This window comes from Alistipes sp. cv1, assembly GCF_900240235.1.
In the GTDB taxonomy this organism is placed as follows: Bacteria; Bacteroidota; Bacteroidia; order Bacteroidales; family Rikenellaceae; genus Alistipes_A; species Alistipes_A hominis.
Genome location: NZ_OEPW01000005.1, coordinates 115,344 through 292,669 on the forward strand (window position 1 = coordinate 115,344; position 177,326 = coordinate 292,669).

Annotated in this window: 153 protein-coding genes, 3 tRNA genes and 6 pseudogenes (1 of these 162 only partly in view); 78 read left to right on the forward strand and 84 right to left on the reverse strand. The window is 47.1% G+C overall.

Annotated features, from left to right (window positions below):
• The 3 genes from C1A08_RS09110 to C1A08_RS09120 form a co-directional block, all read left to right on the forward strand.
• Nucleotides 1–576 carry the 3' portion of a DUF3822 family protein gene (locus C1A08_RS09110; RefSeq protein ID WP_101572862.1) on the forward strand. The gene continues 189 nt to the left of window position 1, outside the view, so the window shows 576 of its 765 coding nt (coding positions 190–765); its start codon lies beyond the left edge, outside the window; the stop codon is at nt 574–576.
• Nucleotides 563–1,099, forward strand: coding sequence for an RsmD family RNA methyltransferase (locus tag C1A08_RS09115; protein ID WP_101572864.1), 537 nt, complete (start codon nt 563–565; stop codon nt 1,097–1,099). Before C1A08_RS09110 ends, C1A08_RS09115 begins: the two co-directional genes overlap by 14 nt.
• Before the next feature lie 103 nt (nt 1,100–1,202).
• Nucleotides 1,203–1,276, forward strand: a tRNA-Asp gene (locus C1A08_RS09120).
• Nucleotides 1,277–1,444: 168 nt separating this feature from the next.
• Here the strand turns inward: C1A08_RS09120 and C1A08_RS13250 are convergent.
• Entirely contained in the window at nt 1,445–1,615 is a 171-nt protein-coding gene (locus tag C1A08_RS13250; protein WP_180951558.1) for a hypothetical protein, read from the reverse strand.
• Nucleotides 1,616–1,773: 158 nt separating this feature from the next.
• Between C1A08_RS13250 and C1A08_RS13125 the strand changes: the two genes are divergently transcribed.
• The 3 genes from C1A08_RS13125 (at nt 1,774) to C1A08_RS09130 (ending at nt 2,786) form a co-directional block, all read left to right on the forward strand.
• Entirely contained in the window at nt 1,774–2,451 is a 678-nt protein-coding gene (locus C1A08_RS13125) for a hypothetical protein (protein ID WP_180951559.1), read from the forward strand.
• Nucleotides 2,452–2,456: 5 nt separating this feature from the next.
• Nucleotides 2,457–2,711, forward strand: a complete 255-nt coding sequence (locus C1A08_RS09125; RefSeq protein WP_101572866.1) for a hypothetical protein — start codon at nt 2,457–2,459, stop codon at nt 2,709–2,711.
• Between the two features lie 7 nt (nt 2,712–2,718).
• Nucleotides 2,719–2,786, forward strand: a tRNA-Asp gene (locus C1A08_RS09130).
• A gap of 229 nt (nt 2,787–3,015) precedes the next feature.
• Here C1A08_RS09130 and C1A08_RS09135 read toward each other — a convergent pair.
• Entirely contained in the window at nt 3,016–3,531 is a 516-nt protein-coding gene (locus C1A08_RS09135; protein WP_101573154.1) for a bacterioferritin, read from the reverse strand.
• 301 nt (nt 3,532–3,832) lie between these two features.
• On the opposite strand from C1A08_RS09135, the gene C1A08_RS09140 reads away from it, so the two are divergent.
• The 4 genes from C1A08_RS09140 (at nt 3,833) to C1A08_RS09155 (ending at nt 10,268) form a co-directional block, all read left to right on the forward strand.
• Nucleotides 3,833–5,665 carry a hypothetical protein gene (locus C1A08_RS09140; RefSeq protein WP_101572869.1) on the forward strand — a complete coding sequence of 611 codons (1,833 nt, stop codon included), beginning with the start codon at nt 3,833–3,835 and terminating at the stop codon, nt 5,663–5,665.
• Between the two features lie 69 nt (nt 5,666–5,734).
• Complete coding sequence (locus C1A08_RS09145) at nt 5,735–7,537, forward strand: LysM peptidoglycan-binding domain-containing protein (protein WP_101572871.1); 1,803 nt, start codon at nt 5,735–5,737, stop codon at nt 7,535–7,537.
• A gap of 128 nt (nt 7,538–7,665) precedes the next feature.
• Nucleotides 7,666–9,180 (forward strand): TlpA family protein disulfide reductase, encoded by a 1,515-nt coding sequence (locus tag C1A08_RS09150; RefSeq protein WP_145996555.1) that lies wholly within the window; start codon nt 7,666–7,668, stop codon nt 9,178–9,180.
• Between the two features lie 20 nt (nt 9,181–9,200).
• Complete coding sequence (locus C1A08_RS09155) at nt 9,201–10,268, forward strand: metallophosphoesterase (RefSeq protein WP_101572875.1); 1,068 nt, start codon at nt 9,201–9,203, stop codon at nt 10,266–10,268.
• Between the two features lie 1,444 nt (nt 10,269–11,712).
• Here C1A08_RS09155 and C1A08_RS09165 read toward each other — a convergent pair.
• Together C1A08_RS09165 and C1A08_RS13495 are read right to left on the reverse strand one after the other, a co-directional pair.
• Nucleotides 11,713–12,813 (reverse strand): PKD-like domain-containing protein, encoded by a 1,101-nt coding sequence (locus tag C1A08_RS09165; protein WP_153498242.1) that lies wholly within the window; start codon nt 12,811–12,813, stop codon nt 11,713–11,715.
• Nucleotides 12,793–12,888, reverse strand: a pseudogene (locus C1A08_RS13495) (PKD-like domain-containing protein); the annotation flags it as partial. The pseudogene C1A08_RS13495 and the gene C1A08_RS09165, both read right to left, overlap by 21 nt.
• Nucleotides 12,889–13,257: 369 nt before the next feature.
• On the opposite strand from C1A08_RS13495, the gene C1A08_RS09170 reads away from it, so the two are divergent.
• From C1A08_RS09170 to C1A08_RS09180, 3 genes are read left to right on the forward strand one after another with little or no spacing between them, the layout of a single operon-like run.
• On the forward strand, nt 13,258–16,104 hold the full coding sequence (locus C1A08_RS09170; protein ID WP_228385789.1) for an SNF2-related protein: 2,847 nt from the start codon (nt 13,258–13,260) through the stop codon (nt 16,102–16,104).
• A gap of 15 nt (nt 16,105–16,119) precedes the next feature.
• Nucleotides 16,120–19,257 carry a DNA methyltransferase gene (locus C1A08_RS09175; protein WP_101572883.1) on the forward strand — a complete coding sequence of 1,046 codons (3,138 nt, stop codon included), beginning with the start codon at nt 16,120–16,122 and terminating at the stop codon, nt 19,255–19,257.
• Between the two features lie 6 nt (nt 19,258–19,263).
• Entirely contained in the window at nt 19,264–22,512 is a 3,249-nt protein-coding gene (locus C1A08_RS09180) for a DEAD/DEAH box helicase family protein (RefSeq protein WP_101572885.1), read from the forward strand.
• A 53-nt stretch (nt 22,513–22,565) separates the two neighbouring features.
• On the opposite strand, the gene C1A08_RS09185 is transcribed toward C1A08_RS09180, so the two are convergent.
• The 15 genes and pseudogenes from C1A08_RS09185 to C1A08_RS09250 all read right to left on the reverse strand — a co-directional run bounded on the left by C1A08_RS09185 (nt 22,566) and on the right by C1A08_RS09250 (nt 38,941).
• Nucleotides 22,566–23,393 (reverse strand): GIY-YIG nuclease family protein, encoded by an 828-nt coding sequence (locus C1A08_RS09185; RefSeq protein WP_101572887.1) that lies wholly within the window; start codon nt 23,391–23,393, stop codon nt 22,566–22,568.
• Nucleotides 23,394–23,395: 2 nt separating this feature from the next.
• Nucleotides 23,396–25,303, reverse strand: a complete 1,908-nt coding sequence (locus C1A08_RS09190) for an ATP-dependent nuclease (protein WP_101572889.1) — start codon at nt 25,301–25,303, stop codon at nt 23,396–23,398.
• Nucleotide 25,304: 1 nt separating this feature from the next.
• The gene (locus C1A08_RS09195) at nt 25,305–26,669 is read right to left on the reverse strand and encodes a restriction endonuclease subunit S (RefSeq protein WP_101572892.1); all 1,365 of its coding nucleotides are present in this window, start codon (nt 26,667–26,669) and stop codon (nt 25,305–25,307) included.
• Nucleotides 26,663–28,897, reverse strand: coding sequence for an N-6 DNA methylase (locus C1A08_RS09200; RefSeq protein ID WP_101572894.1), 2,235 nt, complete (start codon nt 28,895–28,897; stop codon nt 26,663–26,665). The genes C1A08_RS09195 and C1A08_RS09200 overlap by 7 nt, the downstream gene beginning before the upstream one ends.
• Nucleotides 28,898–28,902: 5 nt before the next feature.
• Nucleotides 28,903–29,106, reverse strand: a complete 204-nt coding sequence (locus C1A08_RS09205; RefSeq protein ID WP_101572897.1) for a helix-turn-helix domain-containing protein — start codon at nt 29,104–29,106, stop codon at nt 28,903–28,905.
• Between the two features lie 151 nt (nt 29,107–29,257).
• Nucleotides 29,258–29,646, reverse strand: a pseudogene (locus C1A08_RS09210) (DUF6577 family protein).
• A 257-nt stretch (nt 29,647–29,903) separates the two neighbouring features.
• Entirely contained in the window at nt 29,904–30,422 is a 519-nt protein-coding gene (locus C1A08_RS13410) for a hypothetical protein (protein ID WP_257937092.1), read from the reverse strand.
• A 300-nt stretch (nt 30,423–30,722) separates the two neighbouring features.
• Nucleotides 30,723–31,259, reverse strand: coding sequence for a hypothetical protein (locus tag C1A08_RS13415; RefSeq protein ID WP_257937093.1), 537 nt, complete (start codon nt 31,257–31,259; stop codon nt 30,723–30,725).
• A gap of 13 nt (nt 31,260–31,272) precedes the next feature.
• The gene (locus C1A08_RS09220) at nt 31,273–32,040 is read right to left on the reverse strand and encodes a metallophosphoesterase (RefSeq protein WP_101572899.1); all 768 of its coding nucleotides are present in this window, start codon (nt 32,038–32,040) and stop codon (nt 31,273–31,275) included.
• A 1-nt stretch (nt 32,041) separates the two neighbouring features.
• Nucleotides 32,042–32,625, reverse strand: a pseudogene (locus C1A08_RS09225) (metallophosphoesterase).
• Nucleotides 32,626–33,523: 898 nt separating this feature from the next.
• Nucleotides 33,524–34,912, reverse strand: coding sequence for a tRNA uridine-5-carboxymethylaminomethyl(34) synthesis GTPase MnmE (gene mnmE / locus C1A08_RS09230; RefSeq protein WP_101572900.1), 1,389 nt, complete (start codon nt 34,910–34,912; stop codon nt 33,524–33,526).
• Nucleotides 34,913–34,914: 2 nt separating this feature from the next.
• Entirely contained in the window at nt 34,915–36,207 is a 1,293-nt protein-coding gene (locus C1A08_RS09235; protein ID WP_101572903.1) for a lytic transglycosylase domain-containing protein, read from the reverse strand.
• 59 nt (nt 36,208–36,266) lie between these two features.
• Nucleotides 36,267–37,337 (reverse strand): annotated as a pseudogene (locus tag C1A08_RS09240) (DUF5683 domain-containing protein); the annotation flags it as partial.
• Nucleotides 37,288–38,166: a ParB/RepB/Spo0J family partition protein gene (locus C1A08_RS09245; protein ID WP_055205063.1), complete on the reverse strand. Its 879-nt coding sequence runs from the start codon at nt 38,164–38,166 to the stop codon at nt 37,288–37,290. The gene C1A08_RS09245 and the pseudogene C1A08_RS09240, both read right to left, overlap by 50 nt.
• Nucleotides 38,167–38,176: 10 nt before the next feature.
• Entirely contained in the window at nt 38,177–38,941 is a 765-nt protein-coding gene (locus C1A08_RS09250; RefSeq protein WP_055205062.1) for a ParA family protein, read from the reverse strand.
• A 343-nt stretch (nt 38,942–39,284) separates the two neighbouring features.
• Here C1A08_RS09250 and argF point away from each other — a divergent pair, with 343 nt between their 5' ends.
• The 7 genes from argF to C1A08_RS09285 all read left to right on the forward strand — a co-directional run bounded on the left by argF (nt 39,285) and on the right by C1A08_RS09285 (nt 48,032).
• Nucleotides 39,285–40,289 carry an ornithine carbamoyltransferase gene (argF, locus tag C1A08_RS09255; RefSeq protein ID WP_055205161.1) on the forward strand — a complete coding sequence of 335 codons (1,005 nt, stop codon included), beginning with the start codon at nt 39,285–39,287 and terminating at the stop codon, nt 40,287–40,289.
• A gap of 12 nt (nt 40,290–40,301) precedes the next feature.
• A complete protein-coding gene (locus tag C1A08_RS09260; protein WP_101572905.1) occupies nt 40,302–41,189 on the forward strand; it encodes a CPBP family intramembrane glutamic endopeptidase in 888 nt (295 codons plus the stop codon).
• Between the two features lie 45 nt (nt 41,190–41,234).
• Nucleotides 41,235–42,101 carry a hypothetical protein gene (locus C1A08_RS09265; protein WP_228385793.1) on the forward strand — a complete coding sequence of 289 codons (867 nt, stop codon included), beginning with the start codon at nt 41,235–41,237 and terminating at the stop codon, nt 42,099–42,101.
• 6 nt (nt 42,102–42,107) lie between these two features.
• The gene (locus C1A08_RS09270; protein ID WP_101572907.1) at nt 42,108–43,517 is read left to right on the forward strand and encodes a peptidylprolyl isomerase; all 1,410 of its coding nucleotides are present in this window, start codon (nt 42,108–42,110) and stop codon (nt 43,515–43,517) included.
• Nucleotides 43,518–43,527: 10 nt separating this feature from the next.
• A complete protein-coding gene (locus C1A08_RS09275; RefSeq protein ID WP_257937094.1) occupies nt 43,528–45,930 on the forward strand; it encodes an OstA-like protein in 2,403 nt (800 codons plus the stop codon).
• Between the two features lie 71 nt (nt 45,931–46,001).
• Nucleotides 46,002–47,642 (forward strand): alpha-L-rhamnosidase-related protein, encoded by a 1,641-nt coding sequence (locus C1A08_RS09280; RefSeq protein ID WP_101572909.1) that lies wholly within the window; start codon nt 46,002–46,004, stop codon nt 47,640–47,642.
• 316 nt (nt 47,643–47,958) lie between these two features.
• A tRNA-Asn gene (locus C1A08_RS09285) sits at nt 47,959–48,032 on the forward strand.
• A 183-nt stretch (nt 48,033–48,215) separates the two neighbouring features.
• On the opposite strand, the gene C1A08_RS09290 is transcribed toward C1A08_RS09285, so the two are convergent.
• The 15 genes from C1A08_RS09290 to C1A08_RS09365 all read right to left on the reverse strand — a co-directional run bounded on the left by C1A08_RS09290 (nt 48,216) and on the right by C1A08_RS09365 (nt 59,984).
• Nucleotides 48,216–51,218 (reverse strand): helicase-related protein, encoded by a 3,003-nt coding sequence (locus tag C1A08_RS09290; protein ID WP_101573162.1) that lies wholly within the window; start codon nt 51,216–51,218, stop codon nt 48,216–48,218.
• A gap of 82 nt (nt 51,219–51,300) precedes the next feature.
• On the reverse strand, nt 51,301–52,428 hold the full coding sequence (locus C1A08_RS09295) for a hypothetical protein (RefSeq protein WP_101572911.1): 1,128 nt from the start codon (nt 52,426–52,428) through the stop codon (nt 51,301–51,303).
• A gap of 38 nt (nt 52,429–52,466) precedes the next feature.
• A complete protein-coding gene (locus C1A08_RS09300) occupies nt 52,467–52,928 on the reverse strand; it encodes a hypothetical protein (RefSeq protein WP_257937095.1) in 462 nt (153 codons plus the stop codon).
• Entirely contained in the window at nt 52,915–53,538 is a 624-nt protein-coding gene (locus C1A08_RS09305) for a hypothetical protein (RefSeq protein WP_145996556.1), read from the reverse strand. The genes C1A08_RS09300 and C1A08_RS09305 overlap by 14 nt, the downstream gene beginning before the upstream one ends.
• 98 nt (nt 53,539–53,636) lie before the next feature.
• A complete protein-coding gene (locus C1A08_RS09310; protein WP_145996557.1) occupies nt 53,637–54,158 on the reverse strand; it encodes a hypothetical protein in 522 nt (173 codons plus the stop codon).
• Between the two features lie 64 nt (nt 54,159–54,222).
• Nucleotides 54,223–54,513, reverse strand: a complete 291-nt coding sequence (locus tag C1A08_RS09315; RefSeq protein ID WP_257937096.1) for a hypothetical protein — start codon at nt 54,511–54,513, stop codon at nt 54,223–54,225.
• 34 nt (nt 54,514–54,547) lie between these two features.
• On the reverse strand, nt 54,548–55,330 hold the full coding sequence (locus C1A08_RS09320) for a PRTRC system ThiF family protein (RefSeq protein WP_101572920.1): 783 nt from the start codon (nt 55,328–55,330) through the stop codon (nt 54,548–54,550).
• On the reverse strand, nt 55,327–56,019 hold the full coding sequence (locus C1A08_RS09325; protein WP_101572921.1) for a PRTRC system protein B: 693 nt from the start codon (nt 56,017–56,019) through the stop codon (nt 55,327–55,329). The genes C1A08_RS09320 and C1A08_RS09325 overlap by 4 nt, the downstream gene beginning before the upstream one ends.
• Nucleotides 56,016–57,131, reverse strand: a complete 1,116-nt coding sequence (locus tag C1A08_RS09330) for a hypothetical protein (RefSeq protein WP_145996558.1) — start codon at nt 57,129–57,131, stop codon at nt 56,016–56,018. Before C1A08_RS09330 ends, C1A08_RS09325 begins: the two co-directional genes overlap by 4 nt.
• 43 nt (nt 57,132–57,174) lie before the next feature.
• On the reverse strand, nt 57,175–57,396 hold the full coding sequence (locus C1A08_RS09340) for a PRTRC system protein C (protein WP_055204290.1): 222 nt from the start codon (nt 57,394–57,396) through the stop codon (nt 57,175–57,177).
• A gap of 29 nt (nt 57,397–57,425) precedes the next feature.
• The gene (locus C1A08_RS09345) at nt 57,426–58,136 is read right to left on the reverse strand and encodes a PRTRC system protein E (RefSeq protein ID WP_101572930.1); all 711 of its coding nucleotides are present in this window, start codon (nt 58,134–58,136) and stop codon (nt 57,426–57,428) included.
• A gap of 20 nt (nt 58,137–58,156) precedes the next feature.
• On the reverse strand, nt 58,157–58,696 hold the full coding sequence (locus C1A08_RS09350) for a hypothetical protein (protein WP_101572932.1): 540 nt from the start codon (nt 58,694–58,696) through the stop codon (nt 58,157–58,159).
• A 3-nt stretch (nt 58,697–58,699) separates the two neighbouring features.
• Entirely contained in the window at nt 58,700–59,497 is a 798-nt protein-coding gene (locus tag C1A08_RS09355; RefSeq protein WP_101572934.1) for a DUF3560 domain-containing protein, read from the reverse strand.
• An 80-nt stretch (nt 59,498–59,577) separates the two neighbouring features.
• Nucleotides 59,578–59,769 carry an RNA polymerase gene (locus C1A08_RS09360; protein WP_101572936.1) on the reverse strand — a complete coding sequence of 64 codons (192 nt, stop codon included), beginning with the start codon at nt 59,767–59,769 and terminating at the stop codon, nt 59,578–59,580.
• Between the two features lie 11 nt (nt 59,770–59,780).
• The gene (locus tag C1A08_RS09365) at nt 59,781–59,984 is read right to left on the reverse strand and encodes a hypothetical protein (protein ID WP_055204301.1); all 204 of its coding nucleotides are present in this window, start codon (nt 59,982–59,984) and stop codon (nt 59,781–59,783) included.
• 394 nt (nt 59,985–60,378) lie between these two features.
• On the opposite strand from C1A08_RS09365, the gene C1A08_RS09370 reads away from it, so the two are divergent.
• Together C1A08_RS09370 and C1A08_RS09375 are read left to right on the forward strand one after the other, a co-directional pair.
• Nucleotides 60,379–60,654, forward strand: a complete 276-nt coding sequence (locus C1A08_RS09370; protein WP_101572938.1) for an HU family DNA-binding protein — start codon at nt 60,379–60,381, stop codon at nt 60,652–60,654.
• A gap of 287 nt (nt 60,655–60,941) precedes the next feature.
• The gene (locus C1A08_RS09375) at nt 60,942–61,148 is read left to right on the forward strand and encodes a hypothetical protein (RefSeq protein WP_101572940.1); all 207 of its coding nucleotides are present in this window, start codon (nt 60,942–60,944) and stop codon (nt 61,146–61,148) included.
• Between the two features lie 45 nt (nt 61,149–61,193).
• Here C1A08_RS09375 and C1A08_RS09380 read toward each other — a convergent pair whose 3' ends face one another.
• The 12 genes from C1A08_RS09380 to mobC (C1A08_RS09435) all read right to left on the reverse strand — a co-directional run bounded on the left by C1A08_RS09380 (nt 61,194) and on the right by mobC (C1A08_RS09435) (nt 76,776).
• On the reverse strand, nt 61,194–62,084 hold the full coding sequence (locus C1A08_RS09380; RefSeq protein WP_101572943.1) for a FimB/Mfa2 family fimbrial subunit: 891 nt from the start codon (nt 62,082–62,084) through the stop codon (nt 61,194–61,196).
• A gap of 4 nt (nt 62,085–62,088) precedes the next feature.
• Complete coding sequence (locus C1A08_RS09385) at nt 62,089–63,780, reverse strand: hypothetical protein (RefSeq protein ID WP_145996559.1); 1,692 nt, start codon at nt 63,778–63,780, stop codon at nt 62,089–62,091.
• A 12-nt stretch (nt 63,781–63,792) separates the two neighbouring features.
• Nucleotides 63,793–64,335, reverse strand: a complete 543-nt coding sequence (locus C1A08_RS09390; RefSeq protein WP_180951560.1) for a DUF3575 domain-containing protein — start codon at nt 64,333–64,335, stop codon at nt 63,793–63,795.
• A gap of 10 nt (nt 64,336–64,345) precedes the next feature.
• The gene (locus C1A08_RS09395; protein ID WP_101572949.1) at nt 64,346–66,334 is read right to left on the reverse strand and encodes a DUF4906 domain-containing protein; all 1,989 of its coding nucleotides are present in this window, start codon (nt 66,332–66,334) and stop codon (nt 64,346–64,348) included.
• Nucleotides 66,335–66,341: 7 nt separating this feature from the next.
• The gene (locus C1A08_RS09400; protein ID WP_101572951.1) at nt 66,342–68,372 is read right to left on the reverse strand and encodes a DUF4906 domain-containing protein; all 2,031 of its coding nucleotides are present in this window, start codon (nt 68,370–68,372) and stop codon (nt 66,342–66,344) included.
• Nucleotides 68,373–68,437: 65 nt separating this feature from the next.
• A complete protein-coding gene (locus C1A08_RS09405) occupies nt 68,438–69,460 on the reverse strand; it encodes a FimB/Mfa2 family fimbrial subunit (protein ID WP_101572953.1) in 1,023 nt (340 codons plus the stop codon).
• Between the two features lie 48 nt (nt 69,461–69,508).
• Nucleotides 69,509–69,946 (reverse strand): DUF1896 family protein, encoded by a 438-nt coding sequence (locus C1A08_RS09410; RefSeq protein ID WP_101572955.1) that lies wholly within the window; start codon nt 69,944–69,946, stop codon nt 69,509–69,511.
• Between the two features lie 2 nt (nt 69,947–69,948).
• A complete protein-coding gene (locus C1A08_RS09415) occupies nt 69,949–71,259 on the reverse strand; it encodes a DUF3945 domain-containing protein (RefSeq protein ID WP_180951561.1) in 1,311 nt (436 codons plus the stop codon).
• Nucleotides 71,260–71,406: 147 nt separating this feature from the next.
• The gene (locus C1A08_RS09420) at nt 71,407–72,513 is read right to left on the reverse strand and encodes a DUF6047 family protein (RefSeq protein ID WP_101572959.1); all 1,107 of its coding nucleotides are present in this window, start codon (nt 72,511–72,513) and stop codon (nt 71,407–71,409) included.
• A gap of 23 nt (nt 72,514–72,536) precedes the next feature.
• Entirely contained in the window at nt 72,537–73,676 is a 1,140-nt protein-coding gene (locus C1A08_RS09425) for a DUF6047 family protein (RefSeq protein ID WP_101572961.1), read from the reverse strand.
• 6 nt (nt 73,677–73,682) lie between these two features.
• Nucleotides 73,683–74,642, reverse strand: a complete 960-nt coding sequence (locus tag C1A08_RS09430) for a DUF6047 family protein (RefSeq protein ID WP_101572963.1) — start codon at nt 74,640–74,642, stop codon at nt 73,683–73,685.
• Nucleotides 74,643–74,751: 109 nt separating this feature from the next.
• Entirely contained in the window at nt 74,752–76,776 is a 2,025-nt protein-coding gene (gene mobC, locus C1A08_RS09435; protein WP_101572965.1) for a conjugal transfer protein MobC, read from the reverse strand.
• A gap of 498 nt (nt 76,777–77,274) precedes the next feature.
• Here mobC (C1A08_RS09435) and C1A08_RS09440 point away from each other — a divergent pair, with 498 nt between their 5' ends.
• The 6 genes from C1A08_RS09440 (at nt 77,275) to C1A08_RS09465 (ending at nt 82,632) form a co-directional block, all read left to right on the forward strand.
• Nucleotides 77,275–77,625 (forward strand): helix-turn-helix domain-containing protein, encoded by a 351-nt coding sequence (locus tag C1A08_RS09440; RefSeq protein WP_101572967.1) that lies wholly within the window; start codon nt 77,275–77,277, stop codon nt 77,623–77,625.
• Between the two features lie 73 nt (nt 77,626–77,698).
• Entirely contained in the window at nt 77,699–79,072 is a 1,374-nt protein-coding gene (locus C1A08_RS09445; RefSeq protein ID WP_101572969.1) for an ATP-binding protein, read from the forward strand.
• A 52-nt stretch (nt 79,073–79,124) separates the two neighbouring features.
• Nucleotides 79,125–80,363: an AAA family ATPase gene (locus C1A08_RS09450; RefSeq protein ID WP_101572971.1), complete on the forward strand. Its 1,239-nt coding sequence runs from the start codon at nt 79,125–79,127 to the stop codon at nt 80,361–80,363.
• A complete protein-coding gene (locus tag C1A08_RS09455) occupies nt 80,347–80,994 on the forward strand; it encodes an HNH endonuclease (protein ID WP_101572973.1) in 648 nt (215 codons plus the stop codon). The genes C1A08_RS09450 and C1A08_RS09455 overlap by 17 nt, the downstream gene beginning before the upstream one ends.
• 66 nt (nt 80,995–81,060) lie before the next feature.
• Entirely contained in the window at nt 81,061–81,492 is a 432-nt protein-coding gene (locus tag C1A08_RS09460) for a hypothetical protein (RefSeq protein ID WP_101572975.1), read from the forward strand.
• Between the two features lie 534 nt (nt 81,493–82,026).
• A complete protein-coding gene (locus tag C1A08_RS09465; RefSeq protein WP_101572976.1) occupies nt 82,027–82,632 on the forward strand; it encodes an RteC domain-containing protein in 606 nt (201 codons plus the stop codon).
• Nucleotides 82,633–82,666: 34 nt separating this feature from the next.
• On the opposite strand, the gene mobB is transcribed toward C1A08_RS09465, so the two are convergent.
• The 3 genes and pseudogenes from mobB to C1A08_RS09480 all read right to left on the reverse strand — a co-directional run bounded on the left by mobB (nt 82,667) and on the right by C1A08_RS09480 (nt 84,815).
• Nucleotides 82,667–84,004 carry a conjugal transfer protein MobB gene (gene mobB / locus C1A08_RS09470; protein WP_101572977.1) on the reverse strand — a complete coding sequence of 446 codons (1,338 nt, stop codon included), beginning with the start codon at nt 84,002–84,004 and terminating at the stop codon, nt 82,667–82,669.
• A pseudogene (locus C1A08_RS13420) lies at nt 83,989–84,450 on the reverse strand (hypothetical protein). The gene mobB and the pseudogene C1A08_RS13420 overlap by 16 nt, the downstream one beginning before the upstream one ends.
• A 179-nt stretch (nt 84,451–84,629) precedes the next feature.
• Nucleotides 84,630–84,815, reverse strand: a complete 186-nt coding sequence (locus tag C1A08_RS09480) for a hypothetical protein (RefSeq protein WP_101572981.1) — start codon at nt 84,813–84,815, stop codon at nt 84,630–84,632.
• Nucleotides 84,816–85,026: 211 nt separating this feature from the next.
• Here C1A08_RS09480 and C1A08_RS09485 point away from each other — a divergent pair, with 211 nt between their 5' ends.
• The 38 genes from C1A08_RS09485 (at nt 85,027) to C1A08_RS09660 (ending at nt 124,209) form a co-directional block, all read left to right on the forward strand.
• Nucleotides 85,027–85,815, forward strand: coding sequence for a ParA family protein (locus tag C1A08_RS09485; RefSeq protein ID WP_101572983.1), 789 nt, complete (start codon nt 85,027–85,029; stop codon nt 85,813–85,815).
• Nucleotides 85,793–86,194: a DUF3408 domain-containing protein gene (locus C1A08_RS09490; protein ID WP_101572985.1), complete on the forward strand. Its 402-nt coding sequence runs from the start codon at nt 85,793–85,795 to the stop codon at nt 86,192–86,194. Before C1A08_RS09485 ends, C1A08_RS09490 begins: the two co-directional genes overlap by 23 nt.
• 113 nt (nt 86,195–86,307) lie before the next feature.
• A complete protein-coding gene (locus C1A08_RS09495) occupies nt 86,308–87,840 on the forward strand; it encodes a P-loop ATPase, Sll1717 family (RefSeq protein WP_101572987.1) in 1,533 nt (510 codons plus the stop codon).
• A 145-nt stretch (nt 87,841–87,985) separates the two neighbouring features.
• Complete coding sequence (locus tag C1A08_RS09500) at nt 87,986–89,071, forward strand: Fic family protein (RefSeq protein WP_101572989.1); 1,086 nt, start codon at nt 87,986–87,988, stop codon at nt 89,069–89,071.
• 326 nt (nt 89,072–89,397) lie between these two features.
• Nucleotides 89,398–89,925, forward strand: a complete 528-nt coding sequence (locus C1A08_RS09505; RefSeq protein ID WP_101572992.1) for a hypothetical protein — start codon at nt 89,398–89,400, stop codon at nt 89,923–89,925.
• Between the two features lie 211 nt (nt 89,926–90,136).
• A complete protein-coding gene (locus C1A08_RS09510) occupies nt 90,137–90,448 on the forward strand; it encodes a DUF4134 domain-containing protein (RefSeq protein WP_101572994.1) in 312 nt (103 codons plus the stop codon).
• Between the two features lie 4 nt (nt 90,449–90,452).
• The gene (locus C1A08_RS09515) at nt 90,453–90,785 is read left to right on the forward strand and encodes a DUF4133 domain-containing protein (RefSeq protein WP_101572996.1); all 333 of its coding nucleotides are present in this window, start codon (nt 90,453–90,455) and stop codon (nt 90,783–90,785) included.
• A 14-nt stretch (nt 90,786–90,799) separates the two neighbouring features.
• On the forward strand, nt 90,800–93,310 hold the full coding sequence (locus C1A08_RS09520) for a TraG family conjugative transposon ATPase (RefSeq protein WP_101572998.1): 2,511 nt from the start codon (nt 90,800–90,802) through the stop codon (nt 93,308–93,310).
• Nucleotides 93,307–93,675, forward strand: a complete 369-nt coding sequence (locus tag C1A08_RS09525; RefSeq protein ID WP_101573000.1) for a hypothetical protein — start codon at nt 93,307–93,309, stop codon at nt 93,673–93,675. The genes C1A08_RS09520 and C1A08_RS09525 overlap by 4 nt, the downstream gene beginning before the upstream one ends.
• A gap of 14 nt (nt 93,676–93,689) precedes the next feature.
• Nucleotides 93,690–94,136 carry a hypothetical protein gene (locus tag C1A08_RS09530; RefSeq protein ID WP_101573002.1) on the forward strand — a complete coding sequence of 149 codons (447 nt, stop codon included), beginning with the start codon at nt 93,690–93,692 and terminating at the stop codon, nt 94,134–94,136.
• Nucleotides 94,123–94,491 carry a hypothetical protein gene (locus C1A08_RS09535; protein ID WP_101573004.1) on the forward strand — a complete coding sequence of 123 codons (369 nt, stop codon included), beginning with the start codon at nt 94,123–94,125 and terminating at the stop codon, nt 94,489–94,491. Before C1A08_RS09530 ends, C1A08_RS09535 begins: the two co-directional genes overlap by 14 nt.
• Before the next feature lie 2 nt (nt 94,492–94,493).
• A complete protein-coding gene (locus C1A08_RS09540; RefSeq protein ID WP_101573006.1) occupies nt 94,494–95,132 on the forward strand; it encodes a DUF4141 domain-containing protein in 639 nt (212 codons plus the stop codon).
• Nucleotides 95,133–95,154: 22 nt separating this feature from the next.
• Complete coding sequence (gene traJ / locus C1A08_RS09545; RefSeq protein ID WP_101573007.1) at nt 95,155–96,204, forward strand: conjugative transposon protein TraJ; 1,050 nt, start codon at nt 95,155–95,157, stop codon at nt 96,202–96,204.
• Nucleotides 96,205–96,208: 4 nt separating this feature from the next.
• Nucleotides 96,209–96,832 (forward strand): conjugative transposon protein TraK, encoded by a 624-nt coding sequence (gene traK, locus C1A08_RS09550; protein ID WP_101573009.1) that lies wholly within the window; start codon nt 96,209–96,211, stop codon nt 96,830–96,832.
• On the forward strand, nt 96,822–97,043 hold the full coding sequence (locus tag C1A08_RS09555; RefSeq protein ID WP_101573011.1) for a hypothetical protein: 222 nt from the start codon (nt 96,822–96,824) through the stop codon (nt 97,041–97,043). Before traK ends, C1A08_RS09555 begins: the two co-directional genes overlap by 11 nt.
• Nucleotides 97,044–97,059: 16 nt before the next feature.
• On the forward strand, nt 97,060–98,328 hold the full coding sequence (gene traM / locus C1A08_RS09560) for a conjugative transposon protein TraM (RefSeq protein WP_101573013.1): 1,269 nt from the start codon (nt 97,060–97,062) through the stop codon (nt 98,326–98,328).
• Between the two features lie 14 nt (nt 98,329–98,342).
• Complete coding sequence (gene traN, locus C1A08_RS09565) at nt 98,343–99,236, forward strand: conjugative transposon protein TraN (RefSeq protein WP_101573015.1); 894 nt, start codon at nt 98,343–98,345, stop codon at nt 99,234–99,236.
• A gap of 3 nt (nt 99,237–99,239) precedes the next feature.
• Nucleotides 99,240–99,827 carry a conjugal transfer protein TraO gene (locus C1A08_RS09570; protein ID WP_101573017.1) on the forward strand — a complete coding sequence of 196 codons (588 nt, stop codon included), beginning with the start codon at nt 99,240–99,242 and terminating at the stop codon, nt 99,825–99,827.
• Nucleotides 99,828–99,838: 11 nt separating this feature from the next.
• Nucleotides 99,839–100,315, forward strand: a complete 477-nt coding sequence (locus tag C1A08_RS09575; RefSeq protein WP_101573019.1) for a TraQ conjugal transfer family protein — start codon at nt 99,839–99,841, stop codon at nt 100,313–100,315.
• Between the two features lie 128 nt (nt 100,316–100,443).
• A complete protein-coding gene (locus tag C1A08_RS09580; RefSeq protein WP_101573021.1) occupies nt 100,444–101,232 on the forward strand; it encodes a glycosyltransferase family 92 protein in 789 nt (262 codons plus the stop codon).
• Between the two features lie 509 nt (nt 101,233–101,741).
• On the forward strand, nt 101,742–103,955 hold the full coding sequence (locus tag C1A08_RS09585; RefSeq protein ID WP_101573023.1) for a peptidase domain-containing ABC transporter: 2,214 nt from the start codon (nt 101,742–101,744) through the stop codon (nt 103,953–103,955).
• Nucleotides 103,956–103,973: 18 nt separating this feature from the next.
• Nucleotides 103,974–105,263, forward strand: a complete 1,290-nt coding sequence (locus C1A08_RS09590) for an HlyD family secretion protein (protein ID WP_101573025.1) — start codon at nt 103,974–103,976, stop codon at nt 105,261–105,263.
• Between the two features lie 12 nt (nt 105,264–105,275).
• A complete protein-coding gene (locus C1A08_RS09595; RefSeq protein WP_101573027.1) occupies nt 105,276–106,256 on the forward strand; it encodes a glycosyltransferase family 2 protein in 981 nt (326 codons plus the stop codon).
• Nucleotides 106,253–108,331: a DUF5722 domain-containing protein gene (locus C1A08_RS09600; RefSeq protein WP_101573029.1), complete on the forward strand. Its 2,079-nt coding sequence runs from the start codon at nt 106,253–106,255 to the stop codon at nt 108,329–108,331. The genes C1A08_RS09595 and C1A08_RS09600 overlap by 4 nt, the downstream gene beginning before the upstream one ends.
• Nucleotides 108,324–109,463 carry a lanthionine synthetase LanC family protein gene (locus C1A08_RS09605; protein ID WP_101573032.1) on the forward strand — a complete coding sequence of 380 codons (1,140 nt, stop codon included), beginning with the start codon at nt 108,324–108,326 and terminating at the stop codon, nt 109,461–109,463. The genes C1A08_RS09600 and C1A08_RS09605 overlap by 8 nt, the downstream gene beginning before the upstream one ends.
• Before the next feature lie 3 nt (nt 109,464–109,466).
• Nucleotides 109,467–110,813 carry a TolC family protein gene (locus C1A08_RS09610; RefSeq protein ID WP_101573033.1) on the forward strand — a complete coding sequence of 449 codons (1,347 nt, stop codon included), beginning with the start codon at nt 109,467–109,469 and terminating at the stop codon, nt 110,811–110,813.
• Nucleotides 110,814–110,896: 83 nt separating this feature from the next.
• Nucleotides 110,897–111,295 (forward strand): class I SAM-dependent methyltransferase, encoded by a 399-nt coding sequence (locus C1A08_RS13555; RefSeq protein WP_373419260.1) that lies wholly within the window; start codon nt 110,897–110,899, stop codon nt 111,293–111,295.
• Between the two features lie 16 nt (nt 111,296–111,311).
• Nucleotides 111,312–111,599: a hypothetical protein gene (locus tag C1A08_RS09615; RefSeq protein WP_101573036.1), complete on the forward strand. Its 288-nt coding sequence runs from the start codon at nt 111,312–111,314 to the stop codon at nt 111,597–111,599.
• A 687-nt stretch (nt 111,600–112,286) separates the two neighbouring features.
• Nucleotides 112,287–112,547 carry a transposase gene (locus C1A08_RS13425; protein WP_257937097.1) on the forward strand — a complete coding sequence of 87 codons (261 nt, stop codon included), beginning with the start codon at nt 112,287–112,289 and terminating at the stop codon, nt 112,545–112,547.
• Between the two features lie 9 nt (nt 112,548–112,556).
• Nucleotides 112,557–113,279 (forward strand): hypothetical protein, encoded by a 723-nt coding sequence (locus tag C1A08_RS13430; RefSeq protein WP_257937098.1) that lies wholly within the window; start codon nt 112,557–112,559, stop codon nt 113,277–113,279.
• A 38-nt stretch (nt 113,280–113,317) separates the two neighbouring features.
• Nucleotides 113,318–113,494, forward strand: a complete 177-nt coding sequence (locus C1A08_RS13435) for a hypothetical protein (protein WP_257937099.1) — start codon at nt 113,318–113,320, stop codon at nt 113,492–113,494.
• 1,477 nt (nt 113,495–114,971) lie between these two features.
• Complete coding sequence (locus tag C1A08_RS09625; protein WP_101573038.1) at nt 114,972–116,186, forward strand: lanthionine synthetase C family protein; 1,215 nt, start codon at nt 114,972–114,974, stop codon at nt 116,184–116,186.
• 7 nt (nt 116,187–116,193) lie between these two features.
• Nucleotides 116,194–118,389, forward strand: coding sequence for a lantibiotic dehydratase family protein (locus C1A08_RS09630; protein ID WP_101573040.1), 2,196 nt, complete (start codon nt 116,194–116,196; stop codon nt 118,387–118,389).
• A 5-nt stretch (nt 118,390–118,394) separates the two neighbouring features.
• The gene (locus C1A08_RS09635) at nt 118,395–119,255 is read left to right on the forward strand and encodes a thiopeptide-type bacteriocin biosynthesis protein (RefSeq protein ID WP_180951564.1); all 861 of its coding nucleotides are present in this window, start codon (nt 118,395–118,397) and stop codon (nt 119,253–119,255) included.
• A 320-nt stretch (nt 119,256–119,575) separates the two neighbouring features.
• Nucleotides 119,576–120,673, forward strand: a complete 1,098-nt coding sequence (locus C1A08_RS09640; protein ID WP_101573044.1) for a quinone oxidoreductase family protein — start codon at nt 119,576–119,578, stop codon at nt 120,671–120,673.
• 915 nt (nt 120,674–121,588) lie between these two features.
• On the forward strand, nt 121,589–122,185 hold the full coding sequence (locus C1A08_RS09650) for a hypothetical protein (protein ID WP_145996561.1): 597 nt from the start codon (nt 121,589–121,591) through the stop codon (nt 122,183–122,185).
• 2 nt (nt 122,186–122,187) lie between these two features.
• A complete protein-coding gene (locus C1A08_RS09655; protein ID WP_101573048.1) occupies nt 122,188–123,921 on the forward strand; it encodes a S41 family peptidase in 1,734 nt (577 codons plus the stop codon).
• A gap of 60 nt (nt 123,922–123,981) precedes the next feature.
• On the forward strand, nt 123,982–124,209 hold the full coding sequence (locus C1A08_RS09660) for a putative signal transducing protein (RefSeq protein ID WP_101573051.1): 228 nt from the start codon (nt 123,982–123,984) through the stop codon (nt 124,207–124,209).
• A 1,041-nt stretch (nt 124,210–125,250) separates the two neighbouring features.
• Here the strand turns inward: C1A08_RS09660 and C1A08_RS09675 are convergent.
• The 13 genes from C1A08_RS09675 to C1A08_RS09735 all read right to left on the reverse strand — a co-directional run bounded on the left by C1A08_RS09675 (nt 125,251) and on the right by C1A08_RS09735 (nt 132,948).
• A complete protein-coding gene (locus tag C1A08_RS09675; protein WP_101573057.1) occupies nt 125,251–126,474 on the reverse strand; it encodes a TIGR04157 family glycosyltransferase in 1,224 nt (407 codons plus the stop codon).
• Nucleotides 126,471–127,169, reverse strand: coding sequence for a hypothetical protein (locus tag C1A08_RS09680; RefSeq protein WP_101573059.1), 699 nt, complete (start codon nt 127,167–127,169; stop codon nt 126,471–126,473). The genes C1A08_RS09675 and C1A08_RS09680 overlap by 4 nt, the downstream gene beginning before the upstream one ends.
• A 583-nt stretch (nt 127,170–127,752) precedes the next feature.
• On the reverse strand, nt 127,753–127,809 hold the full coding sequence (locus C1A08_RS13585; RefSeq protein ID WP_441296449.1) for a hypothetical protein: 57 nt from the start codon (nt 127,807–127,809) through the stop codon (nt 127,753–127,755).
• 333 nt (nt 127,810–128,142) lie between these two features.
• Nucleotides 128,143–128,562 carry a hypothetical protein gene (locus C1A08_RS09690; protein ID WP_101573061.1) on the reverse strand — a complete coding sequence of 140 codons (420 nt, stop codon included), beginning with the start codon at nt 128,560–128,562 and terminating at the stop codon, nt 128,143–128,145.
• Between the two features lie 47 nt (nt 128,563–128,609).
• Nucleotides 128,610–128,912: a hypothetical protein gene (locus C1A08_RS09695; protein ID WP_101573063.1), complete on the reverse strand. Its 303-nt coding sequence runs from the start codon at nt 128,910–128,912 to the stop codon at nt 128,610–128,612.
• On the reverse strand, nt 128,912–129,190 hold the full coding sequence (locus tag C1A08_RS09700) for a hypothetical protein (RefSeq protein WP_101573065.1): 279 nt from the start codon (nt 129,188–129,190) through the stop codon (nt 128,912–128,914). The genes C1A08_RS09695 and C1A08_RS09700 overlap by 1 nt, the downstream gene beginning before the upstream one ends.
• 247 nt (nt 129,191–129,437) lie before the next feature.
• Complete coding sequence (locus C1A08_RS09705) at nt 129,438–130,367, reverse strand: toprim domain-containing protein (protein ID WP_101573067.1); 930 nt, start codon at nt 130,365–130,367, stop codon at nt 129,438–129,440.
• On the reverse strand, nt 130,364–130,636 hold the full coding sequence (locus C1A08_RS09710) for a hypothetical protein (RefSeq protein WP_101573068.1): 273 nt from the start codon (nt 130,634–130,636) through the stop codon (nt 130,364–130,366). The genes C1A08_RS09705 and C1A08_RS09710 overlap by 4 nt, the downstream gene beginning before the upstream one ends.
• Nucleotides 130,637–131,007: 371 nt before the next feature.
• Nucleotides 131,008–131,370 (reverse strand): helix-turn-helix domain-containing protein, encoded by a 363-nt coding sequence (locus tag C1A08_RS09715; protein ID WP_257937100.1) that lies wholly within the window; start codon nt 131,368–131,370, stop codon nt 131,008–131,010.
• Nucleotides 131,367–131,699, reverse strand: a complete 333-nt coding sequence (locus C1A08_RS09720; protein ID WP_101573070.1) for a type II toxin-antitoxin system RelE/ParE family toxin — start codon at nt 131,697–131,699, stop codon at nt 131,367–131,369. Before C1A08_RS09720 ends, C1A08_RS09715 begins: the two co-directional genes overlap by 4 nt.
• Nucleotides 131,700–131,830: 131 nt before the next feature.
• The gene (locus C1A08_RS09725) at nt 131,831–132,112 is read right to left on the reverse strand and encodes a hypothetical protein (protein ID WP_101573073.1); all 282 of its coding nucleotides are present in this window, start codon (nt 132,110–132,112) and stop codon (nt 131,831–131,833) included.
• Between the two features lie 121 nt (nt 132,113–132,233).
• Nucleotides 132,234–132,563 carry a DUF2958 domain-containing protein gene (locus C1A08_RS09730; RefSeq protein WP_101573075.1) on the reverse strand — a complete coding sequence of 110 codons (330 nt, stop codon included), beginning with the start codon at nt 132,561–132,563 and terminating at the stop codon, nt 132,234–132,236.
• An 85-nt stretch (nt 132,564–132,648) separates the two neighbouring features.
• Nucleotides 132,649–132,948: a hypothetical protein gene (locus C1A08_RS09735; protein ID WP_145996562.1), complete on the reverse strand. Its 300-nt coding sequence runs from the start codon at nt 132,946–132,948 to the stop codon at nt 132,649–132,651.
• Between the two features lie 179 nt (nt 132,949–133,127).
• Here C1A08_RS09735 and C1A08_RS09740 point away from each other — a divergent pair, with 179 nt between their 5' ends.
• Both C1A08_RS09740 and C1A08_RS09745 read left to right on the forward strand, forming a co-directional pair.
• Nucleotides 133,128–133,487 (forward strand): helix-turn-helix domain-containing protein, encoded by a 360-nt coding sequence (locus C1A08_RS09740; protein ID WP_101573079.1) that lies wholly within the window; start codon nt 133,128–133,130, stop codon nt 133,485–133,487.
• On the forward strand, nt 133,474–133,782 hold the full coding sequence (locus C1A08_RS09745) for a hypothetical protein (RefSeq protein ID WP_055204414.1): 309 nt from the start codon (nt 133,474–133,476) through the stop codon (nt 133,780–133,782). Before C1A08_RS09740 ends, C1A08_RS09745 begins: the two co-directional genes overlap by 14 nt.
• Before the next feature lie 94 nt (nt 133,783–133,876).
• Here C1A08_RS09745 and C1A08_RS09750 read toward each other — a convergent pair whose 3' ends face one another.
• The 3 genes from C1A08_RS09750 to C1A08_RS09760 all read right to left on the reverse strand — a co-directional run bounded on the left by C1A08_RS09750 (nt 133,877) and on the right by C1A08_RS09760 (nt 138,063).
• Nucleotides 133,877–136,135 (reverse strand): ParB/RepB/Spo0J family partition protein, encoded by a 2,259-nt coding sequence (locus C1A08_RS09750; protein WP_101573080.1) that lies wholly within the window; start codon nt 136,133–136,135, stop codon nt 133,877–133,879.
• Between the two features lie 212 nt (nt 136,136–136,347).
• The gene (locus tag C1A08_RS09755) at nt 136,348–136,677 is read right to left on the reverse strand and encodes a helix-turn-helix domain-containing protein (protein WP_101573082.1); all 330 of its coding nucleotides are present in this window, start codon (nt 136,675–136,677) and stop codon (nt 136,348–136,350) included.
• A gap of 99 nt (nt 136,678–136,776) precedes the next feature.
• Nucleotides 136,777–138,063 carry a tyrosine-type recombinase/integrase gene (locus tag C1A08_RS09760; protein ID WP_101573084.1) on the reverse strand — a complete coding sequence of 429 codons (1,287 nt, stop codon included), beginning with the start codon at nt 138,061–138,063 and terminating at the stop codon, nt 136,777–136,779.
• Nucleotides 138,064–138,651: 588 nt separating this feature from the next.
• Here C1A08_RS09760 and C1A08_RS09765 point away from each other — a divergent pair.
• Nucleotides 138,652–140,787, forward strand: coding sequence for a KAP family P-loop NTPase fold protein (locus tag C1A08_RS09765; protein WP_101573086.1), 2,136 nt, complete (start codon nt 138,652–138,654; stop codon nt 140,785–140,787).
• 349 nt (nt 140,788–141,136) lie between these two features.
• Here the strand turns inward: C1A08_RS09765 and C1A08_RS09770 are convergent, their stop codons facing one another.
• Both C1A08_RS09770 and C1A08_RS09775 read right to left on the reverse strand, forming a co-directional pair.
• Nucleotides 141,137–141,598 (reverse strand): hypothetical protein, encoded by a 462-nt coding sequence (locus C1A08_RS09770; protein ID WP_101573088.1) that lies wholly within the window; start codon nt 141,596–141,598, stop codon nt 141,137–141,139.
• Nucleotides 141,599–141,730: 132 nt separating this feature from the next.
• Nucleotides 141,731–142,336, reverse strand: coding sequence for an SLOG family protein (locus tag C1A08_RS09775; protein WP_180951565.1), 606 nt, complete (start codon nt 142,334–142,336; stop codon nt 141,731–141,733).
• Nucleotides 142,337–144,237: 1,901 nt separating this feature from the next.
• Between C1A08_RS09775 and C1A08_RS09780 the strand changes: the two genes are divergently transcribed.
• The 5 genes from C1A08_RS09780 to C1A08_RS09800 all read left to right on the forward strand — a co-directional run bounded on the left by C1A08_RS09780 (nt 144,238) and on the right by C1A08_RS09800 (nt 151,456).
• Nucleotides 144,238–145,767: a hypothetical protein gene (locus C1A08_RS09780; protein WP_145996563.1), complete on the forward strand. Its 1,530-nt coding sequence runs from the start codon at nt 144,238–144,240 to the stop codon at nt 145,765–145,767.
• 811 nt (nt 145,768–146,578) lie between these two features.
• Nucleotides 146,579–147,484: a DNA adenine methylase gene (locus C1A08_RS09785; RefSeq protein WP_101573094.1), complete on the forward strand. Its 906-nt coding sequence runs from the start codon at nt 146,579–146,581 to the stop codon at nt 147,482–147,484.
• A 2-nt stretch (nt 147,485–147,486) separates the two neighbouring features.
• Nucleotides 147,487–148,650, forward strand: coding sequence for a metallophosphoesterase family protein (locus tag C1A08_RS09790; RefSeq protein WP_101573096.1), 1,164 nt, complete (start codon nt 147,487–147,489; stop codon nt 148,648–148,650).
• A 3-nt stretch (nt 148,651–148,653) separates the two neighbouring features.
• Complete coding sequence (locus C1A08_RS09795; RefSeq protein WP_145996564.1) at nt 148,654–150,525, forward strand: ORC-CDC6 family AAA ATPase; 1,872 nt, start codon at nt 148,654–148,656, stop codon at nt 150,523–150,525.
• Between the two features lies 1 nt (nt 150,526).
• Nucleotides 150,527–151,456 carry a hypothetical protein gene (locus C1A08_RS09800; protein WP_101573100.1) on the forward strand — a complete coding sequence of 310 codons (930 nt, stop codon included), beginning with the start codon at nt 150,527–150,529 and terminating at the stop codon, nt 151,454–151,456.
• A 135-nt stretch (nt 151,457–151,591) separates the two neighbouring features.
• On the opposite strand, the gene C1A08_RS09805 is transcribed toward C1A08_RS09800, so the two are convergent.
• Genes C1A08_RS09805 through C1A08_RS09815 form a run of 3 tightly spaced genes read right to left on the reverse strand, consistent with a single transcriptional unit; the run spans nt 151,592 to nt 153,390 of the window.
• Complete coding sequence (locus C1A08_RS09805; protein ID WP_101573102.1) at nt 151,592–152,176, reverse strand: hypothetical protein; 585 nt, start codon at nt 152,174–152,176, stop codon at nt 151,592–151,594.
• Nucleotides 152,166–152,633: a hypothetical protein gene (locus C1A08_RS09810; RefSeq protein WP_145996565.1), complete on the reverse strand. Its 468-nt coding sequence runs from the start codon at nt 152,631–152,633 to the stop codon at nt 152,166–152,168. The genes C1A08_RS09805 and C1A08_RS09810 overlap by 11 nt, the downstream gene beginning before the upstream one ends.
• A gap of 34 nt (nt 152,634–152,667) precedes the next feature.
• Nucleotides 152,668–153,390 (reverse strand): helix-turn-helix transcriptional regulator, encoded by a 723-nt coding sequence (locus C1A08_RS09815; protein ID WP_101573106.1) that lies wholly within the window; start codon nt 153,388–153,390, stop codon nt 152,668–152,670.
• Between the two features lie 541 nt (nt 153,391–153,931).
• On the opposite strand from C1A08_RS09815, the gene C1A08_RS09820 reads away from it, so the two are divergent.
• From C1A08_RS09820 to C1A08_RS09830, 3 genes are all read left to right on the forward strand, one after another.
• On the forward strand, nt 153,932–154,825 hold the full coding sequence (locus C1A08_RS09820; protein ID WP_101573171.1) for a HEPN domain-containing protein: 894 nt from the start codon (nt 153,932–153,934) through the stop codon (nt 154,823–154,825).
• A 297-nt stretch (nt 154,826–155,122) separates the two neighbouring features.
• Nucleotides 155,123–155,671 (forward strand): hypothetical protein, encoded by a 549-nt coding sequence (locus C1A08_RS09825; RefSeq protein WP_101573108.1) that lies wholly within the window; start codon nt 155,123–155,125, stop codon nt 155,669–155,671.
• A gap of 164 nt (nt 155,672–155,835) precedes the next feature.
• Nucleotides 155,836–156,855 (forward strand): DUF4852 domain-containing protein, encoded by a 1,020-nt coding sequence (locus C1A08_RS09830; RefSeq protein WP_101573110.1) that lies wholly within the window; start codon nt 155,836–155,838, stop codon nt 156,853–156,855.
• Between the two features lie 63 nt (nt 156,856–156,918).
• Here C1A08_RS09830 and C1A08_RS09835 read toward each other — a convergent pair whose 3' ends face one another.
• The 14 genes from C1A08_RS09835 to C1A08_RS09905 all read right to left on the reverse strand — a co-directional run bounded on the left by C1A08_RS09835 (nt 156,919) and on the right by C1A08_RS09905 (nt 176,648).
• Complete coding sequence (locus C1A08_RS09835; protein WP_145996566.1) at nt 156,919–157,707, reverse strand: hypothetical protein; 789 nt, start codon at nt 157,705–157,707, stop codon at nt 156,919–156,921.
• Nucleotides 157,707–158,705 carry a relaxase/mobilization nuclease domain-containing protein gene (locus C1A08_RS09840; RefSeq protein WP_306345981.1) on the reverse strand — a complete coding sequence of 333 codons (999 nt, stop codon included), beginning with the start codon at nt 158,703–158,705 and terminating at the stop codon, nt 157,707–157,709. The genes C1A08_RS09835 and C1A08_RS09840 overlap by 1 nt, the downstream gene beginning before the upstream one ends.
• Nucleotides 158,706–158,855, reverse strand: a complete 150-nt coding sequence (locus tag C1A08_RS13445; RefSeq protein ID WP_257937101.1) for a hypothetical protein — start codon at nt 158,853–158,855, stop codon at nt 158,706–158,708.
• Nucleotides 158,836–159,057: a plasmid mobilization relaxosome protein MobC gene (mobC, locus tag C1A08_RS09845; protein ID WP_180951566.1), complete on the reverse strand. Its 222-nt coding sequence runs from the start codon at nt 159,055–159,057 to the stop codon at nt 158,836–158,838. The genes C1A08_RS13445 and mobC (C1A08_RS09845) overlap by 20 nt, the downstream gene beginning before the upstream one ends.
• Nucleotides 159,058–159,994: 937 nt before the next feature.
• On the reverse strand, nt 159,995–160,843 hold the full coding sequence (locus C1A08_RS09850) for a BRO-N domain-containing protein (RefSeq protein ID WP_101573116.1): 849 nt from the start codon (nt 160,841–160,843) through the stop codon (nt 159,995–159,997).
• Nucleotides 160,844–160,871: 28 nt separating this feature from the next.
• A complete protein-coding gene (locus tag C1A08_RS09855) occupies nt 160,872–162,098 on the reverse strand; it encodes a site-specific integrase (protein WP_101573118.1) in 1,227 nt (408 codons plus the stop codon).
• Between the two features lie 888 nt (nt 162,099–162,986).
• A complete protein-coding gene (locus C1A08_RS09865; RefSeq protein ID WP_101573120.1) occupies nt 162,987–166,064 on the reverse strand; it encodes a DUF4906 domain-containing protein in 3,078 nt (1,025 codons plus the stop codon).
• Nucleotides 166,065–166,080: 16 nt separating this feature from the next.
• Nucleotides 166,081–167,253 carry a hypothetical protein gene (locus tag C1A08_RS09870; RefSeq protein ID WP_145996567.1) on the reverse strand — a complete coding sequence of 391 codons (1,173 nt, stop codon included), beginning with the start codon at nt 167,251–167,253 and terminating at the stop codon, nt 166,081–166,083.
• A 21-nt stretch (nt 167,254–167,274) separates the two neighbouring features.
• Nucleotides 167,275–168,327: a FimB/Mfa2 family fimbrial subunit gene (locus tag C1A08_RS09875; RefSeq protein ID WP_257937102.1), complete on the reverse strand. Its 1,053-nt coding sequence runs from the start codon at nt 168,325–168,327 to the stop codon at nt 167,275–167,277.
• Between the two features lie 245 nt (nt 168,328–168,572).
• Nucleotides 168,573–170,300 (reverse strand): Mfa1 family fimbria major subunit, encoded by a 1,728-nt coding sequence (locus C1A08_RS09880; RefSeq protein ID WP_101573125.1) that lies wholly within the window; start codon nt 170,298–170,300, stop codon nt 168,573–168,575.
• A gap of 66 nt (nt 170,301–170,366) precedes the next feature.
• Nucleotides 170,367–171,794: a DUF3868 domain-containing protein gene (locus C1A08_RS09885; RefSeq protein ID WP_101573126.1), complete on the reverse strand. Its 1,428-nt coding sequence runs from the start codon at nt 171,792–171,794 to the stop codon at nt 170,367–170,369.
• 14 nt (nt 171,795–171,808) lie between these two features.
• Nucleotides 171,809–172,393, reverse strand: coding sequence for a DUF3575 domain-containing protein (locus tag C1A08_RS09890; RefSeq protein WP_101573128.1), 585 nt, complete (start codon nt 172,391–172,393; stop codon nt 171,809–171,811).
• A gap of 1,187 nt (nt 172,394–173,580) precedes the next feature.
• Entirely contained in the window at nt 173,581–174,834 is a 1,254-nt protein-coding gene (locus C1A08_RS09900) for a site-specific integrase (protein ID WP_172970794.1), read from the reverse strand.
• A 1,412-nt stretch (nt 174,835–176,246) separates the two neighbouring features.
• A complete protein-coding gene (locus C1A08_RS09905) occupies nt 176,247–176,648 on the reverse strand; it encodes a hypothetical protein (protein ID WP_101573134.1) in 402 nt (133 codons plus the stop codon).
• 69 nt (nt 176,649–176,717) lie between these two features.
• Between C1A08_RS09905 and traN (C1A08_RS09910) the strand changes: the two are divergent.
• A pseudogene (traN, locus tag C1A08_RS09910) lies at nt 176,718–177,326 on the forward strand (conjugative transposon protein TraN); the annotation flags it as partial.

A 177,326-nucleotide genomic window follows, 5' to 3' on the forward strand; every position in this document is an offset into this window, starting at 1 on the left:
ACCGTATTGTACGACACCGACCGGGTTTGCCTGATCCCGGCCGAATATTACCGGGAGGAAGACGCCGAGCGGTACATGACCCTGTCCGGCATTCCAGGCGAAGCGGAACGCCGCACGGTCGCCACCGCGCCGCGCGACGGAAAGATCGCGCTGATAAGCATCGCACGCACAGTATACGACTGCCTGCATTCGGCTTACGGAGATCGGCTCGCTTATACGCATCCGCTGCTCGAAAGCGCTGTCCGGCACGCCCGGAAACCGCTGCTTGCGGCGGCGCTGACCCGCAGCTTCGTTCACCTGTCGGCCTACGACGGGGGGCTGTTATTCGCCGAAACCCTGCCGCGCCACAGCGACGCCGACCTGCTTTATTACCTCGGCGCCCTGACAAAAATATATGCCGGAACGAATTTCCGGATCGAAATTTCCGGGACGGACGCCCCTCAACTGCGCCGCGCCGCGGCCCGTTATTTCCGCCGTACGCGGCTTTTCCGCCCGTCCGTAAACCGATCTGTCGCAGGCAGCGAAAACGTATGCGACTTCACCCATCTGATCCGTCTGAACCATGAGAATCATTAGCGGCATCCACCGGGGCCGGGTTATCCAGCCTCCCAAGAACCTGCGCGCGCGGCCGACCACCGATTTCGCCAAGGAGAACCTTTTCAACGTACTGAACAGCCGCCTGGAGATCGAAGGACTCGACGTACTGGATCTTTTTTCGGGAACCGGTTCGATCAGCTACGAATTCGCCTCGCGCGGAGCGGCTTCCGTCGTCTCGGTCGAAATCAACGCCGTGCACCACCAATATATCCGCAACACGGCCAAAAGTTTCGGTTTTACGAATATCCATCCGGTAAAAGCCAATGCGTTTCTTTACCTGAAAAGCTGCGCCAAACAGTTCGACATCATCTTCGCCGATCCGCCTTACGACATCGAAGGGAGCGAGACGATCCCCGCCGCCGTCTTCGACCGGAACCTGCTCAGGGAGGGGGGATGGCTGATCCTGGAGCACTCTAAGAACCTGGATGTAAGCCGTTATCCGGGCTTCGCGGAGAGCCGCAGTTACGGAAGCGTACATTTTTCGATTTTCAAACGCGACTGACGGCTGGCTGAAAAATTCCTGATTTTTTTCGAAAAATTTTGGAGAATCGAAAAATTACATTACATTTGCAACGCAATCAGGGAACAAGATTGCACATCAGTACGGTGTGGTAGTTCAGCTGGTTAGAATGCCTGCCTGTCACGCAGGAGGTCGCGAGTTCGAGTCTCGTCCATACCGCAGGAAGCGCTCCAATAGGAGCGCTTTTTTGTTATAGAAAAATCTTTCTTTACAGTCTTCGTTTTTTCCCTTTGAATATATTTTCAATGTTCCATTTTGAACTTTTGATTTGGAAATCAGTTTATTTACAGATATATTTGATTTTGGTATTTTACTACAATATTATACTTAGTCGATTGACCGATTGCCGATTTTTCGATGCGTTCTTTCATTTTCATTTTTATCGCCGCGATTGATCCCGGAAAGTATTTTGACCGGTTTATCCGTAATTTCGGCAAGCAGTACTAAATAAAAGTATTTGGTATCAACGCCAGGATCACTTAATGAACTTTCAAGCACAGGATTGTCTTTAATTGAATCTTAATGGGATGAACATTTGTTTTTATAAATAATAATTACTACCATTACAACACATTACCAATCATAATATTATTAACAGTATTATTAAATTCAATCATTATGAGAAAACTATTTCTATTTCGTTAATTTGTACAGTTGTGACCGTACTTTGTGTATTATTATACAGTTGTACTAAGGATGAAGAATTGATGCCAAATAATTCATCCAAATACTTGAACATTGAGATTCCTGAAAATCATAATTTTTCAGATAATCAAAAAGAGTTATTATGTGTGGCTTTTGAAAGAGTCGGACAATTTGTTCAGATAGATAAAACTGGCGCATTGATGCTAATAGGGTCTGCACAAGATGCAAATATGTCAGAAGAGCTTTATTCTTATATTAAGGAGAGAATAGAAATCGCTAATAAACAGCGTCAACTTAATATTCAGTTAGTCGAGGCGGGAGTAATAACCAACGATCTATATGGAATTAATTACATTCCAAGAACTAAAAGCGCATCATCCGAAACATCTACAAATTCAGGCGTTGGTTGGAGTTCGAGCACAACAATCCTGAGCCACGATGATGCAATTAAGCTGATGAATGGAATGCAAACTACCCACACATGGGCAGGTTTAGCTACGATATTGACAAGTTTTGCCGCTCCAGTTCAAAGTGCCATTGCAGGGGCTTATTGTGGTTTACAGTCTTTGCATTGGGGAAATATTGAAAATAATTATCTTTCAGGTAGTCAGCAAGGTATAAGAATAACATATATGACATATTCTACTTCCTATGGGCCTGTTACCGACACAATTGTAGAAAATCTGTAAACATTATGACCGAAGGGAAAAAAAACGTTTGGGTAACTGTATTTACGGTGGTTTCGGCAGCTGCTTTTGTTGGTTGTTATTTTATTAATCCTTTAAAAAAGGAATATAATATTAACGTTGCATGGATGATAATTACATTTGCAATCCTGACAATACTTATGGAAATATTTTTGTCTGCCAGGAAAAATAAAAACTTGAATTATACTTTGAGAAGTTCTTTGCTATTGATTATGATTTTGCTGTATTTTATAGCGTTATAGATATAAAGTGGTAGTTCAGTCGATTAGAATACCTGCCTGTCACGCAGGAGGTCGCGAGTTCGAGTCTCGTCCATACCGCAAAAAGCGTCCTTACGGGGCGCTTTTTGTTTTTATTTCTGTCGTAAATATTCTGACATAGAGTTTTAAAGACAAGTTACGACTCCCTAAATTCCCGGCTCCGCAAAAAGGAAGAATCCCTGTAAAATCACTTTAATTTGTTTCTGATTTCTACTTAGAAGCCTAAAACCGCGAAGAGGAATCCAGCAGTGGATTCCTCTTCGCAACAGATATCAACGACGCATCGCTATTCGCCGGCAGCGGGAGCCGCCATTTGCGTAGCGACGCTTTTGCTACGCTCGATGGATTGCAGCGCCAGGTAATTGTCCCCGTATTTTTCGAGGTTATCGATCTCCGTTTCGTACTGGTCGAGGTGCACCTCTTCCTCGCCGACCAGGGCTTCGAACATTTTCTTGGTCACCGAATCGGCGTTCGCCCCGCACTCGTTGGCCCAGTTGTTATAATCGTCCACGCTGCCGGTTTCCATTTCAGCCGCTTTTTTCAGCATCTCCTTCACGCAGTGGATTTTTTCGACCGAACCGGACGGGGTCATCTCCACCTCTCCTTTGAGGAACAGAATCCGTTCGGCCAGGCGTTCCACATGCAGCATTTCGTGGATCGCAGTGCGTTTGAACAGATTGGAAAGCAGGTCGTACCCGTAATCGTCGCAACGGAAGTGAAAATACATATACTGGTTTACAGCCAACAGTTCGTCGGACACGGCTTTGTTCAGCAATTCGATGCTTTTTTCTTTTTTACTCATAATCAATAATTTTTACATTGAAACATAATTCTAAAAGTACGGGTTTCCCATCAGAATAACAAATTTTTCAGCACTTTTAACGTCCGGAACGATCCGTTTCCGTCAAAAACCTCCGAAATACGCATTTTACGCCTTCCGCATCCGGAAATATTCCGAAAAATACAGATGCAAAAAACCTGAGACGGACTCTTCGGAAAAAATCCGGGTACAAAAAAAACGGAATGGGCGGACGGTTTATCCGATAATTTTTTTTACCTTTATCCTTATCTATCGAACATTCGAACCCTTAATGAACCGAACTATGAATACCCGTACTTTCCGTTTCGCGCACGGCGCCGACCGCACTGCGCGATTAATTTTGTCGCTCTGCACCGTCCTGTGGCTGTCGTCCTGCTCGCAGCGCGAAGGACTGCAAATCACGGCCAATGTTCAACAAATCGACATGGGACGCACCGTGCAGATCGAAGCGAGCTACACGCCTTCGCAGGGCGATTCCGTCCGGGAAGTGATTCTGATGCCATACGTCAACGGACGCAGGTGGGGATCGCACGAATTTCCGGACAGCAACGGCAGGGCGCTGTTGCTGCTGCCGTTGCCAAACGTCGGCACGGCCGAAATCGAGGTGGTGGCCGTACCGCGCGACACGTCGCTGTGGTGCGGGCTGAAAGATTACAGGCCCTACCTGACCGGCAGGCCGATGCCGAACGCCGGACTGCATTCCAATAAAATCGACGTCGACGTCCGCCGCCGCGACATTCCGCAGCGACCGGAACATCCGACCGCATTCGTATCGCAATGGGAGCCGTGGTTCGCTCCGGGCAGCATGTGGACGACGGCTCAGGCCGTTCCGCTGGTCGGCTTTTACGACTTTACCGATCCCGACGTGATCCGTCAGCACCTGCTGTGGCTGATGGATTCGGGCGCCGACGCCGTGTTGTTCGACTGGTCGAACCATATCTGGGATTGCAAGCACTGGGACGAACGCGGCGACGGAGTGAACGCCATCGTGCACAACACCGAACTGGCGCTCGAAGTGATGGCCGACATGCGCGACGAGGGTCTTCCCGTTCCGCAGGCGATCATCATGCCGGGCCTGAGCAACGGCCCCCCGGCGACGATGGAAGCGCTGAACGAAGAGCTGAACTGGATCTACCAATACATGGTGCGCAATCCCCGTTTCAAAGGATTGTGGTACGAATACGACGAAAAACCGTTGACCGTCATTCTGGATACGGGAGCCATGGGCGTCAAGGAGGGCAAGACCGAAACGGCCTTCCGCGTTCCGTTTTTCAAGCAGACGCTCGGATGGACGGCCGAACAGATCGACGACCTGCGCCGACGAAATCCTCCGGTAGACAGCTCGCGCTTTACGATCCGCTGGATGTCGTCGCAAAACCAACTGACCGGACACGATAAGTTGGGGTATTGGAGCTGGATGGACGGTTCGCTGAAACCGACCGTGACCTATAAAGGGGACGTGGCCGAATGCACGACGGTCAATCCGGCCTGTTTCGCCGAAAACGGCTGGAAGGCGCCCGAAGCATGGGGCCGCCGGGACGGATGGACATACCTCGAATCGTTCAAAACCGCCCTCGAACACCGTCCGCGCATGGTAATGTTGCACCAATTCAACGAATTTACCGGTCAGGGATCGCACGGGTACGGGCCGGACAAGGATATTTTCGTGGACAGTTACAGCGTCGAATACAGCGACGATTACGAACCGGTATCGCTGACGGCCCCCGGATTCCGCGGCGACAACGGCGGATGGGGTTTCTATTACCTGAACCTGACCCGGGCGCTGGTCGATATCTACAACGGGCAGGCGGACGATGTTACCGTCATGGCCGTAGCGCCCGTTCACTGTAAGGACGGGAAAATATCGGTACACTGGACGACCGTCGGCGTGCAGCCCGAAAGTTTCACCGTAGCCATCGACGGGCAGACGGTCGAGACGGCGGCGGGCGGAACGGGCGTTTCGCTCTCCAGCGAAGAACTGACCCCGGGCGACCACCTGCTGACCGTTACGGCCAACGGAGTCGGCACCCGCTACGCGCTGTCCCCTTACGATCTGGATACGCCGTCCGCGGAACCGATGCCCGTAGAAGTAAGCAAAAAATTCAGGGTCGAATAGACACGAACGGCGCGCGGCTTTCGTCGTATCGGCTTTTTTTGTATTTTTGCGGGTAACTTTGAACCTGGGATGAAAAAGATATTGCTGTTTATCGTTTGCTGGATAGTGGCCGCGGCTACCGTTCAGGCACAAAATCAAACGCAGAAATCGACGAGCATCGTCACGATCGGCGGAGAGAGCTACTACGTACACACCGTAAAACCGGGAGACACGTTCTACTCGCTCTGTAAAGTGTACGACACCGACGAAGACTCCATCCGGGCGAGCAACCCGCACGTCGCCGACGGTCTGCAGGCCGGCCAGGTAATCAAGATCCCGGTCGTCAAAGCGTCCGAGAAACCGCTTTCCGACCGTAAAAGGAAACGTCTGTTCGATATCCATACCGTCAACCAGGGCGAAACCGCCTACTCGATCGCCAAACGCTACGGCGTAGGACTCGACGTACTGATGGAAGACAACGAAGGTTTCGACCCGGCGCACCTGTCGATCGGCCAGCAAATCAACATCCGCAAGGCGAGCCAGGGCAAAAGCGACACCGAAGAGATCGAGGAGCAGATCGAATCCTACAAAGACGCGCTGAACAGCGTATCCGACCGTTTCACCCACCACGTCGTGGAAAAAGGCGAAACGCTCTATTCGCTCGGCAAACGCTTCGGTCTGCCGGTCGATTCGATCGCGGCCTACAACGAACCGATCCTGAAAGACGGACTGAAAGAGGGAAGCATCCTGCGTGTCCCGATCCCGCAGCAAGGAACCGACCGACCGGTACGGGATTCCCTGCCGCAGCATCCGGGAACGGAACCGGCAACGGAAAGCGCATCGATCAGGCCGGTCGACGTAACCGGCGTCATTAAAGTGGCCATGTTGCTCCCGCTGAAAGGAGCCGGCGTGTCGGGACGCCAGTTCCTGGAATTTTACCAGGGAGCGCTGCTGGCCCTCGAAGAACTGAAAACCTCGGGCATTTCGGTCAAAGTCGACCTGTTCAATACCGGCAAATCGGCCGCCGAAACAGCCGAAATCCTGCAACAGCCCGAACTGCAAAACGCCAACCTGATCATCGGCCCGGTCTACGACGAATGTTTTCCGCCGGTCGCGGCATTCGCCGCACAGCACGGCATTCCGGTCGTATCGCCGCTGGCCGTCGTGGAAAGCGTCGACAGTCCGCTGCTGTTCCAGGCCGCGCCGGGGCCCTCGGTCAAGAACGACAAGCTGCGTAACGAATTCGCGGGAGACAAAAACGTCATCGTGATTTCTGCGACCGGTAACGATTCGGAATTCGCGGCCGAGATACAGCCGTTGATCCCGCAGGGAGCGCACCGCTTCAACTATGTCAAAGGCATGGGCGGAACGGCCCTCGAAGGGTTGCTCAGCGGAGAAAAAGAAAACGTGATCGTCGTGCTGGCTTCGGATGAAACGAATATCGACGGAATTCTGGCTTACGTCAGTTCGGTGCAAAACAGCCTGACTTCGCGAAGCATTAAGAATCCGGCGATCCGGGTTATCGGGAGTTCGCGCTGGGCCCGGCTGCAGAATATCGAAAGAAACCTGTTCTTCAAGCTGAACCTGCGCTATGTCACCTCTTATCATGCAGACCGGGGCAACGAACGGGTACTCAATTTCGACCGCCGTTACGTATCGGCTTTCAATTCGCTTCCGAGCCTGTACGCATACCGGGGGTACGACATCGCGAAACTTTTCATCGGCGGCATCAAAATGCACGGGGCCGACTTCGCGTCGTTCCTGAACCGTGCCGAACTGCCGCTGCTGCAAACGCCCTATCGCTTCGTTCAGAAAAGCCCCGGACACAAATACGAGAACGACGAGTGGGCGCTCGTTTGCTACAATAACAATTACACGATCGAAGTCAAATAGTTTGTCGGCGAACTAAAGCGAGCCCCGGACAGTACCGACAAATCGCCCATCCGCCGAGGGCCCTCGGCGGATGGGCGATTTGTCGGATTATTGTGCTATCTTTGGCGATCAATCAAACCAATCGTATCATGCGCATCACACTCCTGCTGCTCTCCGCCTTGCTGATCTGCTCCTGTTCCCGGCAAGCGGATCCCTGGCAAACCGGCCGCGTCGTAATCGCCGGCAAAATTCGTCATTTCGACGAACATCCCGACCGTAAGGACATCGGATTCGGATTCAACGGCCTGCTGAAACAGAGCGGCCAGAATACGCTGAAAGTATCGGCGGACGCAGAAGGCGCCTTTCGCATGGAAACCCTGCTGGGCTACCCGCAGGAAGTGCTGATGAACTACCGGCAGACCCACCGCCTGTGCCTCGCTCCGGGCGACAGCCTCTACATCGAACTCGACGCCCGCGTCTGGAACGATACGATCCGCGACGGAACAGTTCCGGAGTCTGTCATCACGTTCGCCGGAAACGAACGCGCGGCGGCGCTGAACCGGGATATGGCCGATCTACAGCAATATTACCAACCGCTGCGGCTGAAATACACGGGTGAAAACAGCATGGAACAGGCCATCCGCAAATATTCGCCGGAAGAGTTCGAAACCTTCGCCGATAGCAAAGAGCGGGAATACCGCGACGTATGGAACCGGTTCCGCAAAGAGCACCGTCCCGTCAAAGAGCTGAACGCATGGGTGGAAGACATGCTGCGATACGGAACGTGGCAGGCAAAATTGACTTACGCCAACATTTGTCAGGTGATCAAACAGCAAAATCCGGAAGCCCAGGCGCCGGAACTGCCGAAGAATTTCATTCGCTTTGTAAAAAGCTACGATCCCGACGATAACCGGATCGTCACGATGGAGCACGCCGCCTTCCTGGATATGTACAATCAATACCTGCTTGAGTCGATCTACCGCGAAATGGACGACAATCCGGCAATCAAATCCGACGACGACGCGCTGCAATTCCTGCAAAAGCGTCTGGGAGAGAAAACGTCTGGATTCACCGAAGAGTTGATCCGCTGCCGGTTTTACCTCGAGATGCTGCCCAACGCACCGACCGATATCCTGAACAGATACATCGCGCCGGAACAATTCGCCAACGCCTACATGCGCGAAAAAATGCAGGCCGCCAACGACGAACTGAACGCTGTGTTGAACGGAGAACCCGCCGAAGGAACGCAACTGATCGAACCCGACTCGACGATCCGCGGGAACCTGTTCGAATCGATCGTCGCCGACCACGCGGGCAAGGTCGTTTACGTCGATTTCTGGGCACCGTGGTGCGGACCGTGCATGGCCGAAATGCCGTTCTCGCTGGAACTACAGCAACACTACCAGAATAAGAACGTCGTTTTCGTATTCCTCTGCGGACAATGCCCGAACGATCAGTGGCGCAGGACGGTTCTCGCCGAAAAGCTGACCGGAATCCACTACAAGCCGACTTCGGAGCAGATCAACGAACTTTATACGCAATTCGGAATCGAAGGAATTCCGCACTATATGCTAGTCGACAGGAATGGGAAAATCGTTTCCCACAACGCACCGCGTCCCAGCGAGAAGGACCGGATCGTCGAAGAAATCGATAAACTGTTGTAAAACCAGCCCCCATCGCAGCGATGAGAAAACTGATTATCCTGCTGATCCTGGCCTGTCTGAACGGGCCGTTCGCCGCCGCGCAGAATCCCGAACCGGTAGCGCTGAGCGACAGCAGTTCATGGTGCATGGTATTGATACCCGATCCGCAAACCTACACCAAATTCGATTACAACCACCCGACGTTCGAACTGATGATGCACTGGATCAAGCAGAACAAGCGACGTCTGAACATCCGGCTGGTGCTCTGCACCGGCGACCTGGTCGAACAGAACCAACGTACCGTACCGGACGGAGTAAACGGCAACCTGCCCTCGGACAAACAGTGGCAGTTCGTCTCGGATGCGTTCGGCATCCTCGACGACGTGGTACCGTACATCTTGTGCACCGGTAACCACGATCACGGTTTCGACCGGGCCGAGAACCGTTACAGCCAACTGAACTCGTTCTTCCCCGCCAACCGGAAGAGCCTGTACACCGGCCTGTTGAAAGGTATGTTCAAAAACGAAGCGGGCATCCCGACGCTCGAAAACGCCTGGTACGAATTCCAGGCGCCCGGCGGCGACCGGTTTCTGATCGTCTCGCTGGAATTCAATCCGCGGGCAGCCGTCGTAGCGGAAGCCAAAGCGCTGGCAAACAAGCCCGAATACAGCGAACACAAAGTCATATACCTGACACATAGTTACATGGACTCAAAAGGCAGGCGGATCGAAAAAGAAGGTTACAAAATAACGGACGTAACCTGCGGGAAAGCCCTGTGGGAAAAACTGATCGAACCGTCGGCCAATTCGTCGATGGTACTTTGCGGCCACGTGGTAGACGAAATGTCGCACCGGGGCCACGTAGGTTTCCGTACGGATAAGAACCGGGCCGGGCGCACGGTCAACCAGATGATGTTCAACGCGCAGGCCGAAGGGGGCGGCTGGCACGGCAACGGGGGCGACGGCTGGCTACGGATACTCGAATTCCATCCGGACGGCAAAACGGTGACCGTTCACACGTTCTCGCCGCTGTTCGCCGTCTCGCCGTCGACGGTCGGCCTGTCGCTGCGCACGGAACCTTACGACCATTTTTCGTTCTCGCTCGAATAAGCCCGGCCGCAGCTTCCGGCAAAACGGCCTTACCCGGAATGTAAAAGCCCGTCTCGTCATCGAACGCCTTTAGATTAATGTAACAGTCTAATAAATAGGGACGTTACATTTTTTGTAATAGGACGAGGTAACGAAACGGCAACGATTCTATTTCTGCCTTTTGCTCATCCGTCCAGTCATCTCCTCTCAGAGCGAAATAAACATTGGCAAGACAACAAACCGCAAAGATAACAACGACCTGCCAACCCGCGTCAATGATAAGGCATTAACCGGAATCGACCTTTCTCCAGAGTAAGGCTCATCTTTGTCATCCTCGCTCAGGAAATCCTTATCGCCTGCCCCTGTATGAACTCGCAAAAATGTCAAGCCCATATCAGGTCGAAGCGCCCTGTCTTTCCCTGAAAAAATTGGCTCATAAACTGTAAAGATTATAAATTTGAATAGCTAAGACATCAGAGTATGGAATAAATCCGAGCTTGCATTGGTCTTCGAGACCGGGAGCAATGTTCCGCCCCCATACTCTTTACATCAGAATCCGGATGGTTCGTTGGGCTTTAACGAAGCTGAGCAGAAAAAAGAAAACTGGAGCCATTGGAACAAAGCATGTTCGACGGGAAATATGAAACCTACGAGATAAAAAACAGGTAGATGCCTTTTGAAAGAAGATATATGACTAATCCGATACAAACACTCCCTTGTAATACAATGAAAAGCAACCAATAACAAAAAACGCCAGCGGCCCACCTGAAAGGACAACAATAAATTAGTCACAACTAAAAACGCTGTTTGAAAATGGGTATTTTAAAATCAGCGTAGACGGCAAACATACTCGCCGGAAAGCATCTCTCCCCGTTCGAATGGTCGGAAAACGGCGGCTACGTTATCGCCAAATCCTGCGAATACATCCGGGTCAAACACTATCTGGAAGACATCTGTCGCAAGTGAAAGAACACTATATAGTCATAAATGCAAAAAGCTTATAAAACCCGTAGATTTTATAAGCTTTAATAAGATGGGAACAACCGTATGATTATTGATTTTTTATCATATTATGATCTTGGACGGCACCGACTTCGGTCGAAATTTCGCCCTAGCCTCCGGCCGTAGCGTTGACGCCAGTCTGTATCTTGACAAAATCGATAAAATCAAGACGAATCGGTTTTCCGTCGCAGGTAACGGCATCGCTTATTCTCAGGCGACTAGCAACCCAGCCTGCATTTGGATTCCCATCGTTGACAAACATATCGATCAGGCTGTAATTATCAACATACCCCCAGCCTAAATCCCTGCTCTCCCAGTATCCTGAAGTAGATGACTGCTCTGTAGCCGATGGCAGGCGAAAGCCGACCAACGTATAACTTTCGGTATCGATCCAACGCGGATATAACGTAGGCGGATAATGACTGTGAATGTAGTCTACTTTACCGGTATTGCCTAAATTATCTTACCATATAATCGGCTCGTAGATTCTTCCTTTACAGTAGGTTACAGCGTAATCCCGGACATATCCTTCCGCCTCGTAAAGACTTCCCTTAAGTTCGCACCAAGTGTCGTTTGGCTCTCCATCGCCATTTTCATCCTGCATCACCCATACGATACCGGGCTCAGACCAACCCGGAAACTGATTCCCTTTAATCGCCAGGTCGTATGCGCCGCTATTTTCGACGCTATGATCGAATCCGACCATCAGATATCCGCCCCAAGCACCGAGTGACGCTCCGAATTCGGTTGAACCGGGATGGTCGTAGATGAAAGCATTGACCGCCGCTTGGTTCGCAAAAGGGATTACGGTTTCACTATTACCGCGATTGACGTGTTGGGCTGGCGCCAGAAGGAAAAAATAACCATGATCCGCCGTAGCCTTACTGGTAGCGGTAATCGGCCTGGGCTGAACCGGAGGATAAACATTAACCGTAAACGTCTTTTTTCGCTCGATATACTGGTTTTTCATCGTAACAGTTACCGGATGTGTCCCCTGTGTTTCTGGTTTGTAGGCAAACAGGCACTCATGCCCGGTTTGCACAATCTCATCACTGCCGTCTACCTGCCATGAATAGGTGGCATCGAAAGCATTCTTAATCCAATAAGAGCGTATAAAAGCCGTACGTCCAATCGTTAAGTTGAATGTTTCTGTTTCCCACATCCATTCGAACGGCATCTCTTCCGAAGTGCAGACCTTGACATTGAATTTTAACACCCCTTCACCGTCAGCATTTTTAGCAATAAGCACCACTTCATACATACCGATTTTCGACGAGTTGAATATGAAATCTTTTTGATCACTTTTTTTCTCTCCGTACACCGTCCACGTATATTCGGTGTTTTCGGAATTGATTACCTCGGGTTTGAGTTCCAGATCGACGCCTACAGGAACAATATACCCTTCTTCCGGAACCGCCAGTAAAATTTTTGGGGAAAGCAAAGACACTATATCCACCTGTATCTCCAATTCGTCCGAGCCGTAATCTGTCGTAATCGAAAAGTCAATATAGAATGTGAAAGAATCATTCCCGGCTTCGTAAGTATATGTTTTATCGCGGCCCACTGTCTTCCCATCAATTCGCCAGAAGTACACGGCATCGTTACCGGCATACTCGACGATCGGTTCAATTGTAATCGATTGGCCGGTTTTTCAAAAAAAGCACATGTCCACTAATTTGGGTTACAGTACGAACCAAAAAACTCAGAAATGTGGGCTAATTTAGGAATGTAGAACTCCAGGTAAATCAGTAATTATCTTAAAATGAACGGAAGGGACAGATGAGAGTGAATTTTCCACATTACCAACTATTCCGTAGATTTTTAGAAGAAAACGGTACAAATAATGGTATTTTCAAGTTCGAATGTGTATTTTCGCAAACATATTCACCTAATAAATAGGTCAACTAAGAGCAAAATATTTATCATTCAACTATAACGTAGTCGAAGGCGATGAATCAAAAGGATACTCTTTCATATCTACGTCTGACTAAATCTGTTAAAGCGTTTTGTGACGAAGTTTTTTATTAGTATGATAACTAAATATCACGCGAAGTATTACGCAAACTTGCTTACACAAAAAGCTGTGGGCGGTGAACTATCTTCAATCTCGCAATCACTAATGAGTGCGTCTGTTGACATCAATCCACATCAGATTGATGCAGCACTCTTTGCATTCAAATCACCACTATCCAAAGGTATCGTTTTAGCTGATGAAGTCGGTTTAGGAAAGACTATCGAGGCAGGTTTGGTCATTTGCCAATATTGGGCTATAGGCAAACGAAAGATTATAATTGTTTGTCCTGCTGCATTAAGAAAACAATGGAGTACAGAATTGATAGATAAATTTGGTATTGACAATATTATCCTTGACACCAAGAACTACAATGAAGCCATCAAGAACGGCAGATCTCCATATTCAAAGAATAAGGCAATTATTTGTTCCTATAATTTTGTGGCTCGTAAAAAGGATGAAATATTGATGCATGGTTTCGATATATCAATCATTGATGAAGCTCACAAACTGAGAAATGTTTATCGCCAATCAAGCAAAACATCTCATGCAGTTCGTGATGCTCTCACAACAACAAAGAAGTTGTTGCTTACAGCTACACCCTTCCAAAACTCATTACTGGAGCTTTATGGTTTGACAAGCATAATTGATGATCATATTTTTGGTAGCGAGAAATCATTTAGAAGTGAATACGGTTCTGGAGAAAATAATACCGACCTTCGTGCACGATTGTCTACGATGTATAAACGTACATTGAGACGTGATGTAAAAGAATATATCAATTATACAAATAGATTACCACTGACACAGAAGTTCGACTCAACTGATGCTGAATATGAGTTATATCGAGCTATTTCTGATTTTCTCAGAAGAAACGATATCTACTCAGTTCCTGCACAGCAGAAGAAGTTGACTACAATGATAATCCGTAAGATATTGGCTTCTTCAACTTTTGCTCTTATAAGTACATTGACCAATATAAAATCACGTCTTGAAAAGATGCTCGAAACGGCATCTATGCTCTTATTTACAGCAGAGGATTTGATAGACGATGATGAAGAAATAGATTTGTATGTTGATGATAACGAAGATATATCAGCCGAGGAAGAGGATGCGATTGACATTGATAAACTAAAGGCTGAGATTGAGCTATTACAATCATTTATCAACAAAGCCAAACAGATAAAGCAAGATTCCAAATCAGAAGCTCTTCTTCAAGCATTGGATAAATCATTTGAGATGCAAGCCAAAGAAGGTGCTTCACGAAAGGCATTGATATTTACTGAATCTACAAAGACACAGGCATATCTGAAAGAATATCTTGAAGCGAATGGCTACGAAGGTAAAATCGTATTGTTCAATGGTCGTGGTTCTGACTCTAAAACAACACAAATATATAAAAACTGGCGCGAAGCTAATCCTTCAAAAGTTAGTGGCATCAAATCTGCTGACCGAAGAATGGCATTAGTAGATTATTTTAGAGAATCGGCAGATATTATGATTGCAACAGAGGCTGCTGGCGAAGGTCTTAATCTTCAGTTCTGTTCTCTTGTTGTAAACTACGATTTACCGTGGAATCCTCAGAGAATTGAACAGCGCATTGGTCGTTGCCACCGTTATGGTCAAAAACATGATGTTGTTGTTGTCAACTTCGTAAATATCAGGAATTACGCAGATGTGCGTGTATTCAATATCCTTAACGAGAAATTCAACCTTTTTGATGATATATTCGGCGCTTCTGATGAAATTCTCGGTAAGGCAGACGCTATCGACTTTGAAACTCGCATTTGGGAAATCTATCAGCAATGTAGAACTGAAGAAGAAATCAATGAAGCATTCGATCGTCTTCAAACTGATATGCAGGTTGAGATAGACGAACGCATGAAAGATACTCGCCATCAAATTTTGGAAAACTTTGATATTGACGTGCAAGAACATCTTCGTGTAGCAAAAGATGAAGCAAGTACTTTCTTAAATAGATATGAACATATTCTTTGGGAATTAACAAAGTATGTGCTTGATGGCAAAGCTAAATTCGATGATAAACAACATTCTTTCGTTCTCAAAAAGTCGGTTGCGAATTGCGCGTGCGGTAAATATGATTTACTCTCACAACTGCGAGATGGTGCTCCGTATCGACTTTCTCACCCTTTAGCTCAATATGTCCTCGGCAAAGCTATGGTTTTAGATACAGACAACTGCAACAGTGAAATCGTATTCAACAATAAAGACACTGGTATAAACGTAGTACTGCCTGAATATCTTAGATGCCAATCAGGCTATTTGGTTTTATCAAAGCTTCAAATTTCATCATTTGAAGACGAACAATATTGCTTGTTTACTGCATTCACTGAGGATGGCAAGTTTTTGACACAAGAAGAAGCCGAAAAACTATTCCTCTGCGGTGGAACTGAAAAGATGAATATCGAAATACCCGATACCATTGTTTCTCGACTGGATGCTAATTCAAAACAGCACATCGTAACAACAACAAAGAATGTGGATAACAGAAATCTTTCATTCTTCAAAGAGGAAGAAGACAGAATCTATCGTTGGGAACGTGATGTTATTGATGGTATTGAGCAAGAACTTGATATGGTAAAACGTAATATACGTGAGACAGAAAGACTTGCTCGCCAAGCTGAAAATATAGAAGAACGTATCAGCTTTGAAGCTAAAGCAGAGGACTTGCGCCGTCAGAAGCGTAGAAAGCGTAATGAACTTGAAAATAGGGAAGATGAAATATCTGTTCGTAGAAAAGAGCTCGTTGCTGAACTTGAGAGAAAAATGATTCAAACAACTTCATCAGACAATCTATTTATTGTTCGTTGGAGTACTAACTAATTAATAAATAACATAATGAATGAATATCAGAAGCGCTTCGTCGCATTATTGAAAACTATATTTGAGTTAGATAAGTCTGACCTTGATTTCGGTATTTACAGAATCATCAATATTCGTCAACGTGAGATTGTTGATTACTTCGAGAATCGTCTACCCAAGAAAATACAAGAGATTCTCGCCCCATTTGCAAATGAAAAGACTGATGAAATCAAGCAAAAGTTGGCTAAGATAGAGTCGGATGTTGAATCAATGGGTATGACTATTGATGCTCTTCAAGACAATACTCCCAAAAAGCAAGAATATATTGCTTTGCAGAAACAATTATCTCAAGGTTCAGATATGTCAGCACTCGAAAGCGACGTCTATTCTGCACTATATTCATTCTTTAATCGTTACTACGACGAAGGAGATTTTATCTCTAAACGTCGTTATAAAGAAGGTGTCTATGCCATTCCTTATGAAGGTGAAGAAGTAAAACTGTATTGGGCTAACCAAGACCAGTATTACATCAAGACTGCTGAAAACTTCAAGGATTATTCGTTTGTTACAAAGGAAGGGATAAATGTTCATTTTCGCTTGGTTGATGCTACAATCGAGCAGAACAATAATAAGGAAACTGACGATTCTAAACGTGCGTTCATGCTGTATACAGAAAATGATGAGCGGCCTGAATTGAAGACATTCGAATGGAATGCTGAATCGAAGGAACTAATCATTCGCTTTATTTTTGACATACCTGCAGACAAAAAGAAGAACTATGTTGATGATAACTATGCAAAAATTCGTGAATATATTATTGGTGTACCTGAATTGATGATGCCATTGATGTACCAAACATCAACAGACCCAAAGAAACCTGTAACTTTGATTCAGAAACATCTTAACGGATATGTAGCAAAGAACACATTCGATTATTTCATTCATAAGGATTTAGGTGGATTTCTCACACGTGAACTTGACTTCTTTATCAAGAACGAAGTAATGCATCTCGATGACCTTGACACAGATGACGAAGTACGTGCAGAAAGTTATCTTGCAAAGGTGCGTGCGGTAAAACGTATCGGTAAGGAGATAATCACATTCTTGGCGCAGATAGAGAATTTCCAGCGCAAACTTTGGCTGAAGAAGAAGTTTGTGGTGGAAACAAATTGGTGTATCACCCTCGACCATATTGATGAATCGTTCTATCAAGAGATAGCAGATAACAAGCCGCAGATTCAAGAATGGATTGATATGTATGCTATTGATGAAATCAAAGGAGATCTACATACAACAGCATTTACAAATCCTCCAAGCATAGATTTTTTGAAGGAGAATCAGAACTTGATTGTTGATACAAAGAATTTTTCAACCACATTCCGAGATCGTCTAATTGCGTCTATAGATGATATAGATGAGAAAACTAATGGGTTGATGATTAACAGCGAGAATTTTCAAGCTCTAAGATTAATAAAAAATCAATACTCCAATAGAATTCAAACCATATATATAGACCCTCCATATAATACTGATGCTACACCAATATTATATAAAAATGGATATAGAGATTCATCTTGGTTATCATTAATGCAGAACAGATTATTTGAAGGAAAATCATTATTGGTTGATACGATTGGATATTATTCTATAGCTATAGATGATACTGAGCTTCACAATTTATACAAAGTTTTGGAATTTACTCTTCCTAATTATAATATATTTCAAGTCATTGTTAATCATTATCCTGGTTCTGGAACAGGCAGAAGTAATGTAAGTAAAACCCATGAATACAACTTATTTGCAGTAAAAAAGAATAGTGATATATTGCGAGGAAAAGCTAAAAATGCAGGAGAAAGAGTAAGAGGGTTCTGTCGAAGTGGTACTGGTGATAATAATTTTCGATATGGCAGACCTAATAGTTTCTACGCAGTATTAGTTGACCCAACAACTCACACTATTAAAGGTTTTGAAAAACCTCCATTAATAAACGAAGACTACCTAACCTCAAATACAAATGAAGGTTATCTACGTGTATACCCATTAGGAGCAGACGGAGCAGAAAGATGTTGGAGTTTAGGATATGAATCTGCTAACGAGTATTGGAAAAACGATATGCTATTTTGTTCTGATAACAACGTAATTAAAAGACGTTATTTTGATGATGAGAATAGAGATTTATTACCAAGCCTGTGGGTAGATTCAAAGTTTAGTGCTGTTGTTAATGGTACTAACTTATTAACAAAAATGTTTGGAGACTCTGGTAGATTTCCATTTCCAAAGTCACTTTATACAGTAGAAGAAGCAATAGAAGCAGGCACATTTGACGATAAACAAGCTATTGTTCTTGATTATTTTGCAGGTTCAGGAACCACAGGACATGCTGTAATTGACTTAAACCGAAAGACTAATGGAAACAGAAAGTATATCCTTGTTGAAATGGGTGAATACTTTGAATTAGTTACCAAAACAAGAGTAAAGAAAGCAATTTATTCTTCTGAATGGGATAGTGGTAAACCAACAGAGCATAACAAAGGCATTTCCCAAATAATGAAATATATGCGTCTTGAAAGTTACGAAGATGCACTTTCAAACATTACTCTTGAAGAGAAAGGCTCATTCTTCGGATCCAACTTAGGAGGTGAATATCTAATAGGCTATATGCTTGATATGGAATCAAAAGGCAGCTTGCTTAACCTTGAGGCTTTCATCACTCCATTTGAGTATAATATGAAGATTACAGAGAAGAATGAATGCAAAGAAAGACAAGTTGATGTCGTTGAAACCTTCAATTACCTTATTGGTCTTTCTGTTCATAGTCAATCTTCAATCTCCTACTTCTCAACCAAAGAAGCTGTTAATCCTCCATATGAGGGTGCAGTTGATTTGCAAAAAGACCAAAATGGCATATATAGCTTTCGTCAGATAGAAGGAACATTACCAGATGGTCGTAAAGCTCTGATTATATGGCGTAACATTAATCAAGATAATATTCTAACGAGCAATGCTGCACTGGATGCCTATTTTTCGAAATATCGCATCAATCCTGCCGACCGTGAGTTTGATGTAATATATATCAATGGGGATAACAACCTTGAGAATCTGCGTCTTGACGATGAGCAATGGAAAGTGGTGCTTATCGAAACAGAATTCAATAAACGAATGTGGGAGGAATAACGAAATATGGCAAAAAAGAAAAGTTCACCATCAGTCAGCTTTGAAACCTATTTGGTTTTATTCCGTTACTTTCTTGGTGAGATAGGCACTACCGAACTGAAAAGTTTGGGTAACAAGCTCAACAGCATTGAATATGAAGGATTGGATGAAAATGGCAATACTCATTTTCATCACTACATAGCACAGATAGCAAAGATGAAACATTGTAGTATCACAACAGACAAGTTGCGAGAATACGATGAGAGAATCTGTCGATATACAAAAGAAATTGGAGAAAACCGTGGTGGAATCAGCCTGAAGTATTTTCAATACATCTCCCTGTTATTCACTGAGATGTATCTCGACAACTACTTTGCAGACAGATCAGCCTTCTGCAAGTCGCTTAACGAATTCATTGATAGCGAAAACGCAAGAACATTGGGTGCTCTTGCGATGGAACCATATACCATTAGCTCAATGAACAAGTTAGCGTATATGTGTGCTACAGGTAGTGGTAAGACACTTTTAATGCACATCAACATAAAGCAATTTATATTCTATTTGAAGCGAGCAAAACGAATAAACGGCAGTATCGCTATCAATAAAATTATTGTGCTTTCGCCAAATGAAGGAATGAGTAAACAACATTTAAATGAACTTACTCTTTCTGGAATTAAAGCCACTATCTTCAACAAAGATGGTGGCGGTATGTTTAGCGGACAAAATGAAGGTGTTGCCATCATTGATATGAACAAACTCAAGGAAGAAGGCAAAGTGAAAACCGTATCGGTAGACAGCTTTGAACGCAATAACCTTGTTCTTGTGGATGAAGCCCATCGTGGCATGTCTTCAACAGACGGTGTTTGGTACGACTATCGTACACGCTTAAGCGAAGAAGGTTTTGCCTTTGAGTACTCAGCTACATTTAAACAAGCACTGAATGCCACATCTTCAAAAAAGGAAGACAGGCAGATGGTAGCGGAATATGGCAAGTCTATAATAATGGACTACTCATACAAATATTTCTATGGCGATGGCTATGGAAAAGATTATCGTATCTATAACCTCAGAGCAGGTATTGATGATAATCACCGTCATTTGTATTTGATAGGTTGTTTGCTTTCCTTCTTCCAACAAGTGAAGTATTCTATTGAAAAACGAACCGAACTGATTCCTTTCAATATAGAGAATCCATTATTAGTGTTTGTTGGAAACCGTGTAACGGCATCAACATCAAAAGATGAGTTAAGTGATGTTCAGGAAGTGTTATGTTTTATCGACAGATTTGTTCGTAACAAACAAGAAAGCATCCGTTGTATAGAGCAAGTGAAGTCAGAAGAAACAGGTCTTGCCGATAAATATGGACGTGATCTATTTTCACACGATTTCAATGCGCTAATAGATGTGTATGGCCAATTACCATCAGCGCAAGTGCTATATGAAGATATGCTTCATCTGATATTCAATACCGACACTGTTGCCGATGCTCCACGATTGCACATTGAAGCCATAAAGCAAGTGCAAGGCGAAATTGCAATGAAGATTGGCGAATATGGTGATTATTTTGGTGTGATAAACATTGGAGATACAGCTAATCTTATTAAGGCTTGTGAAGCAAAGGGAATAGTAAGCAGAAGCGAAGAATTCGTTTCTACTTCATTATTCAGTAGCATCAACGATAAAGAATCAAAGGTTAGAATACTTATCGGTTCACGAAAGTTTACCGAAGGATGGAACAGCTGGCGTGTGTCTACAATGGGATTGATAAATTTTGCCAAAGGTGAAGGTTCGCAGGCAATTCAGTTGTTTGGTCGTGGTGTTCGTTTGAAAGGATATAAAGGAATGCTAAAAAGGTCTACATGCCTTGACGATACCTCAGTAAAGCCTTTGCGATATATGAATTGCGTAGAAACACTTACCATTTTCGGTGTGAAGGCGCAATATATGGAGGATTTCAAGAAATTCCTTGAACAGGAAGGCGCTCCAACCAATGATGATATTATCGAAGTGACTCTGCCGGTAGTCAACCGTTATGATGAAGTGAAGACAAAGAAACTCCGTGTCATAAAAGTAAAGGACGGGAAGAATTTCAAGAAGCAAGCACGACGTATGGTGCTCGATGTACCCAAAGAAGACTTCATGCGATACCTTGTTCGTAACAAGTCGGTACTAGATTGCCGAAGCAAGATTCAATCCATTGAATCATCAGGCTCATTAAAAATGAATATTCAGATGATTGATACAAGATTCACGATTCCAGCGTCAACACTTGCCTTGCTTGATTATTATCGCATTTTTGATGAGATTCAGCAATACAAGAATGAGAAGTCTTATTTCAATATCAGCATTGATAGAAACAAGCTGAAACCTATTCTTGAAACAGATGGTTGGTATGAACTAATTATTCCAGAAAAGCAACTTGAAATAGATTCAATTCGCAAAATTGAGTATGCCACAGATTATGCGATTATGGCATTAAAGTCTTATATGGACAAATTCTGCAAATTCGAGCAAGAAAGATGGGAAGCACCATTGCTTGAATTCCAAGAAATCTCGGCTACTGACAATAATTTTGTAGATGAATATACCTTCACCGTTACACCACAAAATAGCTTAGATACCACTGGTGAAGAATTGGATAAATTCATTGAAGATATAAAATCTATTCTTACAGATAATAATGGATTGAACGAATACGAAAAGAAGTTTGACTTCAACAAAAATCTGTGTCTGTTCGATTTCCGTTCTCACTTGTATGCGCCATTGGTGTGCTTGAAAAAGGGAAATACCAATATACAGATTACCCCTGTCAGTTTGAATGAAGATGAAAAGCTGTTTGTTGATTATCTGAAGGAATTTACAGAGAATAATGGTGATGTACTTGAAAACAAATCTCTTTATCTTCTAAGAAATAAAAGTAAGGTGGGTATGGGATTCTTTGTTGCAGGTAATTTCTATCCTGATTATATCTTATGGATAGACACACCTGAAAAGCAATATATCACATTTGTCGACCCGAAAGGTTTGCTTCGTATTATGCCTGATGACCCTAAGATTGAATTTTACAAAACAATCAAGGATTTGGAAAAGCAGTTAGCACCGACAGCAGGTGATAAGCAGATTGTTCTCAATTCATTTATTATGTCTGCAACAAAATCAGCAGATTTGCATGAATGGTGGCATTGGGATAAAACCACAAGAGAGGCACACAATGTCTATACTCTTGATGATGACCAATGTGTTATCAGTATGATAAATAAAATATGCTTTTTGTAAAGTTAATCAATAAATATATAGTAGATTGCTCATCCTACAAGAAGGTAATTATTTTATTCCAACTGCTTTCTATATACCAAATCCAATGTATTCCCATCCTTATCTTTCCATTCGTTCCATCCATTGGATGGCCGACCTGTGCAGAAATCGGCGGCGGTACTGGGACTGGAGAAGGTCTTGTCCGAGTCCATCGTCCAAATGCCGTTATTCAAAGTCGCATATTCTTCGACCATTCTTTCCCTCTTTGCTTTCCATGTAAAAGAGGGGACACAATTATTGGCTACGATGCTGCCCTTTAATACTGTAAACCCTGCGGAATTATAAAATCCTTTTGCATTACAGCCTCTGGCCTTTGTATAGAACAGATGTTCTTCCTTGGGCTGAGATATTTCAAAGATGCCACAACCAATGAATAACGCAAGGAACTTAATGTCGTCAAAAAATTCATCCATAGCATCCCGCTGATGCTCGGGAAGATTCGGCGCTTTGGGAACCTGTTTGTTTTCGTTTAGCACGAACGAGTTCGACCGCTTGGCCTCAGCAATCGCACGATATTCCAGATATTGCACGTCGGCTTTGGTCATATCTTCGTCTTTCGAGACAAAGACAAGTGCTTTTTGCCAAAATGCTTTTTTGCTGTCGTGGTCTTTTACCCGTTCCTTAAAATTCTCGGTCTCTCCGATATAGGCTTGCGGTTTTGTCGTCTCATCTTCTCCAATCAGGATATAAAATGCCGGCTTGTGCAGTTTCTCCTGCTCGTTCAGATAGGCCAGGTTCGAACGCGGAATCACAAACATCTGACAAATCTTGTTGCTGATAAATGCATACTGCGTCCCCTTTGGATCTCCGTCAATCAAATATGTAGTTACTGTTTTGCCCATGGCTATAATTTAAAAATACTAATTAATTGATCCAATACAGGTTTGAATCCATCAAACCATTCGTCTTTAAATTGAGAGTAATGGTTCTCAATATGCTTTTTTATTGCTTCCGTCGTTTTACCTTGGTCATTGCACCGGAACTCTTTATGTGTATTCTTTTTATGAATATATTCGACTTTTTCTTTATATGATTCCGGTGAAAATAAATCTTCGACCATATACGAATCTTTATCTGCTATATTTTTTATACTGGTTTCGTATTCTTTTGCATAATTGTCCTGATAAAATATGGGAATTACTTTCTCAGATTTTATATTGCCAATATTTTTCCACCCCTCCAATCCTCCTTTATCATAATCGAATAGGAAAGCTATTAGTTCTAATCCGTCAACTTGTTTAGATAAAACATCATCATACATTGTTTTTGCGTTTCCTGCGCTTCCGGCTGGGATAATAGCAATTTGTTTAAGAGCTTTATATTTAGAATTTCTTTTTGCAAAAATTGAAATAGCCTTTTCAAGGTATTTTTTATCATAGGGGCCTTCGACAACTAGAATTTTTTTTGTCCCTAATATTAAAGAACCTTCAAAAATGGAAATGCCTCCGCCAGATAAAAGTGATAATTTTTTGCTCCTCTCCAGATCTTCAATCTTGCCATCTTTCAAATACCGAATATTTTCATCGCAAAGACAATTCACAAATACGGGAGAGTGGGTTGTAACTATACTATAGCGGTTCTCTGTATTAATCAATTCTTTTAATTCATCTTTTCTTGCAATATGAATGTGTGAATCAGGCTCATCAAAAAGACACAAACTATTAGGAGCAGAAAGAATATGAATTATGGTATTAGCATTGATTAACTTTTTTTCTCCTTCGCTGAGACCTTCAATGTTTCCCTTATTTATAAATTCAATGTTTATTCTTTGTATAATTTGATTATCACTTTCTGTTCGGCATTTATATAGACAGTAAAATAGAGTACTAGGCTGATCAATAAAATTAATTTCATTTATTGTCGCCCTAAACGATTCGATATTATAAGTAGACTTTTCTTTTAATTTTTCTATAAAACCTTCGATTTCTGTTCCGTCCCACTTCTTTATATTGGTATTATTATACTCAAAAGATATTTTGCATTCAGCACCTTTTGTTATTCCTGCAACAAACTTAACAACGTCAATATCCTCAGAATACAGCAGTGTTAATAGAGAAATATCCCATTCATGCCGACTTATATAAAACATAAATGGAGGAATAAATCCCTGGGTAGCAGTCATTTTGCTGCAATACTTTTCATATATAGGCTTATAATATGTTTTCCATAACCTTGTATCTTCCCCACTATATGAAGCAAGGATATTTTTGGGTAAAATATCTAATGTTACTTTATTCCCATTTTTTAATCTACCATCAATGATCTCATAAAATTCATTATCATTGATATAGCTAATTCGATATTTAAATGGACATGGGTATTTTCTGAGCCCATCTACCAAGGTGGCAATATGGTACAGACTATAAAAAATGGCACTTATGACCTCTAAAACATTACTTTTTCCGGACCCATTTAACCCGATTAGGCAGCAGTATTTGTCAGTTGATTTAAAATCAATACATAATTGATGTAGGTTTTTATATTCTCCTATATTAAGAGAATATAATTGGAACCTATCTGGTTTAATGGAATATTTAAACTTCAATTCTGTAACATCGTCTATATATCCATCAGCATAATTGGGGACTGTGACTAAATTATATTTATCAAGCCATGAATTAATGTATGCAATATTTCCTGTAGTGCGTTTTTCACATCCGAGAGAATTAATTAATTCGCGTTTAGTTATTGGCACAGGCCGTTTCGTTTTTTGAACCTGATTTGCAATATTATTCAATTCGTCACGTGTCATATTATTTAAATATTTGGGTCTCAAATCTTTTTTTTGCGGTTGTGTGGGCTATACTAGCCTGCTGTATTAGTGATTGTACCTTTTCTTTCAGAACCTGAATATACTGTACTATATCATTCTGAATTTCTAAAGGAGGGAATGGTACTAATACTTTTTTTAAATCTTTGTTTGTTATCGCCGGATATAGGGCTCCGGTCATATAAAATTCAAATTGATTTATTGCCAAATATGTATGCAAATACTCATACAGGAAATTCAGATTGTAATTCTTGTTAGCTGCGATTACCTGAAAACCTGACGAACAAACACAACTATCATATTCAGAAGGAACTATTGCAAATTTCTTCAAGTATGGTCGCGTCGTACCGATAATCAGATCTCCTTCTTTTATAATTTGAGTAGCTCTGCTTGGCGCTTTATCCGTACTAAGCTCTTCTGCATTGACAATACCACGCAAGGGTTCGACACTTCCTATTTCCACATATCTGAAAGTATTAGAGTCTCGCACCCATTTTCTATGTATTAGATTATAAGATCCAAGCGTAACTATGGGGTATTTTGTAGTATGGAGCAAGGTTGTTATTGACTGCTCCTGGTTCCAATAATCCCATCTGTTTATATCGGATAAATTTGTGAATTTCAGGTATTTACATTGACATTCTGCAGTCTTATTATTCTCAAGGTTATTACTATCTTTTATGCCGATGGCATTTAATAAATACGATTGTATTTTTTGTCGAATTGATTCAATTTGGATGTCTATTTTATTCCCTTCTTCAATTATAGCATTATACTCCTCCACCAACTTATTTTGTTCTGCTAGTGAGGGAAGAGGAACCTTTATATCTAAAAACAGAGGTTCCTGCAAATAGTGGCGATTGGTCGTACCATTACTTGCTTGTTCGCAGAATTCAATAAACTCATTCGTTGTCGTGAGTAATGCTAAATAATGTGGGTTTACTTTTGAATAATCTACATCAAAAGTCCAGAAATTACCTGTTATGATTCCTCCATCTAACTCCTCTGGGACAACGCCAAATGCACCGTTACGAGCATCTATCTTGGACAACAGGAATTGTCCCTTGGAAATCACGAATTGATTTTTTGTGCCAATTTTACTCCCTATAACTGTATCTCGCAGAAAGATTCCACCGTTGCGTACCTTAATGGTGGCACGCTTGTAATATACATCGTCCTGTATTTCAATAGCTGTTTTATTACGGGTCAGGAACTCTTTAATCTGAACCAGCGGGTATTTGGTGGTGAATCGGATTTTGGAGTCATTCAGATACTGCACACTCCAGTTGTAAAGTTGCGATAACTTTACAAAATCCAAATACTTGTATGTGCTTTTACTCTTTAACATAACTCCTTCGTATTGCCATCTTGATCGGTTCGAACGACTTTATTATCGACTATCTCATAGTGAAATTTCAACTCATTTGAGGCCCACATATGATGCTTCTTGCGATAAGGCGTAAACTCTTCGAGCAAATCGATTAATTGATTCTCGCATTCGGCACCGGTTGTCGTAATGCCTGCTTTTTCTACTTGGGCGATGGGGATAGTATAATCAAATTTTTCTTTAACGATCGCCCATATTTCGGCTGCAATTTTCGTCTCTAACGCACGCCTTTCAGCCCTCTTTGCTTTCTTTTCCTCTGCAGAATTACCCCGTTCCGCCAGGAATGAATCAATCTTATCAAGTTGCGATTGATACTTGGAGCCTACCTCTTCGGTCGCCGCCTGTTTAATTGCATCGAACTGGGCCCGCTCTTCGGTCGTAAACTTTTTGAAGAATAGTAAGCTGGGTTTTACCGTAGCCCCAGAGGCCATGAATACGTCTTGCGGGATAGAGGTGATTAAAATTATTTTGGCCATTTCCTCGAAAAGTTCGCGTACAGCTTGCAAATTAGTGTTATTGAGAACTCCTTCCGGCAAGACAATGCCCAAACGTCCACCCGGCTTAAGCAAGCGGATACAACGTTCGATAAATAATACTTCGGTCAGCCCGCTAAGTTTGCCAACCGTATATAAATCCAGTACAGAATCCCCTATGTGGTCATTGATCTGGCTCCTGGCCTGTTGATATACCTCTTTACCATATTTCTTCTCGTATGCGGCAATCTTCTGCACATCGGTTTCCACATCAGTTTCTGTTATTTCCAGCGATTTTTCTACGCGAGAACCAAATGGCGGATTGGTGAGAATCACATCGAAACGATTTTCAAAAACACCATTGACATTTAACAATCCGTCGTGGTGATAAACGCCTCCGTGTCCATCTCCATGCATAATCATATTCATCTTTGCGGTTCGTGCCATGCGTGGATTGGCGTCCGTACCATAGATACAGTTGCTGGATAGATTCTGTAAACGGCTGTTTGAATTACCGGTATCAAGTTCCTTGTTAAGGGCAGCAAAATAGGCATTGACCTGTTCATCAATAGCTGATTTCTGTTTTTCGCTCAGAGTCTCATAGCTTTCATTGAAAAGCTGGGCTTTGATCTGCTCTTTAACTTTTTGTATGTCTTTTTCAATTTTCTCGCGCACATACTCGAAGGTCTTGATTAAGAACCCTCCGCTACCACAACAGGGGTCGCAGATGATTTCACCTTCCTCAGGGTCAAGTAATGCTACCATGAAATCGACAATGGTGCGAGGCGTAAAGAATTGGCCCAGCTCTCCGCGAAAGGTTTTCCCTAAGAATTTCTCGAAGGCAATACCTTTCACATCATCTGCCGTACGGGAGAGATTGTACACTTCGAGTTCTTTAACTATTGCCTCAAAACTTGCCTCTTTAATCTTTATCGTATCATTGGATTCGAATAGACCATCTTTTGCATAGTCCTCCTTTGTACGCTCGAATAATTGCTGATAAAAAGGCAGACTTTGTTTGGACTTTGTCTTGTCGTAGGCTTCTCGTAGTTTCGTAAATTCCTCTTTTGAAAAAATCTGAGTACCGGTATTATCTCGTTCATATCGGATTTTAATGAAGAGGACCTTGCTGATTTCATCAAACGCTGCTTCCGGCGACAACTTGTCGTTGTTTCGTATGATATTATGGCATTTAAAAAGCAGCCTACTGAATTCATCGCGCGTAAACGCTTTGGTCTGACTTAATAATTCCCTGATCTTTTTTGCATTGGTCAGATCTTCGGCTTTGGGGATATCAACAATCTCTTCAAGCCGTTTTGGAATTTTTCCTTTAACGACCTTGAATATACGAGTCTCCTTCAGGTTGGTGGTAACAAAGAAATCCGCTCCAGCCCAAGATGCATAGTTATATCCCTGATAATAATCCTCTTCTTGAATTGTAATATGCTCGGCTTTGCACTCTATAACGATTATAGCAGAAGCGTCATCCTTCTTATCTGATGAAGACTTCCATATTACAATATCGGCTCGAGCTTTACCCAGCCCACGATGAGAATTACTCACTTGAACTTCCTGAGCCATTTGATCAAGCGAGTAGTCATAGACATTAACAAGCCGGCAGATGTATTCCTGACGAACTCTCTCTTCGGGAGTTAGAACCAACTCTTTATTTTTCAGAGGAGCAAATATTTTGTTGCCGTTAATCTGGAGTTCCATATATACTATTTTGTACTTTTTATTAATTCTTTGGGATCAATTTGAAGTATTTGGGCTATCTCAAACAGCACCTCTAAACTTGGCTGTCGGCGATTGCAGACGTATGAATTGACAATACAAAAACTTTTTCCAAGCTTCTCTGCCAACCAAGTCTGTTTTATGCCTTTCTCTTCAAGCACTTCTTTGATTCGGTTCATGGGTTTGTTCATTATATACTGTACCGTTTTTATTTACGAAGATATAAAATATTATGCGATAAAAAGATAAAAACAGGCGAATTTCTTTTTCATTTGTTGGGTATTGTCCAAGGCTAAGAATTAATGGATAGCGACATGAGGTATTAAATAGATTCTTTTTAGCTTACCTTAATATATCCACCAATAGTTTTTCCAGCGTGGGCATGGGAACTCCAGATACCTTTTGCAAAGGAGCCTCGGAGATAAGATTTTCACAAAAAAGACACGGCTATCCAAATCCACATATCGGTATATCATTTTCTTATCAGGACGCAGATAAGCATTACGCTGCTTGCCTTTCAGAAAATTGAAAACGGTTTCTGTCGAGTCTCTGTTCGTTTCCGCATAGATGATGCGGTTAGATGAAAGATGATGTTGCAAAGGTGCGATAATCTCTCCTTGGTAGACGCAGAATTTCGCAAATGGGAAATTGGCATGTAATAGTTCATAAATTTCCTTTACTTCCTTTACTGGTTTGGGGGCAAAGGTCTGTTTCATTACTTCGGCGTACATTCCACGCCCGGTTCTAACCAGCCTATTTTCATTCACTAGCTTGAACAGATACCATGACAAGGAAGACCTGTTTATGCCAATTTTTTTGCAGAAGGGCAAACAAGTCCTCTATACTGAAATTATGATGGGTATCAGCAATTTAGTATGGATGTCACTGTTTCGTTATTCATATTATAGCTGTTTCCGGGGACAAATAAAACCAAATATCGGCACTAATTCAAAATAGTGCCGATATTTTGAATTTTTAACATCGTAACTCAACTCAATTGTCTTTTATTCCGTTTCTTGTTGATTCTTATTTCTTTAATTTTTCCCCATTCTGCCAGGGAGATGATTTCATGGTATTGTTCCAATGATAAAACATTCTCCTCGCTATCCATACATTCGTACTCCCATGGAAGTTGATAAACGGTCCCTTCTTCATGATGGCCCATGTAATCGTGGAATGTGTACGGAATCAATTTCACATGATCCTCCTCCTTGAGTATTCGCAAAAGTTTGCCAGCGTCGTGTATTTCCAAAGGAATGCCAGACTTGTAAAGCGCAGTGGCGACTTCTACCGCAACATCCGCATACGCCGAGTAGCTGTTGGAAACAATGATTCTCCATCCGGGACTGTCAAAATTCGAAGCGAGTATGTTCAGCCGCGACAACCCCAGTTCCCCATAATGGTTCGAGGCGAATTTGTTGAAATCCGTCTCACTGTCGAGATCGTATTTATCCTGCAAATCACAGAATGTAACCATGTTGTAATATGCGACATCTTGTAATTCCAATGGTACTCCATTCGGAAGGGTACGTATCTTTCGTGTAGTATCAAACCTTTCAAAATACCGGTCATAGGCTTCATGAGCGATTCGATAGTATTTGCAATACGAACGTATCGTCATTGTATCTAACGGCTGTCCGAAATTCTTGCAGACGGAATCTTCCAGTGCTTTTATTACCGTCGTCTCGTCTTCGACCTCAATTTTAAATCTCGATTCGATTCTGTTGAACTCCTTTCTCGCAATTCTTCCGTCTCGCTGCTGGTAAAGAAGATGCTTCGCCACATAATCATTGAACCTCTCCGGATCTTATATGATAGCATCGATTAGCTTATGAAAATATAAGGCCAACTCTGCCAAGAAATCCCTTTGCCATTCGGGGTAGAAACGATCACCTATCCTGTCTCCATATCGGGAATAATTCGCAATAGTAAAATACGAGTGTTTCCTATCCGTGAATTGTATGGTACGCTTTTCTTTGTATCTGGCGGAGCCGACATGGTACCATACCGTTTCTCTGGGATTTGAAAGTTCCCAATCTCTAATAAATTCTTCTTCACTGTCATATTCACCGTCTGCAATCAATGCTTCGCAATCTCTCCATTCTTCCGGAGTAGGGCGAGGCAATTCGATATAAAATCCCCTGTATTCATCGTTACCCATCTCTTCCAGTCGGGCAAATTGCTCCTGAAGTTTAACTAACATCTCCAATGTATCGTTATCAACCACGATCTCTGTATCGCGCCTGCTTCCAAGTTGTTCGAATACCGCAGCATTCAAACCGCATTCCTTTGCCAAGTCTATGAAAAAATGCCTGGTAAAGTTTGTCTTCTTATTCTGTTCCATATGTTCTTTCTTTTCAAATGGTTAAAAATTTCCCCGGATCAAATCCGTTGATTATATGCTCGTTTTCAAATACATATCCCATCTGGTTGCAAATCACTTTTGTACTCCCGATTTCTGTGTCGATATTGGTATGCGAATGTCCGTAAATCCATGCATCGATCCGGCTGTTACCGATCAGGTCTCCGTATTCACTGGCAAAGGCACTGTTCAATACGGAATCTTTATGCTGAGGAGCAACAACCTGCAAAGTAGGCAGGTGGTGAGTTACGACCACTGTGTGTTTTGCCGTACTTTCGGCAAGACTTTTTTTGATATGACCTAAACAGAAGTCATGCATCTGATTATATGCTTCCGTTTGGAGCAGTTTCCCTTTATACATGGTCTGACGGAAATCGTTAAGTCCTTTCCAAACGAAATATTCGTCTGCAGGTTCGATGTGCGACCAGAGTGTGCTCATTATGAAATCGGTATCGTCTATTCTCAATACTTGATTTTGATAATAACCGACATTCTCTTTGAACATCCATCGCCATTGTAACCCCCGTCCCATCACATCGCAATAATTGTAATACTCGTGATTGCCGGGAATAATGAGTACTTGTCGGTAGTTCTCCGATGCCCATTTCCAGAATCTTGATAAAGGGGAGACTTTGTCCTTCAGATAGAAAATATCTCCGGCCAATACGAGTATATCGCCCGTTACCGGGAATTCGTTATGTTTTATGTATCTGCTGTTCTCCCGAAACTCAAAATGCAGATCGCTCATGTATTGTATTTTCATATTACTGTTTTTTATTCGATTGTTCAACCTGCTTTTGGATTATCCTTTTTACCTGCGCGAATGAGACCGGAGTAAAGTCATTATTATCCACTCCCACATCATATTGCGTCGGGAAAATCATATCCAGCCGTGAAGCGTCTTTTCCCGTGTTATATTTGCTCGTATGCACGTGCCCGAACAGTTGCCACGTATTCCCGTAAGCACCTCCATAGCAAAGGAACGGACAATGGTTCAGGTAGATTTTCTGCTTGTCGACCTCTATGTGCATTTGCATGATTGTCAATTCAAATCTGCTGGCGTACCCTTGCCTGATATTTTTTAGATCATGATTACCTAGAATGAGATAGATTTTTCCATTCAGTCTGTTAAGAATCTTGGTACATTCATGGGATCCTCCCAAGCAAAAATCCCCCAGATGGAACACGATATCATCTTGACTAACTACCCGGTTCCAGTTTTCGATCAGCGTTTCATTCATATCTTCTACATTTTTGAATGGCCTTTTGCAAAAGCCAATGATATTCGAATGATAAAAGTGTGTGTCCGATGTAAATACACCTTGCTTCCGTCAAACATGTAATTCATTTTGCTCTCTTTTGTGCACATCGCTGTGCGGTTAATTAAAATTGGTTGTTCTTGCGCTCATTGGACGGAAATGACGGGAGAGGAATTGCACGGAGCAAACAGTCACCAATGGGCATAAAACAAAATAGTTGGAAAGTTCGGTAAGGACTCTCCAACTATTCTGTTGTTTATTCTAAGATCAAGATACGAGCATCTATCGCATCTTATCTCCTATATGTGTTCGCTGGAAAGTATTTATGAAATTTGCAGACGTTTCAATGCTCCAAACATGAAGAACATACGACCGAACTCCGAAGCATTTTTTGCCTCGAATTGTCGTTTGGGATAATATGTTCATTCTATTTTGCAGCATCATAAATTTTCAAAAGTGGTGCAAATGTACAGAATAATCTCGCAATACTCCAAATATTTTTTATTGAATTCATCAAATTACCCTATAACAATCGCTGTGAGACTTAAGAGGATGTTCAATGTACTATTATTCGAATACTTCGCAATAATGGTTTGGAATATTTATCAAATGTATTATATGAAATCTCATTGGCGATGATTTCTGTTGTTATATTCAGATATACCAATCGCTTGATTATCAGAATATATTTTGGCTGAAAAACAATTCAGTTCTATTTGGATATTATCTGTAATTTGGATAAGTTTAAGAGGTACTGATAAAATTTGTCTATTTACCACCGTTAAATTGCATGAGGGACAGAATTTTGTCTCTTGTATCCGTTCAGGGAACAAACGGGGGACAAAATCATGAAAAATTGATACAATACTTTATTATTCCTGTGTGTTTAATGTGTTGATTATCAATATTATCTAAGTTGGATTGTCCCTTCTTTTATTTTTCATTGTTTATTATGTAATATATTGATAATCAATTAATTACACACGGTTATTTACCGATGCAAAACTTAGAAAAAATCGACCCGAGGATATCGTCCGTCGTTATTTCACCGGTAATCAAGCCTATACAATGTAAAACTTCTCTGATGTCTTGCGCCAGCAGGTCTCCGGCGAGTCCGGATTCGATGCCTTCACGAGCTCGTTGCAACGCTTCGCGCGCGCGGAGCAGGATTTCATGGTGCCGGCTGTTGAAAACCACGATCCGGTCGCCGTTTAGGGTCTCGGAATCGACGCTCCGTTTCAAAAAATCGGTCAGCTCGTCCAGGTTGATTTGCCGCTTGGCCGACAGGGGAAGGACAAGATGCGGGATTTTCGACGAGAGTCGTTCCCTTTTCTGCCGTAGCTCTTCGTCCGGCAGACAGTCGCACTTATTCAAAATCAGTGCGATACGCTGCCCCGCCTTGAAAGAGAGCGAAGCGTACTGCGCATAGATATCGTCCACGCTGTCGCGCGCGTCGGTCAGCAACAGAATTACCGACGCCCGGCCGATCCGGTCGAACGTACGTTCGATCCCCAGACTCTCGAGCGGATCGTCCGTACGGCGAATCCCGGCCGTATCGATAAACCGGAACGTCACGCCGTCGATGTTCAGCGTATCCTCGATCACGTCGCGCGTCGTGCCGGCGATATCCGAAACCAACGCTTTTTCTTCGCAAAGCAATGTATTCAGCAGGGTCGACTTCCCGACATTCGGAACCCCGACGATTGCAACGGGCACTCCGTTTTTCAATACGTTGCCGAGCCCGAACGAAGCGATCAGGCGATCCACCCGCTGCCCGACAGACGACAGCACGTCGAGCAACTGCGTGCGATCGGCGAATTCGACATCTTCCTCGCCGAAGTCGAGTTCGAGTTCGACCAGCGACACCAGTTCGAGCAACCGACCGCGCAATTGCCCGAACTCGTCCGAATAACCGCCGCGCATCTGCTCGTAAGCCAGCGCATGGGCTGCCCGGTTGTCGGCCGCGATCATATCGGCCACCGCCTCGGCCTGCGAAAGGTCCATTTTACCGGCCAGGAATGCCCGCAGCGTAAATTCGCCGGGTTGGGCCGTCCGTACTCCGGACTCGACCAGCAACCGCATGACTTCGCGCTGAATATACGCTGACGCATGGCACGAAACTTCGATCATATCCTCGCCGGTATAGGAGTGCGGAGCGCGGAATACCGAAACCAGCACTTCGTCGACAACCGTTTCGCCGTCGCGGATCGTCCCGTAAAGGATCGTAAACCCCCGGGCATCGGCCAGCCGCCGGCCGCGTACCCCGCGGAAGATCCGGTCGCCGGCGGCAATGGCTCCGCCGCCGCTGACGCGGATCAGCGTAACGGCTCCCCCGACCCCGGAGGCAACGGCGGCTATCGTATCGTTCTCGATCATCGTCAGCGAATGATTTTCAGGGTTTGTCCGATTTTCAGATTACTGTTTTTCAATTGATTCCACTTCATCAATTGAGAAACCGTCACCTTATATTTATGCGCGATGGCTCCGAGCGTATCGCCTTTTTTGACCTTATAGGTCAACGGATCGGGGCCGGAATAACCGTCTCCGTTCGAACCGCCCTGTTGCGATGAAGCGGCGGACGCTGTCAGTCGTCCGTCCGAAACGGTATCGGCCGGCAACGTGTCGGCCTGCGCAAGACGCGCCTGCTCGCACTCGATAAAACGACAGACCTCCTGCTGCGGCAGCACCAGCGGATAACTTTTCACGGTAGCCGGAATGACATCCTGCTTATACTGCGGATTCAGCAACTTCACCAATTCGGACGGCAAGTTCAATTTTTCCGAAACGCGGTTCAAGTCGATCCGGCGGCTGACCATCACCGTATCGGTTGCCAACGGCAGCGGCGAAGCGAACGGGACGACCCCGTAATCGGAATGATAATAGTACAGATAGGCGAGCGCTACGAACGCGGGAACATAGTCGCGAGTCGCTTTCGGCAGGAAAGGATAAATGTCCCAGTAAGTCGAAGCGTTGGCCCCGGCCCGCTGCAACGCCTTATTCACATTGCCGGGGCCGTAATTATAGGAAGCCATCACGAGCGTCCAGTCGTGGTAGATATCGTAAAGATCCTTCATATAGCGACAGGCGGCGGCCGTCGCCTGCACCGGATCGCGCCGGGCGTCGACCATCGAAGATATCTCGAGTCCGTACTGCCGACCGGTTTGCAGCATGAACTGCCACAGGCCGACCGCTCCGCTCGGCGACGTGGCCGTCGGATTCAGCGCCGATTCGATCACCGCAACGAATTTCAGCTCCAGCGGCAGGCCGTTTTTGGCCAGTTCGTGCTCGATCATCGGGAAGTAGTACTTTCCGTAGCTGAGCATCCGGCGGGTCACCGATTTATGGGTCGTCGCGTAAGCCACAATATGTTTCTTAACGATGTCGTTATAAGGCAGGTAGATCGGCGAAACCATGTTTTTGAGCCGCGTCCGGCAAACGTTGTCGGTAACGGTCGACACCGCGGGCAGGTAGCGCGTGGTATCGAGTTCGATGTAGTCCCGCAGGTAGTCCCCGAACGTCTCGTTGATATTGTCCGTCCGCCAACTTGCGACGACCGAGTCGTAAACGGTCGGAGAACCGACGATGTTGAGCTGCTCCCTGGGATCCGCCTGGGTCTTGGCGAACAACGGGAGGAGCGTCAGGATCAGTAAGGCGGTCAGGGATTTCGGCATCAGAAACGAAGTTTAAAGGAGAGTCCGTAACCGTTCGAATTGCCGGTTCGCATCGTATAGAAATTCGTCACCGTCGGTTCGAGCGTCATCGACAGGTCGTCGCTGACGTCGTAATCCTTCATGTGGGCATCCACGTGAGCGTCGATGATGTTCAACAGGTAAAGTCCGGCGGTGATGATGATGCAAAGGTCGCGGTTGCGGCGGTAATTGTTTTTCAGCTTACGCAGGTAGTCGGCCGTATAACGACCGTTGAACTCGTCGGGTTTGCCGGCGGCAACCTGATCGTAGGCAAGCTTGAAACGCTCGTACCCGCGGTTGTTGAAATTGATCACGTAGCCCATCGTGGCGATACCGCCGAGGATGATCGGCATCTTCCAATAACTTTTATTGTAGATCTGGCCGGCGCCGGGACAAATCGTCGACAGCGTAGTCGCCTTTTTGACGCTATTGACCGGCCCTTTGTAGCAGATAGCCGCATCGCCGATAAAATAGAGATACGAACCGATGGCTCCGACGAACAGCAGCGTCCGCGCCGTATTGTGCCGGATCATCTGCGACTGGATCGGATCGGTCTCTTCCTGCGTGGCGTTCTCGCGCTTCATCGCATCGTACTGGCGTTTGAGACCCCTGTATTTACTGTTTTGCTGGAAAGCGAAATAGGCCGTCGTAGCGACCGTTCCGTACAGAATCGGAATTTTCCACGCCTGTTTGTTATAAAGCTGCCCGAACCCGGGTGCGATCGCCGAAATGGCGCAGACTCGCGAAATCGGCATGGTATCGCGGAACAGCCTGCTGTAACGCACCGTCACGGTATCCCGGGCCTCGCGCTCCAGCCGGCGACGTTCGCGGGCCGTAGTCGCGGTATCGATTTCGACGGGCGACGCCTCCCGCACGATCGAATCCCGCGCGACCGCGCTGCTGTCGGCTGCGGCCGGAGTCAACGACGTGCGGACGCCCCCCTCCACCTTGTACCGGACGCCCGGCTCCTGAGCCGAAACTCCGGACTGGGATACGATCAGCACCGTAGAAAGAACGATTGTCGCAACGCCCTTCCGCGTAAAATTTCCGAAAACGGCTATGTTACTTCTTAAATTCATTGAATTTGCCGATAAACGCCTCGATATCCGCATCCGATTCAAAACCGATAACGATCTTTCCCCCGCCTTTATTATTCTTTTTGATGCTGATTTCCTGCGTAAAAAACTTCTCCAGGTAATCGACCAGCCGGACGTAGCTCTCGGGGAACTCCTCGTCCGCATCGTCCCGGACGGGTTTTTCCTGCCGGATCTTCTGCACCTGCTCCTCGGCCTGACGCACCGACAACCCTTTCTTTACGATCTTTTTGAGCAGTGCGATCTGTTGTTGCGGGTCGTCGAGCCCAGCCAGCGCACGGGCATGTCCCATCGAGATCAGTTCTTCGCGCAGAGCCAACTGCACCTCGACCGGAAGTTTCAGCAACCGCATGTAATTGGCTACCGTCGAGCGTTTTTTACCGACGCGTTCCGCCAGCGAATCCTGCGTCAGCCGGCATTCGTCCACCAACCGTTGCAGGCTCAGCGCCACCTCGATCGCGTTCAAATCCTGACGCTGGATATTTTCCACGATGGCCATCTCCAACAACGCCTGGTCGTCCACCTCGCGGATGTAGGCCGGAATCGTCGCCTGGTCGGCCAGTTGCGACGCCCTCCAGCGGCGTTCTCCGCTGACAATCATATATCTCCCATCTGCTTCCTTCTTGACCGTAATGGGCTGTATCACGCCCAGCGTCCGGATCGAATCGGCCAACTCGTCGAGCGCCTGCTCGTTGAAACGGGTGCGCGGCTGCTTCGGGTTCGGGACGATCCGTCCGATTTCGATCTCCTCGAACGCCGTTCCCTTCGTTTTCTCGGGCAGCGCCGAACCCTCTATTTCAAAAATTGCGCCCAAGCCCCGGCCCAGGCCCTTGTTTTTCGGATTCATCGTATATCGCTTAACTCTTGTTTTTCTTAATAAACTCCTTGGCGAGGTTCAGGTAATTGATACTGCCGGTCGACGAAGCGTCGTACAACAGCGCCGGCTTGCCGAAACTGGGCGCTTCGCTGAGCCGGATGTTGCGCTGGATGATCGTCCGGAAAGCCAGGTCGCCGAAATGCTCCCGCACTTCGCCGGCCACTTGGTTGGCCAGCCGCAGCCGCGAGTCGTACATCGTTAGCAGAAACCCTTCGATCTCCAGTCCCGGATTCAGCTTCGTTTTGGTCATCTTAATTGTATTCAGCAGTTTACCGAGCCCTTCCAGCGCGAAATACTCGCACTGTACGGGAATCAGCACGCTGTCCGAAGCGACCAGCGCGTTCAGCGTCACCAGCCCGAGCGACGGCGAACAGTCGATCAGGATAAAGTCGTACTGCGGTTTGAGCGGTTCCAGGATCGCCTTCAGCCTCCGCTGCCCGTCTTCGATCTCCAGCAGCTCGGTTTCGGCCCCGACCAGGTTGATGCTCGACGGCAGAACGTCCAGCTTCTTGACGTCCGGACATTTCAGGATAATCTCCGCCGGCTGCGCCTGTCCGGTGATGCAGTCGTAAATCCCCTTTCCGTTGATGTCGAGTCCCAGCCCCGAAGTCGCATTGGCCTGCGGATCGGCGTCTACGAGCAACACCTTTTTGCCCAGCACCGCCATGCTGGCCGCCAGATTGATGGCCGTGGTCGTCTTTCCTACCCCGCCCTTCTGATTGGCCAACGCCACGATTTTGCCCATATTTCTTTTGGTTTTAATAATTGTACATCCGCAACGGACGCCTTGCCGTGCGTCCGGAGCCGCATCCGGCCCCAAATCCGGTGCAAGATAGGCAAAATTTATCAAAATCGAGGCAACATCCGCCCGACCGGCGAACTTTTCGGACTGCCGGCCGACGACGGTCGCGGCGCCGGCATATCCTGCGGTACGACGGGTCGGACAACAGGAAACGGCGCGGGGAATAGGGATTTATAAATTTATGTTTTATCTTTGAAGCTGATTTGAACGGCCGCCCGGACACGGACGGCGGATGCCCGCAGGCCCGGAACCGGAGCCGGAGCATCGAAAAACTCACGGAATGGTTATGGTTGACTTAAGTAAAAGAAGTTTGTTGACGCTCCTCGACTTCACGCCGGGGGAGATCGGTTATCTGCTGGATCTGGCCGCACGGCTGAAAGCGGACAAGTACATCGGGAAAGAGAAAAAAACGCTCCAGGGCAAAAATATCGTGCTGCTGTTCGAGAAAGACTCTACGCGGACGCGCTGTTCGTTCGAAGTGGCGGCCTACGATCAGGGCGCACGGGTCACCTATCTGGGCCCCACCGGTTCGCAGATGGGTAAAAAAGAGTCGCTGAAAGACACGGCCCGCGTGCTGGGGCGCATCTACGACGGAATCGAATACCGCGGATACGGGCAGCACATCGTGCACACGCTGTCCGAATACTCGGGCGTTCCGGTATGGAACGGCCTGACCAATGAATTTCACCCGACGCAGGCGTTGGCCGACATGCTGACGATGCGCGAACATTCGCAGAAGCCGCTGTCCGAAATGAAACTGTGCTTTCTGGGCGACGCGCACAACAACGTGGCCAATTCGCTGATGATCGCGTCGGCGAAAATGGGTATGGATTTCAGAGCCATCTCCCCGGCGCAGTGCGCCCCGGACCCGGCGCTGGTGAAAACCTGCCGCGAACTGGCGCAAGCCTCGGGCGCCCGGATTACCGTGACGGACCGCATCGACGGCGTACGCGACTGCGACTTTGTCTACACGGACGTATGGGTGTCGATGGGCGAACCGGACGACATCTGGCGCGACCGCATCGAATTGCTGAGCCCGTACCAAGTCAACCGCGCCGTGATGGACGCCACGCAGAATCCGGAAGCGAAGTTCCTGCACTGCCTGCCCGCGTTCCACAACATGGAAACCACGGTCGGCAAGGATATTTTCGGCAAATTCGGCATCTCGGAAATGGAAGTGACCGAAGAGGTGTTCGAGTCCGACGCATCGGTCGTGTTCGACCAGGCCGAAAACCGCCTGCACACGATCAAAGCGGTCATGGTAGCCACGCTGGGCGACCAGGTTTATTAACCGGTCGGCCGGATGACAGAACGACCTATGAAGACCAATCCGCAGAAAGGGGCTTACCCGACCTGGAGCGACCTGCTCGCCATTCTGGGCATCTACCTCGTAGCGATGCTGGCGTTCAACCTGGGAGGCGGGTTGCTGCTCCGGTTCGGAATCGCGTCGCAGGGGCCGGTCGTAGCGCTCGTCTACGCGCTGACATTCCTCAGCACGATCTGCTATGCGCTGTTCGCCAAGCGGCTGCGCGTAGGGCCGGACGTAAAACTGCTCCGGTTCGGATTCCGGAAAACGGACCCGGCGCTGGTGCTATGGGGAGTGATTACCGTCCTCGCCACGACGCTGGTCATCGAACCGTTGCTGGAGCTCTTCCCAAGCCGGTGGCTCGAATGGCTCGGCGACCAGATGAAACTGGGCGGATGGATGATGCTTACGACCGTCGTCGTCGCGCCGATCCTCGAGGAGATCCTGTTCCGGGGCATCCTCCAGGAGTCGTTGACCCGCAAATACGGCCCCTGGCGCGGCATCCTGATCGCGTCGGCCATATTCGGCATCGTGCACGGCATCCCGCAGCAGGCCCTGAACGCCTTTTTCGTAGGCGCGATGATCGGATTCATCTACTACAAGACCCAATCGCTGATCCCCTGCATACTGATCCATGCGCTGAACAACGCCGTCTCCTATTTCGTCTGGATGCTCAGCGGCGAAAAGATCGTCTTCACGAAGGAGATGTTCGGGAGCGAACGGAGTTACCATGTGCTGTACGCCGCGGCCTGCGTCGTCCTGCTGCTGGCCGTCGCCGGCATCGTACGCACGCTCCGGCGGAATCGCAACGTGGAGGTTCCGGCGGCGGAAGCGTCCGAAAACGGGAAAGTTTTCGGGAAAAATGACAATATAAGTCCGCAATAACCGTTGTTTACCCGGAATCGTATATCTTTGTATCGCAGCAAACGAATGATGAAATTTGTCCCGAAAATATTATTGGTAGCGGTCTTGCTGACGGCCTACTCCTGCAAGCGTTTTCCGAATCCGTTTGCGGAGCACAACACCATTCTGGCCGAAGTGGAGAACAAAAAACTGTACCTGCACGACGTGAGCCCGATCTTCACGCCGAATATGACCTCCGAGGACAGCCTGAAAATACTGCGTTCCTACGTAGACCAATGGGTCAAAAAACAACTGAAAATCAAAGAAGCCGAGCGGATGCTCGAAGAGAGTCAGAAAGACATCGACCAGATGGTGCAGGAGTACCGCAATTCGCTGCTGACCCACAAGGTCGACCAGTTCTACGTGGACAAGAACATCGACACGCTTTTCACCGATACGCAGATTGCGGACTATTACAACCAGAACAAGGCCGATTTCATCCTAGACAAGACCCTAGTGAAGGCCCGGATCGTACGTATTCCGCGCAGTTACGACAAGAAAAAGACGATCGAAGAGCTGATGCTCACCCCGCGCGAGGAGGGCTATCAGGATCTGCTCGACCTGTGCGTCAAAAACAATTTCGAACTGACCGAACTGAACCAATGGACGGACTTCGCGGTGCTGCGGTCGTTGCTGCCGGTCGACAAGACTCAGGATTACGACTACCTACTCAACACGGCGAAAGTCAATGAGTTCGAAGCGAACGACTTCATATTTTACGTCCGGGTGCTGTCCGTTTGCAGGGCCGGGGAGTATGCGCCGCAGGAAAGCGTGCGGGAGGTCATCAAACGGGTCATTTTCAACAAACGAAAAGAGGAAATCATCCGCGCCCACGAGGACAGCCTGTACCGCGGGGCGCTGGACAACAAGGAAATAGTAGTAAATGTAAATTAAAATACGATGCGTGGATATCAATTGAAGATCGTTCTGGGCGGATTGCTCGCCTGCGCTTTGTGTAACCGGGCTGCGGCGCAGCAGCAGTTTACGGCGGACAAGGTGATCGCCGTGGTCGGGAATTCGATGGTGCTCTATTCCGACCTGGAAAGGCTGACCCAATCGCTGATCGATCAGCAGAAAGAGACGGGTTATACTTCCGGACGGGATCCGCGTTGCGAGGCGCTCGAACACTTGATCGTCCAGAAAGTGCTCTACAACCAGTCCCAGATCGACTCGATCAAGATCTATAACGAACGCATCATCGACCAGAAGGTGCAGGATCGCCTGAACGACGAAACCGAAAAGTTCGGATCGCTGGCCGCGCTCGAAATGTACTACCACAAGCCGATATTCGACATACGGGCGGATATGAAGAGAAGCGCCCAGGAAGACAGCTACGCCTACGAAATGGAGAATACGGTGAAGAACAAAGTCACCGTCACTCCGGGTGAAGTCGAAAAATATTTCAAACGACAGTCCAAGGACAGTATTCCGGTCATCCCGGAACAATACGTATACGCGCAGATCGTCCGTTATCCTTCCGCGGCGGAAAATGCCAAGATGCGGGCGCAGGAACGCCTGCTCGAACTGCGCGAGCGGATCCTGAAAGGGGACAAGTTCGACATGCTGGCGCGTATCTACTCCGAAGACCCGGGATCGGCGTCTCGGGGGGGCGACGTAGGTACGGTTACCAAAGACATGATGGTGGAGCCGTTCGCCAAGGCGATGTCGCAGCTCAAACCGGGACAAGTATCGGGAGTCGTGGAGACCGAATACGGATTCCACCTGATCCAGATGATCGACAAAACGGGTAGCCAGTACCACGTCCGCCACATCCTGATCAAGCCGCAGTACACCCAGAAAGATATGGAAGAACCTTACGACCTGTTGGACAGCGTCAGCAGGGAGATCAAGGCCGGCAACCTGACGTTCGAAAAAGCCGTGGAAAAATATTCGGAAGACCGCTTTTCCGCTAAAAACGGCGGGATCGTATCCAATCTGGAACAACTCGAATTCTACTACCGGGGAATGGTCGACCCGTCGGAAGCTTCGACGAAGTTCTACAAGGAAAACCTGAACCGGGAAGACCTGGAAGCGCTGCAAACGCTGACCCCCGGCGAGGTGTCGAAACCTTTCGCCGCCGTCGACACGCACGGAAGCCTGCTGTGCAAGCTGGTCATGCTCAAGGAGGTCATCCCGACCCATTCGGCCAACCTGAACGAAGACTACAAGCAGATCGAGAAACTGACCCTCGCCCAGAAACAGCAGGAAGTTTTCGACAAGTGGCTCGCAAGCAAGATCGAGGGAATGTACATCCGGATCGACAAGGAATTCCACGACTGCGATTTCCAGCACAAAGAACTCCTTAAATAATTCGCTGCCGGTGATCCGAAGAAGTCGCATAGCCGCCGTGTTCGCGGTGCTGCTGCTGGCCTGCATAGCAGGCGTACGGGGGCAGGAAGTCACGACCGTGGACTTCCGGGCCGACGTGATGTCCAGCATCAAGATAGCCGACTCCACGGCGCTGTGCCTGGTCGGGCACGTCGTCTTTTTCCACAACGGGGCCGTCATTACCTGCGACAGCGCAATCCGGTACAGCGACCGCATGATGGACTGTTACCGCAACGTGGTCGTCAACAAGGACAGCACGTTCATCTACGGCGACAAGGCCGACTACAACGGGCTGCTGAACGAAGCGCGCATCTATTCCCCGCTGATCAAAATGGTGGACAAGGACGCTACGCTGTACACCTATAATTTTACGTTCAACACGCTGACCAACATCGGACGCTATTACGGCGGGGGAACCATGTCGCAGAAAGACAACCTAATGGAGTCCGACGAAGGGTATTACTACGCCGACAACCGCGAGCTGATCGGCGTACGGAACGTCGAAATGCAAAACCCGCAATATACGATCAGCTCCGATTCGGTAACGTATAACATGGACACCGAAATCGCGACTTTCGATACGCCGTCCTACATCTGGAACGACCAGGACGAATTTCTCACGGCCCGCCGGGGCAGCTACAATGCCAAGGAAGACCTTTATACGTTCACCGACAGCTCCTATATCATGACCAAAACCCAGGAACTGTGGGCCGACACAATCGTGTACCGGCAAACCGGACAGGACGCGGTATTGCGAAACAACATCCAGATCGCCGACCAGGAACAAAAAGCCATGGCTTTCGGCGATTACGGCCAATACTGGGGCGATAAAAAACAAGCCCTGCTGACCCGCGACCCATCGGTGCTTAGCTACGAGGAGGGTGAACAACCCGATACCGTTTTCATGCGCTCGGACAGCATCTTCATCTATACGCTGAACCGTTTCCGCAACGACTCTGTTCCGACGCAGAAAACAGCGGATTCGCTGGCAGCGGAAACTCCCGCGCCGTCCCCCGCCGCAGACAGCGCGGCGGTCCGTCCCGCGACGAACGGGCCGGGACGTCCGCCGATTCCGACGCTTCCGGACGGGCAAGCTCCGCCTCCTGCGTCTGCCCCCGCTCCGCCCCCGGTTCCGGCCGGAAACGACACGGAAACCCCGGCCGACTCCGCGCAACGGAACATCCCGGGCGAAACGGCCGACTCCCTGGCGCAATCGGAGCCCCCCGTACCGGACTCCGTATCGACGAGCGATTCCGTCCGAAAGGCGAAAAAACGGCCGGTAGACCCCAAAAAGCTCGAAAAAGAGAGACTCCGAAAGGAAAAGGAAGAAGCACGCACCGCAAAAATCAAAGCGAAGATCAAAGCCTCGCGAGAAAAAGCAGCGGCGATCGCCCGGGCCCAGCAGGAACAGGAATGGGCGCGGCAGCGCAAAGAGCTGGCCCGTCGGTTCCTCAAAGGCAAAGCCACCTCGGAAGATACGCTGGCCCTGCTGAAACTGGATTCGCTGCAACAGGTTTTCGCAGCGGACACGCTGGCGGCCTCCCCGGATTCGACCGTGCAGAAAACGCCGTCCCCCGCCCCTGCCGCGGACTCGGCGACGGTAAAAGCGGCCGCCGATTCGGCGGCAATCGTCGATCCGGCGGATTCGCTGGTAAGGATCGTCCGCGGATATTACAACGTGCGCATCTACCGCTCGGATTTCCAGGCCGTGTGCGACTCGATCGTGGGGTTCTCGATCGACTCGACGATCCACATGTACACCAATCCGGTGCTGTGGAACGGGGAAAACCAAATCACGGCCCAGACGGTCGATATCTTCACGAAAAACCAAACCATCGAAAAAGCGGTGTTCAAAGGGGAACCGCTGATGTGCTCGAGGGTCGATTCGACGCATTTCAACCAGGTGAAAGGCAAAGTGATCGAAACCTATTTCAACAATGGGGAGATCTTCAAAACCGATGTGAACGGAAACGGCCAAACCTACTACTACATGGAGGACGGAGACAGTACCGACCGGTACATCAGCGGATTCTTGGTCGCGGAATGCGCCGACATCACGTTCCGATTCACCGAGCGGCAGGTCAGCGAGATCGTCTACCGAGGCAACCCGTCCTATTCGATCTACCCGATGGATAAAATTCCGGAAACGCAGTCGCAGTTGATGAAAGGATTCAAATGGGAAATCGAGCGCAAGCCGACCAAAGAGCAGGTCTTCACCCGAACGATCCGTCCGTCGCAGCGCGCCCGTTACGAAACGTTGAGCAAACCGACCTATCCGATCACGGGACGCATCGACAAACAGCGTACGGAACTTCCGAAATCGGGTTGGATTGACCGGACGGACCGTTACCTGAGCCAGGAGGCTCTGGAATTCGTCCGCTCGCTGGGGAATTGATCTTTCGGACACGAAACGACATACGGACTCATATTTTAACCGCATATATTTTTTAACCTAAATCTGACTCGATGAGAAAAATCGTACACCTGTTGCAATCCGTAGTACTTCTCGGGGTGACCGCCGCATCGGTGCATGCCCAGCCGGTAGCCTTCGCCGCAGAACGGGAAAACTGGCTGCGCAAAGCCGCCGACAACATGCCGAAACTAACCGAAACCGTCAAAAAACCGCAATGCCTCGTCCGCAGCGAAAAGGATCCGGATGCCTTCCAGGGCTGGAAGATGGTCGAGACCGACGGCATGGAAACGCTGTACAACCAATCGTTCAAGGCGCTGAAAGAGGTGACCGTCGATTTCGGGGAACATCTTACCGGCTACTTCTCGTTCACGATCGGCAAACTGAACACCGACGCCGACGCTCCGTTGCGGTTCCGCCTGACGTTCGCCGAGGTGCCCGCCGAACTGAATACCCCATTCGATCCCTATCCGGGCGGTCTGAGCCGCGCATGGCTGCAAGACGAAGTGGTCACCGTGATGCGCGCGCCGGCGACGGTCACGCTGCCCCGCCGTATGGCCTTCCGTTATGTAAAGATCGAGATGCTGGCCCATTCGTCGTTCGATTTCGCCATTACCGACATGCAGTTTACCGCCGTAACGTCGGCGAGCGGCACGCCCGAAGAACTGGCTCCGACCACGGATCCCATAATCGCCCAAATCAACCGGATGGGCCTGATCACGCTGAAAGAGTGTATGCAGACCGTCTACGAAGACGGCCCGAAACGCGACCAACGGCTGTGGATCGGCGACTTGTACCTCGAATCCCTCGCCAATACCTACTCGTTCAAGAACCATGAACTTACCCGGCGCTGCCTCTACCTGCTCGCCGCGCTGGCCGACGAAGACGGCTGGTTGCATGCGACGGTGTTCGAATACCCCGACCCGCACCCGCAAACCGGGCAACACTGCATGGATTACAGTCTGCTCTACGGAGTGACCCTGTACGAATACCTGAAGGCCACCGGCGACCGCGAAACCGCCGAAGATCTATGGCCGGTGGTGGTGCGCCAGATCGAATTCGCCCGCACCTACCTCAAAGACGACATCTACGACATGGACAAGAAACCGCAATGGTGGCTTGTTTTCGACTGGAAAGAAGACCTGAACCGCCACGCGCCGATGCAGGGGCTGATGACTTTCGCCATCGACCGGAGCTACGAACTCGCTCGGATGCTCGGACGCGAACAGGAAGTGGCCGAATGGCCCGGAGTTGTCAAAGCCATGCGGAAGGCTTCGCGGAAAAACTTCTACGATTCGAAAAACGGAGTCGTCGTATCCGGCCCGGACAGGCAGGTTTCCTACCTATCGCAGGTATGGATGATTCTTTCGGGCACGCTGTCCCAAAAAGAGAGCGTCCGGGCGCTCGAAGCCGCATTTGCCGATCCGGCAAGCTGCTATCCGGGCTCTCCCTACGCCTACCACTATCTGATCGAAGCAATGCTGCACTGCGGCATGAACCGGCAGGCAAAAGAACTGCTGGTCGATTACTGGGGCAGTATGATCCGCAAGGGAGCCGACACTTTCTGGGAAGTGTACGATCCGAAGGACGACTTTAAATCCCCCTATAATTTCTACCCGATCAACAGCTACTGCCATGCCTGGAGCTGTACACCGGTCTATTTTATCAACAAGTACAAAGAAATTTTCCAGCAATAACGACCGGCGGACGGCGTTCCACAATTCGCCGCCCGTCGATCGGACCCGGTTCCCGTAACCGATCCCGATCCTATCCGGAACGTTTTCTGAGGATCAGAAACGTTCCGGATTTTTTTATTTCACTCGAACGGAAGACCGCCTCGACCGACACCAATATTCCCGATACGCCACGCCCGCGGTCGTAATAGCAAAAAGCGAAGATATTTTTACCAAAACTGTTTGCAGAATAAATTATTTGGTATATATTTGCACTCGCAAAAGAGAAACACCGGGTTCGATTAAAAAAAACTTCAACCGCTCTCTTTTGAAAACATATTCCTCAATAGCTCAGTTGGTTAGAGCACCTGACTGTTAATCAGGGGGTCCTAGGTTCAAGTCCTAGTTGAGGAGCTTAAAAATCAAGCACTTGCAAAGAAATTTGTGAGTGCTTTTTTTGCAACCTCAATTTTGCCGTAAAAATTTGCCGTAAAACATATTCAGTATTTTTGTTTCGGCGGATTAAACATTCAATTTATCTGTACAAAATTACAGATCCTTCGAATCAAACGAAAATTTTTCGGAAGAATACATCCATCAGCTTACTATTTGATTTCCCCAAGTGATATAAAAATGTCCTTGATCGTCCCGTTCCCTTCGGAGCAGGCTCTCGATCAGATTCGGTGAGATACCGAACTCATCGAAGATTTCGGATTGCTCTTTGACCTCTCCCGTTTTGATAAAGTCGTTCAGCCGCTCCTTGGTCAGCACGAGCGCCATCAGGTTCTGTTCGATCGAATCTTCGTACAGAACGAAGTGTACATGCGTGAACTCTTTCGAATCGAGCCGGATGAACCGGAAATAGAACTGCTCCATCTTGGAGATATTCCACTGGAGCGATTCGAGGATCGCATGGTTGCAGGAAGGGATGTTGGCCGAACTTTTCAGGCTTTGCTGCGTGCAGACCAGCAGCCCGTTCTCCGTAGCCTCGAACTCCGCGATGATCTTTTCCCTGCGTTTGAAGGCGACGTCCCCCCGGATGACGAACAGCGGCCTGTCTGCGAATAATTCCCGGAACAGCCGCTCGTACATGAATACCGCGCCGAGCGTCGTACACCCTACCGTAACCTTGCCCGGTATGCTACGGATCATCCGTACCACCTGCTTCGTTTTTCGCGGAAACCGGTCGCCGATATACCCCGGCATCGTATGCGGAACCGAACAGGCGCGGATCAGCAGCATGATCTGGCGGATCAGTCTCATCTGGGCCTCTTTTTTCCGGTCTTTCGAACAGGTAAAGTAGAGTTCGCACAGCCTCAGGAACTCCTTCATGACTTTCCGGTAAACGGCCCTCTCTCCCGCGCTCGGTACGACGTTGCATGTGTGCACGTCGTATTTCTCACCCGCGAATTCCCGGAATTTGCGCGTAAGTACCGTCATGGAGATCAGCCTTTGGAGTTCTTCCTTGTTATAAACATCCTGATTGTGCTTTTCGATCCCGAATACCGTCGTCCTGCATGGGGAGAAACAGACCCGGAAGAGATTATGCCCGCCGTAAGCCGGGAAAGGCATTCCGCAGCGGTCGTTCCTGCGGGCAACGATGCCCCGATCCTTATCCTCGAAATACGCTTCGGAACAGTAATTGATCATGTTGACCGAATTGTTGTAAAGCATTTCGAACTGCGGGTAGAGTTCATTGACATGATTCCGTGTGACCGTTCCGGTCGCCAGCATTTTGTAGCGGGCCCTGCGAAACAGGGCCAACGACAGTCGGGTTCTGCGCGAAAGCGGATTGCTGATTTCGTCCGACTCGTCGAACAACAGGCAGACCTTGTCGGACCGCCGCTTCATAAAGGTTTTGAGTCCTCTTCGCAGTTTTTCGATCATCGACAGCGAGACGAGCAGAAAGACGCCTTCCGGAACTTCCGACAGTTTCGCGGAACTGTCGATACGAATATACTCCGTCCCGTTACGGATCAGGAAGGGTTCCCATGTCAGATTGACGGCAATGGCCGGAGCCAGCACGACCACGTTTTTGACCTGTTGCAGCCTATCCATCGCATAGCAGCCGAAATGGTAAGCCACGGCCGTCTTGCCCGATCCCTGCTGCCAGTTCAGCAGGGAATAGCGTTTCTGGAACAACAGGCCCATATCCCGCTTTTGCAGCGGGGTGAACTCGCACTCTTCCAATTCTTTGTTGCGGAATCGCAGCCGGTCGATATAGGCGTCGATCCGGGGATCGGGAGCCATTTCGGAGAAAGGGGCCTGCTGACGCAGAAACTCCTTTCGCTTGCGGGCGATCAGTTTTCCGGCCAGCCTGTATTGTTCCTTTTGCTTTTTGTTCATCCGGGGCAGTTCGGGCAGCCGTTCTCCGGCCGCGATCAACTCCCGGAAAGAGACTTCGCGCCGCTCGATCTTATCGAGCAGATGCGGAGCATAGGCTTTGAGCTTGTAGTCGTAAGAGGTCTTGACCAGCGCGATCTCCTTACGGGGGACCTCGTTCTGACGGCGGATATGCCGCCGCAAGACGGCGAGCACTTTGGCGTGAGTCAATCTGCGGCGTTTCCACTCCTCATACTCCGCGACGGTACAGTGCGTCGGGGGCTTTTGGTTCCGGAATCCGGAAACGAGCGCGACGGACTTATCGTAGTGTTTCCGCAGATGGGGATGAGTTTTCAGTTCGAACAGGTATTTATCGATTTTGTACTGAAACTCCCTTTCGGCCCGCCCTGTAATCTCATCGGCCTCGCGCCGCAGTTTCATCCGGACGGCTTTTCCCGCCTCCCTCGCCTCTCCGATCTTTTTCCCGAGTTCTTCGAACGAGAGGAAGCATTCCGCATCGTACGGCCGCATTTCTATATGCTCCGACTTCCGCAGGAAAGCCATGATTTTTGTACCGAACTTTTCGACGCCCGACGCGGCGAACGCATCGTCCGGAAGACGGATCTGGCCGAGGAACGAGAACATGGTTTCCATCTCGTTTATCTGACGCTTGTTCCAGAACCCGTCGAGCATGAACGAGTGCGGAACGACGATCAGCATCAATCCTCCCGGATTCAGCAGATCGCAGGCTTTCCGGCAGAAATAGAGTTGCGACAGACAACCGTCGAAATAGAGGTTGTAGGGCGGATTGCCGAGCAGCAGGTCGAAGAGAAAGCCGGGATCGTAGCGCCGCAGGTCGCACTCCTCGATATGGGCCTGCGGATAGAGGTAGCGGGCTACCGTCACCGCATCGGGATCGACGTCGAAACCGTAGGCATTGTAGAGATTCGGAAGATGGTTCATGAAATTGCCGATTCCGCAGCACATATCGAGGACCATCTCCGAAGGATCGGGCGACGCGAGGGCGACCATGCGGGCGCAAAGGTCGTGCGGCGTAAAAAACTGTCCCATCTCGAACTCCTTTTTGGCCCGCGCATAGTCGTTGTACGAGTCGAAATCCTCTCTGTCGAGTCCGTGCAGTCCTCCGAGCCCGGTATAGCTGTTGTAGACCGTTTCTGCCGGAAGCTTTTTCGCAGAGGTTTTCAGAGATGCGAGAATCGACCGGTTGATCTCGGCGCGTTGCTCTTGGGGGATGTTTTGAGGGATATTTGCATAGATCATAACGAATATGGAATGAATAGATGAATAAACGAGGGAGGACGATTTTTTGTCGTCCTCCCCCGGTGAGTGTCGTTTCCGTTCAGGCGATCTTTTTGAACAGCTCGCCGGAGAGTTCCTGCATTTCCCGGCTGCGAGTCGGTTCCGTATCCCGGGCGAAAGCCGTCAGCGCCTGCGTCAGCTTCCACAGCGTGGCTTCGCCCTGAAGTCCGTCCTCGGGCCGGTTCTGCATCAGCAGTTGCTCCACCTGCTCGCTCTCGTTTTTCAGCAGCCGGTTGTTCTTCACCAGCCGTTGGAGCTCCGCCGTGAAATCCACGTCCGTTTCGCTGGCCCGCTGAATTTCGACCGCCTTTTTGCGGATCGTCTCGCGGCTGTAAAGCTGCCGGGCCAGGTCTCGTACGGCCGACACCGTGGCCTGCGTGTCGAGCTCGTAGGTACGGTCGCTCAGCCGTAGGTTCCCGGGCAGCTTCGCTCCCAGATGGATCTGCTTCCATACGCTTTCGCGTACCATACCGTTCAGGCAAACTCCGTTGAGCAGGAACGCCCGCATGTCGAGCGCTCCGTCCCCGTAGTCCGAAGTGGAGAAGCGCGCGCCCATGAAAATCACGACATGGCCGTTTTTAGCCGTCGGGATAGTCAGCGGCGCCGGCAGGATCGTCTCGGCCCATACTTTCGTGTCGCTCATGTAAGCGTCGCAGATTACCGCACCCTGCCGTTTCGCCTCCTCCAGAAAGGCGATCAGGGTACTTTGGCTGTCGATACGCCGGTAGCTGTCGCTCAGCACGCCCCGCACTTGTGCCCCGACCGTCCGGAGCAGTACCCGGGCTCGGGGCGTATGTATGGAGTGCCGGTTCAGCATGTCGGCCGCCAGCGCACGCTGCCACGGCTCCCCGGCAGCCATCTCGCGCAGGTAACGCGACGGAATGTCCATGCGGGCGGCCAGTTGTCCGATCGCATGTCCGTGCAGGCTGTACGCTCCCTGCGGAATGTTCAGCGTAACCGTTCCCTCGTCCCGGAACGATACGACGGGCGTTTGGTCGAAACGGTGGCGCTCCGTTCCTATGGGAACGACGTAATCGCGGAGCAGTTCCTGTTCCCTGTGCAGGCGGCCGATTACGGCGCGCACGTTCTCCTGACGGGCCGTGACCATTTTCTCGACCTTGCGGACGACCACTTCGTTCAGGCCCTGTTGTTTTTCCTGTGCATTCATAGAAAATAATTTTTATCGGTGAAAAACTCGTACGATGGTTAACCTACGTCATAACCGATGAATATCCGTTCGTTGATGAGCAGGTAATAATAGCCGTTCAAACAGCCTCGGTATTCTTTGGAGAAGCCGGCGTTAAGATCGCCTGCGAGGTAGTAACCGTCGCCTTCATTGTGAGGTTCTACCCAAAGCGAACCGTCGTATCCCCTGAAATCGAATCTCGATGAACGGAATGGGATACGGTTCTTTACTGCCTCGCGGAATTGCAGATAAACCCCCGTTCCGCACCATTTATGTACGGCATCGAGCGTGATGATCTGTCCGTCGATACAGTTTCCCGCAGTAATTCTGTTTTCGTAAAGCGTTTTATTGCAATCCGCATTTTGTATTTTGCGGATAAAAGGATTCGTAAATCCGGCTTTAGCCGCTTCCCGTTGGTATTTGCGAATCAAACGGCAATCGGGCGCAGCCGTTTTCGGTCGCGTGTCTTTACCGGTACTCATAGCCGTAGAATCTAAGATACCTTTCCGGATTATCGACATTCGCGTATTGGGCGAAATACTCCTTCCAGCGGGCTTCGCATTTCGTGTGTTTCCGGCCGAGGCGGAATACGACCATCTCATCGCCGATGTAGTCGAACCGGCAGAGCTCTTCGCGGCCGGTCGTCTCTTTGCAGGCATCGCGCCATTCCCATTTTTCGTTCGCCTTCATCTCCCGCGGCGCGAAGGATTCGATCCACTCCCCGAATCCGTCCCGTGTGACATGGGGATACTCCTTCCGGATACGCTCCCAAGCCTTTTGGCAGGCTTCGTCCAGCGTCGGATAGGGTTCCGCGAAACGTTCGCGGTCGTTGCCGTCGCGTCCTACGGGAGTCCAGTCTCCCTTGCAGATGATAAACTCTACGGAGCGGCTGATGACATAATCGCATTCGCAAAAGCCGTCGGGAGCGTCGCGCAGCGTTTGCCACAGATGGGCTCCGCAGTCCTCTCGCCCGACGTAGATGTTTTTCTTGCCTTCCCGCTGCATTTCCCATACCTCCAGACAGCGCCCGGGATCCGTATGGTGCAGGCGTACTTTGAACTCTTTGGATGTTGTTTTTGTTTCTTGTCCCATAACGATAGATTTTTAAGGATATAAAAAAGAGCGGCTCCTCAGAGCCGCCCTCGGTTTACATGGTTTTCGATTTATTACGTCTTTCTCAAAAAAGCGTATCATTCCCTGCGTCCGTATAAATCCGGTTGTTTTTCACTCCGGCGTCGTTCGTATTTTCGTACTTCCTCGGCGATCATATCGCAAAAGCGTTGACCGTCCGAGTCGTTGCCTTCGAAACTGGCCAACATCCGACATAGGTCGAACCGAAAGCGACCTTTCCATTTTTTATAATAACGACCTCCCGCCGCATTACCGAAGTGGCGGACGAACGACTCTTCGCTAAGAGCCTCATGGGAAGCGCATTCGCCCTTCCATGTCAGTATCCGGACTATTTTCCGGTAGTCGATCTCGATTATGCGCCAGTGTCCGGAAAGGGCATGGCCGTCGGCCCCGCTGTTCAATTCATCGTCCGGTAGATTTTCGAACGAACCTTCCCGTTCTCCGCATTCCATACGTTCTGAAAAGAGGTCTACGACAGAATTCGGTATCGACGCGTAACATTTGTCGCCGTCATCGGCAGTGACGAGCGTCACTTCGACCTTATGGCCGAAAAAGCTGGTTGTTAGTTTTTGTGTGTTCATTTCGTCGAATATTTATTTAACTGGATTTGTTCAACTTCGGACTTTCCGATCGCTCCGCGGCGTATCAGATAAACGGCAGAGGTCGGTTACGAACGATCTCGGCCAGATCGCGGCACATTTCGTAGGAGGCCCGGTTGCGGTCGTCGACAGCGACGTTTCCGGGCCCGGCCATAAACAGGATGCACTCTTTGACCAGTCGAAAGAAACGCTGCTGGAGCGTACGGTGCATTTCGGGCAGGCAGGCGGCGAAACGCCCGAAATCGAAACTGCCGTTAAGCATGTTTTCCACCTCCTTGACGTAGGCGTACTCGCGGGTTCGCATCGGCTCTTTCTGCTGAGAATAATCGTAAGGCATAACTTTTCGTTTTAGATGTCGTTCGACAATAAATTCATACGGAGATCGGATTGACGCGCATCGTATCGAGATTCATGTAGAATCCGTGACAGAAGACGACGCCCTCGCGGAACATCTTCCACAGCAGGCTGCACCCCAGATGCGCCAGCGTGGAGTTGACGAACAGATCCTGTTTGCCGAGCGCCTCCGCGAGCGAGCAGCTCGGCCCGGACTCTTCCTCTCTGATCCGGGCGTAGCTTTTCACGTATTCGGTTACGAACGGCAGCCGCTGCACGGTTTCGAACTTCTTCGATTCCGGCTGTTTGATATTCCTGCGGATCGTGCCCATTATAACTTGGCCTGTTTTCTGCGCGTTGCTGAAGTCGCACCAGTACAGCGGCGTACTGTAGTCCGTATAGCTGTTTCCCGGCCGGTGCGCTTCGAGCAGCTTCGAGAGTTGCAGCCGGGAGCTTTTGCTGTCCGTACAGGTGATGAAAAGATTGGCGAACCGGTTATCTTCCGGCTCCCGGTAACGTTCCGGCACGGCCGCCCAGTCATTGCCGAAGAAGCGGTTGATCCTCGTGACGAGGCATTGCGCCTTGTTCAGTCCGAGGTCCGCCTCGCTGAAAAGCTGGCGGCCGATATTGGACTCGCCGACCGTATCCGGATCATAGACCCGGACGAAAAGACCCGGATGGCCGAGTTTCCGTAAGGCCGTATCCATACGGGCGAGCGAGGTGACGACCTGCGAGCCGGTTCCTCCGGCTCCGATTACGTTCACCGTTACCGGATGCCGGGGATCGAGCAGGTAGCTGTCTGAAAAATGTGCGCGTGTCATAGGCATAATTGTTCGAGGGTTTTATCATAGGGTTTCAGTTCGTCGGGGTCGAACGGCCGGTCGCGGGCCGCTTTCGTGACGAGCACGAGGTTGTGTTTCGTCGGGTTTCCTTCCCCGCTCAGGTGGGAGAATTCCGACTGCCAGAACCGTTTTTCCCAATATGCCAGAAGCTCCGCATAGGTCGGATTCTTAGGCTTGTCGAGACGCGCCGTGCCGAGGCATACATGGCTGGAAAAAGTATTGAAGAACGGTCCGAGGAACAGCTTCTCCTGAGGCTGCGGCCGTTCGCCCCGGAACGCATATACGCGCAGCGTATCGTTTTCCACGACATACGCCACGCCCGGCATGTGGTATTCGGCATTCTCGATGCCCAGTCCTTCGCTGAAGTACATCATTCTTTTGCCGGGCGGATCGAACCAGACGTACTTTTCCCGGCCCATGCGGACGTCGCAGTAGAGCAGGCGTTCCGGCACAAAACCGAAAGGTGCGCCCGAATGCGATTCGCCGTAAGCGTTCAGGAGCCGGTTCATGAACTCATGGGATACGGGCCGGCCTTCGCCCATTTTGCCGTTCTCCAAGATCGGGCGCGTCTCCAGATAGTATTTCCGCTGCGGCTTCTCGCAACAGTATGCGATCAGCGCCGCTTCGGGACGAAGCAGCTCGTGGAACTCTTCGGTCAGTCTGTTCATGGTCGATCGGGTTTATAAGCGTTTAAATATTCGGCGAAACTCTCTGCCCATGCGGCGAAGCGTTCCGGATAGTCGTCTTTTGAAAACGGCTCCGTCAGTTCGGGAGTGAGAAACAGCGTCGTGGCGGGAGCGATGAGATAATCGCAGTTCTGAATCTCATGGTTCAGCATCTCGGAGAGATTGTCCGCAAGCAAATCGTGCGGATCGAAGACGACCCGGATCATCCGGTCCGGATCGACCGTAATCCCGGCCCCTATTCCTTCATCGTCGTACGGGTCGTAGAAGTAGCGCATGATCGAAGGCGTATCCGGCCCGATGAACTGCAATCCCTCCCGAAACAGGGCGATCAATCCTTTTTCGTATTCATCCGCGGGACGATACCGTTCGACCGCCTGCCGCAGACGTTTGTAGTAACGGCGTTTTTGTACGCGCTTCAGCAGATGAACCGCATGGCCCTTGCAGTAGGATCGGATCGTGCGGCGGTACTCCTTACGTTCCTCTTTGTCGGGGTTCGGCCCCGACGCATATCCGGCCATCCACTCCAACGCCCACTCCAGATCGCCCCATTCGTCCAGATAGCTCATCCCGTTGCTTTGGGCGAACTCATGGATGAACGTTATGGCGATACGTTTGAGCGATCCCTCCAGCCTGTCGATAAAGGAGACCGGAAGCCAGTGGAAAGTCCACTCCGGCCAACTGTGGTACTCGTACAGGCAAAAAGTCAGCCGATCTTGGTAAACTTCGAAATTGATCTCTTGCGGAACCAAGGCAGCCAACTCCTTGTATAAATTGACGAAGCTTCCGCACAGAGTCTCTCCGGAAGTATGCCGCAACTCCCTTCCCAGAAGCCCCGCGTAATGGCGGACGCATTCCAGCAGGTAACGGTAATTCTCTTCGGTCAGCAGATCGACGCAGCCTTCGTTCGTCTCCCGTTCGATCTTCGTGGGAGTGAGTCCGGGAAATTCCGTCCTCAGAAAATCATGACCGAACCTTCCGGCGCTGCGATCCGCTGTTTGCGGTCGGTTCCCCTTTCGTAGTCGCGGTCGGTCGCCTCGTCGATAATAAGACGGCAGAGGCTGTACCTCTGCCGGTCGTCCAATTCCCGTTCGCATGGTGTTTTCGGTTTATCGGTTATCGTTTTCTTTTTCATACCCGTCATCCTTTCGTGCCGAGTGTCGTTTTGAACGTATAAACGCTTCGGTCGCCCCTGATCTCCGGGCCCCGTACGGTCGCCGTGGTCAGTTCCGCGTAGGTTCCCGCATAGAAGTTCATCACCTGTTCGGGCGTCATGGAAGGATTGGGATCGGAAAGCGTGATCGTCTCGTTTCCTTTTTCGAACGTAAAGGCCCGTTCGAGGCCGTTAACAGCAAGTGCCATAATCGATGTCTTTTATAAAAGGTTTAGGTTTAGAATAATGTGTCCCGGTCCATATTCTGGCAAGGGTCTTTCGCCCGGCATTCGTCCGGGAAATCGACGAACTCGCCGTAGGGATCGCCGGCGTCCTCCTCTCCGTAAGAGGTGGCGGAGGCTGCCGGACGGACGGCAGGGACAGGCTGCGGGCGGGACTGTAAAGGAGATTGTGCCGGCCGCTGCATCGCCGCTCCGAACAGGGTTCCCTGACTCGCTTTGGCCTGTACGGTGCGAATCTGCGCGTCGATCTTTTTCTTCTCTTCCTCCGTAGCGTGAAGGCGTGCCTGGCGCAGGTTGGTCAGCGCATCGGCGTATTTGCCCGCCGCGGTCTGTTCGTCGGCCTTCTTCCGGTATTTGTCGCACTTTTCCTTACGCTCCTTCGCCTCTTTCGCTTCCTTGTCTTTACGCTCTTTCTCGGCCTTGCTGTTGGCACGGGCCGTTTCGAGCTGCTTCTCGTACTGCTTCAGGTTCGTCAGAAGACCCTGTGTTTTGACTGCGGGCTCGGCCAGTGCGGGAATGAAACCCGTATCCAACTCCTGCGGAGTGCCCGAGGCCGTGAACGGGGCGATGTAGTGCTGAGCCTCGTCCTCCACTCCGTTCATGCGGGTGTGCGCCGCTACGGTCAGCGTGCCGTCGTCTGTTTTGCGGATGGTCAGGATCAGGTCCGCATCCCGTCCCATCATCCGGTCGATCTGTTCGAAAAACATGATTGAAATGGTTTTATGGATTAATAATGGATGAACCGAACTTTGTACCCGGCGATCAGACCGCCTTCATTCAATCGGTGGGCGAATTCGTCGGGGGTAAGGTTTTCCTCAGGTGCGGACGTTTCGTTTTTGCATGTCTGTCGCCATCGTTCGACGATCTCCCGGTCGGAAACGTCCGAAAGAAAATATTCTTCGGAATAAAGAAATACGCCCCATGTTTTTTCTTCAGACGGGTTTTTATTGCCGATCGTCCCCGTTTTTTGTGCAGCACCGGATGTATCCGTTCCGGAAGGTGCGTTGTCGATAATCGGAGTATCGTCCTCTGCGTAGATCCTGATCGTGGCTCTCCCTTCGTTCTTTTCGGGATCGATCTTTTCGGAATGTTCGAAAAGGATTTCGAGGGGCCCGAATTCGACCTCTTCCTCGTGGTTGTTTACATCGCAGTCGCAGAAATTTTTTATTATAGCGACCGCCGCTTCGTAGCTTTCCGCTTCTACTTTAAAATGGCAGCGTTCCCAGGTCCGTATTCTCGTGTCCTGATAAAAATCGAATTGCGGCATAATTCAGGATTTGGCAGTTTCATTTTTCAGTATTCGTTCGATACGGTATTTCTGACGTTCGTTCAGATAGGACTGCCAGCACGCTGCGATCGACGCCCAGCGAAAACCGTTGGATTTTAACTCTTTCCGTACCGTTTCGGAAGGTTTTTCCGGGAAAAACACCTGAAGGCGGTTGGCTTCGGTATTTTCGACGATCCGTACCTCCCCGATCGTGTATTCTTTCGTCGGGGTACTTTTCAGACGGGCGACGCTTTCGAGCCGTTTTTTCAGCCGCCGGATATTGGCCCCGTTGTTCCGGATCGTAAAGTCGGCGAAGCCGATCTGTCCGAAACAATTCGGGACGAACAGCTCTTCGGCGTTCCGTCTTTCGAAGCCGAGCCTGCACAGCGCCTCGATCTTCTCTTCCTGCGTCTGTTTCAGGTTTTTGATAATCCTGTTGGCCGCTTTCATACGCTCCTGAAGAGATTCCAACGCTGCGACTCTCGCCGTCAGATTCTCGACGGCGTCATCGTCTTCCGCATAGATTGCCCGGTTATGCTCGGCAGCCTCGGCTTTCGCCGCGTAATAATCCGCCTTCCGCTCCAGTTCGACGCTCTTCCCCAAAGCGTTCCATGAACATTCGAGAGCCCGGCGGTGTCTTTTTTCGCTGTGATGCCCGACGAGTATCGGCTGTCCGGAAGGGATGTTCTTCGTGAGTTCTTCCGAACGCCTGTAAGCTGCGGTAGAACCGGCTTTCGCCTGTAATGCGCGTTCCCGGTAGCGGTCGGCGCGTGCCTGTTTTCTCTCTTTTCCTGTTGCCATGATTTTTAATTGTTAATGGTTATAAAATGGCGAAGACCGGCTTCGGGCCGGTCTTCATGTTATTCGTATGAAGTGCGGGATCAGTCCGCCGGAATCATATCCCTCATATCTTCGATCGCCGAGACGAGTCCGTCGAAGTCTTCCTCGTCTCCCAGAATCCCGGCCAGTCCGGAGACGATGATCGGATTGACGTTGTATCGCACGGCCAGGTCGTTCAGGTAATCCTCGCGGGTTTCGTAGCCCGCTTTCTTATATCGGTCGGTGTTCGGCATGGGAATGACGGTTAAGCGTTACAGAACAGAAAATAAACGATGGCGATGCCCAGAATCAGGCCGCGCCGTCTCCAGAGCAGTCTTAGAATAAAGCAGATGAGACCAGTTCCCAGAAGGAACCAGCCGAGCAGGTGCAGCAGCGGTTGCCGGTAATAGACGCACAGCGACAAAAGGAGAATCAGACTGATCCCCCTCACGATCTTTTTCTTTTCCATAGCAAATGTTTTTTAGATTCTACGGAACCGAAAAAACTATAAACTTTTTTTGACGTTTTATTGGATTTGGTTCCGTTCCGAAGGCAAGGGCCGTGAACGGGTCCCGATCCGCCCATGCAAGGTTTCTGGCGAAAAAATACACCCGAAGGGTGCGATTTTTTCGCCCGAACCGCAGGGCAACCTTGTCAGGGGCGGTCGCCGTTCACGACCTTTGCGTAGGAACGGAATAAATCGGAAAGTTTTTTAATGAACGAATGAAAACGCATTTTGTAATATTGTAATTTTCAGATAGATAAAAGACAGAGCCAATCATGCGGCATCCGATTTTTATCAAATACGGAAAAGATTGTCTATCTTTACATTCCATAAAACGAAACGATAAATATCACCCGTTATGACAAAAGCAGATATAGTAAGACAGGTTTCCGAAAATACCGGTATCGACAAAAAAGAAGTCGGCGCTGTAATCGAATCCTTTATGGAAAATGTTCGGGAATCGTTATGTAAAAATGAGAACGTATATTTGAGAGGATTCGGTAGTTTCATCGTGAAACGGCGGGCATCGAAAGTCGCCCGGAACATCTCCAAACAGACCGCTATCGTAATTCCCGCCCATAGCATACCGTCTTTTAAGCCGGCTAAAATCTTTCGGGAATCTATCAAAAATTAACGGATATTTATCCTGTTAATGGCAAAGCCGGAAAAATAATGATTTTCCGGCTTTTATACGTTTGGGATATTGCCCATAGAGGAGCTGATTTATCTAAATAACGAATCTATTTTCTGAAAACAAATTCTGTATTTCTATGTCGATTATAAAGATGATATTGAGCATTCTACATGGTTTTACATTACAGTAAAGAGAACAGACAATTTGAATATTGCCCGATGCAATATCTACTTTAATTTTTTGGATTCGGGAACGAAATTAATGCTTATCTTTACAAAAAAAGCAATATGAAGAGATCGGTATTCGACAAGGCATTGGATTCGTTCAATGAGTATATGGCGAATCAGGGCTGTTATCTATTCGATCCTCCCGTGCAAGAATTTTCGAGTGAAGAGGAGGGATATGTGTTTTTAGGGAATCGGAACAGTTCGTTCGGCCGCTATGAAATCGAGACGGGCGTATTCATACCGGACGGTGAAGACGAGATCGAATAAGAGCACGGGCCGACAAGCCGCCGGCCCGTGCTCTTACGATAAGGACTATTTTCCTATTACGGGAATCTGCATCTTTGCTTCGTCCCAGTCGCTGACCGTAACGGTAATTTCGGAGGATGTGACGTCGATGCGAATGGGGATCACCACCTCTTTGCCGCAGTGATAGTCGATCCGTTCGCCGTACCGGGCCAGGTAGTCGGACAAAGAAATTTCTCCGATCGTCTCTTCTTTCGAGCGGAGAGTTATCCGCACCTCGTTCTGCCGTCCGAAACAGAATACGTCGAATGTGCCTTTCATCGTTCCCGTTTCGTCTTTCTCCAGCAGCGGCGTGAACCGCATCGTTTCCTGCAAAGGTTCTCCCCGGTAGTCGATTCCCGCAGGGATTCCGTCGAACAGCACCCGGAAGTCGTCCGCGCTGCCGGACAGCTTGTCTGCGCCGGTTACGCTCAGCTCGATACGAAAATATTTCTTGCAGAGTTCTATCCGGCGCACCTGCGGCCGGCCCCGCCGTACGGTAAAGCGCGCGAGGGCGTGGAAAAGACGCTCGGCGGTGCGGTTGGTCCCCGTGTCTTTCCTTTTGCACAGCGGCTCCGTCATCCGCGACACGCCGGGCGTAAGCGCCGGACGTTCCATGCCGTCCGCATTGGCGAACGTGACGACCGTATATTCCCCGGCGGGAACGCCGCTGAGCAGGGTGATCGAGTCGGTAAAACGTTCCCCGAAAGCGGTTATTTCCCGCAGAAACATCCCCGCAGGGTCGAACAGCAGGGAGACCGTATGTCCGATCTCTTCGTGCGTCGTGTTGTTTCCGCTCGTATCGGTGTACCGGTATTCCACTACGAGAGTCGGTTTGGGATTGATTTCCATGTCGGCCTGTTCGCTCAGCGTGCAGGCGCAGAGTATTCCCGTAAGAAAAAGAAACAAAAGAGGTTTCATGGCGTTAAGGATTGGTTGCGAGTTCAGTCAGTTCGGGATCGAGTTTTGCGCGGAACCTCAGCCTCGGTTCCGCCCCGGCTGCCCTTTCGAAGTGCTCCGCCGCTTCGTTCCGGCGTCCTACCCGCATCGCGGCGATGGCATGCAGATAGTCGTTCTCGGCCCCGGCGGGCAGTTCCTGTGCGATTTCATGGGCCGTGCGGTCGTATCCGAGCGACAGCAGGGCGATCAGGCTGTTGCGATCCCTGTACGAGTAGAGCAGGTTTACGGCTTCGGCATAACGGCGTTCGCGCAGCAGCCGTACCCCGCGTGCATACAGCGTGTCGGGTTCCGTCGTGTGGATCGTGTCTTTGATCATATCCCTTCGACGCAGGTCGTAACGAAAATCCACACAGCGAAGTTGGGGGTAATACTTGTGCCGGATATAGGCGTACTGTTCCGGGAAGCGTTCCCGGATCTTCCGCTCCCGCATATCCGGATCTTTCTCTTCTGCGATCAATTCTCGAATCGGTTCCTTATCGGCGATGCTGTCGTCTTCGAGGATCATCCTGTCAAGAGTCTTCCAGTCTTCGGCTATCCACCGTACCGTGACCGTCGTGTCGACACCGTCTCCGAAGCGTCCGCGCAGATAGTCCCGCAAGGCATATCCCCGTTCCTTCGCCAGAAAGCCGTTCCGTGCGAAGGGGCCTTCCGGCGACGAGGAGGCCGTCATCACGAGGCTGTCCAGATAGAACTCCTCCAGATCGACCACGCTGTCCATCAGCGCCGCGATCCGCTCCAACTGCCGGCGGTTGTCCCCCAGCGTGTCGCACAGTTCGGTCCCGTTGACCCGGAAAGCGATGTAGTTCCGGTCCCGCACGACGGCATACTTGTCGATTATGCGGGTGCAAAATCTCGGCAGGGTATCGATCAGCGAGAGTACGGAAGATACGGTGTAACGGAGCGTGTCCGATGGCGGGAGCTCGTAACGGCTCCCGTCGAGCCCCCGCACCTCACCTTCGAGTGTCACGACGAGCTGCTTGCTGCCGTTTCGGGGCCTGACCTGCTGCGTGTAGTAATAGTCGATCCGCTCCCGTTCCTTTACGACCGAATCCAGCCGCGCCCCGGAAGTGCGGGGGAAGCGGACGATCCGGCGGTAAGCCCTGTCGAGCACGGATTCACGCAAGGAGTCGCCCGCATTCCGCATCAGAGTCGTCACGCGTTCCCGATATCTGTCGAATTGCCACAGATCGCGCTCCTGTAAGCGGCCGTACAGTCCACCCCGCACGACGAGCCGCTCCAGTTTTACGGTCGAGCCCCCGTCGTGCAGGCGGGGCGTTACGACGATCCCCAGAGAGTTTCCCTGAAGCTGCTCGGGCACGGTAATCCGAAAGTCGAGCGTCACCAGCCCCATCCGTTCTACGACGACCTTGCTACGTCCGACCACCCGCACTTCATCCAAACGGATCAACATGCGGCGTTCGCCGTCCTTGTCCACCAGCGTTCCGGCCCAGTAGAGGGAATCGCCGTTCGGCCGTCCGACCCATCCCTCGCCGGGATGCCTGCCGCTTTCGGGTAGGCTGTCCTCCGGCGCGGGCTTCCGCTTCTGCATGAGCGACAGCGCGGCGGCCGTACCCCGGCGCTCCATCCTGCGGGTCAGCGTGCAGGAGAGCACCGAAACAGAGAGTGCGACCAGAAATAATATATTACGGATTTTCATGGCACAAGGGATTTAGAACAGGTACGAAAGGCTCGCTTCGACTTTCGAGGGCAGAAGCATCAGTCGCCGGCTGCGGCGGATGATCTCGTCCTCGCTCCACGGGGTAAAGTATTCCCGGCGGGTATCCTTCACGTAATAGAGTCCCGCCCCGATCTCGGCGATCAGGCTCCAGCGCTTGGCGAGCATCCAGCAGTACCCGTAGGATGCGCCCGCACCAGCCAGCATGCCTTTGCGATGCCGACGACGGTTCCCCATATCGTAGCGTCCTGCGGCGATATAAGTCCCGACGAAAGGGCCTACGTTCGGCTCGAAACGCCAGAAGCGCACGCCGGCCTGCCCGACCAGCAGTTTGGAGCGGAAGGCGTCCAGCCGCATCGGATTCCAGTAGAGGGAAGCGTCCAGCGAGAGTTTTTCACCGAGCATGAAATCCACGCCTGCGTGAAGCGTCCCGGTCATCAGGGCAAAGGCATCGACCCGCACGGCCCGAAGCTGGGCCGAGGCGGAGGCCGCCGTACAGAGCGTCAGCACGGCGGCCCATGTAACGATCCGTTTCATGGCCATGCGATTATTTGTTCACGCGACTCCATACGGCCCCGTCGAGTATGTAAGAGACCGAGTTGTCCGACGGACGGTTCGTAATGTCCTGCACGAATCGGGAATAATCCCTGACCTGATAGCCGTGCCGCATGACGGACGTCGGGTTGCCCGAAGCGTCCGCGTAATAGAGGGGACTTTCGGCCGAATAGTAGAGCGCCTGCGCGGAATAACTCGGGCGGTTCGGCGTCAGCATACAGGTCAGCGGATCGAGCTTTTTGATCTTCTGAGTCGACGGGGTGGTCGTGCTTTCGAGCGTCAGGGAGCAATCGAACTTCAGCGCGATCTCGTGCAGGAGCGGCCGGTCCGTATCGACCGAGAAATCGAGGTAGCTGTCCATTCGCACGAGTCCGCCGCTCTGCGGCACCCGGCACGTGCCGTAGACGAACCGGGGCCGGATGTGGATCATCAGCGGGGTCATCGTCACGGAGTGCTCGACCGTCAGACTCTGCCCGTTGGTATCGCTCAGCGTAAAGCGGATCAGCGCCGGGCCGCTCTGCGTTCCGGTAAAGAAGAACGTATGGCTGCCGGCCGGGAGAGTCAGCCGCCTGCCGCCGGTAATCGTATTGGACGCCGTGCCGTAGGCCAGCGTTCCCGCGCCTTCGGCCAGTTCGCATACGACGCCGAACGAGCCTTCGTACTCCCGCTCGGAGAGGTCGAGCGTGAACGATTGGGCGGTGTGGCAGACGCTCCCTGCGAGCGACGACAGGTCCGCCACGATGGGTTCGGGAGCCTTGTAGGTCGCACGGAGCTCCTTTTCGACCGAGTACCCGTACCCGTCGGTTACGCTAAGGCCGATGCGTACTTCGCCGGGCGCGGTCTGCGTATAGAGAATCGGCAGGCGGTACTCGTTGCCGGAGAAGTCTACCGGCAGCGGCGTGTTCTGCGCGAGGGGCCGTCCCTGAACGCGCAGCTCCGAGGCCGCGCCTTCGTAGATGCGGTACGAGAAGCTGTACGACGGTTCGGGGTTGTTGACGGTAAGCAGGCGCAGTTCGGTCGACAGGGGCTCGTCGGGACGGTACGACGGCTTGACGCTGCCCAGTACGACGTCCGTCGTGGATACCCGCGTGTCGATGGTATTCTCGCCCAAGACGGTCGCATGGACGATGTAGCGGCGGTTGCGCCGAATGTCGAAATTGTCCGTATCGTTTTCGCCGGGATAGATGAAGTAGTCGAGCTTGCGCCCGGTCTGGTTCACGGCCTCGATGTGTATGCAGGTCGCTTGTTCCGGAGCCTTGTCGGGAGCCTTTTGCGTAGGGTCCGTAATGCCGGCCACGGTGCCTTGCAGATTCTCCGGCACGTAGAACGTTCCGTTGTAATAGTGGCCCGTGATGCTCCGGGAGGCGTAGTCCGTCACCGCGTCGTCTTCCGAGGGCGCATTGTCTGCGAAGTAAGCCGCAAGGCGCGGGGCGGAGAGTATCTGTACGGAGCGCAGCGCGATCCGTTCCCTTAGTTGCGGGGCGACCGACAGGTTCAGTTCGATGCAGGCGACGATTCTCCGCAGGACAACGGGTACGGTCGTGGCCGCTTTGACCGAAAAGGACGTTTTCGCGGACAGGGGAAGCGCGGAGCCGGTTTCGAGCGCCGCTTCGCCGCCGACGGTACGGGCCGACTGTTCGACCTGTGCGCGGGTCATGTTTCCCAGATCGCCGCCCGCATTGGCGATCACGAACAGGTCGTAATCGCCTACGGTCAGTTTGCGGGTAATATTCGCCGATCCCGCCGAATAGATATGCTCGTCTTTGCCGGTCGCATTTTTACAATACAGATACAGGTTCAGGTCTTTCACCGTTTTCTCCTGCGCGTCGGTCAGGGCTTTCGTCGGCTCGTCCATTTGCGGGCACTCTATTTGGAAACATACGGGAATTTCGGCAGCCGTCGCCGGGTCTTCCGTACGGGCCAGCTTCGAACAGCCGCAGAGGACTGCGGCCCATAGAATCAATAAAAGATATGTTTTCATAGCGTTGTTATTTGGGTGGCGTAAGCAGGGTAAATTCAATCGAGCTATCGGCGTCGCTCGTTATTTTGCACGAGGTAACAAAAGCATCTTCGCTGTGTTCGTTTGCTTCGTAATTTTGTTTGGGAACCATGTAGAAACCGGGGTAGATAATCTTGGAACCCATGCCCGCATTATAGCCGATGCAGCTTGCGGCATACGTTATCAGGTCCGTATATCCGGTTTTGCTTCCGGCGCTGAGCGTGACCGTTCCCGTTTTGGTCTGGGTCGTTACGGTCGGCGTAAGCGAGGTTTCGTATTCCCCTAACTTATATTGCAAACCGATACGGAGCGTTACTGGCTTCGGAACGGCTTTATCGGTACTGGCAAGCAACCGGATCGTGAAATTTTTGTAATAAGTTCCGGAATATCCGTCCGATGTCACGGTCGTTCCGGCAGGTTGGATTTTGGCGAAATCCGGCGTGATGTCGATTTTGTACGGACCGATCCCGGTATAGGTCTTTTCGACGACGGACGCTTGCCCGTTCGCGCCGGTAAACGTCAGCCGAAACGATACCGTGCCGATAACGGTCGGAGTAAAGCTGAACGGGAAAGTCAGCCCCGTCGCCGGATCGTTTGCGCCGCTGGTCAACGACTGTCCGTCGGAAAGTTTGATACCGCCATAGTACATATCCCCTGCGCCTTTCTGCAATTCGTAACGGATCGTAAAACCCGACGTGTTATTCTGCTGATTGGCTTTTACCGAGAAGGTAAGCGGCGTATGGGCCGTTTTGCTCCAACTGTTCTCGCTGAATACGGTCGTTACCGGATAAGACTGTTGACAGTAGGTGGTCAGTTCCAAATAAGTAATGTATCCGGCGTCGTCCGAGACGGTAAAGCGTATGCGGATCAGTCCGCTGCGGCTCGGAACCAGCGTAACGGGAACCGTTCGGGTTTCGTTTCCTTTGCAAAAGGGTATGGCCGCGCCGGGGGGCCATGCGGAGCCGTTTACGGTCAGCGTCCCGCCGCCCTCGACGATCTGCGCGGCCAGATAGATTTGACGGTTCGGACTGTTCGTGCATTTTACGGTTACGCTCGACGTAACGGTTTCCCCGACGTTGCAAGGGTTTTTGATCGCTCCGAACGTCAGATCGACGGTCGATACGCGCGTGTCTATGGCGTCGGCGCCCCGGATCGTGGCGTCGATCACGTAGTGATGGTTCCGTTCGAGGTTGAAATCGGTCGTATTGTTCGCTCCGGGATAGATCCGGTAGGCGATTTCCCGACCTTCGGCCACAGCCCGAATGTCGAGGCAAGTGGCTGCGGCAGGCGCGTTCGCGGCGCTCTTGTCCCGCTGGTCGGTGATCGAGGCGTTGACCCCTTGCAGGTTCTCCGGGATATAGAACGTGCCGGAGAAGGCGTTGCCCGTGACGCTTCGCTTCGCGTAGTCTATCAGGGCGGATTCCGCCGCCCGGTTGTCGGAGAACAGGGCTACCGTGCCGGGGGCGTGTCCTACCCGGACGCTTCGCAGAACGATCTCCCCGGCGGTCTGCTCATCCACTCTTAAAGAGAGGGTCACTTTGGCCGTGCACCGCACGAGCGACACGGGAATGACGGCGGGGCCGGAGACCGAGACGGAGAGACGGGCCGACATGGGCAGTCCTCCGGCGGCGGTCAGGCCGGATTCTCCGGGAACGCCCAGCGAGAACCGTTCGGCCTCTTCGCGCGTCAGTTCGCCCGTATCGCCTCCGGCATTGGCTATGACGAAGACGTCGTAGTCGCCCCGGATGAGCGTTGCGGTAATTTGTCCGGCACCGTCGTCCGAGAAGAGATGCTTGCGTATATCGGTCGTTTTGTGAAAGAGGTAGATATTCAGGTCGCGCACCTGTCGCTCGTCTTCCGGCGAGAGGGCGCGGGTTACGGTTTCCGTCTCCGGGACGGTAACGGCGAACGTGACGCTGAGCGAATCGGGGCCCGTCGTCCGGTCCCGGTCGGCAAGACCGGCGCACGAGCTCCAGAGCGCCCCCAGCGCATACGTGAAAACGATAAGCGGATTTTTCATAACCGGTATAGTTTAAATGAGAAAGTAAGGGGGCAGAGGACGGCCCCTGCCCCGAAAAGAGTGCGCTACTGTCCGAGGTTTACCGACTGCGTGACGGGGGCTTCCCAGTCTGCCACGGAGATCGAGACGGATAATTCGCTGCCGGTGAGCCCGTCGATCAGGGCCTGTACGCGGTAATATCCGTTGCGAAGGAACCGGCCCGCGCCGTCTCCGGACAGCTCTACGGGATAGGCGACTTCCGCTTGGTCGTCCGTCGTCGAGAAGTTGCCGTCGCGGTCGTATGTCGCGCCGAGGGTCAGCAGCAGGCGGCTCCCTTCGGCCAGCTCGCCGTTCTCCGGCACGTAGAACAGGTTCCGGAACTTGCCGGAGAGCTCGTCGGCCGCCTGTGTGTGAGTAAAGGTCATGGGCCCCGTGTTCGGGGTTTGCTGAGCGATCAGGTTGCTCCGAGAGGCGGCTTTCGAGAGCACGGCCGAGTTGATCCGCACTTTGCCCGAATAGCGTTCCGAGAACTCGGCCGTCGTGGATGCCTGTACCGCGATCTTGGCTACGGTGCGTTCGAGCGTTACCGCCACGTCGGTTTTGGTTCCCTGCGCGGCGATTGCTTTGGTCGTATGGCCTGTCATAACGAATCCTCCGGACCGCTTGGCTTGGGCGGATACTTCGGCAAAGGTGCCGTTGTATTCGGCAGGGGTGGTTTCGCTCAGTGTCATCAGCGCCGTCTTACCGGAAATACCGCCGACGGTTTTGTTCGCCACGACGTAAAAGTCGCAGTTTTGTCCGGCCAAAGCGTTCGGGATGGCGAACGTGGCTTTCTTGGCCGACAGTTCCGAATCGGTGAAGTTACGTTGCACGAGCAGTCGTCCGTCAGCTCCGAAGACCAGCACGCAGACCGACGAGAGGCTTTTCTCCCAGCTTTCGGCCGTGGCCGTCGGGTCGAAGAAGGATTTGGTCCGGGACGATCCGGCATCGAACGAGAGGGTTACTGCGGGCCCCTGCGTGTCGGGAGCGGGCGTATGTTCGCAAACGGGTTCTTTGCCGCAAGAGCAAAGCAGGGCTGCGGCGGCAGCCGTAAAAAACAATGTTTTCATCGTGATAAATTTTAATGGATTATGCCTTTGCAAGCAGTGTCGATCATTTTAATACAGGCATTCCCCGATATGCCTGCGGACAGCCTTGATCAGATCGAGAATCAGGTGGTTGTATTCCGGGCTCGCGAGCAGGCCGTCGCCGAGGTCGTAGCGCATGAACGTCTCCTTGCACAGAGGGAGCAGCCGCACCACGCACTCGTGCCGTTCGGATTCGGGAACTTCGGGAAACTCCGCGGCGAGAACGCACCTGAGCGTATCGTATCCGGAGAAGAGCAGTCCTTTATAAAGCACGCTGTCCGCTTTTTGCAGGGCCGTGCGCACGCTGTCGCCCGATTGCAGGGCGTCCCATGCCGAGACCCACGCCCTGCGGCTCCGCTCACGGACCATCCCCTCGGTCTTTTCGAGCAGGGGGTGATGTTCCCGCAGAAATGCCCCGAGCCTTCGGGCGAAGTACGCCGGATCGGGAATCTTCCTTCTGGCAGCCATCGTTAGACGCTCATCCCCTGCGATCGGGTCTTTTCCTCGAATACGGCCTGCTGGCGTTCCGCCGTCTGCTCCTGCGCTTTGGCCTGTTCCTGCTCCTTATTCTGCTCCTGAGAACGGTTGATGCGGGAGTAATAGGGCGCATTGGTCGAGCGATCGATTCCCATGATCGAAAGGCTGCGGCCGGTAGAGGATTTGACGTTGCGGGCGTCGATCTCCTCGTAACGCTTCAACGCTTCGATCTGCTGTTCGGTCAACTGCTCGGCGATCCGGGGCGGAATGTACGGCTTGGCATAACTGGGATTGATCGGCACGAAATCCATCCGCGTGACGTCGAACTGGAACACGGAGCTGAACTCGTTGTCCTTGTCCCTGAGCTTGCAGTGTTCGAGCCGGATACCGCGGCCCAGCGCCAGTTCGTTCTGCTGGGTCTGACTGATCCGGTTGCCGTAGATGAACTCGGGTTTGGCGACGGCCCGCACGGGTACGGTAATCATCCGGTTGGTGTCGGTGCGGAATCCTGCGTAGCACCACTCCTGCTTGCCGTGGTTATCGACCATAATGGCGCGGGGCAGAGCCCGGCCGTAGGCGATCCGGGCCTCGTCGTCGGCGCTGATGTGCATCTTGTACTTTTCGTCCTTGTACTCCGGATGCGGCAGAGGACCTTTGACGTCGAGCCGGGGACGGTCGTCCAGATCGCGGTACATTTGCAGCGAGCATTTGTCCGCCGAGATCTGCGTGTCCTGTCCTACTTTGTAAACGACGTCGAACAGCGCAGGGGTCTCTCCTCCTTCGCGGAGCCGCTGAATATCCTGCGCGGAGAGCTGGTTGCGGTCGATCCCGATCGAAGCGAGTTCGCCCCACGGAATGTCGTACAGGTTATAGCGGAGCCGGTCGAGCTGGTTGGAACTGGTGCGGCACTCGGCGAGGATGGCGGCGCTGATCTCGTCTTTGGGATCGTTGCGAAGCGCATAGTAGGCATTCACGACCTCGGGAACGCGCTCCACCGGACAGAGGAAAAACTCACGCTCCACGGCCGGCGTCTCGGGATTGTCGCGGTGGGTCACGAAATCCTGATAGCGCAGATCGGAGATCGCTTTGGCCGCATCGCTGCCGAACATCAACGTATAGTAGGACGCGCGGTTTTTGGTTTCGGGCGTGACGGTAACTACCGAAATCCGGTTGTTGTCGTTCGGGTCGCGCCGGAACTCGCTGATAACGTCCAGCCGGCCGTTGGCTTTGTCTGCCATCAGAATGGTTTCACGGTTGGGGTCGGGGCGGTACGCTTCCGTTCCCGCATTCTCTTTTTTTGCCATAATTGAAATAGAATTAAGAGGTTGAACAATGATTACAGGACGAATATACAGAGCCGTTCGACGCCTGATACCGGGCGGCCGCCGCAGGCCGCGCATGGCCGGCGATACGCTGTGGACAGCGGCGTTTTTACGGTGGATCGGGATGTTCTACCGTTTCATGCCGGCTCGCTGCTTCGGCGGGCCGGGCTCTTCGGACAGCGACGGGTTCCGCCCGTTCGAAACGCCCCGGTATCCGGAAAATGCATGATCGAGGATTTCTCCCGCAAGGGTCTTCATCTTTTCGTCGATTTCGGCGCACTGTTCCGGGCTCTTGCCCGCTTTGGCGGCATCGAGCCGGTCGAATTCTTCCTGACGGAAAAACGGTCGAGACAGATCGGCGTAGAATCCTCCGCGAGGGTAGCCGTTTTGTCGAATGAGAAGCAGCGCGGCGATGTCGTAATTTTCGTCCGATAAGGTCGGACAATCCCAGTAGCCGGGACGAACGAATCTGTCGAAATTCTCCAGCGTCGGATGCATATCGTAACGCTCGTTGCAAAATCCGTAACGGGTCGTCTCCGGCAGGCAATATATTTCGGCAGGTACGGGCTGAAAATCGTTGCAGTCCGTATGATGTTCATAATTCATTTCAGCAAAACGGTCGATCTGCCGAGAGGGAATTTCGGGTAAATGAAGCAGGCTGTGCACTCGCAGAAAGGTCGTCCCGTTCTGCGCCTTGAAAAACTGATCTGCCTGGTACTGGAGGTAATCGGCCTGTACCGTTCGTCCTTTTTCCGTATTGCTGAACAGCAGTACCCCGCGGTCCGTTTCAAAGCCCGTTATCTTCGGGAAAGAAGGATTGAGTCTCCGCAGCCGGTAAATCTGCGGAATGTATCCTATGGTTTTGCAAAGGTTTTCGTGTTCCGATTCTTTCGTAAGCAGACCGATGCGGTTCCGTTTGCAGTACGCCACATCGAGCAGCGATACGATTTTCTTCGGATACGCCTGTTGCTCGGTCGTCACGGCCGTCAGTTCGTGCAGGTAGGCCGAGTTGTCGTCCCGCCTCAGAGGGGGAATTTTCGAGGCGTCCGGAAAGTCGTAGCGGATCATGTAGTTGTCCGGTACGCTTTTGGAGTCGTCCAGATCGTCGTAATTGTTGTGCAGGAACCGTAAAAATCCCTGCGGATCGGTCGGAATGTCGATGCAGATGTGGCGGATCTGCATCGCGGGCGTCAGCGTCAGATATACGCTGCCCCGGAAGGTTCGTTCGATTTTCATGGAAAGGATTTATGTTGATTCGGTTATATCGAATGACGTTTTACGGATCGTACCGGTAGCGTATCGGAAAGACGCTCCGCGCGAAGCGACTGCCGCGGCGCCGTATCTTCGGCGGAGGGCTTCCGACGGTCGGGATAGCGGCTTTCGAGCAGGGCCCGGGCCCGCCGCCGCGCTTCACGCTCCAATAATACATCCGGCCTCCGGGGATCGTACCGGGCCGCTATGTCGGCGAAGTCCCTGAGGCTTCCCGCTTTCCGTTTCCACATTTCGGGGACATCCTTCACCGGATAGCCTTGTTCTGCGATCCGCAGCAGAGCGGTCATATCGTAATTGGGCGACCACGCCTCCGGGTGCAGCTCCTCCCGCCCGCAAAAGCGCAGGTAGTTGTCTGCCGTCGGACGCATGTCGTAGCTCCGCAGGGGAACTCCTTCGAGAATCGAAGAGCGGTCGAGGATATACGCTCCGGGAAGGGAGGTGATAAGAAAATCCCGGTTGCGGTAGCCGCAGTGGAAGTTCAGCGCCCCGGCCCGGCCTTCGAGCAGGAACTCCGCGCTGAGCCGGGGAATGTCGTACACGCCGAGCCGATCGAGGGAGAGCCCCGGATCGTAAAAGCGGTCGCAGCAGTGCTGCATCAAAGCCTTGAAAGCGTCCCCTCCGAGAAGGCGTTCCGTATCGAACAGCAGTACCCCGTCGGGCAGTTCTACGGCACGGACGCTGCGGAACGCATCGGGGCCGCCGGGTCTTCCGAATCCCTGAGCCGCGCAGTACGGTCCGTACCCGTCGAGCCGGATCAGCCGCTCGTGCGTCCCCTGCGGGGAGAGCGGATCGATCCCGGACTCCGCGCAGAACATCAGATCGCGCAGCGGTATGATACAACAGGGACGGATGCGGCTTTCATGCGCCCGGCGCAGAAGCGAGCGTGCATAATCTTCCGTGCGGTTCTCCCCGATCCGGGGAATCTTCCGCTGGTCAGCAAAGTCGTAACGCACGATCCATGCGTCCTGAGGTCCGTCGGGATCGTTTCGCGCGTCGGAAATATCGGCGGCGGCATACCGGTCGAAATCCTTCCGGGTAAAACCGTCCGTGTAGATCTGCACGCGGCTCGCCGTCTGGTCCGGAGCGAGGGTCAGCAGGACCGTCGCCGGAATGGGATGTGTATTCATAGGCGTTTATCGTTTTCGTATCCGGAGCGTTCTCTCTTCGCTGTCGCCCATAAAAGAGCGGCTTTCCACGCATTCGGGACCGGCCGGTTCCTTCGGTCTCCCGCCCTCCCGGAACCGCTCCCACAGTTCCCGGAAGGAGCGGTCGGCCAGTCTCTTTTTCTTTTCCCCGGCCGGTTCGTCCCGCAGCAAAAAGGCGTAATAGTTTTCCGTCGAGCGGCGCATGTCGAACTCCCGGCGGAGGTTTCCCTGCCGGAGTAGTTCCCGGTCGGCGTACGCCTCCGCGAAACGGTTTCTGCGCTTCTGTCCGTCCTCCGCTTCGGCAAAGCACCGGTCTGTTATCGGGGCCATATCCGCAGGCCGGGCGATCACGTCGTAGATCTTCAGCGAGGGCGTCTGCTGCTCCGGATTGAAAAAGTTCGACGCATGGTAGTCCATGTATTTTTCGAACTGCATCTTCCCGTGCTGCGTATCGCTGAAAAATACGACGCCGGGAGCCGTCTCGACGGCGGTATAGGCCCTGTATTCCGGAATGTCGATCCCCGGAGAGGGCAGTTCCACGCCGAAGGTGCCGAGCGGATCGGGGTAGTCCGTCCGCAGGGCCAGCTTTGCGGGATCGGCCTCGGGCGTCAGCGGAACGATGCTGTGCCGCAGGCAGTAGAGCATATCCGTCATGGCGATCTGGTGCTCGGCCCGTATGCCGGCGGAACGTGCCGCACGGGAAAGGCGTTCCAGATAGTCGTCGTTGCTCTGCGGACGGATTTCGGGAATCTGCCTGCGGTCCGGAAACCGGTAATGGCACATCCACAGGTTCGGATCGTAGCCCTGCCGCAGCACTTCGGCCGTATCTTCCCGCATAAAGGCGAGAAAGCCGGACAGCCCGCTCTCTTTGATGCTGATATGCACCGGGCGTTTCATGCTGTCGTAGGTAACGTACAGGCTCGCGCCTTCCTTTTTTCTTTCTTGCATATTCTCCGGTATTTAACTATCCGCAGGCTAAGATACCCGGCTTCGGAGCGGATGATACCGCACGGCCGTCCGGGGCCGGGCATGGCCGTCTGAAAGCAGTGAAACGGAGCTATTTCGCAGCCTGCTGCTTGGGTTTTGGGATCAGCTTGCGTAGTTCCGGATCGTCCTCGATGCGTTTCATCTCCGTTTTGACGATCCGCTCCACGTCGGCTCTGATCCGTTCGTAATTGGCCTGAATGATCTCTTTCATGTGATCTTGTCCGTCCGCTCCCATAAAGGAGGATATTTCGGGAATCGGAACGTAGGCGGCCGTTTCGCGCTTTACCCGTTCGTTGTCCACGACGATCTGGGCATGGAAGATCTTCTGCTCTATTTTTTCATCGAAGTTGTCGGCTACGGCCCCCACGAACATACCCTGAGAGAGGTTGCCGATCTTCGATGGCGGGATCAGCGAATCCATCTGCGTATTGGTCGAAAGGGTCGTGCTTCCCTGAGCGAACGATACGGATTTGCGCTGCTGGAGAATCTTGCCGAAGCGTTTGGAAAGCGTCTCGGCCGTGTCGCCTACGACCTGTCCGGAAAAGATGTTGCCTACGGTGTTCTGGATCACCTTGCTTTCCTTATCTCCGTAGTCCCGCGTCAGTTGGCTGAAGTCCTGAAAGCCGAGGCAGACGGCCACCTTGTTCGAGCGGGCCGTGGCGATCAGGTTGTCCAGTCCGCGGAAATAGATCGTGGGGAGCTCGTCGATGATGACCGCCGATTTGAGTTTGCCCTTCTTGTTTATCAGGCGCACGATGCGGGAGTTGTAGAGCCCGAGGGCTGCCGAGTAGATGTTCTGCCGGTCGGGGTTGTTCCCCACGCAGAGGATCTTGGGCGCATCGGGGTTGTTGATGTCGAGGGTAAAGTCGTCCCCGGTCATCACCCAGTAGAGCTGCGGGGAGATCATGCGCGAAAGGGGAATCTTGGCCGAGGCGATCTGTCCCTGCAACTGGTCCTGCGCCCCGCCTTTCCATGCGTCCATAAAGGGACTGAGGTAGTTTTCGAGCTCCGGGTGGGAGGTCAGGATGACGAAGACGTCGGCATATCTTTTATTTAGCAGCTCGATGGCGTGCGGAAAGGTGCAGTAGCGGCCTCCGTCGTAGATCTTCAGGAACCAGATGATCGCGGCCAGCAGGATGATGGGACTTTCTACGAAGAAATCGCCCTGCTTGGTGATCCACGTCTTATTGAGGTTCAGCATGATCGTGTAGGCCGACTCGTAGGCGTCCGAGATGTCGGTCATAAAATCGCGGTGGATCGGGTTGCAGCGATGCGAGCGGCGCGGGTCGTCGAAGTTGATGACGTAGAATTTAGGCGGAACCTTATAGCCCTGCATGTGGGTACGCAGGTGGTTGTAGGCGATGACGGAGAGGTCGTCGAACTTGAAGTCGTAGATATACATCGAAAATCCCTTCTCGATCTGCTGCTTGATGAACTGATTGACTACGGCGTAGGATTTTCCCGAACCGGGCGTTCCCAGCACGACCGTCGCGCGGAAGGGATTGACGACATTGATCCAACCCGGATGCCAGCGTCTTTTGTAATAGAACAGCGTAGGTAAGTTTACCGAGTAGTCGTTGGTCATCAGGCGGGTCTCCTGCATGAAGGATTCGTTTTCGTCGTTGAACGGGTCCTCGAAGACGCGCTCTTTGATCAGCCGTCCGAGCCAGACCCCGGCGGCCAGCATTAGGCAGTATCCTGCAAGCAGCGTCAGACCGTAGAGCGGGCCGAGAGTTCGTACCGGCAGGGGAAGGCGCAGCAGCCAGCCGCAGCAAAAGAACAGCAGTATGCCGGCGGTTCCGCAAAGCGCGATCCGGCGGCGGGAGATCTTCTCGCTGCGGACGCTTCGCGTACCGAGGCACGAAAGGGCCAGAAACAACAGACAGAACAGTTTGGTGTAAAGGGGCGACGAGAAGAGTCCCGACGTCCGCTGGAAGTTCATCAGGATCTTATCGACGAGGGCCGTATTCCAACCTACGGCCGTAATCCACGAATAGGCGTACCAGTAAAAATGAATGAGCGCGAACAGCAGGCTGAGCGCCCGCATGAACTGCATGACTTTGGCGAGACCCCGCAGGTCGTCTTCCTGTTGCATGGTTTTCCGGGTTTACGTTCGTCCGTCCAACGGAAAATCCTGCGGGATATGTCGGTGCGGCCGTCCGGGGCCGGGTATGGCCGGAAGTTATCTGTTCGATCGGATCGCCGCTCTCCGGTCGATAACCGCATAAAAAAGTTCCCGATACCGTAGTTTGTGTCGGGAACGTGATTCGATGGAAGTTATTTTCCTGTTTTGACGGCTGTTCAGAGCCGGATTATGCCGGTATGTATAGCGATGTTTTCCCATGTATTACGCAAAAAAACCGGGCTCTTCGTCCGTAAAACTGCCGAACCCGACGATATTTTTTTCGTTGGTCAATAGAGCGCTCCACGTATGGCCCATGCTGTGTTCTGCCCATTGTGGTGTAAAATCCACAGCAATAGAAATCCCCGCGCTTCGCATACTGATCATTGTTATTTGGGCGGTTTCAGAACAGGATTTAAACAGACTCTTGTTTTCAAGACGATAATTATGTAATGCCAAAACAGAAATACAATGAGGACTAAACTACCTCGAAAATTGGAGCAGAAGATGTCGGTTGTGGGAGAGCAGATTAAATTGGCTCGGTTGCGCAGGAATCTGAGTGTGGCTCGGGTGGTAGAACGTGCCATTTGCCCTCCATTGACCGTATCCCGAATAGAGAAAGGCGTACCTACAGTAGCAATCGGAATCTACTTACGTGTGCTATATGCTTTACAGCTTGACGATGATATTCTGTGGTTAGCCAAAGAAGATAAATTGGGGAAGGCTTTACAAGATATGAGTTTGAAGACAAGGAAAAGAGCTTCGAAAAAAGATAAAACTCATGTTTTCCAATGCATAAAATCGAAAATGGTTCTATATTAGGATAGTTCGTGGCTTAAGATTTTGCATTATGCTACAAAAGCATTATGTTTGTATTGCGTAATAAATAGAGTGTATGAAATTCGTTGATAGAATAGAGGAAGCAGCACGATTGAAGGATGCTCTTGAGAGAGAGAGGGCCTCACTAGTCGTAATGTACGGTCGTAGACGATTGGGTAAGTCTACGCTTATCAAAAGGGTGTTGTCGGACACGGATGTTTATTTTCTTGCCGATCGTTCAGAAGGACAACATCAGAGGGCATTGCTTGCAAAAGTGATAGCACAAATGTTTCCTGACTTCGATAAATTGACATATCCGGATTGGGAGTCGATGTTTCGTGCGGTCAATTATCGGACAGACAAGCGTTTTACTCTATGTTTGGATGAATTTCCGTATCTGGTGGAGCAGTCTCCTGAATTACCGTCTGTATTACAGAAACTTGTTGACGAGAAGCAGTTGAAGTACAATCTTGTGCTTTGCGGTTCATCGCAAAATATGATGTATGGGCTCTTTCTTGATTCTACTGCACCTCTTTATGGTCGTGCTGATGAGATAATGAGGCTTGCGCCTATACGTTTGTTGTATATTCAGGAGGCTTTGAGTCTTAATGCGATGAATGCCATCGAAGAGTACGCCGTATGGGGCGGTGTGCCGCGTTATTGGGAACTGAGGGAAAATAGAAGTTCGCTTGATGATGCCCTGTGGCGCAATATCCTTTCTGTAAATGGAACTCTTTATGAGGAGCCGATAAAACTGTTTCAGGATGATGTCAAGGATATTGTCAAGACTTCGACGATCATGTCTTATATAGGTACTGGCGCAAACCGTCTTTCCGAGATTGCTGCACGATGCAATGAACCGGCGACCAATCTGTCGCGTCCATTGAAGAAACTTGTCGATCTTGGATTTTTGGAGAAAGACATCCCATTCGGTATTGATGAAAAGAATGCGAAAAAGAGCCTCTATAAAATTGCCGATCCGTTTATGGCATTCTACTATCAATTTGTTGTCCCTAATCGTTCGTTCATTGAACTTGGCCGTCGTCTACCCATAGAACAGACTTTGAACGCCCATTTCTCTGAGTATGTGAGTATGCAATGGGAAAAACTGTGTCGGGATGCCGTAACAGGAAATCTTGTAGGTGGAATGGTTTATGGCAAGGCAAAACGCTGGTGGGGATCTGTTCTCAATGAGGATAAGAAGCCGGAACAGGTCGAGTTCGATGTGATGGCAGAATCGCTCGATAAAAAGTATCTGCTGGTTGGAGAATGCAAATGGACAACTCAGGAGAATGGCAAACAACTTACAACTGAACTTCTCCGCAAAGCAATTCTGCTGCCGTTTGCTCAGAACTACACCATCGTTCCAGTGCTGTTCCTTAAAAATGCTCCGAAAGATGATGCTAGGAATGCCATATTGCCGAAAGATATTATTGAGTTGATGAAATAGACATGCGTAAGATTATATCTATCAAAGTTGTTGTAATAAAAATATTTTTAGTATGAAATTTAAAGCATTACGAATAAGTGACTGGAAACAATTTCAGAATATTGATATTGATTTTCATGAACGACTAACGATTTTGACCGGAGCAAACGGTTCTGGAAAAACAACTTTATTACATTTGTTAGCCAAACATTTTGGATGGGAATTTTCAGAATTGGCAACTCCTACAAAGGATAGAAACAATGGGAAAATTAGTTATATCGCTAATTGGTATAGATGGTTTAAAAAGAAAGATAATAATGATGCTATCGGTAAAATTACTTATTCAGATAATTCATTCGCCAATTTAATTGTACCAAAAGTTAACTCCGCAATATATAATATAGAAATCCATAATCGCAAACTACTTTTAGGACTAAATATACTATCTCATAGAAGTGCTTTTAAATACCAAAATATTCCATCTATTGCAACTAAAAAGAGAAATAGAAAAGAGGCTTATTCTCTTATAGAACAAGAGGTAAAAAAAGAATTTCTGACTATGGGAACAGTTTATAAAGACAAATCTATAAATTACCATATTAAAGAAACGTTGTTAAGTTGGGCTATAGGGGGTGAGGGAAATTCTTTTATAGAGCCAGATAGAGAATTAATAGATTGGTTTAAAGGATTCGAAAATGTTTTGAGAATATTAATGCCGCAAACTATTGGCTTTGAAAAAATATCTATTAGAAATTACGAAATTGTATTGGTGACCCAATCAGGCGATTTTATGTTGGATGCTGTTTCTGGAGGAATTGCAGCATTAGTTGATTTGGGGTGGCAGATTTACAATCTTGCAAATTCAGAAGAAGAGATAGTTGTTCTTATTGACGAAGTGGAAAACCATTTACATGCAACAATGCAACGTTCTGTTTTGCCTGACTTATTGGAGGCTTTCCCTAATGTACAGTTTGTTATATCTACTCATAGTCCGTTAGTTGTGTCTTCTGTAAAAGACTCTAATGTATACGCTTTTAGATATGACACTGAAAATAGAGTGTTTAGTGAGAAATTGGATTTAGTTCATAAAGCACGAACAGCTACTGATATATTAAATGAAGTATTAGGAGTTCCGTTTACTATGCCTATTTGGGCAGAGAATGCTTTAATTGAAATAGTTGCTAAATATAGGAATGTTGAATTAACGACTGATTCAGTTAATGCAATGCGAGAAGAATTTAAACAGCTAGGATTAGAAAGTGTTATGCCATTGGCATTAAATAGAATTTTGGATAATGATAAAACTAAGTAAGTCTTGTGAACCTGACATTCTGGTTCAAAATGGGAAACAATGGACAAATGATTTAATGGCATATGTTAACTCTGGAGATAAGATTCCAGACCATGTTAAGAATAAATATAATCACCCCGATATCAAGAAAGCTTTAATCCATGAAACTCATGGGAAGTGCATGTATTGTGAAAGTTATATTTCTGCTGTAGCTCCTGAACATATCGAGCATTATCGGCCTAAAGCTATATACCCAGAAAAAACATTTGAATGGAATAATTTAGGCTTGGCTTGTCCGTGGTGCAATATAAAGAAAAGTGACTCTTTTGATGAAGCCTGTGCAATTGTAAATCCTTATATTGAGAATCCGGATGATTTTTTTGTTTCTTTAGGCACATTTATTTATCATAAACCTAATAATAAACGGGCTGAATTAACAGAATGTTTGTTAGAATTAAATAGACCTGAATTAATTGAAAGTCGTAAACATGTTTTAGATAATATTCGTCCGTTACTAGATAGGTATGTAAATGAAGCTAATCCTTTACTAAAGCAATTAATAAAAGATAATATAAAAAAAGAGATGGAGGATGACAAGCCTTATGCCATGTGTGTAAGAGCTTTGGTTAACGCTTTGATAGATATTGACTAATAAATATCAAATAATTCATTGGAACATAGATGGGGCAAGTATTATTCCGAAATATATGATATAGAATTGATCAAATTCAAACATCTGATCGATCGCTGGCAATACGTTGAAGGATTGAAAAGGGCGCCGAATAAGGTCTTCACTCAGGAGGATTTTAACACTTATGTGACAATTTATTCTGGAAAGAAGGTGCGTCGATGGTTCAATGCCGATTCGATTTATATGTATACCTTGCCGGTTGTGGATGTGTTCTATCGAGGACCGGGCATTCCTATCGAATCGACTTTGAAACGCTATGTTCACTGTACGGGAATAGTTATTTCCAAAAACGGTCAGGCAGGATTGGGATTAAAGCTTTTTTTTACCAATGAGGGCAAGCGAAACGAATGGAAGTATCTTCGGAAACTCCGGAAGAAGATTTGGTACAGGAATAACGACTGGCAATTCGATCGAGAAAAACATGACCGGTATTGGCATGAAAAAAATAACTCTAATTAGTAAATATCAACTATAGTATTCAGTTACGTAATACAAGTCCTTTTTCTTCGATTGGGTATTCTTTAGCTCCCGAGCAGCTTTTATGCTACTCGGGAGTAATTATTTCACGTAATTTATCGTTGAAAATCATACGGCGCTTCTGATCAAACAAGACCACAGGACTCTCGCATTTCGTGTGGGCAATCGCAACGGTCTGGTATGATTGGGTCGTAGCATTGAATCCGGATTTCGACAGGCATTTTCCTGCGAGAAAATAATCACAAATAGCTATTAGTTCAGTCGTTGGATGATTAATCCCATAGTCATCGGCGCTGGAGCTTATTTCCATTTAGTCGCAGTAGATAACACTGGAGAAGTTATTTTCTATAAATTTACGTGGGGTGATCTATTGTCCGTCGATATGCCGTCGACGGAAGGTGAGAATACGTTTGTCTGTAACAGATATATCTTAAGTAACGCATAATTTGATTAATAGAAGCGCAACTATCCGGAGCTTTGGCTCCGGACTTTTTATTTAATCTAAAACCAACTGCTATGTACACATTACTGAAGACAGGCTTGTTGCTGTTCTTTCGTGAAAGTGACCTGCCGACCGGAACCGTTTCCGAAGCGCATCTTTCGGAACTGTTCGAAGAATTTATCCAAAAACTTACAGCTTATTCTTCCGATGACCGCAGAAGCATTATCGAGCGTCTGCGCTGCATGAACTTTACGCACAAACAGCTATCCCTTCTCGAAGAACAGAAACATACGGCAGCAGAACATTTAATAACCGACTATATGATAAGAACCTTGTTTCTGATCGACACGGAAGTCCGGTTGCTTCATCTCCGTCTGCGATACCCTCAATCCGGCATCGTGCCGGAAGTGAAAATCGAGTCCCCGTTGTATTTGTCGAAAGACCTGACCGTAACGGATCTGGTCGAACTGCTGTACGCCTTACACCTGATCGGGGCTTTTCGTAAAAGCGACGGTTCGCGGATCGAGTTCTCGGTCGTTATCCACACCTTCGAAGAGGTGCTGCATATCCGGATAAAGAATTATGAGCGTTTCAAAAATGCAGCCGTCAACCGTAAAATTCGTCTTACCGGTTTTCTCGATCAACTCAAAGCGGCACTGACCGAGCGCAGCCAGCGATAGCATCGGTCTGCGTCTATAATCTACAAAACGAGGATCATAGAGGTCTTCGTTTTTTCCGGCGCTTTCTCTCCGGACGGAAATCTTCCTCATAAGGTTCCGGATATTGCCCTTCCTCCAACGCCGTAGAGAAAATATCCAACGTATCGACAGCCTGCCCGATCAGCCGGGATTCGGCCTCCGTATCCATCGGATTCGGTTTCGGTATTTCCGTCGGCGAATCGATTGCAGAGGACTCCGAAGATTCGCGGTCTGCAACGGGTCGTTTGTCGTTTTGTCCGGATACTTCCCGTTCCAGTTCATCGGCCGTATGCGCCCCGAACAGTTCATGGAAACGGTTTGCAGCGAACTCTTTGTTCCGCCCCAGCTTGGAGCCGTTAATGATCAATCCCCCGTCGTGGTCGATGAACGTAATCCCGTAGATCCGCCCTTGCGTATTTTGCCGGACGATGAGCTGTACGCCCCCGGCCGATAGCGCCGCCGCAAATTCCGGCAGGCTCCGGGATCGTCGCATGGCGTCCCGGACGATCCCGCGCAGTCCTTCCATCCCGTCCGTACTCTTTTTGAGCCATTCGGCGCTTTTCGCATAGTGTTTTTCGATCGCCCCGATTCCCGTATCGCGTCCGATCGCGCTCGATTTGATCGGTACTCCGACTTTGTCGCCGTTCTCGTCCAACGCGCTGTAAAGCATTCCGGCATACGGACGGCCGTCGATCTCGCCGCGCACTTCCTCCGCTTCGACTCGAAATAATTGCAATATATTGTTGTACTCCTTCAGAGTGCAAAACTTATAGCGGTCCGTAACGTTGCGGACGACGGATGCGATCTGGGCCTTCAGGCCGCTGCGCCGGTACTCCACTTTTCTCAGCGGTACGGTTCCTTCCCGTTCCTGCCGCTTTGTAGCACGCCGCAGCCCGTATTCCTTTTCGATGGAACGGGTAATTGCTTTCGAGCGATACCGCTCGTTGCCGTCGTCGATCTTCTGTCCGTCCGGCCCGACGCGCACCGATACGATATGCAGATGGGCCCGTGCAATGTCCCGGTGCAGGTAAACCACATAGGGCTGGTCGCCGTAGCCCATCCGCTGCATGTACTCCTCGGCGATGTCGGCCAACTGCTGCTCCGAAAGCCGGTCCTCGGGATGCGGATTCAACGAAGCGTGGAAGATCGTCTCCACGAAACGGCTGTTCTTTTTCGCGTCGAGCCAGGTTTGCATGACCCGTCTGCAATGTGCGGCGGTAAGCCGGGCGGGGTCTCCTCCCGGCGGAAGCATCCGGTTGCAGAAGATCACGCGGGCCCGCCCTCCGTCTATCTTGAGACGGTTGTACGCCAGTACGCCGTAAAGCGATTTTCCGGATGTTATTCGTCCGACCATCGTTTCTCGAACTCTTCGGCGAGTGTCAGAATTTGCTGCTGTAACTCCGTCATTTTCCTTGTTTCCTGCTCCAGCCGCCACAGCATACGGGCCGCAGAAGCGGCATCGTAGTTGTGATGGATGGCCTTCACGACCTGATTGTAATTGAGCCCGACCTTACGGATTTGGAAATGCAGATCGCCCAGCCGGGCGCAGAAATCCTGCGTCGCGGGATCGGTCTTTACGACCCGGAGCTCTCACCCGAAAAGCCGGGAGAGGATGAATCTGGATTTGTTGTCCGTACATCCCGACTGCTCCAGCATGTCCAGAAACCGTTTGTTCTGTGCCTCGTTGAGCTTGAAATTGTAGTGATACTTGCATGGATCGGCACTGCGGGGCCGTCCTTTGATCTTCTTTGCCATCGCATTTTTGATTTTGAGGTTTGACGACTTCGGAGTCGAACCCATTCCGTCCCCCGCAGAAGGGGCGGAGGTTTCGGGGGGCCGGATTTTCCGGCATACCGAAACACACCTTGCTATCGGCAGGCGCCGATAAATCCGCCATCCGGCGGATTTGCCCGCGCGAGACCGGCAGTCTCGCTTCCGCGAAAGCGGCAGTAGGTTCGACCCATGCAATGTTAGGCAGATTATCGGAACCAAACAAGGATTCCAATCCGGCCATAGACGGCCTGCAACGGCCCCTGCGAAGCACCTTTCAGGATTTCCGTTTTCTTCGCGTGCATGGCACGGATGCCATAACTGCCAGTCACGGTATTCATGACATCCATGGTATGCATGACAGTCATGGTATGCAGTGCGGTCATGGAATACATGGCTGCCACGGTATAGATGGTATGCGTGGCAGCGAAGGCGTCTATGCCGAATATGGTATTGGTGGCATAGATGCTATGGATGGCAGAAACAACACCTCCGGCATAAACGGCGTATCCGGTATGGATGGTATTATTGGCATATCTGCTGTTTCCGGCACGGATGGCAGAACTGCCGGAGAAGGAAACGACATTCTTTTAACCGATCATAGTTATGGAACGGAAACCTGTTTTTATCTCCGTCTGCAATCAGAAAGGCGGAATCGGCAAATCGACCTTTACGGTGCTGCTCGCCGACATCCTGCATTACATGGAAGGATACCGCGTATTGGTAGCCGACTGCGACTATCCTCAGAAAAGCATTTTCGACCAGCGCAAAAGAGAACTGGCCCTGCTCGACCGAAGCCCTCGTTACAAATCGTTGCTTGTCCGTCAGTTCGGAGTGACACACAGAGAGATCTGGCCGGTGATCGCCTCCGCCCCGGAAAGGGCTCTTACGGATGTGGACAGGCAGCTCGGTATGCTGAGAGAGCCGGTCGATTTCGTACTGTTCGACCTTCCGGGTACGGTCGGCACCCCGGGCGTACTGCGGACGCTATCTGCCATCGACCGGATATTCGTGCCGATGAAGGCGGACCGCTACGTGATGGAAAGCACGCTCGCGTTCGCCAAATCGGTCGATGACCATCTGGTCCGCAATTCGGACGTGCAGACCGCAGGCGTCCACCTGTTTTGGACGATGATCGACCGAAGGGAGCGGACTCCGCTGTACGACCTTTATGACAAGGCGTTGGAGAAACTCGGACTGCACCGGATGGAGACCCATATTCCCTACAGAAGTCGGTTCAGCAAGGAGCTCTCGGCGGAGGAAGGACCCGTCTTCCGTTCGACGATCCTGCTTCCCGAGAAAAGCTTTATCCGGGAGTGCTGTCTCGACAGCCTGACCCGTGAAATCGTCGAACTATCAGAACATAGCGCACATGGAAAGCAGGAAAAGAAATAGGAATCTCCCCGTCATAGACGAAGATATGCTGCGGGAAGCGGTCGGCGGACAGAGCGCCGGGGGCTCCATGCTGGAGATAGCGGAGCGAATATCTGCCGGAAACGAGGAACAGCCGGAGCTTCCTGCGGTTCGCAGGCGGAGAATGACCCTGCCCGATTACGAAGCGACGTTTCTGAAACCGGTTCGGGTGAAAGTCCGGACGGCACTGTATGTCAGCGAAGAGACGCGCTGCAAGATCTCGGAAGTGGCACGGAAGATCGGCACGGGCAGAGTGTCCGTAATCGGATATGTGGAAAACATCCTCCGCAACCATCTGGAACTTTACAAAGAGGAGATCAACCGGCTGCACAGGGAACAAAATAGCAGAGATCTTTTATAAGACAAACGATAACACATATCCTCTATTTTACCTGTGATATAAAACGAATTTGCAGGCACAAACAAAATATGTTATCTTTATGAAACAAATTAAATTAACAATATTTAGATGCCATGGGGATTCTGGATAACATAACGAAAAACACTGCAAATTATTCGACTAAAAGTTTTTACTTTGGCATGCCAGAGGCTGAAGGTGAAAACAGAGATAAGTATAAACTGAGCGATTATTTTGAGGATTATCTTGAAATATTATCCGAACTGAAAAAAGGAAAATTTATTTTCACGGGGCGGAAAGGATCGGGGAAAACGGCGATAGCCAAATACATCAAAGATCAGTCCGATCAGGCAAAGGATTCTCATGCGGTCTTATTACGGTTAAAAGACTTTGACCTCGAACGGGCGGTTCAGGTTTCCGGGAATTCCGGCGAGGGGAAAGATTCACTGCTCTTCGAATGGCTGATTCTGGTCAATATTGTCAAATTGATTGTCAAGAACGAATGCGGAGAATACACGACTGAGTACAATCAACTGAGGAAATTTGTAGAAAAGAATACAGGATCGTCTGCTATTGACAAGTTCGAAGTGAGCGAGGTATTTCTGAACAATGGAGGGGAGATTAAATTCGGAATGCTTACCCATCTGTTCGGTGCTGTATTTAAGAAACAATTCGGGATCAAAGAGACGAAAGCTCCGTACTATAAACTGATAGCTCCCTTAAAAGAGATCGTGAAAATTATCCTCGATTATCCGACCAACAAAGAAACGGAGTTTTGGCTTTTATTCGATGACCTCGATGTGGGTTACAACGTGGATAGCGAGAGCGATAATCTGAAAATCATGGAACTGCTGCGAATAGCCAAGGAGTATAATACGGAAATATTCCAGCACAACCATGCCCGGATACTGGTCTTTCTTAGAGACGATATGCGGAACGTTATCGCTTCGAAATACAACGATTCCGGAAAAATCTTTTTGTCTTATGAAATTACACTCCAGTGGTACAACCATAAATTATTGAAAAGCAATGAAAACGATATTCCGCTAAAAAGATTGACCAATCGGCGATTAACTGTCAATTTCAAGAATGCGGGTATCCCGTTCAATGAGGACAATCCGTGGGAAACATTATTCGCACCGACGTACGGCGATAAATATACCGATTTCAAACCGTCGTTCAAGTATATTCTGGACTTTACCCTATACCGGCCTCGGGATATTATCGTGTTTCTGTCTGTCATTACGGAAGACAATTATGACATACCTATTAACTTTGAGAGCCTAAAAAAAATCCTGTTCAAATACATAAATAAACTGAGAACAGAGATAGAAAGCGAATTAAGTCTGTTTTTTAATGAGGCAGAGAAAACAGAACTATTCATGGTACTGGAACATATTGCCAACCATAACTGTAAAAGAGAAGATGTCATACAAGTCATCGCGGCGCAGCCCAAATTTTCGATTCCTGCCGAAAGAGTATTTTTCATATTGGAGGAGTATTCTTTGATAGGATACAGAAACTTGCAGGGGGAATCTTTTTTCAAATGCAGGGAGCAAGATTTAGACGATGATGAGAAACGCGACATGCAATTGACATTGCCTCGATGCATTCTGCATAATTTCAAGAAAATACACGCACGTCGCTAATAGTGGATGTAATTTTGATACCTGACTTTTGCGAGTATAAATAAACTCAGAAATACAGAATATTCTTTTGTTAGATTTAATTTACGGCGCTTTTCTGGTTCTGCGGAGAATAATCATTATATTTACCGCATAATTAGCGGAGAATATGTATATCCATCAACACACCGACTGGACGGATTTTCGTTGGGATAACGACGAGTTACTCCCTTTAATGGGACGTGTCAGGTACCTGCAAGGCAGGTTGCTCGGACAGATGGAGCACTTGGGTTTCCCTTTGCAGGCAGAGGCCGTGCTGACCACTTTGACGCTCGATGTACTGAAATCTTCCGAGATCGAAGGGGAGTTACTCAATCCCGAACAGGTTCGCTCGTCCATTGCCCGCCGACTCGGCCTGGAGGTTGCCGGGCTGGTGCATTCCCCGCGTCATGTGGACGGCGTTGTAGAGATGATGCTCGACGCCACACAGCGATACGATATGCCATTGACGAGCGAACGTCTTTTCGGATGGCACAACGCGCTGTTTCCGACCGGATTCAGCGGATTGTACAAAATCGAGGTTGCAAAATATCGCAGCGGTGAGATGCAGGTCGTCTCAGGGGCGATGGGCAAGGAGCGCGTGCACTATGAAGCGCCGGAAGCGTCGCGTGTGGAGGCCGAGATGACAGCTTTCCTGTCTTGGTTCAATGCGACATCGAATATCGATCCCGTAATAAAAGCGGCGATCGCTCATTTTCGGTTTGTGACCATACACCCGTTCGACGATGGGAACGGCCGTATTGCACGGGCGATTACCGACATGCAGCTCTCTCGCGGGGACGGGACTTCGCAGCGGTTTTACAGTATGTCGAATCAGATCTTGGCCGAACGCAAACGATATTACGAGATATTGGAGAAGACCCAGCACGGCGACAGCGACATCACCGAATGGATCGAATGGTTTCTGTCTTGCCTCGAACGTGCGCTGATCGGCAGTACCGAAGTCTTAAAATCGGTATTGGCGAAAGCCGAATTTTGGGAAACCCATAAACAAACGGCGCTGAACGAACGGCAGCGAAAGATGCTGAATAAACTGCTCGACGGATTCGAAGGCAAGCTCACCTCGTCGAAATGGGCAAAAATTACGAAAACGTCGCCCGATACCGCACTTCGCGACATCAATGATCTGATCGGCAAGGGGATTATCCGCAAAGAGGCCGATGGTGGCAGGAGTACGCATTATGAATTGGTTTGAATGTTTCCCGGCTGGTATTGCTCCTGTTTCCATTAGTAAAAGTTTCAAATAATAAATAGTTTCGATCGTTCGATTCGGAGCCGGAAAACTTTCCGGCTCCGAATCGTTTATGGAGTAGAACGTTCGTAACACAGGAACCTGTGATTGCCCGAAATTCCATTTCCTGATTCTAATCTGACATTGGGCTTATTGCTTTCCGGCCATAGACGGCCTGCCCCGGCCGTGGCGTACCAAACCCTCCGAAAGGTTGTTTCTTTGTCAGCGGAGCCGGCGATCCGTCTATCCGAACGAACGGACAGAACGGATTTCGCCATCCGACACGAGCCATGAAAGCCATGCTGATCCTGTTGTTCGGTTATCTGTTTCTGGAACGCTTCCTGTTCCGGGGCAGTCTCGGACGGCTGTTCGTTCGGGGATGGCGGCGACTGTTTCGTGACGGATGGAACGCCCTGAGCAGGGCGTTACGGCTTCCGGCCGGAAGAAGGGAGAAGCAGACACAGTTAACGTGCCGAGATTGCCCCGAGCTTCTCCCCGATTCCGGCTCGCTGGTTCCGCATGTAAGCTATGCGGTCGAGGCCGAGCCGCCGTACCACGAGCGTACGGAGTGGAAGATGCCGTCCAAGCAGCGCCTTCGCAGGGAACGCCCCGAAGGCACGGAAGAGATGATCGTCGGCACGTTCGACCCCGAGACGGGCGAAGAGATCGAACAGCGAAAAATCTCGCTGGCGGGATCGCAGTCCGTAAAAGAGGAGGTGTCCCGGACGCTGGACGCTCTGTTCGAACAGGAGTTCATGCCCGAACCGCCCGATACGGACCCCGTTTCTGCAAACGCCCCGAAAGAAAGCATGGCATAAGCTTATACGCTGATAGTTTTCCCTTTATTCATCACCCGCCGCCGAACTTTTCCGGTTTTCTGTACGTCGCCGTCTCTACTGTTTCCTATTCAGCCTGCTCTTTTCTTCTCTCTTACTTTCCCATTCATTCCCTTATCCGAATTACAGCAATCCGATCCGTCCGGCCTTCGGCCTGAGGACAGCACATGTCAAACCTTCAAATTTTTGCTCCATGCAAAAACAAGTTGTTTTCAAGCGGCTCGCCGCACTGTATTTTTTCGTGTCGTACGCCAGTCTGTGTCTGGCGCAGGGCAACGGCACTTCCGGCATCATGCAGGCCACTTCGATGGTGTCGTCCTACTTCGATCCGCTGACCAAGCTGATCTATGCCGTAGGGGCCGTCGTGGGACTGATCGGCGGCATAAAAGTGTACCAGAAGTTCAGCTCGGGAGATCCGGATACGTCAAAGACAGCGGCTTCGTGGTTCGGAGCCTGCATCTTCCTCGTTATCGCGGGAACCGTCCTGCGCTCCTTTTTCCTGTAAAACTATGACGGCTTACAACATCAACAAAGGCATCGGCCGCGAGGTCGAGTTCCATGGCCTGAAGGCCCAGTACCTGTTCTACTTCGCGGGTGGACTGCTCGGGGATTTTCTGCTGGTGATCGTGCTCTACATGATGAACGTCGGTCAGTTGTTCTGCATCCTGCTCGGCGTCGCGCTGGGCGCTGCGCTCGTGGCGCTCACCTTCCGGCTCAATGCCCGTTACGGCAGCTTCGGACTGCTCAAGGAGGCGGCCCGCAGACGCAGGCCCCGACGGATCGTCCACCGCAGGGATGTACGCCGGCTGCTTGTCCGCCCTTCCGTTCCGTTTCACCTTTAATTTCCGGACTTACGATGCGAAGCATACTGAAAACCGCAACATTGGAGAGCAAATTCCCGATCCTCTCCGTCGAGCAAGGGTGCATCCTCAGCAAGGAGGCCGACGTTACGGTCGCCTTTCGGGTAACGCTCCCGGAGCTCTTTACGGTCACGTCCGCCGAATACGAGGCGATGCACTCCTGCTGGGTCAAGGCGCTGAAGATTCTGCCGCCGCACACCGTCGTGCACAAGCAGGATTGGTTCATCGGGGAGCGTTACCGCCCCGAAGCGAATGAGACGCAAGAGAGCTTTCTTTCGCGCAGCTTCGAACGGCACTTTTTCGAACGTCCCTATCTGCACCACGATTGCTATCTGTTCGTTACGAAGACCACGCGCGAGCGGATGCGTACCCGGAGCGACTTCTCGACGCTCTGCCGGGGATTCCTCGTTCCCAAAGAGGTCCGCGACCCGGAAGCCGTAACCCGTTTTCTTGATGCCGTAAGTCAGGCCGTCGGTATTCTGAACGAGAGCGGCCTGTTCCGTCTGGAGCGTCTCACGACCGACGAGATCGCAGGAACTCCGCAGTGTACGGGCCTTCTCGGCCGCTACCTGGCCCTGAGCCGGAGCCCGCGGGCTGTACTCGAAGATATGCGCCTCGATCCGGGAGAGATGCACGTGGGCGACAAACGCCTCTGCCTGCATACGCTGAGCGATCTGGACGATCTGCCTCAAAGCGTTGAAACGGACGCCCGTTACGAGCGGCTTTCCACCGACCGGTCGGACTGCCGGCTCTCGTTCGCCGCACCGGTAGGACTGCTGCTCGGATGCAATCATATCTATAACCAGTTCGTGTTTCTGGACGATGCGGACGAGACCCTCCGCCGTTTCGAGCGGACGGCCCGCAACATGAACTCCCTGTCGCGTTACAGCCGGGCCAATGCGCTCAACAAGGAGTGGATCGACGCCTTTCTGAACGAGGCGCACGACGAGAGCCTGCTCCCGGTACGCTGTCATTGCAATGTGCTGTCGTGGTCGGAAAGTGCGGAGGAACTCAAGCGCATCCGCAACGAGGTCGGGGCCCAGCTCGCCCTGATGGGCTGTACGCCGCATCACAATACGGTGGACGTGCCTACGCTGTTTTGGGCTGCGATTCCGGGCAACGAGGCGGATTTCCCAGCCGAAGAATCGTTCCACACCTTTCTCGAACAGGCCCTCTGCTTCTTTACGGCCGAAACGAACTACCGCAGTTCGCCCTCGCCTTTCGGGATCAAAATGGTAGACCGTCTTACGGGCGTACCCGTACATCTGGACATTTCGGACGAACCGATGCGAAGAGGCACCATTACCAACCGCAACAAATTCGTTCTGGGCCCGTCCGGTTCGGGCAAGAGCTTCTTTACGAACCACATGATCCGGCAATATTGGGAACAGGGCGCTCATATCGTGCTGGTGGATACGGGAAACTCCTACAAGGGACTCTGCGAGCTGATCCGCAGCAAGACCCGGGGCGAGGACGGGGTGTATTTCACTTACACGGACGCCGAACCGATTACCTTCAACCCGTTCTATACGGCCGACGGCCTGTTCGACATCGAGAAACGGGAGTCGGTCAAAACGCTGATCCTGACCCTGTGGAAACGGGACGACGAACCGCCGTCGCGTTCCGAAGAAGTCGCGCTGTCGAATGCCGTAAACCTCTATCTGGAGCATATCGGCCGACACCCCGAACACAAGCCCTCCTTCAACGGTTTCTACCGATTCGTAGGACGGGACTACCGCCGCCTGCTGCGCCAGAAAAACGTCCGGGAAAAGGATTTCGACATCGACAACTTCCTGACGGTGCTCGAACCTTACTACGAAGGCGGAGAGTACGACTACCTGCTCAACTCGGACAAGGAGCTGGATTTGCTTCATAAACGATTCATCGTCTTCGAGTTGGATAATATCAAAGATCACAAAATCCTGCTTCCGATCGTGACGATCATCATCATGGAAACTTATATCGGCAAGATGCGGAGGCTCAAAGGCGTGCGTAAGGTGATTCTGATCGAAGAGTGCTGGAAAGCCCTCACCTCGGCCAATATGAGCGAGTATATTCGCTACCTCTATAAAACCGTCCGTAAGTATTTCGGCGAGGCGGTCATCGTTACGCAGGAAGTGGACGACATCATCTCGTCGCCCATCGTCAAGGAGACGATCATCAACAACGCCGACTGCAAGATCCTGCTGGACCAGCGCAAATACATCAACAAATTCGATCAGATTCAGACCTTGCTGGGCCTGACGGAGAAGGAGAAGGCGCAAATACTCTCGATCAACCTTTCGAACGACCCTTCCCGACACTACAAGGAGGTGTGGATCGGATTGGGAGGCGTACAGTCGGCCGTCTATGCCACCGAGGTCTCGGACGAAGAATACTTATGTTACACCACTGAAGAGAGCGAAAAGGCCGAGGTGTTCGCTTTGGCCGAAAAGCTGGACGGCAATCTGGAGGCTGCGATCCGTCAGTTGGCCCGAAAACGCCGAATGAAATCCGATCCGCTATGAGAACCGTTCGTATAACTCTCTATGCGCTCTGCCTGTGCGCGTTTGCAGCGGCCGTCGTGTTCCTCGTGCGGGAATACCGGAAGACCGAACGCCTCGATGCGGTATGCGGGGTATGGATCGCCGCGGATAACCGTTCCACCCTCCGGATCGAGCGGTACGGACGCAAGCACCTGATCGTCGTAAAACGCCTCGACGGACGCGGCCGTATCCGGGAAGCGTGTCACGAACTTTTCTACCGGGGCTGTATCGGTTATCGAAACGCCTCGGGCCGGCGCGTCGATCTGTTCACTACGCCCCGCAAGGATGCGCTGCTGATGATTCCCGGCGGCAGTTACCGTCGCCTGTCTCTCGAAACGAACCCTTAAAACCCTTATAATCCATGGCAAAAAGAAAAAACGAAGCCGGGGAGTTTCCCGGACTGTTGGCCCTGATGCGTCGGGGCATAGACTTCGGAAATTTGTTCGTCGATACGGCGGCTTCCCTGTGCGACGAGACGCAGAACGACCGGATCTGCGGCAGTTGGATCGCCCGCGAGGGCAACCGCGGTCTGTTGATCCGCAAGCAGGGGGCGGGCTATACGGCCCTGCTGTGCGACACCTCGCGCTGTTACAAGCAGATCGAGCGGGAGCTATACGTCGTCTTCCGGCGCGGCCGTCTGACAGTGCTCGCCGACGACGGTTCCCCGGGCAGCGAACAGTTCTGTTACGATTCCCACACCGGGCTGCTGAGAGCCGGTACGCTCGGCCTGTTCGAAGCCGAGGACGAGGTATTGCGCCGCGCGGCATGTGAAACCGATTTTAACCGATTCTCCTATGACGAAATCTAAGAAATACGGCCAGATCCTTCATGCCATCGACTCGATGCTCAGTATGTTGAGCACTCCCCGGCACGAGTTCGTGCGAATGGAAGCCTCCGATCGGGAGGCCCTGTGCGGCGTGTGGAAACAGACCGAAGAGGGTTCCGTGAGTCAGGTATGCGAACAGCAGGGCCGTTTTTACTGGGTGAGGCGCAGCGGCAATCCGCTCAATGGACATCGGCGTACGCGAAGTATCGAAATCATGCAGGACGCCGAAGGAAACCTCTTCTTAGACGACTTTCGTGAAAGCGCCCTGCTGCTCGACCGGGACGAAGACCGGATGCAGATCGAGGGATACGGCACATTCAAACGACAAAACGGATAACCATGAAAAAGAGAACCGAACGCGTGCTCCTCTGCCTTTTCGTTCTGCTGTGCGGCACGAAGGCGAGCGCCCAATGGACCGTATTCGACCCGTCTAATCTGGTGCAGAGCATCATCAACTCGACCAACGAGATGGTCGAGACCTCCTCTACGGCGGCCACGATGCTTAAGAACTTCGAGGAGACCGCCCGCATTTACCAACAGAGCAAGCAATATTACGACAAACTCAAAAGCGTCAGCAACCTGGTCAAAAACGCCCGCAAGGCACAGCAGTGCGTTCTGCTGGTCGGTGAGATATCAGACATCTACATGGACGGCTACCGACGGATGCTCTCCGACGATAACTTTTCGCAGAAGGAACTTTCGGCGATCGCCTACGGATACACCCGGCTGTTGCAGGAGAGCACCCATGCCTTGCAGGATCTGAAGGAGATTGTCAATCCAACGGAGATGAGTATGACCGACAAGGACCGCCTCGACGTCATCGAACGGGTTCATGCCGGGCTGCTGCGCTGCCGGAGCCTCACGGCCTACTATACGCGCAAAAACATCTCGGTATCCCTGCTGCGCTCGCGCAAAAAGGATAATACGGAGCGTATCATGGCCCTTTACGGAGGCAGCGAAGGAGAAAAGTATTGGTAAGAACGCTTGATAACGAACGGATATGCTTTTACCGCTTTCGATTCCCGACAATATGCATGCCTTGTTGCGGATGCTTTACGACGATATGATGCCTCTGTGCGGTCACATGACCCGCATCGCCTCGGCGATCGCCGGACTCGGCGCTCTGCTCTACATCTCCTACCGCGTCTGGCAGTCGATGGCCCGGGGCGAAGCCATCGACCTTTTTCCGCTGCTGAGGCCCTTCGCGCTGGGGCTGTGCATCATGCTCTTTCAGCCGCTCGTGCTGGGCGGACTGAACGGAATACTCAGCCCCGTCGTGACGGGAGCGCACCAGTTGCTGACCGACCGCACGCTCGACATGCGGCGATACCAGCGGCAAAAGGACGATCTGGAACGGGAAAGCCTCGCGCGAAATCCCTCTACGGCCTATTACGTCTCCGACGAGGAGTTCGACCGGCAGATCGGAGAACTGGGATGGTCTCCCGAAGACCTGAACGCGATGGAGAATATGTACGAAGAACGCGCCTCTTTCAGCCTGCGCTCGCTATGCGTAAGCGCATTCCGCTGGCTGCTCGAACAACTGTTCGAGATCGCGTCGGTCATCGTCGATATTATCCGGACGTTCTACCTGATCGTGCTTTCGATTCTCGGACCGCTGGTGTTCGCCGTATCGGTCTTCGACGGCTTCCGGGACTCGCTGGTACACTGGTTCGCCAAGTACGTCAGCGTATATCTCTGGCTGCCCGTCGCCGATATTTTCGGCGCGGTGCTGGCCCGTATCCAGACGCTTTCGCTGCAACAGGACATGGACCGTATGCTCGTCGATCCTTTCTATTTCGTGGACTCCAACAACTCGATCTACATTCTGTTCATGGTCGTGGGGATCATCGGCTACTTCACCATTCCTTCGGTGGCGGGATGGGTCGTACAGGCTTCCGGCTTCGGAGCCTACAACCGCAAGCTCAACGCCGCCGGCATGAAAGCCAAGAACCTCGTTACGGGAACCGCCGGATACGCATGGGGCAAGACGGCTCATCTGTGGAAATCCATGACGGCCAAGCCCCCGTCCGCCGCTTCCCGAAAATCTTAAATTTATGGAATTCAAAAGTCTGAAAAACATCGAAACCGGGTTCCGGCAGATCCGCCTGTTCACGCTGGTCTTCCTCGCGCTGTGCGCGGCCGTAACCCTTTGCGCCGTATGGATGTCGTACCGCTATGCCGAGGCCCAGCGCGAGAAGATCTACGTGCTGGATCAGGGCAAGAGCCTGATGCTGGCCCTTTCGCAGGATCTCCGGCAAAACCGGCCCGTCGAAGCCCGCGAGCATGTGCGCCGCTTTCACGAGCTTTTCTTCACCTACGGTCCCGAAAAGTCGGCGATCGAAGGCAATGTCAACCGCGCCCTGCTGATGGCCGACCGCAGCGCGATGAACTACTACAAGGTACTGATGGAGAAAGGCTATTTCAACCGCCTGATCGCGGGAGGCATTCTCCAGACCACGCAGGTAGACAGCGTAGTGTGCGACATGAATGCGTATCCCTACCGGGCCCGCGCCTATGCCACGCAGAAGATCGTGCGCGAGAGCACCGTTACCGAACGGTCGCTCGTAACTACTTGTACGCTGATCGACGCCGTGCGTTCGGACGCCAATCCGCAGGGATTCCTGATCGGAAACCTGACGGTCGTCGAAAACAAAGACCTCCGCACCTATGACCGCTAAAGAATGGATGAAAGTGCCGCGTGCGCTTCGGGATCATGCCATAGGAAAGTGCGCCTCCCTGCTCGAAGAGCTTTCGCCCCGGAAACGTACGGCCGCAGCCGCAGCGATGATACTCGTATTGGCCGGACTCTGCCTGTCCATGCTCTTGGGCGGAACGGAGCCGGAGGCCGGGACTCCTTCTATGGGCACGGCAATCGAAACGGTAAGATAACCTTTGAAAATATCGAATGATGAACGAGAAAACGGAAGAACGTCCCGAGAGCCGCACGCAGACGGCCGGGACGGAAAATAAAGAGCGAAAGCGCACCGATCCGCAGCGGCAGGCGCAAAAGAGAACCGCCGTGGCCGCCCTGCTGATGCTCATTCCCTTTTGCGCTTTCATGTACCTGATCTTCGGAGGCACGGACGCCGGGGAGGAACCCGGCACGGGCGGGATCAATACGACGATTCCGGACGGGAAGGTGCAGCGGATCGAAGCCAGCCGGCAGAAAGCCGCCGAAAAGGTGGAAGCCGAGGCGCTCGCCGGGAATAAGATACAGTCTCTCGGAGAGGCGGTATCGCTTCCCGAACCGGACAGCGCGTTACGGATAACGACGTCGCTGCCTGCGGGCGGTATCGACCGTTCGCAGGACGCCCATCGGGAGATGGCCCGGCAGATCGAATCGTTTTACAGCGATCCGGCTCCGGCGCCGCGCACCGCAGATCTGGAGCGGGAGCTCGAACGGCTGCGCGGAGAGTTGGCCGCGAAAGAGGCCGCCGAGAGCCTTGCCCGCCCCGATCCGATGGAACTGGTCGAAAGGCAGTACGCTTTGGCCACGAAGTATTTCGAGACGCCCGAAAAGGCGCGGACGGAAATGCCGGCGGCAAGAGGCGACCGGGTTCCGGTCACGAAAGTGCGGCGTCCCCCGAGTCGGATCGTATCGACGCTGGCCCGTCCTTCGGAGGATTCCGCAGCCGCCGCAGAGAACACCCCGCCGCGTAATTCCGGATTCCACACCCCGGTAGGCGCTTCGGACGCCTTGCCTGCGAACGCCATTCGGGCCTGCATCGCCGAGGACCAGACCGTAAACGGGAATGCGCGGCTGAAACTGCGGCTGCTCGAACCCCTGATGGCCGGCGAAACGGAAGTGCCGGAAAACACGGTACTTTATGCCGCAGGAAGGATCGACGGGCAGCGCCTGTCGGTCGTCGTCACCTCGATCGAATACGGGGGCAGCATCATTCCGGTCGCTCTTACGGCCTACGATACGGACGGGCAGGCCGGGCTCTATATCCCCAATACGGCGGAACGCACGGCGCTCAAGGAGGGAGCCGCCAGTATCGGGGCCGGTCTGGGCACGAGCATATCCTTCGCCCGCAGCGCGGGACAGCAGGTCGCAATGGACGTCGTGCGCGGCGTAATGAGCGGCGGATCGCAGTACCTCGCCTCGAAGATGCGGGAAGCGAAGGTATCGGTCAAAGCCGGGTACGGCGTTCTTCTGATTTCCGAACAGTAAACCGAATCGATATTATGAAACATCTATCGTTTGCAGCGGCGCTGGCGCTCCTCTTCTGTACGGAAGTACGGGCACAGGATACCGTCCGCACGTTTTCACAGCGGCAGGTCGTGGAGCCCTGCCGGGTGGAGGTCGCTTTCAGCAAAACGCTCCACATCCTTTTCCCCTCGGAGGCGGTCTATGTCGATCTGGGGAGTCTCGACCTGATCGCGGACAAGGCGGACGGGGCGCGGAACGTCGTGCGCGTCAAAGCCGCGAAACAGGGCTTCGAGGGAGAGACGAACTTCTCGGTCATCACGGCCGACGGATGCTTCTACTCTTTCACGGCGGTCTATTCCGAGAATCCCTCCCGACTCAACATCGAGATGGAGGACTGGCTGCACAAAGATCCCTACTCGGATTTTGCAAATCGGCAAATGTATATACGTCTCGATGAATTATCCGGGGAGACGCCCCTTACGGTCAACCGGATCATGTACACGATTCTCAGGCGGAACGCCTGGGATATCCGAAGCGTCGGCAGCAAGCGTTTCGGAATGGAGGTACTGCTGCGCGGAGTCTACGTGCACGGCGATCTGTTCTATCTGCACGTGCTGATGCGGAACCGTTCGAAGGTGGCTTTCGACATCGACTACATACGCTTTAAGGTCTGCGACCGGAAAACGGCACGCCGGACGGCCGTGCAGGAGACCTTCGTGAACCCGGTACGGGTATTCGACGAGATCACGCGCGTGGATGCGGAGGCTATGGTAAGGAACGTATTCGTGTTCCGCAAGTTTACGATTCCGGACGATAAGGTGCTGGTCATGGAGGTTTACGAGCGGGGCGGCGGACGTCACCTGCGCTTCGAGATCGAAAACGGCCGTCTGGTCGGAGCGCGTGAGATGGATGAACTGAAAATCGAATAGGCGATGCGAAGGAGAATTTTTATTCTGCTGGCCGCAGCAGGACTGTTGGGGCCGGCGACCGAACTATCCGCACAGCGGTGTCTGCCCGGACAGACGGGCGTTCAGCTCGGCGGGGGCGCTTGCGGCGGTTTCCTGCTGCGTGACGGATACGGAGCGTGGAGCTTTCATGCGGAACTGTCGGTAGTCCGCTATGTCCGGAAAACCCGTTACTGGGAGTTCGGAGCCGGGTATCTGAGAAAGGACTACCCGTACCGGGAAGCGATGCTGCCCAAAGAACAGTTTACGGCTGGGACAGGATACTTCGTTCCCGTTGCGCGTGACCGCCGGGACAACTTTCTGGTAACGGCGGGGCTCTCCGGGCTGTTGGGGTACGAGACGGTCAACCGGAGCGGGAAGCAGCTCTATGACGGGGCTACGTTGGTCAGCGGAAACGGTTTCGTCTACAGCGGGGAGATCGCCCTGAGAGGCGAAGCGTATCTGTGCGACCGGGTGGCGCTGTTGCTGACGCTAAGAGAGCGGGTAACGGGCGGATCGTCCGTCGCCCGCTTTCATACGCTGCTGGGCGCGGGGCTGAGGATTATGATTCATTAGAAACGAAAAAAATGGAAACCGTTATGGTAAAGACGATAGCGGCCGGCTGTACGGTCTTGCTGACCGCGCTGGCGCTTTGGGCCTGCAACGATAAAATCGACGTGAAGCAGGCTTATCCCTTCCGGCTGACCTCGTGGCATCTGCCCGAAGAAATCGCCGAAGGGGAAAACGTGGAGATCCGCCTGACACTGACAAGGGAGGGGGATTTCCACGATGCGGAGTATTACATCGGGTACATCCAGATGAAAGGCAAAGGCGAAGTGACGGACGACGAGGGAACGCTGCTGGTAAACCGCGAGCTCCATGCGCTGGACGATATGGCCGGGATCGACCGGAGCGATCCGATGCGGCAGGTGTTCACCCTGTGGTATCGCAGCCTGTCGGACAAAAACGCCGAGATACGGTTCATCGTCCGGGACAATTTCGGACAGCAGACCGAACTGACCGTAAGTTTCGACGTCGGGCGGAAAGAACAGCAGACGGAATAAAAGCAAGCGCAGGGAAACTGTCGAATGGCAGAAGAATTTTCTTCCGCCATTATTGCTTTAAATATTTAGTTCTTTGTATTTTAATATTTTATCGTTATATTTAGGGTGTATAAACAATCCCATTCAAAATGAAATACCATATTATCATCTGCGCCATCCTGAAAGACGAAACGCCCTATCTGGTCGAATGGGCGGAGCATCACCTCGGCATCGGGGTCGAGCATTTCGTCCTGTACGACAACAACAGCGTGATCCCTGCCAAACAAACCCTCGAAGCGTATGTCCGGAAAGGAGTCGTAGAGGTTATCGACTGTCCGATAACCAATACCCCGCAGGTAAAAGCCTATTCTCATTGCCTTTTCAATATGCACGACCGGGCCGATTGGATCGCATACATCGACATAGACGAGTTTATCGTCCTGAAAAAGCATCGGGACATCCACGCTTTTCTGGCCGATTACGACGAATATGCGGGAGTCTGTCTGAACTGGGTGATCCATACGGCCAACGGCCATATCGAAAAACCCGAAGGACCGGTCATGCAGAATTATACGGAACCGCTGCCCTACGACTTCCCTGCGAACCGCCATGTGAAAAGCATTGTCCAACCCGTAGGAGTCGGTATTGTCGTTTCGTCGCATTACGCCTTATACAGTGATGACTATTATGCGGTAAACGAAAAGCACCGGCACGTTCCCGGAGCCTTCAGCGAGTTCTCGAACGAGATCGCCCAGATAAACCACTATCAGACCAAAAGCTTCGAAGAGTGGCTCGACAAGGTGAAGCGGGGAATCGCGGACTCCAACTTCAACCGCCGGAAAGTCGAAGACTTCTGGCATTTCAATCCCCAGATGCTGCATTTAAAACGGCAAGTCGAGCAGCAGTATCAAGATAAAATCCGAGCGATCGGTCGATAATTACTCTGATTTAACGATTTTATCGGTTTAAGAGTTCCGTTCGCCTTATAAAGCGGACAGCAACTGTACGAACAACGAATACTATTTTTCAATGGTTTTCTGTTGTTTTTGGGTCATGTAATCCAGATATTCGGATAAAGGTTCCAAACCCATCTCTTTTCGGTATTTATCCTGTTTTGTCGAATAAATTAAACATCGAATCATCATTGCAAATAACAATCTCATCTGCTGAGGTGATTGATAATAGATTTTAACTCTTCAAGGACATATTTCCCAAATAAGTAAGCATATAGAGCAATTGATATTTCCGACGCAACAATTGTATCAATTTGTGTGGGAAAATGTCGATAAAAGTATGCTCGCACCTAATATGTTTTATTTGGCTTTATATAAAGCATAAAAAAAGTTCTCAGATTTTGCATTTTATCATAAAACCCTTAATTTTAAAGGTGGTAACGTGCAAAAATATAAATATAATTACAATGAATTTATTTTAAATAATTTAAATAATGAAATTCCCACACTTTCTACAATTGGATACAATGGATTGTGGCCCTACATGTCTTAGGATGATTGCCAAATTCTATGGCAAAAGTTATTCATTGAGGTCGTTACGTGCCAAGTGTCACATTACCCGTGCCGGAGTATCCATGCTGGGAATAAGCGATGCGGCGGAATCGTTAGGTTTTAGAACGAAAGGCGTTAAGATTACATGGGAACAATTGCGCGATGAAGTTCCTTTACCTTGTGTGGTCCATTGGAATCAGCAGCATTTCGTTGTTGTGTATGACATTAAAAAGAAAAAATGGAGGAACAACGAAGAGTTAATTTATGTATCCGATCCTGCACAAAGTAATCTTGTTTATCGCCGAGAAGAATTTCTAAAATGCTGGTATTCCACTGAGTCGAAAGAAGGTTCCCAAAAACAGGGAACGGCTTTGTTATTTGAACCGACTCCCAAATTCTATAATAACGAGGAGGAGAAAGAACCGGGACTCCGATTAAAGTATTTGCTTGGTTATTTACGACCTTACAGGCGTTTTATTTTTCAGCTATTTTTAGCCATGCTGACAGGCAGTGTCATCAGCCTGATTTTCCCTTTTATCACGCAATCCGTCGTCGATTTCGGTATCAACAACAGCAACCTGAATTTCATTATCGCGGCTTTGATCGCTCAGGTCGTACTGACTTTCGGCCAAACAGCAAACAGTCTAATTCAAAGCTGGTTGTCCCTTCATATCACGACCCGGATAAGTATTGCATTCATTTCCGATTTTTTAAGCAAACTCATGCGATTGCCTATCTCGTTCTTCGATGTGAAGATGTTGGGAGATATCATGCAACGTATAGGGGACAATAGCCGTATTCAATCTTTTTTAACCGGAACCTTGATCAGCATGGTCTTCTCTGCTTTCACCTTCGTCATATATTCCATTATCATGGCGAGCTATCATGCCGGCATATTGGCTATATTTCTTGCCGGCAGCCTGTTGTATGCATGCTGGGTTTTGGTCTTTTTGAAACAGCGCAGGAAACTGGACTATAAACGTTTCCAGCAGGCGGCGGACAATCAAAGCAGTATCGTGCAGATGATCAATGGAATGCAGGAGATCAAACTCAACAACTGCGAAAAGCAAAAGCGTTGGGAATGGGAACGGATTCAGGCTAAACTTTATAAAATATCCATTCAATCGATGACTTTAGGACAAACCCAGCAGGTCGGAGGATTATTCATCGACCAGACAAAAAATGTTTTCGTTTCGTTTTTGGCTGCCAAAGCGGTAGTTGACGGAAACATGACGTTAGGTATGATGATGGCCATGCAATACATATTGGGGCAGTTGAACGGTCCCATTTCTCAGTTTATCGGATTCATTCAGGAGGCGCAGGATGCAAAAATCAGTACGGAACGATTGAACGAGATCAACGACATGGATGACGAGGAACCTGCCGAGGAGGATAAAATACAGGATATCCCAGCACACAAGGATATCGTATTGAAAGACGTGATGTTCCAGTACGAAGGTCCTCATTCAGAAAAAGTATTGGACGGTATCAATCTGACTATACAAGCAAATAAAGTGACTGCGATCGTAGGGATAAGCGGCAGCGGGAAAACGACTCTGTTAAAATTGATGTTAGGTTTTTACCAACCGATCGAAGGCGAAATCACCTTGAACGGTATTCCGATCAAACGATACAGCGATTCGAAGTGGAGACGGAACTGCGGTGTCGTTATGCAGGAAGGCTATATTTTTTCCGATTCTTTAGAATGCAATATTGGAGTCGTTGATGAAATCCCGGACCTGGAAAAAGTTCAGAATGCAGTAAAAACAGCCAATATTGAAGATTATGTGGAAAGTCTGCCTTTGAGGTACGACACCAAAATCGGGGCAGACGGACAAGGTTTAAGTACAGGCCAAAAGCAACGCATCCTGATAGCTCGCGCAGTTTATAAAGACCCCGCATATATATTTTTCGATGAAGCGACCAATTCGTTGGATGCCAACAATGAGAAAACGATTATGGATAATATGAAACTGTTTTTTAAAGATAGAACCGTCGTCGTCGTCGCCCATCGTTTAAGCACGGTAAAAAATGCAGATACGATCGTTGTGTTGGAGAAAGGGAAAATCGTCGAGCAAGGCAATCATACGGAACTGATAGCCCATAAGGGCGCTTATTTTAATCTGGTAAAAGACCAGCTGGAATTAGGGAATTAACAAACGAGAGGACCGATTATGCCGAGACCTATATACAGCGACGAAGTGCAGGAAATCATGGGGCGTATTCCCGGATGGGTCGTCCGATGGGGACTATCTGTGATTTTTGCTATATTTATTGTACTACTTGGCGTCGCTTATTTTTTTAAATATCCGGAAGTCGTCACATCTTCTATCGTACTGACCACGACGAATCCTCCGACCGAATTGATCGCTCGCTCTACCGGAAAGGTGGAACATATATTGGTTGAGAACGGTCAGTCCGTTCTGCCGAATGAATTGATCGCGGTATTGTTCAATACGGCCGATTATCGATCTGTCCTTCAATTGGAAAGGATATTGTCAGATTCCTTGTTTTCTTTGGTTACAGGGAATGCGTATTTCAAAAATGAAACAAATCAATTGGGAGAATTACAACCCTATTATGCAACGTTGGAAAAGATCTGTAAATCTTATAACCATTATTCGCAAACAGGAGCGATCCCTCAACAAAAAATTCAGATCGAGCAACAAATAAAAATGCTGTATGCGGGCTTACGAGCACAGGAAAAACAGTTGGCGATTCTTCAAAGAGACCTCCGGTTCGAACGAAACAATCAAAAGCGGGATTCCGTATTATTTCATTCACATGCATTGACGGAGGCTGATTACGATGCGAGCGTTCAGAAATTGCTTCAAAAAGAACTATCCGTTACATCCCAGCAAAATTCCATTATTTCAACAAAAACGAATATTCTGAGTCAGGAAAAACAATTGACGGATTTAACCATCCAATATGACAACGAGCAGAACGAATTCCAGTTACAGTTCGACGAACAACGTGCTCAGTTGTTGGCCCAAATCAAATTATGGAAAGATAAATATATATTGGAGACTCCAATCGCAGGGAAAATCACATTTACAAAATATTGGGCCGAAAATCAAAATATTATCACCGGAGATCGCTTGGCAACGATCGTACCCGAAGATTCTACGCAAATTATCGGGAGAATAACCATTCCATCCTCAGGACTCGGTAAAGTCGAAGTCGGGCAACAGGTCAATGTCAAACTGAACGGGTTTCCGTATATGGAGTACGGCTTGCTGAAAGGACGTTTGATTTCCATATCTTCCGTCCCGGAAACGATCAATCAAACGGAAATAGGTTATATAGGCGAAGTCGCATTTCCTCAGGGGATGGTATCCAGCTATAAAAATAAATTCCGTTTTATTCAGCAAATGGATGGAACGGCAGAAATTATCACGAAAGACACCCGTTTGATCGAACGCTTCGTTCAACCCATAGAATCTTTATTTAAAAACCATTAATACGGTCTGTTTATGCGTCTGTCTGTTGCCATGTGCACATATAACGGAGAAAAATATATTCGGGAGCAACTGATGTCTATCCGAAACCAAACATTACGGATCGATGAAATCGTTATTTGTGACGATTGTTCAGAGGATGACACCGTTGAAATAATCGAGAATTTGATTCGACAATACGATTTGCCGATCCGTTTACACATAAATACATGGAATCACGGTTTTCGAAAGAATTTCGAACAGGCTATTTGCCGTTGTTCAGGCGATATTATCTTTTTATCGGATCAGGACGACATTTGGCTGCCAACGAAAGTCGAAACCATTATCGGCTATTTTAACAGCAATCCGGATAAGGAGTTCGTCTTTACCAATGCCGCACTTGTCAACGCCGCAGGAATACCGAGTTATAATCAAACGCTTTTCGATGTGTTGGGATTGGATAAAGAAACCCTCGATCTGTTTGACAGAGGATATGAACTCGAAATGTTAAGTATATACTGCCGCGTAACTGGGGCTACATGTGCACTACGTGCGTCCATGATGCCGTATTGCATTCCTTTATCCAATATTGTCGCTCATGACGAAATGATCGCTATGGCATCCGCTTTCCGGAATAAAATAGGATACATCGCCCAATGTTTAATCAAATACCGGCAGCATGGAAAACAAACCATCGGTTTAAAAATGGCGATCAGACATCCCGGAGAGAAATGGGAGCACACCTCAAACATTATGATGTGGCATGACGCCCTGATAGAAAAAAATGACGAAAATACCCGTAAACGCCTGCGTTTTATTTACCGGCGTTTTTGGACCTTGCGCTCTCCATGGGCATTGCTTAGAATTGTCCGAATGTATGTTTCCGGACATTATAAAAAATATTATACGGATACGTCAGCCGTATTCTGGTGGGATGTCAGAACCGTATTTTTACGGATGTGGAACAAACTCCGATCGTTAAAAACATTGTCAATCATCTCAAAAAGAATGATATGAATTCGTCAGCATTAAAAATAATCAGCCAACATACGTATATGCCGTTAAAACGGATAGGACGTCATGCATATGAGTTTTTTCTGGCGGACATATGCTATTTGCCTTTACAGCTTAAAAAGAAACAATGGTCCGCAGATCGGTGCGTATTAACTTTCGATTATAAATGTTCTTCTTTTATCTCTCATATCGGGATTTATACAGAATCGAAAGAATTAATAATAGTCCGCAATATCGATGTAACTCAGAAATGGCGTTCTTTTTCAATCGACTTATCTGATTACAAGGACTTATTGCTGCAATACGCATTAACTTCTCATGCCGTTCTACAATTGATCGTAGCTCCGGTCATAGCTTCGGAGGCCGTTTTGTTTCAAATCAAGAATATCCGGTTGCGTTCCAGAACGTCCGATGAGCAGGAAAAAGCCGCTATAAAAGAAGACTACAAAAAACGTTTATCGCAGCAGAACATTATCTGCAAAGAAAGCTATTTATACGATTCTGTTTTTCCTAATGAGATCGACCGAATAGAAACGGATGAAAAAGAGATCAGGGTACAGGGGCAGATCGTTTCAAATCCATCTTTGACCGTTTGTTTATGCGAATTACCTATTTTCAAAGACGTGGCAGTGCATAATATGACAGAGATCACCGTGCTCTGTCCCGAAAATGGGCGCTTCGAAGTGTCGGTTCCTCGTATTACAAAATATGACGGAACACTTTACGATCGTATATATTCCCGTTGGTTTTTGGCTTATCGCAGCAACAACGAACTTTATCTATGTTCGTACGGTCGTTACACAACGAAGACTCGTACAGGACACCATTTCCCGCCACTCATTCCCAAGACGAAAAAAGGGCTGGGCGATTTTAAATACAACCATTTATATGCGGATTTGAAAGATCTCGGAATATCCTATATTTCATTCAATATCCGACTCAATAACTTTTTGCACCTTACTGCCGGCCTCGACCGTATTCCGTTCGAATATAATGGTAAGACATATTATGCCGATAAACGAAAAATTGAAAAATATGACAAAACGATCCGCTGCGCTGCCGAACACAGTATTGACGTATCGGCCGTTATTTTAGTTTATCCGGAACTATGGAGCCGCGACCTTCAGGTAGGACGCCTGCTGGAATATCCGGAATACAAGCGTTGCGGAGCTTATACCATGCCGAATTTGACTAATATTGACTCAGTTAATTTGTATGCCGCTGCTTTAGATTTTTTAGCGGCTCGTTACAATCGCCCGGACGGTAAATACGGTCGAATTCATAGATGGATCGTACATAATGAAGTCAACTCCGGAAGCGTATGGACGAATGCCGGCAACAAGACACTTGTCGAATTTATGGATATCTACGTCAAGTCCATGCGGATGGTCTACTATACGGCACGGAAATACGATGCGGACGCAGAAGTCTTCATATCGCTGGATCATTGTTGGAATCAAGAATATACCGAACCGCACTGTTATCCGGCCGCCGAAGTCATGGATACATTAATGGCTTACTGTAAAGCAGAAGGAGATTTTAAATGGGGAGTAGCGATTCACCCTTATCCGGAAAGTTTACTCGATCCCAAGTCTTGGCTCGATAAAAAGGCTACTTATTCACTCGATACGTCTTATGTCACATTTAAAAATCTGGAAGTACTGGATGATTGGATCAAGCATACGGCTTCTACTTATGAAGGGAAAAAACGGACATTGTTATTGTCGGAACAGAATCCCAATTCAATGGACTATACAGATGAGGCATTACAGGAACAAGCCGCAGGATTGGCTTATGCATGGAAAAAAATGGAGGTTTGCGACGGAATCGATGCCTACCTCGCGCATAGTTGGATCGATGCTCATTTTGAAGGTGGGTTGAAAACCGGACTGAGAAAATATTCTGATGACCCCGAAGATCCGTTCGGCACAAAACCTTCATGGGTAGTCTTTCGCGATGCCGGGACAGAAAATGAACCGCAGACTTTCGAATTTGCCAAAAGAATAATTGGGATTTCGTCGTGGAAGGAGATCGTGCATTCTGTAAACAAAACATTAAAACGGACATCTGATGAATAACAAGCAACCGATATTTACCGAAGCAAATCAAAAAAATATTTGGCAAAAGATAGACGAGATAGCTCTCGTACTAATGAGATTTGATCGGGATTGTGATCCGTTTTTGATGTACGGCGAAGCCGGCATTCAGTTGTTCTTATTTCATCGCTGTTTTGAACTGGACGACGAGGAGTGTTATGCAAAAGTCACTGATAAGTATTTTCAAAAAATCGACAATATCCATAAAAAAATTCTGTATATAAACGATCCTCAGGAATGCAATGCCTGTTTAGCCGACGGGCTAGGCGGTATAGGATGGATGCTCGATTATATGATTCGGTATCCCATGATTGAAGCGGATCTTTTCGATGTAATGGGAAGTGTAGATCCGAAAATTTTCCGTCGAATGATTTACGATATACAGGAAGATCGTTACGATCTGCTGCAAGGTGCTGCTGGTATCGCACTGTATTGCATGAACCGCAATGAAAGATTCCCCCGTGAATACTTAAATAGATTCATTGCGGAACTGTATAAAAGAATGACGCTCGGTAAATTGAATAACATTCAGGATTATAGCATCCCATCCGGCTTGTCGGGACTTTATTTGCTGGTTCGGAAAATACGGCTGAAATATCCGGATATGGATTATATAGCAGAGCTTGCGGATAATCTCGGAAATCAGTTGAAATGTCAGGCTATCTCACTGAAAAACACGTCGAATACACTTCCCGGTTGGAGCCAGTCGGAAGCCGGCGTACTATGGAGCCTTTTACACATTCCTGAAACAAGGGATAGGGCTCTGGAACAATGGGCACAATACGGGAAATTGCATCTTGAGCACGATCATGAATATCTGGAAGCCGGATTGTACGGAGGCAATTTCAGTCTCGGTCATCTGTTTAATCGAATATATCGGTTGTCTGGATGTTCGGAATTCCGGAAGTTATCGTCCGATTTTTTGCATCGGGGATTAAGTCATGCGAATTATACGGACAAAAAGACGGGTTATAGGTTATGGTACACGGGAATCAATGGCGTGTATGGAGTGCATTATGGATTGCTGGGCGGTCTGGCCGGAATCGGCTTGACGCTTCTGTCGGCGGTTTCCGAAAAAGAATCCGCTTGGGATGAATCGTTATTATTGACATAGACTATGTTCATCATAAGAAAAATAATTGTTTGCATCGGACTTTTTTTCCTGTGTATAAAATGTCTTGCACAGGAAAAATGGTCGCTTCAGCAATGTATCGATTATGCTTTGCAAAATAACGTGTCTATCAAAAAGGCCGAATTCAACAGCCAACTATCCGAATTGGACCTTAATACGGCTAAAAACAGCCGTTTGCCATCCGTTTCCGGAAGTTTAGGGCATACGAACTATTTCGGACGGGGACCTTCCCGTGACGGGACATATCAAGATAATAACCAAATGTCTACGAGCGGGAGCATTTCAGGAAGCATGACAATTTTCAACGGAATGCGTATAAAACACCAGATCAAAAGTCTGGCAGCCGGTTTCGAGGCGACATTGGAAGATCTTCAGAAAGCAAAGAACGATGTAATATTGAATATTACGGCTTACTACCTGCAAGTTCTCCAATACAAGGAGTTGGTTCGAATAGCTGCTTCCCAGGTCGAACTGAGCCGCTTGCAGGTGAACAGAAGTCAGCTATTCGTAGATAACGGGAAAATGCTGGAGTCGGAATTGTTGGAAAGCAAGGCTTCATGGGCGCAGGATAAATTGAACCAGACTCAGAACAATAACAATCTATCGATGGCTCTTCTGGAGTTAAGCCAAGCATTAAACAGAAAATCTTCGGCGGGTTTCGATGTTGCAGAACCATCCGGCGATGAACTGTTAAAAACCGCACTGCATAGCTTACGGTCATACGATACGACTTTGCTGTTCTCACGAATAGACGATCGTCCTGAAATTCGCTCCGCATCGTTAAACCTTCAAAGCAGTTGGCATAACCTTCGTATTGCCCAAGCGGCCAGATATCCATCGGTATCTTTATCCGGAGGTTATAGTAACAGTTATTACTATTCGTTTGTTACAGGGTATAATAACGCAGCATTCCGGCAACAACTTAAAAATAACGGAAGTGAGTATGTGGGTATAAATCTTTCCGTACCGATATTCAACGGACTGGCAACACGGAATCAGATTCGGGCCTCTCGTATCAATATCAAGCTTCAGGAGGCGGTCTTGGATGAAACTAAAATGGCGTTGCGTAAAGAGATCGAAATCGCCTTACAGAATGCAGAAAATGCCTATCAAAAATATTTGTCCGCACAAGAGTCCTACAAAGCCGCTTCGGAATCGTTCCGATATGAAAATGAAAAAATGAAAGTCGGACGGTCTACCGTTCTGGATTATAATAATGCCAAAACCAAGATGGAAAAATCCGAATCCGATATGATACAGGCAAAATATGAAGTTATATTCAATTGTGAGATTTTAGATTTTTACGCACAAGAAAGATTTGCAAACAATTAATTGATAAGGCTTTGGCAATACGCTTAGATATAATCAATTATCTGATAAAAGCCCGTCGTTATACTTCCTATCTTGAAATCGGAATGGATAACCCGGCTGTCCATTTTCAGAAGGTTCGATGCGCGGAAAAAGAATCGGTCGATCCGTATGATTTGGACAGTAGGTATTGTACAGACTGGACACAGGAAAAGTTAAAAGAGTATCTTCCTTTTCTGACCTACCGGATGACTTCGGATCAGTTTTTTTCGGCCTATCCTCAGAAAAAATACGATGTGATATTTATCGATGGGTTGCATCTCGAAAATCAGGTAGACCGGGATATATCCAATGCTTTGAAACATTTGAATCCGGGTGGGAGCGGTCATTGTACACGATTGTCTCCCGACAACTCCGCAATCCCAATCGGAAGAGAATCCGACGGGGGACTGGGTTGGAACGGTTTGGCGTTCCATTGTAAAATATACACTATACACACCATGTGACGTAAAAATAATTGATGTGGATTGGGGTGTGGGGATTATTGAATATATGGAAGATACAGACTTTGTAGTACCGGAACATCTTGATATGGATTATGCTTATTTCATATTGCATAGGAATGAGTTTATGCATATTTACAATTGGACGCAAATATCTAATGTTGCTGAAGTTTTAGACCGAACCATATTGTTTTATCCGGAACGATTGCAAAAAATTACGAATGTTTTGCTTCGTAACTTGGATGTATTGACTGATTTTGGATTGGCTAATGGCAAAATAGGGGACTCTTTAGTATCGATTGAATAAAGTAGTTAATAATCAATATTGGAAAAATGTTGCAGACGAATTATTCAATACTATTATAGATAGTATTCCCAAGAAATATATCCTAGGACTTACGTAAAGATTGAGCGAAAAATAAATTGGCGGATTTTAAATGGCTGGATTCAATGCACGAATAAAAGTATTTTAAAAGATATGGATAAAATTGCCATCCGTATTCGTAGATTACAAAGTTATAATTTTAACAAAGTTGTCAATTATTTACTTTGTGAAATTGAACAAATCAATAGGACTATTTAAATAAATTCTGGATATATCGCTAGGGTTGGATGTTTTTTGAATTATTCCATAAAATATAGTATATATAGACATATATCATGAATATTTATCAATTAAGGATAGACATTAAAAAGGCGAAAACTTTCTAAGGGATTTGATTGATAATATAATGATAAATTCGCATCTTAATTAGAGGTAAAAAGGACACCTCCAGCTGCCTTGGAAAAACTGTTTTTGGAGGTATCGCAAAAATAAATCTGCATGGCTAAGGTACAAAATTTCTCAGAAATATCACCCGATCTTCCGTTTACGGAGTTTGATTTTTATGATCTGTATAGACAGACATTCGGGAAGAGTGAACTTGGAAGGATCAGGCGGAAGCTCCCCTTGCATGAGATAGCGGAGAAGAATTTCGGTCTGACAAGGAAGAGCATGAGACCGAAGCGAGGACGCAGAGCATACTTCACGCCGGAGGGGAAGGTGGCGCTGATGTTCCTGAAGATGTACACCGGACTGAGCAGTCCGAAACTGATGGAGCAGCTGAACGGGAACATCCACTACCAGATGTTCTGCGATGTGAGGATAGACCCGATGCATCCTCTGACGAACTACAAGCTTCTGGAGGATGTGTTTTCGGAACTTGCCTGCGGGCTGAAGATCCAACAGCAGCAGGAGATACTGGCGAACGCCTGAAAGCCGTACATGAATGACCTTGACACGATGTATACTGATGCGACCTGCTACGAGAGCGAAACTACGGATCCGAAGCTTCTGAGTGAAGGGATAGAGAAGGCATATGTGATAATGTGCGCTCTGAGTGCAAAGCTGAATCTTCACCGTCCGAGGACGAAGTATTTGGACGTGGAGAAGGCAAACCTGTCGTACAGGAAGCAGCGCAGGCATACGCAGGTTCAGACCAGGAAGCTGACCAGACGCCTGCTTAACCTTCTGGGGAAGATACTGAAGGAGAGACGCAGGATGGAGAGGGAGAACGCAGGGATGGAGGAGTTGTTGACATCCAGACAGAAGAGTGACATTGAAATCATCACGAGGATGTACCGCCAGAAGAAAAACCACTTCGAGAACGACGACCCGCGTGAGAGTGTTAAAGACAGGATAGTGAGCATCAGCAAGCCCTATGTGAGACCTATCGTGAGAGGCAAGGAAGTGAAGAGCGTAGAGTTCGGCGCGAAGTGCAACAACATCCTGGTTGACGGGCTCTCCTTCATCGAGAAGCTGTCATTCAACGCCTTCAATGAGGGGACGAGTGCCGCGCTGCCTGAAGATGCACCGGGGGCTCTTCGGTGTGGATGCGAAGAAAGTCGGTGTAGATGCAGGCTATGCCGGCAACACCAACAGGGAATACTACAGGGAGAGAGGGATACAGAATTCGTTCATGAAGCGGGAGCCGTCCGTCCTTCGTGAAGAAAGAGAACGACATCATACGCAATGAGCTGGCGAGGGTGAGGGCAACGAGGATGGAAGGCTCGTTCGGAACACAGAAGGAACACTATGGCCTGAAACGCATCAAGGCGAAGACGAAGCTGACCGAGATTCTGTACATCATCTTCGGCATCCACACGGCGAACGTAGTCCAGCTTGTCCGGAAGAAAGTCGCAGAAATTGTCTATGCAGCCTGATATTCCACATGTGGAGCGGAACTTTTACAGGAGTATTGGCTCAAGTTGTGGCTGAAAATGAAAAATCGGCTCCAAAACGAAGCCGACGACATAAAAAATGGTGAGTTCAAACGGGAAAATACAGGGACAGTCTGCCCGGTGACTCATATTGACGGAATTAAACGACAGTCCCTAATTAATGCAATAATTAAAATACGAGAACACTGTACAAAATTTTGTGTAAATAGAAACAGTATCCAGTTGCAAGTTTCTTTCTTTTAAGAGAGAGTTGAGCTTTTCATTCTATCTTTTATATTTTTTTTGCAATCATATCAAAATATCATCTTTTTAGTTGTAAAAAAGAAAAAATATACTATTTTTGTTTTTGACATTTGTAAATATATTATATAAAGCAAAAGAAGCAACACTGCTATGCCTAAATATGCCGCTAAGCAAATTGTAAACACTGTAAAGTGTTATGAATATATTGTTTTTGCTAAACCGAAAATATTTGTTTTAATAAGAAGTATTTGGAAATTAGGCAAAAACGACTTCGAATTATAAGGCATTTGCTAATGCTTCTCTCTACCCCTATATTATAGCAAATGCCGATTACTTTCAGAATATTAATTCCTTGTTATAGAGAGATAAAGAAACTAATTATGCAAATGTTGTTACCTATTTTACTAATATAATTTTGAAACTGCGATTATGAAAAAGTTGAAATTAGAAAAATTGAAACTCAACGATCTGAGTGCAGGTGATCAAAAGAATGTCCTCGGGGGTAATGTTCAACCAGCCTCATGGGTAACTACTACTACTATTTCAATAGCTAGTTATCTAATTAATTCATGTATTGAATGTACCGACACACTTCAGAACGGTTGTTTCACTCAAGAACCAGGACATCAGGATTCTTGTGGACTATGCACTACGAATTATAGATGCTATTAGTTACCTAAATTAAGTTCTTAAAAGGGAGTATGTCGAAAGTTGCGTAGTCATTATTAAGTGTTACTATCATTTGACATACTCCCGTTATAATTGTTGGTCAAAAGTTGGTATAAAATGTCTTTTTAAAGTTTTTGAATAAAATAAACTAGGACTTTGAAAAGCCCCACAAGTTCTTAATGTCGTTAATATGGTTGTGTCTATTGTAAATTCATTCTCGTTACACTTGACTGATAATACTTTTTATAGCCAAAATCCGCAGGTCTGTCATGGGTCTTCGTTGTAGTGAATGAATGCTCCACACTCTCGGATCATGCGAATACGTCGCGTGTCGAGTTCAACCTTTCTCCGTTCACGAATGAGTGTGCTACTTTGCAATAGTCGGCGATTAATTTTCTGATTTTTTTATGAAAATTCTGCAGACCATATTTTATAAATTAGGTGACATTTTAGCCTCAATTTATAGGTTGACAGTTTCAAAATCTGACAGAATTAAAGCTTAGATTTTCCGAATATTTTAGTCTTAAACCTTAAATGTTTGATCAAGATGGAATGGAAACCACTAATAGAAGATGAAAATATATACAATGCAGTAAAAAATAAAATTTATGAAATATACGACACTGTTGTAAATTACTATGATGAGGAGAATTCAGGATTATTAGGTGGATATGGCGGATGCATACTCTTTCTTTATTATTTTTACAGATTCACAAAAAAAGAGGAACATTTATTAATGCTGCAAAAAAAATGTGAAGAGGTGTTAGAAGATTTCCTCCACAGTAAAACTGCTGCTTATTGTAATGGGTATTCAGGTATATGCTGGTTAATTAGATTTTTTACAAATGAGGGGATTATAGAATCATCCGATGTCGATGAAACCTTGACTGAGATTGATAAAATAAATCACCACTTGATGTTAATGCATGTAAAGCAAAATAACTTTGACTTTCTACATGGGGCTCTTGGTATCGGGTATTATTTTGTCACACAAAACAACAAATGCGGAGATGTTGGTATTCAAAATCTGCTATCTGAGTTAGAAAATAATATAATTCACAATCCGGATGGAAGTATAAAATGGCTGTCAAATGTATTTATAAAAAAATATGAAACGTCGTTGGTTTACAATTTCGGCGTAGCTCATGGGATGGCAAGTACTGCTGGATTCTTGACTGAATTAGTAAAAGTTAACAAAAACGAAATAATTGCAAGAAGACTTTTGTCTGATCTTATTTTATTCTACAATAACAACACAAATCCCACAACATTCAGATCTGTTTTTCCAACATGGATAACAGCCGAAGGGGATAGATATGCAGAAAGTCGTTTAGCCTGGTGTTATGGAGATTTAGGAATAAGTCCTATTTTGTACAAAGCTGGAATGGTTCTGAATGATAGTAAATTGAAAGAATTTGCTTTAAATATTTTAATTAAAAGTTGTAGTCGAAGAGATTATAAATTGGACCAAGTGATGGATGCCTGTTTCTGTCATGGTACTTCCGGGGTGGCTCATATTTACAATAGGATGTATCAAAAAACAAATATCTTGGCATTTAAGGATTCTGCTTTATATTGGTTAAAAGAAACATTAAAGATGGGAAATAACCCTAATGAATTTGCGGGATATATTTTCATCCATTCTGGACATTATACTTCAAATTTCAGTTTACTTTCAGGTGTTTCTGGTGTAGGATTATCTCTTTTAGCCACAATTGATTCGTCTGAACCAAAATGGGATGAATGTCTAATGTTATCATAATGATAAAATGAAAGAGGGTAATGAGATAAAATACGACTTCTATACAGAAGGAATATTAAGAACACCGTTCTTCCCTGAAAGTTTTTTAAAGTATATTGACGATATAGACTATTTAATGTCTATAGATTCCCTTCGTGAAGCCATTCTTATAGCATCTCCAAGTCTATATGATGACCTATATGTAAAGAACAAGAGGACAGAAAGGGTTATTTTGTCTTTTGTTAAATTTTTTATAAGAGCTTGTACTAGACCTACTCCATTTGGCTTATTTGCGGGTTGTGGAATAATATCATTAAATGAAAAAGGGACACCTTGGATTGAAATCGAACAAGAGAGTGAGTATAAAACATACTCAAGAATAGATATGGATTATTTATGCGACCTTATCCGGATAATGGAACAGAACTCTAGTATTAGAAATAAGATGAGATATCATGTAAACACTACTTTATATCATATACACAATCAATTAAGATACATTGAATATAATATTAATAATAGCAAGAGGAGCTATTCGTTTTCTGAAGCAAAACTATCGGATTATTTGGATATGATTATTCAAAAAGCTACTTTACATCCTTGCACGATAGAAGAGCTGGCAAGCGAAATTATTTCTGACGATATTTCTTTTATTGAAGCAAAAGAATTTGTAGATGAATTGATTGATAATCAGATATTAATAAGCGAACTTGAGCCATCTGCCACAGGACGCGATTTGTTAACTCAACTAAGAGATAAATTAAATGAATTAGGATTAAGAAATCAACTTATTGATAAAATTATTATATTGTTAAATCGGTTCGATAGTATGACTATAGGAACAAGATATGAAGTATATAAAGATATTAATGGTCTACTATCTGATTTATTTCCAATTCCTAAAAAAAACTATCTGCATGTAGATTGTTTCATTCCGTCAAAATCCTCAATCAACAATCAAATTTGTGAAGATGTCCGGAAAGGATTGTATGTATTAAGCCATTTAACTTCTGTAAACGAGAATAGCCATATCTCATCGTTCAAAGAGGCATTTTATAAACGGTATGAGAATCAGGAAGTACCGTTGGTTGTAGCGTTGGACCCTCAAGTCGGAGTGGGATTTGGTAATTGGCAAGAACTACGAGGCGATGTAAATCCATTAATTGATGATTTAGTTTTACAAACTACAATAATTAATCAAAATACTACACTGCACCTCGATGCTGTTTCCCGGTTTTTAATTAATAAGTATGAAGAGCATATTAAGAATAATACAAATTCAATAACCATTACAAACGATGACTTGAAGCTTTTGCACAATAAAAAGGTTTTGGATAAATTACCAGCTCAATTATATACGATGATTAAGGTCATTGATATGAACGGGGATGATTCTAAACAGACCATATTAGTAAATAGTTTTGCCGGTCCTTCAGCAATAAATCTATTGGCTAGATTTGGATATCTTGACAAAAAAATTAATAATTTTATTAAAGAAGTTTCTAACGATGAAGCAAAGTTTTACGAAGGTAAAATTTTAGCTGAAATATCACATTTACCGGAAGACAGATTAGGTAATATTCAAATGCATCCACATTATCGAGAGTTTGAAATATCCTATTTATCTAATCCTTATACTTTAGATTCCAATATTAAAAGTCTTCCGGTAAATGACATAATGATTTCCGTTCCAAATGGACAAAAGATAGTACTCCGTTCTAAAAAATATGATAAAGAAATAGTCCCAAGGTTATCTACTGCTCATAATTTTTCAAATGGGTTGCCAATCTATTATTTCCTTTGCGCTATTCAACATCATAACAGCCATGGCCTTCATTTTGATTGGGGGCAATATTTTGATACCAAGCCTTTTTTGCCACGAGTTACGTTTGAAAACATTATTTTATCACCTGCCAAATGGAGAATATATCAGGTTGATCTACCGAAAAAAAACAATAGTTCGTTTGATGTTTATTATGCAAATCTTATTGAATGGAAGAATAGTAAAGGAATTCCTAATTTAGTTGAAATTGTAGAATATGACAACAAATTATTGATAGATTTTTCGAAAAAAAATATGGTAAAAATATTTATCAATCACCTCGAGAAAAAAAAGTTTTGTATTTTAGAAGAATTTTTATTTATCGACACAAAACATCCATTTGTTAAAAGAGGGGATAATCGTTTTACACATGAGTTAATTTTATGTCTTCACAAAACTTGAAAAACATGAATCAAAGAACATATATTTGTGGGAGTGAATGGTTATATTTTAAAATATACTCAGGCCCCAAAACCATAGAGTATATATTAATTTATGAAATATATCCACTGCTATTAACTTTACTTCAAAAGCACAAAATCGATAAATTCTTTTTTATTAGATATACAGATACTAACTATCATATTAGACTGCGATTGCATTTCGAAAATACAGATTATATCGGAGGCGTTCTTGTGGATTTTAATAAAATATTAAATGATTACGTTGCTAGCCATCTAATTTCAAGCGTGATAATCGACACTTATAACAGAGAAATAGAAAGATACAGGGACAGATATATGGTCGATACCGAATGGTATTTCTTTTATGATAGTAAGTTGATTCTTGATTATATAAATACTTATCCTGAAAAGGAGAATGAAAAGTGGTTGATTACTATAAAATATATAGATTTACTTTTAAATAAATGTGGGCTATCATTAAAAGATAAAATGGATTTATGCAACCAGATCTATGAAGTCATGTCTATTGAGTGTGGCACAAATAATAAAGCAACCAATGAGCAATTAAAACTTAAATATCGGAACCATTCAAAGATAATTGAAGAACTCATAAATGATGATGGGGAGACACACGAATGGATAAAAGAATTGAATATTTTTTTTAACAAAACTGATTTTTTCTTGCAAAAAATAAAGAATGATAATCAATCGGAAAGAATGGACATTTTAAAAAGTATAATCCATATGCATATCAATAGATTATTCAGGACAAAACAACGAATAAATGAGTGTGTAATTTATTATTTATTATTCAAATTTTATAATTCGACGTTTTGTATTTTAAAAAACAATATCCACATTTAATAGACTCACAAAATATGTATTCATGAAAAAATAACTAAAAAATGTCTTATGCTAAATATCGCCGGCATTTATTTTCATGCTTCCACCTGCAATGCCTACGTTTAAAGCATTTTTCTCTCATCAAGAATACACTGTTGATGTCAATACAGAAATTTCAATTTCAGACAACTAAATTTGAAGTTTATATGACATGCTCATAACATAAAGAACATCGATTTTATTGTTGTTTTCTAATTACCTTGCAATAACGAAGCAAAACAAACAAGCCTATATTCTTTGTGAATCTATCCTGTAGTCTTTACAATCAAAACTTACTAAATATGAAAACAGTTGCTATATGTAATTTGAATTTCAAAGAACTCGAACCTAAAAACCAATATTTCAATTTTTCCTTGTGTGGTAAAGATATTACCATTGGTTTATTGAATGACATTGAATTAAATAGTAAAAATGATTTGCCTGAAGATTCTGTATTGATTAAAATCAAAGCATTTTCGTGTAATTATAGAGATAAGGCATTCATGCTCCTTTATAATAAGATGTGTGAAAAGGCGAATGAAAATCATAAATGCATTTATATGCCATTTGGTTCTGAATTTGTTGCAGAAGTAATAGCAATTGGAAAAAATGTAAAAAACATTGAAGTCGGAGACAGGGTAATACCAGATAGTTGTTATCCGCATAAAGGAAATGGAGTAATTGGAGGAATTCCTACCAGTGCCGCATCACAACGAATACAATGTTTTAATGAAAATCAGGTAATCAAAATTCCTGACTCTATGCCAGATGAAGTCGCTGCTTCATTTACGATAGCTTCTCAAACTACCCATAGTATTATAAGGAGATTAAACCTAACTAAAGGATCAACTGTTTTAGTTACGGCAGCAACCTCTAATACTTCATTATCGGCCATAAGATCATTAGTCAGCAATGGGATAAAGACTTATGCAATATCTTCAAATCAACTTTTCGAAAAGGAATTATTAGACTTAGGAATTCATAAACTTATACAATATTCAACCTTAGAAAGAGGGGAGGTGAGAGACATTGAGTTTGATGCAATTATTGATCCTTTTTTTGATATTTACATCACACAATTAATAGACTTTTTAAAATACGGTGGTAAATATATTTTTTGTGGATTTTATTATCAGGATATATTATATAAGCCATTTAAACAGTCTAACAATGATTATTTTAGGGTACTAGCTAAATGTATCGTGAAAAATATTTCGTTAATAGGCAATTGCCTTGGTTGTGAAAATGATTTGCGAGATGCTTTAAATAATTTTGAGAAAGGTAAATATGATATTGTAATTGATTCGATATATACCGGAGATGAAATTGTTCCTTTTTTACAAAAGTCTTTTCATAGCATACCGCGTTTTGGGAAAATAGTGTATATGTATGATGATTAAATAATCCACTGTACATATAAGCTATAGAGATTTTTAAGTTATTGATATCTGCTGTTTGTTAATGAGTTATATTGTCGTTGGTGTCGTAAATTTAGCCATAATTCTTGTTCTTAACCCCTCAAAAATTTTCGCATAGTTTCGGCGGATCATGAACCAAACCCTTCGAGAGATAGAGGTTATGAATTAGGTCGTTCAAAGAATAAACCGCATGTCTTGTATTTTTGACTTGTATTTTTATAACCGTAATAGCAAATCTGTTGTGAGGCGTAATGGCCTTTATCGGGAGTGAATAATGATTCTTTTTGCAGATTGACGAGCGAAAGCCCCGGTTCAACTTGTAAATTTCAGTGGGATACTATTTACAATAAAGTATTCCAATTCAGAGACACCATCTGAACCAAACGTTTGCGTAGCTGCTCTGTACAGGCAAACAACCCTCTTCAGTGGCAATTGTAACGCCGCGCTCAGTTTTTCCTTACATACCGTCGAGCATCACACAAAATAGCTGACATTCTGAATCAACACTCAAAAACTCTGTTGTTCAAGACAGGGCGAGAAACTACAGCTCTCTCAATTTCGGGGAGCTATGTTGGTTCTGAAAGTCGATTCTTACCTCGACCATCGACAGGGCTCTCAATTTTTTTGTAACTTACACTAAAATCACCATAATGTTTATGCAGTTAGTAGTCAGCTTAATACATAGATAATATCCAACATCAATAACTTTTATGGTCTTGTAATAAACCTCACCATACAAGCTACGAGGTGGCAAAAGGAAATAATTTTTTATTGACCGAAGAATAGTTCAGAGGAATTAGACCTTATCTTTCTTAATACACAACAGGAATTAAATAGAAATAATTTTTTATCTTTACCATTAAAATAAAATTATAACTAATCAATAATTTTGATATCATGGACATTATGAAGCGAATAATTATTATAGTAGCATCTGTTTGCTTATCTATCATGAGTTGTCGTCAGAGGCAAAATCAACCTAAGTCAACCCATGATAAATTTAATTTGGATTTTGAGCAGGTGGAAAATGGAATGCCAGTTGGATGGGATACAAAAGGAGGCTATGACTATATATTTTCATCAGATTCAAACATTGTAAAAAGCGGAAAATATTCCGCTTCTATCGAGATGTATGAAGGAACACCTCAATTTGGAGTGCTGGGGTTGATAATACATAACAATTATGAAGGGAAACGGGTTACTCTTTCTGGATATGTAAAATCCGAAAATGTGGATGACTATGCTAGCCTGTTGATGAGGATCGATCCGGAAATAGGTGTTAAAGAGGTTAAAATAAAGGGAACTACTGATTGGAAAAAATATGAGGTCTCGCTAAAAATGAATCCTCGGAAAACAAAAGCTTTCGCTGTGGGTGCCATTTTAGTGGGAAAAGGCAAAGTATGGTTCGATGACGTTAGAATTTGTATAGACGGCAAAGATATTAATGAGTTGGAATCTGTCGAAATTGAACGAATATCATTATTGTCGATTTAATTGTGAAAGGAATTATTATCACAATCGGAATGATTTTTATACTAAGTTGTCATCATGGGCGAATCGAAGAACAATCAGGAACGGCCCATGGTGATTATTTGGAGTTTGCGAATAGCTCGAATATAGTAATTGAGCAACTCGATAGTATGCAAATCGAGAATTTGACCAATTTGGGATTGATATGGGGGTTTTTGAAATACTACCATCCCAATATCGCAAAAGGAAATTATAACTGGGACTATGAACTGTTCAAGATCTTTCCTGAAATTTTGAAATCAGAAAACAATATTCATCGCGATTCAATTTTTATAGAATGGATAAACGGTCTTGGCAAATTTGCTGAAAATAAAAAAGAAATATCTATAAAGAAAGAGATTAAATTGGCGCCCGATTTGGGATGGATAGAAAGTTCGGGGTTTTCTAACGAACTCACCTCTCTACTCATAAAAGTCAAAAACTCAAAAAGGTATAAAAAGCACCATTATGTCGGATATTATTTTACTGGTAATCCTAAATTTAAAAATGAAGAACCATATCCGAATATGCTCTATCCTGATGCCGGTTTTCGATTATTGGCATTATATAGATATTGGAACATTATTCAATATTTCTTCCCTTACAAAAATCTAATCGAGTGCGACTGGAAAGAGGTGTTGAAAGAGTTCGTTCCTAAAATCGTGAATACGAACAATGGAACGGAATATGCACTTGCGATTTTGGAACTAATTGAACGGATTCACGATTCGCATGCAATTACCTTGAACCACAATTATTCATTAGCTAATCATTTTGGGAAATTCAGTGCTTCGGTTGAGCTGACATTTATTGAAAACCAACCTGTCGTTACGGGTTTTTATAACGAAAACTTAGGCCGGGACACTGGAATGGAAATAGGCGATGTATTAACAAAAATCAATCATGTTTCGGTTGCCGAAATTATAGATGGTCTCCTAAAATATACACCTGCCTCGAACTATCCCGGAAAATTGAGAAATCTTGCGAAAAACATGTTGAGAACGAACGACTCGATTATCCATGTCGAATTTATTCGGGACAATAAACCTCAAAATAAAGTCTTAAGGGTATTTTCGGATGACAAACACGATTTATATCATGTATATTCCAAAGAAAAAGATACTTGTTTGGAATTTATTGATGACGGAATAGCATACCTTGATTACAGTGTGCTGGAGAACAAACATATACCTAAGATTTGGAAAAAGATAAAGAATACAAAGGGATTAATTCTCGATATTAGGAATGGAACATCGGGTGATTTTCCTGTTTTACTTTTTTGCCAATATTTATTACCAACAAAAACTCCTTTCTTTTTAAAGTCAACGACAAAGCATTATTCTATACCCGGATTGTTTACCATTGAGAAAGGTTATAATGTAGGTAGAAAAAATAAAAATTACTATAAGGGGAAAATTATTATTTTAGTAAATGAAAATACTCAAAGTACGGGAGAATTCCAGACAATGGCATACAGAGTTCACCCGAATGCGGTGGTAGTCGGTTCTGCAACGGCAGGAGCAGATGGGAATGTGTCAAAATTTTATCTTCCGGGAGGGATAGAAACATGGATTAGCGGAATTGGCGTTTATTACCCTGATGGAAGTGAAACCCAACGCATCGGTATTGTACCTGATGTTGAAGTAAAGCCTACTGTACAGGGTATTAGGGAAAGGCGGGACGAAGTATTGGAAAAAGCAATTGAGCTTGTTAACAGATAGAATAATATGTTTAAATTACAATTACAGGATAAGTTATAAGTAAACGATGGAGGAAAAAAGATGGAAGACAATAAATTTATTACCGTTTTGACGTTTACCTATGCTCATGAAGTCGCGATAATTCGAGGCCGGTTGGAAGCAGAGGGTATCACATGTTTTACTAAAGATGAATTGACAGCTCAAGTTAGCCCCTATTCTACTGCAATCGGTGGAGTAAAACTCCAGGTTTTGTCAAAAGATTTGAATCGAGCTATTGAAATTTTGGAAGAAGAAGGTTATATTATATAACAGAAACTGTTTCGTTCATTCGCTTTTGTGTTTCATGTCGAGCGAAGATAGCACCCTCAGTCAGATACTGGCAATTCCTTCGAGCAGCATATAAAACAGTTTCCTAGGCAGCGTCACTTCCAAAGTAAAACCGTGTATCCGGCAGGTCCGACCTCATAGACCGCCAAATCGAGCGTAACACCCGACCAATATTGGGCCGTCGGAGCAAAACATCCGTCTCCTGTTACATCATACATATACTTAAATATCATAGCGAATCCCGTACCGCCGTGGCAAAGTCCGGCATCGTTGATGCTGTCCTCTTTCGAATCGTGCCAATGAGTTGTGAATAATATGACTTTGCATTCGCTCTTGTCGGCCGAACGTTTTCCGACCTGCCTCAGGGCACGGCTACTTCCAAGTTGCTCCCCCAAAACGGCTTTTATAGGCTTTGCCCTCATTTCCCGTCGATTGAAAAGGGAAGAGGCATCCATGAACCGATCGGTCCTATTCCTAAGAAAGTATATATCCGACCGTACAGCAACTAGTTCACTGATCTCGTATCGGGAAAATCCCCGATTCGCATGTTTGCTCAGCTATAATACGATTTTCCCGATGAAATTGGGATCGGTTCTGTATTGCAAAGCGATACCAAAAGTCGTGTATGAAATCGTAATTCTCAGGATTATAGTTGAGGAACATTTTCATCTACCGCAACATAACCGGCTCATACTAGGCTTCTATCTCGGAAATATCCAAATCTATCAGAGAGAGTTCGCCCATCAGCCGGAACGAACCCTTCGCTCTGGCCAACTCGGAACAAAAGGTGTATAAATAAGCTATATTGTTGCAAAGATCATTGCAGCATTCCTTCAGATAACGATCAAGCAACTTATGGTTGGATTCGTTGGAGAACCGTTCGGCATAGTGGGTCAGAAAGTAGGATACCGAAATTTCCGGTATTACAGTTCGATTCCTCTTTTACATCCAACATTTGCATACTGTCTGCCAATATGCGGGCGATTCGTGTACTTTAGCTTCTTTGGGATTCATAATATTTGATTATAAAGTTCGGTATAATGATCTCATTCGTTCGTTAAAATGACGGATCTCGTAATAGGACAAATATTTTTCCCGCGCTTTATTTCCCATATCCGTTCTCAGTCGGGGCGATTCGGACAGTCGAACCAGAGCCGATGCCAATTTTTTGGCAGATTGTAGCAGATTCTTTTTTCCCCTTTTCAAAACCACATGCAACCCATTGACTTCGTGATCGACAATCTCGGCTAGTCCCGTCGTCGCATTGACAATGACGGGAAGGGCGTGCATCATCATTTCCACGGCTACGTATCCGAACTCCTCGTGCAGGGACGGAACGACGCCCATATCCGCGATGGAATAAAAATCATACAATGTTTTCTGATCGATATAACCGGTGAACGTCACCTTGCTCCAATCCTTAAAAGCATGAGAAAACAGCATCTGATAATCTCCTTCTCCGGCAATGATCAGACGGGAATTCGGATACCGTTCCAACAACATCCGGAAAGCCCGGACCAAAATAGCGATACCTTTTACTTCGTCCAATCGGCCGGCGAAAACAACGACGTTTTCGTCCGGAGCTATTCTGTACCGAGAACGTAGTTCGTTCCGTTTTCGACCGGATTTGTATTTATCCGGCAGCGCATTGTTGATAAGTGTCACCTTTTCAGGGTTCGTCCCATATATTCCGATAATATCGTCGTATGAATGTCGGGCGATGGCAATAACCCGGTCAGCATGTTCGTTCAGTACCTTTTTGTCCCGAAAAAAACTAGTTAAAACATAACTGTCCCTGAAAGTCTGCTGATCATCGCGTTTGTTCAGAATTTGTCGTAATTTTTTCCGGTCGCCCAAAAGTTCGAAACTCCACTCGGTATAATGGACTGTCAATATGAACGTTCCCCGATACTGCTTTTTCATCCGGCCGATCAGGGTTTCCTGACGCATAATATTGAAATGAAATATATTGTTCTCGTCGTCGACAATATACTCTCTGAGTAGGTAGGCGACACTCTCTTCTGTCTTAACGAGATAATTGGGCAAGTGACTGGGAGTTAAAGGAATGTTCAAATGATATACTCCGTCTTTTTCCCGAACCTCGAACTCTTTGATTTCGTCTGAGATCAATACATAATGTACTTTCAGTCTTGCATACCGCGCACTTCGGATCAGTTGCCGGATGTAGGTCCCTATACCGTAATGGATACTACGGGAAGTCATATTGAAAATATAAATATTCCTCATGGCAGAATCAATTTGAATGCGACACCCGTCAACCCTTGGTAAATACCTATTGGGTAAGAAGTTATGCTTTTGAAATCAACAGGGAGAGTCCCGTAAAATTCATCGGTTATCGCCAAAGGAATAGAACCTACGTCCGTACCGGAAATACCCGCATCGAACAGAAGGATCATTTCTTTAAATGCGGCCGTAAGTTCCGGATCAGAAGGAGAAATGCCGGCCAAGCGTTTTTGCAAACGTTCGAGGTATCCGGAAGGGAAAGGCCGGTAATCGTTCGTACGGACATGGGACAAACGGGCGGCAACATACATCAGAATTCCCTGCACTCCCGTATGCAAGGACAAGTCTCTTACATAAAGAGGATCCCGTTCAATGATTTTTTTATCAATGTCTTCGAGTACTTCATCGGCATCCCCATCCATAAGCGAATGACAAAGCAGGTATTCGATTCCCCAACCGATACCGCAAAGCCCATTGACAAAATCGATCGGCACATTTTCATGCACCATATCAAACACTTCATCTAACAGTTCTTCGGCATACGCACGAAAATAAGACTTACCTGTATATCGGGCATACTGCCCGAAAAATACGACACCGCCCATTTTCCCATTCAGGAGACCCGCATTGAGTACGAAATGGTAATTCAAGATCAGATGCGGAATCAGACGATTTAGCAATGAAAAGTTTTGTTCCATAATAGCGCATCACCGTCCATAACTCACTTTATGATTCTCTCAAATCATGAGCTCAGATTACCCTCCCCCTACGCTATTATTTAGGATGTTTTTAACAGTTGATCCTAAAATCTATTCTTCCTACTTTACTAATACTCTACATCGAATGATCATAAAGGTCAATAAAGAACGATTATTCTTAAATATATTAAATTGTCATTTTTCGAAACACATTGTTATATATCTGCTATTTCTTCATTATTCTTTTAAAGACATGCAGACAAGAACAATATATGACCGTTATTCACGATTTGTGTTCTAAATTAAACACAATAAATGGAATAAACAATTTTTTTGTGAATTTTCTATATTTTTCAAAAAAAGCGTTTGTATTTGTTTGTGTATCTCTCATTATGTTCTACATGTTCAGTCCGAGCATAATGAATCAGTTTACAAAATGATGATCGCTTGTAATGATAGTACGTATTGTAGACCTATAATTCAGATGGTAAGCATTGTTGATATTTTATCGCTGACATCGTAGGGAGTCGGGATATTGCCCAGTGATGCCTTGATCGTAGAAACCCTCGTGTCGCCCCCCCCCTTAAATCGTCGCGTTGATCGTATAATGACGATTCCTATGAATGTTAAAATCGGACATATTGTTCTTTCCCGGATAAATACGACGGTCATATTGAGTTAAGTCTGCTCATGGTAACCATCACCAAAACGCAGACCACATAGCAGTTTTGTCACCTCAAGGCGTTGATTGCCGGAGGTCATGCATCGCTACAACATTTCATCTCAGATCTCTGTCGCCCGGTCGATGACGGCTTTAGTTAAGAACGACATACTGGATAATCGGACCGGTAAGATGTTATTTTGAGATCCGATTTACGCTTAATTGACTGGAAACGCAATATTTTGCCAAATAAGATTAATCCAAAATGCAGACTGAGGCAATACATAGGAATTAAAATAACCTAAGGGCTGTCTATCTGTGTTTTTCGGTTGAGTCCCTACCGTTCAGCACATAGGTATCGAACCAACCGGGATAAGTGTCTGCATGAAAACGAATATGTCGAGTAGTTCCGTCATACTCCGCGAAGAACGTTTTGACATAATTGTCAGTAATGCTATTGTCGAAAAAATAGGCGCGGTCGACAAGTTTTACAGCTCGATACAAGTTATCGAGAGAACCATAATATCGTTTCCGAATTTTAGCTTCAGGTACGTCATGGCCTCCTGTTTCGACGCGGAAACGCACACGACCTATGTTTATTTCTACGTCTTTGGTCGATACGAAATAGAGATAGATCCGATACCCCATGCTTTGGGCCAGACGAATGTATTCGAGTTTGCTCTCGTCGGACATGACCGTTTCCACGGTAAAGGCTTCCACGATGTTCAACATCTTCAACCGAAGAAATTCGGCAATAAAAGCAGCAAAATAGGAATCGATCAGTACAGGAACGGGGTGACCAGCATATTGGCGGTACTGACTTTCACTGTATCGTAAATTTGCTGCCCGTTAGCCGTTTTGTAAAACAGACCGCTGGCTGCAAAACTATTTTTCAACTCTTCCTCCGAGACCAATACGTTGAAATCATTGAAAGAGAGTTTGCCTTTCGTACGGAGTTCTCGCTCGATCAGATCGGCATTGACATAATGGGGGCACGGCACTTTTTTACTGACTACCTGAAAGATGGTCGATTTGCCTGACCCATTGGGTCCTGCGAATATCCGCAACCTTTTTGTGCCCATTACTGAAATGGTACGGTGCGCTCAGTAACAAGCACATCCTTGTTTTCGACCGTACCGATAGTGGTACGTGTATTGTCGGGGTTCACGACTATAATGGCGTCGCCTTCGGTCGTCGTAAAACTTAGTTTACGGTGTTTGGCAATACGCACGACAGGATTGGGAACGCTCAATATTTTCAGGAGGGTTTGGGTATCGACATCGGGATCGACCTTACGGCTCACCTCCTTATCCTGTTCACGATAAAACGCACGCAATATTTTTATAGTTGATTTTGCCATAACTATCACAATAGGTAATAAATTTTACATGGTTCTCGCAATAGAAAGAGACAAATTTCTTGTCCTATTTTCTGTACAGGCTTGTACAGTGCAAAGACAGTCACAATGCTGATGGTTTTCATCCCTTTTTATCGGCTTTTTACATACTTTCCTAAATATATTCAAGTAAACGACTCTTTGCTTGTTTAGTATTGTAAGTTATGAATAAAAAAAGGACTACATGAATCGGGTGATAGGCCGAGGTTACCTATGTGTAGATTCCTATCCCCTCCATGTGCCAATTCTTTACATACCCTAATTTTCGATCGTTATCACAACATAGGTAGTCGTTCAAGTCTTTATAACCATCATACATTATTGAATCGTCATGTACCCGCGTTCCGAATGTCGCGCGTAGTTCACCGACAAGCCTTCGGCCTGTCGTATCCCGGTCGAGGCAGCATACGATATGTTCGTATCCCTGCAATCTACCTTTTGCCCGAGGAAGCAGCGATGCGGAGTTCAGGATCAGAAAGTCTTCATCCGACGAATGCCATGACACATCGCCTTGTTTGCACAGAGTCAGATACGAAAGGTAATCGGTAAATCCCTCGAACAGCCGGCAGCTCCGGTTCGACTTCTGCGGTCTGATCCATGTCGTGTCCTTCGGAGGAATGGCTCCTTTGAAATAGCGGTTGCGTATCTCGTAACCTCCGCTGTCATTGGCAAATCCTACGGCGAAATAGAACTTGCCGCGTACGGTATAGCGTACTTCTTTACAGAGGATCTGCGCTGTCTTCAGATCGATCTTGCGTGATTTCAGGTAATCGAGTAATACGGGATGAGCAAGCGACTTGACTTGAACGTTTTTAAACTCCGGCTCCGTAGGTGAGATGTTCCTCTCCTGTATGGGATCGAACGGAACCGAAGCCGGCGTATTCGCGCCGATCAGCCGCAAAAGGCGGGAAACATCGTTCATCTCATATATTTCGGCCGCCAGCGAAATGATGTTCCCGCCCCGGCCTATTCCGAAATCGTACCATGTATTGAGACGTGTATTGACCTTGAACGAGGCCCGCTTCTCTTTGCGAAGCGGGGAAAGATACCAGAGATCCGTACCCCGCCGTTTCACAGGCTGGAATCCGAGACCGGAAAGATAAACAGCCAGCGGAATCGATTTGGCGGTCCGTATGTTCATCTCGATACGGTTCGCAAAATGTCCTCGCACAGGATGCGCCGGGACACGGCCTCACGCAGCAAGGCAGGCTCGATCCTTCCGGTGGCGGCCATTTCTGAGAGCTTGCCGCGGATCTCTCCGCTTTTGTCTGAAAAGGTTTTGAAGCGATGGTAGGCCCTGCTGCCGTAACCGCAGGAAATGGACGCGAAAGATCGCGTTTCCTTGTCGTTGGCCCGCGCGTAGGCGTCCATACGGCGGCGGAATAGGGCGTTGAACTGTTTGTCTGTCATAGTAGTCGATTTTTGAATGTGATACAAAAACGGAAGCGGCCCCGAACAGGACCGCTTCCGCAATCGAACGATTTTCTGTAATGCCTTATTTATCGTCGTAGTGGCCGCAGACGCTCAATACGACGACTTTTGCATGATCGCATGCCGTAAAAAAACGAGGGCGATTATGCGGTGGAAGTACCGATACGGGAAAATAGCATAAGACACCTAAAATACCCCGAATCACAAAAAAAACGTCCGAGATTCGGACGGCCCAAAACTCAATATATCGAACAATGTCAATAGGGCAATTGCTTTTACAAAGCATAGAAATTATGCCGATAACTTCGATAGTTCAGACAGGCGGGTTGTTATAATCGGTTGTTCCGTACTTACGCCAGATTCACGTCGAGGCGGATGATAATACCCAATGCTTCCGCAATACGGATAAACGAAGATAGCTGTAAGTCCGTTTCCCCTCTCTCGATCCGGTTGATATAGGTACGTTCCCGTCCTACACGCTCGGCAAGTTCCTTTTGTGTCATACCGAGTTCTTTCCGTCGCTCCCGTAACATTTCGCCGTAATACCAAGCACGAGCCTTTGCATCGAACTCTGCTCGCTGGGGAGTGCCGACCTCGCCGACCTCTTTGGCAAGTAGCGTTTCAGCCTTTACGAACCCCGGTTTCCCCGTGAAATCCGTCTGCCGGAGTTTCTGCAGTTCCACTGCTGTCAATCGGTTGTTTGTCGTACTCATAACAATTTTCTTAAAATATGGATAGCCTTTGCAATCTCCTTGTCATAATCCTTCGTGCTTTTCTTCACAAAGCCGTTCAGTAGGATAACGCTCGATGCGAGGTTGATATTTTCATTGTCCGCCGAGAACAGGATAACCCGAACCTCATTATCTACCGAAACTCGCAATTCGTAAAAATCGGTGTTCGTTAATTTCTTAACGAACTTTGTCGGTATCGGCTGCACGGTTTGCAAAATTGCCACCGCATAGCGTAGCTTCTCTCGTGTCCGCTGGCTGGAACTCTGCTCAAATTCAATGTATTCCGGAGAAAGTATCAAATCCCTTATCATGCTTTCCGTTGTTTCTACCTTGCAAAGGTAACTAATTGGTTACTCTTATGCAAATATCTTACAAGAAAGGGGGAAGTAATCGCACCCCTTCATTTATTGTGATGGCATCTCGGTAAGGATGATCTTATAGCTCATAAATCGCCGAACAGTTTTTCCTTCAGTTCGGGCGTAAGCTCCGTCACCTGTCCCCGCTTAGCCTGCTCGATAGCCTCGCGGATAGCTTGCAGGTTCCGGGGATCGTTAAAAAAGGGATCGCCGCTCGGACTGACGCTCTCGTCGATATAAGGCTTGGATACCAGCTCGAACAGATCCTTGCCCCGCTTGATAACGACCCGTTCCGAGAGAGCCAGGTCGAAAAACTTCTTCTGGTTCTGTTTGAACTCGCTGGGCGATATAACATGTATGGCTGCCATGACTGTGTTTTTTAATTAACTAATTTCAGTATTTATTCAGGTACAAATATAGTACCTTTTCAGGCATAACGCAATCGGCATGTATTTATTGTTCCGATATGAAGCAAGTGCGCTTCCCCGGTCAGACGGTGATCCCGAAACGTTTCAGGTGTTCGCGGACGGTTCGGGCCGACGAATAGATATCACGTTCTATGGCCATACCGAAAGGCAGCCGCAGATTCAGCAGTTCGGACAGCAAAACGTAGCCCCATTCCCATTCGTGAATGTGGATATAGCCGAACAACAGCCAATCCCCGTCTTCCTGTTTCTCGGCTTCGGTAATCAGCCAAGTGCCCGATCCGCAGGGGTTGAAGTATTTGACGATTACCTCGGCGTCGAATCCCCGCCCGTCCTGCGATCTCAGCGGACGAGACATAAAATCTTTCTCTACTTTTTTTGTTATCAGTTCCATAACGGTCGTTGCAGTATTTATCCTCCCGCACAGAGTTTTTAATGGATTAAAAGCGATTGATGCAAATCAAAGGATCGTATCCGTTTCAGGCATCGGCCCTGTCCGCGTCTTCGCGAAAACGGACGACCGTCAGCGTGCGCGTTCCGAAAAACGTATCGGAACGGAAGGCGATCCGCTGGCGCAGCCAGAAAGGGGTCGAGGTGCCGAAGCCCCAACCGAAATAGCCCGACAGCTCGTGATCCGGAGAATTCATATCGGCCCATGCCAGCTGGCGGAACAGCTCTCCGCTGTCCCGGGACTGAAGCATGCTGTTCAGAATTTGCGCATAGGCCCGCAGGGAGCCGGGACCGGTATCGTAAACCGGTCCTTCCATTCGTATAACCATATTGTCGTCGTATTGAATCCCTCTTTCGGGAAGAAAGGGGGAGATGTTCTGATTGTCGAGACAATCGATCTGACAACCAGAAAGAAATGCAAAAAATTATGTTTTAGAACATGTTCGGATACATGATTCGGAGATTCGGATTCAGGATCTTTGTAACGCAATCGATCATCTTACGAATCATGGAAGAGGAATTTTCTAAACAGAGCGAGTTATTGTCTGCGCTGGCCGGAATCAGGGAAAAGCTGGAAGCCGTTCACCTCGATGTGCTGGCCGTAAAGAAACAGCACAATATGATCGAGGGCGATCCTATCCTCGACTTTTACGATACCTGCCGGATGCTTCATCTGAGCGAGCGCCAGGTGCGACGGCTGCGCGAGGAGAAAAAGCTGATCGGCTTCACTTTCGGCGTCAAGCGCATGTACCGTTATTCGGAAATCAAACGGTATATCGACAAAATAGAGAATCAGGCGCGTCAAGCCGACTTATCCCGGAAACAGACCGATCGTTCATTAAAAAACTCAGAACATGAAAACCGTTGAAACCCTCACGATTCCCCGAACCGTTTTGACGAAGCTCGTCAAACGGAACCGGCAGCTTATCTACATGAACTACTTTCTCGTACACTTGTGCGCGATGCGTAACATCGACCTCGTGTTCATGGCCGACGAAGTATGCCGGATGCTGAAGATTACCCCAGAGCAACTGGAGGCGGCGCGTAAGAAACGGCTGATCCGCTGCGGCGTTTTCGATCGCAGGTTTGTCTACCATGCGGCCGACGTCGTTCTTCTGGCAGAGTTGCTCGGACGGAAAACGTTCCCTTCGAAAGACCGGTAACGCCGTATACCGTATGATCCCATACGGCCGGCAGCATGAAAACATACAGGGAGCGCGTATGCGCTCCCTGTATGCATGAAAGGTTCGCTCCATATCAGGCCGCCCGAATTTCGGATACGACGTTATCTCCCGCTCTTTGATCGAGTTCCTCCGACGCTGGGTATTCCTCGATACCGGAAACGGTTTCCTCCGGGCTGTCGGCCGGTTTCGGCAGGTAGGGTTCCTTTACGGGAATCGCCGGTTCCGGACGGATATCGTCGCCGGGTATATCTTCTCCTTCCGGCTCCTCCGTCTGCGGAATCTCGCAGGGCGGCTCCTGCGGCAGTTCGTTCGGATCGAACGGAACGGCTTCCGGTGCGATGTGTGACTGAAGCGCCCCGAACGCGAGCGTATGCCGGATTTCGAGCTCCGTCTCGTTTACGGGAAGTTCCGTATCCGTGCATCCCAGTGTTTTCAGCCGTTGGAATATGCCCGAAAGCCGACGGTCGTAAACGTCCTTATGCCGTGAACGGATCTCCCGGTAGGCGTCCGGCTGATGAATCTCTACGAAGTCGCCGGACAGCCGGCCGATCAGTTCGGGTACGGAACAGTTTTCCATCAGCTTGCCGCGCATGAACTCCCGCAGAAGCAATACCTGTTGTTCCGGGGTAAGCTCCCTGCATATCCGTACCTGCCGCTTTTCGGACATCGGCCAGTCATGTTCATTCAGTCCGAACTGCGGGTACAACCTCCGATCGAGTGTTCGGAGCAGCAAAAACCAGAAAATCCGCTGTTCCTCCTCCGTCAAAGCTCCTTCCCTGTAGTCTGTCTTACGCAGAGCTATTTTCAGGTCGGCCGCCATATGGTCGAGAAACAGCCGGTAATTATTGGCGTGTCGCTCTTTCAGGGTATTTATCTTCTCCTCGCGCTCGATCTCCTCCTGCGTCATGGTCCGGTCGATCGTTTCCGTATCGGATTGGGGAGAAAGTATTTCGCCCGTTTCCGGATCGACGCTTTCGCCGGCGAACGATACGATATCGGGAACCGTCGTGAACGTGTTTCCAGAGAATACCGCCGAATCGTCCGGACGGGTCTGCCGAGCCGAATTACTTTCATTCTGCTCTTCCGTTACCGGAATCGGCTCGTCGTAGTAGAATTCGATGCCGCGGTCTCCGATCACGGCGTAACGTATCAGTTCTCCCGATTCGACCCGTCTTTGTATGTCGGCACACTCCTGTTCGTACTCCTCCGATGCGCTGCGGAAAGTATTTATGCTCTCCGTATAATCCGCCTCATCGGTGAAATCCTCCCTGCGCGGTTCCTCCGGTTTTTCGGGATGCGCCTCGTAGTAGCCGGCATAGCCCAGCGCACGGACCGGGCGGGATTCGTCCCGGAGGGCTTGCAGGACTTCTCCCTGCGAACAATCCTCGAAATAGCCGATCCGTATGCCGGGACATTCCGAAAGCAGTCTCTTCGCTTCGGCGATCAGGTACTCCGTATTCTTGCGTTTCATGCACGCCCGGTTCTGACAGACGTTGCAGTCGCCGCAATCCGCGAAAAGCACCTGATTGGCCCTGTTGCTCGCACAGGACATACATTCGGTTTTGTCGAAACGGTAAGAATCCAGTTGCGAAAGGTACATGCCGGCCAGACGGCTTCTGAGCTCTTTGGCCCGGAGATGCCGCCAGTGGCAGTCGAGACCCATTTTGAAATATCCGTCGTAGACTTCCCTCTGAATCTCTTTCTCGTATCGGCACAGCTCCAACGCCTGCGAAATATTGATCTCCTCGCTGTTCAGCAATTCTATTACCTCGGGGATCAGATCCAGCAGGCGGATACGGCTCAGGACGAAATCGCGCGTTCGTCCGAAATGCAGGGCCAGCGTTCCGACGTCGTAATGGCGCGTATCGATCAGGCGTTTGAACGCCTGTCCTTGCTCGAACGGCGTGATGTCTTCCCGCTGTAAGTTTTCGGCAATGGCGAAGTCTTCCGCTTCGGCGTCGCTCATCGGGCAGATCTTAGCCCGTATGGTCTCCCATCCCGCCAGTCGGGCCGCGCGAAAACGCCTCTCGCCGCATACGAGCGAGTAGCCTTCCTGCCCGTCGCTGCGGGGACGGAGCGTAACGGCATGGATCAGCCCGACCCGGGTCATGTTGTCGGCCAGTTCCCGGAGACTCTGTTCGGAAAAGTTCCGGCGGGGATTGAAATCGTTCGGAACGATCGAATCCAGCGCGATCTGCTGTTCGGGCAGATCGGCGGAGGCTTGAGGGAGCGGAGAACCCGTATTTTTTCTCGTACGGACCTTGCCGGTTGTCCGGGCTTTCTTGTTCTGTACGGCATTCCGCCGTACAGAAACGGTTGCATTGGCTTTCATAAGCACTGTTTTTGAAAGGTTAATAAAAAATGAAAGCAGGCTTATGGCCTGCTTTCAAAGAATTACTTTTTGTGGTATTGTTGCTGTTCAAAAATACATTATACTCAATCTACTTCAGATACAACAATGATTAAATTCGAAATAAAGATCCAAACTGTTTATTGTAATGAATGACAAAATAAGCGGTTGTCGGAGCGGCAAATCAATAATTTTTAGTCCTCGAATTTCGTTCGTTCCATTTCCTGCAATTTCTTTAATCCTAATTTCTCGATTTCCGGGCGCCCCTGACGCATCCACGCATCGAGTTCTCGGGGGTCGAATCGAACCGAATGCCCGAATTTGACATGCGGTATTTTTTTCTGATGGACGAGTCCGTAGATATAAGACGGCTTAAAACGGGTAATAACCGCCGCTCCTTTTATATCGACCAACCGATTCGGAGGAATCGGCTGTAAGGACGATAGCTGTTCCGTCAGAACGGACAGTTTCTGTTCGATCTTGTCGAATCGCCGATCCAGCCATACGATCAACTCTGTATTCATAAATATCTGTTTTAGCGGTTTCCGTGCTAAAATAATCGTATATATCGTCCGTTCAAAGCGTTGGCCGGAGCAGGCCGCATATGGCCGTCGAACAAGTATCTACAAAGCGTCTTGCAACTTCTCTGCCGTGCTTTTTTTGCGGTTCTGAGAAAACGATGCCAGATAGTTCCGGGTCGTCTCGATGCTATTATGTCCCAAACTTTCCGATATTTCTTCAACGGACACTCCGAGATTCTTCAACATCGTAGCATAGGAATGACGGGCCACGTAGGTTGTCAGCTTACTTTTTATCCCCAACTGTTTCCCGAGAGTTTTCATATGTTGGTTGATGCTACGAGTAAAATTCTTTTTCTGTCTGAATTGTTCTTCCGGAGAATCGTTATCCGATGTGAGACCGAAAACATAATCGGAAGGGGAAGTCTCTTTGACTTTCCATCTGTTCAGAATAGCAAGGGCATCGTCCAGCAGATAAATTTCTATCGGCAGGACATCCCGTCGGGTCCGCTCTGTTTTCTTGCGGTAAAATCGCATGAACCGGCCGTCGATCGACTCGAATCTCAGAAAAAATATATCCGCCATATTCATGCCGTTGCAATAAAAACTGAACATCCACATATCCCGGGCAAATTGGTGTTCGGTCGGAAGAGAATTGGCGTTTTTAATTTTCCGAATATCTTCAATATCCAAAGCCTTTTTAATATTACGACCGATCGGAATCTCATACTTACGGTATTTCTTAGGCCCGAATGGATAATTGTCTCTGGATACGACACCGTCCATAATAGCAATATTATAAATGGCTCTCAAACCGCGAAGATAAATTCCTACAGTAGTTAATGACATACCTCGTGAAATCATCTCCGCCTCATATCGTTCTAAGAATTTGGGAGTAATTTCAACAAAAGATAGTTTTGGTCTATAACTCTGCAAAGATTTCATCGAGTTACGATAAGCATTTGCTGTTCCGATACGTTTTGATTTTTCAAGTTCTTTCAAATATTCCTGATAGACATTATAAACATTCTCTTTTTGCTTCTGTATTTTAGCTTGTCTTTTTTCCTTCTCTAATTGTCGCTTCTCTGTCTCTGTCAGTTTCCCTAAAAACAAACGCTCGAATTTTTCAAAGGAAAACTCATTATCCAATGTTTCAAGAACATCATTAGCCCGAACAAGTTCCTTTTCCAAATCGTTCTTTTTCGATTTTAGGTCTTTATTCAACAATTTGGGCCCCCATAATATATTCCATTCTTTATCCGTAAAACGAAATTCTGTTTTATAGCGTTTCCATTTATTGCTACAATAAACGACTAATTTTACCGGATAACGAGAATCTTTTTTACTTAAACTCCTCCGATCGAGTTCAAGTCTTACAGTTGCCTGTTTCATGATTTAAAATTTTTTGCCGTAATTTTGCCGTATAATTGCCCAAGAAATGAACGAATTTCTTTTATTTATATTATGCCACTACAACACACAACATAATACATATCAGCAACTTACATAAAAATCATAAACAAAACTACAAAATACATAAAACAGCTTATGGCAACTGTTAATCAGGGGGTCCTAGGTTCAAGTCCTAGTTGAGGAGCCAGAAAATCAAGAGGTTACGATGAAAATCGCAACCTCTTTTCTTTTTTGTGCACACAATTTGCACACAACTTACAAAAACGCTTTACAGATCATTTATAAGGCGTTTTTAAATTTATTTTGCAGGGTTATTGATCTCAATTCATTAATTCACGGCCAATTAAACATTTTCCCTTGGGGAGATTGTATAGCGCGGTAAATTGATCATCATTTTCAGATACAAGCATAATCATTATAACCTACTAATATCCGACCGTTTCAATCTATAAAACGAGGTGTAAAAAATAACGAGATTGTATTTTGATATAATACTTGATTTTACGTGTGTATTTTTTTACGGACTATATCATATCTTTGTATTAACATACATAAGTATAAGCAACTATGAATCCCAATTTATCATTTAACATTTCAGAAGATTCTCCTATAACAACAGCAAAAGATGACGTATTCGGACGTAAACGAATTGTTGACGCGGTTGTACAGACTATTATCAATAAATCTCAATCGAAACATACTTGTTTTACGATTGGAATATACGGAAAATGGGGAGACGGTAAAACATCGACTCTTAACCTCATTTCCGAACAGTTAAACCAACAAGAAAATATAATTATTTCTTGTTTCAACCCATGGTTATTTAAAGATCAAGAATCCTTACTATTAGATTTCTTCAATTCGATAGACGGCAAAAATATAAGTCAAGATTTTGTAAAGGGATTAAAAAAATATGCCCCAATTGTATCTTTAGGACTTTCGGGATTAGTCAATATTTTCGCTCCGGGCGCAGGAACAATGATGGAGAAAGGTGTTACAACATTTATAGACAAACTTCCTGATTTAAAAGAAAATGTTAATTCAAGAAAGAAACAGCTAAGTGAAGAGATTGTAAAATCTCAGAAACATTTAGTAATTATAATTGATGACGTTGATCGACTTGATAAGAGTGAAATACATGCACTATTCAAATTGATTAAACAAACGGCTAGTTTCGACAATACCATTTTTATTATCGCTATGGATAAAGAAATGGTTGCGAAAGCACTATGTTCATTTTATGAAAACGGAGACATTCAAGCTGGACATAATTTCATAGAAAAGATCATCCAAGCACAGTTGTACCTCCCAAAAATCTCGCAAGGTCAGTTGTTACAATATTTTACCTTAAAATTCAAAGCAATATTGTCCAATCTGCCAAATACAGATTTAATTGACGAGCGGGAAATATTAGAAGCTCAATACAACATTCATAAATATGCATTACCTTTATTTGAAACTGCCAGACAAATAATTCAATACATTAATGTCTTGTCATTCTCGTTGCCACTACTATATACCGAAGTTAACATCTCGGATTTATGCTTATTAGAAGCGCTAAAAATTGTCAGTCCCGAAGCATATAAAACAATACGAAACAACAAAGCAAGAATTTTAGGTCAAATGCCTGACGGTGTCTATATGTTAGTTCGCTTTGCTTCTGATCAAGAAAGAAAAGAGGCCGAAGAGAAAGAAAAACAGGATTTCATAGAAATGTTAACAATAAATACTTCGCATCATTACCAATATGAGTTACATTATCTACTTGGGAAAATTCTTCCTTCATATTTTTATTCTTCCACAGTTCCTACATTAGAATATGACTCATCCAAAAGATTATGTTCTGAAAGATATTTTGAAAAGTATTTTATATACGACACTCCTTCGAACATTATTTCTGAAGACAATATTGATGTTTTAACCAACGAAATCAAAACATCAATTGATGCAAAGCGCCTAAATAGTACGTTCGATTACTATATCCAGAAGTATTCCATAGATGAATTTACCCGTGTATTACAATTGATTCTCTATAAAAGAACTTTACAAAAAGAAAATATCGGCAAACTATGTGTTGCTTTATCATTATTAAAAAGCAATAGCTCCCGTACTAGATTCACGGAAACAGATCATGCCAAACAATGGGAGCTTTTTATTGTAGACACGCTCAATATCCATATAAATAATTATGACAACGAAGGTTCGCCTATCAAAGACTTCGATACGATCCTTACGACTTTACAGGAAATCACTAAATATTCTCCAGCTTTATTTAGTCTGTTTGTTGTTGTCGAATTTTTAAGAAAAGGATTTGCCGGTTATGGAAACGAAGACAGATTAAACGAAATTGTCATGGTTGCTATAAAACGATTCATTAAAGAAAAATCTGAAACCGCTTTATTTGATTTAGGGCAAATCTGCATACTCGAATTATTTCCCGTGTGGCAAAAAGCAAACCAACAGGAATATCAAGATTTTATACGTCGACATATCCCCAAAGATGATTTCAATATCGCAAAATTAATTAATACATTAATTTACAATGGCGAATCTAAATACTACGAACCATTCTGTAAGTTGTTTGATAAAAAACTAGTTTACGAAAAGTTACAAAAAGAAATAGAACGTGTTCCAACATTAAGAAGGAAAGAAAAAAACATAGAAACATTTATGTCCATATATGAATCGGAACAACAACGCTAATCTTTAACTAATCATTTTTCTTTTTTTACCTTTCGTATCTGCAATCTGTCCGCATTTTCTGTGAAGTCTGATTTTTTTGTGATTATTTTTCGTTCACTGTGGCCCGATATAGTTACAGAATCATGTAGCGGTAAATAAAAAAGCCGGTCGGATCGCTCCGTCCGGCTTGGGCCGTCGCCGTTTGCATTGATTAAAGTTTAGGTTTTTAGAGGGTAAACGGTTCGGGCTATGATGAGTGTAGTAGGTTCTAAAAAAAAGGAGCGGGTATACCGGCGCGTCCCGCTCCCAGCCGAAGTGTCCGGAATTGGAACGTAAGCCTGATTACGAACCGGACAAACCGGCCTTACAGCTATAAAACGCCAAGTCTTTGAACGGCCTCTCTTAACAGCGGGAGCATTTCGGGCAAAGCATTGAAATGCAGAATAGGAAGCGGTATGAAAAAATAATTCCGTTTCTGCAGCTCCACGATATAATGCAGGGCTTCCTGAAACAGAAAAAAATCTTCGATGATCTTTTCGTAAGGTGTACTATACGAATCGTCTTTGAGAATCGCGGCATAAATCTGGTCATGATAACCGTAGGCGTTCGAAAAAACGGCGAACGGCAGGATGCTGTCCGGTTCGGCTTTTCCGTCGGCCATGTCGGAAAGTAATTGATGCGGATCGGGCGCAACCCATGCTTCCAACAGATCGTCGGGAATGAAGTTGTACCCGACGGTCGTAACATCGTGGTTCCGGAAAAATTCGACGCTTCGGTCATAATAAGCGACAGCGACCGGCGAACCTTTGAATTGTTGATTTTTCGTTTTCATAATTTTTTATATAAAATGGTTAATAAAAAAGGCACAAACTTTATTTGCCTTCAACAATCAGGGCAACGCCAATCGCCCGCACAGCAAAGACAAGTTCGGTTCGTGCCCTGTTATAAACACAATACATCACTTTTATTTTATCTTCATTATCTCCGTAATCAGTCTGTCGTCCGCTTTGTTGTTATACTCCGGTGCGTCGTCGCACAGATTCAGTACCGTCATATCCCGCTTACGGGCTAAGTCCACCGTGTAGGCCGTGCCGCCGGGCTGCCCATCGTAGTAACACACCAGCGCAGACGCATGATCGAGCATCGCCCGGTTGCGCTCATGGAAACACGAACGAGTAAAGTTTTGATGCAGGCACACCCGACAGTCCGCTGCGGCCAGCACTGCGGAATGAAGCTCTTTAAACTCGTAGGGAAAACCTTGCGCCTGCCCCCGGAACGGCACCACGGCGATCAGCCGCAGGTCGGTCAGTTGTTTTTTCAGCGACAGCACCGCCAACCCCGCCCACAGGTCGAAGCCCGTAGCCATGCCGCAGAGGAAAGTATCGTACCCCTGATCGTGCAGCAGCAGTACTGCGCTTGCCGTGCGCCGGACAATGCGTTCGCGGACGGACGTGTAATCGGCATCCGTTTCCGTCAGTTTGATTTTTTCCTTTCGGTAGCCCGAAAAAGCTGCCGCCCGCGACGGATCAATGTCGTTCAGGATTTGCAGTTTATCATATTCGATTCTCATAGCGGTAAGCATAAAAAAAGGCCGAACGTCCGAAACGTTCCTGTAAACGCTCCGGGGTTCGGCCCATCCAATCTAATGTTATTATGAAAAATTGCTCGTAGAGCCATAAAAAAGGGGGGCGAAGCTCAGGCGATTCAGTCCACCGTGCACACGAAGTTACCCGCGCAACCGCCTGCCGGGAACGCCCCCCGGAAAAGAAGAAGTAGTTAATAAAGGCCGGAAACAACCGTTTTGCCCCGCAGCCTGACCGTGTTATAGAACATCTATCAAATAAATAATTGGAATATCCTGAAAAAAGGGGGACGCACCCAAGCAATCGTACCCATACCCATATTTCGACAACAGCTTGCCGGATTGCACGTCCCCCGGTTATGAAAAAATTAGTAAAAAAGGGTAATGTAATAAGTCGGGACGCTGCCGATGAAAACCCATCGGTGCGTGTCCGGCCTATATCGGTGTAGAGAAAAATTGTATCGGAAGGGGAGTGCGACGGCACGGGATTGTCCGGCCTGCCGTCCTCACATGAACAGGCGAACGCCGCGCACTCCCTTAGTTTTCGGTTTGGAAATACGGGGCTTTCCCGAACGCTCTGATCGGAATACGCCGCGCATGGCCGGAGTTCTCCGGCTGCGGATAAATGACAGGGTTTAGATTTTGGCCGTAACATAGTAACCGGGATAGAAGTTGATACTTCATTCGATTTCCCGGCGTCCGGCCCGTTGCGGTAAGGCAATAAAAAAAGGGCGAGGACGCAGGTACAATTTCCCTTGCGGTCGGCCTTCGGAGCCTTAGTCTCGGTAGTTGTCCTTACGCCCAAGCCCCGCCCCGGTAACACGTACCGAGGCATGGCAAGGGTTTCAACAACTCTTATACCGAGACATGATAATGTTATATTTCTATAACAATCCGAAGTTTACCACAAGGTATAAAGGTCGTTTAACCTTTAGCGATATGTTACGGTCTAAACCGTATTATTATCCTGCAAAGATAACATAATCTTTCATTTAAAAGTTAATACTAATTTTCTTATGAAATTGTGCTGCACACATTGAATCCGGTTTATTAGTTTTCAATTTACCGGAAATAAAAAACGAGTGTGGATTTGTGGCAGATAAGTTGCGTAGGCTTAGGACAGCCTGTAAACACATATAAGCACAAAAGGCCCACACCCGTTAAGGTATAGAATCCAAAATCTGAATACCTCGCACCGGGCATGAGCCGTAATGTGAGGACTTTTGCGCTTTGCTGGTTTACTTTAAGGTCCTAATTTAACGCAACTGCAAAGCCAACCCACCGTTTCCGGTAAATTGTTTGTTCAAATATACGAAACAAATCGCAATGAACAACAACCGAGTATTCCGATTTTGTGTCTTTTTAAGAACTTTTTTGCTTTTTCCGCGATTTTGGGCATTTTTCTGATTCGCAATTTGTTCGGACCAAATTGTACCGGAAAGGAAATGTCCCGTTTCGGATAAAGCCAGCCAGTCTCCCGGACCAAACGAGGGGCGCGGGTTCAGGCAGTTTTGTATGTAAGATGTGGGAAAGGGCACGGGCCGAAACAGTCCATGCCGGGCGAGGGAATGGACTATTTGCTACGGTTCATGCGCCTGTCGGCACACCTGTCACTATCTGCAATAGTCTCCATAATCAATCAAGTTTGACGTAATGATAACGGCCCAAACATACGGATTATTTTAATAATTACAAGGGCCTCTCAGTTTATTTTCTTAGCGTCAGGATGTTATCAGCATTGATCCTTACCGTCGATAAAGTCAACAGTATCCTTTTCAATTTGAGCATGAATTACGGAATATGGTTCGCTGTTTTTTATCTGCGCAATAAAAAGAATGATAAAACACTTCTTTTTTTTGTTAATTTTGTTTAACATAACTATTTATGAAATGACTACACAAACTTATAAACCAGCAACTCCGGAAACCCTAGCCGCTTTGTATACAAACATGGGAAATCATTTCGTTTTGCTTTATCCTAAGTTACAGAATGCCGTTGCTGTTATAAAGGCATTACAACAACGTCAAAATAAAACAGAAGAAGAAACTTTTGCTTTAGACTTATACGAATTACTTGCATTTGCAGTTACCGTAAATCTGGATATAGCTACTTTTTTCAGGGCTGAACTCAGATCAGAGCATCCGAATGAAAAAAGAGTTAATATACGATATGTAAACGTTACCGTTATTGAAGGATATAAATATTTATCCGCATTACACAAAAAAGACAGAGACAATGCAAAATGGACAAAATTTAAGTCCATAGCAAGTGCACTTAATAATCAAGAGATTAATGATGACATCGCCGTTTTTGACAAAGTTTTAGATGAGTTCAAGAAACAATTTATAACAAAAAATAATAATGGTAAGTTAATGGATATTGACAATCGGAATCTTGCTATTCATTATGATAAAGATCCTTTTAAAGTTTACGAATATTACCAAAGTTTAAGTGAGGATGTCGAAGCTAAACGAGTCAATAAATTTCTCGAATTAATAGATAAACTAGTTTGTTTTTTAAGTAAATATCTCAATCGAATCAAAATAGAATTGAAAACGAATGTAATACCTACATCTACAAATCTTCCATTGTTGGAGCAAATCAATGTTTTTACCCCTGATATTCATAATTTTTTTGATTCTTTAGGAAAGAGTATAGAAATATATAGCAAAAATTTGGACAAAATGGTACACATTCGAAAAATGCAAAATGATTTTGCTGAAAGAGTCAACGATAAATTCGGAATTGACAAAATCGCTTTAACAAAAAATATAGAGGCGATAATCGATGATATGAAGCCGGGTATATTAGTATTGTTAATATATCTGGATTTATGTTCTGCCATAAGAGCATATTTATCCTCTGAATCGTATTGCGAAAAACAATTAAATTTGCGACATATTGAAGTAATTGTATATGAAGGGTGTCGACATTTGTATGGTTTTGATGAAAAGCAACGGGAAAAATCTTTCTGGCAAACCAAATTACTTCCGGCATTGCATAACTCCAACGATGAAGGAATAAAAAAACTATTGACAGAGATACAAGAAGGACTGGAAAAAATTTCATCGGATAATACGATTAATAATACCATATTAAGAGAGTGCTTTGTACATTATAGGTACATGAATAGAGATAATGTTGTAACACTTTTTGAAGAATCAGAAAAATCCGTCGCAATCTTTGAACTCAATAAAGCTGTACTTTTATTAAAGATACTTCCAAGAGTATTAAATATCAATGAAATAACAATACAACAAAAACATCAAGATATAAAAGAGCAAAGCAAACGGACGCAAGAGGAGTTTATAGAAATCTTAAGGATGCCTCTAAACAAAATTACCGATCCGCACAAAAAAAAGGAGTTTGAAGAAAAACTTCATCAAATAATATCTATTCATAATAAGTTTTTATCTTAAATTATTGTAACTTACTAATTTTCAACACTCTTATAGCAGGATTATTCGACGATCTATAACATTAATAATGACAAAATTGTTTTCAGATTCACGACAATTTTTTGTTTATTTCAATATATGGTATATATAAACGTAAATAGTTTTTCGGATATAGCATACGAATCCTCATACCTTAAAGTGAAAAGAAACAGAATTTGGAAAATTCGATTTAACCGAATTAGAGATTGTAATGAATTATTTAGGGAAACTACATTAATCCGGATGAGTTCGGGAAAAAACTTTTATCTAAACGATACATGACATATACAGCAGGTTAAAAACGACCGTTCCATATCATAAATTTACCTGATTAAAAATCAACTCAAACAAAGTTCATTTAATTCAGGGAAACAGTTGGTTTCCCTGATTAATATATATATATTTGTATTGAGACTGATTTAACAAGGTCAAAGTACATTCATAGTAATGAGCAAAAGCCAGAAGTATAAAGCGACTGGCATAGTGCAAAATCGGAGAAAAACGGGAAAGACATCTTTATAAAAGACTGAAATACACCTCACTGTAAAAATTGCAAAATTTCTTGTTGAGGAGCCAGAAAATCAAGAGGTTACGATGAAAATCGCAACCCCTTTTCTTTTTGGTGCACACAATTTGCACACAACTAAAGGCATTTACTTCACAAACCTTGTAAATTGTGATATAAAACAGACATTCATAAGCGTAATTATTATTGCGTTTACAAATTTTATTGTAATTTTATTTTAAAATTACGAACCAATATCAATATACAATCTTCTAAGGCCTATAATTCATGACCCAATATCCATCAATAAAACCTTTTCTAAAATGGGCTGGAGGTAAAGATAAACTATTTAACCAGTTAGAGATATTTTTACCACCGGAAATTAAAAAAGGAGAGATAACAAATTACTACGAACCCTTTCTCGGCAGTGGAGCTGTTTTTTTTAATTTGATTAAACAACAAACTTTTGAAAAAGTCGTATTGTCTGATATAAATGAAGAACTCATTCTTGTATATACAGTTATTCAAAATGACGTAGAAGAACTTATTCAGATTTTAGACCAACTTAAATCTAGATATCTGCAGTTGTCCGAAAGTGATAAAGAAAAATTCTATTACGATTTGAGAACTGCATATAATTACATGCGATTCAACATTAACTACAAAAAATATTCAAATGCATGGATACCAAGAGCTGCTCAAATGATTTTTTTGAATAAAACCTGTTATAATGGTTTATATCGACAAAATTTAAGAGGAGATTTCAATGTTCCTTTTGGGAAAAACTTTTCTCCCCCTCTATACGAATACGACAATATGCTACTAATCTCTAGTATTTTAAAAAAGACTAACATACTAATTTCTGATTTTGAAGATATTTTAGACCAAGTTCCTCAAGATTCATTTGTCTATTTGGACCCTCCATATAGGCCCATAAGTAAAACGGCAAGATTTAATGATTACTATAAATTAGGTTTTAATGAGAAAGATAATGATCGTTTAATGCACCTTCTAAAAATATTAAATCAAAATGGCGTTAAATTCATGTTAAACAATTCGTTTAAAGTTAATGATGAATATGTTCAAAAATATTATTCACAATACAATATTGCATTTATTAAAGCCAACAGAATGATGAGCAGCATTCCGAATAAAAGAAATAAAGTTTCCGAAATTGTAATTACGAATTATTAATAATGAATAATCCTTCATCTATAACAATAGCTGTGATTAGTGATTTGCATTGCACTAGTCAAAAAGGGACTCAAAGAATTACTCATTTACATGGCGAATTGACACCAGTTCCTAAAAATAGACATCCTGTAGAATCATTAAAGTCGTTATCTATTAATGCAGACTATTTAATTTGCACAGGAGATATCGCAGATAAAGGCGATTGTAAAGGTTATTATGATGGAATGAGATATATCCAAGATCTACAAAAAAAATTGGGTGCAAAAAGAATGATTATATTAAATGGAAATCATGATATAAATCTCAATGCAACCGATACATGCCGACATATGAAAGATTATGATTGTGATGTATTTAACGATCCTAAATATTGGAGTAATCATTATAAAATTATAGAAGATGATAATTTAATTTTTCTCATACTGGATACGTCATTTCATATTACAAATTCAGAATCTCTCAATACGCAACCATCATTTGACCACTATTTATTTCAAAAATTAAATGACGAATTGTCACAATTGGCCTCCTCAGATAAAATCAAAATCGCATTATGTCATCATCATCCACTCAACCATTCTGACATGGATGATATCTATAAAAAGAATGATGTTATAGACAGAGGAGATACTCTTTTAGATTTACTAAAAAAGAATGATTTTGATTTAATAATACATGGGCATAAACATTTCCCTAAAATTAGAAATTATGAGGATTTAGTAATTTTTTGTGCGGGGAGTTTTGCATCTTTAGAAAATGTAATTGAATACGGGCAAAAAAACACATTCCACATATTAGAGATAAATAAAGTCAATCATAATTGTCAAGGGATTATTCATACATGGATATTTGCGCATAATGCAGGATGGAAACAGCCAGACACAAAAACCCTTTTCCCTGCTAAAACAGGCTTTGGATATCATGAAAAAAATGTAAAGGCTTTAGCCGATGAACTCATTCAAAAAAATAAGAAATGGTATTATAAAGAAAAATATAATGTGCATTTACCTTTTATTGATGTATTAAGACAATTTCCTGCATTAGAATTTTTAGATCCATCTCAACAAGAAGAATTGGAAACATATTTACGTGAAAAATGGAAAATAATAGTTTATCCTAGTCTTTTATTAGGAGCAGATCATTTATGCAAAATGTTAACTGACTAGATCATGGCAAAAAAAATTTCATCAGATTCGTTCAATGCTCGCTACATGACTTTTAAACAAGTAGCTGAAACATTCATTATCACGAACGATTTTAAAAAAATAATTAATCCTAATAATAGTCTCTTAATAGGATCCAGAGGGTGTGGAAAAACAACGTTGTTAAAAATGCTCCATCCTCAAGCGATAAAACATTGGGATGCTGTAAATAAAGGAGGACTCATGGAACAAATTGAGTTTTATGGAGTCTATATTCCCTCTGACAAACAATGGAATAAACAAATCAGTGTTTTTGAAAATAAATTTAGTCATAATCCCGCATTCATAACTTCTATTTCAAAAGGATTGGTAAACTTGAATATACTCAATGCTTTATGTAACACATTCTCTAATCTAATCTCAAAAGGCGATGACAATACTTCAGAACTGGAAACTCGTTTATCCATAGAATTAATTAATTTATGGAAACTTCCGAAACCAATAGTGCCTCAAATATATGCTATATCACAAAAATTATTGTCTTATGTTGATGATTTAAACATTATCATAAATAAAAACAATACAGAAGTCGAATTAGACGATTTTTGTTATTGGGATTTTGTTAACAAAGTAGAGGTCGCAATAAATGCTTTTGAAGAAATCTTTAAATCAATCGACTTTTTTGCAAATCGCCCATTTATATGGGCTTTATGTTTCGACGAACTTGAAATAGCTCCTCATTGGTTATTTGAGGAGCTATTAAAAAATAACCTCAGAAGTAGAAGTCAAAAAATAATATATAAAATGACAACTATTCCTGAAGTGTCAAGTGGAATAGAGGTTCCCAAAGGAATATTAAACGTATCGTCTGCTCCGGGGGATGATTACGAATTTATCCAAATGGGAATTTATAACAATAAATCACAAGAAAACTGGAAAGATTTCTGTGAAAGTTATATGCAAAAAGTAATAAGAAATAAATTTGGAAAAACATTTACTCCAAAATCTTTTTTTGGAGTAAACGATTATAATTTAGGTCTTAAAGAATCTGATAAATCAAAATTTGCCAGTATATATACAACAAAAAAAGAAACTGAATTCAACAAAGACGGCATAATGTGGCTAGTAATGAAAGAACTAGCCCAAAATGACAAATCATTTTATAAATATCTACTCAAAAAAGGATTAGATCCACTTAATCCAGTTCCGGTAACTAAATCTCAAATAGACCAAATACACCGCAAAATCAAGCCCATTGTATTATATCGCTATTATTTCAATAGAAACAGTAATACAAAACGTTCTCGGAAAGTTGTTTCATTTTATCACGGTATCGATTTCATTTATGAGTTTGCAGATGGAAATCCAAGAGCATTCGTGAATCTAATTAATAATTTTTTACCGGAAATGAAACTTAATTCGAGTGGAGATCCAAAAAAAATAAATGTAAATACCCAAGCAACTATTATAAATAATTTTTGCATGGAATATTTTTACCCTCGAATAGCATTTTATTCAGACAGTGCTGTGCGTTTTCGTGGTAAAACAATTACTTTAGAACATATCATCAATCTTATTGGGCAGTATTTTAAAGATCAATATATTGGAGAGAATTTTAGTGCGGATCCATATAGTCGCATTAAATTTGATGAGAAATGTCCCAAAGAAATTGAATCATTATTCAATAAAGGTCTTGAAGCCGGTGGTATATTAGCCCTTGAAGTAGAAAAAAATGTATTTGGACAAAGAAATACATTAGGAACTTATAGATTATCATATTCTTTACATCCATATTTTGGGTTGCCTCAAAGATCCTACAGAGAAAAAAATCTTAGCGAGATAATAGCTCCCTTACTAAAAAATGAACCAGATACTCAACTTACTTTAAATTTGAAATAAGATGAGATTACATTCTTTTAAACAGATTGACTTATTTAATTTCCCCTTGAAATTCGATTTGTTTATCGCCGCTTCAGGCTATGAACAACGTGCTTCTTTCATTAGTAATAATGGGATTAATGCTGAGAAAAAAATAGTTCTCGCATTTGAAGACAACAAGGAACACTCTAATCGCATAATCAATGATGCTTTTTTTGAAAAAAAAGGTTTTAAATTTATCCCCATAAAAGGCAATGATAATCAGACAATTAATTACTTATTAGACGATTTTATCAACCATTCAACATCGCAAAATATTAATATTTTAATCGACTATTCCTCTATGACAAGGGTTATATACGGGGGGATTCTAAAATATTTCAGAATGTTAGATAAATCAGATATAAAAATCAAACTTTATTTTTCTTACAGTATAGCTGAATATGTTGCCCCTCCCGAAATAGAACCTGAAACCTTTAATTTCTATCCCATAAATTCTTATTGTAACTTGTCCCTTCCTACCAAAGCAACAGCATTAATAGCTGGTCTTGGGTATGAGAAGAAAAGAGTATTTGGATTAAGAGAATATTTCGACGCTGAAGCTCTCTATCTATTTTACACCGATAAAAGTCCATATACCGATATTGTGAAAATAAAAAATAAAGAGGTAATTACAAGCGTTTCTGAAAATAACCTTTTCCCATATATTTTATCAGATATGTTATATACAAAAATGCTATTATATGATTTATGTGAAACACTAAATGAAAAATTCCGTATTGTTATAGCCCCATGTGGCCCCAAGCCGTTCACGTTACTTTGTTTCATAACATCATTAAGCATCAGCAACGTAGATATTTGGAGAATAAGTGCGGGTGATGATGACAATGATGCAATTATGAATAGAAAACCAACAGGCGATACAATAAGTATTGAATTAGTATTTAATTGACTTAAATTATTATTGTCTGTTTTAACTTTAACATCATAAAGTTGTGATAGTAAAATATGTTTAAGTTGTAATGAAGTATTTCTCACAAGAATATAAAATCTATCAAGAGCATATATATTATCAGAGAATCATCTATTAATACTTGTTAAACCAGAACCGCGTTTTCCACAAATCCTCCGGCGCATACATCAAATAGCGATTCCCGTGCCTAATAAACGGGTTTCTGAACCGGTGTAGCCTGTTGAGCGCAAAGACTGACAGGGGCGGATAGGCATGGATGCAAAACAGTCGGATATTGCTCACAGGGCGACGGAACCAACCGCGCGAACGTAAAACCGCATCGGCATAATACAGGAAAATCAGGACCCGGATATCGTATTCGTATCTCTCGATGTAGACCGTTCGGTTTTCGGCATCGAACAGGTATTCCATAAACCCGCAAAGGCGGCAGGCGTATTTCGCCCGGCATGACAGCCGCACGTATTCGTCCATGCTGAGTATCCGGATATTCACGTTCAGCCGCTTTTCGTACAGGGCGATCATATCCGCCATCAAATCGTGGATCGGCTGAAAGCGCGGTTTCGTCAAATCGTCCAGATCGGGATCGCCCTTTACCCGCAGCCGACGCAATATGTCGCCCGGTATCTCCCTGGAACGAATATTGAAATTTTCCCGGACGAACCGGACGAGTATTTCCCGGTTCGTTTTTTCAATCCCCATTGCGCTGTTTGTCATTCATGTAACCGTGTGCGTACTTTCTCATCATCGGGTAGATCGTCAGATAGTTCATAAAATGAAGAATCTGGAACGGCGGGGTTTCGATCCGGCGGTTACGCAGAAAAGCCGTGTAGCGCAGTAGTTTCTGGTAACGGAGAAAATTCAGCATCACGATTTCCGGCGGGGTGCGGTACGATTCTCCCAAAATCTGATGGTAACACCGGTCATGCAACTCGTAGGCGTACAAATAGATCGCGTAGGTAAAAATTTGTCCGGGTTCGGCGGTCTGGTCGGCGAATTTCATCAGTACTCCGACCGGATCGCACTCCAACCACGACACCAACAGCGGATCGGGGATTTCGTGCTGGCTGACGAATACGATGGTATGGTTTTGCAGGAAATCGGCGCTTCGGTTGTAGCGGTCGAGTTCGTGCGGGGATAATAAGAGTTCTTTTTTCATAATGATATTCAATAATAGTAATTTGGTAAATCGTTTACCGGCACAGGTCGCAGACGGCGCCGCAGACCAACCAGAGGGAGAGGATACTACTGCGCGGAACAACGATGTCGGCAAAAGGATTTTCGGCAGGAACGCGCCTGAACTCATTCAGCCCTGCCCGTCCATTTTGCCCGTTCAGCCCGGCGGAATCGGACAAAGTGGCTCCGGGCAAAGCAGAACCCGGCAAAACCGTTAAACGGACGGACTGGTTCGGCGCGGGTTGCAGGATGCGGAACAGGCGGAAGTGTTCGGTTTCAACCAGATGGATATTGCCGTAGAGGATTGCGCCTTTTTGCTCCCGGAGCAGCAACAATGAATTTCGCAGAAACGGATTCAGCAGATCGTCCGCATAAGGCACGGCGAACTCGGCCCCGTGGGACGATGCCGCCGAGAGGATCAGGCAGTCGTCCGGTTCGCCCCGGAACAGGCGTTCGGGCAGCGTGCGGTACACCGGAATCCGGGCGACGGAACCGGAATTGGAGACTTCGGACACAGGTTCCCCGCACCCGAACATCAGCCATGCGAGGCTGAAGCCGGGATATTTCTGGTGGATGCGTTTGGCCACGTTGGGGCTGATGCCGTTATTGCCCCGCCTGATCTGGTAGAGGGTTTCCCCGCACGACAGACCGATGGCGCGGGCGAAGGCATTGACCGAAAGGCCCGAATGTTCGATCACTTTACACAGCCGTTCCCAGTTTGCATTGGTCGGTTCGTTCATGGCTCGTTACGTTGCAAGGCGATCCAACGGCAGGACGGAGAAGTGTCGGATTCGCGTAGTCATGGATGCTGGATTTTGGATTGGAAAATAGCGCCCGCGATTCCGTAGCAAAGAATATAGATCGGTCTTGTGCAGGGAGAAAAAAAGAGGGCGCATTTGCAGCCCCTCAGCACAGGTCGTGGAAAACCCGAAATAGGTAACTGTCCTGCGCCCTTGTCAGCTCCGTCCCAAACGGACAGAACACAACAAGGTCAGACAACCGTTATACCTATCTCAAACCCTCTTGGAAGAGGTTTCCACGTTTGTGCTGAGGTATAAAGAGTTGTAACCCTTTATATTGTTATGTCCTTCGGCTATGCCGAATCGTTGTAGTTCCTTAAAGTTTGCATAGTAATTGCTTTTTAGGTTCGTTCCCGGACGGCACGAGCCGCCCCCTGTACAACAAACCTTTTTTAAGGAACCGTAAAACAAAGATACGAATAAAAATTAATTCAGCGCACCGGGTATGTATTTCTGGAAATTTCTTGCTAATTTTGTGAGTATGAAGACCTCGATCGACTTCCTGCCCGAGCGCAAACAACGCGACCTGCACGAACTCGTCCGCCTGATCCGCGACGAGGTAAAAGACGTCGTAATGGTTATTCTCTACGGCAGTTACGCCAAAAATACCTATGTCGAGTGCGACGAACGCCGCGACTTCGGCGTGAAAACCTATTTTATGAGCGACTACGATATTTTGGTCGTGACGAAAAAGCGGTTGGGAGTGCGGGAAGGCACTGCCGAAACCCGTATCCGGGACCGTTTTTTGGAAAGCCGGGCCGACGAATTTCAGACTTGGCCGCAGTTTATCAATGAAAGTATTTCCAAACTGAACCATGCGCTGTCCGAAGGACGTTATTTTTACGTCGATATTTTGAATCAGGGGATTATACTCTATGATTCGGGGGAATATCAGTTGGCCGCGCCGCGCGAACTGAATTATTCTGAAATTCAACGGATGGCACAGGAATATTTTGATGATAAATTCCCGGATGCATATCGTTGTTATGAAACAGCTAAATTTAATACGTCCAAAGGTTGGTATCATTTGGCAGCTTTCATGTTACATCAAGCGGCTGAGACTTTTATAAAAACAATTCCGTTAGTTTATATCCTATACGGATATAAAGAACACGATCTCGATTTCCTAATTAAAAAGTGCAAACCTTTCACGATGGAATTGGCTAAGGTTTTCCCGCGCGATACTCCGGAAGAGGAACGCCTGTTCAAACTGTTGCAGCGGGCCTATATCGAAGCGCGTTACAACAAAAAGAACTTCATCGTAACCAAAGCCGACATCGACGCTCTTACCCCCAAAGTCGAACAGCTCCGCGATATTACCGAAAAGATTTGCACCGAACGGATCGCCGAATACAAAGCGTTAAACAAAAAATAGAATTCACACAATATATAATTTAATCACATTCAATTTTTTATAGCTTAAATCAAGACTATCAGAAACGCTGAATCGATATAACAGGATTACGGATAGAATTTCATTATGAAATATTTTATATTTTTGTCCCAAAATACTAATATTCAATGAAAGAAGCAATTATCGCCGTATTGAGCGCAATAGCAGGTGGCAGTCTGATCTCATTCTTCTTTAAAAGATCCGATCAAAAAAAAAACCAAAAAAAAAGAGAAACTAGACATTGTCCTTAAAGAACTATGTAGTTATAATTTGGTTTTAATGAACACTGTTCAGACCCATATAAAATTATTAACTGACAACAGTTCCATTCTATCTAAAATTAATAATTCTTCCAAATCACTTTTAGAAACGCAAAAAGTTATAAATATTGATTTATCTAAAGTAGAAGCAATCAAGACGAAGTGTGAGCGAGGGGAACAGAATTGCGATGAGTGTAAAATTATATGCGATAGGGTAAAAAGCAATGATACCGCATTTAACGACTGGAAGGAAACTTGTGATCGTGATAAAAGTATTGTTGCACAAAAAAATAAAGAAGAAGTAGAGAGACTAATAAAAGTAATCCAGCCCTTTAGCAGCCTGCTTAACAAAATACCTGAATTATATTCAATCAATAGCTCCCATTTATATGACCTTATAGGCAAGATAGACTTAAATACCACTAAAGCTCTCACTAAACTTATAAAAAATTCGAATGACACAGAAAAACTTAGCATTAAATCAATGTCCGATGCTATTGATATATTGACAGAACAAATGCGATCAATTGAAGAAGCGAAACTCGAAATAAGCAATATGCTTAAATAACAAGAAGATATAATCATTTCCATCGTGACAAAAGCCAACATTGACGCCCTTACCCCCAAAATCGAATAGCTCCGCGATATTACCGACAGAATTTGCAAAGAACAAATAGCTCGCTACGAAGAGCGGAATCGAAAATAATATACAACTACTTTATCTAATACATTATGAACAGAATACTATTTATTTTTATTCTCGCTTGGACATTCTATGTCCCGGGACATGCCCAAAGTCAAGATTCGGTTCAGGTCTATGATGGAACGACACTCTTTACGGGCGATACGATTCGTATCGGCTACAAAGGATTAAACAACGAAAAGTACTGGGAAATTCAAGAACCTACAATGACTGAATTCGGAGTACGCTACAATCCGGTAAAGGCGAATCTTGATCTCAAAACAGCGAAAGTAATCGATTGCAATCCTAAAAATGCAGATAAGATTTTCTTTAACGGGCGTCCGGTAATCGTCGTTTCAGCAGACGGTTATCCCAACGAATTATATGTGAATATCGACCCGGCGATAGCAAGAGGAGAGATCGCATGGGTATACGAAGACCACACCGCAGAAAATGCGACGGAGCTTACCCCCGAATTAATGCTGGCTTGTTGTATACGCAGCAACAATCTTCCTATAACGGATTATGTTCTTCAGTACTTAATCAAAATAAAAGACAAAAAACTTTATCAAGCCTGCCTGAGCGACGAATTCGAATACAACAAGGCAAAGCCGGAATACGAAAATATGCTCAAAGACTTAATGGCTGGATTCGATTTTTCGAAAACCTATTATATTAAAACAGATCTTTCAATCGATAAATATAATTTTCAGGATAACGGATATCCGGTAGATTTTTATGGCAGCCACAGCCAATACTTTATTCCACAGCCGGATTTTAATTTTTTACCGACCAACCGGGAACATTTCAAATTTCTGCCCGTATCGCCCAGCGATGGCGAAAAAGCCAACAAAAGGCGCAAAGGAGTGTCCAGTACCGGCTATATCCCCTCGCTCGCGTATGGCCGTGTCTATATGAAATTGCTCGACAAAAGAATGGAGCTTCCTAAAAATGAAGTTCTAAACATGGAAAGGATGTATCGGCAATCTGTCATTGGAGCCGAGATTTTGAAAATGGAAGTGTATGATTGCCCAAATTGCGAATATAATCTGATGGGAGTCATAAAATAAATCAAGCGTTTTGAGAAACGGGCTGAGTTTTCATTCTCAGCCCGTTTTCGTTAATCAACGGTTTTAGTGAGCAGGCCGCTTTTTCTGCAGGTCATTCGCTTCCTGATACCTACGGTTCACTCCGGCATAATCGACCGTTTCAGCCTCCGTCTCGTATTCGCGGGCAATCTGTTTGCTTTTTCGAATCGCCGAATCGCTCGGATGAAAGTCGTACACATCGTCGAGTATCAGGATCATCGAGTCGCGCCCGTAATTGTATGCCCGCAGGTAGCGGTATTTCCAACTGTCGCGCCTGTACTGCCAGAAATCGGAAGACAACGTAACCATGACGGCGATGGAAACGGCCAATAACGCTTTCCAGAAATGATTCCGGTTGCGTAGCCGCTGATTTCGCAGGACGCTGTTTTCAAAATTCTCGACGGACGTTTTCAACTCGGCGAACCCAGCCAATAATACGCTTTCGATTTTTTTCATGTCGGAACGGACCGCAGCCTCGATCTGTTCGCACAACCTTTCGACGGATTTTGTAGATGCCTTGTCCCGGTTGATGAGCGCAATCTCATTCAAGATCTTTCGATACAGGTCTTCGAGGTTCGTCATGTCGGGCAAGCTGAAATTGAAATTCGGCGAAAGATTGGAAACCGTCCGTACCATTAACTGCATCTGTTGTACATAGAACTCAAAGCCTACTTTCAGGCTTAAAATATCGGCTTTCAAATCCAGATCGACCGTACTGCCGTCGGACGGTGTCGCATTTGCGTCCGGTCGGTTCTTTTTCAGGTCGGTCACGATATTCAGGATTTTATTGACCGTAGCATATAACTCGGTTAATAATTCAGTATTTTCCATCATTAAAATTTCATTTTAAATTGTTGTTTCGGTTTGATTTGCCGCTTACGGTTGTTCTCGGCGATCTGATTGAGAATAGCCTCGGTCGTAGCCGCGATCAGGGCCGTAATACGGGCGATATACTCTTCTTGGGATTCTCCGAGGCGGCGTTGCATCTGTTCGGGCGATATGCCGATCCCGCAGTCCGACGGCGGCAGCGGGATGCGACCGCAACCGCCGAAACGCTTCAGGTCGAGTTCTCCGCAGTCTTTCGCCGAAAATCCGCCTTTGCCGAAAGCGGACAAATAACCGCTGACAGCCGTTTGCAGTTTGCCGACGGATTGTACCGAATATTGTACGCCCGTGCGTTGCGTGGTATGCACGACCGGAGCGACACGGGGCCCGACGGACGATGCTCCGGAAACCGGAGCCTGTGCCCGGCTTTGGCTCTGACCCGGAGAAAAACGGCGGTCGAGTTTCGAGAAGCTGAACGCGCGATCCACTTTCGACCCCGAAAAGGTGCGCCCGTTCTGACTGAATAGCACCCCCTGTTTCCGGTCGGAATGTCCGTTGTATTTGAAATGCATCGTAACGCCCTGCTTCCGCAACCTATTTTCCAACTCGGGCCACGACCGGCAATGCGGCAATACATTTTTCACGGCATGGTAAATCTGGTAGCGGGTTTTGTCGGGCTCCCGCAGCCGATCCACGTTCACGCGCTCTTTACCCGGAGAAAAATACAGGCCGTATTTCTGCGTCAGTTCCTTGCACGCCTTTTCATTGCGGTAGCGGTCGTTGCCGTCCGGGATCGCTTTTCCCCGGTTATCGACGCGGTTATACACCAAATGGCAATGCGGATGCTCCCGGTCGGTATGCCGGACAAGAATATACTGCGTATCGCACACGTTCATTTTCTCCATGTACTCGCGGGCGATCTGCGTCATCGTCCGGTCGGATATTTTTTCGCCGGGCGCAAAACTCAACGACGTATGGCATACGCAATTTTTAATTCCGGGATTCAGTCAGGTCTGATCTCTGAAGCTGGTAATAACGGATTGCTTCGATTGGGGATCGACTCCGCAACTGTCGATCAGGCGGGCTTTGCCTTCGCCCTTATACAGGTAGTTCACGCATCCGGCGAACGACGTTCCCTTAACGATCTTTCCGATCATAGCGTACAGTCTTTAAAATTCGGGTAACGGAATCGAGCGCCCGTTCCAATTCGGTTACGGAAGCGGCATGAGCGACCGCATTGGCATGGCGGGCCAACTGATTCAGGTTATTGGAGACTGCTCTCAACTCCCGGACGAATTGCAAATGGTCGGGCGAGAAACGCTCGCGGACGAATCCCTGCATCAATGTCTCGCGTATCACTCAACCGGGCGAACGACCACTCTGGCGGCACAACGACTGAAGCCGGATTTTCTCTTGGGTATTCAACCGGACGCTTACTAAAAAAGATCGCGTTTGCGAAGCGGGCAGCATCGGGCGCCCGCCTTTGTTCAATAAATTTTTCATGGTTTTCAACGATTGATTTTAATAATAAATTTGAGTCAGACCAACGGGATTTTCGATCCGACCGACGGGAGCAAGCGGGTTAATGTTTACATTAACATAAACTTGCTTCCACTCTTTTTACCCGTACTGTAAATATGAACGCCGAATCACGGCGTCAATAGAAAAAGTGCCGACGAACCAGTCCGCACTGAGCACGCCGGGACAGCCGAACCCGGACTCTGAGACCCTGAAAATCTCGGAGGGAGGGTTCGGTTGTCCCGGCGCATGGCATGAGTTTCCCGCTGTCCATCGTACTACTTTTTTCGGGCAGCACTACGGGCAACGGCTAAAACGGCCTGCGTCGGTTCGTCTTTGGATCGGGTTTGGCTCTCGGCTCACATGAGCAACTCCCGCCGGGAGAATACGAGCCGATTGCCGTACTTGCGGTGCGGCAGAAGACGGGCAGAAGTAAGTTTGTAGATTTTGGCTCTCGAGGTGGGATAACCGTTATCCCGCAAAAGCTCCAAAGCACCGGAAAGAGCGATCGTATCAGGCGGCACTGCCTGCGGTGTCCTTCAGTCGGGCAGGACAGCCGCTAATGCATCCCGGATGATCGTTTCGAGTTCTTCCCTTGTCGTTACAATGATTTCGGACATGACTTGAAATTTAAAGGGTTCGACGATATAAAAACTCTAACAATAAACGATTTATTGTGTTTCGGCATCTAAGATACGAACCACGATGCAAAATGTTTCAACCGTTCCGGCTGTTTCCGGTTATTTCCGGCCCTTTACCGAATTGTCCAATGCAAAAGTTATTTCTTTTTCTTATCGGCAGAATCCGCCTCAACTGCTTTCAGGGCTTTGGCATTTAAGCGCGAAACGACTTTTTTACCCGTTTTGGCTTCGATCTCCTTACGGGTATTCCCGGCGATCGTTCCGCCTTGATACGCGATTTTCCGGTTCTCGGCAACCGTTTTCGGCTGTTTCTCTTTCGATATTTCGGTCGTGGTCGCTTCGGCCAGCATGTTCAGCACCAATTCCAGATTGGTCATGTTATCGCGCAGGCTCTCGGTCTTTAAACCTTTATAACGCTTGTAGTCTTTCGTAGTCATACCCGCCCATCCGTGCGTAATAATATCGGTCAGCGTCGCAAACTCCTGCCCTTTTTTCACGCCCCGGCGTTCCCATTCGTCGGTCAGCTCGCGCCGGACTTCGATGGACTTCAGCCGTTGGTTGATCCAGTTGTCGGAATAACCTTTGCGGTGGTAATACTCCATCATTCGGTCGATGCCTTGTTCCGGATCGTCGATCTCTTCCAGACGTTCGCGCCCGATCTCGGCCAGCCACATTTTGAACGGCTCGGCTTTCGGCGAGGGGATAGACTGGATCAGGCGGAAAAGCTGTTCGATGTCGGCCACGTCGGTCAGACGCATCTTTCCGTCGGAAGCCTGCATTTTCAACTGGTGACAATTTGTCACCGTTTCATTTCCTTCCTCTTTCAGCCGCTGTTTCAGTTTGTTCCAGTATTTTCGTCCATCCATGCTGTCGGTTAGTGCGCTAACCACGTCCACAATGGATATATACCACTTCTCCGCATCCTCGTCCCATACGGAACGGACTTGTTTATCTTCGAACAGTTTGATCGCATTTTCTTTTGTCATGGCCGGATAATTTTCTGTATAAAGGTAATTATTTGTTTCCGAAATTCGTCAGCAAAGCGGCGTTCTTCTGCCGTTCCTCTTTCTCGAACGAGGCGAGGTAACTTTCCGTTGTTTTGAGACTGTTGTGTCCGAGGCTTTCGGAAATATAGGCGATGTTCGCCCCACTCCGTTTCAGAACCGTAGCGTAGGAATGGCGGGCCGTGTAGGTGCTGATCCCGTCGATGCCGAACTTTTCTCCGATCACTTTCATATGTTCATTGATACGTTTAGTCAAATCTTTCGTGCGCTTTTTATGAATCAACGGATCGTCGGTCGGTTTGATAAGAGGAAAGATCAGACTATCCGGACTCGGGGGATTTCCCCAACGATCCATAATTCTTTGCATCTCCGGCGTAATAATCGCTTTAATTTCTTTGATGGTATTCGTTGTATTGGCTGTTTTCTGACGTACATAACAAATCTCCCCGTCTACAATATTTTTATATTTCAATCGCACGAGGTCTGCGGTATTGATGCCGTTGCATAAGTACATAAAAAACCATATGTCACGGTAACGTTCCGTGTCTTTCCCGTCCTCGTATTTCAGAATTTGTGCTATCTGTTCCAATGTCAACGCTTTTTTCCGACCCTCGCCGGTTTTGATCTCATAGCGGTCTTTTCCAAAAGGATATTGGGATTCTTTGATCGCTCCGGACTTCCGGGCGAGGTTCATCATGGCACGGATCGCCCGCATATGCATTCCGACGGTCGTATGGTTTTTATCTTTCAACAAAAACTTTTCGAAACGCCGGAGCCAATCGACCGTGATATAATCGAATGGAATTTGTTTGCCTCCGAATTTCTCGACATTTTTCAGAATGTTATCATAGTAAAGCATCGTACCGATCCGTTCCTCCTTTAAAAGGCTGTCAATTTTGACTTGGAAAGCGGCATTAATGGTATCTCCTGCATTACGGCTTAAACGCACATTCAGCGCGTCGAAAGTAAACTCGCCTTTCTCGGCCAATGCGATTACATTGGCCTTAACAAGCGAAAAGCTATTCTCTATATCTTTCCGAATCTCCCCCAATTCATGTGAACGGGTATTAGGCAATCTTCCCCAATCATCGACAGATAACATTTTACCCGTCGAATAATACTTGCGTACACGTTTAAATGTCACACGGATTTTTACAGGATACGATCCGTTCTTATTCTCCTTACGGTCATCCAGAATGGATGAGACCGTGATTCCGTCTTTCGAATAGTTATACATATTGATCCCCGTTAAACGATTAAACCTGAAATGGTGCACACAAATTTACCTTATCAGTTTTACAAATATAGTATAAATATCTGAAAAACAAATATAATAACAAGATTAACAATCTAAAAATGGTGCACACAATTTGCACACAACTATTGAATTTAGAAGAAAAATAAGGAAATTACATTTTTCGAATTGTAATAATAAATGCCTAATAAATAGTATTTTATAAAAAAATTACAACTAAAAGAAAACAAATATAAAGTAAATAATACGACTGTTAATCAGGGGGTAATAGGTTCAAGTCCTAGTTGAGGAGCTTAAAAATCAAGCACTTGCAAATTCCTTTGCAAGTGCTTTTTCATTGAATACTCAATGTGCCTTGCGTAAGTTTTAAACTCTGTCCTTTCTCTTTGTGTTGCCTATGTTATTATTGCCAACCTACACAGGACACGTAATTGGGAATGCAATCCCCGCCCGGCCGTTTATTTCCGACCTTTCTTCCCACGTTTCACCCTTTTAATTAACGCTTCAGTCAGACTGTCGAGGTAGGGTTTCAGAACTCCGTGCCGCTGGTTCATCTTGATATTACCGGCTTCCTCAGGACTCATTTGATACCGTTGCGTTCCTGCATCAAATGGCGATGGTAGGTACTGACATAACGGGAAAATCCGTTGAGAGTCCCCCGCACTGCCGGCATATCTCGATATAGGAGAGGTCGGTGGCTGCGTACAATTCAGTGTCGGATGATATTTTGCTTCCATCTCCAGCTTGCACTCTCTTGTCCGGTTACATTTGTTCTCTTTTAAGGCTGCTCCGATTTTATTCTACTTTTCCCGTTGATACACAATTTACTTACATCACCGCTAATCGTCAAATTTGATTCTTCTCCCATGATTATGGATCTACTACGCAACGCACAAAGCAAGCATCCGAACCTCCGGATCTAATTAGGTTGTCCGTACTGATAAAATTGAAATCAAATGAAAAATAGTTGATATCCCATCCCAGGCTGGCACCATCCGTCGGCGTAAAGTAGTCTTTAGGAATCTCCGCGTTTAACCAATAGATGGCTCCCGGTCGTTTGTATATGTCGTAAAACAACGGACGATCTTTAGGATCTGGATATAATTTTGTTCGGCCGCCAGCATATCTTAATACTCCATTGAGGATTTCAGGATCTCCCCAACTGGCAGTATAGCTTTGTTTTCTGTGTCCGTAGCCGGAGGCGCCAATGGGGAAGAACAGATTTTTGCCCGTATCGCTGTTATACGCGAAACAGCCTCTCATTCCACGTCCAGACGTACTGTGTTCATAGTCATAGCCGTAAGCATCTACGATATCATCGGCCGTTTCCGTGGCATCATCTCCGTACAATACACCGTATCCCTGCTCTACACTATCCGCCCTCAATTCCCAAAAGTCTGCGGCTGTAGCCACCCTGGCATTCGCCATTTGAGGAGCACCGAACTTATTGTCCTTACCAAGATTAGTAATGGTTGTCCACTCCATTTTGACTCCAGTTCCTGCATTGGTAAAGCCATCTTCAGGATATACTTTGAAATCTTCCGGCGTGACATTTATCCACGGTTCAAATGGGTTTTTATTACTCAATGCGTCTATCGGCTGATTCCAATTTCCGAATTTGAACAGCGACCCTTCGTCCAACGGAGTGGAAGCCAGGTCGGTCGAAGTCTTCATATTCTTGGCATACCACTTCACGCCGCCTGTAACCAAATCGTCAGGCTTGTCACCTTGCCGTATGAAAATCAGATGCTGGCAGGTATAATTGTGATATTCCACGCGGATAATAGCGTAACGGTTCTCTGTCGAACTCCCGGAGAAATCCACGCTGAAGTCAATCTCGCTGCCGGTTTTACCATATATGGCTTTTCCATATTCCGGATCATCCTTTAACTCTGTTTTGTCCGATGTTACCGACAGGGTGATTCCATCTCCGTTATATCTCTTGATGACATAGGCTTTCCATGGGCCTTCGGATTGGAATGTCTTGAATATTTGGTCATTCTCTCTCGGCAATCGCTTCAACACGACATGAAACGACTTATTATTTTCGGAAGATCGATATATGCCCTTCGGATTCACGACACGACGTACCTGGTATATCGGAACTTCATTATAAAAGCACTCATCCAATCCTTCCAGCTTAGTTGTAATCTCGACTCTCGCCAATCTCTGATATGCCACGTAAGGATTGTTTCCGGTGTATCCGGTCGTTGATATCATCTGCTTGGCGCGCGTGTACATAGGAATATATATGTTGTATGTATTCTCTTCCGTAGGATGTTTCTCTACACGGTATTTATCGTCCGATTCAGAACCGGCAGTCGTAAAATCTTCGGATATTTTACCGTCGGGCAAAGTAAAATCTTTATATTCACGTTCTCCTCGTTTAGGAACAGTATTGTAGTATTGCTCATTTGTTCCGATTTTATCTGCATATAGGACCGTTTCCGTTGTTTTATGTAATGACAGGAAACCGTTCCACGGTGCGTCAACACCATTCAGAGCACCCGTATAATAAATATCGCTGCTGGCGTTATGGGGCGCCCAATTGTTTTCCTTGATTTCCGCTTTTATGTACTCTATCTTTCGACCGCCAGTATTCACCTTAATGGGATACATCATGGAATGGTTGTACAGGTATGAGATATAATAGGGCTCAGGAGTCATCACGCCCGGCTCCGGCTCCTCGTACTCGATATGCCAGTCCGCCTCGTTCGCGAAGTTTTTGAATTTCAATGTCAGCTTGTAGTGGCAGTTGCGCTTGGCGTTATAATCATGTATCACGTCCTGTCCCAGCATGAAACGATAAATGATGTGCCCGTTACCCAATCGCTCGGAATTGTTGGAGATGTAGTGCGCATGTACTTCAATGTATGTACCGTAAGGTACGTTATCTTTTAGGCGGTAATCAGGGTATTTATCCGGCTTGTTCGGCAATCCGGGGAAATCCAATATCCCGTTACCGTCTGAATCCTGCCTCTTGTCAGGCATACTACTACCCGCTCCCTGTATATTCTCGTAAAAGTATAGTGCGGGAGCTGTTTCATCGTGAGAACCGAAATGGGGACTACCTACCGCGACACGATGGTCTGCACAGCCTTCTCCGTATTCAAAACCTTCTGTTATATCTCCTTCATGATAAGTAATGATTTCTCCATCAATCATATCAGGCCCGGTCTCTGGCACACTCAAGGTGTACCCCTCTTTTCCCACATTATTTTCCTTTCCCAAATAGCATTGCAAAGGAATATCTTTAATCTGCACGGATTGGAGATAGATAAACACTCCTTCTTTCAATGCGCTACCGTCGTATGCCACGGTCACTTTGGAAGCCGCACGGCGTAGCCACGCGTGGAGTTTTACGCTTTTTTCATTTACTACAAGAGACTCGTCGTCCGCCGATAGAGCGGGAACGGAGCTTTTTGTGAAAAAGCCAATCATCTGACCATTGTTAACCACGTCTTTAGAGTCCCATGTGAGGGGAATACTTTTGAGCTCGTCTATCGTTTGTATGGCATCAGAATAGGCCGTATTTGTAAGCAGGTCTGGGATGTTCGCCACGGCATACATATAATATTTGCCGAAGTTGATTTCCTCCGGCAGCTTGAAAGTGGCGCGTTTGGTACTTGTTTCCGCACTGTTCCCGTTTTCAGCATTCGTATCATCACGTTTTTCATCGGACACGGAATATTCTTCTATCTCCCAACTGTTTATTAACTTCTTTGTACTGTGATCATACAACAATATATGCAAGCTATTGATACCCTTTAATGCATCTCCGGCAGCCCGTGTCCGGCTCAGTGCCGAGGACATGGGTTTGAAATCCAACGTGGCGGATATACTTGCCTTGCCTTCACCTATGGTTTCTTCCTTCATAAATTCGTCATAACAACCTGTAACGGTTGAAATCATCAGGAAGAGAACGGTATGTCGTACAAAATGCTTCATATACTTATTTATTGTTTTATAATCCGAATTCCGGTTCAAGGATTACCTCGCTATATGGAATCACATCCACTATGATTTCATTACTATTATACATTGTTATATCCACCACGACATGGGTGTTGCGGAAAAGTGCCTTCAAGTTGGGTAACTTGCAGACGAAAGGTTCATCCCTTCCGGTTATCTTGATTGTCAGGGTGTACTCCTGCTCGCCGTCTGTTGCTCCCGCTTTGGGGCTCTTGCTTTCGGGCAGGTAGAAAACGGGAATATTCTTCGCCACACCCGGTTTCGAGTTATCGAGGTTGTCTATATCCACTGTCGGTTTTCCAACGGTAACCGTCCCGTGGGTATAGGTGATTGCCTTATCCGCTTGTGCCGGCAGTTCGTAGTCTTTCAGCCAGCCGGCGGCTTCCGTGACGGCGTAATCGTCATTTTCGGACGAGGCGTCGGAAACCTCCTTCAACCAATCTATCCAAGTTTTTCCGTTGAAAAGTTGCTCGTTCTGTTCGCTGTCATTGACATGCGCCATCAGAAAGTTCTTGTCGGCATGGCTCGCTATGGTGAAATTGTCCACAATTACTTCCTCTCCACGCCAGTTCATAAAGTTCACCATGAATTTGGTGGCGACACGTACCACGTAGAACGTCCCGTCGAAATTCCCTTTTTCAGGAAAATCTATCTCGTACATGGAGGACATCGGGATGGGTTTTCCGCCCGAATAGTCCGGAGCGAAGTAGAGGTTGTTCACCACGGCTTCAAAGCCGGGCATTCCTTCTGTATAACTGTTGAAGAAAGCGGTCAGCGTTTGATTTTCACCCTCTACAGTTACACCTTCTACCGTGGACACGCTCTCTTCATTGGCGAAGAGGAATATCTTCTTCTTTTCGTTCGGTGTTACCTTGAGTAAAATGGTTTTCTGTGCCTGCGCACCCTCCAGCGAAAAGTGGCGGTTATGTTCCACCGTTCCGTCAGCCGCATGTAGTACAACCACGCGTACACTGTTCATCTTCTCGTTGTCGGGCAGTTCTGCCGTACTCGCCCTTGTTTGTCCTATGGTGGCGATATTCAGATACAGGACAGCTTCCGTAACGTTGTCCGGCAAGGATTCTTCCTGACTGCTGCACGCCACCATAAAAAGCAATGCGAATGCCGTCAGGCAGATTACAATGCTATGTATAATGTTCGGTTTCATCAGTCCAACCTTTCTTCCTGATTATTCAATTTCAATGTTACTCGGCACCACACGCCAAGAGTGAATCAGTATGTAGCTGTTGATCCACTGGTTGTCCTCGTCAAGGAAGAATGTCATCACATAGTCGTCCTCGCGGTCCAGGAACTCCTGGTCGGTCATCGAACGGTTGTACTCTTCCTCGTAATAGTCCTTTGCCAACAGCGCATAGTCTATCACCGGGATGCGGGCCACCGTTTCGCCGTCTTCTTTGCCGGCGATGGTCAGAAACATCTTCTCACGATGTGTTTCCATCATACGTCCCACGGTCAGGTCGGCGATGGCCCCCTTTACTTGGATGACGGCACGGGTATCATCTTTTCCTACGCCAGCCTCGCCGTTCTGCGTTTTCCAAGGACGGTAGGTAATGTTCTCGTCTTCCATCAATTCATTGTCATGAGCCATCAAACCGTTCTCGTCCTCTATACGGAAGGCGAATTGATTCACATCCACATCCTCTCCCGAAAGGTGATGCAGTATGACGCGGACATGATTGGTGTTCTTGGTCAGGCACATGGTGTAATCGTAACTGTCCCCGTCATCGTTCGAGGGCAGCGACACATCCAAAGTGCCATGAAAGAGGCGGTAAAGCCTTTCTTTGCTGTATGCGCCGGACTCGTCGTACTTACGGTTCAGGGCACACTGCAACTGCTTCATACGGGTCTCGCCGACACGGGCTTCGGGTACGGAGAAAGACTCTTCACGCTCGCCATCGTTCCGGAGACCGCACCATGCCAACAGTCGATAATCGCCGGCGGGCAGGTCGAGCGACATCGAGTAGTTCTCCGCCGTAGTCGGATCTATCTGTTCTTCACGCTGCCATACCAGTACACCCGATTTGTCGAAGGCATACAGGTGAACTGATGAAACCTCGTTTGCGAAAGCATCAGCCCACTTCAAGTTCTTATCGTAACGGAATTTGAGCCGGTAATATACCGAACAGTCGCCTTCTTCCTCGTAGAACCATCTGTCGCAGGACGGAAGAGCCGACAGGCAGACTGACGCCACGCAGACCTTGGCTGCCAAATTCCTTATCATTGCCCGTATATCCATATCGTTTACTCTTTCTTGATATTTATATATTGTGTGCGGAATTTCCGCATCCGGATTTTCTCGTCAAATGGGATACCTGTCTTGCGTTCAGGTCTCCGATGCCGCACCTCCCTTGTGTACCGGTGGGCGGGTACTGTATTCGTTATTCTGTTTAATTAATATGTGTGGGAGACGGGAGCCGCCTCCCACACTGTATGTATCAGGAACGCCTTCGGGCGTCCGGGTTCATATTACCACTTCAACTCATAGTTGTTCTCGACAATGCGCCAAGACAGGATATCGATTTCAGCAGCGATGTAGTGGTCATTGTCTTCGGGCTTCTCGGGATAAATTACCTGGTCGGGATCGTAAACAGGGGTGCCGAGACCGGCGATCTTAGTCACGGTTGTTTTATATATGTGATTGCGAACTATACCTTTGGTAGCCGTTTCGTTAGTTTGATTAGCTTCTTTATGATGAACAATCTCATAGTAATAGTAGGTCATACCGGACTTCCAGACCAGAGCCCTGTCAACTATATCCTTGTCTGCAAGTTTGCCGTTAATGACATCGGATGAAACAGTTGCCGTCACGGCGGTGTTTGAAGAAGTGTACCACTTCTTCGCTTTTGCGACATCTGTCAACTGGGCATATACATAGCAGTTGCGCGCTTTTCCATCGCTTGGCTCGGATGTTGCCTGTCCCACGATTACAATCTTAAGATCGCTGGCACTAAGCCCTGTACGTGTCGTGTTGTCTCCCGAATAGTAAGTATATCCACCGGCTGTCAATTGATTGAGAATACTTGCCTTCAATACGGGGAGGTTTGAAGACTCGGTCGTAGAATATGTGTCGGCAGAATAGATACCCAAGTGTCTTATAATAGTGAAAGGCGTTGTACCGTCTGCCTTACAAAGAGTCCCCTTGAGGATAACCTTGGTGCGGTTGATAGAGGAACTCGCATAATCCAAAGCATTCTCATTGGTGTACAATGAAGTGCTAAAGGCATTATTGATAGTGTTGTTGTAAGTATCATAGTCGTTCGCGGCATCCTCAGAATTGATGGCCCAGAAACTGCGGTGTGTGCCGTTCCACCAACTACTTGTCCATGTGGGATCAATAGCCTTGACCAATCTGCCCTCATCGGTTTCGGCGGTCAGGCTCCAACCGTTGAGTTTCAGGTAAACCTGTTCTCCACCTACTGGTACTTTGAGGTCATTACCATCCTTATCTTTCAGTGCAAGTTTGTCACTGCCGGCAGCACTTACAGCAGAACCCAGGGCAACGCTGACCTTGGCCACGCTACGCTCGACATAGATTGTGACGGGGTTGGCCTTGGCAAGGGCTTCAGTTTTCTGTAGATGGTCAGACTCGATAGGGACAGCACATACCTCTGCGCTATTTTCCCCATATACGGAATTGAACATCACGAATTTGCCTTTTGTGGTCAGACCGGTGGCGGCATAATCGGCGGCAACAGCCTTCAGATTGGTAAGGCTCATTGATGTGTTACCCAAAAGGACATTACCATCATCATCTCTGGGAGGATTCAGCACAGCCGCAATTCTCTGCGGAAGTCTGTCTCCGTCCTTGGTACTGATGACAATCGTGGCCTTGAGTTTACTTCCGATATCATCGTTGCCATTTCCGTCAGGAAACGTCTGATCCGCATCAGTGGGTTCCCAGTCATAGAAGTTTACATAGCTGCCGTTTAAAAGTTTAACGTTAGCAACGGCGCCGTTCGCGGTGAAAAAATAAAAACGGACTTTTTCAACATCGTTTTCGGCTTCACTTCCATCCTCGTAACCGGCAGCGGCACGAGTACCTGTCACATCAGAGGACATCAGGTTTACGGCCATATAGCTGGTATTGGCCTCACCGTTACCGTTGTCCTCGCCGCCAGGAGTAATCTCCTCCTGTGAGCATCCTGCCATAAACAGGGCTGCCAGCATGGACATGAATAAAAAATTTCTTTTCATTGTCGATAAATTAAAATGTTTGAAAATATTGTTCCTTATCTCTTGGTTTATCCTGTCTATTTGAGGTCATTGCAATCTTTCGTTCAGTTCGTCGAGCGTCCTGCCGGCCTTTTCAAATCCCATCTCTTTCGCCTTGCTCAGGTACCGGCGTGCCGTGTTATAATCTTTCTTGCGTATGGCTAATGCGCCCCGTGCATAGACAGCCTCGGCGGAGTCGCCTGCCTTGTCGAGATACCTATGTGCCGTTTCAAAATCATCGCGCCGGATAGCGGCATTGGCGGCATTGAGGTTTGCAATCTCATCGTTCGGGAACATACGCACGGCTGTTTCAAAGACATCGGTAAACTCATCCGTGCCCGGTTCATACTTTCCGGCAACGAGGTAGAACTCATTCTGACTTAGCTTCTGCGGCTGCTCAGCCATAATGCGCTTTATCTCTTCCACTTCGCTGAACGTGCGTATGGCGTAGTCTATGCGGTAGTCCGTATGGCGCAACGCCGGATAGAAATGTTGCAGCATGAAGCGGTATTCTTCCGGGTAAGTGCGCTTGATCTTTGCCTCCTTGGCATCCGGTTCCATGTCGCTGTCTATCAAAGCCAGAATCTCCCCGCGATGGTTAATGTTCGATTGTTCCACCTGACGGCGCAGGCCCGCCCAGTCTTCCGGTTCGTAGTCTGTCCGGATGATACTGTCTGCAAAGTGGTACAGCTGCCCGATGTGCTTTTTAAGTGCGGCTGTACGCCCGATGGCCAGCTCCGTGTTGTGCTTGTAGGGACTTTCCGGCGAAGCGAAACCTTTCAGCCACACGGAAGTGATGGAGACATCCTTGTCGTTGCGTACGGAGTCGATAGTCGCCTGTATCTTGCCCAATTCGACCGTATTGCGACGGTAATCGGGATAAATCGCCGTTTGGTCGACCGGGAAGTCTATGTATGCCGATCCGGATAACGAACGACTTTTCATGATTTCCGCTTCGGGTTGCACAAATATCAATTCCGGGAAGAAAGCCTCTCGATGACGCCCCAATACGCCTTCGTATTCCGCCAATATCTCGTGACAACACCCCCAATCGCTGCGGTGGAATTTAAGCGTTGCCCCGTCCATCCAGTCTTCGTACTCCGTAAGGCTATTGTATGCCAGACTGTTCGGTTTGCCCGACGCGCGATAAACCGTTTCATTTTCCCCCGAGATACAGCCCATGCCGTTCCGTACGTAATAGTAGTACCGCCTGCGCCCGTAAATTCCCACCGAGGGCAGGTCAAGAGAATCCGTCCCGTTGACCAAACGCGGCGTGAGCAGCACGGTACGGTTGGCATCCACATCAAGTTTGTTTATATCCAAATTTATCTCCACGGCAAGGTATTTTCCTTCTCGATTCATGTTGGAATTTTCAACGGAAACACCAGGTATGACAGTATCGGTATTTTGTCCTACCGCTTCTGGCAAATGTCCCAATCCCAACAGGATTACCGGTATGAGTATTGTTCTTTTCATGTTAGTTGCATTTTTTAGAATAGATAAACCAGGTTGATGGCCGCTTTGGTGGGGCCCATGTAGTGGTGGGGCTTGTCCGTTTCCACCTTTTTGCCGCATCCGCTACACCGATACCTGTCATAGCGGGTATAAGAGTAGCCCAAACCGATTTCCGTTTCCAGATTCCAATGGCGGCCAAGGATAAAGGCGTAGCCGTATGATACGCCCGCACCGATAAACCAGCCTTGATAGCGGGTATCTTTCAGCTTCCGGAAGTCAGTGCCCAACATATTGATTTTCCCGTCGAATCCGCCGATGTTGTACTGTCCGCCATGTAAATGCGCACCGAAAAAGTGTCCGCCGAAGCGGTCGCATAGCCAATAGCGAACTTCCGGCTGCACTGCCCAGTGCTTCCACCGCCTGTCATGCGAAAGCGTCCATCCGTTGAACTGTCCGCTCACGTCCAATGTCCACCTGGGGGCGAACCCTACTTCAACACCCAGATTCGGGCTGAAAAAAGCATCGGAAAGCAGGTTGGTTTTCACCGCCACCTTCTGCGCATAGAGTTCCTGCGAGACACAGGAAACGACTATCGTAAACAATAAAAGCGCGCGTTTCATTTTCTATCTTCTATTTATCGTTTTACCATATCATTTATTCAAATATCTAACTACGATGCTTCAGCCCAGGCAATAAAAAGCGGCAATACAGACGGACACGGCAACTCCATGGTCTGGCATGTATCGTTGATAGGTATGATGATAGACACCTCCGGAAAGCGGCGGGAGTCAATTGATACAAAGAACGCCTTCGTTCCGGCGTACAAAGCATTGCCGGCACAAATCGCATTCTCTAAACACCGGTACGGACCCTCTCCCGAGAACCGTACGACATGCGGTGTCTTTCCCGAACTATATCGGAAACTGGCATCCCCACCATGCAAGCCGGTGGATTCGAAAAAAAACTGTGATTTTTTTATAAAAAGACCATAGATACCGGTAACCGATCGGTATCCGATGACAGCACTCTCCGTACGATAGATCGGCCTTGACGCCGACTGTTGGGCGCGAAGGAGATTGAAAGCCCCTGCACCTATGAAACACAGGCAGAGAGTAAGACACAGCATATACAGCCTTTTCTCCATATACGGGTTTCGTTTTGTGTTAAAAACTAACCGGTTATGGTGCCGTGTGCCGCAATCTAACAAAGGCCCGCAGAGGGACTGTACAACGATTCGCTATGTTTAGCGAAAAACCAGAAACAATTGCTGTGTATAATGCGCTTATACACAGCCTGAAATATCACGGACAATGTTTTACCGGAACGCAATCGCATTTCCGGGTAAATGATACGAGACATAATGCATTGGTTATAACCAGACTGCGGGAGACCGGCAAATATCGAAACGGTAAAACAATGCGCTGCAAGACGGCGCGGAGATGTACGAAAAAAAGCGTTCCAGACCGCTTACTGTGCGGTTTGTGGAGGGATCGGTTGCATGGCGATAATAGGTCCGAATAGGACACGATGCGGTAAAACAATCGGGGACGCGGTAAAACGGACGGACTTATCAAGAAAACTCCGTACCCGGACTATCCTGATTTACTGTTCTTATATTTTTTTTGCATAAAACGCAGATAATGTATATTTTTGTATCATAAAATGAAGACCAGTCCGGTTTTGTCTGTTTGTTGGCAGCAAGGATACGAAATCAGACAAGATTCGCTAAACATAGCGATTTTACTTTGGTTTTTCGCTAAACATAGCGAATCGCATGCTTAGGGCGGTTTCCCCCGTTCCCTCTTTTTCAATACAGCTTCGTGACTTTTTCGTTGATCCGGTCCACCGTGCCGCTGTCGAGTTGCGCCAGGTAGCATCGCGTCGTCCGTTCCGAGGTGTGGCCCAGGCCTTCGCTGATATGCGGCATCGGGACGCCCATGCCCCGGGCCTCGGTCGCCCACGTATGCCGGGCCACGTTGAAGGTCAGCCGGCGGCAGCCCACGCTCCGCGAGACTTTCTTCAGTTGTGTGATATAGTATTGCAGGGCCATGCGGTAAAAGGTATATAGTTTTCCGGGCGGCATGTCGCCAGCCATCTCTTCGTTTCTGAATGCCGAGCGGATCATGCCCCGCCCCATGCAGGGAAGCGCCCACGGGGAGGCGGGATCGTCGTAGCGGGAGATGATCTCCTGCAGTTGCGGCGTAAGGGCCACGCTGAACGGCTGGTGCGTCTTCTGCCGCTCGTAGTGCAGCGTGCCGCCACGGATATTCTCCTTACGCAGATAGCATATATCGACGAAAGACATGCCCCGTGCGTAGAAACTGAACAGGAACATATCGCGAGCCTCGTTCAGTTCGCGGTCCCCGAAATCGCTGGTGGCGAGGATACGCAGCAGACTGCGGTTGACGGCCAGTTTCGGGGTTCGGGCGGGCTTGAACGACACGTTCGGAAACGGGTCCCGGTGGATGGGGGCGCAGCCGTACACGCGGGCGCGGTTGTAGAGTGCATGCAGGGTCCTCAGATAGAATGTTACCGTATTGCGCTTGCGGCCCCGGCTTTCGAGGTAGGCCGCAAAGGCGGAGACCGTACCGCCGTCGAGCTGCGAAAAGCGCCATTGGCGGTGGGCCGCGAACTTGACCCACGCGCTCCGGAGCGAGCGGTACGAGCGGGCCGTGCCGAAGCGTCCAGCATTTTCGAGTTCGCGGGCAACATGCTCTGCGAAGATCTCCACGTAGCGGTTGTCGCCGCCGAGCTTATACGTTCCAGTGATGTCCGATACCGTGTAAGGTTTGCCGGTCTCGTGAAGGCGGTCGGCGATGGCTCGCAGTTGCCGGATATACTCTTCGATGCACTCATTCGCATCGCGGATCAAGGTGAGGTGGGCTTTGCCGCGGTTCGTAGCCACGGCACGCCCTCTCCGGGCGTCGAACTCTTCGGGGCGCAGGCGGTAAGGGGTGGTCAGGATGCTGCGGCGGCGGTTGTGGATCACCTGGACGATGAGCGCACGGCGCCCCGCCGAGTCTGGTCGGTAGTTGAGCCTGGGGGTAATGGAGGTTTTCATTGCGTTGTGCTTTGATCGGTTTATAAACTCTTGCGATAAACACCGGTAAAGCACACCCGAAAGCATAAGTGCAGGTGTTCCCACTACGGCCCTTCGAATGGAAGCATCGGGAATTCTGCATGATGGTATTTGTAGTTTTCCATTTTTTCTCTGTTTCCTTGCGGCATTACCCGTGTCTGAAATGATACATAAGGGCCCCAAGATACGCTTATTTGTCTGTTTGTCGACATGCAACGGAGGGTCTGACATCTGCGGCCGTCTTCTTCCGGACAATCGAACGGCCCCAGAAGAATCGTTTTCGAACGGGAATCGGTAAAAAAGGTAATTTGCCGGGCAAGGTACATACTGCAAGTTGTCACTGTTTCCAATAATCCGACACCATTTAATAACGCTATTTCAGATGATTGCGTTAAAGTGCCAGCCGGATCGCTCACCGACTATCAGACTGCCGGGGAGAGGATTTGGGTCACATAGAGGTTATAACGGACCACATACCCTTGCTAACCGAATAGCCTGAAACACGAAGACCTGGGACGCATAGGGATGCATTTTACCCTTGTGTTTCGGTTTTGCTACATATGGTGAATTCATAAAAAAGTCCATAACTTACTGATGACAGCATAATTATGGACTATATGATTTAGCTAAAAGATGCTTATTCACTACTTGTGAGGATTATAATCAAGGAGATTATGGTAAGAAATACAGATGTCATGCTGATTCTTACAATCAAATTGTCATTAACTACGATAGAAATATTATATAAATGCACAGCTTGTGATTTTTGAAAAGACTCTAAAGCTTGTGTTGGAGAATTACAAAACGATGGCATTCCGGTTTGGAATAAATCTTACTATGAACGCATAAAGATTCCCTTTGACAATACGAAATGTAAAAATTACATTTTAGTCCCTGTTTGCTTCGGCACATGCAGTCAACATTCTTATTCTGGGAATTTTGATGCAAACAAATGTAATCCATCGGAGAAAATTAAAATTTTAAAAGAGGATTCGTATAAAGGTATGTATGAATACATTTTAAATTATACAAAAGCCACACAATAACTTCTTACTTAGTTTGACATTAAAAACGTAAAATCATGAAAACTATTCAAAAACTCAAGAAGCTTCAGCTTACCTCCGATGAACTCTCCAAATTAAAGGGGGTATTGTAGAATTTAGAATCAGCATGTATTCCGACGTTGATAAAAATAAAGCTTATCACAGTGTTCCTGCGCTCCTGCGGAAATAACAAAACAAGTCCTCTGGTTGTAGTTGTAAATAAAGATAAATAAAAAAGTTATTGTGTAGCTTTTATTACTATATGAATACTAACAATAAACGGATCAATTTGCTAAAACCCTCTGTATTTACGAGGTGATAATTAAGCCCCGAGTAACATTTACCTTAATTCTATTTCCCCAGCACGGGAATCTGCACCTTTCCTTCGTCCCAGTCGCTGACCGTAACGGTAATTTCAGAGGATGTGACGTCGATGTGGATCGGAATTATCACCTCTTTACCGCAGTGATAATCGATCCGTTCGCCGTACCGGACCAGGTAGTCGGACAAAGAAATCTCTGCGATCGTCTCTTCTTCCGATCGCAAGGCCATCGAGTCGGTAAAGCGTTCCCCGAAAGCGGTTATTTCCCGCAGAAACACTCCCGTAGGGTCGAACAGCAGGGAGGCCATATGTCCGACCTCTTCATGCGTCGTGTTATTTCCCTTTTTATCGGTGTACCGGTATTCCACCACGAGGGTCGGTTTGGGATTGATCTCGATGTCGGTATCCTTTTTCAGCGAGCAGCCGCACACTTTGCGGAAGCACCGGCACAGGATACCGTCCGCACGTTTTCACAGCGGCAGGTCGTGGAGCCCTGCCGGGTGGAGGTCGCTTTCAGCAAAACGCTCCACATCCTTTTCCCCTCGGAGGCGGTCTATGTCGATCTGGGGAGTCTCGACCTGATCGCGGACAAGGCGGACGGGGCGCGGAACGTCGTGCGCGTCAAAGCCGCGAAACAGGGCTTCGAGGAAGAGACGAACTTTTCGGTCATCACGGCCGACGGATGCTTCTACTCTTTCACGGCGGTCTATTCCGAAAATCCTTCCCGGCTCAACATCGAGATGGAGGACTGACTGCACAAAGATCCCTACTCGGATTTTGCGAACCGGCAGACGTACATACGTCTCGACGAACTCGCCGGGGAGACGCCCCTTACGGTCAACCGGATCATGTACACGATTCTCAGGCGGAACGCTCGGGACATCCGAAGCGTCGGCAGCAAGCGTTTCGGAATGGAGGTACTGCTGCGCGGAGTCTACGTGCACGGCGATCTGTTCTATCTGCACGTGCTGATGCGGAACCATTCGAAGGTGGCTTTCGACATCGACTACATACGCTTTAAGGTCTGCGACCGGAAAACGGCACGCCGGACGGCCGTGCAGGAGACCTTCGTGAACCCGGTACGGGTATTCGACGAGATCACGCGCGTG

What these genes read in the sequence shown, in the direction of transcription:
- C1A08_RS09115 (WP_101572864.1), top strand. Translation starts at nt 563, where the DNA reads ATGAGAATCATTAGCGGCATCCACCGGGGCCGGGTTATCCAGCCTCCC.
- C1A08_RS09125 (WP_101572866.1), top strand. Translation starts at nt 2,457, where the DNA reads ATGACCGAAGGGAAAAAAAACGTTTGGGTAACTGTATTTACGGTGGTT.
- C1A08_RS09135 (WP_101573154.1), bottom strand. Translation starts at nt 3,531, where the DNA reads ATGAGTAAAAAAGAAAAAAGCATCGAATTGCTGAACAAAGCCGTGTCC.
- C1A08_RS09140 (WP_101572869.1), top strand. Translation starts at nt 3,833, where the DNA reads ATGAATACCCGTACTTTCCGTTTCGCGCACGGCGCCGACCGCACTGCG.
- C1A08_RS09145 (WP_101572871.1), top strand. Translation starts at nt 5,735, where the DNA reads ATGAAAAAGATATTGCTGTTTATCGTTTGCTGGATAGTGGCCGCGGCT.
- C1A08_RS09150 (WP_145996555.1), top strand. Translation starts at nt 7,666, where the DNA reads ATGCGCATCACACTCCTGCTGCTCTCCGCCTTGCTGATCTGCTCCTGT.
- C1A08_RS09155 (WP_101572875.1), top strand. Translation starts at nt 9,201, where the DNA reads ATGAGAAAACTGATTATCCTGCTGATCCTGGCCTGTCTGAACGGGCCG.
- C1A08_RS09175 (WP_101572883.1), top strand. Translation starts at nt 16,120, where the DNA reads ATGAATGAATATCAGAAGCGCTTCGTCGCATTATTGAAAACTATATTT.
- C1A08_RS09180 (WP_101572885.1), top strand. Translation starts at nt 19,264, where the DNA reads ATGGCAAAAAAGAAAAGTTCACCATCAGTCAGCTTTGAAACCTATTTG.
- C1A08_RS09185 (WP_101572887.1), bottom strand. Translation starts at nt 23,393, where the DNA reads ATGGGCAAAACAGTAACTACATATTTGATTGACGGAGATCCAAAGGGG.
- C1A08_RS09190 (WP_101572889.1), bottom strand. Translation starts at nt 25,303, where the DNA reads ATGACACGTGACGAATTGAATAATATTGCAAATCAGGTTCAAAAAACG.
- C1A08_RS09195 (WP_101572892.1), bottom strand. Translation starts at nt 26,669, where the DNA reads ATGTTAAAGAGTAAAAGCACATACAAGTATTTGGATTTTGTAAAGTTA.
- C1A08_RS09200 (WP_101572894.1), bottom strand. Translation starts at nt 28,897, where the DNA reads ATGGAACTCCAGATTAACGGCAACAAAATATTTGCTCCTCTGAAAAAT.
- C1A08_RS09205 (WP_101572897.1), bottom strand. Translation starts at nt 29,106, where the DNA reads ATGAACAAACCCATGAACCGAATCAAAGAAGTGCTTGAAGAGAAAGGC.
- C1A08_RS13415 (WP_257937093.1), bottom strand. Translation starts at nt 31,259, where the DNA reads ATGGAACAGAATAAGAAGACAAACTTTACCAGGCATTTTTTCATAGAC.
- C1A08_RS09220 (WP_101572899.1), bottom strand. Translation starts at nt 32,040, where the DNA reads ATGAAAATACAATACATGAGCGATCTGCATTTTGAGTTTCGGGAGAAC.
- mnmE (WP_101572900.1), bottom strand. Translation starts at nt 34,912, where the DNA reads ATGATCGAGAACGATACGATAGCCGCCGTTGCCTCCGGGGTCGGGGGA.
- C1A08_RS09235 (WP_101572903.1), bottom strand. Translation starts at nt 36,207, where the DNA reads ATGCCGAAATCCCTGACCGCCTTACTGATCCTGACGCTCCTCCCGTTG.
- C1A08_RS09245 (WP_055205063.1), bottom strand. Translation starts at nt 38,166, where the DNA reads ATGAATCCGAAAAACAAGGGCCTGGGCCGGGGCTTGGGCGCAATTTTT.
- C1A08_RS09250 (WP_055205062.1), bottom strand. Translation starts at nt 38,941, where the DNA reads ATGGGCAAAATCGTGGCGTTGGCCAATCAGAAGGGCGGGGTAGGAAAG.
- argF (WP_055205161.1), top strand. Translation starts at nt 39,285, where the DNA reads ATGGTTGACTTAAGTAAAAGAAGTTTGTTGACGCTCCTCGACTTCACG.
- C1A08_RS09260 (WP_101572905.1), top strand. Translation starts at nt 40,302, where the DNA reads ATGACAGAACGACCTATGAAGACCAATCCGCAGAAAGGGGCTTACCCG.
- C1A08_RS09265 (WP_228385793.1), top strand. Translation starts at nt 41,235, where the DNA reads ATGATGAAATTTGTCCCGAAAATATTATTGGTAGCGGTCTTGCTGACG.
- C1A08_RS09270 (WP_101572907.1), top strand. Translation starts at nt 42,108, where the DNA reads ATGCGTGGATATCAATTGAAGATCGTTCTGGGCGGATTGCTCGCCTGC.
- C1A08_RS09280 (WP_101572909.1), top strand. Translation starts at nt 46,002, where the DNA reads ATGAGAAAAATCGTACACCTGTTGCAATCCGTAGTACTTCTCGGGGTG.
- C1A08_RS09295 (WP_101572911.1), bottom strand. Translation starts at nt 52,428, where the DNA reads ATGAATGCACAGGAAAAACAACAGGGCCTGAACGAAGTGGTCGTCCGC.
- C1A08_RS09300 (WP_257937095.1), bottom strand. Translation starts at nt 52,928, where the DNA reads ATGAGTACCGGTAAAGACACGCGACCGAAAACGGCTGCGCCCGATTGC.
- C1A08_RS09305 (WP_145996556.1), bottom strand. Translation starts at nt 53,538, where the DNA reads ATGGGACAAGAAACAAAAACAACATCCAAAGAGTTCAAAGTACGCCTG.
- C1A08_RS09310 (WP_145996557.1), bottom strand. Translation starts at nt 54,158, where the DNA reads ATGAACACACAAAAACTAACAACCAGCTTTTTCGGCCATAAGGTCGAA.
- C1A08_RS09315 (WP_257937096.1), bottom strand. Translation starts at nt 54,513, where the DNA reads ATGCCTTACGATTATTCTCAGCAGAAAGAGCCGATGCGAACCCGCGAG.
- C1A08_RS09320 (WP_101572920.1), bottom strand. Translation starts at nt 55,330, where the DNA reads ATGACACGCGCACATTTTTCAGACAGCTACCTGCTCGATCCCCGGCAT.
- C1A08_RS09325 (WP_101572921.1), bottom strand. Translation starts at nt 56,019, where the DNA reads ATGAACAGACTGACCGAAGAGTTCCACGAGCTGCTTCGTCCCGAAGCG.
- C1A08_RS09330 (WP_145996558.1), bottom strand. Translation starts at nt 57,131, where the DNA reads ATGCGAACGGGAATTGGACGACCGGCAGAGGTACAGCCTCTGCCGTCT.
- C1A08_RS09340 (WP_055204290.1), bottom strand. Translation starts at nt 57,396, where the DNA reads ATGGCACTTGCTGTTAACGGCCTCGAACGGGCCTTTACGTTCGAAAAA.
- C1A08_RS09345 (WP_101572930.1), bottom strand. Translation starts at nt 58,136, where the DNA reads ATGTTTTTCGAACAGATCGACCGGATGATGGGACGGGATGCGGACCTG.
- C1A08_RS09350 (WP_101572932.1), bottom strand. Translation starts at nt 58,696, where the DNA reads ATGCCGCAATTCGATTTTTATCAGGACACGAGAATACGGACCTGGGAA.
- C1A08_RS09355 (WP_101572934.1), bottom strand. Translation starts at nt 59,497, where the DNA reads ATGGCAACAGGAAAAGAGAGAAAACAGGCACGCGCCGACCGCTACCGG.
- C1A08_RS09360 (WP_101572936.1), bottom strand. Translation starts at nt 59,769, where the DNA reads ATGCCGAACACCGACCGATATAAGAAAGCGGGCTACGAAACCCGCGAG.
- C1A08_RS09365 (WP_055204301.1), bottom strand. Translation starts at nt 59,984, where the DNA reads ATGGAAAAGAAAAAGATCGTGAGGGGGATCAGTCTGATTCTCCTTTTG.
- C1A08_RS09370 (WP_101572938.1), top strand. Translation starts at nt 60,379, where the DNA reads ATGACAAAAGCAGATATAGTAAGACAGGTTTCCGAAAATACCGGTATC.
- C1A08_RS09375 (WP_101572940.1), top strand. Translation starts at nt 60,942, where the DNA reads ATGAAGAGATCGGTATTCGACAAGGCATTGGATTCGTTCAATGAGTAT.
- C1A08_RS09380 (WP_101572943.1), bottom strand. Translation starts at nt 62,084, where the DNA reads ATGAAACCTCTTTTGTTTCTTTTTCTTACGGGAATACTCTGCGCCTGC.
- C1A08_RS09385 (WP_145996559.1), bottom strand. Translation starts at nt 63,780, where the DNA reads ATGAAAATCCGTAATATATTATTTCTGGTCGCACTCTCTGTTTCGGTG.
- C1A08_RS09390 (WP_180951560.1), bottom strand. Translation starts at nt 64,335, where the DNA reads ATGAAACGGATCGTTACATGGGCCGCCGTGCTGACGCTCTGTACGGCG.
- C1A08_RS09395 (WP_101572949.1), bottom strand. Translation starts at nt 66,334, where the DNA reads ATGAAAACATATCTTTTATTGATTCTATGGGCCGCAGTCCTCTGCGGC.
- C1A08_RS09400 (WP_101572951.1), bottom strand. Translation starts at nt 68,372, where the DNA reads ATGAAAAATCCGCTTATCGTTTTCACGTATGCGCTGGGGGCGCTCTGG.
- C1A08_RS09405 (WP_101572953.1), bottom strand. Translation starts at nt 69,460, where the DNA reads ATGAAAACATTGTTTTTTACGGCTGCCGCCGCAGCCCTGCTTTGCTCT.
- C1A08_RS09410 (WP_101572955.1), bottom strand. Translation starts at nt 69,946, where the DNA reads ATGGCTGCCAGAAGGAAGATTCCCGATCCGGCGTACTTCGCCCGAAGG.
- C1A08_RS09415 (WP_180951561.1), bottom strand. Translation starts at nt 71,259, where the DNA reads ATGGCAAAAAAAGAGAATGCGGGAACGGAAGCGTACCGCCCCGACCCC.
- C1A08_RS09420 (WP_101572959.1), bottom strand. Translation starts at nt 72,513, where the DNA reads ATGAAAATCGAACGAACCTTCCGGGGCAGCGTATATCTGACGCTGACG.
- C1A08_RS09425 (WP_101572961.1), bottom strand. Translation starts at nt 73,676, where the DNA reads ATGAATACACATCCCATTCCGGCGACGGTCCTGCTGACCCTCGCTCCG.
- C1A08_RS09430 (WP_101572963.1), bottom strand. Translation starts at nt 74,642, where the DNA reads ATGCAAGAAAGAAAAAAGGAAGGCGCGAGCCTGTACGTTACCTACGAC.
- mobC (WP_101572965.1), bottom strand. Translation starts at nt 76,776, where the DNA reads ATGCAACAGGAAGACGACCTGCGGGGTCTCGCCAAAGTCATGCAGTTC.
- C1A08_RS09440 (WP_101572967.1), top strand. Translation starts at nt 77,275, where the DNA reads ATGAGGACTAAACTACCTCGAAAATTGGAGCAGAAGATGTCGGTTGTG.
- C1A08_RS09445 (WP_101572969.1), top strand. Translation starts at nt 77,699, where the DNA reads ATGAAATTCGTTGATAGAATAGAGGAAGCAGCACGATTGAAGGATGCT.
- C1A08_RS09450 (WP_101572971.1), top strand. Translation starts at nt 79,125, where the DNA reads ATGAAATTTAAAGCATTACGAATAAGTGACTGGAAACAATTTCAGAAT.
- C1A08_RS09455 (WP_101572973.1), top strand. Translation starts at nt 80,347, where the DNA reads ATGATAAAACTAAGTAAGTCTTGTGAACCTGACATTCTGGTTCAAAAT.
- C1A08_RS09465 (WP_101572976.1), top strand. Translation starts at nt 82,027, where the DNA reads ATGTACACATTACTGAAGACAGGCTTGTTGCTGTTCTTTCGTGAAAGT.
- mobB (WP_101572977.1), bottom strand. Translation starts at nt 84,004, where the DNA reads ATGGTCGGACGAATAACATCCGGAAAATCGCTTTACGGCGTACTGGCG.
- C1A08_RS09480 (WP_101572981.1), bottom strand. Translation starts at nt 84,815, where the DNA reads ATGTATTCCATGACCGCACTGCATACCATGACTGTCATGCATACCATG.
- C1A08_RS09485 (WP_101572983.1), top strand. Translation starts at nt 85,027, where the DNA reads ATGGAACGGAAACCTGTTTTTATCTCCGTCTGCAATCAGAAAGGCGGA.
- C1A08_RS09490 (WP_101572985.1), top strand. Translation starts at nt 85,793, where the DNA reads ATGGAAAGCAGGAAAAGAAATAGGAATCTCCCCGTCATAGACGAAGAT.
- C1A08_RS09495 (WP_101572987.1), top strand. Translation starts at nt 86,308, where the DNA reads ATGGGGATTCTGGATAACATAACGAAAAACACTGCAAATTATTCGACT.
- C1A08_RS09500 (WP_101572989.1), top strand. Translation starts at nt 87,986, where the DNA reads ATGTATATCCATCAACACACCGACTGGACGGATTTTCGTTGGGATAAC.
- C1A08_RS09505 (WP_101572992.1), top strand. Translation starts at nt 89,398, where the DNA reads ATGAAAGCCATGCTGATCCTGTTGTTCGGTTATCTGTTTCTGGAACGC.
- C1A08_RS09510 (WP_101572994.1), top strand. Translation starts at nt 90,137, where the DNA reads ATGCAAAAACAAGTTGTTTTCAAGCGGCTCGCCGCACTGTATTTTTTC.
- C1A08_RS09515 (WP_101572996.1), top strand. Translation starts at nt 90,453, where the DNA reads ATGACGGCTTACAACATCAACAAAGGCATCGGCCGCGAGGTCGAGTTC.
- C1A08_RS09520 (WP_101572998.1), top strand. Translation starts at nt 90,800, where the DNA reads ATGCGAAGCATACTGAAAACCGCAACATTGGAGAGCAAATTCCCGATC.
- C1A08_RS09525 (WP_101573000.1), top strand. Translation starts at nt 93,307, where the DNA reads ATGAGAACCGTTCGTATAACTCTCTATGCGCTCTGCCTGTGCGCGTTT.
- C1A08_RS09530 (WP_101573002.1), top strand. Translation starts at nt 93,690, where the DNA reads ATGGCAAAAAGAAAAAACGAAGCCGGGGAGTTTCCCGGACTGTTGGCC.
- C1A08_RS09535 (WP_101573004.1), top strand. Translation starts at nt 94,123, where the DNA reads ATGACGAAATCTAAGAAATACGGCCAGATCCTTCATGCCATCGACTCG.
- C1A08_RS09540 (WP_101573006.1), top strand. Translation starts at nt 94,494, where the DNA reads ATGAAAAAGAGAACCGAACGCGTGCTCCTCTGCCTTTTCGTTCTGCTG.
- traJ (WP_101573007.1), top strand. Translation starts at nt 95,155, where the DNA reads ATGCTTTTACCGCTTTCGATTCCCGACAATATGCATGCCTTGTTGCGG.
- traK (WP_101573009.1), top strand. Translation starts at nt 96,209, where the DNA reads ATGGAATTCAAAAGTCTGAAAAACATCGAAACCGGGTTCCGGCAGATC.
- C1A08_RS09555 (WP_101573011.1), top strand. Translation starts at nt 96,822, where the DNA reads ATGACCGCTAAAGAATGGATGAAAGTGCCGCGTGCGCTTCGGGATCAT.
- traM (WP_101573013.1), top strand. Translation starts at nt 97,060, where the DNA reads ATGATGAACGAGAAAACGGAAGAACGTCCCGAGAGCCGCACGCAGACG.
- traN (WP_101573015.1), top strand. Translation starts at nt 98,343, where the DNA reads ATGAAACATCTATCGTTTGCAGCGGCGCTGGCGCTCCTCTTCTGTACG.
- C1A08_RS09570 (WP_101573017.1), top strand. Translation starts at nt 99,240, where the DNA reads ATGCGAAGGAGAATTTTTATTCTGCTGGCCGCAGCAGGACTGTTGGGG.
- C1A08_RS09575 (WP_101573019.1), top strand. Translation starts at nt 99,839, where the DNA reads ATGGAAACCGTTATGGTAAAGACGATAGCGGCCGGCTGTACGGTCTTG.
- C1A08_RS09580 (WP_101573021.1), top strand. Translation starts at nt 100,444, where the DNA reads ATGAAATACCATATTATCATCTGCGCCATCCTGAAAGACGAAACGCCC.
- C1A08_RS09585 (WP_101573023.1), top strand. Translation starts at nt 101,742, where the DNA reads ATGAAATTCCCACACTTTCTACAATTGGATACAATGGATTGTGGCCCT.
- C1A08_RS09590 (WP_101573025.1), top strand. Translation starts at nt 103,974, where the DNA reads ATGCCGAGACCTATATACAGCGACGAAGTGCAGGAAATCATGGGGCGT.
- C1A08_RS09595 (WP_101573027.1), top strand. Translation starts at nt 105,276, where the DNA reads ATGCGTCTGTCTGTTGCCATGTGCACATATAACGGAGAAAAATATATT.
- C1A08_RS09600 (WP_101573029.1), top strand. Translation starts at nt 106,253, where the DNA reads ATGAATTCGTCAGCATTAAAAATAATCAGCCAACATACGTATATGCCG.
- C1A08_RS09605 (WP_101573032.1), top strand. Translation starts at nt 108,324, where the DNA reads ATGAATAACAAGCAACCGATATTTACCGAAGCAAATCAAAAAAATATT.
- C1A08_RS09610 (WP_101573033.1), top strand. Translation starts at nt 109,467, where the DNA reads ATGTTCATCATAAGAAAAATAATTGTTTGCATCGGACTTTTTTTCCTG.
- C1A08_RS13555 (WP_373419260.1), top strand. Translation starts at nt 110,897, where the DNA reads ATGGATAACCCGGCTGTCCATTTTCAGAAGGTTCGATGCGCGGAAAAA.
- C1A08_RS13425 (WP_257937097.1), top strand. Translation starts at nt 112,287, where the DNA reads ATGAGACCGAAGCGAGGACGCAGAGCATACTTCACGCCGGAGGGGAAG.
- C1A08_RS13430 (WP_257937098.1), top strand. Translation starts at nt 112,557, where the DNA reads ATGAATGACCTTGACACGATGTATACTGATGCGACCTGCTACGAGAGC.
- C1A08_RS09625 (WP_101573038.1), top strand. Translation starts at nt 114,972, where the DNA reads ATGGAATGGAAACCACTAATAGAAGATGAAAATATATACAATGCAGTA.
- C1A08_RS09630 (WP_101573040.1), top strand. Translation starts at nt 116,194, where the DNA reads ATGAAAGAGGGTAATGAGATAAAATACGACTTCTATACAGAAGGAATA.
- C1A08_RS09635 (WP_180951564.1), top strand. Translation starts at nt 118,395, where the DNA reads ATGAATCAAAGAACATATATTTGTGGGAGTGAATGGTTATATTTTAAA.
- C1A08_RS09640 (WP_101573044.1), top strand. Translation starts at nt 119,576, where the DNA reads ATGAAAACAGTTGCTATATGTAATTTGAATTTCAAAGAACTCGAACCT.
- C1A08_RS09650 (WP_145996561.1), top strand. Translation starts at nt 121,589, where the DNA reads ATGGACATTATGAAGCGAATAATTATTATAGTAGCATCTGTTTGCTTA.
- C1A08_RS09660 (WP_101573051.1), top strand. Translation starts at nt 123,982, where the DNA reads ATGGAAGACAATAAATTTATTACCGTTTTGACGTTTACCTATGCTCAT.
- C1A08_RS09675 (WP_101573057.1), bottom strand. Translation starts at nt 126,474, where the DNA reads ATGAGGAATATTTATATTTTCAATATGACTTCCCGTAGTATCCATTAC.
- C1A08_RS09680 (WP_101573059.1), bottom strand. Translation starts at nt 127,169, where the DNA reads ATGGAACAAAACTTTTCATTGCTAAATCGTCTGATTCCGCATCTGATC.
- C1A08_RS09690 (WP_101573061.1), bottom strand. Translation starts at nt 128,562, where the DNA reads ATGTTGAACATCGTGGAAGCCTTTACCGTGGAAACGGTCATGTCCGAC.
- C1A08_RS09695 (WP_101573063.1), bottom strand. Translation starts at nt 128,912, where the DNA reads ATGGGCACAAAAAGGTTGCGGATATTCGCAGGACCCAATGGGTCAGGC.
- C1A08_RS09700 (WP_101573065.1), bottom strand. Translation starts at nt 129,190, where the DNA reads ATGGCAAAATCAACTATAAAAATATTGCGTGCGTTTTATCGTGAACAG.
- C1A08_RS09705 (WP_101573067.1), bottom strand. Translation starts at nt 130,367, where the DNA reads ATGAACATACGGACCGCCAAATCGATTCCGCTGGCTGTTTATCTTTCC.
- C1A08_RS09710 (WP_101573068.1), bottom strand. Translation starts at nt 130,636, where the DNA reads ATGACAGACAAACAGTTCAACGCCCTATTCCGCCGCCGTATGGACGCC.
- C1A08_RS09715 (WP_257937100.1), bottom strand. Translation starts at nt 131,370, where the DNA reads ATGAGTACGACAAACAACCGATTGACAGCAGTGGAACTGCAGAAACTC.
- C1A08_RS09720 (WP_101573070.1), bottom strand. Translation starts at nt 131,699, where the DNA reads ATGATAAGGGATTTGATACTTTCTCCGGAATACATTGAATTTGAGCAG.
- C1A08_RS09725 (WP_101573073.1), bottom strand. Translation starts at nt 132,112, where the DNA reads ATGGCAGCCATACATGTTATATCGCCCAGCGAGTTCAAACAGAACCAG.
- C1A08_RS09730 (WP_101573075.1), bottom strand. Translation starts at nt 132,563, where the DNA reads ATGGAACTGATAACAAAAAAAGTAGAGAAAGATTTTATGTCTCGTCCG.
- C1A08_RS09735 (WP_145996562.1), bottom strand. Translation starts at nt 132,948, where the DNA reads ATGGTTATACGAATGGAAGGACCGGTTTACGATACCGGTCCCGGCTCC.
- C1A08_RS09740 (WP_101573079.1), top strand. Translation starts at nt 133,128, where the DNA reads ATGGAAGAGGAATTTTCTAAACAGAGCGAGTTATTGTCTGCGCTGGCC.
- C1A08_RS09745 (WP_055204414.1), top strand. Translation starts at nt 133,474, where the DNA reads ATGAAAACCGTTGAAACCCTCACGATTCCCCGAACCGTTTTGACGAAG.
- C1A08_RS09750 (WP_101573080.1), bottom strand. Translation starts at nt 136,135, where the DNA reads ATGAAAGCCAATGCAACCGTTTCTGTACGGCGGAATGCCGTACAGAAC.
- C1A08_RS09755 (WP_101573082.1), bottom strand. Translation starts at nt 136,677, where the DNA reads ATGAATACAGAGTTGATCGTATGGCTGGATCGGCGATTCGACAAGATC.
- C1A08_RS09760 (WP_101573084.1), bottom strand. Translation starts at nt 138,063, where the DNA reads ATGAAACAGGCAACTGTAAGACTTGAACTCGATCGGAGGAGTTTAAGT.
- C1A08_RS09765 (WP_101573086.1), top strand. Translation starts at nt 138,652, where the DNA reads ATGAATCCCAATTTATCATTTAACATTTCAGAAGATTCTCCTATAACA.
- C1A08_RS09770 (WP_101573088.1), bottom strand. Translation starts at nt 141,598, where the DNA reads ATGAAAACGAAAAATCAACAATTCAAAGGTTCGCCGGTCGCTGTCGCT.
- C1A08_RS09775 (WP_180951565.1), bottom strand. Translation starts at nt 142,336, where the DNA reads ATGAGAATCGAATATGATAAACTGCAAATCCTGAACGACATTGATCCG.
- C1A08_RS09780 (WP_145996563.1), top strand. Translation starts at nt 144,238, where the DNA reads ATGACTACACAAACTTATAAACCAGCAACTCCGGAAACCCTAGCCGCT.
- C1A08_RS09785 (WP_101573094.1), top strand. Translation starts at nt 146,579, where the DNA reads ATGACCCAATATCCATCAATAAAACCTTTTCTAAAATGGGCTGGAGGT.
- C1A08_RS09790 (WP_101573096.1), top strand. Translation starts at nt 147,487, where the DNA reads ATGAATAATCCTTCATCTATAACAATAGCTGTGATTAGTGATTTGCAT.
- C1A08_RS09795 (WP_145996564.1), top strand. Translation starts at nt 148,654, where the DNA reads ATGGCAAAAAAAATTTCATCAGATTCGTTCAATGCTCGCTACATGACT.
- C1A08_RS09800 (WP_101573100.1), top strand. Translation starts at nt 150,527, where the DNA reads ATGAGATTACATTCTTTTAAACAGATTGACTTATTTAATTTCCCCTTG.
- C1A08_RS09805 (WP_101573102.1), bottom strand. Translation starts at nt 152,176, where the DNA reads ATGGGGATTGAAAAAACGAACCGGGAAATACTCGTCCGGTTCGTCCGG.
- C1A08_RS09810 (WP_145996565.1), bottom strand. Translation starts at nt 152,633, where the DNA reads ATGAAAAAAGAACTCTTATTATCCCCGCACGAACTCGACCGCTACAAC.
- C1A08_RS09815 (WP_101573106.1), bottom strand. Translation starts at nt 153,390, where the DNA reads ATGAACGAACCGACCAATGCAAACTGGGAACGGCTGTGTAAAGTGATC.
- C1A08_RS09820 (WP_101573171.1), top strand. Translation starts at nt 153,932, where the DNA reads ATGAAGACCTCGATCGACTTCCTGCCCGAGCGCAAACAACGCGACCTG.
- C1A08_RS09825 (WP_101573108.1), top strand. Translation starts at nt 155,123, where the DNA reads ATGAACACTGTTCAGACCCATATAAAATTATTAACTGACAACAGTTCC.
- C1A08_RS09830 (WP_101573110.1), top strand. Translation starts at nt 155,836, where the DNA reads ATGAACAGAATACTATTTATTTTTATTCTCGCTTGGACATTCTATGTC.
- C1A08_RS09835 (WP_145996566.1), bottom strand. Translation starts at nt 157,707, where the DNA reads ATGATGGAAAATACTGAATTATTAACCGAGTTATATGCTACGGTCAAT.
- C1A08_RS13445 (WP_257937101.1), bottom strand. Translation starts at nt 158,855, where the DNA reads ATGATCGGAAAGATCGTTAAGGGAACGTCGTTCGCCGGATGCGTGAAC.
- C1A08_RS09850 (WP_101573116.1), bottom strand. Translation starts at nt 160,843, where the DNA reads ATGACAAAAGAAAATGCGATCAAACTGTTCGAAGATAAACAAGTCCGT.
- C1A08_RS09855 (WP_101573118.1), bottom strand. Translation starts at nt 162,098, where the DNA reads ATGTATAACTATTCGAAAGACGGAATCACGGTCTCATCCATTCTGGAT.
- C1A08_RS09865 (WP_101573120.1), bottom strand. Translation starts at nt 166,064, where the DNA reads ATGAAGCATTTTGTACGACATACCGTTCTCTTCCTGATGATTTCAACC.
- C1A08_RS09870 (WP_145996567.1), bottom strand. Translation starts at nt 167,253, where the DNA reads ATGAAACCGAACATTATACATAGCATTGTAATCTGCCTGACGGCATTC.
- C1A08_RS09875 (WP_257937102.1), bottom strand. Translation starts at nt 168,327, where the DNA reads ATGATAAGGAATTTGGCAGCCAAGGTCTGCGTGGCGTCAGTCTGCCTG.
- C1A08_RS09880 (WP_101573125.1), bottom strand. Translation starts at nt 170,300, where the DNA reads ATGAAAAGAAATTTTTTATTCATGTCCATGCTGGCAGCCCTGTTTATG.
- C1A08_RS09885 (WP_101573126.1), bottom strand. Translation starts at nt 171,794, where the DNA reads ATGAAAAGAACAATACTCATACCGGTAATCCTGTTGGGATTGGGACAT.
- C1A08_RS09890 (WP_101573128.1), bottom strand. Translation starts at nt 172,393, where the DNA reads ATGAAACGCGCGCTTTTATTGTTTACGATAGTCGTTTCCTGTGTCTCG.
- C1A08_RS09900 (WP_172970794.1), bottom strand. Translation starts at nt 174,834, where the DNA reads ATGAAAACCTCCATTACCCCCAGGCTCAACTACCGACCAGACTCGGCG.